The 202,159-nt window shown below is 56.7% G+C and carries 193 protein-coding genes, 4 tRNA genes and 1 riboswitch; of the genes, 114 read left to right on the top strand and 83 right to left on the bottom strand.

Annotated features, from left to right (window positions below):
• The first annotated feature begins 202 nt into the window (after nucleotides 1-202).
• Nucleotides 203-823 (top strand): flavodoxin family protein, encoded by a 621-nt coding sequence (locus ACXAE6_RS17145; RefSeq protein ID WP_475151828.1) that lies wholly within the window; start codon nucleotides 203-205, stop codon nucleotides 821-823.
• Here the strand turns inward: ACXAE6_RS17145 and ACXAE6_RS17150 are convergent.
• Nucleotides 820-2,907: a methyl-accepting chemotaxis protein gene (locus ACXAE6_RS17150; protein ID WP_475151830.1), complete on the bottom strand. Its 2,088-nt coding sequence runs from the start codon at nucleotides 2,905-2,907 to the stop codon at nucleotides 820-822. The genes ACXAE6_RS17145 and ACXAE6_RS17150 overlap by 4 nt on opposite strands.
• 385 nt (nucleotides 2,908-3,292) lie before the next feature.
• Here ACXAE6_RS17150 and ACXAE6_RS17155 point away from each other — a divergent pair, with 385 nt between their 5' ends.
• Nucleotides 3,293-3,733: a hypothetical protein gene (locus ACXAE6_RS17155; protein ID WP_475151834.1), complete on the top strand. Its 441-nt coding sequence runs from the start codon at nucleotides 3,293-3,295 to the stop codon at nucleotides 3,731-3,733.
• Nucleotides 3,734-3,747: 14 nt separating this feature from the next.
• Here ACXAE6_RS17155 and ACXAE6_RS17160 read toward each other — a convergent pair whose 3' ends face one another.
• The gene (locus ACXAE6_RS17160; RefSeq protein ID WP_475151837.1) at nucleotides 3,748-4,200 is read right to left on the bottom strand and encodes an Lrp/AsnC family transcriptional regulator; all 453 of its coding nucleotides are present in this window, start codon (nucleotides 4,198-4,200) and stop codon (nucleotides 3,748-3,750) included.
• 129 nt (nucleotides 4,201-4,329) lie between these two features.
• On the opposite strand from ACXAE6_RS17160, the gene ACXAE6_RS17165 reads away from it, so the two are divergent.
• Nucleotides 4,330-5,733 (top strand): aminotransferase class V-fold PLP-dependent enzyme, encoded by a 1,404-nt coding sequence (locus tag ACXAE6_RS17165; protein ID WP_475151841.1) that lies wholly within the window; start codon nucleotides 4,330-4,332, stop codon nucleotides 5,731-5,733.
• 6 nt (nucleotides 5,734-5,739) lie between these two features.
• Here the strand turns inward: ACXAE6_RS17165 and ACXAE6_RS17170 are convergent, their stop codons facing one another.
• The 5 genes from ACXAE6_RS17170 to ACXAE6_RS17190 all read right to left on the bottom strand — a co-directional run bounded on the left by ACXAE6_RS17170 (nucleotide 5,740) and on the right by ACXAE6_RS17190 (nucleotide 12,204).
• Nucleotides 5,740-6,855, bottom strand: a complete 1,116-nt coding sequence (locus ACXAE6_RS17170; RefSeq protein WP_475151844.1) for an aminotransferase-like domain-containing protein — start codon at nucleotides 6,853-6,855, stop codon at nucleotides 5,740-5,742.
• A gap of 80 nt (nucleotides 6,856-6,935) precedes the next feature.
• Nucleotides 6,936-8,135 (bottom strand): multidrug effflux MFS transporter, encoded by a 1,200-nt coding sequence (locus tag ACXAE6_RS17175; RefSeq protein ID WP_475151847.1) that lies wholly within the window; start codon nucleotides 8,133-8,135, stop codon nucleotides 6,936-6,938.
• A gap of 140 nt (nucleotides 8,136-8,275) precedes the next feature.
• The gene (locus ACXAE6_RS17180; RefSeq protein WP_392805050.1) at nucleotides 8,276-8,704 is read right to left on the bottom strand and encodes a hypothetical protein; all 429 of its coding nucleotides are present in this window, start codon (nucleotides 8,702-8,704) and stop codon (nucleotides 8,276-8,278) included.
• 251 nt (nucleotides 8,705-8,955) lie between these two features.
• The gene (locus ACXAE6_RS17185) at nucleotides 8,956-11,097 is read right to left on the bottom strand and encodes a TonB-dependent siderophore receptor (protein WP_475151850.1); all 2,142 of its coding nucleotides are present in this window, start codon (nucleotides 11,095-11,097) and stop codon (nucleotides 8,956-8,958) included.
• 189 nt (nucleotides 11,098-11,286) lie between these two features.
• The gene (locus tag ACXAE6_RS17190; RefSeq protein WP_475151852.1) at nucleotides 11,287-12,204 is read right to left on the bottom strand and encodes a helix-turn-helix domain-containing protein; all 918 of its coding nucleotides are present in this window, start codon (nucleotides 12,202-12,204) and stop codon (nucleotides 11,287-11,289) included.
• A 170-nt stretch (nucleotides 12,205-12,374) separates the two neighbouring features.
• Between ACXAE6_RS17190 and arfB the strand changes: the two genes are divergently transcribed.
• Nucleotides 12,375-12,788, top strand: coding sequence for an alternative ribosome rescue aminoacyl-tRNA hydrolase ArfB (gene arfB, locus ACXAE6_RS17195; protein WP_475151855.1), 414 nt, complete (start codon nucleotides 12,375-12,377; stop codon nucleotides 12,786-12,788).
• On the opposite strand, the gene ACXAE6_RS17200 is transcribed toward arfB, so the two are convergent.
• Nucleotides 12,785-13,675 carry a DMT family transporter gene (locus tag ACXAE6_RS17200; RefSeq protein ID WP_475151859.1) on the bottom strand — a complete coding sequence of 297 codons (891 nt, stop codon included), beginning with the start codon at nucleotides 13,673-13,675 and terminating at the stop codon, nucleotides 12,785-12,787. The genes arfB and ACXAE6_RS17200 overlap by 4 nt on opposite strands.
• Before the next feature lie 135 nt (nucleotides 13,676-13,810).
• On the opposite strand from ACXAE6_RS17200, the gene ACXAE6_RS17205 reads away from it, so the two are divergent.
• The 5 genes from ACXAE6_RS17205 to ACXAE6_RS17225 all read left to right on the top strand — a co-directional run bounded on the left by ACXAE6_RS17205 (nucleotide 13,811) and on the right by ACXAE6_RS17225 (nucleotide 21,049).
• A complete protein-coding gene (locus ACXAE6_RS17205; protein WP_475151861.1) occupies nucleotides 13,811-15,016 on the top strand; it encodes a BaiN/RdsA family NAD(P)/FAD-dependent oxidoreductase in 1,206 nt (401 codons plus the stop codon).
• 226 nt (nucleotides 15,017-15,242) lie between these two features.
• On the top strand, nucleotides 15,243-15,449 hold the full coding sequence (locus ACXAE6_RS17210) for a cold-shock protein (protein ID WP_475152564.1): 207 nt from the start codon (nucleotides 15,243-15,245) through the stop codon (nucleotides 15,447-15,449).
• Nucleotides 15,450-15,671: 222 nt separating this feature from the next.
• Nucleotides 15,672-17,018 carry a hypothetical protein gene (locus tag ACXAE6_RS17215; protein WP_475151863.1) on the top strand — a complete coding sequence of 449 codons (1,347 nt, stop codon included), beginning with the start codon at nucleotides 15,672-15,674 and terminating at the stop codon, nucleotides 17,016-17,018.
• Between the two features lie 234 nt (nucleotides 17,019-17,252).
• Nucleotides 17,253-18,341, top strand: coding sequence for an Ig-like domain-containing protein (locus ACXAE6_RS17220; RefSeq protein WP_475151869.1), 1,089 nt, complete (start codon nucleotides 17,253-17,255; stop codon nucleotides 18,339-18,341).
• A 203-nt stretch (nucleotides 18,342-18,544) separates the two neighbouring features.
• Entirely contained in the window at nucleotides 18,545-21,049 is a 2,505-nt protein-coding gene (locus ACXAE6_RS17225; protein ID WP_475151874.1) for a Kelch repeat-containing protein, read from the top strand.
• Nucleotides 21,050-21,115: 66 nt separating this feature from the next.
• Here ACXAE6_RS17225 and rimO read toward each other — a convergent pair whose 3' ends face one another.
• Complete coding sequence (rimO, locus tag ACXAE6_RS17230) at nucleotides 21,116-22,486, bottom strand: 30S ribosomal protein S12 methylthiotransferase RimO (protein ID WP_475151881.1); 1,371 nt, start codon at nucleotides 22,484-22,486, stop codon at nucleotides 21,116-21,118.
• A gap of 237 nt (nucleotides 22,487-22,723) precedes the next feature.
• Here rimO and ACXAE6_RS17235 point away from each other — a divergent pair, with 237 nt between their 5' ends.
• A complete protein-coding gene (locus ACXAE6_RS17235; RefSeq protein WP_475151886.1) occupies nucleotides 22,724-23,587 on the top strand; it encodes an isocitrate lyase/PEP mutase family protein in 864 nt (287 codons plus the stop codon).
• Between the two features lie 38 nt (nucleotides 23,588-23,625).
• Here the strand turns inward: ACXAE6_RS17235 and srmL are convergent, their stop codons facing one another.
• The gene (gene srmL, locus ACXAE6_RS17240) at nucleotides 23,626-24,741 is read right to left on the bottom strand and encodes a PheS-related mystery ligase SrmL (protein WP_475151890.1); all 1,116 of its coding nucleotides are present in this window, start codon (nucleotides 24,739-24,741) and stop codon (nucleotides 23,626-23,628) included.
• 299 nt (nucleotides 24,742-25,040) lie between these two features.
• A complete protein-coding gene (gene aceA / locus ACXAE6_RS17245; RefSeq protein WP_475151895.1) occupies nucleotides 25,041-26,384 on the bottom strand; it encodes an isocitrate lyase in 1,344 nt (447 codons plus the stop codon).
• Nucleotides 26,385-26,601: 217 nt separating this feature from the next.
• Here aceA and ACXAE6_RS17250 point away from each other — a divergent pair, with 217 nt between their 5' ends.
• Nucleotides 26,602-27,552 carry a LysR family transcriptional regulator gene (locus ACXAE6_RS17250; protein WP_475151900.1) on the top strand — a complete coding sequence of 317 codons (951 nt, stop codon included), beginning with the start codon at nucleotides 26,602-26,604 and terminating at the stop codon, nucleotides 27,550-27,552.
• Nucleotides 27,553-27,598: 46 nt separating this feature from the next.
• On the opposite strand, the gene ACXAE6_RS17255 is transcribed toward ACXAE6_RS17250, so the two are convergent.
• Nucleotides 27,599-28,537: a LysR family transcriptional regulator gene (locus ACXAE6_RS17255; protein WP_475151902.1), complete on the bottom strand. Its 939-nt coding sequence runs from the start codon at nucleotides 28,535-28,537 to the stop codon at nucleotides 27,599-27,601.
• A 182-nt stretch (nucleotides 28,538-28,719) separates the two neighbouring features.
• On the opposite strand from ACXAE6_RS17255, the gene ACXAE6_RS17260 reads away from it, so the two are divergent.
• From ACXAE6_RS17260 to ACXAE6_RS17295, 8 genes are all read left to right on the top strand, one after another.
• Nucleotides 28,720-30,066 carry an FAD-dependent oxidoreductase gene (locus tag ACXAE6_RS17260; protein WP_475151905.1) on the top strand — a complete coding sequence of 449 codons (1,347 nt, stop codon included), beginning with the start codon at nucleotides 28,720-28,722 and terminating at the stop codon, nucleotides 30,064-30,066.
• A gap of 60 nt (nucleotides 30,067-30,126) precedes the next feature.
• The gene (locus tag ACXAE6_RS17265; RefSeq protein WP_475151907.1) at nucleotides 30,127-31,401 is read left to right on the top strand and encodes an aconitase X; all 1,275 of its coding nucleotides are present in this window, start codon (nucleotides 30,127-30,129) and stop codon (nucleotides 31,399-31,401) included.
• Complete coding sequence (locus ACXAE6_RS17270; protein ID WP_475151910.1) at nucleotides 31,401-31,841, top strand: aconitase X swivel domain-containing protein; 441 nt, start codon at nucleotides 31,401-31,403, stop codon at nucleotides 31,839-31,841. Before ACXAE6_RS17265 ends, ACXAE6_RS17270 begins: the two co-directional genes overlap by 1 nt.
• 181 nt (nucleotides 31,842-32,022) lie before the next feature.
• Nucleotides 32,023-33,249, top strand: coding sequence for a TAXI family TRAP transporter solute-binding subunit (locus tag ACXAE6_RS17275; RefSeq protein WP_475151913.1), 1,227 nt, complete (start codon nucleotides 32,023-32,025; stop codon nucleotides 33,247-33,249).
• Nucleotides 33,250-33,387: 138 nt separating this feature from the next.
• Nucleotides 33,388-35,361: a TRAP transporter permease gene (locus ACXAE6_RS17280; RefSeq protein ID WP_475151918.1), complete on the top strand. Its 1,974-nt coding sequence runs from the start codon at nucleotides 33,388-33,390 to the stop codon at nucleotides 35,359-35,361.
• Nucleotides 35,362-35,414: 53 nt separating this feature from the next.
• Nucleotides 35,415-36,293, top strand: a complete 879-nt coding sequence (locus ACXAE6_RS17285) for a TauD/TfdA dioxygenase family protein (protein ID WP_475151922.1) — start codon at nucleotides 35,415-35,417, stop codon at nucleotides 36,291-36,293.
• A 33-nt stretch (nucleotides 36,294-36,326) separates the two neighbouring features.
• Entirely contained in the window at nucleotides 36,327-36,761 is a 435-nt protein-coding gene (locus ACXAE6_RS17290; RefSeq protein WP_475151928.1) for a GlcG/HbpS family heme-binding protein, read from the top strand.
• 180 nt (nucleotides 36,762-36,941) lie between these two features.
• Nucleotides 36,942-39,158, top strand: a complete 2,217-nt coding sequence (locus ACXAE6_RS17295) for a malate synthase G (RefSeq protein ID WP_475151931.1) — start codon at nucleotides 36,942-36,944, stop codon at nucleotides 39,156-39,158.
• Here ACXAE6_RS17295 and ACXAE6_RS17300 read toward each other — a convergent pair.
• Nucleotides 39,118-40,056 carry an alpha/beta fold hydrolase gene (locus ACXAE6_RS17300; RefSeq protein ID WP_475151938.1) on the bottom strand — a complete coding sequence of 313 codons (939 nt, stop codon included), beginning with the start codon at nucleotides 40,054-40,056 and terminating at the stop codon, nucleotides 39,118-39,120. The genes ACXAE6_RS17295 and ACXAE6_RS17300 overlap by 41 nt on opposite strands.
• Nucleotides 40,057-40,186: 130 nt before the next feature.
• Here ACXAE6_RS17300 and ACXAE6_RS17305 point away from each other — a divergent pair, with 130 nt between their 5' ends.
• From ACXAE6_RS17305 to ACXAE6_RS17325, 5 genes are all read left to right on the top strand, one after another.
• Nucleotides 40,187-41,212, top strand: coding sequence for a GlxA family transcriptional regulator (locus tag ACXAE6_RS17305; RefSeq protein ID WP_475151940.1), 1,026 nt, complete (start codon nucleotides 40,187-40,189; stop codon nucleotides 41,210-41,212).
• A gap of 66 nt (nucleotides 41,213-41,278) precedes the next feature.
• Nucleotides 41,279-41,845, top strand: coding sequence for an elongation factor P-like protein EfpL (gene efpL, locus ACXAE6_RS17310; RefSeq protein ID WP_475151942.1), 567 nt, complete (start codon nucleotides 41,279-41,281; stop codon nucleotides 41,843-41,845).
• A 77-nt stretch (nucleotides 41,846-41,922) separates the two neighbouring features.
• Nucleotides 41,923-42,888 (top strand): sensor domain-containing diguanylate cyclase, encoded by a 966-nt coding sequence (locus ACXAE6_RS17315; RefSeq protein ID WP_475151945.1) that lies wholly within the window; start codon nucleotides 41,923-41,925, stop codon nucleotides 42,886-42,888.
• Nucleotides 42,889-43,003: 115 nt separating this feature from the next.
• On the top strand, nucleotides 43,004-44,221 hold the full coding sequence (locus ACXAE6_RS17320; RefSeq protein ID WP_475151950.1) for an NAD(P)/FAD-dependent oxidoreductase: 1,218 nt from the start codon (nucleotides 43,004-43,006) through the stop codon (nucleotides 44,219-44,221).
• A gap of 16 nt (nucleotides 44,222-44,237) precedes the next feature.
• On the top strand, nucleotides 44,238-44,465 hold the full coding sequence (locus tag ACXAE6_RS17325) for a DUF2798 domain-containing protein (RefSeq protein WP_475151953.1): 228 nt from the start codon (nucleotides 44,238-44,240) through the stop codon (nucleotides 44,463-44,465).
• A 15-nt stretch (nucleotides 44,466-44,480) separates the two neighbouring features.
• Here the strand turns inward: ACXAE6_RS17325 and ACXAE6_RS17330 are convergent, their stop codons facing one another.
• Nucleotides 44,481-45,470, bottom strand: a complete 990-nt coding sequence (locus ACXAE6_RS17330; RefSeq protein WP_475151956.1) for an AI-2E family transporter — start codon at nucleotides 45,468-45,470, stop codon at nucleotides 44,481-44,483.
• A 189-nt stretch (nucleotides 45,471-45,659) separates the two neighbouring features.
• On the opposite strand from ACXAE6_RS17330, the gene ACXAE6_RS17335 reads away from it, so the two are divergent.
• Nucleotides 45,660-46,280, top strand: coding sequence for a LysE family translocator (locus tag ACXAE6_RS17335; protein WP_475151958.1), 621 nt, complete (start codon nucleotides 45,660-45,662; stop codon nucleotides 46,278-46,280).
• Nucleotides 46,281-46,286: 6 nt separating this feature from the next.
• On the opposite strand, the gene ACXAE6_RS17340 is transcribed toward ACXAE6_RS17335, so the two are convergent.
• Nucleotides 46,287-47,723, bottom strand: a complete 1,437-nt coding sequence (locus ACXAE6_RS17340) for an aminotransferase-like domain-containing protein (protein WP_475151961.1) — start codon at nucleotides 47,721-47,723, stop codon at nucleotides 46,287-46,289.
• A 168-nt stretch (nucleotides 47,724-47,891) separates the two neighbouring features.
• Here ACXAE6_RS17340 and ACXAE6_RS17345 point away from each other — a divergent pair, with 168 nt between their 5' ends.
• Nucleotides 47,892-48,119, top strand: a complete 228-nt coding sequence (locus tag ACXAE6_RS17345; RefSeq protein ID WP_475151964.1) for a DUF1127 domain-containing protein — start codon at nucleotides 47,892-47,894, stop codon at nucleotides 48,117-48,119.
• A 62-nt stretch (nucleotides 48,120-48,181) separates the two neighbouring features.
• On the opposite strand, the gene ACXAE6_RS17350 is transcribed toward ACXAE6_RS17345, so the two are convergent.
• The 4 genes from ACXAE6_RS17350 to ACXAE6_RS17365 form a co-directional block, all read right to left on the bottom strand.
• Nucleotides 48,182-48,637, bottom strand: coding sequence for a DUF6691 family protein (locus ACXAE6_RS17350; RefSeq protein WP_475151969.1), 456 nt, complete (start codon nucleotides 48,635-48,637; stop codon nucleotides 48,182-48,184).
• A complete protein-coding gene (locus ACXAE6_RS17355; protein WP_475151972.1) occupies nucleotides 48,634-49,077 on the bottom strand; it encodes a YeeE/YedE family protein in 444 nt (147 codons plus the stop codon). The genes ACXAE6_RS17350 and ACXAE6_RS17355 overlap by 4 nt, the downstream gene beginning before the upstream one ends.
• A gap of 122 nt (nucleotides 49,078-49,199) precedes the next feature.
• On the bottom strand, nucleotides 49,200-50,081 hold the full coding sequence (locus ACXAE6_RS17360) for an MBL fold metallo-hydrolase (RefSeq protein ID WP_475151974.1): 882 nt from the start codon (nucleotides 50,079-50,081) through the stop codon (nucleotides 49,200-49,202).
• Nucleotides 50,082-50,215: 134 nt separating this feature from the next.
• Nucleotides 50,216-51,943 (bottom strand): SulP family inorganic anion transporter, encoded by a 1,728-nt coding sequence (locus tag ACXAE6_RS17365; RefSeq protein ID WP_475151977.1) that lies wholly within the window; start codon nucleotides 51,941-51,943, stop codon nucleotides 50,216-50,218.
• A 178-nt stretch (nucleotides 51,944-52,121) separates the two neighbouring features.
• Here ACXAE6_RS17365 and ACXAE6_RS17370 point away from each other — a divergent pair, with 178 nt between their 5' ends.
• Complete coding sequence (locus tag ACXAE6_RS17370) at nucleotides 52,122-53,144, top strand: DUF3080 family protein (protein ID WP_475151982.1); 1,023 nt, start codon at nucleotides 52,122-52,124, stop codon at nucleotides 53,142-53,144.
• A gap of 6 nt (nucleotides 53,145-53,150) precedes the next feature.
• Here the strand turns inward: ACXAE6_RS17370 and ACXAE6_RS17375 are convergent, their stop codons facing one another.
• The 3 genes from ACXAE6_RS17375 to ACXAE6_RS17385 all read right to left on the bottom strand — a co-directional run bounded on the left by ACXAE6_RS17375 (nucleotide 53,151) and on the right by ACXAE6_RS17385 (nucleotide 55,336).
• Nucleotides 53,151-53,579: a hypothetical protein gene (locus tag ACXAE6_RS17375; RefSeq protein ID WP_475151986.1), complete on the bottom strand. Its 429-nt coding sequence runs from the start codon at nucleotides 53,577-53,579 to the stop codon at nucleotides 53,151-53,153.
• Nucleotides 53,580-53,670: 91 nt separating this feature from the next.
• Entirely contained in the window at nucleotides 53,671-54,498 is an 828-nt protein-coding gene (locus ACXAE6_RS17380; protein WP_475151992.1) for an SDR family oxidoreductase, read from the bottom strand.
• Nucleotides 54,499-54,508: 10 nt separating this feature from the next.
• Entirely contained in the window at nucleotides 54,509-55,336 is an 828-nt protein-coding gene (locus ACXAE6_RS17385; RefSeq protein WP_475151995.1) for an SDR family oxidoreductase, read from the bottom strand.
• Between the two features lie 99 nt (nucleotides 55,337-55,435).
• Between ACXAE6_RS17385 and ACXAE6_RS17390 the strand changes: the two genes are divergently transcribed.
• Complete coding sequence (locus ACXAE6_RS17390; protein WP_475152000.1) at nucleotides 55,436-56,332, top strand: LysR substrate-binding domain-containing protein; 897 nt, start codon at nucleotides 55,436-55,438, stop codon at nucleotides 56,330-56,332.
• A 25-nt stretch (nucleotides 56,333-56,357) separates the two neighbouring features.
• Nucleotides 56,358-56,885 (top strand): acyl-CoA thioesterase, encoded by a 528-nt coding sequence (locus ACXAE6_RS17395; protein ID WP_475152005.1) that lies wholly within the window; start codon nucleotides 56,358-56,360, stop codon nucleotides 56,883-56,885.
• A gap of 63 nt (nucleotides 56,886-56,948) precedes the next feature.
• On the opposite strand, the gene ACXAE6_RS17400 is transcribed toward ACXAE6_RS17395, so the two are convergent.
• Nucleotides 56,949-57,668: an SDR family NAD(P)-dependent oxidoreductase gene (locus ACXAE6_RS17400; RefSeq protein ID WP_475152009.1), complete on the bottom strand. Its 720-nt coding sequence runs from the start codon at nucleotides 57,666-57,668 to the stop codon at nucleotides 56,949-56,951.
• 133 nt (nucleotides 57,669-57,801) lie between these two features.
• On the opposite strand from ACXAE6_RS17400, the gene ACXAE6_RS17405 reads away from it, so the two are divergent.
• Complete coding sequence (locus ACXAE6_RS17405) at nucleotides 57,802-58,689, top strand: LysR family transcriptional regulator (RefSeq protein WP_475152012.1); 888 nt, start codon at nucleotides 57,802-57,804, stop codon at nucleotides 58,687-58,689.
• Here ACXAE6_RS17405 and ACXAE6_RS17410 read toward each other — a convergent pair whose 3' ends face one another.
• The 4 genes from ACXAE6_RS17410 to ACXAE6_RS17425 form a co-directional block, all read right to left on the bottom strand.
• On the bottom strand, nucleotides 58,690-60,066 hold the full coding sequence (locus ACXAE6_RS17410) for a ribonuclease J (protein WP_475152015.1): 1,377 nt from the start codon (nucleotides 60,064-60,066) through the stop codon (nucleotides 58,690-58,692).
• Nucleotides 60,067-60,156: 90 nt separating this feature from the next.
• Complete coding sequence (locus ACXAE6_RS17415; RefSeq protein WP_475152018.1) at nucleotides 60,157-61,113, bottom strand: sigma-54 interaction domain-containing protein; 957 nt, start codon at nucleotides 61,111-61,113, stop codon at nucleotides 60,157-60,159.
• Nucleotides 61,110-62,717 (bottom strand): SulP family inorganic anion transporter, encoded by a 1,608-nt coding sequence (locus ACXAE6_RS17420; RefSeq protein ID WP_475152023.1) that lies wholly within the window; start codon nucleotides 62,715-62,717, stop codon nucleotides 61,110-61,112. The genes ACXAE6_RS17415 and ACXAE6_RS17420 overlap by 4 nt, the downstream gene beginning before the upstream one ends.
• Before the next feature lie 11 nt (nucleotides 62,718-62,728).
• The gene (locus ACXAE6_RS17425) at nucleotides 62,729-63,061 is read right to left on the bottom strand and encodes a protein tyrosine phosphatase family protein (RefSeq protein ID WP_475152026.1); all 333 of its coding nucleotides are present in this window, start codon (nucleotides 63,059-63,061) and stop codon (nucleotides 62,729-62,731) included.
• A 358-nt stretch (nucleotides 63,062-63,419) separates the two neighbouring features.
• Here ACXAE6_RS17425 and ACXAE6_RS17430 point away from each other — a divergent pair, with 358 nt between their 5' ends.
• The gene (locus tag ACXAE6_RS17430) at nucleotides 63,420-64,031 is read left to right on the top strand and encodes a Yip1 family protein (protein ID WP_475152028.1); all 612 of its coding nucleotides are present in this window, start codon (nucleotides 63,420-63,422) and stop codon (nucleotides 64,029-64,031) included.
• 88 nt (nucleotides 64,032-64,119) lie between these two features.
• Here the strand turns inward: ACXAE6_RS17430 and ACXAE6_RS17435 are convergent, their stop codons facing one another.
• On the bottom strand, nucleotides 64,120-64,935 hold the full coding sequence (locus ACXAE6_RS17435; protein WP_475152032.1) for a hypothetical protein: 816 nt from the start codon (nucleotides 64,933-64,935) through the stop codon (nucleotides 64,120-64,122).
• Nucleotides 64,936-65,123: 188 nt separating this feature from the next.
• Between ACXAE6_RS17435 and ACXAE6_RS17440 the strand changes: the two genes are divergently transcribed.
• Nucleotides 65,124-66,140, top strand: coding sequence for an asparaginase (locus ACXAE6_RS17440; RefSeq protein WP_475152035.1), 1,017 nt, complete (start codon nucleotides 65,124-65,126; stop codon nucleotides 66,138-66,140).
• On the opposite strand, the gene ACXAE6_RS17445 is transcribed toward ACXAE6_RS17440, so the two are convergent.
• The 6 genes from ACXAE6_RS17445 to ACXAE6_RS17470 all read right to left on the bottom strand — a co-directional run bounded on the left by ACXAE6_RS17445 (nucleotide 66,130) and on the right by ACXAE6_RS17470 (nucleotide 70,959).
• Nucleotides 66,130-67,062 (bottom strand): NADP-dependent oxidoreductase, encoded by a 933-nt coding sequence (locus ACXAE6_RS17445; protein WP_475152040.1) that lies wholly within the window; start codon nucleotides 67,060-67,062, stop codon nucleotides 66,130-66,132. The two genes, ACXAE6_RS17440 and ACXAE6_RS17445, sit on opposite strands and share 11 nt — an antisense overlap.
• 119 nt (nucleotides 67,063-67,181) lie before the next feature.
• Nucleotides 67,182-68,714 (bottom strand): hypothetical protein, encoded by a 1,533-nt coding sequence (locus ACXAE6_RS17450; RefSeq protein WP_475152045.1) that lies wholly within the window; start codon nucleotides 68,712-68,714, stop codon nucleotides 67,182-67,184.
• Between the two features lie 30 nt (nucleotides 68,715-68,744).
• Nucleotides 68,745-69,215, bottom strand: a complete 471-nt coding sequence (locus tag ACXAE6_RS17455) for a RidA family protein (RefSeq protein WP_475152048.1) — start codon at nucleotides 69,213-69,215, stop codon at nucleotides 68,745-68,747.
• Between the two features lie 315 nt (nucleotides 69,216-69,530).
• Complete coding sequence (locus ACXAE6_RS17460; RefSeq protein WP_475152052.1) at nucleotides 69,531-69,821, bottom strand: 2Fe-2S iron-sulfur cluster-binding protein; 291 nt, start codon at nucleotides 69,819-69,821, stop codon at nucleotides 69,531-69,533.
• 38 nt (nucleotides 69,822-69,859) lie between these two features.
• The gene (locus ACXAE6_RS17465; RefSeq protein ID WP_475152057.1) at nucleotides 69,860-70,390 is read right to left on the bottom strand and encodes a chromate transporter; all 531 of its coding nucleotides are present in this window, start codon (nucleotides 70,388-70,390) and stop codon (nucleotides 69,860-69,862) included.
• Nucleotides 70,387-70,959: a chromate transporter gene (locus tag ACXAE6_RS17470; protein ID WP_475152059.1), complete on the bottom strand. Its 573-nt coding sequence runs from the start codon at nucleotides 70,957-70,959 to the stop codon at nucleotides 70,387-70,389. The genes ACXAE6_RS17465 and ACXAE6_RS17470 overlap by 4 nt, the downstream gene beginning before the upstream one ends.
• 192 nt (nucleotides 70,960-71,151) lie before the next feature.
• Between ACXAE6_RS17470 and ACXAE6_RS17475 the strand changes: the two genes are divergently transcribed.
• The 3 genes from ACXAE6_RS17475 (at nucleotide 71,152) to ACXAE6_RS17485 (ending at nucleotide 73,029) form a co-directional block, all read left to right on the top strand.
• A complete protein-coding gene (locus ACXAE6_RS17475) occupies nucleotides 71,152-71,811 on the top strand; it encodes a GntR family transcriptional regulator (protein WP_475152062.1) in 660 nt (219 codons plus the stop codon).
• 122 nt (nucleotides 71,812-71,933) lie between these two features.
• Complete coding sequence (locus ACXAE6_RS17480) at nucleotides 71,934-72,683, top strand: creatininase family protein (RefSeq protein ID WP_475152067.1); 750 nt, start codon at nucleotides 71,934-71,936, stop codon at nucleotides 72,681-72,683.
• 40 nt (nucleotides 72,684-72,723) lie between these two features.
• Nucleotides 72,724-73,029 carry a hypothetical protein gene (locus tag ACXAE6_RS17485; RefSeq protein ID WP_475152069.1) on the top strand — a complete coding sequence of 102 codons (306 nt, stop codon included), beginning with the start codon at nucleotides 72,724-72,726 and terminating at the stop codon, nucleotides 73,027-73,029.
• Between the two features lie 37 nt (nucleotides 73,030-73,066).
• On the opposite strand, the gene ACXAE6_RS17490 is transcribed toward ACXAE6_RS17485, so the two are convergent.
• Together ACXAE6_RS17490 and ACXAE6_RS17495 are read right to left on the bottom strand one after the other, a co-directional pair.
• On the bottom strand, nucleotides 73,067-73,801 hold the full coding sequence (locus ACXAE6_RS17490; protein ID WP_475152071.1) for a GntR family transcriptional regulator: 735 nt from the start codon (nucleotides 73,799-73,801) through the stop codon (nucleotides 73,067-73,069).
• A gap of 64 nt (nucleotides 73,802-73,865) precedes the next feature.
• On the bottom strand, nucleotides 73,866-75,212 hold the full coding sequence (locus ACXAE6_RS17495; RefSeq protein WP_475152074.1) for an MFS transporter: 1,347 nt from the start codon (nucleotides 75,210-75,212) through the stop codon (nucleotides 73,866-73,868).
• 374 nt (nucleotides 75,213-75,586) lie between these two features.
• On the opposite strand from ACXAE6_RS17495, the gene ACXAE6_RS17500 reads away from it, so the two are divergent.
• The 7 genes from ACXAE6_RS17500 (at nucleotide 75,587) to ACXAE6_RS17530 (ending at nucleotide 81,595) form a co-directional block, all read left to right on the top strand.
• Nucleotides 75,587-76,324 (top strand): TenA family transcriptional regulator, encoded by a 738-nt coding sequence (locus ACXAE6_RS17500; protein WP_392805204.1) that lies wholly within the window; start codon nucleotides 75,587-75,589, stop codon nucleotides 76,322-76,324.
• 159 nt (nucleotides 76,325-76,483) lie between these two features.
• The gene (locus ACXAE6_RS17505; protein WP_475152078.1) at nucleotides 76,484-77,929 is read left to right on the top strand and encodes an aldehyde dehydrogenase family protein; all 1,446 of its coding nucleotides are present in this window, start codon (nucleotides 76,484-76,486) and stop codon (nucleotides 77,927-77,929) included.
• 17 nt (nucleotides 77,930-77,946) lie between these two features.
• Nucleotides 77,947-78,426: a GlcG/HbpS family heme-binding protein gene (locus ACXAE6_RS17510; protein ID WP_475152084.1), complete on the top strand. Its 480-nt coding sequence runs from the start codon at nucleotides 77,947-77,949 to the stop codon at nucleotides 78,424-78,426.
• 54 nt (nucleotides 78,427-78,480) lie between these two features.
• Nucleotides 78,481-79,509 (top strand): 2Fe-2S iron-sulfur cluster-binding protein, encoded by a 1,029-nt coding sequence (locus tag ACXAE6_RS17515; RefSeq protein WP_475152091.1) that lies wholly within the window; start codon nucleotides 78,481-78,483, stop codon nucleotides 79,507-79,509.
• Between the two features lie 11 nt (nucleotides 79,510-79,520).
• Nucleotides 79,521-79,814 (top strand): 2Fe-2S iron-sulfur cluster-binding protein, encoded by a 294-nt coding sequence (locus ACXAE6_RS17520; protein WP_475152096.1) that lies wholly within the window; start codon nucleotides 79,521-79,523, stop codon nucleotides 79,812-79,814.
• 15 nt (nucleotides 79,815-79,829) lie between these two features.
• On the top strand, nucleotides 79,830-80,630 hold the full coding sequence (locus ACXAE6_RS17525; RefSeq protein WP_475152101.1) for an aspartate dehydrogenase: 801 nt from the start codon (nucleotides 79,830-79,832) through the stop codon (nucleotides 80,628-80,630).
• A gap of 26 nt (nucleotides 80,631-80,656) precedes the next feature.
• Nucleotides 80,657-81,595, top strand: coding sequence for a calcium/sodium antiporter (locus tag ACXAE6_RS17530; protein ID WP_475152107.1), 939 nt, complete (start codon nucleotides 80,657-80,659; stop codon nucleotides 81,593-81,595).
• On the opposite strand, the gene ACXAE6_RS17535 is transcribed toward ACXAE6_RS17530, so the two are convergent.
• Nucleotides 81,592-82,659, bottom strand: coding sequence for a patatin-like phospholipase domain-containing protein (locus ACXAE6_RS17535; protein WP_475152111.1), 1,068 nt, complete (start codon nucleotides 82,657-82,659; stop codon nucleotides 81,592-81,594). The two genes, ACXAE6_RS17530 and ACXAE6_RS17535, sit on opposite strands and share 4 nt — an antisense overlap.
• A gap of 95 nt (nucleotides 82,660-82,754) precedes the next feature.
• Nucleotides 82,755-83,504: an inositol monophosphatase family protein gene (locus ACXAE6_RS17540; RefSeq protein ID WP_475152117.1), complete on the bottom strand. Its 750-nt coding sequence runs from the start codon at nucleotides 83,502-83,504 to the stop codon at nucleotides 82,755-82,757.
• Between the two features lie 242 nt (nucleotides 83,505-83,746).
• Here ACXAE6_RS17540 and trmJ point away from each other — a divergent pair, with 242 nt between their 5' ends.
• On the top strand, nucleotides 83,747-84,535 hold the full coding sequence (gene trmJ / locus ACXAE6_RS17545) for a tRNA (cytosine(32)/uridine(32)-2'-O)-methyltransferase TrmJ (protein WP_475152124.1): 789 nt from the start codon (nucleotides 83,747-83,749) through the stop codon (nucleotides 84,533-84,535).
• 2 nt (nucleotides 84,536-84,537) lie between these two features.
• Nucleotides 84,538-85,326 carry a serine O-acetyltransferase gene (cysE, locus tag ACXAE6_RS17550; RefSeq protein WP_475152129.1) on the top strand — a complete coding sequence of 263 codons (789 nt, stop codon included), beginning with the start codon at nucleotides 84,538-84,540 and terminating at the stop codon, nucleotides 85,324-85,326.
• Between the two features lie 60 nt (nucleotides 85,327-85,386).
• Here cysE and ACXAE6_RS17555 read toward each other — a convergent pair whose 3' ends face one another.
• From ACXAE6_RS17555 to ACXAE6_RS17565, 3 genes are all read right to left on the bottom strand, one after another.
• Nucleotides 85,387-86,196: a UDP-2,3-diacylglucosamine diphosphatase gene (locus ACXAE6_RS17555; protein WP_475152132.1), complete on the bottom strand. Its 810-nt coding sequence runs from the start codon at nucleotides 86,194-86,196 to the stop codon at nucleotides 85,387-85,389.
• Between the two features lie 115 nt (nucleotides 86,197-86,311).
• Nucleotides 86,312-88,198 (bottom strand): methyl-accepting chemotaxis protein, encoded by a 1,887-nt coding sequence (locus ACXAE6_RS17560; protein ID WP_475152135.1) that lies wholly within the window; start codon nucleotides 88,196-88,198, stop codon nucleotides 86,312-86,314.
• Nucleotides 88,199-88,942: 744 nt separating this feature from the next.
• Nucleotides 88,943-91,495: an ExeM/NucH family extracellular endonuclease gene (locus ACXAE6_RS17565; RefSeq protein ID WP_475152139.1), complete on the bottom strand. Its 2,553-nt coding sequence runs from the start codon at nucleotides 91,493-91,495 to the stop codon at nucleotides 88,943-88,945.
• A gap of 316 nt (nucleotides 91,496-91,811) precedes the next feature.
• Between ACXAE6_RS17565 and ACXAE6_RS17570 the strand changes: the two genes are divergently transcribed.
• The 3 genes from ACXAE6_RS17570 to ACXAE6_RS17580 all read left to right on the top strand — a co-directional run bounded on the left by ACXAE6_RS17570 (nucleotide 91,812) and on the right by ACXAE6_RS17580 (nucleotide 94,629).
• On the top strand, nucleotides 91,812-92,135 hold the full coding sequence (locus ACXAE6_RS17570; protein WP_475152145.1) for a heavy metal-binding domain-containing protein: 324 nt from the start codon (nucleotides 91,812-91,814) through the stop codon (nucleotides 92,133-92,135).
• A gap of 128 nt (nucleotides 92,136-92,263) precedes the next feature.
• Entirely contained in the window at nucleotides 92,264-93,748 is a 1,485-nt protein-coding gene (locus ACXAE6_RS17575; RefSeq protein ID WP_475152149.1) for a SulP family inorganic anion transporter, read from the top strand.
• Nucleotides 93,748-94,629, top strand: a complete 882-nt coding sequence (locus ACXAE6_RS17580; RefSeq protein ID WP_475152151.1) for a universal stress protein — start codon at nucleotides 93,748-93,750, stop codon at nucleotides 94,627-94,629. Before ACXAE6_RS17575 ends, ACXAE6_RS17580 begins: the two co-directional genes overlap by 1 nt.
• Nucleotides 94,630-94,656: 27 nt before the next feature.
• Here the strand turns inward: ACXAE6_RS17580 and ACXAE6_RS17585 are convergent, their stop codons facing one another.
• Both ACXAE6_RS17585 and ACXAE6_RS17590 read right to left on the bottom strand, forming a co-directional pair.
• Nucleotides 94,657-95,010: a hypothetical protein gene (locus ACXAE6_RS17585; RefSeq protein WP_475152157.1), complete on the bottom strand. Its 354-nt coding sequence runs from the start codon at nucleotides 95,008-95,010 to the stop codon at nucleotides 94,657-94,659.
• Nucleotides 95,007-95,546 (bottom strand): LOG family protein, encoded by a 540-nt coding sequence (locus ACXAE6_RS17590; protein WP_475152162.1) that lies wholly within the window; start codon nucleotides 95,544-95,546, stop codon nucleotides 95,007-95,009. The genes ACXAE6_RS17585 and ACXAE6_RS17590 overlap by 4 nt, the downstream gene beginning before the upstream one ends.
• A 109-nt stretch (nucleotides 95,547-95,655) precedes the next feature.
• Here ACXAE6_RS17590 and ACXAE6_RS17595 point away from each other — a divergent pair, with 109 nt between their 5' ends.
• The gene (locus tag ACXAE6_RS17595) at nucleotides 95,656-96,504 is read left to right on the top strand and encodes a putative RNA methyltransferase (protein ID WP_475152167.1); all 849 of its coding nucleotides are present in this window, start codon (nucleotides 95,656-95,658) and stop codon (nucleotides 96,502-96,504) included.
• A gap of 52 nt (nucleotides 96,505-96,556) precedes the next feature.
• Here the strand turns inward: ACXAE6_RS17595 and ACXAE6_RS17600 are convergent, their stop codons facing one another.
• On the bottom strand, nucleotides 96,557-97,186 hold the full coding sequence (locus tag ACXAE6_RS17600; RefSeq protein WP_475152173.1) for an outer membrane beta-barrel protein: 630 nt from the start codon (nucleotides 97,184-97,186) through the stop codon (nucleotides 96,557-96,559).
• A 214-nt stretch (nucleotides 97,187-97,400) separates the two neighbouring features.
• Complete coding sequence (locus tag ACXAE6_RS17605) at nucleotides 97,401-98,144, bottom strand: SDR family oxidoreductase (RefSeq protein ID WP_475152178.1); 744 nt, start codon at nucleotides 98,142-98,144, stop codon at nucleotides 97,401-97,403.
• Between the two features lie 98 nt (nucleotides 98,145-98,242).
• On the opposite strand from ACXAE6_RS17605, the gene ACXAE6_RS17610 reads away from it, so the two are divergent.
• Nucleotides 98,243-99,139: an AraC family transcriptional regulator gene (locus tag ACXAE6_RS17610; protein ID WP_475152184.1), complete on the top strand. Its 897-nt coding sequence runs from the start codon at nucleotides 98,243-98,245 to the stop codon at nucleotides 99,137-99,139.
• A 63-nt stretch (nucleotides 99,140-99,202) separates the two neighbouring features.
• Here ACXAE6_RS17610 and aceF read toward each other — a convergent pair whose 3' ends face one another.
• From aceF to hexR, 5 genes are all read right to left on the bottom strand, one after another.
• The gene (aceF, locus tag ACXAE6_RS17615; RefSeq protein ID WP_475152188.1) at nucleotides 99,203-101,110 is read right to left on the bottom strand and encodes a pyruvate dehydrogenase complex dihydrolipoyllysine-residue acetyltransferase; all 1,908 of its coding nucleotides are present in this window, start codon (nucleotides 101,108-101,110) and stop codon (nucleotides 99,203-99,205) included.
• A 26-nt stretch (nucleotides 101,111-101,136) separates the two neighbouring features.
• Nucleotides 101,137-103,794 carry a pyruvate dehydrogenase (acetyl-transferring), homodimeric type gene (gene aceE / locus ACXAE6_RS17620; RefSeq protein ID WP_475152195.1) on the bottom strand — a complete coding sequence of 886 codons (2,658 nt, stop codon included), beginning with the start codon at nucleotides 103,792-103,794 and terminating at the stop codon, nucleotides 101,137-101,139.
• Between the two features lie 257 nt (nucleotides 103,795-104,051).
• Nucleotides 104,052-105,494 (bottom strand): pyruvate kinase, encoded by a 1,443-nt coding sequence (gene pyk / locus ACXAE6_RS17625; RefSeq protein ID WP_475152568.1) that lies wholly within the window; start codon nucleotides 105,492-105,494, stop codon nucleotides 104,052-104,054.
• 95 nt (nucleotides 105,495-105,589) lie between these two features.
• On the bottom strand, nucleotides 105,590-106,615 hold the full coding sequence (gap, locus tag ACXAE6_RS17630) for a type I glyceraldehyde-3-phosphate dehydrogenase (RefSeq protein ID WP_475152201.1): 1,026 nt from the start codon (nucleotides 106,613-106,615) through the stop codon (nucleotides 105,590-105,592).
• A gap of 293 nt (nucleotides 106,616-106,908) precedes the next feature.
• Nucleotides 106,909-107,769: a transcriptional regulator HexR gene (hexR, locus tag ACXAE6_RS17635; protein WP_475152206.1), complete on the bottom strand. Its 861-nt coding sequence runs from the start codon at nucleotides 107,767-107,769 to the stop codon at nucleotides 106,909-106,911.
• Nucleotides 107,770-108,012: 243 nt separating this feature from the next.
• On the opposite strand from hexR, the gene zwf reads away from it, so the two are divergent.
• The 11 genes from zwf to ACXAE6_RS17690 all read left to right on the top strand — a co-directional run bounded on the left by zwf (nucleotide 108,013) and on the right by ACXAE6_RS17690 (nucleotide 124,677).
• Complete coding sequence (gene zwf, locus ACXAE6_RS17640) at nucleotides 108,013-109,494, top strand: glucose-6-phosphate dehydrogenase (RefSeq protein WP_392805274.1); 1,482 nt, start codon at nucleotides 108,013-108,015, stop codon at nucleotides 109,492-109,494.
• Nucleotides 109,495-109,609: 115 nt separating this feature from the next.
• Complete coding sequence (gene pgl, locus ACXAE6_RS17645) at nucleotides 109,610-110,302, top strand: 6-phosphogluconolactonase (RefSeq protein ID WP_475152214.1); 693 nt, start codon at nucleotides 109,610-109,612, stop codon at nucleotides 110,300-110,302.
• 140 nt (nucleotides 110,303-110,442) lie between these two features.
• A complete protein-coding gene (gene edd, locus ACXAE6_RS17650) occupies nucleotides 110,443-112,269 on the top strand; it encodes a phosphogluconate dehydratase (protein ID WP_475152218.1) in 1,827 nt (608 codons plus the stop codon).
• A gap of 2 nt (nucleotides 112,270-112,271) precedes the next feature.
• Entirely contained in the window at nucleotides 112,272-113,276 is a 1,005-nt protein-coding gene (gene glk / locus ACXAE6_RS17655) for a glucokinase (protein ID WP_475152220.1), read from the top strand.
• A gap of 32 nt (nucleotides 113,277-113,308) precedes the next feature.
• Nucleotides 113,309-113,938: a bifunctional 4-hydroxy-2-oxoglutarate aldolase/2-dehydro-3-deoxy-phosphogluconate aldolase gene (locus tag ACXAE6_RS17660; protein ID WP_475152226.1), complete on the top strand. Its 630-nt coding sequence runs from the start codon at nucleotides 113,309-113,311 to the stop codon at nucleotides 113,936-113,938.
• A 103-nt stretch (nucleotides 113,939-114,041) separates the two neighbouring features.
• Nucleotides 114,042-117,263, top strand: a complete 3,222-nt coding sequence (locus ACXAE6_RS17665) for a glycoside hydrolase family 15 protein (protein WP_475152229.1) — start codon at nucleotides 114,042-114,044, stop codon at nucleotides 117,261-117,263.
• A 268-nt stretch (nucleotides 117,264-117,531) separates the two neighbouring features.
• Entirely contained in the window at nucleotides 117,532-118,626 is a 1,095-nt protein-coding gene (locus tag ACXAE6_RS17670; protein WP_475152231.1) for an ABC transporter ATP-binding protein, read from the top strand.
• Between the two features lie 90 nt (nucleotides 118,627-118,716).
• On the top strand, nucleotides 118,717-120,000 hold the full coding sequence (locus tag ACXAE6_RS17675) for a DUF4032 domain-containing protein (protein ID WP_475152235.1): 1,284 nt from the start codon (nucleotides 118,717-118,719) through the stop codon (nucleotides 119,998-120,000).
• Between the two features lie 216 nt (nucleotides 120,001-120,216).
• Nucleotides 120,217-121,758: a hypothetical protein gene (locus ACXAE6_RS17680; RefSeq protein WP_475152239.1), complete on the top strand. Its 1,542-nt coding sequence runs from the start codon at nucleotides 120,217-120,219 to the stop codon at nucleotides 121,756-121,758.
• Between the two features lie 178 nt (nucleotides 121,759-121,936).
• Nucleotides 121,937-123,520, top strand: coding sequence for a hypothetical protein (locus ACXAE6_RS17685; RefSeq protein ID WP_475152242.1), 1,584 nt, complete (start codon nucleotides 121,937-121,939; stop codon nucleotides 123,518-123,520).
• Nucleotides 123,521-123,675: 155 nt separating this feature from the next.
• On the top strand, nucleotides 123,676-124,677 hold the full coding sequence (locus ACXAE6_RS17690; RefSeq protein WP_475152244.1) for an AraC family transcriptional regulator: 1,002 nt from the start codon (nucleotides 123,676-123,678) through the stop codon (nucleotides 124,675-124,677).
• 142 nt (nucleotides 124,678-124,819) lie between these two features.
• On the opposite strand, the gene ACXAE6_RS17695 is transcribed toward ACXAE6_RS17690, so the two are convergent.
• The 4 genes from ACXAE6_RS17695 to ACXAE6_RS17710 form a co-directional block, all read right to left on the bottom strand.
• Nucleotides 124,820-124,936 (bottom strand) — tRNA-Val (locus ACXAE6_RS17695).
• 112 nt (nucleotides 124,937-125,048) lie between these two features.
• Nucleotides 125,049-125,151: transfer RNA gene (locus ACXAE6_RS17700), tRNA-Val, on the bottom strand.
• A gap of 39 nt (nucleotides 125,152-125,190) precedes the next feature.
• Nucleotides 125,191-125,265, bottom strand: a tRNA-Gly gene (locus ACXAE6_RS17705).
• Nucleotides 125,266-125,313: 48 nt separating this feature from the next.
• Nucleotides 125,314-125,389: transfer RNA gene (locus ACXAE6_RS17710), tRNA-Glu, on the bottom strand.
• A gap of 218 nt (nucleotides 125,390-125,607) precedes the next feature.
• On the opposite strand from ACXAE6_RS17710, the gene ACXAE6_RS17715 reads away from it, so the two are divergent.
• Genes ACXAE6_RS17715 through ACXAE6_RS17740 form a run of 6 tightly spaced genes read left to right on the top strand, consistent with a single transcriptional unit; the run spans nucleotide 125,608 to nucleotide 132,580 of the window.
• Entirely contained in the window at nucleotides 125,608-126,033 is a 426-nt protein-coding gene (locus ACXAE6_RS17715) for a YbaN family protein (protein ID WP_475152250.1), read from the top strand.
• A gap of 38 nt (nucleotides 126,034-126,071) precedes the next feature.
• The gene (locus ACXAE6_RS17720) at nucleotides 126,072-127,886 is read left to right on the top strand and encodes an extracellular solute-binding protein (protein WP_475152253.1); all 1,815 of its coding nucleotides are present in this window, start codon (nucleotides 126,072-126,074) and stop codon (nucleotides 127,884-127,886) included.
• Between the two features lie 13 nt (nucleotides 127,887-127,899).
• Entirely contained in the window at nucleotides 127,900-129,012 is a 1,113-nt protein-coding gene (locus ACXAE6_RS17725; RefSeq protein WP_475152256.1) for a microcin C ABC transporter permease YejB, read from the top strand.
• Nucleotides 129,009-130,040 carry an ABC transporter permease gene (locus ACXAE6_RS17730; protein ID WP_475152259.1) on the top strand — a complete coding sequence of 344 codons (1,032 nt, stop codon included), beginning with the start codon at nucleotides 129,009-129,011 and terminating at the stop codon, nucleotides 130,038-130,040. The genes ACXAE6_RS17725 and ACXAE6_RS17730 overlap by 4 nt, the downstream gene beginning before the upstream one ends.
• 1 nt (nucleotide 130,041) lies before the next feature.
• Nucleotides 130,042-131,628, top strand: a complete 1,587-nt coding sequence (locus tag ACXAE6_RS17735) for an ABC transporter ATP-binding protein (protein WP_475152261.1) — start codon at nucleotides 130,042-130,044, stop codon at nucleotides 131,626-131,628.
• A 43-nt stretch (nucleotides 131,629-131,671) separates the two neighbouring features.
• Nucleotides 131,672-132,580 carry a DMT family transporter gene (locus ACXAE6_RS17740; protein WP_475152266.1) on the top strand — a complete coding sequence of 303 codons (909 nt, stop codon included), beginning with the start codon at nucleotides 131,672-131,674 and terminating at the stop codon, nucleotides 132,578-132,580.
• Here the strand turns inward: ACXAE6_RS17740 and ACXAE6_RS17745 are convergent.
• A complete protein-coding gene (locus tag ACXAE6_RS17745) occupies nucleotides 132,577-133,422 on the bottom strand; it encodes a lysostaphin resistance A-like protein (RefSeq protein ID WP_475152269.1) in 846 nt (281 codons plus the stop codon). The two genes, ACXAE6_RS17740 and ACXAE6_RS17745, sit on opposite strands and share 4 nt — an antisense overlap.
• A gap of 103 nt (nucleotides 133,423-133,525) precedes the next feature.
• Here ACXAE6_RS17745 and ACXAE6_RS17750 point away from each other — a divergent pair, with 103 nt between their 5' ends.
• Complete coding sequence (locus ACXAE6_RS17750) at nucleotides 133,526-134,008, top strand: FKBP-type peptidyl-prolyl cis-trans isomerase (protein ID WP_392805588.1); 483 nt, start codon at nucleotides 133,526-133,528, stop codon at nucleotides 134,006-134,008.
• A gap of 77 nt (nucleotides 134,009-134,085) precedes the next feature.
• On the opposite strand, the gene tpx is transcribed toward ACXAE6_RS17750, so the two are convergent.
• Nucleotides 134,086-134,583, bottom strand: a complete 498-nt coding sequence (gene tpx, locus ACXAE6_RS17755) for a thiol peroxidase (protein WP_392805585.1) — start codon at nucleotides 134,581-134,583, stop codon at nucleotides 134,086-134,088.
• A 99-nt stretch (nucleotides 134,584-134,682) separates the two neighbouring features.
• Here tpx and ltaE point away from each other — a divergent pair, with 99 nt between their 5' ends.
• Nucleotides 134,683-135,711 carry a low-specificity L-threonine aldolase gene (gene ltaE / locus ACXAE6_RS17760; RefSeq protein WP_475152278.1) on the top strand — a complete coding sequence of 343 codons (1,029 nt, stop codon included), beginning with the start codon at nucleotides 134,683-134,685 and terminating at the stop codon, nucleotides 135,709-135,711.
• 6 nt (nucleotides 135,712-135,717) lie between these two features.
• Here the strand turns inward: ltaE and ACXAE6_RS17765 are convergent, their stop codons facing one another.
• Nucleotides 135,718-136,506: a phosphotransferase gene (locus ACXAE6_RS17765; RefSeq protein ID WP_475152285.1), complete on the bottom strand. Its 789-nt coding sequence runs from the start codon at nucleotides 136,504-136,506 to the stop codon at nucleotides 135,718-135,720.
• Between the two features lie 76 nt (nucleotides 136,507-136,582).
• A riboswitch (TPP riboswitch) is annotated at nucleotides 136,583-136,680 on the top strand.
• A 110-nt stretch (nucleotides 136,681-136,790) separates the two neighbouring features.
• On the opposite strand from ACXAE6_RS17765, the gene thiB reads away from it, so the two are divergent.
• From thiB to ACXAE6_RS17790, 5 genes are all read left to right on the top strand, one after another.
• On the top strand, nucleotides 136,791-137,774 hold the full coding sequence (thiB, locus tag ACXAE6_RS17770) for a thiamine ABC transporter substrate binding subunit (RefSeq protein ID WP_475152292.1): 984 nt from the start codon (nucleotides 136,791-136,793) through the stop codon (nucleotides 137,772-137,774).
• A gap of 3 nt (nucleotides 137,775-137,777) precedes the next feature.
• The gene (locus ACXAE6_RS17775) at nucleotides 137,778-139,283 is read left to right on the top strand and encodes an ABC transporter permease subunit (RefSeq protein ID WP_475152298.1); all 1,506 of its coding nucleotides are present in this window, start codon (nucleotides 137,778-137,780) and stop codon (nucleotides 139,281-139,283) included.
• The gene (locus ACXAE6_RS17780; RefSeq protein ID WP_475152303.1) at nucleotides 139,276-140,001 is read left to right on the top strand and encodes a thiamine ABC transporter ATP-binding protein; all 726 of its coding nucleotides are present in this window, start codon (nucleotides 139,276-139,278) and stop codon (nucleotides 139,999-140,001) included. Before ACXAE6_RS17775 ends, ACXAE6_RS17780 begins: the two co-directional genes overlap by 8 nt.
• Nucleotides 140,002-140,091: 90 nt before the next feature.
• Nucleotides 140,092-141,627, top strand: coding sequence for a methyl-accepting chemotaxis protein (locus ACXAE6_RS17785; RefSeq protein ID WP_475152308.1), 1,536 nt, complete (start codon nucleotides 140,092-140,094; stop codon nucleotides 141,625-141,627).
• A gap of 102 nt (nucleotides 141,628-141,729) precedes the next feature.
• Nucleotides 141,730-142,260 carry a thioesterase family protein gene (locus ACXAE6_RS17790; protein ID WP_475152313.1) on the top strand — a complete coding sequence of 177 codons (531 nt, stop codon included), beginning with the start codon at nucleotides 141,730-141,732 and terminating at the stop codon, nucleotides 142,258-142,260.
• On the opposite strand, the gene ACXAE6_RS17795 is transcribed toward ACXAE6_RS17790, so the two are convergent.
• Nucleotides 142,253-142,849: a phosphoribosyltransferase gene (locus ACXAE6_RS17795; protein ID WP_475152317.1), complete on the bottom strand. Its 597-nt coding sequence runs from the start codon at nucleotides 142,847-142,849 to the stop codon at nucleotides 142,253-142,255. The genes ACXAE6_RS17790 and ACXAE6_RS17795 overlap by 8 nt on opposite strands.
• Nucleotides 142,850-142,915: 66 nt before the next feature.
• On the opposite strand from ACXAE6_RS17795, the gene ACXAE6_RS17800 reads away from it, so the two are divergent.
• Together ACXAE6_RS17800 and ACXAE6_RS17805 are read left to right on the top strand one after the other, a co-directional pair.
• Complete coding sequence (locus ACXAE6_RS17800) at nucleotides 142,916-143,491, top strand: phosphoribosyltransferase (protein ID WP_475152324.1); 576 nt, start codon at nucleotides 142,916-142,918, stop codon at nucleotides 143,489-143,491.
• 3 nt (nucleotides 143,492-143,494) lie between these two features.
• A complete protein-coding gene (locus ACXAE6_RS17805; protein WP_475152328.1) occupies nucleotides 143,495-143,725 on the top strand; it encodes a hypothetical protein in 231 nt (76 codons plus the stop codon).
• Nucleotides 143,726-143,785: 60 nt separating this feature from the next.
• Here ACXAE6_RS17805 and ACXAE6_RS17810 read toward each other — a convergent pair whose 3' ends face one another.
• On the bottom strand, nucleotides 143,786-144,469 hold the full coding sequence (locus tag ACXAE6_RS17810; RefSeq protein WP_475152332.1) for a glutathione binding-like protein: 684 nt from the start codon (nucleotides 144,467-144,469) through the stop codon (nucleotides 143,786-143,788).
• A gap of 332 nt (nucleotides 144,470-144,801) precedes the next feature.
• Here ACXAE6_RS17810 and ACXAE6_RS17815 point away from each other — a divergent pair, with 332 nt between their 5' ends.
• Both ACXAE6_RS17815 and ACXAE6_RS17820 read left to right on the top strand, forming a co-directional pair.
• Complete coding sequence (locus ACXAE6_RS17815; protein WP_475152337.1) at nucleotides 144,802-145,125, top strand: hypothetical protein; 324 nt, start codon at nucleotides 144,802-144,804, stop codon at nucleotides 145,123-145,125.
• An 81-nt stretch (nucleotides 145,126-145,206) separates the two neighbouring features.
• Nucleotides 145,207-147,417 carry a beta-glucosidase gene (locus ACXAE6_RS17820; protein ID WP_475152340.1) on the top strand — a complete coding sequence of 737 codons (2,211 nt, stop codon included), beginning with the start codon at nucleotides 145,207-145,209 and terminating at the stop codon, nucleotides 147,415-147,417.
• 64 nt (nucleotides 147,418-147,481) lie between these two features.
• Here ACXAE6_RS17820 and ACXAE6_RS17825 read toward each other — a convergent pair whose 3' ends face one another.
• Together ACXAE6_RS17825 and ACXAE6_RS17830 are read right to left on the bottom strand one after the other, a co-directional pair.
• On the bottom strand, nucleotides 147,482-148,456 hold the full coding sequence (locus ACXAE6_RS17825; RefSeq protein WP_475152344.1) for a quinone oxidoreductase family protein: 975 nt from the start codon (nucleotides 148,454-148,456) through the stop codon (nucleotides 147,482-147,484).
• An 83-nt stretch (nucleotides 148,457-148,539) separates the two neighbouring features.
• Complete coding sequence (locus tag ACXAE6_RS17830) at nucleotides 148,540-150,471, bottom strand: DNA topoisomerase III (protein WP_475152349.1); 1,932 nt, start codon at nucleotides 150,469-150,471, stop codon at nucleotides 148,540-148,542.
• 155 nt (nucleotides 150,472-150,626) lie between these two features.
• Here ACXAE6_RS17830 and ACXAE6_RS17835 point away from each other — a divergent pair, with 155 nt between their 5' ends.
• Entirely contained in the window at nucleotides 150,627-152,297 is a 1,671-nt protein-coding gene (locus ACXAE6_RS17835; RefSeq protein WP_475152353.1) for a glutamine--tRNA ligase/YqeY domain fusion protein, read from the top strand.
• Nucleotides 152,298-152,381: 84 nt separating this feature from the next.
• A complete protein-coding gene (locus ACXAE6_RS17840) occupies nucleotides 152,382-153,587 on the top strand; it encodes an HD-GYP domain-containing protein (RefSeq protein ID WP_475152357.1) in 1,206 nt (401 codons plus the stop codon).
• A gap of 15 nt (nucleotides 153,588-153,602) precedes the next feature.
• Here the strand turns inward: ACXAE6_RS17840 and ACXAE6_RS17845 are convergent, their stop codons facing one another.
• The gene (locus tag ACXAE6_RS17845) at nucleotides 153,603-153,932 is read right to left on the bottom strand and encodes a YqcC family protein (protein WP_475152360.1); all 330 of its coding nucleotides are present in this window, start codon (nucleotides 153,930-153,932) and stop codon (nucleotides 153,603-153,605) included.
• A 127-nt stretch (nucleotides 153,933-154,059) separates the two neighbouring features.
• Here ACXAE6_RS17845 and ACXAE6_RS17850 point away from each other — a divergent pair, with 127 nt between their 5' ends.
• Together ACXAE6_RS17850 and ACXAE6_RS17855 are read left to right on the top strand one after the other, a co-directional pair.
• Entirely contained in the window at nucleotides 154,060-155,079 is a 1,020-nt protein-coding gene (locus ACXAE6_RS17850; RefSeq protein ID WP_475152363.1) for a DUF3549 family protein, read from the top strand.
• On the top strand, nucleotides 155,076-155,462 hold the full coding sequence (locus tag ACXAE6_RS17855; RefSeq protein ID WP_475152367.1) for a YchJ family protein: 387 nt from the start codon (nucleotides 155,076-155,078) through the stop codon (nucleotides 155,460-155,462). Before ACXAE6_RS17850 ends, ACXAE6_RS17855 begins: the two co-directional genes overlap by 4 nt.
• Here ACXAE6_RS17855 and ACXAE6_RS17860 read toward each other — a convergent pair.
• The 3 genes from ACXAE6_RS17860 to ACXAE6_RS17870 are packed head-to-tail and all read right to left on the bottom strand — an operon-like array spanning nucleotide 155,459 to nucleotide 157,151.
• Nucleotides 155,459-155,860 carry a GNAT family N-acetyltransferase gene (locus tag ACXAE6_RS17860; RefSeq protein WP_475152371.1) on the bottom strand — a complete coding sequence of 134 codons (402 nt, stop codon included), beginning with the start codon at nucleotides 155,858-155,860 and terminating at the stop codon, nucleotides 155,459-155,461. The genes ACXAE6_RS17855 and ACXAE6_RS17860 overlap by 4 nt on opposite strands.
• Nucleotides 155,857-156,582, bottom strand: coding sequence for an SDR family NAD(P)-dependent oxidoreductase (locus ACXAE6_RS17865; protein WP_475152375.1), 726 nt, complete (start codon nucleotides 156,580-156,582; stop codon nucleotides 155,857-155,859). The genes ACXAE6_RS17860 and ACXAE6_RS17865 overlap by 4 nt, the downstream gene beginning before the upstream one ends.
• Nucleotides 156,579-157,151, bottom strand: coding sequence for a uracil-DNA glycosylase family protein (locus tag ACXAE6_RS17870; protein WP_475152381.1), 573 nt, complete (start codon nucleotides 157,149-157,151; stop codon nucleotides 156,579-156,581). Before ACXAE6_RS17870 ends, ACXAE6_RS17865 begins: the two co-directional genes overlap by 4 nt.
• 127 nt (nucleotides 157,152-157,278) lie before the next feature.
• On the opposite strand from ACXAE6_RS17870, the gene sufT (ACXAE6_RS17875) reads away from it, so the two are divergent.
• A complete protein-coding gene (gene sufT, locus ACXAE6_RS17875; RefSeq protein ID WP_475152386.1) occupies nucleotides 157,279-158,127 on the top strand; it encodes a putative Fe-S cluster assembly protein SufT in 849 nt (282 codons plus the stop codon).
• Nucleotides 158,128-158,179: 52 nt separating this feature from the next.
• On the opposite strand, the gene ACXAE6_RS17880 is transcribed toward sufT (ACXAE6_RS17875), so the two are convergent.
• The 3 genes from ACXAE6_RS17880 to ACXAE6_RS17890 are packed head-to-tail and all read right to left on the bottom strand — an operon-like array spanning nucleotide 158,180 to nucleotide 160,062.
• On the bottom strand, nucleotides 158,180-158,590 hold the full coding sequence (locus ACXAE6_RS17880) for an ExbD/TolR family protein (protein WP_475152390.1): 411 nt from the start codon (nucleotides 158,588-158,590) through the stop codon (nucleotides 158,180-158,182).
• A 1-nt stretch (nucleotide 158,591) separates the two neighbouring features.
• On the bottom strand, nucleotides 158,592-159,311 hold the full coding sequence (locus ACXAE6_RS17885) for a MotA/TolQ/ExbB proton channel family protein (RefSeq protein WP_475152571.1): 720 nt from the start codon (nucleotides 159,309-159,311) through the stop codon (nucleotides 158,592-158,594).
• 10 nt (nucleotides 159,312-159,321) lie between these two features.
• A complete protein-coding gene (locus ACXAE6_RS17890) occupies nucleotides 159,322-160,062 on the bottom strand; it encodes an energy transducer TonB (RefSeq protein ID WP_475152393.1) in 741 nt (246 codons plus the stop codon).
• A 337-nt stretch (nucleotides 160,063-160,399) separates the two neighbouring features.
• On the opposite strand from ACXAE6_RS17890, the gene moeA reads away from it, so the two are divergent.
• Nucleotides 160,400-161,635, top strand: a complete 1,236-nt coding sequence (moeA, locus tag ACXAE6_RS17895) for a molybdopterin molybdotransferase MoeA (RefSeq protein WP_475152399.1) — start codon at nucleotides 160,400-160,402, stop codon at nucleotides 161,633-161,635.
• Between the two features lie 3 nt (nucleotides 161,636-161,638).
• Here the strand turns inward: moeA and ACXAE6_RS17900 are convergent, their stop codons facing one another.
• On the bottom strand, nucleotides 161,639-162,604 hold the full coding sequence (locus tag ACXAE6_RS17900) for an AraC family transcriptional regulator (protein ID WP_475152405.1): 966 nt from the start codon (nucleotides 162,602-162,604) through the stop codon (nucleotides 161,639-161,641).
• Between the two features lie 174 nt (nucleotides 162,605-162,778).
• Here ACXAE6_RS17900 and ACXAE6_RS17905 point away from each other — a divergent pair, with 174 nt between their 5' ends.
• Together ACXAE6_RS17905 and ACXAE6_RS17910 are read left to right on the top strand one after the other, a co-directional pair.
• Nucleotides 162,779-163,603 carry a Rossmann-fold NAD(P)-binding domain-containing protein gene (locus tag ACXAE6_RS17905; RefSeq protein ID WP_475152411.1) on the top strand — a complete coding sequence of 275 codons (825 nt, stop codon included), beginning with the start codon at nucleotides 162,779-162,781 and terminating at the stop codon, nucleotides 163,601-163,603.
• Nucleotides 163,604-163,632: 29 nt separating this feature from the next.
• On the top strand, nucleotides 163,633-164,052 hold the full coding sequence (locus ACXAE6_RS17910) for a DUF4345 family protein (protein WP_475152417.1): 420 nt from the start codon (nucleotides 163,633-163,635) through the stop codon (nucleotides 164,050-164,052).
• Here the strand turns inward: ACXAE6_RS17910 and gcvT are convergent.
• A complete protein-coding gene (gene gcvT / locus ACXAE6_RS17915) occupies nucleotides 164,037-165,164 on the bottom strand; it encodes a glycine cleavage system aminomethyltransferase GcvT (RefSeq protein WP_475152419.1) in 1,128 nt (375 codons plus the stop codon). The two genes, ACXAE6_RS17910 and gcvT, sit on opposite strands and share 16 nt — an antisense overlap.
• 166 nt (nucleotides 165,165-165,330) lie before the next feature.
• On the opposite strand from gcvT, the gene ACXAE6_RS17920 reads away from it, so the two are divergent.
• Nucleotides 165,331-166,224, top strand: a complete 894-nt coding sequence (locus ACXAE6_RS17920) for an NAD-dependent epimerase/dehydratase family protein (protein ID WP_475152425.1) — start codon at nucleotides 165,331-165,333, stop codon at nucleotides 166,222-166,224.
• Between the two features lie 2 nt (nucleotides 166,225-166,226).
• Here the strand turns inward: ACXAE6_RS17920 and ACXAE6_RS17925 are convergent, their stop codons facing one another.
• The 4 genes from ACXAE6_RS17925 to ACXAE6_RS17940 form a co-directional block, all read right to left on the bottom strand.
• The gene (locus ACXAE6_RS17925; protein ID WP_475152428.1) at nucleotides 166,227-167,306 is read right to left on the bottom strand and encodes an NADH:flavin oxidoreductase; all 1,080 of its coding nucleotides are present in this window, start codon (nucleotides 167,304-167,306) and stop codon (nucleotides 166,227-166,229) included.
• 85 nt (nucleotides 167,307-167,391) lie between these two features.
• On the bottom strand, nucleotides 167,392-168,879 hold the full coding sequence (locus ACXAE6_RS17930; protein ID WP_475152431.1) for a PhnE/PtxC family ABC transporter permease: 1,488 nt from the start codon (nucleotides 168,877-168,879) through the stop codon (nucleotides 167,392-167,394).
• Entirely contained in the window at nucleotides 168,876-169,550 is a 675-nt protein-coding gene (locus ACXAE6_RS17935) for an ATP-binding cassette domain-containing protein (protein ID WP_475152434.1), read from the bottom strand. The genes ACXAE6_RS17930 and ACXAE6_RS17935 overlap by 4 nt, the downstream gene beginning before the upstream one ends.
• Complete coding sequence (locus tag ACXAE6_RS17940; RefSeq protein ID WP_475152437.1) at nucleotides 169,547-170,410, bottom strand: putative selenate ABC transporter substrate-binding protein; 864 nt, start codon at nucleotides 170,408-170,410, stop codon at nucleotides 169,547-169,549. Before ACXAE6_RS17940 ends, ACXAE6_RS17935 begins: the two co-directional genes overlap by 4 nt.
• 155 nt (nucleotides 170,411-170,565) lie before the next feature.
• On the opposite strand from ACXAE6_RS17940, the gene ACXAE6_RS17945 reads away from it, so the two are divergent.
• Both ACXAE6_RS17945 and ACXAE6_RS17950 read left to right on the top strand, forming a co-directional pair.
• Entirely contained in the window at nucleotides 170,566-172,260 is a 1,695-nt protein-coding gene (locus ACXAE6_RS17945; protein WP_475152440.1) for an L-lactate permease, read from the top strand.
• A gap of 94 nt (nucleotides 172,261-172,354) precedes the next feature.
• The gene (locus ACXAE6_RS17950) at nucleotides 172,355-172,858 is read left to right on the top strand and encodes a hypothetical protein (RefSeq protein WP_475152443.1); all 504 of its coding nucleotides are present in this window, start codon (nucleotides 172,355-172,357) and stop codon (nucleotides 172,856-172,858) included.
• 22 nt (nucleotides 172,859-172,880) lie between these two features.
• Here the strand turns inward: ACXAE6_RS17950 and ACXAE6_RS17955 are convergent, their stop codons facing one another.
• Together ACXAE6_RS17955 and ACXAE6_RS17960 are read right to left on the bottom strand one after the other, a co-directional pair.
• The gene (locus ACXAE6_RS17955) at nucleotides 172,881-173,264 is read right to left on the bottom strand and encodes an MAPEG family protein (RefSeq protein WP_475152446.1); all 384 of its coding nucleotides are present in this window, start codon (nucleotides 173,262-173,264) and stop codon (nucleotides 172,881-172,883) included.
• A 55-nt stretch (nucleotides 173,265-173,319) separates the two neighbouring features.
• Complete coding sequence (locus ACXAE6_RS17960; protein ID WP_475152449.1) at nucleotides 173,320-174,222, bottom strand: LysR substrate-binding domain-containing protein; 903 nt, start codon at nucleotides 174,220-174,222, stop codon at nucleotides 173,320-173,322.
• 142 nt (nucleotides 174,223-174,364) lie between these two features.
• Between ACXAE6_RS17960 and ACXAE6_RS17965 the strand changes: the two genes are divergently transcribed.
• A complete protein-coding gene (locus tag ACXAE6_RS17965) occupies nucleotides 174,365-174,631 on the top strand; it encodes a hypothetical protein (protein ID WP_475152451.1) in 267 nt (88 codons plus the stop codon).
• A 62-nt stretch (nucleotides 174,632-174,693) separates the two neighbouring features.
• A complete protein-coding gene (locus ACXAE6_RS17970; RefSeq protein ID WP_475152454.1) occupies nucleotides 174,694-175,287 on the top strand; it encodes a DUF502 domain-containing protein in 594 nt (197 codons plus the stop codon).
• A gap of 9 nt (nucleotides 175,288-175,296) precedes the next feature.
• On the opposite strand, the gene ACXAE6_RS17975 is transcribed toward ACXAE6_RS17970, so the two are convergent.
• The 3 genes from ACXAE6_RS17975 to bfr (ACXAE6_RS17985) form a co-directional block, all read right to left on the bottom strand.
• Entirely contained in the window at nucleotides 175,297-175,476 is a 180-nt protein-coding gene (locus ACXAE6_RS17975) for a hypothetical protein (RefSeq protein WP_475152456.1), read from the bottom strand.
• 118 nt (nucleotides 175,477-175,594) lie between these two features.
• Nucleotides 175,595-176,062 carry a bacterioferritin gene (gene bfr, locus ACXAE6_RS17980; RefSeq protein ID WP_475152458.1) on the bottom strand — a complete coding sequence of 156 codons (468 nt, stop codon included), beginning with the start codon at nucleotides 176,060-176,062 and terminating at the stop codon, nucleotides 175,595-175,597.
• A 2-nt stretch (nucleotides 176,063-176,064) separates the two neighbouring features.
• On the bottom strand, nucleotides 176,065-176,541 hold the full coding sequence (gene bfr / locus ACXAE6_RS17985) for a bacterioferritin (RefSeq protein WP_475152460.1): 477 nt from the start codon (nucleotides 176,539-176,541) through the stop codon (nucleotides 176,065-176,067).
• Between the two features lie 300 nt (nucleotides 176,542-176,841).
• Between bfr (ACXAE6_RS17985) and ACXAE6_RS17990 the strand changes: the two genes are divergently transcribed.
• The gene (locus tag ACXAE6_RS17990) at nucleotides 176,842-178,053 is read left to right on the top strand and encodes a family 8 glycosyl hydrolase (RefSeq protein WP_475152464.1); all 1,212 of its coding nucleotides are present in this window, start codon (nucleotides 176,842-176,844) and stop codon (nucleotides 178,051-178,053) included.
• Nucleotides 178,054-178,096: 43 nt separating this feature from the next.
• Complete coding sequence (locus ACXAE6_RS17995; RefSeq protein WP_475152470.1) at nucleotides 178,097-178,639, top strand: nucleotidyltransferase family protein; 543 nt, start codon at nucleotides 178,097-178,099, stop codon at nucleotides 178,637-178,639.
• Here the strand turns inward: ACXAE6_RS17995 and ACXAE6_RS18000 are convergent.
• Nucleotides 178,636-179,541, bottom strand: a complete 906-nt coding sequence (locus ACXAE6_RS18000) for a 1,4-dihydroxy-2-naphthoate polyprenyltransferase (RefSeq protein WP_475152476.1) — start codon at nucleotides 179,539-179,541, stop codon at nucleotides 178,636-178,638. The two genes, ACXAE6_RS17995 and ACXAE6_RS18000, sit on opposite strands and share 4 nt — an antisense overlap.
• A 146-nt stretch (nucleotides 179,542-179,687) precedes the next feature.
• Here ACXAE6_RS18000 and ACXAE6_RS18005 point away from each other — a divergent pair, with 146 nt between their 5' ends.
• From ACXAE6_RS18005 to ACXAE6_RS18015, 3 genes are all read left to right on the top strand, one after another.
• Complete coding sequence (locus tag ACXAE6_RS18005; protein ID WP_475152481.1) at nucleotides 179,688-180,071, top strand: DUF2750 domain-containing protein; 384 nt, start codon at nucleotides 179,688-179,690, stop codon at nucleotides 180,069-180,071.
• Between the two features lie 11 nt (nucleotides 180,072-180,082).
• Nucleotides 180,083-181,024, top strand: a complete 942-nt coding sequence (locus ACXAE6_RS18010) for a DMT family transporter (RefSeq protein WP_475152485.1) — start codon at nucleotides 180,083-180,085, stop codon at nucleotides 181,022-181,024.
• A gap of 88 nt (nucleotides 181,025-181,112) precedes the next feature.
• Nucleotides 181,113-181,646 carry a dihydrofolate reductase family protein gene (locus ACXAE6_RS18015; protein WP_475152488.1) on the top strand — a complete coding sequence of 178 codons (534 nt, stop codon included), beginning with the start codon at nucleotides 181,113-181,115 and terminating at the stop codon, nucleotides 181,644-181,646.
• 116 nt (nucleotides 181,647-181,762) lie between these two features.
• Here the strand turns inward: ACXAE6_RS18015 and ACXAE6_RS18020 are convergent, their stop codons facing one another.
• Entirely contained in the window at nucleotides 181,763-182,641 is an 879-nt protein-coding gene (locus ACXAE6_RS18020; RefSeq protein WP_475152493.1) for a bile acid:sodium symporter family protein, read from the bottom strand.
• A gap of 144 nt (nucleotides 182,642-182,785) precedes the next feature.
• On the opposite strand from ACXAE6_RS18020, the gene ACXAE6_RS18025 reads away from it, so the two are divergent.
• Entirely contained in the window at nucleotides 182,786-183,157 is a 372-nt protein-coding gene (locus ACXAE6_RS18025) for a hypothetical protein (protein WP_475152498.1), read from the top strand.
• Nucleotides 183,158-183,170: 13 nt separating this feature from the next.
• Here the strand turns inward: ACXAE6_RS18025 and ACXAE6_RS18030 are convergent, their stop codons facing one another.
• On the bottom strand, nucleotides 183,171-183,818 hold the full coding sequence (locus ACXAE6_RS18030) for a 2OG-Fe(II) oxygenase (protein WP_475152501.1): 648 nt from the start codon (nucleotides 183,816-183,818) through the stop codon (nucleotides 183,171-183,173).
• Between the two features lie 264 nt (nucleotides 183,819-184,082).
• Between ACXAE6_RS18030 and iscR the strand changes: the two genes are divergently transcribed.
• From iscR to der, 17 genes are all read left to right on the top strand, one after another.
• On the top strand, nucleotides 184,083-184,604 hold the full coding sequence (gene iscR / locus ACXAE6_RS18035) for a Fe-S cluster assembly transcriptional regulator IscR (RefSeq protein ID WP_475152506.1): 522 nt from the start codon (nucleotides 184,083-184,085) through the stop codon (nucleotides 184,602-184,604).
• A complete protein-coding gene (locus ACXAE6_RS18040) occupies nucleotides 184,601-185,770 on the top strand; it encodes an aminotransferase class V-fold PLP-dependent enzyme (protein ID WP_475152511.1) in 1,170 nt (389 codons plus the stop codon). The genes iscR and ACXAE6_RS18040 overlap by 4 nt, the downstream gene beginning before the upstream one ends.
• 29 nt (nucleotides 185,771-185,799) lie before the next feature.
• Nucleotides 185,800-187,236: a Fe-S cluster assembly protein SufB gene (gene sufB, locus ACXAE6_RS18045; RefSeq protein ID WP_392805425.1), complete on the top strand. Its 1,437-nt coding sequence runs from the start codon at nucleotides 185,800-185,802 to the stop codon at nucleotides 187,234-187,236.
• 94 nt (nucleotides 187,237-187,330) lie between these two features.
• The gene (gene sufC / locus ACXAE6_RS18050) at nucleotides 187,331-188,080 is read left to right on the top strand and encodes a Fe-S cluster assembly ATPase SufC (protein ID WP_475152514.1); all 750 of its coding nucleotides are present in this window, start codon (nucleotides 187,331-187,333) and stop codon (nucleotides 188,078-188,080) included.
• 1 nt (nucleotide 188,081) lies between these two features.
• Nucleotides 188,082-189,377 carry a Fe-S cluster assembly protein SufD gene (sufD, locus tag ACXAE6_RS18055; RefSeq protein WP_475152517.1) on the top strand — a complete coding sequence of 432 codons (1,296 nt, stop codon included), beginning with the start codon at nucleotides 188,082-188,084 and terminating at the stop codon, nucleotides 189,375-189,377.
• Nucleotides 189,374-190,594 carry an aminotransferase class V-fold PLP-dependent enzyme gene (locus ACXAE6_RS18060; protein WP_475152521.1) on the top strand — a complete coding sequence of 407 codons (1,221 nt, stop codon included), beginning with the start codon at nucleotides 189,374-189,376 and terminating at the stop codon, nucleotides 190,592-190,594. Before sufD ends, ACXAE6_RS18060 begins: the two co-directional genes overlap by 4 nt.
• A 30-nt stretch (nucleotides 190,595-190,624) precedes the next feature.
• Nucleotides 190,625-191,002, top strand: coding sequence for a HesB/IscA family protein (locus tag ACXAE6_RS18065; RefSeq protein WP_475152523.1), 378 nt, complete (start codon nucleotides 190,625-190,627; stop codon nucleotides 191,000-191,002).
• Nucleotides 191,003-191,012: 10 nt separating this feature from the next.
• A complete protein-coding gene (sufT, locus tag ACXAE6_RS18070; protein ID WP_475152528.1) occupies nucleotides 191,013-191,543 on the top strand; it encodes a putative Fe-S cluster assembly protein SufT in 531 nt (176 codons plus the stop codon).
• A 44-nt stretch (nucleotides 191,544-191,587) separates the two neighbouring features.
• Nucleotides 191,588-192,016, top strand: coding sequence for a SufE family protein (locus ACXAE6_RS18075; protein ID WP_475152531.1), 429 nt, complete (start codon nucleotides 191,588-191,590; stop codon nucleotides 192,014-192,016).
• A gap of 155 nt (nucleotides 192,017-192,171) precedes the next feature.
• Complete coding sequence (gene ndk / locus ACXAE6_RS18080) at nucleotides 192,172-192,597, top strand: nucleoside-diphosphate kinase (RefSeq protein ID WP_392805406.1); 426 nt, start codon at nucleotides 192,172-192,174, stop codon at nucleotides 192,595-192,597.
• 107 nt (nucleotides 192,598-192,704) lie between these two features.
• A complete protein-coding gene (rlmN, locus tag ACXAE6_RS18085; protein ID WP_475152536.1) occupies nucleotides 192,705-193,880 on the top strand; it encodes a dual-specificity RNA methyltransferase RlmN in 1,176 nt (391 codons plus the stop codon).
• A complete protein-coding gene (locus ACXAE6_RS18090; RefSeq protein ID WP_475152540.1) occupies nucleotides 193,877-194,641 on the top strand; it encodes a tetratricopeptide repeat protein in 765 nt (254 codons plus the stop codon). Before rlmN ends, ACXAE6_RS18090 begins: the two co-directional genes overlap by 4 nt.
• A gap of 5 nt (nucleotides 194,642-194,646) precedes the next feature.
• Entirely contained in the window at nucleotides 194,647-195,765 is a 1,119-nt protein-coding gene (gene ispG / locus ACXAE6_RS18095; RefSeq protein ID WP_475152573.1) for a flavodoxin-dependent (E)-4-hydroxy-3-methylbut-2-enyl-diphosphate synthase, read from the top strand.
• A 73-nt stretch (nucleotides 195,766-195,838) separates the two neighbouring features.
• Complete coding sequence (gene hisS / locus ACXAE6_RS18100) at nucleotides 195,839-197,092, top strand: histidine--tRNA ligase (protein ID WP_475152575.1); 1,254 nt, start codon at nucleotides 195,839-195,841, stop codon at nucleotides 197,090-197,092.
• Between the two features lie 66 nt (nucleotides 197,093-197,158).
• The gene (locus ACXAE6_RS18105) at nucleotides 197,159-197,794 is read left to right on the top strand and encodes a YfgM family protein (RefSeq protein ID WP_475152543.1); all 636 of its coding nucleotides are present in this window, start codon (nucleotides 197,159-197,161) and stop codon (nucleotides 197,792-197,794) included.
• Nucleotides 197,794-198,948, top strand: coding sequence for an outer membrane protein assembly factor BamB (locus ACXAE6_RS18110; protein ID WP_475152548.1), 1,155 nt, complete (start codon nucleotides 197,794-197,796; stop codon nucleotides 198,946-198,948). The genes ACXAE6_RS18105 and ACXAE6_RS18110 overlap by 1 nt, the downstream gene beginning before the upstream one ends.
• On the top strand, nucleotides 198,948-200,351 hold the full coding sequence (der, locus tag ACXAE6_RS18115; RefSeq protein ID WP_475152553.1) for a ribosome biogenesis GTPase Der: 1,404 nt from the start codon (nucleotides 198,948-198,950) through the stop codon (nucleotides 200,349-200,351). Before ACXAE6_RS18110 ends, der begins: the two co-directional genes overlap by 1 nt.
• Nucleotides 200,352-200,389: 38 nt before the next feature.
• On the opposite strand, the gene xseA is transcribed toward der, so the two are convergent.
• Complete coding sequence (xseA, locus tag ACXAE6_RS18120; protein WP_475152560.1) at nucleotides 200,390-201,757, bottom strand: exodeoxyribonuclease VII large subunit; 1,368 nt, start codon at nucleotides 201,755-201,757, stop codon at nucleotides 200,390-200,392.
• A gap of 239 nt (nucleotides 201,758-201,996) precedes the next feature.
• Here xseA and ACXAE6_RS18125 point away from each other — a divergent pair.
• Nucleotides 201,997-202,159: IMP dehydrogenase (locus tag ACXAE6_RS18125; RefSeq protein ID WP_475152578.1), on the top strand; the 163-nt coding region annotated here is incomplete at its 3' end.

Genomic DNA, 202,159 nt, shown 5'->3' on the forward strand with positions numbered 1-202,159 from the left:
GGACGCTGAACGGGAGCGGAGCGCCGCCCGGACGGGAGACGCAAGATAGGAGCGACGGTTTTGATCTTATCTTGAAGCGTCTCCCATCTCCCGTTTCCCGGGTGCGCAGCAGCCAAGCGTCTCCCTGCTCCTAAAGCATCCAAGCGTCACCCGAGTACTCCAACCCCGAATGTCTCCCACAACTTCCCACGAGGATCACCCAATGACTCGCGTTGGTATCGTCTATTTTTCGGCTGGAAAAACGCTGCAGCAATTAGCAAAGGCGTTGGCCGAAGGCGTGGACGCTTTGGCCGATAGCAAAGCCGTTTTGTTGCCCATTGAAGGTCGTCATATCTTTGAGGGGCGCTATCAAAATTCAGCCTTGTTGGAGCAGTTGGATCAGGTCGATGCCATCGCTTTTGGGTCACCGACTTACATGGGTGGGCCGGCCGCGCAGTTTAAAGCCTTTGCCGACGCCACTTCCGGACCGCGCTATACCGATCAACTGTGGTCGGGTAAGGCGGCCGCAGGTTTTACCGTCGGTGGCAGTGAAAATGGCGATCAGTCAGCAACGCTTGGTTACTTCAATATTCTGGCCAGCCAGTTGGGTCTGGTCTGGGTCAATCTGGATATGGCCAGTCAATACAATGCGGCTGGGTTAAATCGGTTGGGTTCCCAGCAAGGTGTGGTAGCGAGATCGGAAAATGGTCGCCTGCATCACGATGATGTGGCCACGGCTTATTATCTGGGACAACGATTGGCAAGGTTTGCCCATCGCCTTCAGCCATTGCAAAAAAGTGCACGGCCAGCAGACGACGGACGCTCAGCTCTGGTCATTTCCTAGTGCGACGGCAAGGCCTGCCGGGTGCGGAAGAACGCCATAACCGAATGCAGGTGTTCGGCCTGTTCACTCAACTCACCCGCTGAACTGGTCAGATTTTCGGCGGCATCGGCATTGGATTGAGTGATGGAACTCATCTGCTCCATGGCCGAATTAATCTGCCGGGTAGCGCTCGATTGCTCGCCGGAAGCCACCGACACCTCACGTACCAATTCAAAGGTTTGCTGAATCGTCGGTACGATATCGGCAAATAATTGCCCGGCGGTTTCCGACAATTCAACACTGTGCTTAGCGGCCTGACCAATTTCCTGTGAAGCACCCTGGCTTTGCTCGGCCAGGCGTCGCACCTCTGCAGCAACAACCGCAAAACCACGACCGTGATTGCCCGCTTTGGTGGCTTCAACAGTGGCGTTTAAGGCTAATAGATTAGTCTGGTAAGCAATGTTGTCGATGATGCTGATTTTCTCGGCAATTTTTTTCATCGCGGTAATGGTTCGATCAACGGCGGCGCTGCCTTTTTCCGCTTCCACCGTTAATTGCTGAGCAATGCTTTCGGTGGTTTGCGCATTCTTGGCGTTCTTATCGATGGACCCGGACATCTCTTCGATGGACGCCGTTGTTTCTTCGACATTCGCTGCCTGGTCCAAGGTTGACTGACTTAAGCGCCGCGACGTGCTATTCAGGCTCGAAGCTGCTGTTCCCAGTTTGGCGGCGGACTGCAAGACTTCCTGAATGGTTTCATTTAACTGCGCCAGGGTGGCATTGATTGAGTTTTGCAGATCCTTAAGCCGGCCCCGGTAAGCAGTACCTTGCAGCGTCTGCGTCAGGTCGCCCTGTTCCAGGGCCTGCATCATGATGGTGATTTCATCGATGGGTTCGGCAAAGGCATTCATGACGCTGTTCAGGCCGGCGACGATGCGCCGGAAATCACCTTGATGAACGGCTTCGTCGGCGCGCACATTCAGTTCACCTTCGACAGCGGCCTCGACCAGTTTATTGGTGTCATCAATCAGCGCTTTGATATTGCTGCGCACCTTTTCGATGGTGGTGTTGATAAAGATTTTCTTGCCCGGGAAAGGCGCCAGAGGTGCATCCATTTCGCCAGCGCCAAAAGCTTCAATGCAATCGAGCGCGGTGCGCTGATCAATGATGTGACCTTGCACCATCTGGTTTAAACCTTCGGCCATGGTGCGATAAGCGCCACCGAATTGTTTGGCATCGATCACCACGTCGATTTCACCCTTGGCATGGGCGTTCGACATGCGATTCATTTCAGCGATTAAATTATTGATGCGACTGCGGACTACCTGCAACGCCGCGAGGATACTGTTGTCGTCGCCGTCTTTTACCTCGATGGGAATGTCCAGATTGCCATTGGCAATCTGCCGGGAAATTTCTGCGGCGGCTTTGGGTTCACCACCCAGCTCGGACAGAATTCCGCGGCTGATACGCACCGATAAAATGAGCGCAATGATGACCATGATCAGACTGATCACCAGTAACACGGCCAGCGACAACCGATAGCTGGATTCGGCATGAGCCGTTTCGCGCTGCAGCAACAGAGTTAATTCGTTGCCGATTTCATCAATGACATTGCGCATGGTATTGAACTGTTCGTCGACCTCGCTGAGGCTGCGATCAATCAAGCGTGAACGGACCAGTGGCGATGTCGGTGATTGCAAAGCACTGACCAATGTCATTGTGCTTTGCTGCCACTGGGTCTCCAGATCAAGATACTGTTCAACCAATTGGTTGGATGTGGTGTTGTTAACCAAACTGGCGTAGCGCAGAACCCGATCGTGCGCCTGTTGAATGTTTTCCTGGTGCGACTGACGCTGTTCTGCGAAGGCTTCGCTGTCAGGTTCAAGTACCAGCAGGCTGCGTTCGGCCACCAGCGCCTGTTGTAAATCGCGGTCAGCATTGAGCAGAAAACCCTGGGCAGGAGCGTGTTCGTTGGAGATGCGACTGACCTGATCATTAAAGCGCCAGATGATGAAGGTACTCAGTGCAACAACCAGAATTAAACCAGCCGTCAAAATACCAAAACCAACATTCAGCCGCGTACGAGTCTTGAGGTTTTCAAACATAGATCGGTCCCTGCAGGGCAGGCCTCCACAGTGAAATTGCCATCCGGCATTTTTTTGCTGATTTTCAGTATAGAAGGACTGGGAATAACGCAAGGCAAAGAGGGGACAGATGCGACACCGGTTATTGAATTGCCTAGCCCTGTGTCCAGGTTCACGCTTTGAGAAAGCCGGTAAATCCTTTACAGAAACTTGATAGCGGCACGCCACAGGCTCACTAGAATCGGAGCCGCATTCACATGGACCCACTGCAATGACCGAAGTAACGAGCTCAGGTAGCGATGCTGATTTCTCAAACGCTGCACCTGAACACACCCAACCGTCCGTCACCGATATAACAACCGAAACCTCTTATCCAGCGTCACCCAGACTGCGCCGTGAAAGCGGGATGCGTTTATACAAACGTCTGATGGCGGGCTTATTCTCCAATATCTTTTTTGCGCTGGCGTTGATAATGGCGCTGTCGAGTTTGTTTAATCTGGTCTCCGATATATTCGATACCGGTGAAATGATTTCCACCGTGGTGCGCGCCATTAATACGCTGGTGATTGCTCTGGCGATGTTTGAACTGGGAGCGGGGATCAGCAAGGAATACAGCAGTGAAGACAGCAGCGAAAATGTCTACATCAATATTCGCCGCACCATTACCCGTTTTGTTGGCACTGTTTGTATTGCGTTGGTGTTGGAAGCGCTGATTATGATCATCAAATACAGCCAGCTGGATTTGGCCGGTAATCTTTATTATCCGGTTGCCATTTTGTTTGGTTCGGGTGTGTTACTGGTATCGCTGGGCGGATTTCTGGCGTTGACACGCGGCCATACCGAGTAGCGCTTGCTATTGAATCAGATGGGCAACTCGGTGGTGTATTTGAGTTGCTCCATGGCAAAACTGGAGCTGACGTCGGCTAATTTGATACGACTGACCAGGCGTTTATAAAAACGGTCGTAGTCGGAAATATCGCCGACGACGACACGCAGCAAATAATCCACTTCACCACTCATCCGATAAGCCTCGACGATTTCTGGCAGGGCGATCACCGTCTCGGTGAAGTCGTCCAGCCAGGCATCGTTGTGTTCGTTGGTGCGGATAAATACAAAGACATCCACCCCCAGCGCCAGCGGCTGGCGGTTCAACAGCGCCACCCGGCGGCGAATATAGCCACCGGCTTCCAGTGCCTGAATACGGCGCCAGCAAGGGCTGGTGGTGAGGTGGATGCGCTCGGCAATGGCTTGAACTGAAAGCGTTGCGTCCTGTTGCAGCAAACGCAGTATGGCTAAGTCGGTGCTGTCGGGCATAAAAAACCATAAAAACTATAATTTGTAGAAAATATACACTAATTATCAGCGGTCGGCTGAAAAATTTGGCAAATTTATTGGCCAGCAGCGAGCGATACTGGTTCACCCACCTTATTAACGGAACCGGCCATGACGCTTGCCCTTAACCCCCGCACTGACCGTTGGCAGACACTGCGCGATAACACCATCAACCTGCCCGATAACCGTCTCTATGCTGACTGGACGGCCAGCGGTCGGCTGTATCGGCCCTTGGAGCAGCGGCTGATTGATGTGGCTGCGCCCTGGATGGCCAATACCCACAGTGAGGCAAGCCTCAGTGGTCGCAGCATGACGGCGGCGTTGGAGCAGGCGCGTGAACAGATTCGTCGCGGTTTGGGCGCGGCCGAGGACGATGTCGTACTGTTTTGTGGCGATGGCATGACGGGTGCTGCGGCCAAGCTCAGCCGTCTGCTCGGTCTGTGGGTGCATGAACGGCATCGCGCAGCATTAAATCTGCCGCAGGAACGGCGTCCGCTGATCTACGTCACCCATATGGAGCATCACTCCAACCAGACACTCTGGCTGGAAAGCCTGGCCGAAGTGCGGGTTATTCCTGCGGATGCCGATGGTGGCGTATCACTCGATTGGCTGGCTAACGATTTGGCGGATCTGCCGGATTCGCGTCCGCGTTACGCATCAGTGACAGCCGCCAGCAACGTGACCGGCATTGCTTCTCCGTATCGACAGATTGCTCGACTGATGCATCAGCATGGCGGTTATTGCTGGGTCGATTTCGCTTGCGCCGCGCCCTATGTCGACATCGATATGCACCCGGTCGATGACGAACCTCTGGATGCGGTGTTTTTCTCGCCGCATAAATTTCTCGGTGGCCCGGGTTCCAGCGGCGTGCTGGTGTTTAACCGCGCACTCTACGCCAACCGCGTTCCGGATATGGCCGGTGGCGGCACCGTGGTGTGGACCAATCCCTGGGGTGAGCATCGTTTTATCCGCGACATCGAACGCCGCGAAAGCGGTGGTACGCCGGGTATTTTGCAGGGTTTGAAAGCGGGGTTGGCGATGCAGTTAAAAGCCGAGATCGGTGTGGCTGCCATGGCCGAACGCGAAGCGCAGTTGAACGCTTATTTTCTCGCCGGGCTCGATCGGCTTGAGGGTGTGCAGCTGTTGGCCGATCAACATCGCCAGCGCTTGTCGGTGTTCTCGGTATTGATCGACGGTGTGCACTATTCGCAGGCGGTACGCCGGCTCAGTCACGACTATGGCATTGAAGCGCGCGGCGGTTGCAGCTGCGCAGGCACCTATGGTCATCATCTGCTGGGTATCGACCGCGCGGCCAGCCGCGCTTTCAGCGAGCGTCTGGAGCAGGGTGATATGGACGCCCGTCCCGGTTGGGTACGGCTGAGTTTCCATCCGATGAACACCCCTGCCGAACTGGATAGAGTATTGGCGGCTTTGGCTGAGCTGGCGGCCAACCCGGAGCAAAGTGCCGGGCCGGCCAGCGCAGAGCTGGATCGACTCTGGTCACCCTGGTTTTAGCGGCGGTTAGCGAATGACGCTGGCCAGTCGCCGCACTGCCTCGACCAGTTGCTCTTCAGGGTAGTAAGCGAAACAGAGTCGCAGCGCCGAATGGTTGTCGGCTTCGGCTGAAAAACGAGCGCCGGGCAAAAAGCCAGCGCCGGCGGCAATGGCATCAGGCAGCAGTGTTTCACTGTTGATCGGCTGGTTTAATTTCGCCCAGATAAAATAACCGCCTTGGGGCGCGGTAAAGCGAATCGCCTCGCCCATTTCCTGATGCAGCGCTGTGACCAGAGCCTGGCAGCGGCGGGTTAATTGTTGACGCAACTGCAACAGATGGGTGTTCAGGCGACCATCCTCCAGCAGTGGTTGCACCAGTGCCGAGGTAAAGGGGTTAAGGCCGCCGCCACTGTTGAACACAGCCGACTGCGTCAATTTGTCGAGTAAATCTGGGTTGGTCTGAATCCAGCCCAAGCGTAATCCAGGCGCCAGTATCTTGGAAAAACTGCCGATGGAAATGACCGGCGCCCGGGCATCGAAACTCGCCAGGGGTGGCGGCGGTGGCGTATCAAAATGCAGCAGTTGATACACCTCGTCCGCCACCAGCGGGCAACCGGTCTGGCGGGCGACAGCCACCAGCTGTTGACGCCGTTCAGTCGACACTGTGTGGCCAGTGGGATTGTGAAACGTCGGGATGCAGTAACAAAAAGCCGGCTTGTGTTGATTTATCAGCGCGCTCAGCGCCTCTGGGTCCGGGCCGTCGTCATCGCGCGGGATGGGCACTAAGGTCAGTTCATGATCGGCCAGCAGGCTGCGCGCGATAAAGTAGGTTGGGTCATCGACCAGAACGGTATCGCCGGGTCGGGCAAAGCTGGCGCAGATGCGATCCAGCGCATTGGTCGAGCCGTTGGTAATCAACAGATTGTCGGCGGCGACAGTAACCGGGTAGTGCTCTGTCAACCAGGTTGCCAGGGCGGTGCGAAAGCGACCGTCGCCAGCCGGTGCGCCATAGGCAAGCGATAGTGGATCGGGGCGCAGTTGCTCGAATAAGGCAATGGGCAGAAACGCCGGATCGGGCTGGCCGATACCGAGATCGAGACGATCAGAGGGGGCGATCAGTTGGGTGACAGGCAGAGCACTCATTGTTTCTCCAGCGAGCAAGGAATGCTGCCAGTCTGGGCAAAAGCGCAGCGGGCTTCAAACCCGCCGGCTTCAGGAAACGTTTAGCGTGCGGGCACTTCCGGTAAAGGCTGCGCGCGCGGCAGGCTCAAGGTGGCCAGACAGGTGGGCACACAAATCAGCAACATGGCCAGGGTGATGCGGGTGATCGAGCCGTCGACCAGCAAGGTAGACAGGGTGGTCACGGTGCCGGAGACAACAAACTGCAAAGCGCCGATCAAGGCACTGGCGGTGCCGCTGAGCTGACTGAAATATTCCAGATAAGCCGCCTGGTTATTCGGGGCGATGGCGCCAACGGTGCCACCGACAATGACCATCATCGGCAGGAAGGACCACAGGCTGCTGCTGTTAAAGGCCAGGAAAATATTCATCAATACCAGCGCGACCAATTGCAGACTGACGGCAATTTTCAGCAACTGTACCGGGGTGTAGGTCAGCAATAGACGGCGATTGATGATGCCCATCACGCCCATCAGACCAACACCGGTGGCGAAGGCTGCCGAGAACTGAGCGTTGTTCAGACCAAACCAGCCTTGATACATAAAAGAAGCGTGAGTGACGAACAGCATCAGCACGCTGAAACCCAGCGCTTGAATGACGATATGGCGCCAGGCGATAGGGTGCATCAGCACCTGCGCATAGTTGGTCAGCAACTTGCCCACCGGCTCGTGTTTAACCTCACGCTTGGGCAGATGACGCAGCAGTTTGAACCACAGCAAGCCGGCAACCAGCAAACAGTAGGCAGCGATAAACCAGAAAATCAGTGACCAGTCGCCAACCCATAACAGCAAAGAACCGAGTGTGGGTGCCAGCGCCGGAGCGATAAACATGATCAGCGCCACCAGCGAAAACAGTCGCGCCGCTTCCTTGCCATGAGCATTGTCGCGTACCAGCGCCGGCACACTGACCATGATCCAGCCAGAACCGAACGCCATAATGACGCGCCAGGTGATCATCCAGGTCAGGTTATTGCTGGCAGCGACCATCAAAGCAGTGGTGGCGTAGATGGCCAGGCCGGTTAACAGTACTGGCGCACGGCCATAACGATCCGATAACGGACCGCCGATGATCTGACCAAAGGCCAGGCCGAAAATAAACAGACTGAGGGTGAGCGCAACTTGCGATTCAGCGACACCGAGGTCGGCCGCGATAACCGGAAAGGCGGGCAGGTAGACGTCAATGGCGAAAGGACCCATCGCCATGGTAGCCGCCATCAGGACGGCGAACTGGAGCGTTGTTTTCATGAAGAACCACTGTGATTGCAGCGGCGCATCGGGAGTGACGCGCCGGAAAGTCAGGCGGCGTAGTTTAGCAAAGAAGGCACAACGAGCCGATGTGGAAAGTCACATCAACCACCCGTCGACTGGAACCCTGTGTCCAGCTGTCAGGATGGTCGGGAGTGGCCCCAGCGCACCGTTACCAGCGTTGATAACCAACTGGCCAGGCCCGGCCATTCCAGGCTGATGCACAGCGCCAGGATGGCAGCGGTCAGTCCGCTGGTGGCAGAGAAAACGAAGAACAGGGCGGCAATCTGAACCGGCATTAACAGCAGTAGCAAACCGGCCAGCATCAGCAGGCAACCGCCGGTGCGGGTCAGCAATACCAGGCGTGCGCCCCACAGACCCAGTGCAATGCCGGCAACGCCGATAATGAGTGCACTCGGGCGGACCAGCATTTGCCAGGCCTCAGTGGCGGCACGGGCGGTATTGGCCAGTTCTGCGGTGGTCAGTGCCAGGGCGCCCAGAGCCAGCCAAAGTAACGCAAAAAGGCTGGAGGCGAGTCTAAAACGTTGCCAAGTGCGATGGTCGAACATGCTTGGCTCCTCTGATACAACGTGAATTCAGTGGCTCCAGAACGGTGAGCATTCAGCAATCAATGCGTTCGTCCTGGGGACTACAACTACCACGCGATCTCTGATGAAGATAGCCCCGAAGACTGATTGGGACTCGAAGTTGAAGTGTAGACCGGGGAACGCTGGGTACTGTGTGTTTATGTTGCGTTGTGATGGGATAGACAAAAGCAGTGACATGGGGCTGACATAAAGCCAGCCCCAAATGACTGGAGTTAGAAGCGAGCGGTAACGGTCAGCTCCATGGTGCGTGGTGAGCCGTACCAGCAGCTGGGATAAGGAGAACCGTACTCACTCCAGCCACAACTCAGATAGTCTTCATTCAGCACGTTACTGACAGAAGCACTGAGACTGTAGTGTTCGCTGAAGTCATAGCGTGTGGCTGCATCGACAAGCGTGTATGAAGGAACCTGGTCAGCGTTGTCGTTGCCTGATTGCATTTCACCTACGTAGCGAATGCCACCGCTAACAGAAAACGCCTGACTTACCGCAAAGTTAGCCCAGATATTTGCCGTTTGTTCTGCGACCAGGTGCGGAGTATTGCCTTCATTAACACCTTCGTTTTCTGTAATTTCTGCGTCCATAACAGTCAGGTTGGCCATTAGGTTAAGGCGTTCAATGGGCCTGATGCGGGCTCCCAGTTCAATACCGCGGGATTGTACTTCACCGGTCTGCTTAGTATTTGCCCCCGTGGGCAGACTAGGGTCTGTGCTTTCGACGTTTTTCTTGGTGATCCAAAAAGCTGCTGCTGTGAACTCGAAATCGCTATCCCGACCCAATTTAACACCGGCCTCATACTGGTTGGCCGTTTCCGGTTCCAACGGATTGCCCTGGTAGTCGTTGCCCGCTAAAGGTTCGAAAGATTCTGAGTAACTGGCGTAAGGAGAAACGCCGTTATCAAAGTGATGAATGGCAGCCAGGCGCAGACTGAAATTATCCTGGTCGACTTCTGTTTTGCTGGTGCCGTTACTGGTGGGAACGGTAATGCTGTTGGTTTCTATGTCGGCGGTCGCATCATATTGGTCGTAGCGAATGCCAGCGACAACCGTGGTGTTTTCCAGGGTTAATTCATCCTGTAAATAGATACCCAATTGCTGTTCTTTAACGTCAATTGTTTGAGCATAACCATCGAAATTGAAGCTGGCCGGGTCGACCTGGTCGTTGTCGATGTTGGCTAAATCCAGGGTGTTATTGGAGGTGTAGTAGGTGTCACCGTATTCCCAATCTAATGCCAGCTGATGGTATTCCAAACCGGCCAATAAACCGTGGCTTACCGGGCCGGTGTTAAAGTCGTATGACAGTTGATTATCGATAACAAAACTGTCCTGTGCTTCATCGGTGAAATAGAAATTGCGATTTAAGTCGGTATCAGTCAGCGTCGTGAAGTAGCTGTTTCGTTGTTCCAGTTCCGCCTTGGTATAGCGAAAGTTCTGCAAAAATGTCAGCCGATTACTGAAATCGTGATTGAGCTTGTAGCCGAGTAAGGTGACGGTCTTATCGACGTTGGCCCAATTAATATCGCCAACAAAAACATCGGGCTCTAAAAAGCCGTAAGACGCTGGCGTAAGGCTGCCTTCACCGGGTAATGGCGTAGAGGGAACGGCCTTGGGATCATCCTGATAATAAGCGTTCAGGTTCAGCGATGTATTGTCACCGATATACCAGGTGGCAGAAGGCGCAATAACCCAACGCTCTTCTTCGGTGCCTTCCTGTTGACCATCGCGGGTCCTGCCCAGGGCGATCAGTCGATAGTCCAGCGAATCGGTCGCATGACCCGTTGTATCCACGCCAGCTTCAAACAATTGGTTACTGCCAGTGGTCAACTGAATTTCAGTTTCACGCTCGAATTGCGGCTGTTTGGCCAGCTGATTGACCATGCCGCCTGGTGATGAAGCACCGTATAAAACCGAAGCCGGGCCTTTGAGAATTTCGATGCCTTCGGTCGCAAACATATCAACCTGAGGTGCCAGGTTGCCGGTCGTGTTGTACTGCAACGGCAAGCCATTGTAGTAATTGTTGTAAGTGCTGAACCCACGCAGGGTGTATTGATCAAAAATGGTGATAGCGCCGCCACGGTTTTCGGGTGAGGTGCCTGAGGTATAGCGCAACGAATCGTCGACGCTATTCACTTGCTGCTGTTCCAGATCTTCCGCATCCACCCGCTCAAAACTCATGGGTGCTTCCATCGGTTGCAGTTCCGATTTGGTGCCGGTGCTGCGGTAGCTTTCACCGAAGATGGTGACGGTGTTGAGCGTGTCGTCTTCGGTGGTAGTTTCTTCCGCTTGTGAAGGCAGGCTAATGGCGCTTGCCAGCGCCAGGGCGCCGACCGGATAGCCGAGCCAGTATTTAGCAGTCATGGTGATCCTCTTGGGTAGCCGTTCAATCGCCCGCAACAGATCGGGCATGTCGAATGTGGTTCGGGCGGCGGGGTGTCGGCAGGTCATCGATTAGCCGGTTGCTGTCCTGTTTGCAAAATCAAATAAGAACGATTCGTATTCTATTTTTTGCCCGGGCAGGCGACTTAACAAAATGGTGCATTTGAGGGATTAAAGGCTGAGCGAGACGGGGCTGGACCAGTTGAATTCAGGTTGAATGGGCACCCAGTACTCCATTACAACCAGGTTGTTATCGAAGTTAAAACCGGCGTGATAAACCTCCAGGTCGTAACCGTAACGACCCTGGTAACCGGAGCCGGGTAGCCAATAACGGATAAACCAGCTGAGTGTTTTCTCCAATGCCTCAATGGGGCCCTGGAAGGGCACCACGGCGTATTGCTGAGCGGGCACTCGCAAGCGTTGCAAGCCTTCAAGGTTGAGTTGGTCGTCAGCTTCGACGGCGGCCCAGTAGGGGAAACTTTGACCGTTGTCGGGTGAACGGCTGACCTCAAGAACCCCCAGTCGTGAGTGACTGGGTTCCAGCCGCGCGGCGGCTAAAAAGTTGCGCCATAGCAGTGGCACTTCGGTCGCAAAGTTTGGTTTGGGTGAAAACAAGCCACTGATTTGGCCGCTTACACCAACAATGTCGAAAGCCGCTCGCGTCTCGACACGAATCTGCAATAAGCGGGGATTGAGTTCTTCCGGAGGCAAGGGGCCGGCGCCGCGTCGAATGGGCGTTTTCAGACCATTGCGTTGACCACGGCGCCGGTAGTCGCCAGCGGTACAGCCAAACTGCTGCTTAAATGCCCGGCAGAAACTGATTTCCGATTCAAAACCGCAGGCCAGAGCAATATCCAGTTGGCGATGCTTGGTTGTGATCAGTGCTTCAGCAGCCCGGCTTAACCGCAAGGTCCTCACGTAGTGAGCGACCGATTGACCGGTCTGAGCGAAGAAAACGCGCTGTAATTGCCAACGTGACCAATTAAAACGGTGCGCTAATACTTCCACAGACAGGGGCATTTCCAGATGGTTGTGGATGTAATCGAGAACCGATTCAATGCGATCGATGGGTTGGTGGCCGGTAGACATCAGGCGGATGAAATGGTGACTGAGGTGAAAGGAGAATAACCAGGGTTTCTATAAATGACAATTATTCTCGTTTAAGGCCAATGCAATAGGCTGGCGGCCAGCCTTTACCTGCCCGGTCTCCAATGCTTAGATAGCGCCGAAATCTTACCCGGCCACTGGCCGACAGCAGCATGTTACAGATATCCAACAGCGTTACCCTGGGCGACTGGGAAATCGAATTGCAGGCGATACGGTCGCAAGGCGCCGGTGGGCAGAACGTCAATAAGGTGTCGTCTGCCATTCATCTGCGTTTCGATATTCAGCGCTCCAGCCTGCCGCCGTTCTATAAAGAGCGGCTGTTACGACGTAACGATCAGCGCATCACCAAAGAGGGTGTGGTGGTGATCAAGGCGCAGCAATATCGCACTCAGGAACAGAACCGCGCCGATGCGTTGGCGCGTTTGCAGGCGTTGATTCAGGAGGCCGGCTATAGCGTGAAAAAACGCAAGCCGACCAAGCCGTCGCGCTCATCACAGAACAAACGCATGGATCGCAAGACCAAAGACGGCCGCACCAAGGCATTGCGCGGCAGGGTCGAACCCTAGCCTTTACGGCTGGCCAGAGCGACACCGGCCACAGCCACCAACATGCCAGGCCAAGCCAGCAAGGCGATGCGTTCACCCAGAATCAGGAACGACAACAAAGCCGCGCCCGGTGGCACCAGAAAGAACAGCGATGCCACCTTGGCAGAACGCCCAACCCGGCTCAGCGCCAGTAGCAGGGTTACCGCAATCAGCGAATTACCGATCACCAGATAAGCCAGCGCCCAACTGAATGAGGCGGTCACCGTTAAATGACTGTTTTCAAACAGCAGCAGCGGCGCGCAGACCACCAATCCAACGCTGTACTGCACCAGGTTGGCGGTAACAATATGCTGCGGCGTGCCAAAGCGGCGTTCATACAACATGCCGCCGGAAATACCGAGCAACGAGCCGATCGCCAGCACCAGTTCCAGCCAGGATAAAGACGTCGTGCCGGTCTGCGCCGATACAACCAGAATCGTGCCGCCAAAACCCAGCAATAAACCCAGCCACTGACGCCGACTGACGCTCTCCCCGAGAAACCAGGGTGATGCCAAACCAATCACCAGCGGCTGCAATGACACAATTAACGCCGAAACCCCGGCCGACATGCCCAGGCTCATCGAGACATAGATCAAACCGAAGTAGAGTACCTGCACCAGAAAACCGACCACCGCCAGATGGCGCCAGGCCGCCGCGCTGGTGGGCAAGGGCGGACGAATGACGATCCACAACACAAACAGAATCAGCAGACTGAAGGCATAACGCAGCGACAGCACCACCAGAGGAGACGCATCGGCCAAGGCAACCTTGGCAATGGGGAAACCAGCAGACCACAGCAGCAGAAACAGCCAGGGCGCCAATGCCGTTAACGAGCTTTGCCAACGGCCTGTCCCAGCGGGAGTTAGCATCATCAATCTCCGTCACAAAGGGTCGACATTCAAGCACGCGCTCAGCGGGCAAACAACGCCTGGGGACGCTGGGATGCAGCGTACATTAACAGCCAAATCGGCTATGATGCGCGCCGTTCTTGAAGGGGGTTGGGTATGCAGCAAGTCGACACAGTCATCATTGGCGGCGGCGCCGCTGGTTTGATGTGCGCCGCCACCGCCGGTGCTCGTGGTCGCTCGGTGCGGGTGATCGAACACGCCAAAAAAGTGGGCAAGAAAATTCTGATGTCCGGTGGCGGTCGCTGTAATTTCACCAACCTCGATACCAGCCCGGCGCATTTTTTATCGGCCAATCCGCACTTCTGTAAGTCGGCCCTGAGTCGTTACACCCCTTGGGATTTTCTGGCGCTGGTCGACCGTTATGGACTGGCCTATCACGAAAAAACCCCAGGGCAGTTTTTCTGCGATGACAAAGCCAAAGACCTGCTCGACATTTTAATTGCCGAGTGCGAACAGGCCGGTGTCGACATTCGTACTCAATGCAGCGTTGAAGCCATTGAAACCTTAGCGGATAGCGGCCCTGATCGTTTTCAACTAGCCACCAGTGCTGGAGCCGTGAACTGTCAGTCTCTGGTGATTGCCACCGGCGGTCTGTCGATTCCGACTCTGGGTGCTACCGGTTATGGCTACGACATCGCCCAGCAATTCGGTTTACCAGTCACGCAGCGCCGGGCGGCACTGGTGCCCTTTACGCTCAGCGATCACTGGTTGACGGTGGCGCGCGAACTGGCCGGGGTGTCGGTACCGGTTACCGTACATTGCGGTTCACAGAGCTTTAGCGATGCACTGCTCTTTACCCATCGCGGCTTGAGTGGCCCGGCCATCCTGCAGATTTCCAGCTACTGGCGTGAAGGCGAAACCATCAGCATCGATTTTTTACCTGCGGTTGATCTCGCCGAACAGTTACAGCAATGGCGCGATGAAGGCGCCAAGGCGGAGCTAAAGACGCTGCTCGGTCGATTGCTGCCAGCACGCTTTGTGCAAAGTTGGCTGGCGGCCGATAAACGCCTGGCCAAATTGGCGGACCGACGCGTGATGGATCTGGATCGCGCTTCCCTAGACGCCCTGATCGAAGCCTTTACCCGGTGGCAAAAAGTACCGGCAGGCACTGAAGGCTACCGCACCGCCGAAGTCACCTTAGGTGGTGTCAGTACCGAAGCCGTGTCGTCAAAAACCTTCGAAACCAAACAATGTTCGGGTCTGTATTTTATCGGCGAGGTGTTGGATGTGACCGGTTGGCTGGGCGGCTACAACTTCCAGTGGGCCTGGGCCAGCGGCTGGTGCGCCGGTCAGGTGGTGTAAGGGAAGCAAAAGAAGGGCGTTAATTTACAAATAAGCGTTGACCAGGACATTCAGGGGTCCTATAGTCATCCTCGCTTGAAAGTACGACCTTGTAAAATGCAAACCATTTCGATGTCCTTACCAGTAGTTAGTACCTCGTCTTGATTTCATGAGTGATCGCACCGCTTAAAGCACAACCGTCTGCTCGCAGACATTTATGAATTCTGATACGACAGGAAGACTAACAATGGCTACCGTTACCGGCACCGTTAAATGGTTCAACGAAACTAAAGGCTTCGGCTTCATCGAGCAAGAAAACGGCCCAGACGTTTTCGCTCACTTCAGCGCCATCCAAGGCTCAGGCTTCAAAACCCTGGCTGAAGGCCAAAAAGTTGAGTTCACCATCACTCAGGGCCAGAAAGGTCCTCAAGCTGAAAACATCGTTGCTGTTTAATTAAACAGTCGATGACCCTCGATTAGTCGGGGGCTCAGCACAAAAGAAAGCCGCTCATTGAGCGGCTTTTTTGTTGTTATTGAGACCAACCTTCAAAGGCACATCGGCGTGGATCGTCGGTCTGTCTTTTTCGCCCGTTTATTTGTATGTTGGCGATCGGTCTGCGCCATGCAGATCAACACTCCTATTAAAAACATTCACGCATTGAAAAGGGAATATTCAATGAAGCTGTATCACATCCTGTTGTGGTTATTACTGTGTTTAGGCGTTGCCACGCCGCTTCACGCCGAAGAAACTGACAACGCCAAGAGCACTGTTGTATCCAGCTTAAAGTGCATCGACCTGACTCAACCGAACCAACCGTCGGCCGCTGAGTTATCGGCATCTGAAACATCGGCGACAGAAACATTGAGTGATCAAAGCAAAGAATTGAACATCTTGATCACCGATGCTGACACCGAGTTGCTCAAACAAATGCAGCAAAGCTCAACCAAGTTGAGTGCTGACTGCTACGAAGACGCTTGGAATGCTTTGGCCGCCAACTCAGACTCTCCCTGCAAAGTATGGAGTCGGTGCGATCCATTGCCGGCGTCTCGGCTGGCCGACTTTCGAGTCAATTCCGCCCGGCTGCATTTTGCTGAAGCTAAATTTCGCGATGACCTGACGATAAAAGACGAAGCCGCCTTGCGCGTGGATTATTCGTTTCGCTTTGTGTTGCGCGAATTTGGTTGCGGCGGTAAGGACTTTGGTTTTGCAGGCCGTGATTATTTCGAATGTCTGACTAAAGAATCCAATTCGGGTATCGAAAAAGATTGGTGGCCGGACCGTATCTTTATTGCCTACACCGGTCAGTTTGATTTTTATATGGCCAGTCGTCCTTCCGGTCCGGTGATCAACCGGATTTCCAATCCTGGTCTCTTTGTGGAATTTGATCGTCAGTCCGGTAAAAACCGGCTGTATCGCAATCATCTATTGCTGGGGCTGGAGCATCGTTCCGATGGTCAGGTGCTGGAGCAACAAGAAGGTAACGATGCTCCGGTCATTAGCGCCGAAGAGTTGAATCAACAGTTGGATGAAGGCAACCATCACGCCTTTGATTCATTGAGCCAGGGCGCGGATTATCTATCCTTTAAATACAGCCATAACCTCAATGTGAATCCGAGTAAAGACAACAATTTTGGCGTATTCAAGCTGGCGTTGGGCGGCAAATATTATTTACCGGACAGTGAAGAAGGCGGCAACAGTTGGGAAGAAAAACCGCGCAGCTTTGCTGATTTTGATCTGGCGACTGCGGAGGTCAGTTGGGTCAATCATTCAGGCTCGATTGCGCTCGATGGTCTCTATCGAGTGGGTAAAATTGGTTTCGAAGGCGACTCGTTCGACCTCAGTGCAACCACCAAGGTGTGTTTGTTGACCATGCCGTTACCCATCAGTCTGTCGTTTCATAACGGGCCAATGGATTATCTGGCCTACTATTCAGTACCGACACGCTCGCTTGGTGTGGGTCTGAATTTCAGTGCGTTGAAAATGCGCAGTGGCTGCAATCGATTTTTCAGTATCGATCTGTAAGTATCCGGCTTCAGGCGTGGCTGGGTTTATTTATAACCACCACGCCTGGGGCGTTAACTTGTTGTATGAACTGGATATGCTGAAAGGTGGTATTCATTGTCAGTCCGAAAAAAATCTGTGGTTCTCAATCGATTCATCGATATTTATTTAAAATAAAACCTTTTTAAAACGAATTTTCAAATGATGTCCTGAGACGATAGCGGCTTTTATTCAATCCGAGTGAGGAGCCTCACTATGCGCTCGTCAGTTTTCCCGTTTCCAACCATACACCCTTTCCTGAGCCGGCTGCTGATCATGTTAGCCGGGCTGTTGTTGGCCGCTTGCAACGATAATACTGTCGATGGCCCCAAAGTACTCAGCTTTGCGCACAGCGGTACGGCCAGGCTGGTCGTGGGCGACCGATACACTAACCCGGCCAATGACAGTTTCGTGGGATTGACCTATCAAAGCAGCAACCCGGGTGTCGTGATGGTGGATAGCCAAGGCACGGCCCTGGCCAAAATGGCAGGAACCGCCACCATCACCGCCCGCGCCGGTTCGAGACGCGCTGATTATCAAGTTGACGTGGTCAATCGGGTCGCGACGTTAACCGCCTGGGTTGGTGAGAACGGCAGTGAGTTGTCGCTCTCCGAAGGCATGGCCGGTAGCGAACTCTTTGGATCGAGCGCAGTGGATTGCGACTTCGAAATGCCCAATCTGTGTGAAAACGCGGTATCCAGTTTAACCATCGGCAATGGTGGGCCATTGACCAGCGGCGTGCCCGGCATGCTCAGCAACCGTTTCGGTGTATTTCAACTGAGACAGGGTAAGCGGACCGCCGAAGCGGCACTGAGCGTAGATCGCTTTAGCAGCACCAAGGATCATCATGCCGTTCACTTTAAAAACCAGTTTAGGGTTGTCGGCAGTGTGGAAGTGGATGGCACTAAGACAAATAATGCCTGGTCATCGCCCGACGGGGAAAAATGGGCACCCGAATCGAATGGACCTGCCTTTTCGGCCCGTTATGGTCATCACCAGGCAGTGGTCTATAAAAACGAGCTTTGGTTGATCGGCGGTTATGACAGTCGGTTTTCACTCGCCGATATTTGGAAGTTCAATGAGGACAAAGGCTGGACGCAAGTGGTTGATACCACTGTCTTTGGCGCCCGCGACAGTCATCAAGTCATCGTTTTTAAAGATCGCCTGATGCTTATTGATGGTTTCGATGATGATGATGTTGCTGATGCTAACATTAGCTTCAACGACGTCTGGCGCACCTCAGACCCTGATGGCAAAGACTGGCGACGGGGCTTCAAAACCCAATTCACCTTCCCCAAGCAATAACCTTTACTCCAATAAAAAGACCCGACACTCAGCCGGGTTTTTTTATTAGCTAATAAACTTCCAACGGATGGAGGCGAATTATTTTCGTTTTTTTAAACGATTTACCGAAACTCATTTCAAATACAACGTTTGTTAAAACGATTATTAACACGATGCTCTGAGACAATGTCGGCTCCTATTCAAGCCGAGTGAGGAGCCCGGTCATGAGTTCGTCTATTCCCTTTTGGGGACCTACCCCATCTCGAAAAATGCGGCGGCTGGTCTGGCTGCCCATTTGCATCGTCTCTGTATATTTTCTGGCCGCTTGCAGTGGGTCAGATTCCAATAATCTCAACTTTAGCCGAACCGGCACTGCCAAGCTGGTGACCGGCGACCAATACGTCAACCCAGTCAATTCCCGATCCGATTCCATAAATTATCGCAGCAGCAACCCCGAGGTGGCCACGGTAGATAGCCAGGGCACGGTGTCGGCAAAAGCCGCCGGCAGCGCCACCATCACTGCTAGTCTCTTATTCACCCAGAATAGCTATCGGGTGGATGTAGTGAACCGGACAGCGACCTTGGGTGCCTGGGTCGGCGAACAGAACAGTGAATTAACCCTGTCCGACGGCATGGCCGGGACTGAACTTTATGGTTCCAGCGACCCTGACTGTGGTTTTGAATTCCCCGCCCGCTGTGACGACGCGGTATCGAGCCTGACGATGGGCAATGGAACGCCCCTGCTCAGCCGCGTACCGAACTTGACCGAAAAAGCGCCGGGCGTCTTTCAGTTAAGGCAGGGCGAGCAAGTCGCGGAAGCCGTGCTGGATGTTGATCGTTTTTCGCCAAGATATAGATATCCTGCGGCCTATTTTAACAACCGGCTGTGGGTGGTCGGCGGGCTGCGTCCTAATGGAGTAACTGATGATGTATGGTCCTCATCCGACGGGGCTTATTGGGTAGAGCATCAGCCGCAAGCCAAAAGTGGCGGGCCCGCTTTTGCCGCTCGGGCTAATCACCATCTGCTGGTGTTTAAAAACCGGCTTTGGCTGTTTGGCGGCGACAGCTATGACGATGGCCCGGCGCCTTACGACGAAGTTTGGTCGTCGGACGATGGCGTTATCTGGGAGCAACACCCGCAGACGGACGTGAGCTTTTCAGCTCAATGGGCATCGCAAATGGTGGTGTTTGATTCGCCTGATGACGATGGCACGGTAGCGGACAAAGGCGAACAACTCTGGCTGGTCGATAACAACGGCACGGTGCAGGTATCGAGTGATGGCCTGAACTGGGACAGTGTGGCAAGCGGTCTGAACTTGCCCACCAAGTCAGATTTTCATTTAGTGGTCTTTGATCCACCGGGCGCGGCGGTCAGGCAACTGTGGTTGGTCGGTCAGTTGGCGGGCACCGAGGCCGAAAAGAAAGAAATCTGGTCATCCAGCGATGGCCTCAACTGGAGGCCTCATAGCGTCAATGCCAGCTTGCAGGGCTACCTCGGCCATCAGGTTGTCGCTTTTAACAATAAGCTCTGGTTGATTGCTGGACAGAACGTCCAAACCGGGAATTATACCAAAGACATTTGGTCGTCCGTAAATGGTGAAGACTGGACATTGGAAACGCAGCAAGCGGCTTTCCCGGCGCGATTCTTTCATCAGGTCGTGACTCAGGAAGATCGGCTTTGGTTGATTGGTGGATTTGGCGAGGCAGGTTACGGAAACGATATCTGGTCATCAACCGATGGCAAAATATGGATCCAAGCATCTAATATTGAACCTGAATTCTCAGCTCGCTCACTTCATCAGGTTGTGCGGTTTGACGATGGCAGCGGCCGGGGGGAGCGACTGTGGTTGATAGGTGGGGATTCATTTGTGCCACACAATGACATCTGGTCATCAGCCGATGGTCTTAACTGGACTTTGGAGCAGGCAAACGCAGCCTTTCCCGCTCGTAATCATCATCAAGTTGCGGTCTTTGATAACCAGCTTTGGCTGGTGGGTGGTTCGACCCTCCAGGACGGTAAAACGACTTTTTTTGCTGATGTCTGGTCTTCAACCGATGGTAAGAAATGGACTGATCAAACGGTAATCACTCAGGCGGCATTTTCGGGACGAGAAGGCCATTACTTGGTCAATTTTAATAACAAGCTCTGGTTGATTGGCGGTTTGGGTCCTGACGGGGTTTTACCTTCTGCTAATGAAGTTTGGGCGCTTGAGCCCCAAGGTATTTGGCGCAAGAGAACTGACCATGGTTCTATAGTTTTCGACTCTCATAAATCAGCGGTTGTTTTTAACAATCAGCTATGGGTTTTGGGGAACGATCTGCGGTCAATGGATGCGAGCGGCGCTTGGAAAAAATGGTCTTGCAGCCCCAACCAGACACCTGCTGTGAATCAGTGCATCGACCACACACCTGTTGTAGGCCGAACTTATCAACGGGTCGTTGTCTATAACGATGAGCTTTGGTTGATTGGAGGCGTGCGAAACGATGGTTCGTCTTTATCCGATGTTTGGAAGCTCAATGAGAGCAAAGGATGGCAGAAAGTCACTGACACGGCGGCCTTTGGTGCGCGTATAGCGCATCAAATGGTGGTCTATAACGACCGCATGATGGTAATTGGTGGCGCTAATGATGGAAGTGATGGAGTTGTCTTCAACGATGTCTGGAGCTCCACCGATGGCCTGCATTGGCGCAAGGGCCTAAAAACCCAATTCACCTTCCCCAAGCAATAACCATTACTCCAATAAAAAACCCGGCACTCAGCCGGGTTTTTTAAGCAAAGAAACGACAGAAAAATATCAACTCACCGGATGCGCCCAAAGGTCGTATTCGTCGGCTTCTTCAACTTCGACCGTCAGAATATCGCCCGGTTTTAACTGGGTCTGGCCATCGAGAAATACCTGGCCGTCGATGTCCGGGGCGTCGGCTTTGGTGCGACCCACCGCGCCTTCGGCAACCACTTCATCGATGATCACCTCGAGCTGTTTACCCACCTTGGCCTGCAACTTGGCGGCGCTGATGCGTTGCTGAACTTCCATAAAACGATCAAAGCGTTCTTGTTTAACGGCTTCGTCGATCTGGTCCGGTAATTCTTGGGAGGCGGCACCATCGACGTTGGAATATTGGAAGGCGCCGACGCGGTCGAGCTGGGCTTCTTCCATAAAGTCGAGCAGCATCTGGAAGTCGGCTTCGGTTTCGCCCGGGAAGCCGACAATAAAGGTGGAGCGCAGCGTAATGTCCGGGCAGATCTCGCGCCATTGATGAATGCGTTCCAGTACTTTTTCCGAATGCGCCGGGCGTTTCATGGCTTTCAGTACCGTCGGACTGGCGTGCTGAAAGGGAATGTCCAGATACGGCAGGATGCGGTTTTCGGCCATCAACGGGATGATGTCGTCAACATGCGGGTAGGGGTAGACGTAGTGCATCCGTACCCAGGCGTCGAGCTGGCCGAGTTCCTGACACAGTTCTTTCATCCGCGTTTTCACCGGCTTGCCGTTCCAGAAATCGGTGCGGTATTTCAGATCGACGCCGTAAGCGCTGGTGTCTTGCGAGATGACCAGCAGTTCTTTGGTGCCGTTTTTCACCAGACGTTCGGCTTCGCTCAGCACTTGCCCGACTGGGCGGCTGACTAGCTTGCCGCGAAACGACGGAATGATGCAGAAGCTGCAGCTGTGGTTGCAGCCCTCGGAAATTTTCAAATAAGCGTAATGTTTGGGCGTGAGCTTAACGCCGGTATCCGGCACCAGCGAAATAAACGGATCGTGCTTCGGCGGCACTACGTCGTGTACCTGGCTGACCACCTGCTCGTAAGCGTGTGGTCCGGTGACCGACAACACGTTCGGGTGCACTTCGCGAATGTCGTCTTCTTTAGCGCCCAAACAGCCAGTGACCAGTACCTTGCCGTTTTCAGCCAGCGCTTCGCCGATGGTGTCGAGCGATTCCTGCACCGCCGAGTCGATAAAGCCGCAGGTGTTGACGATGACTACATCGGCGTCGTGGTACGACGGCACGATGTCGTAACCTTCGGCGCGCAACTGAGTGAGGATGCGTTCAGAATCGACGGTGTTCTTCGGGCAGCCCAGGCTGACAAAACCGACTTTGCCGTGCGCGCCGCCTGGTTTGCCTGCAATCGGCTGGCCTTCGCGGGGATCGTGGTTTTGGACGGACATGGCGGCCTCGGCTGCGGTGGTCAAAAAAGGAGCGCCATTGTAGCCCCCCGGCGTTTCGCTGCAAGACCGCTGATGCAAGGAAACCGAGCGTATCCGAGACTCCTTAACGCTCAGGCACGGCAGTTATTGCCCAGTGTCAGTAAAAACGCTGTGTTCACGACTGACGGATTCGCTACCTTGCGCCTATAATGCGCGTTTCTTTTCCTTTCGATGCATTTGCCGTTTCAGGAGTTCCGTATGGCCACCCCTTCCCAGCACGATCTGCGCAACGACTTCCGCGCTTTGTTAAACAGCGATCAGTGCTTTTATACCGCGTCCACCTTTGATCCTATGTCGGCCCGTATTGCGGCGGATCTGGGTTTTGAAATCGGCATTCTTGGTGGCTCGGTGGCTTCCCTGCAGGTGCTGGCCGCACCGGACTTTGCGTTGATCACACTCAGTGAGTTTGTCGAGCAGGCCACGCGCATCGGCCGCGTCGCGCGTCTGCCGATCATCGCTGACGCCGACCACGGCTACGGTAATGCCTTGAACGTGATGCGCACCATTACCGAACTGGAACGCGCCGGCGTGGCGGCACTGACCATTGAAGACACCTTGCTGCCGGCGAAATACGGACGCAAATCCACGGACCTGATCCCGCTGGATGAAGGCGTTGGCAAAATCGAAGCCGCTCTGGATGCGCGCATCGACCCGGCAATGTGCATCTTTGCCCGCACCAACGCCGGCCAGTTGAGCGTTGAAGCGACTATCGAACGGGTTAAGGCGTACCAGGAAGCCGGAGCCGATGGCATCTGCATGGTTGGCATTAAAGATTTCGAGCATCTGGAAGAGATTGCTCAGCATGTATCGATTCCGCTGATGCTGGTCGCCTACGACAACCCGGAACTGCGTGACCGAGAACGTCTGGCGCGTAACGGTGTGCGCGTCGTCGTCAACGGCCACGCGGCCTATTTCGCGGCCATCAAAGCCACCTACGACTGCCTGCGCGAACAACGTGGCATTGCCGAAGGCACTCTGGACGCTTCGGAATTGTCGGTGCGTTACTCCACCTTGGAAGAAAACCGCCAGTGGGCGCGCGACTTTATGAAGGTGAGTGAGTAACCACTCACCTCCCATCTCTAAAGGCAAAGGCGCCGGGCTCAGTCTTCCGCCCAGGCCATTACCTCGCCCTGGTGAATCGCCTGATACACCCGATTGCGCAGTGCATTGGCTTCGGCCTGAGTGACGCTGCGGGTTGGGTGACGAATGGTCAGGCGCACCAGCACATTTTTCTGACCCGCCGTTAGCCCCAACCGTTCGATCGCCTGCGCCGGTAGCTGCGCTGCTGGCGTCTCATTGAGCACCCTGACCGCTTCCAGCCAATCCACCTGCTCCGGCAGTGCCTGGCGGATTTGGTCGCCCAGCGTTTCAGCATCCATGAGCTCATCGGTGGCGATGGACAGATCACGCTCAATTGCCGGTTGCCAGGACACCGGCTTCCAGGGATCGAGCGTCAGCATCTGCTGCGCCACTCTGGGGTCGCCATTGCGCAGCAGGCGGATGTCCGGCAAACCTTTGCGCAGCATCAACAGGCGATCCAAGCCCAGACCGATGGCAATACCAGTGACTTCGTCCGGGTTCCAACCGCAGCGCGCTAATAAATCCGGGTCGATGATGCCGGCTTCGCCGATTTCCACCAGTTCACCCTTGTCCGATAACGCATCCACCTGAATGCCATCGCAGGTGTAGGGATGCGGCGAGTCGCTCAGGCTAAGTGCTTGTTGTGGTAACACCAGGCGTAGCAAATCGCTAACTGCTGCGCGGATATCAAGGGTTTCGGTGCGTGGCAGCAATACCCAGATATCGGCCTGGTGCGGCTCGGCGCAGTGCAGTCGATCGATGCTGTCACGCCGATACACCAGACCGTGGGTCAGCAGCATCAAGCGACGCGGAGTTTTGTCGGGCCAGGATTTTAGCCAGGTCGGTACCAGGGACGACGTTTGGGTGCGCAGCATCCAGTCGGCCGACAGATAACGACTGTAGCGGCTTTCCCGCGCCGGACCATCGGGCGGATAGCCCAAGGCATCGTAGTTCTGTTTGACGGCGACCAGGGGCGAAACCGGCAGCCGCTGCAAGGGCGCCTGGTAGGTTTCGGTGAGATGCGCGGCGATAGCGTCGAGCAATAATTGTATGCCGTGCGGGCCTTGGTCGGGATTACTGAGATCGCGCAGCGACAGCGCGGCTACAAGCTGTTGGGCAGTGAGAAGGGTGTTCATGATGTCTCCAAAAAGCCAAGACCAAAACAGCAGTGCCTTGGTCAATTCATTCCAGGTTGTTTTTCCCAGGGGATGGGTATTTTGGAATCCTCCGAACCGGGGCTCGGAGATGGCTTTTCAGACAGGAAAAGTCAGACCGCCGCGCCCTTTTGCAAGGCTCGGAGGTCAGTAAATCGTGGCGTGTGCATCCAGATGTTCATGCGATTAATACTAAGGATGGCGCTGGGTCTGTCAACGAAAAAGGCGCCGCAAGCGGCGCCAAGGGGGGAACGGGCCTGCCCGTCACAGGCCCAATGACATCAGGCGAACTGTTCTTCTTCGGTCGAGCCGGTCAGGGCGGTCACCGAAGAACTGCCACCCTGAATAACGGTGGTCATATCATCGAAGTAGCCGGTGCCCACTTCCTTCTGATGCGCCACAAAGGTGTAGCCCTTGTCAGCATCGCGGAACTCCTGCTCCTGCAGTTCGACGTAGGCCGACATGTCTTTGCGGGCGTAGTTGTAGGCCAGATTGAACATGCCGTGCCACATGTTGTGAATGCCCGCCAGCGTTATGAACTGGAACTTGTAACCCATGGCCGACAGCTCGGTCTGGAACTTGGCGATGGTGGCGTCGTCCAGATTCTTCTTCCAGTTGAACGACGGCGAACAGTTATACGCCAGCAGCTGATCGGGGAATTCCTTACGCACGGCTTCGGCGAATTTCTTGGCTTCGTCCAGGTTTGGCGTTGCGGTTTCGCACCACAGCATATCGGCGTAGGGCGCGTAGGCGAGGCCACGGGAAATCGCCTGGTCGATGCCGTTGCGTACCCGGTAGAAACCTTCGTTGGTGCGCTCGCCGGTCAGGAACTGGGCGTCGTAAGGATCGCAATCTGAGGTCAAAAGATCGGCTGCATTGGCATCGGTGCGCGCCAGAATGATCGAAGGGACGCCTTCAACATCGGCCGCCAGACGAGCAGCCGTCAGTTTCTGCACCGCTTCCTGAGTCGGCACCAGAACCTTGCCGCCCATATGGCCGCATTTTTTCACCGCTGCCAGCTGATCTTCAAAATGCACACCGGAAGCGCCGGCGCGGATCATGTTTTTCATCAGCTCATAGGCGTTCAGCACGCCGCCAAAACCGGCTTCGGCGTCGGCGACGATGGGTGCGAAATAGTCGACAAAGTCGGCATCGCCCGGTTGTTTGCCCGCCTGCCACTGAATCTGGTCGGCGCGTTCGAAGGCATTGTTGATTCGGCGCACCACCGTCGGTACCGAATCGACGGCGTAGAGCGATTGGTCCGGGTACATGGTTTCACTGGAGTTGGCGTCGGCCGCCACCTGCCAGCCCGATAAGTAAATCGCCTGCACGCCGGCTTTGACCTGCTGCACCGCCTGGCCGCCGGTTAAAGCGCCCATGGCGTTGACGAAGTCTTTGTCCGGGCGGAATGTCGGCCGGCCGCCTTCGTTGACCAGTTGCCAGAGTTTTTCCGCACCGCGGGTGGCGATGGTGTTGTCGCGTTTCAGTGAGCCGCGCAGCCGCACTACGTCTTCGGCGCTGTAGTTGCGACGAATACCGTTCCAGCGTGGGTTGGTTTCCCAGTCGCGGGCGATGGTATCGATTTCCTGCTGGCGATCGTAGTTTCCGGTTGTTGAGGTAGTCATCGGAAGTCCTCTTGGTTGTGCTGCCATTCGGCTTGTTGTTTTGGGTTCCGTCGCTGCCGGAATCGTTCTGATTATTTTTTGATCAGTCGGCGGCGATAAATTCACCTTAGGGTTCGATGAAAAATTTGGCTAATTTATAATCGTTATTTTCACTATTCCTGTGGTGAATGGAGTTTGGCTTGGTTAGGATAAAGCGACCTTTTCGACGGACATCGCCATGCAACTGAATCGCATCGACATGAATTTGCTGGTCTATCTGGATGTACTGCTGCGCGAACGCAGTGTCACCAAGGCCGCCGATCAACTGGGCATCAGCCAGCCGGCGATGAGCAACGGCCTGCGCCGCCTGCGGGTGTTGTTTGACGATCCGCTGTTGATTCGCACCAGCGAAGGCATGACGCCGACCGAGCGGGCGCGTCAGTTGGAGCCGACGCTGCGCACCGTGCTGCAGGACATCGAACGAGCGGTGCGGCCACGCAGCGATTTCGACGCCGCCGCCAGTGGCCGGGTGTTCCGCATCATGGTCAGTGACTACGCCGAATCGACGCTGATTCCTCCGCTGCTACGGCGTTTGCGGGAGATTGCGCCAAGCGTGATTCTCGATCTGATGACGCCCAGCGACGTCAGTTTTTTCGACGTCGAGCAGGGCAAGGTCGACCTGGTGATCAACCGCTTTAACTCCATTCCCCAGTCGTTCCACCAGACCACCGTCTGGAAGGATGACTTCTGCTGCATGGTCAGCCGCGACAACCCCATTCTCGATAACTTCAGCCTGAAAAATTACCTCGAAGCCCAGCATGTCTGGGTGTCCAAGACCGGCTTTGGCGTCAGCGTTGGCGTTGATCCGGGCGATGTGCAGCGCCTGGGCTGGGTCGATGAGGTGTTGCGCCAGCTCGGTAAAAAGCGCCGCATCACGGTGTTCACGCGCCATTATCAGGCGGCGATGTTGCTCTCGGAACAGAACGATTTGGTGCTGACAGTGCCGTCGCGCGCGGCCTTGCTGCAGGCGGAGAACCCGCGTCTGGTGGTAAAAGCGCCGCCCTTTGAGATTCCGCCCATTCAGCTCAAGCTGGTGTGGAGCCCGCTGCTGCACCACGATCCGGCACACCGCTGGATGCGCCGCTTGATCAACGAAGTGGCCGAAGAAGTGATCGCACCGGAATTCTAATTCATTATGTGAATGTTGATTATAATCGAAATAAATAATCTGAATTTCAATGACCGCTGCTCTGGTTTGCGGCGGCTGGCTGAGGTGCGGAGCGGTCCCAGGGCGAGGTCGGTTGCGTCGCCTGCTTCAGCCAGTTGATCGCTTCCTGCACCGCCGGATTGCTGCGGCGGTTTTGCGGCACCAACGCTTTGACCCACAAATCTGGCACCGGGAACTCCTCCAACACCGGTACCACTTTGCCCGCGCTGACGCTCGGCAGAGCGATGTGTTTGGCGACCATGGCGATGCCCAGTCCATTCTCCACCGCATTCATCAACACCAGGCTGTCATTGACGCTGACCCGGGGTTTGACGTCGACGTTGATGGTGCCGCTCGGGCCATCGAAAAACCAACTGGTGCCGGTGGCCAGAAAGGTCAGGCAGTCGTGTTCGATCAGATCGCGCGGATGTTGTGGCGCTTCGCTGTGCGCTAAATAGTCCGGCGCGGCGATCAGGATGCGTGGCATCGGGCACAGCGGTATGTCCATGACATCGGCGTAAGACGACGGCAGCGCGCCGATGGCGATATCGAAACCTTCCTCGATCGGGTTCACCGATCGATCCATCAGCACCAGTTCCATGCTGACGCCGGGATGAGTTTTCTGGAAAGAGGTCAGGATGTCGCCGAAATATTGGATGGTCAGGGTAGTGGGGCACTTGATGCGCAAACGCTCCTGCAACGGCGAACGAGCCGTGGCCAAATCCTGCAACGCATGATCCATTTCGGTGACGATCGACAGCAGCCGAGGGTAATAGCGCTCACCCGCATCGGTCAGTTCCAGCTTTCGCGTTGAACGATTGAACAGCGTGACTTTGAGTTGGTGCTCTAACTGGTTGATTCTTTTAGTGATCACCGAAGGTACGGTGTTCAAAGACCGCGAAGCGGCGGAAAAACTACCGGTTCTTACCACGGTCAGAAAACTTTTCAGGTTGGTCAGCGTATCCAAGGTGACACCTCGTTTTATCGTTATCTTTCGCGAATCGCGTTAAGACCTATCTTAAAACAGCTCTTTTTCCAAAAGATAGCGCTGGCTAGTCTGGACGTATTCACAGCCGTCACCGTCCGCAACAACAGCGATAACAATGAGACGGGGCGACGTTCGAAAAGCAGTCAGAGGCAAGAACAATCATGGTATCTGGACCTAGTACAGCAACCCGGGTGTTGCGTCGCACCCCGACTTCCGGCTTTAAGACATTGCGCGCCGACATCTGCGTCGTCGGTGCCGGCATCGCCGGCATGTCGGCGGCGCTGCAGGCCGCCAAATTGGGCCGCTCGGTGATACTGGTGGACAGTCAACCTGCGCTGGGTGGCCAGGCGGTGAATTCCATCATCGCCACCTTTTGCGGCATGTTCTCCAATGGCACCCATGGCTATCAGTTCACCCACGGCATTGCCGACGACATTCTCGGCTATCTGGAACGTCACGATCAGTCGATCTATTACCGCCACGGCCCCAACACTACTGTGGTCTATTACGACGAAGTCACGCTCGGTCGCTGGATTGAACAAAGCGTCTTGGAAACTGGAGTAACGCCCCTGCTCGGCGCCATGTTGCTCGACACCCGTATGGAAAATTCACGCCTGGTCAGCGCTGACTTTATGACCCGCTACGGCGGTGTCACGGTCGAAGCCGATGGCTTTGTGGATGCCAGTGGCGACGCCGCCCTGGCCTGGCAGGCCGGTTTGCCATGCCGTGAACCGGCTCAAAATGGCGTCTTTGGCACTCAGATGGTGGTGCTGGAGAACATCGACGAAGAGCGTCAGCCGACTCGCGACGTTATTGGCGCTCGGCTGAAAGAACGCGGCGAACACTACGGTCTGGTGCGCCGTGAAGGTCTGGGTTTCACCATTCCCGGCCGTGGTATAGCGGCGATGAACATGACTCATATCGAGACTCCGCTCGATCCGGTCGAAGCCTCCGCCAAGGCGCTGGAAGGTAAAGAGCAGGCCAGTCGTGCCATCGAATTCTTAAAGCAGGAATTTCCGGAGTGTTTTGGTCAATCCCGGGTGCGTTCCTTCGGTTTGCCAGGCATTCGCCAGACCCGCTGGATTGTCGGCCGGCATCATCTGACCGTCGACGAACTGACCAGCGGCATCAAGTTTGACGACAGCATTGGCCGCACCGCCTGGCCGATTGAACTGCACGATCACAGTGACGGCCACCACTGGATCACCTTCGATGAAGACCACGTGCATTACATACCGCTGGGCAGCCTGATTCCCGAAGAGTGTGACAACCTGGTCGCTGCCGGACGCTGCATCGATGCCGATTCAGCGGCGCTGTCGAGCGTTCGTGTAATGGGACCGTGCATTGCGATGGGTATGGCTGCCGCCCATGCGCTGGATCTGTCAGCATCGGGCAGCGTGCATCAGATCGATATGGATCAGATGCGCCGCCGTGTCGCTGAAAACGTAGAACAACAACATTATCGCTGGGACGAAAAGGAGCTGGCCTCCAAGGTCGATGCTTCCTGATGGCAAGCCTCTTGATAGCAAGCCTCTTGAGAGCCAAGCCCAACCCAGCCGGAGCGAACCATGCAGTTAACTGATTTTGAAAAAGCCATGCTCGACGGCGCCAACGGTCGTGCCAAGGCGCGAGCCATGGATTTACTGGTGCGCTACGGCGAAGCCGTGGGTGCCGAACGGCTGATCGAAACCAACAACGTCGCCGGTGCCTTTAATGCCTCGACGCCCTCGGTAAAACCCATTGTCGATAAAGGCTTCGATGCGGTCTATTCCGAGCTTAATCTCGACAGCGATGAAGTGGTGGAAATTCCCCATATGGCGGTCAACACCACTCAGTTGATCACCGGTATCGATATCGAAAACTGGCGCATTCAAGGTGCCGATGAAGCCCTGGTAAAGATGCAAATGGCTTCGGAAAAATACCTCGGCGAACGCGGCATTAATATGTGCGCCACCTGCACGCCTTATCAGGTCGGTAACGTGCCGGTACTGGGCGAGCATTGCGCCTGGATGGAATCCTCAGCGGTGATTTATTGTAACTCGGTATTGGGGGCACGCACCAATGTTGAAGGCAAAGAAAGCACCGGTGCAGCGGCGTTAACCGGCCGCATTCCCTACTGGGGTTATCACCTTAAAGAAAACCGCTACGGCAACTACCGCATCGATTTGGATATCGATGTCGATGACATGATGGATTGGGGTTTGCTCGGTTATTTCATCGGCGAAATGGTCGAAGAAGACAAACCGGTGGTGCACAACATCAGCCATCATCCCAACCTGATTAAACTGAAGCATTTCGGTGCTGCGGCGGCCTCTTCCGGTGGCGTGGAGATGTATCACATCCCCGGTGTTACCGCTGAAGCGCGTACCCTGGAAGAAGCGTTTGGGCCCAATAAACCCAAGGAAATTATTCGTTATGGCGCGGCTGAACGTCGTGACATCTACGAAAAACTGCAGTGCGCGACTGATCCAAAAGTCGACTTCATCATGCTCGGTTGCCCGCACAATTCGATTGAACAGATGGCCTTGATTGCGCAGTTATTGCGCGGCAAAAAAATCCATGCCGATGTGGAGCTCTGGGTGCATACGCCGCGCGCTATTAAGAGTGTGGCCGAGCGCAATGGCTACCTGGCAGTGATCGAAGCGGCCGGTGGTGTGGTGATGAGCGATACCTGCCCGGCCATTTCCCGGCGCTTGCCCGAAGGCGTTCGGGTGATGGCGACAGACTCAGCCAAGCAAGCGCACTATCTGCCTGCCATCGCCAAGATCGATGGCTGGTTTGGCTCGGTCGGTCAGTGCATTGATGCGGCCATAACCGGTCAGTGGAATGGAGGGCTGGTGTGATGAGCGAGCCACTTAAAACCGGCACCACCATTACCCTGAGCGGCCGCAAAGTGGTCGGCGGTGTCGCCGAAGGCGAAGCCTTGGTGACGCGCGAAACCATCTCAGGTTGGGGCGGGATTTCCGAGCGCGATGGCACTGTGATTGAGCGTCGCCACGAGCTGGTGGGCCAGTCGTTCGCCGGCAAAATTCTGCTCTTTCCGGGTGCCAAGGGCTCGTCCGGTTGGTCGGCGTATTTTCATATGACGCGCCTCAATGGAGTGTCGCCGGCGGCCATGTTGTTTACCCGTATGACCACCAAGATGGCGCTCGGTGCAGTGGTCACCCGAGTCCCGGCGATGACCGATTTCGAGCAGGATCCTTATGCGCTGATCGATACCGGTGACTGGGTCAAGGTCGACGCCGATGCCGGTCTACTCACCATTATCAAAGCCGCCGGTTAATTGAGTGACCGCCGTGGCAAAAATTATTCGACAGGAGGTTGTATTTTCTGCGTTGTGACTGATCGGACGTCACCGCAGCGCACTCACTTCAGTGAGCAGTCAACAGCAACATAATGCCTCATTTATAGACAACAAAAACAAGACACCCTCCAGGGTGACTATTGGTAAGAGGAAGCAGATCATGTTTAAAACTGCCCAAAAACGGCTGGGATTTCTGGCTCGTATTACCCTCGGTACTGGCTTGGTATTAGCCAGCTTAAGCACTCAGCTTATGGCGGACGATGAGTATCAGTGGCCACGTTATTTCAACATCGTGACGCCCAATGTAGGGACCGCCAATCATTCGTTATCGGTCGCCTGGGCGTCGGAATTTTCGGCGCAAACATCATCGCGTTCACGGGTAATGCCTGCGCCCAATGGCTATTCGCGAGTGACCTGGTTAAACACCGGTGAAGGTCGTTTGGCGATGTTCCAGGCGTCGGACTATTTCGATCATATGGATGGAGTTGACGGCTTTGCCACCCCTACGGCCGGGCCAGTGGATACCCGTCTGATCAACGTTAATATGATCACGCCCTGGGGTTATATGGTGCGTGGCGATTCCGATATTCAAGACATTCACGACATCGGTCCGGGCACTCGTATTGCCTATGCCGCCAGCTCGTCTTTTCTGCTGACCGGCGTCGATGCACTGCTGGCGTATCTTGATCTGGACCCGAGCGAGGTAGAGCTGGTGGAAGTCGGTAACTACGGCGCCAACACCGCCATCGTCGCCGAGGGTCGCGCCGACGTGGCCTTCACCTCACCGCATTCCGGGCCGAGTTATGAAGCGGCAGCGGGCCCTCATGGCATTCGCTGGCTGGCACTGCCCGCGCGCGAAGAAGACCCGGAAGCCTTTGACCGTTATCGCAATTTGCATCCGGGTTACGTGGCGCGTGAAACCCAGTCGGGCGTGCCTTCGGCGCGCGGTGTGATGATGGATCATGCCTTCCAGGCTAACCATGTGCTGGCCACTGAAGATGCGGAGTTTGTCTATCAGTTAGTGAAGTGGATGGACGAACAGTACGACAGCTACAAGGACGATTTTACCTACGCCTACATGATGTCCATCGACAGCCTGGTGCAATTTTTAGAATTGGGTGCGTTGCAGCCGGTACACGAAGGCGCCATCCGCTATCTGCGGGAAAAAGGGTTGTGGACCGAGGCCTTTCAGCATCGCCAGGACCAGTTGGTGGCCATGGCCCAGCAACGTCAAGCACTCTACAAAGAAACCATGGCTGAAGCCCGTGCCGAAGGCATGACGGTGTCGCCGACAGATGAGGACTGGGTGGCCTTGTGGCACGCAACCCGAGATCAGCAAAGTGATGGTCGCAGTTACGGCGAAATGGTGCTGTCGCTGCAACCATGACGACCTCTTTCCCGGCCCCTGTGGCCGGGCTTTTTACTCTGCTTTGTGCTGTTGCTGTAGCCAACTATTTTCATTTTGACTCTCACCAATCGCCATCCCAGCGGCGACTGGTACTCCCGGGCGGAGGCCTGAACGATCATGAACGCAACACCCGATAACCAATCCTCTGGCGGTGCCGACAACGCTGTCCCCGAGGCCTTTGTAGACCGAACCTTGGAGCGCTATCAGTCGATGCCAGCGCCCATTCGTCTGCTTACTTTGGCGATGTCGTTCGGCGGTGTGGCCTTGGCGGTGGTCTATATTTTTGGACTGATTCCGCTGTTGGATCTGACTTACTATTTCCTGCTGATGGCCATGTATTTGCCCATGGCTTATTTGCTGTTGCCAGCGCACAAACGCGAAGTGCGCGTGTCCTGGATGAGTTATTTACCGGCGCTGGCGATCTTTTGTCTGATGTTATTTATGGCGTCCAAAGGTCGCGATCTGGTCTATCAAACCTGGGTGCCGGCCAGCGAAAGCTGGCAGCTTTGGGTGGCTGCTGCGCTGATGGTATTGATCCTTGAAGCGGCGCGCCGCTCCGGCGGTTTGATCTTTCTGTGCATCGTTATTTTTCTCGGTTTCTATCCGGTCTTTGCCGACGCTATGCCGGGCATTTTATGGGGCCCGCCGACGACATTGGAGCGCACCATCGCTTTCAATATTTATTCCGGTGACGCCATGCTCGGCATCGTTACCCGAGTGGTGGCTGAAACCATCGTCGGCTTTTTGATTCTCGCTGCTTTGTTGGTGGCTACCGGCGCGGCCGATTTTTTTCTCAAATTGGCAACGGCATTAATGGGTCAGGCCAAGGGCGGGCCGGCTAAAGTCAGTGTCTTGGCGAGCGGTTTTTTTGGCAGCCTCAGTGGCAGCATTTTCGGCAATGTAGTCAGCACCGGTTCGGTCACCATTCCAAGCATGAAAAAAGCCGGTTTCCCCGGTTATTACGCCGGTGCCCTGGAAGCCTGTGCGTCGACCGGTGGGATGTTGATGCCACCGGTGATGGGCGCCGTGGCCTTTATCATGGCCGACTTCACCAACACCGAATATGGCGTCATCGTCATGGCCGCCATCATTCCTTCCTTGCTGTATTTTTTCGGTCTCTATTGCCATGTGCATGGCTATGCCGCCAAGGCCGATTTGCAGGGCATTCCCAAAGCCGATTTGCCATCACTGCGCGAGACCTTAAAAGAAGGTTGGCCGTTTTTAGTGGTGCTGGGCTTTTTGGTTTGGGGTCTGGTGGTGATGCGCTGGGAACGATTGACACCTTTCTATGCGTCCGGTCTGTTAATTGCGCTGACCTTGTTTAAAAAAGAGCTGCGCATTACTCCTAGCAAGGTGCCGGATATTCTTTTTCAGATCAGTAAATTGCTTAGCCAAACCATGGCGCTGTTGTTGCCGACCAGTTTTATTCTCGGGGGTTTAATGGCGACTGGCGTCGCCCCGGTGATTGCTTCAGAACTGGTGCGCATGGGTGGCGGTAGCCTGATTCTGGTGCTCGCCATTGGCGTTGGGGTATGCATTATTTTCGGCATGTTGGGCATGATCGTCGCTGCTTATCTGATGCTGGCATTAACGCTGGCACCGGCGCTGGAACAGATTGCCGGTTTGAATACGTTGGCGATCCATCTGTTTATTGCCTATTACGCCACCCTGGCAGCGATCACTCCGCCAGTGGCGCTGGCGGCTTTTCTCGCCTCGCGCATCAGCGATTCCGATCCGTTACGCACCAGCTTGCATGCCGCCCGTTTGGGCGTGGTGCTGTATTTCGTGCCGATCTTTTTCCTGTTCGAGCCAGCCTTGATTTTCCAGGGACCGCTGCATCTGACGGCGATCTGGTTCTGCTTCAATGTTATCGCCGTCATGTTGATTGCGGGTGGTTCTGAAGGTCGCTTGATGTTGGTCGGGAAGCTGCCCATCTGGGCGCGTCCAGTGATCATCATCAGTGGTTTACTGGTCGGTTTTCCGGAGTGGATGTCGACGCTGGTCGGCCTGGTTATCAGCGCCGCTGTGGTGCTGTTGACGCGCTTATCGGTGGCCCAGAAAGCGGTTGGCTTGCAAGCTCGTTCGCGCTGATCAATGCGCGTTAAAACAACAATAACCGTCGATTGACGGAAGGAGTTTTCGCCATGACATTAACCGTTAAACCCTTGCATCCATTGTTTGTTGGTGAAGCATCCGGTATCGATCTGAGTCAGCCGCTGGAGGCGCAAGGTGTGCAGGCCATTCGACAGGCCATGGACGAATATGCGGTGCTGGTGTTTCGCAATCAGCCGTTGAGCGAAACCCAACAATTGAATCTGGCCAAGTCGTTTGGGCCTTTGGATTTGGGGTTGAAAAAACTTAAACATCGGCCCGATCGTTTGCAGCATCATGAACTGGCGGACTTATCGAATGTGCGCGATGAAGGTGGCGTGGTTGATCGTGACGATCCGAAAATTGTCAGCAATATCGCCAATCAGTTGTGGCACAGCGACAGTTCCTTTCAGAAACCGTCGGCGGAATATTCCATGCTCAGCGCGGTGCGGGTTCCGGCAGTCGGCGGTGAAACCGAGTACGCCGATTTACGCGCTGCTTATGATGCGTTATCGGCTGAGATGAAAGCCGAAATTGCTGATCTGCAAGCCGAGCATTATGTGTTGCATTCACGTTTTATGCTCGGCTATACCGACTACAGTGACGCTCAGAAAAACACCATTCCGCCAGTGACCTGGCCGCTGGTGCGCACCCATCCGGGTTCCGGTCGCAAGGTGTTGTTTGTCAGCTCGCATGCGCGCTCGGTGGATGGCTGGACGCTGGCCGAAGGGCGAATGCTGTTGCTGGATTTAATCGAGCACGCTACTCAGCGCGAGTTTGTTTATCGCCATCACTGGCAGGCCAACGATCTGGTGATCTGGGACAATCGCTGCACTTTGCATCGCGGTCGGCGCTTTGATTTTAATCAGGTGCGTGAATTGCGCCGTGCCACCACCCTGGATGTTAATGCTGCCGAACTGCACGCTGGCTAAGGTTCTGCACCATCACTTAGGAGAACGCTGAACATGCTGTCTATTCCCCGCCTGGATAGTCGCGAAGCCCATTGGTTGATCGAAGGCGCCCGGCGCGAAGCCGAAGCCATTGGCGTGCCGATGTGCATCGCCGTGACCGACGAGTCCGGCAACCTGATTGCCTTCGAGCGCATGGATGGTGGCAAGGTCACCAGCATTACCCTGGCGCAGGATAAAGCCTTTACCGCCGCGGCCGCTCGCAAGGCAACGCACGACTACAACGCGGCCTGTGTGCCTGGTCAGTTGGCCTTTGGTGTTCATACCGCTCTGGGCGGCCGCTTGTCTGTGGTGGGCGGTGGTTTGCCGGTGCTGGTCGACGGCGAGGTCGTCGGTGGTATTGGTCTCAGTTCGGGCACGCCGCAACAGGATATGCAGTGCGCTCAAGCGGGCATCGACTGCCTGCTGGCGCAACTGGAACAGCAGCGGTAGCGCGCTATAAGGCGTTTTCCGGGATGATCATTCACGCTGTGAATGATGAAAATAACAATAATAAATTAGTGGAATTATTTTTCGGTCCCTAGGCTCAGGGTGTGCACAACACAAAACCGCACACGAAAACGCCCAGAAAAAGGCGCGCCAGCGCCAACAACAAAATAAGAGGCACCGAGCATGACAGACCGCACTACCGAGGGCGGCTTGCAGATCGCAACAGCGCTGCACCGCCTGGTCGCCGAGGAACTTCTGCCAGGCACCGGCATCGAGCCGGCCCATCTGTGGCAGCAACTGGAATCCATCCTGGATGAACTGACGCCGCGTAACGATGCGTTGTTGCGTGAGCGTGAGCAATTGCAGGCGCAGCTGGATCGTTGGCACGCTGAGCACAGCGAAGAGCCGTTCAACCGCGACGACTACCGTGCCTTTCTCGAGCAGATTGGCTATTTGCTTCCTGCTGGCGACGATTTTCAGATTCGCACCACCGGTGTGGATCGTGAAATCGCTGAGCAGGCCGGTCCGCAGTTAGTGGTACCGGTGAAAAACGCGCGCTTTGCGCTGAATGCGGCTAACGCCCGTTGGGGCAGTCTCTACGATGCGCTCTACGGCACCGATGCCATCGCCCACAGCGACGGCGCCGAAGCCAGCGACGATTACAATCTGGTGCGCGGCGCCCGGGTGATCGCCTATGGCCGGCAACTGCTTGATCAGGCAGTGCCGCTGGCCGAATGCAGTCATTCGCGGGTCAGTGCGTATCGGGTGCTCGGGGGTGAGTTGGTGGTGGAGTTGGTCGATGGCCGCGAAACCAGTCTGGCGCAGCCGGAACAGTGCCTGGGTTTTCAGGGCGACCCGGAAAGCCCGACTGCCATCTTGCTGGTTAATAACGGCCTGCACATCGAAATTCAGATCGACCCGACCGACAAGATTGGCAGCACCGATGCTGCTGGCGTCAAAGACCTGCTGATCGAAGCGGCGCTGACCACCATCATGGATTGCGAAGATTCGGTCGCCGCCGTTGATGCCGACGACAAGGTCGAGGTCTACCGCAACTGGCTGGGTCTGATGCGTGGCACTTTAAGCGAGAGCGTCACCAAAGCCGGCCAAACTGTCACGCGCCGTCTGGCGGAAGATCGTCAATACCAGGGGCTGGATGGCCGGCCGCTGACGTTGCCCGGTCGCAGTCTGATGTTCGTGCGCAACGTTGGTCATCTGATGACCACGCCAGCGATTCTCGATCGCCATGGCCGCGAAATCTACGAAGGCGTGCTCGATGCGATGATGACGGCGCTGGCTGCCATGCACGATTTAAAACAGCTGGGCGGGCTGCGCAATTCGCGCACCGGCAGCGTCTATATCGTCAAACCCAAGATGCACGGCCCGGCCGAGGTAGCCTTTGCGGTGGATCTGTTTGAACGCGTCGAGCAGGCGCTGGATATGGCGCCGAACACCCTGAAGATCGGCATCATGGACGAGGAGCGGCGCACCAGCCTGAACCTGAAAGAATGCATTCGTGCGGCTATTGATCGAGTGGTCTTTATCAATACCGGTTTCCTGGATCGTACCGGCGATGAAATCCACACCGACATGCTGGCCGGGCCGATGATTCCCAAGGCGCAGATGAAGCAGACCGCCTGGATTGCCGCCTATGAAAACAACAATGTCGATGTCGGTCTGGCCTGTGGTCTGGCCGGTCGCGCTCAGATTGGCAAAGGCATGTGGCCGATGCCCGATGAAATGGCCGCCATGCTGACGCAGAAAATCGCCCACCCTCAGGCCGGCGCCAACACCGCCTGGGTGCCGTCACCCAATGGCGCGACGCTGCATGCCTTGCATTACCACCAGGTGGACGTGCGCGAGCGGCAATCGCAAATACGCCAGCGCGCGCCGGCCAAGCTGGACGATCTGCTGACGCTGCCACTGCTCGAAGACCGCAGCGCGCTCAGCGCCGCCGATATCCAGCAGGAACTGGACAACAATGCCCAGGGCATTCTTGGCTATGTGGTGCGCTGGATTGATCAGGGCGTCGGCTGTTCCAAGGTGCCTGACATCAACGACGTTGGCCTGATGGAAGACCGCGCCACGCTGCGTATTTCCAGCCAGCACATGGCCAACTGGCTGCATCATGGCCTGTGCAGCGAAGCTCAGGTGATCGAGACGATGCAGCGCATGGCGGCGGTGGTTGATCGACAAAACGCGCACGATGCGGCCTATCGTCCGATGGCTGCAGACTTCGACGCCAGCATCGCCTTCCAGGCGGCCCTGGCGCTGGTGCTCAAAGGCAAAATACAGCCCAATGGCTATACCGAGCCGCTGTTGCATGCCTACCGGCAACAAGCCAAGGCGGCTCGCTCAGCTAAAGCTGGCGCTGAAAGTAGTTCACCAGCTGCTGTATAACAGCGGCATCTTTCAGCGCGCCGCTGTGGCCGAGGCCGCGGGTCTGAATGGACTCAGCCGCAGGCCAGGCCGCAGCGGTGCGCTGAAAATCGACACGGGGCACTTCCGGGTCGTCTTCATCGACCACCAATATTCCCGGCAGTTGCAAAAAGGGCTCGGCGAAGTCGAGGCTGATGCGCTGCCAGATACTGGTGTCTTCATCCAGAAAGCGACGCGACAGCTCACGGCTGTGCGCCGTCAGATGACGCACAAAGGCATCCCGGCTGCGCTCGTTCAACCCCAGAGCGCCGTGAAACCGCGCAAATAACGCCTGCACATCCAGACCCGGCGCGATCAGCGCCAGCTGGCCCGGCTGCAAGCCCAGCGCCATCGCCTGAATTACCGACTGAGCACCCAGAGAATGCGCCATGACCGCTGCTGGCTGACCCAGTTGTGCCTGAATCAGCACCAGTGTCTGGGCGAATTCGTAGACGTGGGTATGACGACTTTTGTTCAGACCGTGACCGGGCAGATCGAACAGACAGACCTGATAGCCTGCCTCGACCAATGGCGGTGCCAACTCGCGGAATTGACTGCCGCTGCCACGCCAGCCGTGCACGCCCAGAATCAAGGGCGCATTGGGCGGGCCCCAAAGATGCAGATCCAGGCCAGCGGGATCGAGATAGAGTGTCTGGCGGCGGTCGGCGCTGTTCCAGAAAGCGCGGGTGCGTACTCCAGGTTCGCCGTGCACCGGTGTGAACCAGAGCCGGGTCAGTGCCTGGGCGGCCAGGTTTGGCGATAGCCAGCTCAGCGCATTCAGGGCGCGGCCCAGTCGTTTGAAACTGGCGGGCATCAGCCCGGTCTGGGCGGCAACCGGCGCTTGGGTTTGCTGGCTGGATAAGGCGGAGAATAACGTCATCAGGCTATTCCGGTGCAAAGGAGCCTGAAGTCTGCGCTGGTTTTGGTGCAAAGCTGAGTGTCATATTTGACAACTTAGGGTCTAAAACTGACATTATGAGTCTGTGTTTGGAACAACTCAGGTGGCTGCCATGCAGGTGGTGATACTGCTGACCGAAAACAGCATGGGCTCGCAGGTGGTGGGTCTGGTCGATGCGCTGATGATGGTCAATTACTGCCATCACCAAGCCGGCGGCGAAGCGCCGCTGTTTGAATGGTCGCTGGTCTCGATCGACGGCCAGCCGGTGCGGCCCTTTAATGGTTTGCCGGTGGCTGCTGACCAATCGCTGGCTCAGGCGCTGGCCGATGATCGCTATCCGCTGGATCAAAAACTCTGGCTGGTGCCCTCGGTGATTGAGGCGGTGTCCCGGCCGGAACGCATTCGCCAAGCGTTGCAACGACTGGCGCCTATGGTCGACGCTGTCCGGCAGTATTATCAGCGCGGTGGTCGCATCGCCAGTGCCTGCACCGGCGCCTTTGTACTGGCCGCTGCCGGCTTGTTGGCGCCGTATCCGGCCTTGATGCATTGGCGCAGCGAGGCCAGTTTCCAGCAGTTGTTTCCGGGCATACGCACCGATACCCGTACCGCCATGGCCGATTACGGCCGTATTCTCTGCGCCAGCGGCGGTATGCAGAGCGCGGCGCAACTGGTGTTGCATCTGGTGGCTCGGCAGCACAGCGAGGCGCTGGCGCTGGAGGTCGCCAAATTGATGCAGGTTGACCGTCAATCGACCGCGCCGGTGGCCTATGGCGCTACCCAGACCGATCGGCCGCATAACGACGAAAAAGTCCGCCTGGCTCAGGCGCGGCTGCGCGAGCGCTTGCATCTGAGCGTCAGTATCGAACAGCTGGCGACGGAACTGGCCATCAGTGACCGTCAATTAAAGCGGCGTTTTGCCCAGGCCACTGGCCTGTCGCCGCTGAAATATCTGCAGAAGGAACGCCTGAAGCGCGCCTGTCAGTTGCTGGAGAACAGCCGCCTCACCTCGGCGCGCATTGCCGGCGAGGTGGGTTATCAGGACGAGAGTAATTTCCGCCGACTGTTCAAACGCGAACTGGGCATGACCATGGAACACTACCGGCGTCGTTTCAGTGCTGCGCTCAGCGCGCATGACTAGCGGTTTGTACGCCTTGCTGTGCTAAACTGCGCCACCATTTTTCCGCCTTGCGGTTGCGAGTTTACGATGCCAAAAGCCCCTGAAATCAAACCCGGTCATGTTGTCGAACTGGATGGCCAGCCGTTTATTGTCCGCAAAGTCGATGTGCACAGCCCCAGCGCCCGTGGTGCCTCCACGCTGTATAAGATGACCTTCAACGATCTGGTCACCAAGCGTAAACGCGAAGAAACCTACAAGGGCGACGAGCTGCTGACGCTGGCAGACGCCCAGTTGCGCACCGTCCAATATCTGTTTGCCGACGGCGACATGCACACCTTTATGGACGCGGAAGACTACGCTCAGCACATGCTCTCAAGTGATGACCTGGACGACACCCTGCCGTGGCTGGAAGACGGTATGGAAGGCCTGACCGGCGTGGTGGTCAACGATGTGCTGGTGGCGATTGAATTGCCGCAGTCGGTGGTGCGCACCATTCTCGACTGCGCCCCGGCGATCAAAGGCGCTTCAGCCTCGGCGCGCACCAAGCCAGCGGATCTCGGCCGCGGCCTCAGTGTGCAGGTTCCCGAATACATCGAAGTGGGTGAACGCATCAAGGTGAACACCGAGTCGCGCAAGTTTATGTCCCGAGCCTGACGCCGACCCAAAATCAGTTTATTGTGATAGAGTTCACATAAAGTTCGCTAACGCCGACAGGGAGGTCGTAAGCCAGCGTGGAACCAACCAAGCCATCTGTTAATCCCCCGGCTGACGAAGCCGCCGTCGCCCAATTGCTCAAGCTGTTGCACCAGGATGCCAGGGTGAAGGCAGCGATGGACCGTTTGGGCGTCTTTGTCGTCAATCATCGCGACTACGACCAGTACCCGCTGACTACCCCGATGCATCACAACGGCAAGGTACCCTTTGCCCATGCCTGGGACTGGCTGGATTATGTTCATCCGCAAGATCGGCCTCGGGTGGAAGAAGCCTGGAATGCCGTAATTCGCGGCGAAACAGACCTGTTCTGCGCCGAATATCGCTTTAAACAGCGCGATGATGAGTATCGTTGGCTGCTTAATAAAGGCACGGTCGTGTATCGCACCGAAGACGGCTATCCCTGGATTTACCTTGGTGCCGATACCAATATCGAAGAACTCAAACACACCCAGCGCCGCCTGCTCGAACAACAGGATGAGTTGCGCGACAGCCTGATGCGCGACCCGCAGCTGGGCATTCCCAACCGACGGTTTCTCGATGAGCAGGCACCCGACATGCTCGCCCATGCCTGCCAGGAAGGCGCACCGCTGACCGTTCTGGTCTGCGATCTGGATAATTTCAAAACCCTGAACGATACCCTGGGCCATTCGGTGGCCGATCGCATTCTGATGCAGGTGGTCGGCAAAATCGGCGATTGCCTGCGCGATACCGATGTCATTGCCCGTTTCGGCGGTGATGAGTTTGTTGTCCTGCTGGCCGCGACCGATGCTGACCAGGCCGCTCAGGTGGCGCAGCGGATTTTGATCTCGGTGCGTGAACTGTCGGCTGAGACTGCGGGGACTGAGTTGGCCATTTCCATCGGCGGCTACAGTTCGCGTCCCGCCGAGGGGGAGACCCTGTGGCAGTTTTTCGAGAAAGCCGATAAGGCGCTGTATCGCGCCAAGCAGCAGGGTCGGGATTGTTTCGTCGCTGCTGCGGAATGATGTAAACCCGCCCGCCAAACCGTCTTCTTTTTATCGCTACGACCAAGGTTTCGTTGCCACGGTCTGGGTTTGATGTTTAATATTAGAAAATTCTAATAAAAAGAAGAGTGACCCTATGCCACGTCAATATCAGATCGTTATCGCCGGGGGTGGTGCTGCCGGTATCGCCGTTGCCGCTTCGCTGAAACAACGTCACAGCGCGCTGCGCATCGCCCTTGTTGAGCCCAACCAGACGCATGTGTATCAGCCGGGCCAGACTCTGGTTGGCCGGGGCGTTATGACGCTGAATCAACTGAAACGACCGACGGCATCCTTGTTGCCCCGGGGCGTTGACTGGATACAGCAGAGCGTGGCGGCCTTCGAACCCGAGCAGCGTCAGGTCCGGCTGAATAACGACGAGGTGCTGGAGTACGAGCAGTTGGTGGTTGCGCTCGGTTTGGAATTGCACATCGATGCCATCGAAGGTCTGGCCGACACCCTGGGTAAAAATGGCGTTACCTCCAACTACATCACTGAACTGGCCGATTACACCTGGCAGCAAGTGCAGGCGTTACATTCCGGCAAGGCGCTTTTTACCCAACCGCCGATGCCGATCAAATGCGCCGGTGCGCCGCAGAAAGCCATGTACCTCAGTTGCGACTTTTGGCAGCAACAAGGGCGACTGAAAGACATTCAGGTTGAATTCCATAACAGCGGTGCCGCCATGTTTGGGGTCGCTGATTTCGTGCCGGTGCTGGAAAGTTATGTGCGTGGTTACGGCGCGGTTCCGGTCTTTGGCAGTACCCTGGTGCGGGTTGATGGGCCCAACCACAAAGCCTGGTTTGCCCAGGCTGACGGCACGGAACTCGAAGTCGCTTTCGATCTGCTGCATGTCACGCCGCCACAACGGGCACCGGCGGTTGTTCGCAATAGTCCGCTGGCCAATGAAGCTGGTTGGCTGGAGGTCGATCAGTACTCTTTGCAACACCCGCGTTATGCCAACGTTTTCAGTCTGGGCGATGTCAGTTCGGCACCCAACGCCAAGACCGCTGCGGCAATTCGCAAGCAGGCGCCGGTGGTGGCGCTGAACATTCTGGCGATGCGTAAAGGCCAGCCATTTGCGGTCGGTTATGACGGCTACGGTGCCTGTCCGCTGACGGTGGAGGCGGGCAAGGTGGTGCTGGCTGAGTTCGGTTATGGCGGCAAGTTGCTGCCCAGTTTTCCGTTAAATCCAACCCGACCACGGCGTTTTTACTGGTGGATGAAAACCACGCTGTTTCCCTGGGTGTATTGGAATTTGATGCTCAAAGGACGGGAGTGGTGGCTGAAGAACCAGCGGCCGGGCCAATCCTAAAGCAGGAGGTGTCGTTATGTTCAGCAAGAAGTATCAGCATTGGGTGCAGGCACTGTTGATGTCGGTGTTGATGGTGACCCTGATGACCGCTGTAATCACAGCGGTCAATACCGGGGTCGATGCGGGGTTTGTCGGTCGCTGGGGCGGCGCCTTCGTGGTCGCCTGGCCGATTGCCTTTGTCATCATCCTGCTGTTAGGCCGCCGCGTGGGGCAACTATCGGCACGACTGTGTTCGTTGGATTGAGCGTTGCAAAAGCCGCTATTGGCTGAGCAGTACGGCCAGCCAGCGGCTTTTCGGGTAGAGCTCCAGGCCGATCTTGACCACCACGGTCAGCGGCACGGCCAGCAGCGCCCCGACGGGACCCAACAGCCAGCCCCAGAACACCAAGGAGATAAACACCACCAGGGTCGAGAGGTCGAGAGAGCGTCCCATCAGCCGCGGCTCCAGCAGGTTACCGATCACCGCATTGATGGCGCCAAAACCCAGACCGCTGATCAGCAAGCCGGGCCAGCCGAGCTGGACAGTGGCCAGAAACATCGGCGGTATTGCGGCGATCAGCGAGCCGATATTGGGGATGAAGTTCATCAGGAAGGCAAAGGTGCCCCAGAGGATGGGGTAATCGACCCCCATCAGTTTGATCAGCGCCCAGACCACCACACCAGTGATGGTGCTGACCAGGCATTTGATCGCCAGATAACGCTGTACCGAATGGCTGAAGCGGCGTGCGAAGGTCATATCGACGCTGCTGCCCAGAGCGCGGCGGGCTTTTTCTGGCAGGTTCTGCGCTTCGTAGAGCATAAAGATCAGGATAAAGATGGTCAGCGCGACGGCCAGCAGGATGCTGCCGACACCGGAAAACAGCCGTCCGGCAAAGCTGATAAAGCTGTCCGGTGGGGCCAGCGATTGCAAGCTGGAGCGCAGATCCCCGGTCAGCCAGGGTATGCGTTCACGCAGATAGGCAATGCCTTGATCAAGGCTGCTTTCGTACTCGGGCAGGCGTTTGAAAAAATCATCGGCTGAGGTCGCCACCAGGCTGCCGATGATATAAAACACCGCGAACACCAGGGCCACGACCACACCGATAGCGATGGGAATCGGCACTTTCCAGTTCACCAGCCAACGCACTGCAGGCGCTGTCAGCACCGCCAGAAACAAGGCCAACAGACAAGGCACTAAAATCGGCTGGGCGACTTTCATGCCGGCCAGAATAATGATGACTGCCGCTACCGTCAGCAGGGATCGAGCCATAGGGGCGTCGGTAACATTCGGTAGAGGCTTGGGGCTCATCCGTTAGGTTTCCTTCTAATGGGGCGGACTATCGAAGCATTAAAACACAGCCTGAGTGATTGACGCAGTCGCCTGAAAGTCATCAATGGGACTCGGCAGCCGGCTGGCTGTCGCGTTAGAATGGCGGCTCTTTTGGGGCGGGTATCAATCATGACTGTGCACAGTGCCTTTACCTTTTTTCTGGCTCTCTTCCTGTTCAGTATTACGCCGGGGCCGGGTGTCTTTGCCATCCTGGCGCGAGCGTTGACCCGCGGTGCCAAGGCCTGTGTGTTGCTGGCGCTGGGCATGGTGGTCAGCGATCTGGTCTATCTGGTTTTGGCAACCTATGGCCTGGCTGCCATCGCCGAAAACTGGGCCGGGCTCTTTACCCTGATTCGCTATCTGGGCGCGGCCTATCTGATCTATCTCGGTATTCGTATGTTTCGTGCCGTGGTCAGCGATGATCAACCGCTGGCGGCGGAGGCCGGAGGTGGCGGTGCCTTGTCGGGCTTTGTGCAGGGCTTTTTAATTTCCGCGTCCAATCCCAAGGTGATTTTGTTTTACATCGCCTTCCTGCCAACCTTTGTTAACCTCAGCGCCTTATCGACGGCTGACCTGCTGCTGGTCTGTGTGTTGACAGCGGTGGCGCTCTCGCTTGGTCTGATGCTGATTGCCGTCAGTGCCGCCCGCGCCGCCCGGGTGTTAAAAACGCCCAAGGCGGTGCGTCGGCTGAACCGTTCTGCCGGCGGCATCATGATGGCGGCAGGCGCTTATCTGGCGCTCAGTAAGTAAGCCGATTTAAACCGTTGCCGTGGCCGACACTCGCTCGGTCACCCATTCGCCCAGGCGGCGAATGGCGTCCTCGCGCTCCGCTGTCCAGCGGTGTGCAAAACTCAGCCGGAAACAGTGTCGAAATTGCTTGTTGAGCGAAAACATTTCGCCCGGCGCAATCAGCACATCCTGATCTTTGGCGTGATGGTACAGCTCGGTGGTGTTCACCCACGGGGGTAATTCAAACCAGGCGCCAATGCCGCCCTGGGGACGTGACACCTTGGTCACCGACGGGAACTGTTCGCTCACCAGATCGGCGAGCCGTTGATAACGTTGGCGATAGACTTCGCGCGCCTGACGCAGGTGGCGCTCATAAATACCCTGACTGAGAATGTCGGCGCACACCAATTGCGGCAGCAGCGGTGTGGCGACCAGATTGACGAACTTGCGATACAGAATCTCCTCGTAGTAACGCCCCGCCAACACCCAGCCGACACGGACCTGCGGATCGATGGTTTTGGACACCGAGGAGCACAACAACACCCAGCCCTGGGTATCGAATGCTTTGATCGTTTTAGGGCGCCGCTCACCGAAATAGAGATCGCCGTAAATGTCGTCTTCAATCAGTGGCACTTCGTATTGTTCCAGCAAACCGACCAGGGCGCGTTTACGCGCTTCCGGAATACTGCAACCGAGCGGATTGGAGAAGTTCGATACCGTCAGGATGGCGGCGATTGGCCATTGTTCCAGCGCCAGTTTCAGCGCTTCCAGGCTCATGCCGGTTTCCGGGTCTACCGGAATTTCCACCGCACGCAGACCGTAGGATTCAATCAACTGCAAAATGCCGTAATAGCAGGGCGATTCCACCGCCACCACATCGCCCGGTTGCGTCAGTGCCTGCAAGCAGAGCCCCATGGCGTTCAGGCTGCCAATCGAAGTGACAATGCTGTCCGGTGAGACCGCCACGCCCGCATCGATGGCATGGCGGGCAATCTGCTGGCGCAGCTCGTCCGAGCCTTCCGGCACGGTATAACCCACGCCCAGATGCTCGCGGGTTCGTGCCAGCCGGGTGTAACTCTGTTGCAGGTGTTTGGCGATGGGGAAGTCGTTGGCCGGAGTGGCGCGGCTGAAATTGATGGCATTGGAGCGAAACCCATTGCGCTGCACATCCATCACCAACTGAGAGGTGGTCGCGACGATAGGGCGCGCTTCAGTCTGGGCGATGGACGGCATCGCCAATGAAGGCCGGGCCTGCTTGATGGCGTAATAGCCCGATTTGGGTCGCACCTCCACCCAGCCTTGTTCTTCCAGAATGCTGTACGCCGACATCACCGTGGAAATACTGACGCCTTCCTGCTTCGCCAGTTGCCGGATAGAGGGCAGGCGTTCGCCTGTGGCGATGGCGCCGGTGCGGATATGGTCGGCCAGTTTCTCGGCCAGTTGATGATAAAGGCTGGTTTCCACTCGGCTCACCATAACAGTTGCAGGGAAAAAAGAGCGTAACAGTTGGGGCTCTGGTGAATCTGTACTTATTGATATAGCTGATATCTGAATCTGTGCCGGTCCAGATCTCCGGCGTAGCATAGTCCCAGTGCTTTGAGAAAGTACAGTGAGAAAACACAGGAGGACGAGATGAGTACCCAAACCACGCTCCATAACAGCCTGGCAACAGGCTCAGCCGAGACCGGTCTGACTTCCTGGAAGCGTCGTCTGACCGCAATGCAGACGCAGCTGCGTCACTGGCAGCGTCGGCTGACAACGCGACGCCAGTTAAAGCGCCTGCCTGCGCATCTGTATGGCGATGTCGGCCTGAAGCCGCATGAGGTTCAGCGAGAGATGCACCGACCCTTTTGGCAATAACGGCGGCAATAAAAAACCCGGCCTGAGCCGGGTAAGAGAGCAAAGCGGTACGAGGTGATTGATCAGGCGCTGGCCAGTTTGGCAGGTCGCTGATCGATCCAGACCAGCGCCCGCTGAGTAATCCAGGTGCCGGCGAGGTAGGCCAGAATGATGGTGACGATGCTGCCATCGGCGAAGCTCAACGAGGTGATCATCGGGCCCGGGCAATAACCCGCCAGACCCCAGCCGGCACCGAAGATGATGCCACCGAGCACGATGCGCCGATCGATTTCGGTCTTGGCCGGCAGCCGGAAATAGTCGGCTAACCAGGGCCGCGCCTGCTTGAAGATCAATGGTGTCAGAATGAAATTCACCGCCAGGCCGCCGCCCATAACGAACGCTAGCGATGGATCCCAGGCGCCGAATACATTGAGAAAACCAACAACCTTGGCCGGATCAATCATCTGCGCGACCGACAAGCCCAGTCCGAACACCATTCCGGCGAACAGCGCGGCCACTAAGCGCAATGTCTGTATCATGCCCCGACTCCCATCAACTGACGTACAACAAAGACAGTCACCAGACCACTGCCCATAAAACTCAAGGTCGCGACCAGCGAACGCGGGCTGCGTCGGGCCAAGCCGCAAATGCCGTGACCGCTGGTGCAACCGGCGCCGATGGTGGCGCCAACGCCCACCAAGAGACCGGCCAAGACCAAAAGTCCGGGGCTGACGACAGGCTGAATATGCGCAACGCCAGCTCCAAAACCGAGCACCCGGTACAGTACGCCGCCGAGCACCAGACCGATCACAAAGACCGCACGCCAGGCGATATCGCCACGTACCGGCTTGGTCAGGCCGCCGACAATGCCGGAGATACCGGCGATACGACCTTGAGACCACAGCAGGAAGGCGGCGGATAGACCGATGAGCGCGCCACCGATCAGCGCGGACACCGGCGTGAAATTAACGATTTCCATCTTAGTTAAACCTAATTTAGTAGAATCTAATTAAACTGCCCAAAATAATGCGGCCAATGGCCGCAGCTTCAAGTTTGGTTGGTAACAGCAGGGACTATCTCAAGTGCGTCCCCGCTGTCTGTTTACTGAGCGTGTTCGGCGCGAATGTTCAGCGGGATCTTCAGATAGCGCTTGCCGTTGCTTTCCTGCTTGGGCAGATGGCCGGCCTCGATGTTCACCAGAATGCTCTGATAGATCAGCTTGGGCGCAGCCAGCTTGGCGTCGCGTTGTTCGCGAAACTGCACGAACTCGTCCTCGCTGGTGCTGCTTTTCAACTGAACGTTGTGTGCCTTCTCTGCACCGATGGTCGATTCCCACTGCACCGCGCGGCCGCCGGGCTGGTAGTCGTGGCCGGTAAAAACGCGGGTGTCATCCGGCAGGCTGTACAGATTGGCCTGAATGCCTTGGTACAGCGTGCGTGCATCGCCGGCCGGAAAATCGCAGCGGCCAGTGCCGTAGTCCGGCATAAAGAGCGCATCGCCGGTGAAGACGGCGTCTTCGATCAGATACGACAGGCAGGCCGGGGTGTGTCCGGGTGTTGGCAGCGCCTTGATGGTCAGGGTGCCGGCGTTGAAGGTTTCAAAATCTTCCACCAGACGATCGAACTGTTCGCCGTCGGTGACAAAGCTGTCGGCCAGGTTGTAGACGGTTTTGAACACCTGCTGCACCTGACGAATGCGCTCGCTGATGGCGACCTGCAAAGACGGAAACTCATCGCGGAACAGCTGGCTGGAACTCAGGTGGTCGGCATGGGCGTGGGTTTCCAGTACGTAGTGCAGTTTCAGGTCGTGCTCTTTGCTGAAATCGACCACTTTTTGATAGCTCTCATCGGAGACGATGCTGCCGATGGGGTTGTAGTCCAGCACCGGGTCGATCACCACCGCGTCTTTGGAAGCCGGATCAAACACCACATAGGTGAGGGTGTTGGTGGCTTCGTCGTAAAAGGTTTCAATCTGTATGCTCATAAGGTTTGCCTCCATTTGGGCGAAAGCTTGGCAGCATTGGCAACAGCCAATATTAGCGTTTACTAATCAAATGTTGTGCCAAAGCTCCGGCAGCCATTTCACGGCCTCTGCGGACTGAGTTCGTTACTGATGTTTCAGCTTGTTGCAACATCCGTTTCACTGCGCTTCGCCCAGGCGCGGGCAGCGGCCATGGCCGGTTCGGTTTCCAGGAAGAAATGATCTTCGCCCAGAGTTGAGCTGAAGCCGGAACGATCCATCACATCCTTAACCGGGCCTTTGACATGAGCGATAAACAGCTCGATGCCGCGCTGGCGATAACCGTGCAACAAATCGTGCAAGGCGGTGTCGGCCGAGCTGTCGAGCTGGTTGATCGAACAGGCATCGAGCACCACGGCACGCAAAGGTGCATCGAGGCGTTGTTCAACGCGGCGAATGGTGTCTTTCAGGAAGCTGACGTTGCCGTAGTAGAACTGAGCATCGAAACGAATCGCCAGAATGCCTGGCTCGATTTGCGCTTCCGGATGACGCTCGATATTGCGATAAGCCTCGGTGCCCGGCAGTTTGCCGAGCACGGCGTAATGCGGCCGGGTGGTTTTGATAACAAACCACAGCATGGACGCGCCCACCGCCAGAAAGAGGCCATCTTTGGCGCCCAGCGCCAGGGTGGCGGCGAAGGTAAAGAGCAACAAACCCAGATCGCTGCGTTTCACCTTCCACAGATGTTTGACTTCGTGCAGATCAATCAGACCGGCCACCGCCACCATAATCACTGCTGCCAGCGCCGCCTTGGGCAGGAAGTAAAACAGCGGCGTTAACAAGGCCAGCGCAATGGCGATCAGGCTGGCGGTGATCAGCGGTGCCAGACCGCTATTGGCGCCGGCATTGGCGTTGACTGCGGTGCGACCAAAGCCGCCGGCCACCGGCATGGCGCGGGAAAAAGCGCCGACCAGATTGGCCAGCCCGAGCCCGATCAGTTCCTGATTGGGATTAATCTCATAGCGCCGTTCGCTGGCGTATTTGCGTGCCACGGCGATGCTTTCCATAAAGCCGATCAAGGCGATGGCAACGGCCATGGGCAGTAATTCCATGGCATCGGCAAGGCTGAAAGCCGGGGCCGATAAGGCCGGTAAACCAGCCGGAACCGACCCGACCACGGCGACACCGGTTTGATCGAGCCGCAGAGCCCAGACGGCAAGGGTGGTGACGGCGACGGTGATCATTGCCGCTGGTAAGGCTCGGTTGAGCCGTTTTAAACCAACCAATAACGCCAGGCTGACGGCGCCGATCAACAGCGTCGGCAGGTGAATCAACTGCCATTTATCGACCGCGTGCCACAGTGTTTCGGCGATGTTCTCAGTGCGCGGCAGCGATAATCCCAACAGGTTGGCGATCTGGCTGACGGCTATAATCAGGGCCGCGGCGCTGGTAAAACCGGAGATCACCGGATGCGATAGAAAGTTGGTCAGAAAGCCGAGTCGGAAAATGCCCATCACCAAGAAGACGCCGCCAACCAGCAGCGATAACAGGATCGTCAGCTCGATATAACGCTCGGAGCCCACCGGCGCCATCAGGCCAATACCGCTGGCGACCAGCAGCGCCACCAGCGCCACCGGGCCAACCGCCAACTGCCGCGAGGTGCCAAAGAACGCATAGACGATCATCGGCAGTACTGAAGCGTATAAACCGATGTAGGGCGGCAGGCCGCCGAGCAACGCATACGACATCGCCTGGGGCACCAATAAGGTCGCCGTCGTGATCCCAGCGATCACATCACCGCGTAACCAACTGCGCTGGTAATTGGGAATCCACTCCAGCGCCGGAATATAGGGCCGCAAACGAGCGGAGAGAGATTGGGCAGTCATGGCAGCTCCTGTTGCCGGACTCGGTCGTCACCGGGCATTGCTCTGGTTAGCATAGGCCAGTAACAGAGCGGCAAGTCGAACGAGTGTTGAACAATTTCAACCTCTATTACAACGAACGTGCCAACTTTAACTTATTGAAATTTAAGCGTTTTTAAATGATTAGCGAATTTAAGGTTTAATGTTGTTGCAACATCTGTTTCGTCTTGCAACGTCTTTGCTGGCGCTGCTGCTGTTGGCCGGATGCGATCGCAGCGCCGAGGCCCTGCTGGACGACTATGTCACCCGAGTCGGCCGGGTCCTGGACGCCGAACCGCCGCCGCAACAAGCCATGGTATTACCGGCTTATCCGCGGCCACGAGAACTATTGCAAACGCCGCCGGACATCCGTCTCGATCTGCTCGATGCCTGGGCGCTGCGCGGCTGTGAAGTCTTTGTGCTGATTGGCGAACGCAACTCCATTCTCGGCAAACTGGCCGACCCGGTGATTCGCCTCGACTATGAACGCCGCCTGCTCGAACTGCTGCCGGCCTGTCTCAATTCCGATATCGAACTCGATACTGACCTGCGCACCGAACTGGAAAACGCCCTGGCGCAAAAACGCGCCACCTTTCACCAACACCTCTGGAACGCCACCCTCGCCAACCCTGACTACAGCGGCTACTGGACTGACGGCAGTACGGCCATCAAACCCAACGATGACATCGATGCCGCTGGCTACGCCGCCAACCAGCAAGCGCTCGCTGACCTGGTCGCCAACCCCATGCAAAGCACCCAGGACGACTGGCTGAACGTGCTGCAACGGACCACCCAGTACCCCATGGGCGGCCACAGCCTGCAATCGATGCGCCTGGCGATTCAGACTTTGCAACAGGCCGAAGCCATGCTGCGTGAAGCCGCCGAAGACAAACGCCTGTGCCCCATGGGCCCGGCGATGAAGGAATTCGGCTACGCGCGCAATGTGATGGCGAATGTGTTTGTCGGTGAAGTGCAGCCTTGGCTAGGGGAGGTGGATCGGCGGTTTTTGGCAGGTTACGAGGCGTTAGCGGTTATTGACTCCGAACTCGGATCGCTCAGCCCGGCGATGAGGGATTTTCAAACCGAGTTGCAGACCTTTCATCAGGCCTATCGTGAGGCTGTGTTTGAACAAACGCAGGCGTGGAAGGGGTTGATTGAAGGTTGCGGTGGGGTGGTAGGGCGATGAGCGCCGTCAGGCGAAGGTGTCCACCAAGCGACCATATTGCTCAGCGGTAACACCATAAACATCGCGCCCGCCGTTCAGGCGGGCACTGCTTTCCAAGGCGCGTAAATAGTCGCCTGTGTTATGCACCATTACGCCACCGGTGAAGGCTTCGCCCCAGTAATCGGTTACCCATTTGGTCAAGCCATAACGCGTGTAAGTATGGCCCGGCGTTTCACCTTGCAGATCGGCAACGGCAGTCAACACAACTCGCTCGTCCGAGTTCAACACGCTGGCATTGGCGTCGATGCGTTCATCGATCAGCCGTGCGGTGCCTGTGCTGTAGGTTCGGTGGGTTACCTGAACTTGAGGTATAAAACCGGCGCTTTCTATGGCGTCCTCACAACGACATGCAGCCAATTCAGTGGAGACGCTAGCGGTGCATTGTTCAAAGCGCAAGGTGACCGGCTTGGTTTGGTGTTGTCTCTGTCCGGCCCATAAAAAACCCATCCGCTGGGATGGGTTTTTGAGGCGTTCGGGGTGGGTTGATTCAGCGATCCGTCGAGAATGCCACCGCTTGTTGCGCTTCTAAATCGGCCAGTCGGCTTTGCAGCGCCTGGCGAATGGCGTGGTAGGCGTCGCTGCCCGTTGCCAATCGCAGCGGTGCTGGGTTCTGGTCAGCACTGGCGATGATGGCGGCAGCGGTTTTATCGACATCGCCAGGCGCTTGGTAATCGCCGCTGCCGAAGAACTGGCGGATGTTACCGACCGGGCCGGTTTCGTACGCGGGCAGGGTGTCGGCGACGATCAGGTTTTTGCCAAAATCGGTCGCGGTGCTGCCCGGTTCAACCAGGGTGACGCCGATGTTGAATGGCGCCAGTTCGTGACGAACGGCGTCGATAAAACCTTCAATGCCCCATTTGGACGCGTGGTACAGGCTGGCCGCAGGAAAGGCCACCTGCCCGCCCATGGTGGACAGCTGAATCAAACGGCCACCGCCTTGCTGGCGCAGATGCGGAATGACTGCACGCGCTACACGAATGGAACCGAGCAAGTTGGTGTCGAGTTGATGGCGAATTTGCGCATCGCTCAACTCTTCCACTGCTCCAACAACGCCGTAGCCCGCGTTGTTGACGATGACGTCGATGCGCCCTAAGTCGGCAAAGGCGCGATTCACCACGGCGTCGATGGACGCCGCGTCGGTGACATCCAAAGGCGCGGACCAAAAGCGGTCACCGTAGCGTTGTTGCCAGGCGTCCAGTCCCGCTGCCCGGCGGTAGGTACCCGCCACTCGGTCGCCTCGCGCCAAGGCTTGTTCGGCCAGGGCGCGGCCTAAACCACGGCCTATGCCGGTGATGAACCAGGTCGTCTGAGTCATGGTCGTCACCTTATTGACCGACGAACAGGCTGCGGGTCAGCGCCTGATAGTCGGTTTCCGAGCCAGAACGACGCGCTTGCAGCAGCGGTTGAATGTCGCTGGTCGGGGCGTAGCGCAACTGGTCTGTGCCGTCGGTGGCTGCGTCGTAAATGGCGTGAACCACGCGCTCGACGGCATCGCTGTCGGAGCCTTCGGCCATGCCGGCGTAGACTTTGCCAATCTGCTCCAGGAACGGCAGGTAGTCTTCAATCAATGCTGCTTGAGCGCTTTCGGCACCCACGCGATTCAAAAAGCCGGTGCTCGGTGCGCCACCCGGTTCGATGATTTTCACGGCGATGCCCAGCGATTTCAGTTCGTACGCCAAACCTTCGGAGAAGCCTTCAAGCGCGAATTTGGACGCGCTGTACAGCGACGCCATCGGGAAGCCAATGGCTCCGGCGCCGGAGCTGATGTTGATCACCGTGCCCGCCTTGTGGCGACGGAAATGCGGCAGGATGGCGCGGGTCACGTTCATGGCGCCGAACACATTGACGTCGAACTGGTTCTGGATGGCCTCAGCCGGCATGCCTTCGAAAATGCCGAACAAGCCATAACCTGCGTTGTTGACCAAGACATCGATGCGGCCAAAGCGCTCGATGCCCGCGTCGATGGCGGTGCGAATGCTGGCCGGGTCTTGGACGTCGAGGCGAGCGATGAGCAGACGGTCGGATTCGGTCAGGTCACTGGCGGCGGTGTCGCGCAATGTGGCAATCACATTCCAGCCGCGATCGGAAAAAAGCCGGGCGGTGGCCGCGCCGAAGCCAGAGGAAGTGCCGGTAATTAATACGGTTTGAGTCATGTCAGTCTCCTTGGGTGTTTGACGAAACTCACTATAAGGGTCGACAATAGATGAAATAACCCGGTTAAAGACGATCAGACTGTTGAAGGTATCCGTACAATGGATGACTTAAATATACGCGCCCTGCAAGTGCTCAGTGAGGTCGCCACGCAGCGCAGCTTTCGCGCTGCCGCGCAAATACTGGAGATGTCGCCGTCGTCGGTCAGCCACATGATCGGCAACCTGGAGCAACGGCTGGGTATTCGTTTGTTGCAACGCAACACCCGCAGCGTGTCGCTGACCGAAGCGGGCACGGTGTTTCTCACTCGGGTGCGACCGGCCTTGGGCGAGATTCAACAAGCGGTGCAAGGCGTGAATGACTTCCGCGATCAACCGGCGGGTCAGTTGCGCATCAACGCCTCCCAGTGGGGAGCCGAGCGATTGTTGCCAACGGTGTTGGCGTTTATGCCGCGCTACCCGGACGTGCAAGTTGATCTGGTGTGTGAAGATCGCGTTGTCGACATCATTCAGGCGGGATTCGATGCTGGCCTGCGCTTGGAATCGGTAGTGCCGCAAGACATGGTGGCGGTGTCGCTGGGCATTCCTGAAGCGATGATTCTGGTAGCCTCGCCGACCTATTTGGAACGCAACGGCACGCCCCAAACCCCGGGCGATTTGACCCAACACGAGGCCATTCGCACCCGTTTGCCCAGCGGCGCAATAAAGGATTGGCAGTTAATGCATGGCGGCGAGCCGGCGGTCCCGAAATTGTCCGGGCGGTTGATTCTCGGCTCAACTTCGCTGGCCATGAAGGCCGCGATCAGTGGGCTGGGCGTGGCCTGGGTTGAGCAACAGGAAGCGTCGAGCTATCTGGCCAGCGGAGCATTGCAGCAGATCATGCGCGACTGGACACCGTCGCTCGGCAGCCAGGCATTGTATTTCCCACCCAGCCAATTGAAATCGGGCGTGCTGAAGGCCTTTGTTGAATTTGTTCGACAAGCCGCACGAAACAGTTGATTCGTGGTGCAATCAATTGAGACTGGTGCCAAGACTGACGGTCCGGGTGATTGATTGCACCGGGATCGCCACACCAATCGGTTATCAAAAGGTACTCACCACCATGCTCGACGACTTCAAAAAAACCTATCCCGTCATCATCGAACTGCCCGTCCAGTGGGGTGATATGGATGCCTTTAACCATGTCAATAACGTGGTTTATTTCCGCTATTTTGAGAACGCCCGCATCGCTTATTTCGAGCGCACGCCGGTGTTTGAGCAGATGAAACAAACCGGCATCGGGCCGGTGGTGGGGCATACCGAGTGCCGTTACCGTCGACCGCTGACTTATCCCGATAAGATTCTGGTTGGAGCGCGAACCCTAAGCGTGCAGGAATTCGGTTTTGTGCATGAATACGCTGTGTTCAGTGAGCGCCAGCAAACCATCACCACCGATGGCAAGGCGCGCATCGTGCTGTTCAATGGTAAGACCGGTCAGAAAGCGGCAGTCGATGAGGTGATGCGTCAGTCGCTGGTTGAGCTGGAAGGCCGGCCGTTGTCTGACGAGGAATAAAGGAAACCTGCTTGGGTCAGTATGCTGGCCCAGCAGGTTTTGCGTGCTCTTCTGCAAGAACGATTACCAGGGAATGACACCACCACTGGTTAAGAACAAACCGGTGGCACCATCGCTGCCTTCCAAAGCGGTTTTAACCGCTATGGCCGCACCTTCCTCCGCCGTTCCAGGCGCGTTCTGCCCACCCAGATCCGTCGCAATCCAGCCCGGGCTCACCGAATTCACTCTGAAACCCTCGGCGCGCAGTTCTTTGGCCAGTAAAACCGTGAACATATTCAGCGCTGCCTTGGATGCGTTATAAGCCATGGGCACCGCGCTGTGGAACGGCCAGGACGGGTCGCCGTGTTGGGTGATGGAGCCCAGGCCGGTCGACAGGTTGACGATGGCTTTGTGGGTGCCGGCGCGCAGTAACGGCAACATTTGCTGAGTGACAGCGATGGTGCCGAACAGATTGGTCTCAAAGCTGGCTCTCAGGTCACCCAAGGCCACGGTCGATGCCGTACCAAAATCGGTGATGATGCCGGCGTTGTTGATCAATCCATCCAGATAGCCGCTGTCGCTTTTGATCTGCTCCGCAGCGGCGGCCTGTGAAACCGCATCATTCAGATCGATTTGTACAAAACGCACATCGCCTGCGGCCTGCAGTTCAGCTGCCGCTTGCTCGCCCGCGTCGCGCTGACGGGCACCGAGGTAGACAACATGACCGGCGCTGGCCAGTTGACGGACGATGGCTTTGCCGATGCCTTTGTTGCCACCGGTGACCAGGAAGACTTTGTTACTCATGATTCGCTCTGCTCTATAGCTGGGTGAGTTGGGTGGCGCTGCTTATGCGCGTCACTGTCAGAGCCAGTATCGGGTCGGGCGATTATCAGTAAAATAGCTATAATTTTTATAAATTGTTCGATGGTATCTCATAATGACCCTGCCCCCGATGAACGAACTGCTGGCGTTTCAGCAGGTCGCGCGCCATCTGAGTTTCAAGCAGGCGGCCGAGGAGTTGAATCTGACGCCGTCGACGCTCAGCCATTTGATTCGTACTTTTGAAGAACGCTTGAAGACACGGTTGTTCAATCGCACCACGCGCAGTGTGTCGTTAACTGAAGCCGGTCATACGTTGTATGGGCAGGTGTCGACGATTCTGAGCGATCTCGGTCAGGCGGTGGATAATCTCGATGCCGATGACGCTCAGCCGCACGGCCGGGTACGGATCAGCGTTAACGAGGTGGCGGCGCCGATCCTGCTCGACAAGCTAGGCGTCGATTTCCACCAGCGTTATCCCGGTATTGAAGTGGAGTTGATCGTCGATAACCGGCTGATCGATATCGTCGCCGACGGCTTTGATCTGGGTGTGCGCCTGAAAGACGCCATCCCTCAGGATATGGTCGCAGTGCCGGTGGTGCAGGACTTTCGTTTTGTCACCGTGGCCGCAAAAGAGTACATCGAACGCCATGGCACACCGCAGCAACCGGCCGATTTACTGGCACACAATTGCATCGGTTTTCGCTTTCAAAGTGGGCGGCGTTATGAGTGGGCGTTTCAGCAGCGCGGTGAGCGTCAGGTGGTCGATGTCAAAGGCAGTCTGACCACCAATAATCCGGGCTTGATGATGCGCGCGGTTAAAAACGGCCTGGGTATCGCGCATTATGCCGAACCTTTGCTGCGTGAGGATATTGCCAGCGGCGAGCTGGTTTCTGTACTGGCAAACTGGAACCTGGATTGGCCCGGTTTGTATCTGTATTTCCCGCAAAACCGTTATATGCCGGCGGCGTTGCGTGTGGTCATCGATGCGCTGAAAGAAGCCTGATCAGTCGGTTTCGACGGCCGCTGTTTTCACCGGAATCAACGCATCTCTGTCCCAACCCAAGCGTCCGGTTGCCACGGCTTTGCGGCGCATGCCTTTGACCGGCGCGAGATAAAACAGATCGCCGTTTAATCCGGTTAATTGCTGCTTAACGCCGGCATCGCGCGCGATGTGGGCGTTGGCGGCCATATGTTCCGGCTCGCCGTGAACCGGTATCGCAAGCTTCGGTTGCACCCACTGATACATCTGCGCCAGTTCGTCGCGCGCCGGATGGCCGGAAGCGTGAATCGGGGCGGCGGAATCCTCGGCGGCGATCACCTTGATATCGCGTTGTTGCAGCAGTTTGATCAGCGCTTCAACCGGCTGTTCGTTGCCGGGAATCACTCTGGAGCTGAACACCACGGTATCGCCTGCTTCGAGGGTGAGTTCGGGGTGGTTGTCGCGCGCTAAACGATGCAAGGCTGCACGCGGTTCTCCCTGGCTGCCGGTGGCGATGGCAAGAAAATTCTGCCGTGGAAAATATCCCAGATCGAAGCTGTCGATAAATTTTGGCATGCCGCTCCAGTAACCGCTGGCGCGGGCGGCGGACACCATATTGCGCAGTGAGCGACCGAGCAGACCGACTTGGCGGCCGCTGTCTTCGGCAATTTTCATCAGCGTTTTCAGCCGCGCCACATTGCTGGCAAAGCAGCTGATCACCACCCGGCCTTCGGCGTTTTCGACGATCTGTTTCAGGCCTTCATAGAGTTCGGCTTCGGAGGTGGAATGGCCGTCGACCAAGGCATTGGTGGAATCGCAGATCATGGCGTCGGGTTCTTCCAACGCCAGCTTTTTATAGGGCTCGGCATCGAAGGCCGGGCCGATGACTGGTGCCGGGTCGAGTTTCCAATCAGCGGTATGAAAGGCGCTGCCGACCGGGGTGCGAATCATCAAGGCCTGGGGTTCGGGAATGGAGTGGGTGATCGACAGCCACTCCACATTGAAGGGGCCGATCTGCTGACGTTCGCCCGGTTGCACGATGTGAATCGGCACCTTGCCGGCCAGATTGAACTCCATCAGCTTGCGCTTGAGGATCTCGGCGGTGAAGGCGGTGGTGTAGACCGGGGCGCGAAAGCGACGCCATAAATAGGGCAGCGCACCGACGTGATCTTCATGGGCGTGGGTGATAACGATGCCGGCCAGTTGCTCGGCGCGCTCGGCGATAAAAGCCGGGTCGGGCATCTGTACGTGCGGGTCGGTAAGGTTGCCGGGTTCGGCGAAGGTGACGCCGCAATCGACCATCAACCAGGCGTCATCGTGTCCATAGAGATTCAGGTTCATGCCGATTTCGCCGCAACCGCCGAGCGGCAGGAACCAGAAATCTTGGCTGTCGGGTGTCATATACAACTATTGTCTTACTGAAACCAACAGTGTAACGGGAATGGCTGCATATTGAGAGCGCGGATGGCCACGGCCTGAAAAACGGCGCGCTTAACTGAGTTGCAGCGTTTTCATCTTGCGCCAGAGAGTAGCCCGGGAAATGCCCAGCTCGTCGGCGACGGCCTGCTTATGACCTTTATGACGCTGCAGCAATTCCAGAATACGATCGCGTTCACGCTGCTCCGGTGGCAATGGTGCTTCATCGGGCGGTGCTTCGCCGCGCAGTTCCGGCGGCAGGTCGGCGATGTCAATGCGTGGGCCGGTGCCAATGGCGTGGGCGTAGGTGATGACGTTGTTGAGTTCGCGAATATTACCCGGCCAGCGGTAGGCGAGCAGGGCGTCGAAGGCTTCCTGGCTGACACACTCGATGCTGCGTTCGTTGCGCGCATTCTGTTCGGCAATAAAGTGCCAGCTGAGCATTTCGACATCGCCGAGACGGGCGGTCAGCGGCGGTAAATAGAGCGGCACGACGCGCACCCGGTACATCAGATCCTCGCGAAACTGGCGTTCGGCAACCTGGCGACGCAGCGAGGTATGGGTGGCTGAGATCAACCGGATATCGGTCTGGATCACCTCGCTCGAACCGAGCGGAGTAAAGCAACGGTCCTGCAAAACGCGCAATAAACCCGCCTGAATATCCAGTGGCATCTCGGCGATTTCATCGAGAAACAAGGTGCCGCCATCGGTCAGTTTGAACAGACCGGTGCGATCGGCGGTGGCGCCGGTAAAGGCGCCGCGTTTATGACCGAACAGTTCTGAGGCCATTAATTCGCGCGATAGAGCGGCGCAGTTGATGGCACTGAATTGGGCGTTGGCGCGGCGTGAAGTCTGATGGATAAAGCGTGCGACTAATTCCTTGCCGCTGCCGGTTTGGCCACGGACCAAAATGGAGGCGTCGGTGCGCGCCACACGCTCGGCCTGGGCCATAAAATCGAGCATTTGCGGCGCCACCGTGAGCAGGCCGCCGAAGTTGTGCGGTTGGAACTGGGGCGCGTGCAGATCGCTCATGCCGCGCCTTCCTGAACTGAACTGCCGGCCAGGCGTTGTTCGATTTTGAATTCACACCAGGGCAGGCGCACACCCAGCGTATCGGCGATGCGTTTTAATTCGTCCGGATAACCGCAGATATCGACGCTGATGCCACGATGTTGGCACAGCTCGCAAAAGCGCAATAAAGCCTGAGTGGCGGCGATGCGGGGTTGGTGGGCGTGACTTAAATCCAGTGTCAGCCGCTGGGCGTCATCGGGAATTAACGGCTCCAACCGTTCGGGTAATTGACGGGCGGCGGCGAAATAAAGGCTGCCGGAAATCTGGATGGCGTAATGGCCGTTGTGGCTGTGTTCATCGCTCACCAGCCAGCCATTGTTATCGATGCCATAACGGCGCAGTTGCGGCAGGCTCGATTGCAACAGGAAGATCACCAGGCCGAGACCGGCGCCCAGCAAAATGGCTTCGTGGAAAGCCAGCACCAGAGTGCTGGTGACGGTGACGATAAACAGCGTTCGGGTCTGGCGGTTGGCGCGCAGCACCGAGGTGATCTGCTCCGGCTTGAGCATCGACAGCGCCGTGGCGACCAACAAGCCGGCGATCACTGGTTGTGGAATGGCGCGAATCAGATCGGCGCCGAACAGCAGAACGGGCAGCAACACCGCTGCGGCAATAAAGGGTGCCCAGCGACTGGTGGCGCCGCCGATATCGAGCAACACCGAGCGCGTCAGGGAAGTGCTGGCCGGGAAGGCACCGACCAGACTGCCGGCTAAATTGGCCACGCCCTGGCTGCCGAGTTCGGCACGCAGATAGCGCTGTTCCTGGCGGTTGCGCAGGGTAACGATCAGTTCCAGCGAGCCGATAAAGGCGACCGCAAAACCGGGCACAATCAGCGCCTGTATCATCTGCCAGTTAGGCAGTTGGGTGGCCAGTTGCGGCCAGCCGTCGGTGATGACGGTGCTTTGTTCCAGAGTGATCCAACGTTCGATAAACCCCCAGGGCGCAAACCAGACCAGCGCAATACTGCCGATCAGTGCCGCCAGCGGAATGGGCCAGCGCGGCAGATAACGTCGGCCGAGTACGACGGATAACAAGGCTGCCGCCGCCAGTCCCAGGGCAGCCGGTTCGATGGCGGACAGATCGATTTGAGTCAGCCGATAAATTTCATCGACCACGGTACGCACGCCGTTAAAGGGCGCACCGAGAAATTCGTCCAGTTGCATCAAGGCAATGATGATGGCGGCGCCGGTGGAGAAACCGAGCAGTACCGCTTCGGGAACAAAGTCGAAAACCCGCTCAGCACGCAAGGCAACAATCATCAAGCGCGATAAACCAGCCAGCACGCTGAGCGTCACCATGGCGGTCAATAACAGGTCGGGGTTATCGGCCCAGGGGGCCAGACTGGTGAGGATGATCAGACCGGTGGTGTTGGTCGGGCCCACAGTGACGTGCGCACTGCGGCCGACAACGGCGGCGATCATGCCCGGCACGATGGCCGTTACCAGGCCGTACATCGGTGGCAGGCCCGACAACATGGCGTAGGCCAGACATTGCGGAATGCCGACTAAAGCAACGAGCAGACCGGCGTTAAGGTCGCCGGTCGAAGGTAGGGAAAACGACTTCATTCGCGCCAGAATCAAGCCTCGCCCATGGCCGCACGGTAGAGAATGCTGCTGCGGTTACCGCTGCGGCAATAGCCCAATACCTTGTCGTTTTGTTGCAGGACCGAACGCAGAGTTTCGGATTGCTCGGCGGAGAAAACCGGGCCGTTCATCGGCAGCATATAGAACTTCAGACCGGCGGCTTCGGCAGCGCTTTGGATATCGGCAGCCGGGGTTTGATCGGCCGCTTCACCATCGGGTCGGTTGCAGACGATGGCTTGAAAACCCTGGGCTTTAGCTTCGGCAACATCGTCGAGGCTGATCTGTGGTGCGACCCAATAATTCGTGGCCAGTTGAGTGGCGTTCATCGGTGAATCCTCTTGGTAGGAAAGGATGATGGGGATGCATGCTAACACAGGGTATCTGGCGTGCGACTGCCTCTAAGCGACGCAGCGTTCCGGATACACTTGATTAAATATTAGCAAAAACTAATTTAAAGGCGAGTTGCGGTAATTCAAGTGGTTTGTGCAAGGCCTGCCAGGTGGCGTTGTTGAGTGCTTGCAGTCTTTGATAAAAGCTCTATGTTATTTGCTATTGGCCGGTTATTTTCGTAAGCCTGTAACACATCGACAAGCGTTCGAATAAACCTTCGCCGGCGGATGTCCGCCAGCGATTTCCTCCAACGACAACAACAATAAAACCGGTCCTGACAACGAGGAGAAGTCCATGATTCTCGACCATACTCTTGGTATTTTTACGCACCCAGATAGTGAGTGGTCACTGATTCGCCAGCAGCGTCGTTCCAAACTGATGGAATACCTGACGCACGTTCCCATCCTGGCGCTGATTCCCGCAATTTGCTTCTACATCGGTGTGGTGCATGTTGGCTGGTCTCTCGCTGACGGTCCGAAAACCACCCTGACCGCAGAGAGCGGATTGGTGTTGTGCGTACTGAGTTATCTGGCTGCTCTGGTCGGGGTGTGGATTTTTGCGGAATTCATTAACTGGATGTCGCGCACCTATTCGGATGAAACCACCGATCAACACCATGGCATGGCGCTGGCGGTCTACACCACAGCGCCGATTTTTCTCGCCAGTATCGTCGGCATCTGGCCGGTGTTGTGGTTGAACGTTGTGGTCTTTGTCTTGGCGGCGGCTTATTCGGTGTATCTGATTTATGAAGGCATGCCGATTGTGATGAACATCCCCAAAGAACGCGCCTTTATGTACGCCACCTCGGTGATAACCGTGGCTCTGGTGCTGCTGGTTTCGATGCGTGTGGGTACGGTCATCGTCTGGTCGGCGGGCTTTGGTCCGGAATACGTCGTGCACGGCTGATCCCATAAAAAACCGCCCGCTGTTGTGGCGGGCGGTTTGATTTTTTCTGACTGATCCAATCCCTTCTCGTTCATTAAATTCCTTCTCTCTAACTAAATTCCCACCAGGGCAGATAGGTGTAATAGCCATCGCTGTCGCGGCGACTGACGCCATCGCTCAGAAAGCGCAGTTCCACCCAATCATAACCACTGCTGATGCGCACTCTGCCGGCGTGCGGGAAGGTTGCGCCACGATAAAAGTGCACGCCTTCCAGCGTATCCAGGCGGGCGCTGCCGCTGTAGCGGGCGTCGTCCAGGTAAAGGCTGGCGTCGGCGAGCAAGCGGAAGTCGGTGGCGTCGAGTTCTTCGATGCGCACATCCAGACCACTGAGTTTGACGCTCTGGAAACTGTTGTTCAGCCGCAGATAGCCATTGAGTCGCGCATCCAGGCTGACGATTTCAGCAAAGGCGTCGTCGTACCAGCCGCGCACGTCGTAAACCAGCCGACTGTTCAGGGTACTCAGTCCCAACCAGCTGCTGGTGCCGCACTGGGTGGCGGTGGCGGTCAGTCCCAGTTCAACCCAGGTCATGCCGCCGCTGTAGGTTTCGGTATCGCCAAAGGCTTCGGTGGCGGTGTAGCCGCCAAAGCTGCAACTGTCGCTGTCGAACAGATAGGTGCTGGTGGTTTCTATGGGCAGGGCGCGTGTTGCAGCGCGGCTCGAGGGTGATAAATAGTCATCCGGGTTTTCCAGCATGTCGATGCTGCTGGCACCCAGGGCGTAGGGCATCAGCGCGGTGCGGGTCAGGAAGGTGGTGCTGAATTCGCTGACCGGCGTGGAGCCGTAGGGCGCGTAAGGGTCGACTTCAACGTAGCAGCCGGCGAGTAACAGCGAGCTGAGAGCGGTAAGCAACAGTGAGCGGACCATGGCTATTCCTGGGTGCGATTCGAGGTGTCGCTACTGTGGCCTGTACTGACTGAATGCTTTCTGAACTGGCGCCGGGCAGCGGTGGGTACGTTCAGTTTCAATTCAGTCTGAGGTTACCTGAGGATCATTTTGCAAGTTGTGCAGAGGCTCCCTAGTATCAGCCTTTGCTAAATCACAGGGTTTGAGTAATGACGCAGTCGAACAATCCGGTTCTGGTTCAGGTCATCCGTGGCGGTGCGGTGGAAAGCGAACATCGCGGCCGCGCCTTGGTGATGACGTCTGCCGGCGCAACGCTCTGGTCGCTCGGTGATGTCGATACGCCGACGTACCCACGCTCGGCCATCAAGGCGTTCCAGGCGCTACCGATGCTGGCCAGTGGTGCGCATCAGGCGTTCGCGCTCGACGACGAAGAGCTGGCGCTGTGCTGCGCCTCCCACAATGGCGAGCCCGAGCATACGGCGGTTGCCGATCGGTTTCTGGGCAAGCTGGGCCTGGCCGCAGGCGATTTTGAATGCGGCCTGCAATGGCCATCGCATCAGCCGGCTTTTATTGATCTGGCCTGGCAGCACGCCAAGCCGGATGGGCGGCACAACAACTGTTCTGGCAAGCATCTGGGCATGCTGGCGCTGGCGCGGCATCAAGGCTGGCCGACGCAGGGTTATGTGGGTGTCGATCACCCGGTGCAGCAGGCGATTCGCGACTGTATCGAACAATGCTGTGATGTTGAATTGACCAGCGCGCCGCTGTCACCCGATGGCTGCACCGCACCCACCTGGGCCATGCCGCTGCATCGTTTGGCGTTGGGTTTTGCGCGTTTTGCCGACCCGCAATATCTGCCCGAACCCTACCGCGATGGTGCGCGTCGTTTGCATCAGGCTGTCAGCAAGCATCCCTTTATGGTCGGTGGCAGCGAGCGATTCTGCAGCGAAGCCATGCAGACCCTGGGTGATCAGGCGTTTTTGAAGATTGGTGCCGAAGGGGTTTATATAGCAGCCTTGCCCGAGCTGAAATTGGGCGTGGCGTTGAAGCTGGATTCCGGTTCAGCCGATGCCGCTGAAGTGGCGATGGCAGCCATTCTGAATCAGTTGGGCTTGTCGCTACCACAGCGCTGGCAACAACCGCCGATCCGCAATCGCAATGGCCTGGTGACCGGTCAGTGGCAGCCGGTCACCGAGGCATTTAGCGATCTGAACGTCAGTCGCTGACGCGAATGGCGATCTTGCCGCGGGCATGGCCGCCCTGGCTCAGTTCGAACGCCTTGGCGGTGTCGGCCAGCTCGAAAGTGGCTGCCAATGGCACGGTGAGGGCACCGGCATCGGCCATATCGGCCAGCGCTTGCAAATCGGTATCACTGGGGCGTACCCAGACCATCTGACCGCCGGCTTCGGTGACGCCACCGTCGGCAATAGAAGCGTGGCGACCGCCCGCTTTGAGTACCGCCTGAGTCACCTCCAGCACGCCGCCGACAAAATCGGCCACCAGATCGACACCGTCCGGCGCCAGCGCTTTAACCCGGTCGGTTAAACCGTCGCCATAAGCCACCGGTTCGGCGCCCAGCTCGCGCAGGAAATCGTGGTTTTTCTCGGATGCTGTGGCAATGACCCGCGCGCCAAAGTGCTTGGCAATCTGCACACCCAGAATGCCAACACCGCCGGCGGCATTGTGAATCAGCACGGTTTCATCTTGTTGCAGACCCAAACGGGTGAGCAGTTGGTAGGCGGTGAGACCGGCCAAGGGCAAAGCACCGGCTTCATCCCAGCTCAACGCCGCCGGCTTACGCGCCAGTGCCCGCACCGGCACGGTGGCGTATTCGGCGTAGGTGCCGTCGTTGACCATATCGCGGCGGGCGTAGCCGATGACTTCATCGCCGACTTTAAATTCCGGCACGTCCATGCCGACCTGTTCGACCACGCCGGCGACATCCCAGCCGGGGGTGACGGGGAACCAGGTGTGCAGCACCGGGTCCAGATAACCCATCATGATTTTCCAGTCGACCGGGTTCACCGAGGCGCTTTTGACTTTGACCAGCACATCATCCGGCCCGACTTTGGGGATGGGTTGGTCGGTCAGTTGCAAGACGCTGTTGTCGCCGTATTGGTCGTAGGTGATGGCTTTCATGCTCGACATGGTGGCTTCCTGATTGAGAGTTGTAGAGCGAGCAGATTAGGGCGTTAAACAGGGATTCAAGCGCGCACAAAAAAGGGTGGCCGAAGCCACCCCTGATAAAGCCGAACGAGGCAGCGCGGTTACCAGATCAGCACACCCACGAAGGTTGATACCAGCAAACCCAGCACCACCGGCAGGAACAGCGCTCGTACCGCTTCGAGTACCGGTACCCGGGCGAAACCCGCGACCGCAATCAGTGATGACCAGGCCACCAGCGTACCGCCGCCAGTCCAGATGGCACCCATCTGACCAATGGAGGCGAGAGTGGCGGCATCGACATTCACCGTCTGACCCAGAGCGCCAGCCAGCGCACCGGTTAACGGCAGGCCGGAGAAGCCGGAACCGTCAGCACCGGTGATCATGCCAATCAGCAGCAGACCGAAGGCAACGAAGAAACCATTGTGCGGAATGATGCCCTGAGCCGCCTGAACCAGATCGAACAGAAAGCCCGGAGCCGGCTCGCTCAAACCCATAATGGAAGTGGCAGTGCCACCATTACCCATAAAGAAGAAACCGGCGATCGGCAGCACGGCGCCCATGGCTTTAAAAGCAAACACCAGACCATCGGTGATGTGATCGGACGCCACCGACAGCACCTGCTTGCCGGCACCGGCGAGCGTCGCCAGCACCAGGATCAGAGCAGCAACACCACCGACCAGGGCCGCACCGCTACCACCTTCCATTCCCGGCAGAGCATCGGAGTACTTGGCCAACACCATATAGAAGATGATGGCCAGGAAAGCGGCCGGCACGACGATGGCAAAGACCGTGGACCATTTATCCAGAGTGGCCTTGGATACGTTGTCGGTGGAATCCTGTTCATCGATCAGGCGGCTGGCCTGAGACAACTGCGCCTTGCCCGAGAAGCTGCCCATATGGCGATTCTTCTCTTTCTGCTTTTCCAGCACTTCCTGGCTTTCCAGGTTGTCGCCCTGTTCCCACACCTGAATGCGGGCGGCATCCGGACCCATGATGTTTTTACGGAAACCCATGTAGCCGAACAGCAGCGCGACCATACCGGTGATGATCGACAACACGAAAGCGCGATCGGACACCAGATTGACGTCCACACCGGCGGCACCGGCACTGATGCCCGGTGCCACCTGAATGATGTAATCCGCCGACAAGGCCATGCCCTGACCGGCAATGGCAATCGCCAGTGCGGCGCCCATGGCGGGCAGACCGGCTGCGATGGCCGCCGGAATCAGGATGGCACCGACCAGCGGAACCGCTGGAGTTGGCCAGAAGAACAGGGAAATCAGGTAGGTCACAAAGGCCAGCACGATGTAGGCGATGTGGCCGTTGGACATCACTTTCTGGAACGGCATGATCATCTTCATGTCCGATCCCAAGTGCCGCAACGAGCCAAGCAAAGCGGTCATCAGGGCGATGATCAAAAAGATATTAAACAGCTCGGCCGCGGCGGTCATGCTGGCATTAAACACCGACATAAAACCGATGACAGGGCTGCCGGTGTAGGCCAAGGCCACAAAGAAAGTTGCGGCGATGGCGGGTACAACGACGGTGGTCCGGAAGATCATGGTCACAATTATCGACACCATACCCGCCAGATATAACCAGTGGGCCAGCGTCAGGGTTACGCTCTCGTTCATTGTCTCACCTGTTTTTGACTCTCGTTTTAGTTAGGACTCGGTTACCTGGCATAAGGCATCGATTTCGATGGCCGAACCGCCGGGCAAGGACGCCACACCGATCGCTGATCGGCTGTGCAGACCTCGCTCTGCGAAGATCTCGACCAAAAGATCCGATGCCCCATTGGCAACCCAGGGCAGCTCTTCAAAGTCTTCGGTGCAGTTGATGAAGACGGTCAACTTCAGACATTGCACCAGTCGATCCCAGTCACCCCCGCACACCTCATGCAATTGACTGATCAGATTCAGCGCACACAGGCGCGCTGCACTCTGAGCCGTCTGCCGATCGAGATCGCGACCCACCTTGCCGCGGTACACCAACTCACCATTGCGCTTGCAGGTCTGGCCGGAAATAGACACCAGGCCGGCATGGCTCAGGTAGGGTCGGTAATGCCCCGCTGCCGGGTTGGGCTTGGGCAGTTCAATGCCCAGCTCGCTCAATCGTTGCTTGATGGCGGTCATGGGGTACTCCCTCTTGTGTCACTTGCCGATGCAGTCCCCGACCTCAGCGCGAGGAAACTGCGGTTCATTAACCTGAAGCAGCGTTTCCTCCTGTCGCGTTGGTCAGAGCTTGCAAGGTGCAAGCAGGTGGCATCCGTCAGACATAAGGGTTCTGCGCCCCTTGCGGCCGGCCGATGCCCGTTACCCGGGTTCTGTGAAGAGCGTTCTAAACGAGCGAAACGAGTGCTTTTCTTGTTGTTCGTTTCAAGTTGAGCCGATCTCGGTCCAAGCCGGCTCTTATTATGGTATCGACGCCTCTTGAGGCGGCGACCCTTATTATCCTTGCGACAACTCCAGATCCTCAGTCACCCAAAGCTGACAGGCTAAGCGATAGCCTTCTTGCAGCTTGGAACCGAGCATCTTTTTTTCTTTCCAATTCGGGGCCGGCAAATTGTCCTGGCCATCGATGATGCGACACGCACAGGTGGCGCACTTGCCCATACCGCATTTGTAATTCAGATGCGGGTAGGGGAACTGGCGAATACCGGCGCGCACCACCAGATTGGCGTTATCCGGGATTTCGCCCTGGTGCACTTCCCCGTTTTTGTGAAACTTGATCATGGGCATAACAATCGTCCTGTTACTTCATTCTTCTTAATGGGTAATCACGCCAGCCAGATGCCGCCATAGACCAGCGAGGCGGCGACCACCAACGCCGGATGCAGCTTCAACACCATCAGCGCCAGTGCGGCGACGGCTGCTATGGCAACGGTCTGCACCATGCCGATCGACATCAGGCCTTCTTGAAAAAACGACACCGTCAGCAGCGCCATCAGCAGAGTGATGACCGGCCGGACCCAGGCGCTCATGCGTTTGACCTGGTGTGAATCCTTAAAGCGAACCATCAGACCGAGGGCGGCGATCATCAGCAGCAAAGAGGGCGCAATGGTCGCCAGCAGCGCCACGATCGAACCGCCAACACCAGCGACCTCATAACCGATCTGGCCGGCCATCTTGGTGGCGATCGGACTGGGCAGCGCATTGCCGATGGCCAGTGTCTGGGCGAATTCGGACGACGCCATCCAGCCATAGCGGCCGACGACTTCGGCTTCGATCAAAGGAATGATCGCCGGACCACCGCCATAGCCGATGATGTTGGGAATAAAGAAGGCGACGAAGAGGTGCAGATAGATCATGACTGCGACTCCCGCTTCGACCAGGGCCAGCGAATCTGCTTGGGCAGCACCAGCGCCGCTGTCAGCAGCGTCAGAATGATCAGCGCCGGGTGCACCGCCAGACCGACAATCAGCCCAGCTGCCAACAGCAACATCACCAGACTCACCGGCCAGCCCAGGCTTTGGCGTGACTTATTCAGAAAGTCCCAGCACAACTGCAGCATCATAATCGCCACCACCGGCACCACACCCAGCGCCATGCCACGAATCCAGGCGACATCTTGATAAAACGCCACAGCACCGAGCGCCACGATCAGCGCGATCACCATGGGCACGGTGATGGCAATAACCGCCAGCACACAACCGCTGATGCCAGCCACTCGATAACCCACATAGCCAGGCAGCTTGGTAGCGATGGGGCCGGGCAGAGAATTGGCGATCGCCAGCACATCGGAGAAATCGTCTTCTTGCAGCCATTGATGACGCTTGACCACTTCATGATGGATCAGCGGGATCATCGACGGACCGCCACCAAAGCCAACCAGGCCGGTGCGTAGAAAGGCGGTGAAGAGAGCTGCGTGTTGCGTCATGCCAATTCCCAACTGAAAGCAAACCATCAAGCCGACGGTGGTCGGCGGAGTAAAACAATCGACGTTCAACAGCATGATGGACATGTTTTTGAAAAATCGATTTTCAGGAACCTTAGTGCAGCCGAAAAAGAAGAGTCAAGGATTTTTTGGTTTATGGTATACCATTAGCGCAACGAGAAATGAGATGAATCTATGACACGAAGCAAGCTGCAACCCATCAATACCCTGTCCACCCAGGTGTTCACCGCCTTGCGTGAAGATTTGTTAAACGGCCATTACCCGGCCGGTGACAAGATCGGCATCACCCAATTACGCGACCGCTATCAGGTCGGCCTGAGCCCGTTGCGCGAGGCGTTGAACCGGCTCGCCGCCACCGGGCTGCTGAATCTGGAAAGCCAGCGCGGTTTTCGGGTGCCGAGGCTGTGCGCTGAAGAACTCGAAGACATCGTCCAACTGCGCATCGAGCTGGAAGGCATGGCGGTCACGCGCTCGCTCAAGCTCGGCGATGCCGACTGGGAAGCGGAGTTGCTGGCGGCGGGCCATCGCCTTAAGCAGGCCAGCGGCGACGGCATGAAACTCAGTGACTGGGAGGTGCTGCACGCCCAGTTTCATTCGGTATTGCTGTCGCGCTGCCAGTCGCCCTGGATGCTGCGTTTCATTCGTCAGTTGCATGAGCAGTTCGACCGTTACCGCCGTCAGGCACCGCGCCAGCCGACCGTCCGGGCAGCGTTGGATCAGCAGCATGAAGATATGGTGCAACTGGCGCTGAGCCGCGATATAGCAGGCATGCGCGACCTGGTAGAGGCTCATATCCGGCTGTCGAACGAAGTGGCCAGTGGCAGCTGCGGTTAGCAAAACCACATCTTTCTTGTGTGCTTTTTTGGTCTATGGTATACCAAAAATAGATCAAGTCGTCGCCAACTCAGCGGCGCCTAATTATCAAAAGTGAATGACCAAGGGTGAGAGGCTACACAATGAATTCCTACGTTCTGGCGGATATGACCTGGCCGGAAGTGGCGGATGCGCTGAAAACCGTGCAGATCGCCATCATTCCGGTGGGCGCACACGAACAACACGGTCCGCATATGGCCGAAAGCTGTGACGGCGTGCTGGCCGAAGCCATGGCCAAAAAACTGGCTGAGCGACTGTTTCCCGATGTGCTGGTGGCGCCAACGGTGGCCATGGGCATTTCGCCGCACCATATGAATTTCCCCGGTACCATCACCCTGCGCCCGGAAACGATGCTCGCGCTGCTGCGCGACATGGTGCATTCGCTGAAACAGCACGGCATCCGCAAGTTTTTGTTTATGAACGGTCACGGCGGCAACCAGCCGGTGCTGGGCGTGGCGGCGGCGTCGCTGGCGCAGGAACTGGAGGTGGAGTGCTACTACGCCAAGACCACCGCCTCGGCCAAAGAAGCCACCGGCCGTCATGTTAAATCCCAGTTGTTCGGTCACAGCTGTGAACGCGAAGTATCCGAAGCCTACTATCTGGCGCCGCATCTGGTGCGTCCGGAAAAACTGGAAAAAGGCGACATCCGCACCGGTGAACGCTGGGAAAACCTGCGTCCGGGCAAGCCCATTCAGGGCTTTTACACCTATGACGAAATGACCCGCAACGGCTGCATTGGTGATGCCACCCAGGCCAGTCTGGAAGCCGGTCAGGAAATCGTAGAGCAGGCGCTGGATGCATTGGTCGATGCCACCAGAGCGTTGATGGACTGAAGCCGCCCTGGCGTTTCAACACCTAACAGAGGAAGCCCGCATGTACGTGGTTCTGACCAGCAAGGTCAATGAATACGATGCCAGCCCGGAACGGGGACTGACGGTTTTGAAAACCTTCGATTATTACTTCTACGACCGCTGCACTACGGCCTTCAGCATCGCTCATGTCGATACCGACGGCGCCCGGGTTCGCATCACCGAAACCGGCGAGGGCGGTACGGTGAATTCGATACCGGTGAAGTTCTTTGAGTCGTTCGAGTCACTGCAGGAGGCCGAGGCAGAACTGCATCAGCTGACGCGCTCGCCGCTGATGCGCATTCGCCTCGAAGAGCGGGCGGCGGCTTAATACAGAATTAACCGCTGCCGGTTGGCAGCGGCTGCTATCAGGCGCTGTGTTGTTGTGCTGCTGCGGCGTCGGCCTGCGCCTGGACGCTGGCTTTTAAATAGGCGTTGCGGGCTTTTTCGACGTGCACCCGGGCGTAGTTTTCGGCCAGGCCTTCCTGGCCGTCGCGCACCGCGATCAGAATGTTCAAATGCTCTTTCAACGCTTCCATGGCGCGACCGGGTGTCTGGCTGCTGAGGTTGGTGAAGGCGCGCACGTAGTCTTTCAGTTCCATCAGCATTTCGTGCAGACGGATGTTTTTCGACGCCTTACCGATCAGGTCGTTGTATTGCAGGTTGATGTCCAGATGGGTGCCGGAATCGCTGATTTGTTCTGGATGCTGTTCGATGGCTGCCAGCGCGGCGATGGCCTGATCGAATTCGACCCGGGTCTGCTCATCGATTTTCTGTGCCGCCAGCCGCGCCGCCAGCGATTCCAGCGATGACAGAATTAAAAACACCTCGAGAATCTCATCGCGCGAAATTTCATTCACCACCACGCCTTTGCGCGGCACGGTGGAGACAAATTTTTGCGACTCCAGTCGAAACAGCGCTTCGCGAATCGGTGTGCGGCTGATGTTCAGTTTGTCCGCCAGATTACGCTCCACCAGACGGTCACCGGCTTTGAATTCGCCGCGCAGAATGGCGTCTTTAATGTAGGAGTAGACCTTGTCCCGGATCGGTGCGAGATCCTTGTCGCTCCAAGGTAGATTGATGTTGTTGTCGGACAGGCTCATGGCTGGGAAGGCATCACCGTTGTTCAAAAGTGGGCCGATGGTATCACAACGCAGCGTCGGTGGTTCAGTGGCGCAGCCGGCGCAGGCTGATCAGCGTCGCTGCCAGACTGATCAACAAGGCCAGCAATAGCGGCCACAGCATAGCACCGGGCGACACCGACCAGGCCAGCGCAAAACTGGCCGATCCCAGGCTTTGCCCCAGCGTACGTACCGTGGCCAGCACACCCGAGGCGGTTGAGCTGAGCGACAGCTCCACCTGCGCCATCACCTCATGATTGTTCGGCGCCTGGAAAAAGCCATAGCCCAAACCGCTGATCACCGAGGCCACCAGCAACAGCGGCAATTGCAGGCTGACGGCGCCGATTAACAGCAGCAATAAACCGACCACGAACAGCGCCAGCCCGGCGGTGGATAAAGCGGCCGGGTTGAGCCGATCGGACAGACGACCGGCCAGCGGACCCGACACCAGCAAGGCAATCGGCCAGGGCGAGAACAGCACCGCAGCCATCAGCGGCCCGTGCTGAAAATCGCTTTGATAGAGAAATGACAGCGCGACAAAAGTCAGACCCTGGGCGGTGAACGCCAGCAGCGTCACCACGATGGCCAGGCTGAAACGGCGGCGTCGGAAAATCGACAAGGGCACCAGTGGATAGCTGGCGCGCCCTTCGCGACGCACAAAGAGCGCCAGAGCCAGGGCGGCGGTTGCCAGCAGCAACACAGGAATCCAGCTGTCAGCGCCATGGCCGAGGCGTTCCAGGCTGAGCAGCAGGCAGGCCATCAGCAGCGCCGAATAGAGCCCGCCGAGCCAATCGAAACGCCGCCGTTGGGCCGGTTCCGGCGTCAGAGCGGTTGCGCTGAGCCAGAGCGCGGTCAGCGCCAGTGGCAGATTCAGCGCAAAGATCCACGGCCAGTCGGCCAGATAAAGAATCACACCCGCCAGGCTGGGACCGCCAGCGAGACCGGTGGCAACCACCAGCGCATTGATCGCCAATGCCTGGCCTAAACGATTGGCCGGATAAATAGTGCGTAACAGCGCCGGCCCCAGGCTAAGCAGCGCTGCACCACCCAGTCCCATCCAGATTCGCGCCACGATCAGCCAGACAAAACTGTCAGCCAGCAGCGCCAGGCCGGCGCCAGCAGCAAACAACAGCAGACCAGCCAGATAGAGGCGTTTGCGACCGATAACATAACTTAAGCCTGACGCCAGCATCAGGCTGGCAGCGCACACCAACTGATAGCTGGTCGATATCCACACCGCTTGCGACTCGGCAATCGATAGACCTGCCGCCATGCTCGGCAACGCCAGATTCACCATGCCCAGATCGAGCACCGCGATCAGCGTGCCCAGGGCCACCGCCAGACTGGCGCGTCGATTAATGGGTGTTGTGGCGGCGGGCGGTGTAGGCGGCATCAGAGGTCCTGCTGACTGGCGTAAAAATGGATGGCGATGGTATACCAATATTCCATTTCGAGCCATGGTCGACCGCTGTTTAGCCCGGTCGTCAGCGCTAAAAAGAGGGTTGAAACATTCGCTTCAATATCAACTCGAATCAAGGACCGATCAGCTTTTCATAAGAGTATTCGGGCATCGATGACGATGACTGGGGTAAAAAATCGATTTTCGTTCTTGACTTGATGGTATACCAAAGTTAGGTTTGAACTCAGCTGTTTGGTATACCAAAAACCAATTAGCAATGAGATAAGACAAACAGAGAGTACAAAACAACCGACCACGTCGAGGGTCGCGTCAGCGGCACAACGGCGTCAGGCATAAAGGTGAGAACAATGGCTGAATTGATGAACCGTGAAGAATTCCGTGCCGCTCTGGAGCAGGCGATCAAAGGCAAAAGCGCTAACAAGGCGCCGTTCAGTGTGGCCTGGGCCAGCGGCAAGCTGAGCCGTGACCATCTGTCGCGCTGGGCCGAAAACCACTATCACTATGTGGGCCCGTTCGCCGACTATCTGGCTTATATCTACGCCAACACCCCAGAGCAATACACCGAAGCCAAAGACTTCCTGCTGCAAAACATGAGCGAAGAGGAAATCAGTGGCGATCGTCACACCGATCTGCTGATCCGTTTTGCCGAAGCCTGCGGCACCACGCGCGAGCGCGTCGAAAATCCGGACAACATGTCACCGACCACCCGTGGTCTGCAAAGCTGGTGCTACGCCATCGCCATGCGTGAGCATCCGGTTGTGGCGGTCGCTGCTTTAGTGGTCGGTCTGGAATCTCAGGTGCCCTCTATCTACCGCAAGCAGACGCCTGTGCTGCGTGAGCAATACGGCTTCACCGACGAAGAAGTCGAATTCTTCGACCTGCACATCGTCTCCGACGAGATTCACGGCGAACGCGGTTACCAGATTGTGCTGGAACACGCCGACACCGTTGAGCTGCAGCAACGTTGCCTGAAGATCTGTGAAATCGGTGCGCAGATGCGTCTGCTCTACACCACGGCGCTGTACCACGATTACGTGGCCGATGAGCTGCCGTTGTCTGAGCTGGACATGGGTCAGGCTGCTTAAGCGCTGATACCAAATACCACCACCGGCTTACCGGCCGGTCGGTGGTGTCATCCGGCATCCGCTGCGATGACTGAAATCCTGTTGGATGTTTCCCGACCGGGCTGACGATCTCAGCCGGGCGGTCGGGTTATATCTGGACTTCCCAAGGGGAGAGACACCATGACCGATTATCTGAATTACATCGATGGACAGTGGCAGCCATCGGTCAGCAACTGCCAGTTTGAAAGCCGTAATCCGGCCAACCGCGAAGAAGTCGTCGGTCGTTTTCAGGCGTCACTGGATGCGGATGCCAAGGCGGCTATCGAAGCGGCCGAACGCGCCTTCGAGAGCTGGAAAAAAACACCGCTCGGTCAGCGTGCCAAGGTGTTGAATAAGGCGGCCGATTATCTGGAAGCCAAGGTTGAACAGTTCGCCGAAGAGCTGACTCGTGAAGAAGGCAAACTGCTGTCGAACAGTCGCATGGAAATTCTGCGCTCGGCGCAGACGCTGCGCTTTTACGCTGTCGAAGGCACTACTTTTACCGGCGAGACTTATCCATCGGATGATCCGGCGATGCTGGTCTATTCCCAGCGCGAACCGCTCGGTGTGGTCAGCGTGATTACGCCGTGGAATTTCCCGATTTCCATTCCCGCCCGCAAGATCGCCCCGGCACTGATCACCGGCAACACCGTGGTGTTCAAACCCTCTTCCGATACGCCGTTGGTGGGTTTGCGTCTGGCGGAAGCTCTGGTCGCCGGTGGCGTTCCCGCCGGTGTATTCAACTTTATTACCGGTGCTGCCAGCGACGTCGGTCAGGCCTTGACCACCCATCCGGCGATTCGCGCCATCACCTTTACCGGCTCCACCGATGCGGGTGAACGCATCCATCGCGCTGCAGGTTTAACCACCCGTACCCAGATGGAACTCGGTGGCAAAAACCCGCTGATCGTGCTCGATGACGCCGACATCGACACCGCTGTGAAGCTCACCGTTCAGGGTGGTTTTTCACTCACCGGCCAGGCCTGCACCGGCACCAGTCGGGTGTTGGTAACACCGGCGGTGAAAGACCGTTACCTGGATGCGCTGGTGACCGCCATCGAGCAAATCCGCATCGGCGATGGCATGGACGACAGCACCACCGTCGGCCCGTTGGCGAACCAGAAACAGCTCGACTCGGTGCTGCGTTATATCGCGGCCGGCAAAGCTGAAGCTCGATGGGTGTGCGGCGGTGAAAAGCTGACTGGCGGTGTTTACGACCAGGGTTACTACGTCAGCCCGGCGGTTTTTGCCGACGTTACCGGCGAGATGACCATCGCCCGTGAAGAAATTTTCGGCCCGGTGATCGCCGTGATGGAGGTGGCTGATTACGACGCCGCCATTGTCGAAGCCAACAACACTGAATACGGACTGAGTGCCGCTCTGGTGACCAACGACATCCGCTACATCCAGCGTTTCCCGCTGGAGATCGAAGCCGGCACCGTCAAGGTCAACCGCACCACCACCGGCAACCTGGTGAACGCACCTTTCGGTGGTATCAAACGCTCCAGTACCTCGACCTTCCGTGAATCCGGTCGCACCGGTCTGGAATTTTTTACTCAGGTTAAGACCGTCTACATCGGTCGCTGAACGAATCAGGAGACAGCATGAAATCGTTTTTCCGTCTGGAACTGGCCGAAGCCAAAGTGATGCTTGAAGCCGCCAAGCAAAAGTCCGAAGAGATTGGCGTGTTGGAAACCATCTGCATCTGCGATGAAGGCGGTTTTCCGCTGGCCATGGAACGCATGGATGGCGCGCGCGTCACCGGTCCGCAAATCGCCTGGAACAAAGCCTTCACCGCCGCCGGCCACAAACGTTCGACGCATCTGTTCAATACCGCACCGAACGGACCGGCGCTGCCGGGTAACGAAGCCTTCGGTATTCAGTGGAGTTTTGAAGGTAAGTTTGCGGTTTTTGTCGGTGGTTTTCCGATCGTTGTTGACGGTGAAGTCGTCGGTGGCGTTGGCCTCAGTGGCGGTAATGGCGAGCAGGACACCCAAGCCGGCGTCGCCGCCTTGCAGGCACTGAGCGATTACCTGGCAAGCCAGGGCAAAGAAGTGCTGGTCGCCGCTGATATTAAAAAATAAAACCGGTCGCCACGCCCCGGCGTGGCCGGTTCGGCAAACAGAGGAGAGACTCAGGTGAGCTACCGGATAACGCTGGAAGAAACCGACGAGAGTTTTACCGTCGCTGACGACGAGCCCATTCTGGATGCGGCCGAACGTGCCGGTATCAACCTGGCGCATGACTGCCGCTATGGCGGTTGCAGCACCTGTCGGTTCAAGTTGCTAAGTGGCGAGGTGGGCTATGAAGAAATGCCCTTTGCGCTGACCGAAGCTGAAGCCGAAGCGGGTTACGGTTTGGCGTGCCAGGCGCGCGCCAAATCGGATTTGCACATCAGCGCGACCATACGTCCGGAAGGATTTATTCAGCCGGATTACCACGAAGCGACCATCGAGCAACTGGAATTATTGTGCCACGACGTGGTGCATCTGGTGCTGCGCATTCCGTCGGCCGCCGAAGTGATTTTTCATCCCGGTCAGTATCTGAATGTGATGCTTGACGACGGTGAACCGCGGTCATTTTCGATGGCATCGCCACCGGGATCGGAGTTGTTTGATCTGCACGTTCGACGGGTGCCCGGTGGTCGTTTTACCGACACCCTGATCGAACACTATAAGGTCGGCGATACGCTCGATGTGGAATTACCGCTGGGTGATTTCCGGCTGCAATCGGACGACATCAGCCGGCCGATTTTATTGGTCGCCAGCGGTACTGGCCTGGCGCCGATCAAGTCGATCATCGAGTCGTTGTGCGACAACGCTCTGCGACCACAGATGACGCTTTATTGGGGCGTGCGCAGTGAGCCGGATCTGTATCTCAATCAGCAACTGACGCAGTGGGTTGAGCAGTTAGACGACTTTATTTACGCGCCGGTGTTGTCGCGCCCCGATAGCAGTTGGCAAGGCCGTAGTGGCTATGTGCAGGACGCCGTTGTTGCCGACTTTGCCGATCTTTCCGGCTTCGATGCCTATCTGTGCGGATCGCCGACCATGGTTAAAGCAGCGCGAGATTTATTCGTGCGTCATGGCATGCCGATCGAACGCATCTATTCCGATGCCTTTAATTTCAGCCACGAACTGACGGGTGAGTCGGTCGAGACGGCTTAAGCAGGTGAGTTATGTTTGACATCGTTTTTATCAGTAACGACAACAAAACCGTATCGGTCGCCGACAACGCCAATTTATTGCGCGTCTCCTTGCGTGAACAATGCGGCATTCCGTTTAAATGTGGCGGTGGTATTTGTGGCACCTGTAAATGCAAAATCGAGCAGGGCATCGAGAACACCGACGCGGTGAAGAAGAAGGAAGAAAAGTTGCTCACCGCCGAGGAAATTGCCAGCGGTCATCGCCTGGCCTGCCAGACCTTTGTTAACGGTGACATCGCCGTCAGTTGGCAATCACGTGCGCGTTAAGGTCGGAGGTGCAGTATGAACGTTGGCATCATCGGCCTGGGTACCGCCGGGCAGCAATTGATTGAGCGACTGAACAATAAACCGATTGACGGCTGTGAAATCACAGCGGTTTTAGTGCGCGATGTCAGTCGTTATCCGGCGCAAAAACGGCCTTATCTGTTAACCCAGAATCGTGATCTGTTTTTCGCCGAAGGTTTGGATGTGGTGGTGGAAACTGCCGGCCACGCGGCCGTGGTTGAACACGGCGTGGAATCTTTGCGGCGTGGTGCAGATTTTGTCGTTGTGTCGGTTGGCGCTCTGGGTGAAGCGGACCTCTACGATGCCTTGCTGGCGCAAGCGCGGGCGTCGAATCGGCGAGTGATTTTACCGTCGGCGGCCATCGCTGGTCTGGATCGTATTGCCGCGGCGGCCGAAGGAGAATTGCAGCAGGTTCGGCTGACCACGCGCAAACCGGTACGCGCCTGGCGCGGCACCTACGCTGAGACGGTGGTTGATCTGGATGCGGTGCGCGAACCGGTCAGTATTTTCGAGGGTAATGCGCGCGAATCGTCGCGGCTGTTTCCTGAAAGCGTGAATGTGTCGGCGGCCTTAAGTCTGGCTGGTCTGGGCTTTGAACGCACCGAAGTTCGCGTCATGGTCGATCCGACCATCGAGCGCAATATTCATGAAGTCAGCGCCGTCGGAGAATTCGGTGAAGTGCATATAGAAGTGCAGAACACACCGTCGCCGGACAACCCCAAAACCGGCTACATCGTTGCCATGAGCATCGCCAAGGTGCTGCGCAATCTGGCCAGTCCTGTTCAGGTTGGTCTCTAGCCGTCAGTTAATTTTTGGAGTGAATTATGTGGTTGCCTGCACTGGTTTTGCTGGCCGGTCTGGTCGTGCTCGTTTGGAGCGCCGATCGCTTTGTCGATGGCGCGGCGGCGCTGGCAAAACATCTGGGCATGTCGAGTCTGATGATCGGTATGGTCATCATCGGTTTCGGTACTTCGGCGCCGGAATTGATGGTGTCGGCATTCTCGGCCTGGACCGGTAATCCTGGTCTGGCGCTGGGTAATGCATATGGTTCGAACATCACCAACATTGCCTTGGTGGTCGGTGTAACGGCGTTGATTTTGCCGATCCAGTCGCAGCGCTCCATCGCCCGCCGTGAGTTGCCCATTCTGGTAGGGATTACGCTCTTGGCTGGCTGGCAATTGCTGGACGCCTATTTGAGTCGTCTCGACGCGGCTTTGCTATTGCTGGTCTTTGTTTTGTTGATGGCTTATTCAATCTGGCGGGGTAGCCGCGAACCGGCCGAAGAGATGGCTGACGACGATAACGCCATGCCGCTGTGGCGGGCGTGGGTCGAGTTATCCTTAGGCTTGGCGCTGTTGTTGATCAGTTCGCGTGCCTTGGTTTGGGGCGCGGTAGAAGTGGCGCAAGCGCTGGGTGTCAGTGAACTGATTATCGGTTTGACGGTAGTCGCCTTCGGTACCTCATTACCAGAACTGGCGTCGGCCTTGGCGGCGGTGCGCAAACGCGAACACGATCTGGCCATCGGTAACGTGCTCGGTTCCGGCTTGTTTAATACGCTGGCGGTGGTCGGTATTGCCGCCGGTGTGCATCCGCTGACGGTGGCAACTGAGCTGTTGCATCGTGACTGGCTGGTGATGTTGGCGGTTACGGTATTGTTGTGGGCGCTGGTGTGGCGTGGGCGTATTGGTCGGTTGGCTGGGGTGCTGTTGCTGTTTATCTATCTGGCGTATATAGCCTGGGTGTCCTTACCCTTGCTGGCTTAACGCGCAATCTCCTCGATTGGCCTCAGGTCCGCCGCCAGATCGCCGCTGTTGATCCAGTCATCGAAGGCATCCGCCAAGCGCTGATTCTCATCGACTACGGCGCGCCAGTATTTCAGTCGCGTTTTATCACTGAGGCGTTCGAAATCCTTGCGGTCGGGAATCTTGCCGTAAGGCAGACGGGCGATAAATTCCGGGCTCGGTGTGACCACTAAGGTGTGGCTGTAGTGCTCGGCGCTGATCTTGCGCCAGGGCAGCGGTTTGTCGAACCAGCCGGGTTTCATCACCGGGGAAAAGTGCGGATAGAGCACGATGCCGTTGTCGGGTTTGAACGGCAGATCGAAATGATAGTCGACCATGCCGCCATCGCGATAATGCCCCAGCGGCGCACCCGGTGGGTTATCGACGCCGTGAATCACCACCGGGATGGCCGCGGTGGCGTGAACCGCCGAGCGGAAGTTGGCGGCGCTGAGTGGTACCTGATGGGTGGTGAAATCGTCCCAGTGCGCCAGCGGCAGTTCGCTGTCGTGGCTGCGGAACACCACGCGCTCGAAATAGCGCGGTAGGGATTTTCTGGATATCAGATTTGCCAAGGCCACCCGGCCCAAGGCCAGCGCTTGTCGGCGCGGGGTGGTGGCGGTGGTGGCGCCTTTGCACAAGGCGGTAACGATGTGCAGTCGGCGTTCGGGGTTTAGGTCGGCCAGGCCGCCGGCGCCGATCATGCTGTCGATAAAATCCAGCGTCTTGGCGGTAATTTCATCGGCATCGGCGTGCTCGGTGTAGCGTTGTTCCAGGTAACCTTCTTCCAGTCGTTCAATGGCTGCGAAAGGATCGTTATTGGCGTAGGCGGTCATGCGCAGCGCGCCGATGGACGAGCCGACCAGATCAACCGGATGCGGAATTTTGGGTAGCCATTCGCGCACCAGATAGCGGTCCAGATGGGTCAATACAAAGCATTTTGGGCCACCGGACGCGCCGAGGATGACGCGGATGTCTTCAGGTGTCAGGCCCTGTTTTTGGATGTGCTCGAAGGCGTGGTGGCCAGCGTACAGATGCAGATCGCTCAAAGGTCAGTCCCCCGCTAAATAAGCAGGGGACTATAACATGACCGTTGGTCAGTTCCGTGAACGGTTGGCTGGTCGTGACTTTTGGTCAGTCGGGCTTATTGCGCCGCCAGCCATTGCTTGAAGGTTTTCGGTGCAGCGGCGAGCAACTCGCCTTTTTTGATGCTGGCCGGGCCGCCTGTGCGATCACCTGACAGCGCGCCGGCTTCCTGCAGCAACAGGCTGGCGGCGGCGAAATCGACCGGGTTCAGATCGTCGGCGAACGCCAGTTGCAAGCGACCGGCAACCAGATTGGCCATGCTCAGCAAGCCACAGCCAGTAACACGAACACCGGCAACGCGCTCGGCCCATTGGGCGGTGGTGGCGAAATCGCGGCTTTCGAAACCGGCCAGGGCTTTATCGAGGCTGCCACCGGATACGCGCACGCGGCGTTCATTCAACTGCACGCCACGGCCGCGCATGGCGCCGTATTCATCGCCGCTGGCCGGGTCGAGCAGGGCCACGGCTTCGATGCGGTCGGCACGGAAGTAGCTGATGTTGATCAGATAACCGGGGTAGCCGGTGCGGTAGTTGGATTCGCCGCTGATGATGTTGATCTGCCAGACCGATTCGCCGTCGTAATCACGGCTTTCATCGCGGCCGATTTGCAGACAGTCGATGTGGTGGCGTTGGTGGGCTTTGCGGATGGCCTTGCGGGCGCGCCAGGCGGCGTCTTCGATGGCCTTGCTGAATACCGTCTCGCGGCTGTCGCCTTCCGCCGTCAGGGAGTCGATGTTGGCCAGGGTGTAGCTCAGTTTGTCGGCCGCAGCGCGGGCAGCGCGCAGGGCAATGGTAACGATCGGTTGCATAGGCTTACTTCTCACTCATATGACGGCCCGACCCGGCATCATCAGCCGGGCGGCTCAGCTTGAACTGAAGCGCAGCAGGCTGACGCAAGGTCAGGACATTCCGCAAAGACGGGTTTGTTAAACAGCGTTCTGGAAGCTGCCAACCTCGGCGAGGTCAAACGCCCGGGGCAGCCTTCCGGAAAAAGGGCGCGTATAATAGCGGCATTCGCCTCTTTCTTTAATAGCTTTGGGAAGTTTTTTTCATGTCCGAGCCGCAATCGGCCACCCATTCCAATCATGCTTCATCCGAGATGGATCTCAGCGCCATTCGTGTGGTGCTGGTGCACACCTCCCATTCCGGCAATATCGGCGCTGCCGCCCGTGCCATGAAAACCATGGGGCTGAGTGATTTAGCGCTGGTGTCGCCCAAAGAATTTCCGTCGGAAGAAGCCACGGCGCGTTCTTCCGGCGCTCAGGATCTGCTTGAAAACGCCCGGGTGGTCGATAACCTCGACGACGCCATTGCCGACTGTGGCTTAGTGGTTGGCGCTTCGGCCCGGTCGCGCTCGCTGCCCTGGCCAATGCTCGACCCGCGCCAGCTGGCTGATCGAATTGCCGATCATCCTGCCGGTTCAAAAATCGCCTTGTTGTTTGGCCGCGAACGCTCCGGCCTGACCAACGAAGAACTGGCGCGTTGTCATTATCATGTGAATATTCCCGCTAACCCGGATTATTCGTCGCTGAACCTGGCGCAGGCGGTGCAGGTGCTGGCCTATGAACTGCGCATGCGCTCGCTGGACCAGGAGCCGCGCCCGGCTGGCCCTTGGGGCGTGGAGTGGGATCAGCCGCCGGCCAACGCCGATCAGTTGGAAGGCCTGTTCCGGGCTTGGGAAAAAACCCTGGTTGAAGTCGATTTTCTCGACCCCACTAACCCCCGAACCTTGATGAATAAGGTGCGTCGGCTCATTCTGCGAGCCCAGCCCGATGAGGTGGAGGCCAATATTTTGCGTGGCTTCCTGACCCAGGTCGAAAAATCGCTGAGGAAGCGTTGATCATGTTTGAAGGTGTGAAGGAAGACATTAAAAGCGTCCTCGACCGTGACCCGGCCGCGCGCAATTGGTTTGAGGTACTGCTGAATTACCCGGGCCTTCATGCGGTGTTATTGCACCGTCTGAATCATCGGCTGTGGCGTTGGAATCTGAAAACGCTGGCGCGTTGGATGTCGCAAGTGTCGCGCTGGTTGACCGGCATTGAAATTCACCCCGGCGCCAAAATTGGCCGTCGTTTCTTTATCGACCACGGTATGGGTGTGGTGATCGGTGGCACCGCCGAAATTGGCGATGACGTGACCATCTACCAAGGCGTGACGTTAGGCGGTACCAGCCTAAACGAAGGCAAACGCCACCCTACATTGGAAGACGGCGTTATTGTCGGTGCCGGAGCCAAGGTACTGGGCCCGTTTACCGTGGGTCGCAATGCTCGCATCGGTTCCAATGCGGTGGTGACCAAGGCCGTGCCGGAATCGGCCACCGTGGTCGGTGTGCCCGGTCGTATCGTTAAACAGCATGGTGAGAAAGTGCTGCCGTTCAGTGAAGATCAAAAAGCCCTGGCGGATAAAATGGGCTTCGATGCCTATGGTGTCTCCTCCATGCCCGATCCGACCGCGCACGCCATCAAAGCCTTGCTCGACCACATTCACGCTCAGGACGAACGCATTGACCAGATGTGCAAGTCGATGAAACGTCTCGACGCCAGTTACAAAGCCTTGGAAGTGCCTAAGCTGAGCGATGCCGATTTCGCCCCGATTGAAGATTCGGACCGTTCCGCCAACAGCAGTGGTTGAGGCTGTTATCGAGCAACAAAAAAAACGCGCCGACTGGCGCGTTTTTTTTGTTAGCAACGATCAGCTGTGAGCCGCCGGACGTCTGGGTGCGCGCCAACTCGGCGACGGATGCAGGTGCGTACCGGTCTGGGCGTGCGGCACTTCGAGCAGTTCCAGGCTGCCGTCTTGGTGTTCCAGCAGGGCGGAGCAGCTTTCTACCCAGTCGCCGTCGTTGGCGTAGACGAAGCCATCGTTGATGCGCAGTTTGCTTTGGTGAATGTGGCCGCAGACGACGCCTTGAACACCTTGCTCGCGGGCGTAGTGGATGACCTTTTCTTCAAAGCTTTCGATATAGGCGCGGGCTTTTTTCGAGCGCATTTTCAGTGCGCCGGGCAGCGACCAGTACGGCTTGCCGAAAAAGCCGCGCAGCCGATTCAGATGACGGTTCAGAGTGACGACGGTTTCGTACAGCCATTCGCCGATATGCCACCAGAAGTGACCGCAGTAGATGTCGTCGTCGAAGCGGTCGCCGTGCAGCAGCAAATAACGTTCGCCACTGGCGGCGGTGTGAATGGCTTCGTGTTCGACGCGCACCGGGCCAAGGTGCGTATCGGCGAAGTGGCGGAAAAACGGATCGTGATTGCCGGGGACATAGACCACTGCAGTGCCGCTTTTGGCTTTGGCAAGAATCAGTTTGAGGATGCTTTCGTGATGCTTGTGCCAGCGGCCCTTGCGGGTACTGAGCTTCCACAGGTCGACGATGTCGCCGAGCAGATAGAGGTAGTCGGTGTCGGTGTTATTGAGAAAGTCGGCCAGCAAATCCACCTGGCTGTTGGGGTTGGCGAGGTGAATATCGGAAATGAACACAGCGCGTACGCGACGTTGGGTCATGGCTCAGTCTCCCATGGCAGAGTTAGGCCAAGGCTAGGCTGGGTGGATGAAGCTAGGGTGACAGCATCATGACGCTTTGATGAATACGATGACATCTATGCCAGTATTCACCGGGCTAAAAATTCTCCCAACTATCCTCGTCATCATCGAGTTGAGGTTTCGGTGACGGTCTTGGCCTGTTAATCGCGATAGCGTTGGACGTTAATGGGTGCACAGAAGCGTGTTTAGGTGATGATTTGTTGGCGTTAGTAGGCGCTGTGGGTTTAATGCTGTGAGCAGTATGGTCGCTCTCGGTTAGTACAAATCGGTTTACATTTTTGGTTAATAAATCTGCTTGGCTTAATAGATTTTCAGAGGCCGCTGCAGCTTCTTCAACAAGGGCAGCGTTTTGTTGAGTCATTTCATCCATTTGGCTGACGGCTTTATCGATTTCATCCAACCCGGATGATTGCTCTGCAGACGCGCTGGCGATCTCAGTCATAATGTCATTGACCTGCTTGATCGCAGTCACGACCTCTCGCATGGTGTCACCGGATTTATTGACCAGCTCATTGCCATTGTTGATTTTCCCCGCTGACTCGGAGATGAGATCTTTAATGTTTTTTGCCGCATTCGCTGAGCGTTGCGCTAAGGTTCTTACCTCCGATGCAACAACCGCAAAGCCTCGCCCTTGTTCGCCCGCTCGAGCAGCCTCAACCGCAGCGTTAAGTGCCAGGATATTGGTTTGAAAAGCAATACCATCGATCATGCCAATGATATCCGAAATTTTTTGTGAGGATTCATTGATGGAAGCCATGGTTTTCACCACGTCTTCTATTAAGTGACCACCATCCAGAGCGATTGTTACTGCGTTGGATGCCAAGTTGTTAGCTTCTTTGGCATTGTTGGCATTTTGGCGAACAGTCGTGGTTAGCTCCTCCATACTAGAAGCTGTTTCTTCCAGACTAGAAGCTTGTTGCTCAGTGCGGTTCGAAAGGTCTGTGTTGCCATTGGAGATTTCACGAGCACCGTTATACACAGCATCAGATGCATTTTTAATATTGACGATAATCTCTGTCATGGTATCAAGCAGTGAGTTTACGCCTTCTGAGAGACTGAGCATCATGTCGGATTTGTCTGCCGTTGCCACTCGCTGGGTAAGGTCATTATTAACCGCGGCATTAACGGCTGAGTTAACCTGGCTAACGGTAAGTTGAAGCTGTTGTTCAGCTTCCACTTCAGCCGTAATATCCGTGGCGAACTTCACCACTTTGTAAGGCATACCGTTTGGGTCACTAATAGGGCTGTAGTTGGCTTGTATCCAAATGACTTTACCGCTTTTATGAACGCGTGGAAAACGACCAACAAAATGTTCGCCCTTAGCGAGGCTGTCCCAGAAGTTGCGATATTCGTCAGATTTTTGGTATTCGGAATCGACAAACAAACGATGATGTTTACCTTGCACTTCACTGAGCGTATAGCCAAGAGCGTTTAAGAAATTGTCATTTGCCGAAAGTATGGTGCCATCCAGTTTAAATGAGATGACCGCTTGAGATTTGGATATGGCTTCTAGTTGACTTTCATAATCGCTATTTTGCTGTTTCTTCGCGGTGATATCACTGGCAAATTTAACGATTTTATAGGGTTTTTTGTTGGCATCAAAAATAGGGTTGTAGCTAGCCTCAATCCAGACGGCCTGACCGGTTTTCGTGTAGCGACAATATTCACCACTTTGAAATTCACCATTACGCAGTCTAGTCCAAAAATCCTTGTATTCTTGGCTATTGCGGTATGTGTTATCGACAAAAATGCTGTGGTGTTGGCCTTTTACTTCCTCTAACGAATAACCTAAGACGTTCAAGAAGTTGTCATTGGCCATTAAAATATTGCCATGTAAGTCAAACTCAATGATGGCGAGTGAGCGATTTAATGCGTCGAGTTGACCTTGAGCATTGACCCAATCATCTTTGGCGATAGTTATTTGCTTACCACCTGATATTTTTGCTAACAGATTTTTTAACATGGTAGTAACCTTTATGTGGATCCTGTTTACTTTTAAGCCATCAAGATCAGCTGCAAAGATGTGTGTCTTTAAGTGCCTTCGGGTCGTTCCATCTTGTCGCCGGATGGCGGCTTTACACTGTTAAAAATGATGACCAGTGGATTTCCCAATGCGGTACGCTCATAGAGGAAGCGACCATCAAACGCCACTGGAAATTCAGATGCGGGTTTACTGTCTTCGGTTTCTGGGATCATCTCATCTGAAACGCTCTAAACTGTAACCTTCACTGCACCTCTATTTTGTCGACACCGCATAATGAGCGTAGTCCATTTGTCAGTAAGTGGTGTCACGCCTATCGAATTTAATTGAAAAATCCACATATCGGGGTGATATCGTCACCTAACGGCCACCTCGTTTAATAACACTCGGTAACCTAACCTGCGTTCACGTAATTTGACGTATGAGTTTTTGTGGTGACTCATTCGTCACCAAGAATAACGTTTACCCTCACGAGGCCAATGGCATAGGGTTTATCGTCTGATTTGAAAGTGAAGCACGTTTTTGCAGGCATTCAAGGCGTATTGCGCTGTTTAGGTGATGCGCTAAGGGGTATGGATGACAGCGGGACGAGAGAGTTGTGGCTGGTTGGTGACAACGCTAATGCCATATGAACGATCTCTGTCATCCCGGCTCAAGGCCGGGATGACGGGTTTTATTCTGCGGCTAGAAAGAAGAGCCGCGAATGCGGCCCTTGGGTGTCGTCAGTCAGTGCCTTGGCAATTGCTGCGTCAGGCTGTCGGTGGCACCGCTGTTGTCGGTGACCGTCAGGGTGACCTCGTTGCCGGGCTGGCGTTTAACCTGGCCAATCGACAGCAGTTTCCAGCTGCCGTGGAAACTCAGATTGCCGATCTGCCAGTCCTGGTGGGTCAGGTAGCCGTCCGGATCTTCGCTGTCGCTGATAAACAGATACCAGAACAGAATTTTGAACACGCGGAAGCTGGCGACGGGCGGCGCGTTCATGGCCACATCGACAATCACCGGATCGTGGTCTGACGAGCGGTAGGCATTCGGTGCGTAGAAGCTTTCCACCTGAGCCGGCGATTTGTAGTTGGTGTTGTAGTCCAGCGCCAGTGGTTCGTCGGTGTTGATGTGCCAGTCCTGGGTTTTCAACACCTTCGCCGCCAGTGAACTGCTGGCCAGGGCGTGGTCGAGGTTACCTGCTGCGCCGTCGAAGACGTAGGAGTAATCGCCTTCGGATTTCAGTGAAGCGTAACCGGCATCAGCCAGAGTCTGGATGGGGTCTTCCATGGAGTAGGCGTTGAGGTCGCCCATGATCAGCACATCGCTGTCGGCCACGCCGGTGGGGTTGCCGGCCAACCATTCGGCCATGGCCTGGGCGGCGCGGGTGCGGGCGATGTTGTAAGCGCCCTGGCCGTCGCCGGTGGCGCAGTCGTTGTAGTCGGCGCAGTCGCCGTCACCTTTGGATTTGAAGTGATTGACCACGACCGTAAAGCGGTCGCCGCTGGCAGCGTGCTCGAAGCTTTGCGCTAAAGCTGGACGGTTTAGATCGTCGATAAACAAGGGTTCACCTTCGTCGTCCCGCGGTGAACTGTTGCTGTCGAGAATTTGCGCCAGGTTAACCGGCGATACCACTTCCGGCCGATACAGCAGACCAACGGCGATGACATCGCTGCCAATCTGGCTGGTACCCGGGACGACATAGTCGTAGTCGTTGCCAGCGCTTTGGGTGGCATTCAGGGCGTCGGTCAGTTGGGCGATGGCACTGTCGGCGCTGTAGCCGTCGTTTTCAATTTCCATCAGGCCGATGACATCGGCGTCGAGCGCTTCCAGGGCGGCAACCAGTTTGGTTTGCTGACGCTCCAGTTCGAGCGGCGTTTCGGCGCCGCGCTCGGTTGGAAAGCCGCCGCCCATGCCATCGCCATTAAAATAGTTGAGCACGTTAAAACTGGCCAAGCGCAGATCGGCGTCGGGCGTGGCCGTGGGTTCGAGCGTACGCGGATTGGTGCCCTGGAACACTGGCGTGGTAGTTGGAATCACCTTGTAGGCACTGAAGGAGTAAGTCATCACGCCGTTCAGGCTGGCCAGAGTGTCGCCGATGCGCAGGCTGTTGTAGGCCGACAGTTCCGGCGCCGGAAAGATGACCGGGTCCGGGTTCTGGGTGGAAATGCCATCTTCGACGATCAGTGAGTTCAAAGCGTTGGCAGCTAATACCGCTTCAGCGGCAGCGCCGGGTGCGGCCACTTCGGTGGGAATGTAGCGACGACCATCGCCGATCATAAATTCGCCGTAACGGCCCAGTTGATAAACCTCGTTCACGGTCAGCATCTGGTTAAAGGCGACGCTCATGCCTTCGACGGCTTCGAGTTGATCACGGTTATTCAGCGGCAAACTGAGGCTGGCGGCGCTGGGCAGCGCTTGGTTGCTGGCGCAGATGTCGATGCCGGCAATCTGGTTGAGCTGGGTCAGACCGTAGTATTCATCGACCTGGCCGTTAACCACGACTCTGTCACCGACGGCAACGGTCGGGGTGTCGGCGTAGATAAAGAGCCCTTCAGAGGTCGTCGGGTCGCTATCGGTATCAAAGTCTTCTTCCTGCACAAAGAAACCGCTCAACTGATTGCTGGCTTGCAGTTGCGCTACGACGATGGCTTCGATGGCCACCGACTGACCAAGCAGCGGCGATTCGCTGCCATTGCCCTGGATGGCGGAGATGGCGGTCATCTCATCACCACATTGCGCCAGCGTTGGTTCGCCACCGCCATCGCCCGGGTCGCCATCACCGAGGTAGGCGAAGGTGTCTTGCGGGTAGCTGTCCCATTGGATGCTGGGATCGAAGGGGGTGTTGTACTGAGGGTCGCCCTGAGTAATGCCGGCTTTGCGTACCAGGGTGACTTCACCGCCGAAATAGTCGTCGTTGCCCAGCTCGCCAATGCGGTCGACCACAGTGCCGTTTTGTTTCAGCAACAGTACATCGTTGCCGTTGAAGAAGGTGACGGTGGCGGTGATATCGGCCTGGTCGAGAATGGCGCTGGTCGCCTGGCTGTTGGCGATGACGTAGAAGCCACCGGCTTCCAGCGTGCCGCTGAGCGTCAGCTGGTTCTGCACGCTGGTATTGCCGTTGGAATAGAGTTCGATGCGGTACTGGGACAGATCAACAGCGTTGGAACCGGTGTTGTTCAGTTCCAACGCTTTGTTGTTGGACGAGCCTTCAATGTACTCGCTGAAAATCAGATCGGCCTGGGCGGTGGCACTGGCAAGCAGCGTCGCCAAGGCCAGAATCGGCAGTTTGTTGTTCATGGAATTCCCTCAGTTTCAGTTCGTTGATTGGCAGAATCCCTGGCTCTCCCCAGCAACAGCGGAGTGTGTATTCACACTGCGCCGAACTCGCTGCCACAAGAGCGCCGACAACTGGCTCCATTCATTTGAACGACCGGTCAGTTTTTTGCGACCACTGTCCACCCTAGCGGTTTTTTATGACAGGGCAATATCCGTTGAGTGTCCATTTGAGTCATCGTTTGAAATGACCAATGGCCGATGCCACTGACGTGGGTTCTGCTAGTCTGGCTGGCGCCTTATTGCCCATTCCTCATAACTCATAATCAAGGACGTTAGGATGCTGAAAACCACCACCAATACCGTAGAAGGCCGTCCCATTGTCGATTATCTCGACATCGTCGTCGGTGAAGCCATTCTCGGTGCCAACATTTTTAAAGACGTATTCGGCGCCATTCGCGACATTGTCGGTGGTCGTTCGGCCGCTTACGAGCGCGAAATGGGTAAAGCGCGCGAAACCGCCTTTGCCGACATGGAAGAACGGGCTGCGGCCTTGGGTGCCAACGCCATTGTCGGCATTGATATCGATTACGAAGTGGTCGGTGATCGCGGCAGCATGATGATGGTCAGCGTCAGTGGTACCGCCGTTCGGTTGAGAGACTGACCGGGCCAGGCCCTGGCCTTGTCATCATCGTCATAGCCGCTATGATGCGCGCTCCGTGCGCGCCTGCCGGTTACCCATTGACCGAACCATTATGATGCAGTGCGCTAACCGACCCAAATGAGGTAAGCATGCTGTTTCTCTCCCGCCGCCAGGACTGGTTTGGCAATCTGCGTGGCGATGTGCTCGCCGGTATCGTCGTCGCGCTGGCGCTGATTCCTGAGGCCATCGCCTTCTCCACCATCGCTGGTGTTGACCCGAAAGTCGGCCTTTATGCGTCTTTTTGTATCGCGGTGATCACCGCCATTACCGGCGGCAGACCGGGCATGATTTCAGCGGCCACCGGTGCTATGGCGTTGCTGATGGTGACACTGGTGAAAGATCACGGCCTGCAGTATCTGCTGGCGGCCACCTTGTTAACCGGTGTGCTGCAAATTATCGCCGGTTATTTGCGGTTGGGTTCACTGATGCGCTTTGTGTCACGCTCTGTAGTGACCGGCTTTGTCAATGCGCTGGCGATTCTGATCTTTATGGCTCAGTTACCGGAACTGACTAATGTGACCTGGCATGTCTACGCGGTCACGGCCGCAGGCTTGGGCATCATTTACGGCTTCCCCTATCTGAACAAAACGATTCCGTCGCCACTGGTGACTATTTTGTTTTTGACCGGTGTGGCGATCTGGCTGGATCTGGACATTCGCACCGTCGGTGATCTGGGCCAGTTGCCGGATTCACTGCCGGTGTTTTTATGGCCGCAAGTGCCGCTGAATTTCGAAACGCTGGCGATCATCTTTCCCTATTCTGCCAGTCTGGCGGTCGTCGGTTTGCTGGAATCGCTGATGACCGCAACCATCGTCGATGATCTCACCGATACCAGCAGCGACCGAAACCGTGAATGCAAGGCCCAGGGTTTGGCGAACCTGGGCGCAGGTGTACTCGGCGGTATGGCCGGCTGCGCCATGATTGGTCAGTCAGTCATCAACGTGAAATCCGGCGGCCGGGGACGTTTATCGACGCTGATCGCCGGTGTGGTGTTATTGCTGCTGGTGGTGTTTTTGAAAGACTGGGTATCGATGATTCCCATGGCGGCGCTGGTCGCGGTGATGATCATGGTGTCCATCGGTACCTTTAACTGGGGGTCGGTGCGCGATTTGAAACGGCTGCCACTGTCGACCAACCTGGTGATGATCGTGACCGTCGTGGTGGTGGTCTGGACCCACAACCTGGCCTATGGTGTGCTCGCCGGCGTACTGTTGGCGAGCCTGTTCTTTGCCAACAAGGTCGGCCACTTTATGTACGTGCGTTCGGATTACGATGCCGACAGCGATACCCGCCGCTATGCCGTGGTCGGTCAGGTGTTTTTCAGCTCGGCGGAGAAATTTATCGCCTCCTTCGATTACAAAGAGGCGGTTGACCGGGTGGTGATCGATCTGCAACGCGCGCATTTTTGGGACATCACCGCGGTCGGCGCGCTCGATAAAGCGGTGATCAAGTTCCGTCGCGAAGGCGCGCAGGTCGAGGTGATTGGTCTGAACGAGGCCAGCGAAACCATCGTCGACCGTTTTGGCGTACACGACAAACCCGATGAAATCGACAAGGTATTGGGAGCCCACTGATGGCCAATGACATCAACAATAACAACAAGAATGGCAAAATTTTAACCTGCATCGACGCGTCCCAGTTCAGCGCTGCGGTGTGCGATTACGCCGCCTGGATTCATCGCCGCACTCAGGCGCCGGTGCAGCTGCTGCACAATTTAGAGCAGGGCCCGGCGGTGGTACCGAGTGATCTTAGCGGTGCTATTGGTCTGGGCAGTCGCGAAACCTTAATGCAGGAACTGACTGACGTCGAAGCCGAACGCAGCCGCCTGATGCTGGAACAGGGCAAATTGATGTTGAACGCGGCGCGTGACCGGCTGCAACAGGCCGGCGTGGTCGAGTCGGAGATGAAGCAGCGTCATGGTGGTTTGACCGAATCGCTGATCGAGCTGGAAGACGATATTCGCGTGCTGGTGTTGGGCATTCGTGGCGAAGAGCGGGGCGACGATGACCGTCATCTCGGCGGCCATCTGGAGAGCATTCTGCGCTCGCTGCACAAGCCGGTGCTGGTGGTGAACAACGACTTCCAGGAACCCAAGCGCGTCATGCTGGCTTACGACGGCAGCGATGCCTCGGGCAAGGCGCTGGACATGCTTGCCAACCGACCGCTGTTTACCGGCCTGGAAGTGCATCTGGTGACCGTCGGCGAAGATCCGGCCACGGCCCAGGCGTTGCAGCAGGCGGCGACGTTAAAACTTCGTGAAGCGGGCTTGAATGTCACCGCAGTGACACTCGATGGCAAACCCAGTGACGAGCTGGTGCGCTATCAGTCCGAGCACGACATCGACCTGACCTTGATGGGCGCGTTCAGCCACACCCGGCTGCGCGATCTGGTGCTGGGCAGCCTGACGGTGAAGATGCTGCTGCGCGCAAATAAGCCGTTGCTGTTGTTGCGTTAAGTTAAAAGGTTACGTTAATTCGCTGCGTCAGTCCTCTTGCTCCGGCGGGTCCGCCCGCCACACCTTGAACAGATAGACGTACAGACAGATCACCAGGGCGGTAGCCAGAGCCGTTGCCAGCCAGGACGGTTGTTCAATCAGCTCCGGGTTGACCGTCAGCCCCAGTCCGCCCAGGGTGAAGACCTGCTGCGGCATTAACCATCGTTTGCGTGGCCGGGGTTTGAACGATAACCGTAAGGTAAAATGCAGCGCCATTGGCACGGCCGCAACGATGACACCCCACCAGGGTCGCGTCGCTTCGCTGAGCAACACTTCCAGCAATGAAACCAGCAACGATAAACCGAGCAGTGTCTGATAGAAGGTCACAAACCGCTGCATCATCGCGCCACCTCCAGGCGGTTGAGCAGGTCATCGATGTCATCGGCGACGATCAGACTTGTGGTCAGATCGGACCAGGCAAATTCGGCGCTGATCATGCGCTCGATCATCGCCAGCAGCGGATCGTAATAGCCGTTGAGATTGAGCAGCGCTATGGGTTTGTGGTGATAGCCCAACATGCGCCAGGTCCAGACTTCGAACAGCTCTTCCATGGTGCCCGGGCCGCCGGGCAGGGCGATAAAGGCGTCAGCCTCGCCAGAGAGAATGGCTTTGCGTTCATGCATGGTGTCGACCACGTGCAACTGAGTCAGACCGTCGTGGGCGACTTCTTTCGAGACCAGAGCCTTGGGAATGGCGCCGATCACCTCGCGGCCACCGGCCAGAACGCTATCGGCTACAGCGCCCATCAGTCCGACCTTGGCGCCGCCATAGACCAGGTCGTGACCGCGCTGCGCCATGCGTTCGCCAAGCCGGCGCGCCGACCGAATAAAGTCCGGGTCCAACCCAGGTTTGGAGCCGCAAAATACCGTAATATGCATCGCTGATTCCTCAGTGCACCCTGATGATTTATCGGCTCGCCATGGTAACGCAAGCCAGGGGCCGTGCAGAGGCTATCATTGAAAAGGCATCTTATTTAAAGGCGTTAGCATGCCCATCGAACCCTTTGTGGAGCTGGCCTGTCCGCTGGACGGCGAGCCGTTAACCAAGCACGACAAACGTTGGGTCTGCCCGCAGGGCCACAGTTACGACCAAGCTCGCCAGGGCTATGTGAACCTGCTGCCGGTACAGCACAAACGCTCCAAAGATCCGGGTGATTCCAAGGCCATGGTCGCTGCCCGCCAGCGCTTCCTGGCGACGGGGCATTATCAGTCAGTGGGGGAATTAATCGCCCGGCTGTGCCGCCCGAGCCCGCTGCAGGATACCGATTTCACTATCCTCGATGCTGGCTGTGGTGAAGGTTATTACCTGCGTCAATTTGCTGAACTGGTGCCGGAATCGATGCCAGTGAAGATGGTCGGGCTCGATATTTCCAAGGATGCCGTTCTGGCTGCGGCGAAACAGGATAAGCGTGAGACCTGGGTGGTGGGTACCAATGCGCACCTGCCGATTCAAAACGCCAGCCTGGATCGGTTGTTGTGCGTTTTTGGGTTTCCGGTCGCCAGCGAATTTGCCCGCGTACTGAAACCCGGCGGCCGCCTGATACAGGTCGATCCGGGACCGGCGCATCTGCGTGAATTGCGTGCACTGCTCTACGATCAGGTGGATCAATCGGAAGCGCCCAAAGTACCCGTGCTGGATGGTTTTCAGTTGGTCGAAGAAGCTGAAGTCAGCTATCTGTTTCAACTCGACAGCGCCCAGCAGATTGAGGATTTATTGGCGATGACACCTCATGGTCATAGGGCGCCGGCCGAGGGTAAGGCGAGAGTAGCAACATTGGCGTCGTTGGATGTAACGGCTGAAGTGTTTGTGAGGGTGTATGAGCTTTCGGCGAAGTAGTTCTTGGAGCAAATAAGCGCTGGGTTGCCAGCGCTCTTATCTAACCAGAAGATCAGAATTGACGGACCAGGCCGATTTGGAAAAGTGTTTCCGTTGGCTGCATAACACTTTTGGACGGAGGGTCGTTGTCATACTGCTCTTCACTGTACAGTGTTCGGCTCCAATCCATTCTCAGTTGGCTGTGGTTTCCGATGGGCAGAGCCGTCCCTAAACCAAAACGGATGCCGGAGTGAGACGTATCTGAATCTATATTTTCTTCAGGGAAGCCGTCTTCAGTTTCGCTGTAGTTATAATTGGCCAACTGAAAACCGATTCGACCGTAGATTTCAACAGCGCCGACTTGCTTGCCCATTAAAGCAGCAACACCAAAACTGGATGTCTGCTCTACCAAGGTTTCATCGCCGTCGACACTCTGTTCGAATTTTGCCGTGGATAGTTGAGCGTTGGTCTCTACTGCGGCGAACAAACTTGAATTCAGGTTAAGACGATAGCCGCCGAACAGTGATGCGGCCGGACCTGAACCTGCCAAGTCTGTACTGAAATCCTCTAAGCCCTCTTCTTTGAGGGTATCGGTGTATTGAACATCGGACCAACCCAGTCCACCCCCTAAATAAAACCCACTGGCATCGGCATAAGTAGAGCAGCCAGCTAGTAGGACAGAACAGATCAACAGCTTTTTCATAGTCATTCCTTTGATTGTTAAGTGGCGTGTCACTCGCCCCTGAGTGACGCAGCGTATTAGAGTGGCTTTCTTCTTGTTGGTCAATAAATTGACGAATTTGCTTTGCTCTGGTGACGGTAATCAGTAATTCAGGACGAGGGTTTGGTCAATCAAGTGCATTAAAAAACCGGCACTGGGCCGGTTTTAGATGCGTGACTGTAATAACGCCTGCTATTTAGCCTGCCTTCGCCAGTGCTACCGCATCCGGCCCGGCCGGGAACCTCAGCTTGCTGGTGGTGTCGGTGCTGGCGCGCCAGACGCCTTCGGCGACATCGATGGCTTCGGTAACCACTGACGAAACCCCAAAGCTGGCGAAGATCTGTTCAGCAAAGGGCGCATAGGGTTCGGTAACCAGACCGGCCATGCGCTCGGCGCCGTTGGCGGCAAATTGGGTGGAGGGGCCGTAGCCCGGTTCGACCAGTTTGACCTGGATGTTGAACTCAGCCAGTTCCAGCGCCAGTGATTCGGTAAAGCCTTCGATGGCGGTTTTACTCGCGGTGTAGACCGCCACCAGCGGGAAGGGCGCCAGCGTTGCGCTGGAGGTGACGTTAACGATCACGCCACTGCGTCGCTCGCGAAACTGGGGCAGAACGGCCTGAACCATCGCCATGACGCCGAAGGTGTTGGTCTCGAAAATGTCGCGCACCGTGGCCATAGGCGTGGCTTCAAACGCGCCGAACAGGCCAAGACCGGCGTTGTTGACCAGGACATCGATGGGACCGGCTTCCTGCAACGCAGCGGCGATGCTGGCCGGATCGGTGACATCCAGAGCGATAACGTGCATCCGCGGCGATTGCGGTAGTAGCTCCGGGCGCGGTGTGCGCATGGTGGCGATCACCTGCCAGCCCTGGTCGTGAAAGTAGTGCGCCGTTTCCAGGCCGTAGCCTGACGAGCAGCCGGTAATCAGTACGGTTTTCATCTTGAGTGCCCTCTGTTGGTTGGATGGCCATACGATAGCCAGCAGCGACAGGACTTGCTACGATCCAAAGTCCGCAATTAATTGGCGTAAGTCCGGTTATGGTCGATCCACTCTCCGAAGTCATCAATCTGCTGCAACCGCGCGCCGTGTTCAGCAAGATCATCAGTGGCGCGGGTGCTTGGGCGGTGCGTTACGCCGCCTTTGAACAGCCGACTTTCAGTGCGGTGCTGGAAGGGCGCTGTCGGCTGCAGGTGGACGGTCAGCCGGAAATTGAACTGGTCGCCGGCGACTTTGTGTTGATGCCAGCGACGCCGGGTTTTGTGATGTCAGGTTATGACGCTGACGAGCCTGCCTTTGTCGATCCGAAATTGATGCCGTCGCCTCAGGGTGAAGTCCGCCATGGTCGTCAGGACGGGCCGGCTGAGGTGCGTATGCTGGGCGGCAGCTTTGTGTTTGGTTCCCAGGATGCGTCCTTGCTGGTGTCTCTGTTGCCGACCTTGCTGCACGTGCGTGAGGTATCGCGGTTAGCGACCCTGGTGCAGTTGGTGCGGGACGAATCATTGGCACAACGACCGGGGCGAGAACACGTACTGGGCAATCTGGTGGAGGTGTTACTGGTGGAAGCGCTGCGCGCCAATTCGGCGGAGAATGCACCGGTGGGTTTGTTGCGGGGTTTGGCAGATACCAAGTTGGCAGTGGCGATGCGCGCGCTGCATGCTGATCCGGCCCGCTCCTGGACGGTCGAGGAATTAGCGGCCACGGCGGCGTTATCGCGTTCGGCCTTTTTTGAGCGGTTCAGCCGCGCGGTCGGTGTGCCGCCGATGGAATATCTGCTGGCCTGGCGCATGTCGCTGGCCAAAGACTTATTGCGCCGGCCGGATAGCGCCATCGCCACGGTGGCGCAGCGCGTCGGTTACGGTTCCGCCAGTACTTTCAGCACCGCTTTCAGTCGCCATGTCGGCATGCCGCCGGGTCGCTTTGCGAAGTTGCAATAAACCTTCGACCATAAAAAAACCGGCCCTGAGGCCGGTTTTTTGTGTCGAGCGTAAAACGCTGGATCAGAGCACCAATCGACGCACGTCCGCCAGTACCTGAGTCAGGTAGGTGGTGAACTTGGCGGCGTCGGCACCGTTGACCGCCTTGTGGTCGTAGGACAACGACAGCGGTGTGAAGGTGCGCGGTACGAACTCTTTGCCGGTCCAGAAAGGTTTTACCTGGTTTTTGGAAACACCCAGGATGGCCACTTCCGGCGCGTTGACGATCGGCGTAAAGGCAGTGCCGCCCAGGCCGCCGAGGCTGGAGACGCTGAAGCAGCCGCCTTTCATCTCGTCGGCTTTGACCTTGCCATCGCGACCGCGTTTGGCGAAGTCGATGATCTCTTCGGCAATCTGCCAGATCGACTTCTTGTCGGCGTCTTTGATCACCGGAACGATCAGGCCGTTCGGGGTGTCGACGGCGACACCGATGTTGACGTAGTGCTTCTGCACATAACGCTTGCCATCGGCCATCAGCGAGACGTTGAAGTTCGGAAACTCGACCAGAGCAGCGGCGCAGGCTTTAACGATAAAGGCCAGCGGACTGATCTTGACGCCGCGTTTTTCCATTTCCGGTTTCAGCGAGTTGCGGAAAGCTTCGGTATCGGTGACATCGGCTTCGTCGAACTGGGTGACATGCGGAATGTTGACCCAGTTGCGCCACATATTGGCCGCAGTAATCTGCTGAATCCGGCTGAGTTCTTTGATTTCCACTTCACCGAATTTGCTGTAGTCCTGATCCGGAATGGCCGGAATACCAGAACCGCCCGTCGCGGCACCCGGTTCCTGAATGCGCTTTTTCACCCAGGCAGCGACGTCGTCTTTGACGATGCGGCCTTTCGGACCAGAGCCAGGAACCAGCGCCAGATCGACACCGAATTCGCGCGCCAGCTTGCGTACTGCAGGGCCGGCGTGAACCTTCTTCGACGGCTGCGTCAGTTCGCCTTCGTGAGCGCTGGCGAGCGTCGGTGCTTCCGGTTCAGCCGCGGCTTTCGGCGCCGGCTTGGACTCTTCTTTGGCCGCCGGAGCAGACGCCGCCGGAGCCGATTCACTGCCGCCGCTGGTCTTGATTTCGATCAGCACGGTGCCTTCGGAGACGTCGTCGCCGACGTTCACCTTGACCGACAGCACTTCACCAGCGGCATCGGACGGTACGTCCATGCTGGCTTTGTCGGATTCCAGCGTGACCAGGGTGTCTTCCTCGGCAATGGTATCGCCGGCTTTGACGTGCACTTCGATGACGCTGGCTTTGTCCATACCGATGTCCGGTACCTTGACTTCGCGCTTCTCGCCACCGCTGCTTGACGGTGCTGCGGCCGGAGCTGATTCACCACTGGACGCAGTTTCTTTGCTGCCACCGGCGGTTTTGACTTCGATCAGCACCGTGCCTTCGGAGATATCGTCGCCTTCTTTAACCTTCACCGAGACCACTTCACCAGCGACGTCAGACGGCACATCCATACTGGCTTTGTCGGACTCCAGCGTCACCAGTGCGTCTTCTTCGGCGATGGTGTCGCCGACCTTGACGTGCACTTCGATGATGCTGGCCGAATCCATACCAATATCCGGTACTTTGACAGCCTGCACTTCGCCACCGCCTTTGCTGGCCGGTGCCGCTTCTGGTTCGGCTTTGGATTCTGTCTTTGACTCTGACTCTGTTTCGGCCGGAGCGTCGTCGGCCTGGCTGTCGCCAGCGCCTTCAACTTCCAGATACAGAATCTCGTCACCTTCGGAGACAGAATCGCCTTCTTTGACTTTGATCTCTGTGATCTTGCCGCCTTTGGACGCAGGTACGTCCATGGACGCCTTGTCCGACTCCAACACGATCAGGGTGTCGTCCTCGGCGATAACATCGCCGGGCTTGACGCTGATTTCGATGATGGTCGCCGCGTCCATTCCCAGGTCGGGTACCTTGATAATTTCAGTTGCCATGATGACTCCTCAATTCCTCAACCGACTCAGGCGATGACCGGATTGGGTTTGTTCGGGTCCAGCTTGAATTGCTTGATCGCCTTGGTGACTTCACTGGCTTCAACGCTGCCTTCTTCGACCAGCGCTTTCAGGGCGGCGACCACAATCCAGTAACGGTTCACCTCAAAGAAGTGACGCAGCTGGGCGCGCGAATCACTGCGGCCAAAGCCGTCGGTGCCCAGAACGTGGTACGACTGGGGAACCCACTGACGGATCTGGTTGGCGTAGTTTTTCATGTAATCGCTGGCGGCAACGATCGGGCCGCGACGGCTTTCCAGCATCTCGGTGACGTAGGCCTTTCGCGGCTTGTCTTCCGGGTGCAGCATGTTCCAGCGCTCAACGTCCTGACCATCGCGAGTCAGTTCGTTGTAGCTGGTGACCGCCCAGACATCGGCTTGTACACCGAAGTCGTCACGCAGCATTTCTGCAGCGGCACGGACTTCCTGCATGATGGAACCGGAGCCGAACAGTTGCACGGCTTTCTTGCCTTTCTTGACGCCATCTTCGAGCAAGTACATACCGCGCTTGATGCCTTCAACCATCTGCGGTTCGAGGCCCGGGTTGTGGTAGTTCTCGTTCAGGGTGGTGATGTAGTAGAAGACGTTTTCGTTGTCTTCAACCATACGCTTCATACCATCCTGAATGATGGTGACCACTTCGTAGCCGTAGCTGCAGTCGTAGGACACGCAGTTCGGAACGGTGCCGGCCAGAATGTGGCTGTGACCATCCTGGTGCTGCAGGCCTTCGCCGTTCAGGGTGGTGCGGCCAGAAGTCGCGCCGATCAGGAAGCCGCGCGCCTGTTGGTCGCCCGCCGCCCAGCACAGATCGCCAACGCGCTGGAAGCCGAACATGGAGTAGAAGGCGTAGAACGGAATCAGCTGACGGTTGTAGGTGCTGTACGCAGTGGCGGCGGCAATCCAGGAGCTCATGGCGCCGGATTCGTTAATGCCTTCCTGCAGAATCTGACCTTTAACGTCTTCTTTGTACCACATGACCTGACCCTTATCCTGAGGGATATAGAGCTGGCCATTGGGCGAGTAGATGCCGTACTGACGGAACAGACCTTCCATACCAAAGGTGCGCGCTTCATCGGGCACGATGGGCACGATGCGATCGCCGATTTCCTTGTCTTTAAGCAGGTTGGAAATCATCCGCACGAACGACATGGTGGTGGAAATCTCGCGGTCGCCGCTGTCTTTGGTCAGAGACTCAAAAGATTCCAGTGTTGGAACTTTGAGGCTTTCTTTCGCTTCCTGACGACGCATCGGCAGGTAGCCACCGAGGTTGTTGCGGTGGTTACGGATGTACTGCATTTCCGGGCTGTTTTCGTCCGGACGGTAGAAGGGGATTTTGCCCGCTTCCAGGTCTTCGTCGGAGATCGGCACGCCGCAAGTATCGCGGAAGGCTTTCAACGCATCGACGTCGAGCTTCTTCAGCTGGTGACTGGCGTTCTTGCCTTCACCGGCTTCCAGGCCGTAACCCTTAACGGTGTGCGCCAGGATAACGGTCGGCTGACCGTTGTTGTCGCTGACGGCGCGTTGGAAGGCCGCGAAGACTTTGTACGGATCGTGGCCACCGCGGTTCAGACGATAGATATCGTCATCGCTCATGTCCTTGACCATTTCGGCCAGTTCAGGGTATTTGCCGAAGAAGTGTTCGCGGGTGTAAGCGCCGCCATGGGCTTTACAGGCTTGCAGCTCACCGTCGACGATTTCGTCCATGCGCTTCTGCAGAATGCCTTTGGAGTCTTTGGCGAACAGCTTGTCCCAATGACGACCCCAAACGACTTTGATGACGTTCCAGCCGGCACCGCGGAACACGCCTTCCAGTTCCTGGATGATCTTGCCGTTACCACGGACCGGACCGTCCAGACGCTGGAGGTTGCAGTTGACGATAAAGTTCAGGTTGTCGAGGTGTTCACGACCGGCCAGGGCGATGGCGCCCAGTGATTCCGGCTCGTCGGTTTCACCGTCGCCGAGGAAGGCCCAGACACGGCCGCCTTTTTCGATTTCACCGCGGTTTTCCAGGTAACGCATAACGTGCGCCTGGTAGATTGCCTGGATCGGACCCAGACCCATGGAAACGGTCGGGAACTGCCAGTAGTCCGGCATCAGCCAGGGGTGGGGGTAAGACGACAGACCTTTGCCATCGACTTCGCGACGGAAGTTATCGAGCTGATCTTCACTGAGGCGGCCTTCGACAAAAGAACGCGCGTAGATGCCCGGCGAGATATGGCCCTGGAAGTAAACCATGTCGCCCGGATGGGTGTCGGTCGGGGCGCGCCAGAAATGGTTGAAGCCCATGTCGTACAGGGTAGCGGACGACTGGAACGAAGAAATATGGCCGCCCAGGTCATCGCCGGATTTGTTGGCGCGAACCACCATGGCGACGGCGTTCCAACGAATCATGGCACGGATTTTCCGCTCCATATCGTTATCGCCCGGGTACTTGGGTTCATCTTCCAGATTGATGGTGTTGCGGAACGGGGTGTTCAGCGCAAAAGGAACGTCCGGTCCGCTTTGAGTGATGTTGTCGGACAGACGCTTGAGCAGAAATTGGGCGCGGTCGGTGCCTTCTTCACGCATGACCGACGCCAGGGCGTCGAGCCATTCCTGCGTTTCAATTGGATCGATATCGTTTGCCATAAAGTTCAGACCTCTTCCCCTTTTGGGTTGAATCCTCAACGAGTTGAGTCGGTTGACGATCGCCACACTTTTTTGAGTTTTGGACGACCGGCCTGTTGAAAAACGTTGCTGTCACTTTAGCCGAATTTATCGGCTGCGCGGATCCTGCGGCGAAGTAACATCAGTCAGCGAAATTTCGCTTTTTTCATCCCTTAGATGCACAAACGGCAGCCATGGTGGCTGCCGTCGGTTACCTGAAATTCTATCGGTGCGCCTTTTTACAGGATATTACCGACACTGACAATCTTCAGGGTGTTGGTGCCACCATGAACGCCTTCGTGATCGCCGTAGCTTAAGATCACCAGGTCGCCGTCTTTAACGATGTCGCGTTTTTTCAGTTCGTCCACGGCCAGACGATTAATCTGATCGTTGGGCACACTGTGAATGTCGAACGGCACCGCTTCAACACCACGGTACAGCGCCACACGGCGCGCGGTGGTGTCGTGACGGGTCATCGCATAGATCGGCATGCCGGAGCTGATGCGTGACATCCAACGCGGTGTCGCACCGGATTCGGTCATGCAGATGATCGCCTTAACACCACGCAGGTGGTTCGCAGCGTACATCACTGACATGGCGATGCTTTCGTCGATGCGATGGAACTCTGTGTTCACACGGTGGCGCGACTGCGTCGTCAGCGGGTGTTTTTCCGCACCCAGACAGACGTCATGCATGGCTTTGACCGTCTCTACCGGGTAAGCACCGGCGGCGGTTTCGGCCGAGCACATAACGGCATCGGTACCGTCGAGCACAGCGTTGGCGACGTCGAACACTTCCGCCCGGGTCGGGAACGGATTGTCGATCATCGATTCCATCATCTGAGTGGCGGTGATGACCACGCGATCCAGCGTACGGGCGCGTTTGATGATGTGCTTCTGCACGCTGATCAAGGCCGGATCGCCAATTTCCACACCCAGGTCACCACGGGCCACCATGACCACATCCGACGCCAGAATGATCTGGTCGAGCGTTTCGTGGTTGAGAGTGGCTTCGGCGCGTTCCAGTTTGGCAACCACTTCAGCGGTAGAACCGGCAGCGGCCAGCAATTGGCGCGCTTCGTTCATGTCTTCGGCGTTGCGCGGGAAGGAAACGGCGATGTAATCGACGCCGATTTCAGCGGCGGTCTTGATGTCTTCTTTGTCTTTGTCGGTGAGCGCCTTGGCGGACAAACCACCACCGAGCTTGTTGATGCCTTTGTTGTTCGACAGCGGACCACCCTGGATAACGGTGGTGTGTACTGCGCTGCCTTCGACTTTCTCGACCTTGACCTTAACGCGGCCATCGTCGAGCAGGTAGATGTCGCCCGGCTTGCTGTCTTGCGCCAGCGCCGGGTAGTCGATACCAACGCGAGTGTTGTCGCCAGCGGTTTTGTCGAAACCGACATCGAGAATAAAAGCCTGACCGTCTTCGAGTTGGACCTTGGTGTCCTTGAAGCGGGCAATGCGAATTTTCGGGCCTTGGAGGTCGCCTAAAATGGCAACGGAACGGCCGTGCTTGGCAGCAATTTCACGGACCGCGTTAGCGCGGCCTTTGTGATCATCGGCGCTGCCGTGGGAAAAATTCAGTCGAACCACATTGGCGCCGGCCAGAATCAGCTTTTCCAGCATGCCGGGCTTATCGGTCGCAGGACCTAAGGTGGTTACGATCTTGGTGCGTCTCATCGTCATGAAGAGTCTCTTGTTATGCTTCGCCGCCGAATGAGCGGGTCATTATAACGAAAAAAGCCCGGACCGGGTCCGGGCTCTTATAAATGGGCTTACTTGGCGTTCATCAGGGCAACGGTGTTGTCCAGCATACGGTTGGAGAAGCCCCATTCGTTGTCATACCAGGACATTACCTTAACCAGACGGCCCTGGACGCGGGTTTGAGTCGCGTCGAAGCTGGAGCTGTACGGGTTGTGGTTGAAGTCGGTGGAGACCAGTGGTTCTTCGTTGACAGCCAGCACAGACGCCAGTTTCGGATCGGCGGCGATGGCGTCAGCGATCACCTTGTTGATTTCTTCAACGCTGGTGTCGCGGCTGGCGGTGAAGCTCAGATCGACCAGAGAGACGTTGGCGGTCGGTACGCGGATGGACAGGCCGTCGAACTTGCCCTGCAGTTCCGGAACCACCAGGCCAGTAGCCGCAGCGGCGCCGGTTTTGGTCGGGATCATGTTCAGGGCGGCAGCGCGGGCACGGTACAGGTCGGAGTGATACACATCGCTCAGACGCTGGTCGTTGGTGTAGGAGTGAATGGTGGTCATCAGACCACTTTCGATGCCGACGCTGTCGTTCAGTACCTTGGCAACCGGTGCCAGGCAGTTGGTGGTGCAAGACGCGTTAGAGATAACGGTCATGTCTGACGTCAGCACGCTGTCGTTAACGCCATAAACCACGGTGGCGTCTACTTCTTTGCCCGGAGCAGAGATGATGACTTTCTTGGCGCCGGCGGTGATGTGCTTGCTGGCATCGGCCTTGGTGGCGAAGAAACCGGTGCACTCATAGACCACGTCGATTTTCAGCTCGGCCCACGGCAGGTTGGCCGGGTCGCGCTCAGAGCAGGTGATGATCTTGTCGCCGTTGACGTACAGCGCTTCGTTGTCGTAATCGACCTTGGCATTGAAACGACCGTGAACGGTGTCGTACTTGGTCAGGTGAGCATTGGTCTTGGAGTCGCCCAGATCGTTGATGGCAACGATTTCGATAGGGTAGTCCTTACCATCCTGCTTGGCTTCGTACAGAGCTTTCAGGACATTCCGGCCGATGCGGCCATAGCCATTAATCGCAACGCGTATCTTGGACATTTTGTGCTCCTCTAAGCGTGATTAGGCGGTTTTTGCGCCACCGCCGTTCGAAGTGCGAGTCGAGGTCGGGCGGGGCCGGACATCGTCTCTTAAGCTTGGCTGTTGTTGTGCGATCGTTGCCGGCCTGTTGTCGACTTTGATCGTCTGGTTATGTTGTAGCTTATTTACATCGTTATACAACAAAGCGGCCGCATTCTGCCACCGATCAGCCAGATTGAACAGCAGTTTGTAGTTTTATTACATGATTTGGGTCAAGCAGGCAGGCGATAACCGCAACTGCCATTCAGTAAGGTTTAGTCCGTTTCGGCTGATTTAAAGCGAGTGTCGGCGAGTGCAGCTTTGATCCGCTTAAGGTGGCTCTGGAATTCCGGCCCGTGTTTGAGGATGACGCCGGTGGCCAGTACATCGATAACCGTTAAATGCACGATGCGCGAGGTCATGGGCGTATAGATGTCGGTGTTTTCCGGGCTGTCGACACCGAGCAGAATATGGCTGTCTTCGGCCAGCGGCGAATGCGGCTGGGTGATGGCGATAACAGTGGCGCCAGAGTCGCGTGCGATGCGCGCCGTTTCCACCAGCGCTATGGTGCGGCCGGTGTTGGAAATAATGATCACCACATCGCCGGGTTTGGTGGCGGCCGCGGCCATGCGCTGCTGTAATACGTCGGTGTAGGCGACGCAGGGCGTGTTCATGCGGAAGAATTTGTGCTGGGCATCCATGGCGACACTGCCGGACGCGCCCAGGCCGTAGATTTCAATGCGTCGTGCCTGCGCCAGTGCATCGACGGTACGGCTTAGGGCGTTCGGGTCAATGGAGCGTTTAGCGTCAGAGATGGCGCTCATCGTCGCCTCGAAAATTTTGCTCGAGTATTCCTCGACGTTGTCGCTGGCTTCGACGTTGCGATTCACGTAAGGCGTACCGGTAGCCAGGCATTGTGCCAGCTTCAGTTTGAAGTCGGGGAAGCCGGTGCAGTCGAGGCTGCGGCAAAAGCGGTTGACCGTCGGTTCAGAAACGTCGGCGGCCTTGGCCAGGCTGGCAATGCTGGAACGAATCGCCTTGTTCGGATCTTCGAGAATGACCTGGGCGACCTTGCGTTCGCTCTTGCTCAGGCAGCTCGGGTTCGACTTGAGTCGTTCCAGAATGTTCAATGACATGCGTGCGCTATCCTTAAATGGTCGCCTTGGGCCTTGATGATGTCGCTAAGTAGTCGCTGGCGGATTGTATGGAATATCCCGGGCCAGCGAAAGGCTGACAGCCTTGCATGCTGGCGGTGGTAACCAGCGTTCGGGCGGTCTGATGTCTTGTTGTAAAATTACAATTATAGGCGACATTAAGCCCTCAATACCGTAAAATTGGAAAAAAACTACAGTTCACCGCCTTAGGTATCGGAGTCATCTATGGATCAACTGACAGCCAGCAGCCCTTGTAACGTCGTCATCTTCGGCGGCAACGGCGATCTGGCTATCCGCAAGCTGTTGCCGGCACTCTACAACCTCGATCGTACCGGTTATCTGGGTGACAACACCCGCGTGATCGGCGCTTCGCGTACCGATCTGGGCCACGACGGCTATCTCGATCTGGTCAAGCAGGGGCTGGATCAATTTGTCGATCGCGCCCAGTGGGATGAAGCCGTCTGGGAACGGTTTTCCAAGCGCCTGACTTATGTGGCTGTGAATGCGCGCGAACCGGAAACATTTAAAAATCTGGCGGCCGAACTGGATCAGGATTTCAGTTGCCAGGATACCGTGTATTACCTGTCCACCGCGCCGGACTTTTTCGGTGAGATCAGCCGTAATCTGAACGAAGCCGGTCTGGTGAACAGCAGCAGTCGGGTGGTGCTGGAAAAACCCATCGGCAAAAGTCTGGCGTCATCGAAGGTGATCAACGATGGGGTGTCGGAAATTTTTGCCGAGAACAATATCTATCGCATCGACCATTATCTGGGTAAAGAGACGGTTCAGAACCTGCTGGCTGTGCGTTTTGCCAATGCCTTGTTCGAGCCGGTTTGGACCAACGCTCATATCGACAACGTGCAGATCACCGTCGCCGAAACCGTCGGCGTCGAAGGCCGCTGGGGTTATTACGACGATTCCGGCGCATTGCGCGACATGATTCAGAACCACCTGCTGCAATTATTGTGTCTCGTGGCTATGGGTGTGCCGGTGTCGCTCGATGCCGATGCGGTTCGTGCTGAGAAATTAAAAGTACTGAAATCCTTGCAGACCATGAGTCTCGATAAAGTACGCCGCAACACCGTTCGTGCGCAGTACGCGGCCGGTAATGTCGGCGGTAAGGCGGTACCGGGTTATAAAGAAGAAGAGGGCGGCAAGCCCAATTCGCAGACCGAGACGTTCGTTGCTATTCGCGCCGATATTCACAACTGGCGCTGGCGCGGTGTGCCGTTTTATTTGCGCACGGGTAAGCGACTGCCGGCGCGCTACAGTGAGATCGTTATTCAGTTTAAAGACGTGCCACATTCCATCTTCCCGGAAGGTTCTAACCTGGCGTCCAACAAGCTGGTGATTCGTCTGCAACCGGAAGAATCCATTCAGCTGAATATGATGAACAAGCTGCCCGGTCTGGGCGAAGGCATGCAGGTCACGCCGGTGACGCTGAACCTGACCATGCCCGATCACATTGCTGACTCACGCGTGCCGGAAGCTTATGAACGTCTGATTCTCGATGTCATTCGCGGTAATTCCACTCTGTTCGTGCACCGCGATGAAGTCGAAGCTGCCTGGGTTTGGGCCGATGCCATTCTCGATGGTTGGAAGCAATCTACGGTCGCACCGCACAGCTACCCGGCCGGCAGTTGGGGTCCGCAAGCGGCCTTCGAACTGGTGGCGCGTGATGGCCGTAGTTGGCATGAAAGCAACTGATGACGCTGAACGCTTGACGGGAAACGGTAGACGCTATAACCGCAAACCAGCGTTTAGCGTCCGGGCGGCGTACCGCTTCCGTTTCGCGTCTCCCAGATAGCCGAAGGATAACCCAATGCAACAACTCGATTTCGACAGCCGCGAAGCGCTGACTGAACAATTGGCCGGTGAAATTATTGAGCGATTGGCTGCGGCCATCGCCGATACCGGCGAGGCGGGTTTGGCGGTTTCCGGTGGTCGCACGCCGGTGGATCTGTTTAAGGCATTAAGTGTGGCCGACCTGGATTGGTCCAAGGTAACCATCACGTTGGTCGATGAGCGCTGGGTCGATCCCAGTGACGACGACAGCAACGAAAAGTTGGTGCGCACTCACTTGTTGCAAAATAACGCCGCTGCGGCGCGCTTTATTGCACACAAGAGCGATCACGCTACGCCGTTCGAGGCCGAAGCCGGCCTGAACAAAAAGCTCGCGGCCTTGCCGGAACAACTGACCGTGACCTTGCTGGGCATGGGTGAAGACGGCCATACCGCGTCTTTCTTCCCCGGCGCGGAAACGCTGAATAAGGCGCTGGACACGCATAACCACATCGATTGCTGCGGCGTGGTACCGAAAACCGCACCGCACGCCCGTATGACGCTGACGCTGAAGCGAATTCTGCACAGTGACTGGATCGTGCTGCATTTAACCGGCGCCGGTAAAAAACCGGTTTTGGAGGCGGCGCTGGGCGATGGCCCGGTGGTGGAGCTGCCGGTGCGCTCGGTGCTGAAGCAAACGCTGACGCCAGTCTCGGTCTATTGGGCTGAGTGACGCTGAACGCTGAACGCTTAACGGGAGACGCCGAACGCTGGATAGCGGTTTTAGCGTCTCACGTCCGGGCGGCGTACCGCTCCCGTTAGCGTCTCCCGGACACCAGCGTCTCCCGAACAAATACAGAGGTAGAGTTAACAATGAATACCACCTTAGAAACCGTCACCAACCGCATCATTGAGCGCAGCGGTCCCTCGCGCCGTCGCTATCTGGAGCGGATGTGCGATGCTGGTGAAAACATTCCAGATCGCCGCCAGTTAAGCTGCGGCAATCTGGCGCATGGCTTCGCCGCCTGCTCCGAAGATGAAAAGAACACCATCAAAATGATGAACCAGGCCAACCTGGGCATCGTCACCGCCTACAACGATATGTTGAGCGCCCACCATCCGTACGAGCGTTTCCCCAACATCATCAAGCAGGCCGCACGTGAAATGGGTTGTACCGCCCAGGTCGCCGGTGGCGTGCCGGCCATGTGCGACGGCGTGACCCAGGGTCAGCCGGGCATGGAGCTGAGCCTGTTCAGCCGCGACACCATTGCCATGGCGACCGGTGTGGCGCTGTCGCACAACATGTTCGATGCCGCGCTCTACTTGGGTGTGTGCGACAAGATCGTGCCCGGTCTGGTGATCGGCGCGCTGCGTTTTGGTTATCTGCCCTCGGTGTTCGTACCGGCTGGTCCGATGCCGTCCGGTCTGCCCAACAAGGAAAAAGCCCGGGTGCGTCAGGAATATGCTCAGGGCAAAGTCGGCCGCGATGAGCTGTTGCAGGCCGAGTCTGATTCCTACCACAGCGCCGGTACCTGTACTTTTTACGGCACTGCGAATTCCAACCAGATGCTGATGGAATTTATGGGTCTGCATCTGCCGGGTTCGAGCTTCGTGAACCCGGAAACGCCAATGCGCGATGCGCTGACGCGGGAGGCTGCCCAGCAGGCGATTCGTCTGACCAAACAGAACGGCCAGTACACTCCGATTGCCGAAGTGCTTGACGAAAAAGCCTTTGTGAATGGCATGGTCGGTCTGCTATCCACCGGTGGCTCCACCAACCTGACCATCCATATGATTGCCATGGCGCGCGCCGCCGGCATCATTTTGAAGTGGGAAGATTTTTCCGATCTGTCCAAGGTTGTGCCGACGCTGGCGCATGTCTACCCCAATGGCATGGCCGACGTGAACCACTTCCATGCCGCCGGTGGTCTGGGTTATGTGATGGGCGAATTGCTCGGTGATGGTCTATTGCATGCTGATGTGAAAACCATCTTCGGCACTGGCTTGGATGGTTACACTCAGGAGCCGTTTATGGACGGTGACGAAGTGGAATTCCGTCCTGGCACGACCCAATCGCTGGATGAAGACATCGTGCGTCCGGCCAGCAATCCGTTTAGCCCACAAGGCGGCCTGCAGGTATTGAAGGGCAACCTGGGTACCGGTGTGATCAAGGTGTCGGCGGTCAGTCCCGAGCACCGCATTATTGAAGGCCCGGCCGTGGTATTCGAAAGCCAGCACGATTTGCAGGAAGCCTTTAAAGCCGGCGAGCTGGATCGTGATTGCGTTGTGGTGGTTCGCTTCCAGGGCCCGAAAGCCAACGGTATGCCCGAGTTGCATAAATTGACGCCGCCGCTGGGCGTCTTGCTTGATCGCGGCCACAAGGTTGCGTTGGTGACCGATGGCCGTATGAGCGGTGCCTCCGGTAAGGTCCCGGCGGCGATTCATATGTCGCCCGAGGCGAGCGAAGGTGGTCCGCTGGCGAAGGTGAAAGCCGGCGACATCATTCGTCTGGACGCCGATGCCGGTACCGTCGAAGTCCGCGTCGATGCTCAGCAATGGGCGCAGCGCACACCGGTTATCGCTGATTTGAAAGACAACCAGTTTGGTGTCGGTCGCGAACTGTTCGCGCCGATGCGGGCTGCGGTAAATACCGCCGAAGAGGGTGCCACCATCTTCCGCTTTGAAGATTTCGAGGACTGAGCATGGCCCAATACGGTTTGATCGCCGATATCGGCGGCACCAACGCCCGCTTTGCCCTGGCACCGCTGCTGAGTTTCGACCCGGCAAAAGGCCCGCAACTCAGTGAGCAGGATCTGGTCGCTGTTGCGGCTTTAAATGGCGCCGAGTACGACACCATTGCCGATGCCATTCGCGCTTATCTGGCAGGCCCGGCGGCCGATTATGAGCGCCCTGAACACGCGGTGATGGCCATTGCCTGTCCGACCGATCAAGACCGCATCACCATGACCAACCACACCTGGTCGTTCAGTGTGCGCGAATTGCAGGCGGACATTGGTCTGGCGTCGCTTAAGTTCATTAACGATTACAACGCTTTGGCTAATTCCATTCCACATCTGGGTGAAGACGGCGTGGTTAAGGTGGGTCCCGGCGAAGCGGTTCCCGGTTGGCCGATGGCGGTGACGGGTCCGGGTACCGGCCTGGGTCTGGCAGGACTGGCGTTCAGCAGCGCCGGTCCAGTGACCTTGGAAACCGAAGGTGGCCATGCTCACTTTGCGCCGACCGACGCCGTCGAGATCGATATTCTTAAATTCCTGCTCAACAAATATGAGCGCGTCTCGGTCGAGCGGTTGCTGTCTGGCATGGGGCTGGAGAACATCTATCAGGCCCTGTGTGACCGTCAGGGCGTGGCGCCGCAAAGCCTGAAAGCGGCGGATATTTCCCAGCGCGCTCTGGATCGTGCCGACCCCCAGTGCGAGGAAGCGTTGGCCCGGTTCTGCGCCATCCTTGGCTCCTACGCGGGCGATGTCGCTTTGATGCTCGGCACCAAGGGCGGACTCTATATCGCCGGCGGCATTGTGCCGCGGTTCCTGGATTATTTTCAGACCAGCCAGTTCCGCTCCCGCTTTGAAGCCAAGGCGCGACTGCGTGGTTTTGTCGAACACGTGCCCACCTATGTGGTGGTATCCAAACAACCCGGCCTGCTCGGTGCAGCGGCCGTTCTGAACCATCGCCACAACGCCCACTGAGGCGAGGCAAACGCCTTCTTGGAGAGATGCAAATGAGCTATTCCGTCAGTGAGATTCTGCAACAAGCCTACCCGGTAATGCCGGTATTGGCCGTTAATCGGGTTGAAGATGCCCGGCCTTTGGCCGAGGCGTTGAAAGCCGGTGGCTTGAAAGTACTGGAGGTGACTTTGCGCACCGAAGCGGCCATCGATGTCATTGCCGAAATGAAAAAAGTCGAGGGCGTTATTGTCGGCGCTGGCACCGTGACCCGGGTTGAGCAACTGAAACAACTCGAAGACGTCGGTGCTGATTTCGCCATCAGCCCGGGCGCTACACCGCGTTTGCTGGATGCTGGTTTGCAGGCGTCCATGCCGTTTTTGCCGGCGGTTGCCAGTGTGTCGGAAATGATGCAGGGCATGGAACTCGGTTACACCCATTTCAAATTCTTCCCGGCGGCGGCGTCGGGTGGCGTGTCGGCGCTTAAAGCCTTTGCCGGTCCTTTCCCGGACGTGCGCTTCTGCCCGACCGGTGGCATTTCGGTTAAGGACTTCCGCGACTATTTAGCCCTGGATAATGTTGCCTGTGTCGGCGGCTCCTGGGTGGTACCGGCCGATGCCTTGAATCAGGGTGACTGGGGTCGTATTGAACAGCTGGCGCGCGAAGCCTGCGAACTGGCCGGTTGATCCGGCCACCTGCTTGGCTTGTCGAACAGCCTTAGTACAATAACAACCATTCGATTCCAGACGTTGCCCGGCCTCGCCGGGCGCGTTTCTTAGGCAACCATTCATGCCCGATCCCGTCATGCCCAACCCCGGCCCTGACAGTTTGAACGCCTGGTTCGAGGCGGTCGATAGCACCATCCTGAGCCGTCAGGATGCGACCACCGGTCTGTTTCCCGCCAGTACCGATGTCAACGGTCACGGTGATTACACCGATGCCTGGGTGCGCGATAACGTCTATTCCATTCAGGCCGTCTGGGGCTTGTGGCTGGCTTATCGGCGCAGTGGCGAAGATCCTGAACGCACGGACTATCTGGCCGACTGTGTCACCCGCCTGATGCGTGGCCTGTTGCAGTCGATGACCCGTCAGGCGCACAAGGTCGAACGCTTTAAATACACCCAGAACCCGCTCGATGCGCTGCACGCCAAGTACGCCACCCATTCCGGTCAGGTGGTTGTTGATGACGACAAGTGGGGCCACCTCCAGCTTGATGCCACCTCGCTCTATTTACTGATGCTGGCGCGGATGACGCGTTCTGGTTTGCGTTTGGTGCAGACCGTCGCCGAAGTGAATTTCGTGCAGAATCTGGTCTGGTATATCGGCCGGGGTTATCGCACGCCGGATTACGGCATCTGGGAGCGCGGCAACAAGATCAACAACGGCCGCGTCGAGATTAACGCCTCCTCGGTTGGCATGGTTAAGGCGGCGTTGCAGTCGATTCGCGGCGTTAATCTCTTTGGCGAAGGGGGCGGCCAGGCGGGTATCGTCCATGTGGTTTCCGATGAAATTGCCCGTTGCCGAACTACTTTGGAAAACCTCTTGCCGCGTGAGTCGATGTCCAAGGAAGTCGACGCCGCCGATCTGTCGATTATTGGTTATCCGGCGTTCGCGGTAGAAAAGGCATCGCTGGTGAAAAAAACCCGCGAGCGTATTCTGAGCAAATTAGGCGGTCGCTATGGCTTTAAGCGATTTTTGCTCGATGGTCATCAGACGGTTCTTGAAGACCCACATCGGCTGCACTACGAAGCCCACGAACTGCGCAATTTCGAGCATATCGAATCGGAATGGCCGCTGTTTTATACCTACTGCTATCTCAATGCGTTATTCGATGGCGATGCTGACTTGGCCGCCGATTACCGTCAGCGTTTGGATGATTTGCGCGTTGAACACAACGGCCAGTGGCTGTTGCCGGAACTGTATTTTGTGCCGGCTGATCGCATCGATGCCGAAAAGGCCGATCCCGGCAGTCAGCCGCGTCAGGCCAATAACAATGTGCCACTGATCTGGGCGCAATCCCTCTACACCCTGGGTTGCCTGCTTGATGGTGGTTATATCGAGCGCAGCGATATCGATCCACTGAACGCTCACCGTCGTGTCGGTGACAAACATAAGACACCGGTGGTGGTCGGTCTGCTGGCTGAAAACGAACAGGTTCGCTCGACGCTGGCGCAAGCGGGTTTGTTCAGCGAAACCGTCGATGATCTGGAGCCGGTGCGAGTGTTGCCGCCGCTGGAGTTGGCGCGGGTATTCAACATCATCGGTCAGAATCGCGAACTGGGTTTGACCGGTCGACCCCAGCGCCGGCCGCGTTCACTGTCGACCGCTCAGTTGTACGAACTTAATGGCGAAAGCTGTGTTTTCCTGCCGCAATTCCAGAACCGCGATACCTTCTATCTGGCCTCTGATAACCGTCTGTTGTGCGAAAAAATCAAGGCGGAACTCAGCTACATCAGCCGTCACTGGGACCAGCCAGCGCGACCGCTGATGATGATTTTATTGTCCGAGCCGATGCTCAACGCACCCGACAAAGATGCGCTCTATGAGTTGATTCGCGAACTGATGGCCGGAGAGTGTGGTGATATAGCGGTCACCACCGGGCCGATGAATGAGCTGCTCAACGAAGTCGGTGTCGAGCGCATTGAAGAACTGAATGATTACCAAGTGCCGGCGGCGATGGCCTTGTCGCGCCGGGTGCGCAAGCAATGGTTGCAGGTGGATTTGGCGCAGTGCACGCCACTGCAACCGTCGATGCTCAGCTTACTGGAACCAACTGAAAGCCTGGAAGTGAAGGTGCAGCGTCTGCGTGCTTCGCTCAACCTCTATGAGCAGATTGATATTCTCAGCGACCTGGCTGAAGCAAACGGCCTCGATTTCGACCCGGGCATCGCGCCACGGGTGACCGTTAAGGTGTTGTTGGAAGAGGTTTATCGGCGCGCCAGCGATGCTTATCTGTGGAGTGTGATTCGCAAGGCCGCCGGTGTGCTCGGCAAGTACTGGGGTGGTTTGGAAGACGCCGTTGCCGAAGTGCTGGCGCGGCAACGCATCATTATTGTTGGCCGTGCCTATTCCGATCAGGGCACCATTCGTGAGCCCTTGTCGAATAAAGAAACGCTGAAGCTGATCAACCGCAACTGCGGTCAGGATCGGCGCGAAGCGGTGTTGAATCAGGAGATTCTGGTCATCCTGTCGACCATTATGCGCGGCGAGCCGGATCTGTTTCAGGGCATGATGACGCTGCGCCCCGGTCACCTGGCGATGTTGATCATGGGGCAATTGGCGCAAAGCGACGATCTGAAGCCAGACCAGGCTTTTGAACGACTGGCCTCGCTCAGCCCCTACGACATCCAGCATCGCATCCGCGCCATCCTGGGCAGCTATTCGCAGGAAGTCGGCCGCCTGTTTGCCCAGGAATCGCTGCAAATGCGCACTGAACCGGCGCAGTTGAATCCGGTGTCGGACGAGGGCGATAGCAAGGCTGAGCTCGGTGAAGCGCGTAACTGGTACCAGTGGCGTGAGCAGCAGGGCGTTATGCCGCGCCTGCCAGAGGACTTTCATCCTGGCCTCTGGGCGTTACTCGGGCAATGCCGGGGGCTGGTCGTTGGTGACCGCTTTGACCCGCGCTCGCGGTTGGAATCGGCCCGGGTGCTCGACCAGATGACCGCCGGCGAACCTCAGTTCGCCCAGTTGGTGGAGCGCATGCTCGATCAGATTCCCAGCCCGGCCTATCGCCAACTGAGCATTGAAGCCTTGTTGGGCTTACTGGCTTTTGTCCGCGCTAACCCGGCGATGGAAGTCGACGATTATGTGGTGCTCGATGTCATTATCTCTCACGCGGTCCGCCTCAACTGGATCGCCCAGTTCCCCGCCCAGAAAGAAAATTACAACCAGTTTCGCGGTCAGGCCTGGCAGGCCTTCTACCAGAACCCGCCGGCGCGGGTAAAAAACCGGATTTTGGAAGCGCTGACTTATCTGATGCAGGCGGCCGGTAACGACAACCGCCCAAGCTGAGGCCGCATGATACGGGCATTCGGCGCATCTTTACGGCCTTTGGCAACGATCCGGGCTTGCATTTGGTAGTATTATTACGTCAAGATGAGCCCAGTTTGATCGGCAGCCACAAAAGTGGTGAAAGAAAATTACATTCCGGTCTGGAATGGGGTCGGCAAGGTAGCTTCCCAGGCGTTGTTAGCCAGGGTGATGAAAGCCGGGTCCAGTCGGGGTTTCGCCGTCCAGGCGAAACGGTGCTTGTATAACGACAAGAAACGAGTGAAAGCTGATGGCTAGTATTACTTTTGAGAACGTAGGCAAGAACTACGAAGACGTGAGCGTCATCAAGAGCCTGAACCTGGAAATCAAAGACAAAGAGTTCATGGTTCTGGTTGGCCCTTCTGGCTGTGGTAAATCCACCACCCTGCGTATGATCGCTGGCCTGGAAGAAATCACCGACGGCAAACTGTATATCGGCGATCGCGTCGTTAACAACATCCACCCCAAAGACCGCGACGTGGCCATGGTATTCCAGAGCTACGCTCTGTACCCGCACATGTCTGTGTTTGAAAACATCGCCTTCGGTCTGCGTCTGCGCAAAATGCCGAAGGACGAAATCGACCGTTTGGTTAACGAAGCGGCCGAAACTCTGGGCTTGACTCCGCTGCTGGATCGCAAACCTAAGGCTCTGTCCGGTGGTCAGCGTCAGCGTGTGGCTCTGGGTCGCGCTATTGTGCGCAAACCTTCGGTATTCCTGTTCGATGAGCCGCTGTCCAACCTCGACGCCGAGTTGCGGGTGCACATGCGCGCCGAGATTGCCAACCTGCAGAAGCGACTGGGCATTACCTCGGTCTACGTAACCCACGACCAGGTTGAAGCCATGACCATGGGCGACCGTATTGCGGTACTGCACGACGGTAACCTGCGTCAGGTCGGTACGCCGTTGGATCTGTACGACACTCCGCACAACGTCTTCGTCGCTCAGTTCATCGGTACGCCGAATATGAACATTCTGACTTTCAAAGTCTCTGACGATGGCAGCGAGCTGGTGCACCCGGATCTGACGTTCAAAACCCCGGCCGAGTGGAAAGACGGCATTGCTGAGCGCAAGGGTAAGAACGTCATCGTTGGTATTCGTCCGGAGCACATTATCTCTGCTGATGAGCAGGACTGGACCAACGTTGCACCGCTGAAAGGCAAGGTTGAGATCATCGAAACCCTGGGTCACGAAGTGGTTGTTCATATTAAGATGGCGAACGAAGAGAAGAAAATCCTCGCCAAGATGGACGTACACAAAGTACCTAAGGTGGGCGAAGAAGTGGCTCTGGAAGTTAACGTCGACCGTCTGCACGTGTTCGACGCCGAGACCACCAACCGTCTGTGATGCGGGCCTGAAAAACGAACTTAAAAAAGCCGGCATGACGCCGGCTTTTTTGTCGCTATAGTAGTCATATTTCCTTGTTACAGGTGTCCGATGAAAATCCAGATCGCCTCGCCCAGCCATTACATCACTGACCTGCGTTATCCCTGGTCCAAACATCTGACGCAGTGGCCGCCAGAATTATTCGTCGAAGTGGCGCGCGGTATTCACCGCAATGTGGTGCGGTTTATCAGCCACAACAATCAGGTGTATGCGCTGAAAGAATTGATGACGCCAGTGGCGCGCAAAGAATACAAGCTGTTGCGCGAATTGCAGGAGATGGGATTGCCGGTGGTCGAAGCGGTCGGTTTGGTCACCAACCGGGACGAGGAAGTCGCCGAGGCTCGGGCGCGTTTTGATCTGGTCGGTGAACCGGTCGATATGGCCAATCGCAGCCTGTTGGTAACCCATTATCTCGACGGCGCTTTGCCATACCGCATCATTATTCAGCAGGGTATTTCGGCCGAACAACTCAGTCAGATGCTCGATGCGCTGGCCGAGTTATTGGTGCGTTTGCATCTGTCCGGCTTTTATTGGGGCGACTGCTCATTGTCGAACACCTTGTTCCGGCGCGATGCGGGTTTGATGGCGGCCTATCTGGTGGATGCTGAGACTGGCGAGATGCGCGATAAACTCTCGGAAGGCCGTCGTGAATACGACCTGGAACTGGCTGAAACCAACATTGGTGGCGAGCTGATGGATCTGGAAGCGGCCGGGACCCTACCCAAAGGCCAGGACCCGATTGATCTGGCTCAGGCGTTGGTGGAGCGTTATGCCAAACTCTGGGCGGAACTGACTCAGGATGAGATCTTTGATCCTGAAGATCAGTATCTGATGGAGCAACGTATTCGCCGCTTGAATGATCTGGGCTTCGATGTCGAAGAGATGGAAATCACCACCGTCGATAATGGCCAGCGCGTACGGATGGTGCCACGTGTGGTCGAGCATTGGCATCACCGCCGCCGCCTGAACAGCCTGACCGGTTTGCAGGTGCAGGAAAACCAGGCGCGCCGATTGCTGAATGATCTCAGCCGTTACAAAGCTCATTTAAGCGAAGTTGACGGTCGCGAAATTCCGGAGCCGGTGGCGGCTTATCGATGGTTGTCTGAAGTTTTTAATCCCACGGTTCAGCCAATCCCTGATGAAATGAAAGGCAAGCTCGATGATGCCGAAATCTTCCACGAAGTGCTGGAGCACCGCTGGTACTTAAGCGAAGCCTCGGGCAAGGATGTTGGCCAGAAAGCCGCTATCGACTCCTATATCAATACGGTGCTCAAGCGTCGCCAGGCGGGTGATGTGGAAAGCGAGATCGACCCCTTTGTTTCCTCTCAGAAATAACCCTTAACTACAGCGGCCGATTATTGGCCGCTGTTCTCACGACACTTTGGCTGTCACGATACCTTGGTTGTTTCGATCAAAAAATAAACATTCTCCTACCGCAGCATTGCTGGTTTTGCCGCCCGTTGGTAGCGCATCTGTCCGCCTTGGCGCTTAAGAACCTGGTTCTATGGTCGCTAATAATGGTGGTTAAGGGTGGGACCGAGGGACGGTCGGATGACAATGGCAATCGGGCCGGGAGCGCCTTTTATTATTCAGACGAAACCGCTGGTTCATTCCAGGCCGGCATCGTTGCGTTATGATTTTCCCGTTTTCAGCAACGGCGGATTTGACGCTTTCCAGGGCAACTATGGACCTCCGCGTCGTCTTGAAACCGTCGCAGCGGCCAGCAAAGATTCTCCGGATTCTCTAACCAGCTTACTCGCCAAGCAGGTGGTGCGAGACCAGCCTAAACAGGCGCTGGAAAATCTGTCGTTGAATTTGGCGGCTTTTTTGAAAGATGGTGAATCGTCGGTCGATCAAACCCTGACACGCTACCACTATTCGACAATGGAGGAAGGGGCTGCACCGCTGGATGTCGCTAGCTTTGAATCAGATCGCCAGCAGGATAGCGACGCACTCAAACTCAGTATTAAAACCAAAGACGGCGATACGCTGACCTTCAGTTTTCGTCTCGAAGCTGGTTATGGGCATACCGGAGCGCAAAAAGGTATTGGCTATCAAAGCCTGGCGGTCAGTTTTGAATTGGATGGAGAACTTTCAGAACGGGAGATGGCTGAACTGACCGGCTTATCCGAAGGTCTGAATGCTTTGGCCAACAGTTACTTCAATGGCGACGGCGCCCAATTAGCCGATCTGAAGTTGGATGAACTGGATCAGGTGGCGTCACTGTCGTTGTCTTTAGAGGGTGTTGGGCCCAGTGGTATCGAACTGTCGATGACAGACAACGATGTTAGCCGGGAATACAACATCGAGATGAATGGCGATACCGTCAAGATGTCGCGCGACAAACTCAGTTTGCTGGGTTCGTCAGACCCGGAAAGGCGCGCAGCGGTTCTGAACCATTATCGAAAAATGCTCATCGATGGGGTTGAGCGTTCTCATGGCAGTGGCGACCAGCAAGCCTTAATGTTGGAAGCGTTCAACTTATTGCATGGGGCCGATAGCGACACAGACACCAGCGCGGTTGAATTGACAGCGGATGAGTCCTCTATGTTGACGGGGTTGCCTGACTTCGCATTTGAATTTGATGGTCGGGTTGTACGCAGTGTGGCTAATCCCCAATTCGGCACCTTGGTTGAGCAAATGAGTTTGTCTCTGTCTCAGAAAACCCAAATGCGGACCTACGGCTCGCAGGCAAGAGAGATCGATCAGATCCAAGACTGGACCTTGAAATCTACCTATTTCGAACCCCTGCCTTACATGGATAGAGTTGATCTCGAAAAGCAGAATTACAACTACGTTAGCTTGCAAGAGCACGGCCAGGTGCGTAATCACATTGGACTGAGAGACGGCCAGATTGAAGCCGTACAGACTCAGCATTTCGACAGCAAGCGTGATGAAATGGTGTTTATCGACGGTGAACTGGCTGACTGGAAAACAACGTCAAAATCATTGGATGAAATCCGCGACCTGACGGCACGTTTGCGCACTGAAAACAGTGCCTTCGATGCTGTCTTGTTGGAGGAAATCCTGCTTGATCCGATGGCAATGGCACAGCGAGCTGAGGTGGAAAGGGTTGAACACGATCTGTCTTAGGCTCTTTGGTTAAGTCAGCTGATATAACTTATCGCTTTGAACTTGTTGGCTAGTGCCGGCGATCTTTGCATACACTAAGCGGTCTTCACTCAAAGGGGCGCAAACGCGCCTCTTGGGTTAAAGCTATTAAAGCCAAGGCCGTTATGGTGGTTAACAGAGGGATTTCTGTGAGCAGCCTATGACTAACCTGAGCGCCATCCAACCTTTCGCTTTTGCACCTCAAGGCAGAGTCCAGCCATCACCCACGGCTCCAATCCAGGACTCAGCGTTCCAAGGCAACGACATAGCGGTTTTGTCGAGCCAGAGTATCAAGCCGGATGAGGGTGGGATTTACCAGCCTCCGGTCAAACGCAGCTATCAGCATGTCCTGTCGAGTGATGCCCCAGACAAGCTAACGGCGCAACTGAGCAATCAGCTGGAACATACGCAGCGCGGTAGAGCGGTCAATAACTTATCGCAGAACATGACGGCTTTTCTTGCCAATGGAACCCAGTCGGTCCGACAGGCGGTCAATAACTACGAGTATTATGATGTCAGCGGTGGCCGACAGTCGATTGACCCGGCAACCTTTCAAGCTAATGATGTTCAGGTTGATGCGTCTTTAGCGCTGCAGTTTAAAACCAAAGATGGTGACCTAATAACTTTTAAGTTCTCTCAGCATACTGCCACCGGTACAGCAGAAGGTGCCACCGGCGGTGTGCAGCGACATGGCATTGATTTTAGTTACCAGGTTGAAGGTAAGCTGTCGCAGAGTGAACAGGAGGAGCTGGCTGATTTTTCAGAAAATCTTAATCTTCTGGCGAATCAGTATTTCCAGGGAGGCAAGTTTGATCTGGGTCAGTTAAAGCTGGGTGAACTTAATCACCTGGGCGAGTTGTCACTGTCGATGGACCGGGGTCATAAGAACGGCGTCAATCTGAAAGTAACCGACACCGAGAATTCGCGGAATATTGAGGGAGTTATTCAAGGGAATGTTCTGCAGCTAACGCTGGATAAGACCGGTATTTTAGCCAGTGCAGATGCTGATCGTCGCGATGCTGCTGTTGCTCATTATCGACAGATGATGCTTGACGGAGTACAGCGTGCTAAAGGACAAAGTGATCAGCGTGATCTGTTGCTGGATGCGTTCGATGCACTGCATCAACTGACCGATAAAGAAACGAAGTATTTTGGCATTGGAAGTAAAGCTTACGAAGCTGAAATGTTAACCGGCCTTGCCGATTTTACGGTCGAATTTGATGGCCGGGTTCAGCGAGCGAATACTGATCCACGCCGCCTGGATCAGGAAGAGAAATTCTCTTTGTCGCTGGCACAGCAAAGCGAAGTATTTACCAAAGACTCAATGAATCGTAGCGTGGAGCAGCGTCAATTGTGGTCGTTGGACGCCAGTTACTTTAAGCCGCTGGACCACCTGGATGAAGTGGATTTTGAAAACCAGAACTATCAATATTTTACCCTCTCGGAACAGGCTGAAACCCTCACTCAGGTGAACACTGTCGATGGTAAGGTGACTGCCAGTCAGCAGCGCAGCTTTAACAGCCAGTTTGACAGCCGGGAATACAATGAAGGAATTCTGGTCGACTGGCAAACTACGTTAAAACAAGATCGTGAGCTTCTGGATTTTACTGAACAGTTGAATAGCGACAATTACAGCCTTAATCCAATTGAGCTTAGGGAATTGCTGTTGAACCCTACCCAGATGAACAGTGGCGCTCATCTTAAAGTCATTGACCATGACGTATCGAACGGTTTGGAGGGCTGAGACTGGCTATTTCTATAGTGGTGCGGGTCAGAAGTTTTGATCTTGTTCGCATTAGTTCGGATTGTTGTTAAACCGGTCTCAACAGAGCATTGCTAATTTGACTGACCTGGCGCAGATTATCGGAAATTTGACGCACCAGAAACGGAGGCAGGGATATGTCACCGGATGCTCAGCCCAGCGTATCAGCCATTGCTGTCGTAGATCTCGCCCGAGAGCTACTGCGCTTGAACATCATTAATAATTCGTCACTGCGACATCTCTATACCCCTTTGGCTGCCCAGGTTGAGCAACTGCAGGACAACGCCGATATCAGCGATCTGCTTGAGAAGCGTTACCCGGAAGCCTGGCTGGTCTGGCTGTGGCAACAAGCCAGTGAGAGTCCTTTTTTTCCGGCTATAGGCGTTGAGTTTGGCACTCGTGTCGCCCCGGAACCCAGAGGACTGCCCAGTTATTTAATGCAGTCCTGTCGCGATCTGGGCGAGGTGTTGGAGACTTATCTTGAAAACATTCTATTGGTGAATCCTGCGGATCACTGGAAGGTGGAAGTGGAAGGTGATCGCACGGTGCTCAGTTTTCGTTTTTCCTCGTCGATCGAATACCCGCGATGCGCGGTAGAGCGCAGCATGTCGGTGCTGTATCACTGGGGGTGTCACCTGTGCCAGCAGCCGTTGCCTTTAGTTGCGGTCGAATTTGCTTATCCCAAAGCTGAATATCATGCTGCCGTGGAGCGCTGTTTCCGCACGTCGATACGCTATAACGCCGACCGTAACGCCCTGATCGTGCCCAGTTCTGTGTTTGCTACCCCGGTTCAGGGAGGTGAGCACCCCTATCTATTTAAAATATTGTCACAGCGAGCAACAAGTCTGCGTTCGCAGATAGCCCAGCAACAGACGTTAAGTGGCCGCGTGCAGCAGTTATTGGACAAGAATCTGTCTCATTACGGCAGCCAGGCAAGAATGGCCCGGGAATTGTGCATGAGCCGCTCAACCCTGGTACGCAAACTGGCTAATGAAGGGGTGCGCTATTCTCAGTTGCTGGACGATGCGCGTAGACGTTGTTTTGAACAACTGCGTGGCTTACCTGCCTCACAGCTGGCTCACAAGCTGGGGTTTATGGATGTCAGCGCTTTTTATAAGGCCAGGCGGAGATGGGAATAGGGTGGGAATAGAACCAAGGAATCTGGAAACCCGATACAAAAAAGCAGCCATTAGGCTGCTTTTCATAATTTGGAGCGGGACTAAAGCCGGCAAGGCTTTTGCGTGAGCGCAGCGAGCCCGAAGGGCAAGGCCATGCAATGGCCGCAGCAAACGAGATTCGTCTGGCCGGCATTCCGGTGGCCGGCACACCGGCTCGCGAGGCTGCCCGCCCGGCCCTAACCTCGGTCAAGGTTGTGCTCTACCACTGAGCTTTTGCTACATACAAAAAACCCGGAACATGTCCGGGTCTCTTTAAATTTGGAGCGGGACTAAAGCCTGTAAAGGCTTTTGCGTGAGCGCAGCGAGCCCGAAGGGCAAGGCCATGCAATGGCCGCAGCAAACGAGATTCGACTGCGCCGGCACACCGGCTCGCGAGGCTGCCCGCCCGGCCCCAACCTCGGTCAAGGTTGTGCTCTACCACTGAGCTTTTGCTACATACAAAAAACCCGGAACATGTCCGGGTCTCTTTAAATTTGGAGCGGGAAACGAGATTCGAACTCGCGACCCCAACCTTGGCAAGGTTGTGCTCTACCACTGAGCTATTCCCGCAGGGCGGGTTGTACCCTATTGAGTACTTCCGCAAATTCTATTCTGAAGTGGCGTCCCGTAGGGGACTCGAACCCCTGTTACCGCCGTGAAAGGGCGGTGTCCTAGGCCACTAGACGAACGGGACCTTCAGAAAGCGATCGGCGATTTCGTCGAAAGCGGGGCGCATCTTACCATCGGTTTTGACCTTTGCAAGGCTTTTTCTAAAAAAATTATCTAAATCAGTGTGTTACACCGGTTTTAGCGCGCTTTACCAGCACCGGTGTACCGCCTGTCATTGGGCTTTGCTATGGTTGGAGTCCTGGTTAGTGTTCGGTGTACCGGCGGTTTAGAGGAAGTGGGTCCATGCATCGTTGGTTGTTTCGTTGGATGATTTTTACCGCCGGCTGGATCTGTGTCGGCCTGGGCGCCTTGGGTGTGGTCTTGCCGGTTCTGCCGACCACGCCCTTTATGTTGCTGGCGGCCTTTTGTTTTGCCCGCACTTCGCCACGCTTCCACCGCTGGTTGTTATCTTCTAAAGTGTTTGGACCCTTGATCGACAACTGGCAGCGTGAGCGATATATCGAAAAGCGCTCCAAGCGAACCGCCTTGCTGGTGGTGGCCGTTACCTTCGCAGTGTCCATCGCCGTTGTTGATCCCTGGCCGTTGAAGGTCATGCTGGTTTGTTTTTGGGTCGCCTGTACCGTCGGTATCGGACGGCTGTCGACCGTACCATTGTCGCAACGCCAAGCGGCGACAAAGCCGGCGGTTGTACAACGTCGGCCATCCTAATAAGAACATCACATCATCTAATTTGTGAGGGAGTCATTATGAGAGCCCGTCTTGCGGCTGTGGTTACTGTGTGTCTGGCGTTTCCGGCGCTTGCTGAGGAAGACGTTACCGTCTCCTATTACATCGCCGAGCGTGGCGAGCCCAAATACCAGCAAGGCTTCGAGCATTGGGATTATGTGAACCCGGATGCGCCTCGAACCGGATCAGTAACCTACGGCGCTCGTGGCACTTTTGATAACTTCAATCGTTTTGCGCTGCGCGGCACAACCCCGGCGAGTATTGCCTCTTATCTGTTTGATTCTCTGATGGTCGGTAACGGTGATGAAGTGGGAGTCTATTACGGACTGATTGCCGAGCAGGTGGAGTATCCGGCTACTAACGACTGGATCATCTTTCATTTGAATCCGGATGCGACTTTTCAAGATGGCAGCCCGATTGAGGCCTCAGATGTCGCCTTTACGTTTAATCTCTTAATGACCGACGGCGTGCCGCAATTTCGTAACATCTATGAGGGGGTAACGGTCGAGGTTCTGGACGCTCGTCGGGTGCGTTTTGATCTGCCGGGTCCAAGCAAGTCGGACCTGGTTGGCCTGGCAGCTTTGCCGGTTCTGCCGGAGCATGATTTCGCTGATCGTGATTTCTCCGAGCCTTTTGAAGATGTTCCGCTTGGCAGCGGCGCCTATACCATCAGTGAATATGAGATGGGACAGTATGTTGTCTATCAGCGAATCGACGATTACTGGGCAATCGATCACCCCACTCAACGGGGTCAGCTGAACATTGAGCGAGAACGTGTTGACTATTATCTGGACGACACCGTTTTGTTAGAGGCCTTTAAAAAGGGTGACTATGATTATCGAACGGAATCGTCTGCCCGTAAGTGGGCGACTCAATACACCGGCAGTAACTTTGATGATGGCTTTATCATAAAGGAAAGTATTCCCCACGAAATACCGACCGGTATGCAGGGCTTTGTCTTTAACATCCAACGTCCGGTATTTGAAGACCGCCGCGTCAGAATGGCGATCAATCAGCTGTTCGATTTTGAATGGACAAACGCTAATCTGCTCTACGGTTATTACAATCGTACCTACAGCTATTTTCAGAACACCGAATACATGGCCACCGGACTGCCGCAAGAGCAAGAACTGGCTATCCTGGAAGAATTCCGCGGGCAGATCCCCGATGAGGTTTTTACCCAGCCCTACAGCAACGTGCAGACCGACGGCAGCGGTAATATCCGGCCACAACTGAGGCAGGCATTGGCTTTGTTGCGTGATGCGGGCTATGAAAGTCGCGATGGTCAGATGGTCAATGTCGAAACCGGTGAACCCCTGAGTTTTGAGTTGCTGCTTTATCGGCCAGATAACGAACGCATTGCCATTCCCTTTAAAGAAAATCTGGCCAAAGCCGGTATTAATATGACCATAAGGACGGTCGACACTACTCAGTATGTCAATCGTTTGCGTGAGCGTGATTTCGATATGGTGTCGCGCGCCTTCTTCAGTTACGCCTACCCCAACGACAATCTTCGAATTCAATGGGGCAGTGGCTATCTGGATTCCAGCTATAACATGGTGGGCACCCAGGACCCGGTGATTGATGCACTGATTCAGGGAGTGATGGATAACCAGCAGGATGAAGAGTTATTGCTGGCCTATGGCCGGGCGCTCGATCGGGTGTTGTTGTGGCGTTATTACGCCGTACCACAATGGCATAACAGCGAGCACTGGGTCTCTTACTGGAACAAGTTTGGTCGACCAGAGCGCCTTCCCCGTTACTCTCTGGGCGCCTCGTCCTGGTGGTACGATGCGCAGGCGGCGCAAACCTTACCGGAGCGTAACGGTCGTTGAGTAAGCCGATTTTATGACTGCCTATTTAGTACGCCGGCTGCTGCTGATTATTCCGACGCTTTGGGCGATCGTGACCATCAATTTTCTGATCATCCAGGTCGCTCCCGGCGGTCCGGTTGATCAGATGATTGCCAAACTGGAAGGCAATACCGCTTCTATGCTGGATCGCGTTACCGGCAACAATCAAAGCGATACCGCCGACAGTAATCAGCAAAGCAGTGGCAGCGGCAACCGCACTGGAGATTCCTCCTACCGCGGTGCCCGCGGCCTGACTGAAAAAGACATCGAAGCCATCGAGGCGCGTTTTGGGTTTGATCGACCACTGCACGAACGCTATTTCAGCATGCTGTGGGATTATCTGCGTTTCGATTTCGGCGATAGCCTGTTTCGTGGTGGATCCGTCGTTGATTTGATTGTTGAACGTATGCCGGTCTCCATTTCTTTGGGACTATGGTCGACGCTGATCATCTATTTGGTCTCCATTCCTTTGGGTATTCGCAAGGCGGTCAAACACTCTTCTCCTTTTGATGTCTGGACTTCGGGCGTCATTTTCGCTGCCAATGCCATTCCGTCTTTCCTGTTTGCCGTGCTGCTGATCATCCTTTTTGCCGGTGGCAGCTATTTCGATTGGTTTCCATTGCGTGGCCTGACCTCGTCGAACTGGGAAGAGCTCAGTTTGCTGGGAAAAATCGCTGACTATTTCTGGCATATGGCACTGCCAATTTTCGCCATGGTAATTGGTGGCTTTGCCGGCCTGACCATGCTGACCAAAAACTCTTTTCTTGATGAAATCCATAAGCAATATGTGATGACAGCGCGCGCCAAAGGCGCGACGGAAAAACGCATTCTTTACGGTCATGTGTTTCGCAATGCCATGTTGATCATTATCGCCGGCTTTCCCAGCGCATTTATTGCCATCTTCTTCAGTGGTGCTCTGTTAATCGAAACCATTTTCTCACTTGATGGATTGGGACTGCTCGGTTTCGAATCCACCCTGCAACGCGATTATCCGGTGATGTTTTCCACCCTCTATGTGTTTACCTTGCTGGGCTTGGTGATGAATATCATCAGTGACCTGACCTATACGCTGGTCGATCCACGCATTGATTTTGAGGCGCGCTCATGAGCTGGTTTCAGTTGACGCCGGTCGGTCGCCAGCGTTGGCAGCGGTTTAAAGCCAATCGTCGAGCCTGGTGGAGTTTATGGATTTTCGGCATCGTCTTTGTGGTGTCGATGGCATCGGAACTGGTTGCCAACGATCAACCTTTGCTGGTCTGGTACGACGGCCAACCTTATTTCCCGGTCGCCACGACCTATCTGGAAACCGATTTTGGCGGCGACTTTGAGTTGCCCGCTGATTATCGCGATCCCTATATGCGCGAACTGATCGCTGAAAAGGGTTGGATTTTGTGGCCGCCCATTCCTTACGGCTACAACACCATCAATTACGACTTACCCAGTCCGGCACCGAGTCCGCCGACCAGCGATAACTGGCTGGGTACCGACGACAAAGGCCGCGATGTCGTAGCGAATCTGCTTTACGGTTTTCGCATATCCGTCCTGTTTGGTTTTGCAGTCACCATTATCACCGCGGTTATCGGCATTGCTGCCGGAGCGGTACAGGGGTTTTATGGCGGCCGGCTCGATCTGTTTATGCAGCGATTTATCGAAATCTGGAGCAGCATGCCGCAGCTGTTTATGCTGATTATCCTGATGAGTATCGTTACGCCCGGTTTCGGCTGGTTGTTGCTGGTTACGCTGCTGTTTGGCTGGATGGGTTTTGTCGGTGTGGTGCGCGCTGAGTTTCTGCGCGCGCGTAATTTTGAATACGTCCAGGCGGCGCGTGCCATGGGTATGAGCGACGGGCGCTTGATGTTTCGCCATATTCTGCCCAATGCCATGGTCGCGACTTTAACCTTTATGCCGTTCACCCTGTCAGGCTCAATCACTATCTTAACCTCTCTCGATTTTCTCGGTTTTGGTATGCCGCCGGGATCCCCTTCGTTGGGATTATTGTTGGCGCAGGGTAAGGCTAATATTCAGGCGCCCTGGCTGGGTTTTACTGCCTTTTTTATCGTTGGTTTTATGCTCACCACGCTGATCTTTATCGGCGAAGGCGTGCGTGATGCCTTCGATCCGCGTAAGGCCTATTGATATGAGTTTGTTAGCGCTGAAACAGCTGTCGTTGGGCTTTAAACAGGGCGATCAGGTTTTGCCCGTGGTGCACGATGTCAGCCTGGAATTAAACGCCGGTGAAGTGGTTTCGCTGGTGGGCGAAAGTGGCTCGGGTAAGAGCGTCACTGCTTTATCCATTTTACGTTTGTTGCCGGAACCACCGCTGACTTTCCTAAGTGGTGATATCGAATGGAAAGGGCAGTCGGTGCGCTCGATGAGCGACAACGAGTTACGTCGTTTACGCGGCGGCAAAATCAGCGTTATTTTTCAGGAACCGATGACCTCGTTAAACCCGCTGCATACGGTTGAAAAACAGCTGGTGGAAATGCTCGAACTGCATCAGCCGGTGCGTCGCAGCGAGGCCGTTCAACAGGCCTTGGCGATGTTGGAACGCGTCGGTTTGAAATCGCCGGAGAAAAAATTGCGCGCCTATCCGCATCAGTTGTCCGGTGGTGAACGGCAAAGGGTGATGATCGCGCTGGCATTGATGAACGATCCTGAGCTTTTGATCGCCGATGAACCGACCACCGCGCTCGATGTCACCATCCAAGCACAGATTTTGGAGCTGCTGGTCCGGCTGCAAAAAGAGCTGGGTTTGACGGTGCTTTTCATTACCCACGATCTGACGCTGGTGAATCGCTTTTCCGATCGGGTGGCAGTGATGGAAGGCGGGCGTCTGGTCGAGGTCGGTACTACCCGGCAGGTGTTTGATCAGCCGCAGCATCCCTACACCCAAAAGTTATTGGCCGCCGAGCCGGGCGATGCCCCCGCACCTTTGAACGAAGCAGCGCCCTTGCTGCTGGAAGCCCAATCCATGCGCGTCTGGTTTCCTATTCAGCGCGGCATTTTGCGTCGCACTGTGGATCATGTAAAAGCGGTCGACGACATCAGTTTCCGGCTGCATCAAGGTGAGTCGCTGGGCGTGGTGGGCGAAAGCGGTTCGGGTAAATCGACGTTGGCGCGTGCTTTATTGCGGCTTAATACGGCTCAGGGCGAGGTGCGTTTTGATGGGCAGGATCTGCAGTCGTTGAGCAACACCGAACTGCGTCCATACCGACGTGCCATGCAGATAGTCTTTCAGGACCCGTACGGCAGTTTGAGTCCGCGTTTGTCGGTGGAGCAGATTGTTCGCGAAGGTCTCGATATTCATCAGATCGGCACGCCGCAAGAACGCGAGCGCGAAGTGATACGTGCGCTCGAGGAAGTCGAACTGAACCCTGAATTGCGTTTCCGTTATCCCAATGAATTTTCCGGTGGCCAGCGTCAGCGCATTGCCATCGCCCGGGCTTTGGTGATGCGACCGCGTTTTATTATTCTCGATGAACCCACCTCGTCGCTTGATCGCACGGTGCAGTTTCAGGTGATCGAGTTGCTTAAGCGATTGCAGGCTGATCACGGTCTGGCTTATCTGTTTATCAGCCACGATTTGAAGGTGGTTAAGGCGCTCTGTCACTCAGTGTTGGTGATGAAAGACGGCCAGGTGGTGGAGCAGGGTGTCGCCTCCAGGCTGTTTGCTCAGCCGCAACATCCGTACACTCAAGCGCTGTTGAAAACGGCTTTTGGCTGAATGTTTTTAGCTGCGTGACCTCGAATAAAAACAGGATGAACTTATGACCGCAGTATCGGCGCCTATCGTCGACCATCGCAAGGGAGTTTTGATTGCCGCTCTGGGCGTGCTGGTATTGAGTTTCGATGCCTTGTTGGTGCGTCTTGTCGGCGCGTCGCCCTACGATGTTGGTTTCTGGCGCGGTGCGCTGGTCTTTGTGTCGATGACGACCTTTATTATTGTCACCGGCCGCGCTCAGCAGTTTCGTATCTATGCAGCGCATGGTTTGGCCGCGGTGATTGTCACCATGCTGTACGGTATCAACACCGGCTTATTTGTATTTAGTGTCAACCACACCTCGGTCGCCAATACGGTGGTGGTGTTGGCGTCGTCGTCGTTTTTTGCCGCCTTGTTTTCCTGGGTGCTGTTGCGCGAGACGATTCCGTTGCGCACCTGGATTGCCATTATCGTCGCCATGTCCGGTGTGCTTATTGTGTTTGCCGGCTCCGTTGGTCTGGATCAATGGCGCGGTGATGCCCTGGCGTTATTGCTGGCAATGCTGATGGGCTTGATGCTGACCTTGCTGCGCCGCTTGCCCAACTTGCCCAAGATGCCGGTGGTGGCGCTCAGTGGTTTGGTCACATCTTTGTTATGCGTCGCTTTTTCCGACCCGCTGACCTTGGCGGCAAGCAGCTACGGCTGGCTGGCGGTCATGGGCTTGTTGCAGATGCCGGTTGCCTCGGTGTTGATTATGACGGCGACGCGTTATTTGCCCGCGCCGGAGGTCAGTTTGTTTTTGTTGATCGAAACCTTGCTCGGCCCGATCTGGGTCTGGCTGGTGTTGAGTGAAGCCATTCCGCCGCTGACCTTTGTTGGTGGCATTGCCATTATGGGTGCCATCTTCGTGCATTCCTGGCTGTCACTGCGTCGCCCGGAAACCGACCTGGTTACACCGGCCGACCCGCCGCTTTAGTTCACCGCTGTGGCGGTTAGCGGATAGGTAAACAACAGCAGGTGCGCGAGGTTCAATAACCAGTGCACCAGCACCGCCCAGAGCAAACGGCCGGTCCATAAATAGGCCAGGCCGTAGACCAGTCCCGCCAGCGTAACCACTGCAACATAAGTCCAGCCTCCGGCCAGATGCGCGATGCCAAACAAGGCTGCTGCCAGCAACAGCGCAGGCCAGGGTCCCAGACGGCGCTGCAGCCAGCCCTGCACGACGCCTCTAAACAGCAGCTCTTCCGCCAGACAGGTATTGAGCAGGTTGGCACAGGCGAAAATCCAGAAAGCGGTGGGGATGGCCGGTTGCCAGCCGATCAGTCCGCTCGACCAAGCCAGCAACAAGGGCAGGGCAATGCCGCTGGTGAGTGCTGCGATGGTTAAAATTTTGTTTGGTAACGGCCGGGCTTCCAGGCTGGAGCGAAACAGCGGCATAAAGGCCAGCAGCGACCAGGCGACCAATACTTTGTCGTGATTGAAGTACAGGCTGCTGGCGATGCTGTTGGCTTTCAGCGCGCTGTCGGCCACAACCACCAGTCCCTGATAACCGGGCACGGCATGGCCAAACAGCAGCGCGCTGATCACCAACCAAAGCGCACCGCGAGCAAGGTTCAGCCACAGCGGACCAGGGCGCAATCGCATCCAGGCGGTCAGCAATACATAGCCCAGCGCCACGGCAAAGAACAGCCAATCGGTATAGCCAATCAGGGCGGCAACAAAGAGCAGCAGGGCAGCACCGCCGTAGCGCAGCCGATCGTGTTGCGCCAGGCCAAGCACGACCAGCGCCAGTGAATAGAAGAGGGCAAAAGGGAGCATGGCAGGGACCGGTAAAAGAATCGCACCAGTTGACCACAGTGGCGACTGGAGTCAACGCCACAGCTGGCTATAATGGCGCACCCTTACCGGCGCGGAGAATGTTATGCCGATCGAAAAGAATCAGGTGGTCTTGTTTCACTACAGCGTCAGCGACGAACAAGGTAACGACATTGAAAGTTCGCGCAGCGGCGAACCCAATGCCTATTTGCACGGCCACGGTGGCATCATCCGTGGTTTGGAGGAAGCGCTGGAAGGACGTGATGCCGGCGACAGTTTCAGCGTCACCATCGCGCCGGAAAAGGCCTATGGTCAGCGCCGGCCCGATGCCATGCAGCGGCTGCCGATCAAACATCTGCGCGGTGCCAAACGCTGGCAACCGGGCATGGTTGCTCAGGTACAGACCGACAAGGGCGTACGTCATGTGATGGTGGCCAAGGTTGGCCACAAGTTCGCCGATGTCGACACCAACCATCCGATGGCTGGTAAAACCCTGACCTTCGATATCGAGATCATCGAAGTGCGTGCCGCCGAGCCTGAAGAGATCGCCCATGGCCATGTGCACGGGCCGGCCGGGCACCATCACTAAAGCATTAAAAAAGGCGCCATTCGGCGCCTTTTTACTGAGCCTGAATTGCTGCCTAAAAGTTGCTATCTAGAGGTTGCTCAGGCGACGGCGCTCAGGGCCGCATCGTAGTTCGGTTCATCCGCGGTTTCGGCGACCAGCTCGGTGTGCACGACCTCACCATTTTTGATCACCACGACTGAACGCGCCATCAGACCGGCCAGCGGGCCGTCGACGATCTTAACGCCATAGTCCTGACCGAAGGCTTCACTGCGGAACACCGATACCGGTGTTACGCGATCCAGACCTTCAGCGCCGCAGAAACGTTGTTGCGCAAACGGCAGGTCGGCAGACACGCACAGCACTTCGACGTTATCCAACTTGCTCATGGCCTCGTTGAAATGGCGAACGGAGGCGGCGCAAGTCGGGGTATCGACGCTGGGGAAGATGTTCAGGACCACGGTCTTGTTGGCGAGGTCAGCAGAACTCAGCTCAGACAGATCGGTTTTGGTCAGCTTGAAAGCCGGAGCTTTGCTGCCCTTGGCCGGCAGATCGCCGCTGGTGTGGATGGGGTTGCCTTGTAACGTAATCTCAGCCATGAGGTCTCCTTGAGATTGAGAAGGTTGCCCTGCCTCAAGTGGGGCGCGCCCGCCCAATTGCAATGGTAAAATGCGGTTTTAGCCGCCAGGAGTTTGAAGATGTCGAGCCGTTCCGCCCCGATTGATCTACGCAGCGATACCGTCACCCGACCCACCGAGGCCATGCGCCAGGTTATGGCTCAGGCCGAGGTTGGCGACGATGTTTATGGTGATGACCCCAGCGTTAATGCGCTCGAAGCGCGTCTGGCGGATATGACCGGCAAGGCCGCGGCCGTGTTGCTGCCGTCGGGCACTCAGAGCAACCTGGTGGCTTTGCTGGCGCATTGCCAGCGTGGCGAGGAATACATCGTCGGCCAGCAGTATCACACCTACAAATACGAAGCCGGCGGCGCAGCGGTATTGGGCAGCATTCAGCCACAACCGCTGCCGGTGCAGGCCGATGCCACGCTCGATCTGGCCGAGGTCGAAGCCTATATCAAGCCGGACGACGTCCACTTTGCCCGCACCCGTGTGCTGGCGCTGGAAAACACGCACGGCGGGCAGGTGCTGCCGAACGGTTATAGCCAGCAAGCGCGAGCTTTGGTGGATCGCTATGGGCTGTCGCTGCATCTGGATGGCGCGCGTTTGTTTAATGCCTCGGTGGCAACGGGTCAGTCATTGCGCGAACTGGCGGCGCCGTTCGACAGCGTCAGCCTGTGTTGTTCCAAGGGGCTGGGTGCGCCCATGGGTTCAGTTCTGGTGGGCTCGCAAGAGCTGATTCAGCGCGCCCGCCGTTGGCGCAAGATGGTTGGTGGCGGCTTGCGCCAGGCCGGTATCTTTGCCGCCGCCATCGATTATGCGCTGGACCACCACGTTGAGCGGTTGGCTGATGACCATCGTCGCGCTGCTGAGCTGGCACAGGCGTTGGCGGGCTTGCCGCACGTTCACTCCACAGTCGCCCACACCAATATGGCTTTTCTCACCCTCGATAGCGCTGCGACGGGCGATGCGCTGAAAGCGGCGCTGGCTGAAAGCGGTTTGTTGATTGCCGGTGGTCAGCGCATTCGCCTGGTCACGCACCTGGGCATCGATGATGCCGCCTTAGCCACGGTGATTGAGCGCATCAGTGCGCATCTGAACGCGGCTTAAACCGTTTCAACCCCAGCGCGCCAGCCAGTTATCTGCGTCTGGTGCGCCGGCGGGGGCGAGCTCGGGGTTAGCGGCGTACCAGACGATGGCGAGCGCGGTCATCATCGCTCGCGCCTGGTGCAGGCGGTCGTTGCTGATATCCATCACTTCGGCCAGTTGTGCACTCTGAGCATCGTTTAATTCAAAACCACTGCACACCGCCGCCAGATCCATCGCCGGATCGCCTAAGGCGGCGAATTCCCAATCCAGTAATACCCAACCAGAGTCACTTAAGGCCAGATTGCCCGGGTGCCAGTCGTGGTGGCACAGCGTCAGTTGCGTGGGCAAATGATAGGTCGCGCAGCGGGCTAATAAGGCTTCGGTAAAAGCAGCCGGCAGGTCATGGGTGTAGTGGTGCAGGTGTCGAATCTGGTCGGCAATGTTCAGCGGCGTGCCGCTGATTTCGACCGCTTGCACCGCCATCAAAGCGGTGGTTAACCAGGCCAGATCGGTGTGCTCGCCACGGCTTGGCGCCGTGCCTTCATACCAGGGTGTCAGCAGCCACTGATCCTGGACCGACAACGGCGTTGGTGACCAGGGCTGGTCGGCCAGGCTAATCAGCACTTGTTGCTCGCGCTGACGATCAATGCCCAGACGCTCGACATCAGGATGGTTGATGCGCAGAGCGTAACTGCCGGTGCCGGTGTTCACCCGGAACAGCCGATTGCAGAGCCCGCCTGGCCAGCGTTGTACCGCCAGATCATCCGGCAGTCGGTCACCCACTTGCTCCAGTGCCTGAAAAAGCGCCAGCTCCATTGCCTAATCCTCAGCGATCAAAGGGGCGCATTGTTGCAGAATTTGGACATCGCTGGCGACATCAGTAGAATGGCTCGCGTTCTCGCCGGGGTGCCGCTTGTGGAAGTGGCTGAGACTGACCCGTCGAACCTGAACCAGTTAATGCTGGCGTAGGGAGTTGAGACGATCTGCCTTGCGCAATCCTGCTTCAACCTTATCCCCCAGCAAACAGTTTGATGGCAACGCGCCTCGCGCTGTTTGTACGCCGGTAATTGTTCACTCACGACAATTCAACCGGATGCCTTATGAAACTGAATTCCTTGCCTGTCGCTGCCTTATCGTTGTTAACCGCTTCGGCTGTGGCTGATCCGCTGACCATCTACACCTACGAATCCTTCAACACCGAGTGGGGCCCCGGCCCGCAAATCGAAGCCGGTTTTGAAGCCGAATGTGGCTGCGATGTTGAGTTTATCGGCCTGGAAGACGGTGTTGCCTTGCTCAACCGGCTGCGTCTGGAAGGCAATAACAGCGACGCCGACATCATCCTCGGTCTGGACGATGCCCTGATTGCTGAAACCCGCGAACTGGGCGTATTGGCCGAGCACGGCCTTGACTTGTCCGGGCTCGATCTGCCTTACGAATGGCACGATGATGCCTTTGTGCCATACGACTACGGCCACTTCGCCTTTGTTTACGACCAGACCAAAGTTGACCAGGTGCCGGCCTCATTGGAAGAGTTGGTGTACGACTCCGATCTGTCCATCATCTACCAGGACCCGCGCGTATCTACGCCAGGCCAGGGCCTGATGCTGTGGATGAAATCTGTCTTTGGCGATGACGCCGATGACGCCTGGCGCGAGCTGCAAAAGAAGGTGGTGACGGTGACCCCGGGCTGGAGCGAAGCCTATGCGCTGTTCCAGGAAGGCGAGAGCGATATGGTGCTCAGCTATACCACCTCACCGGCTTATCACATCACCGCTGAAGACACCGACCAGTATCAGGCGGCTATTTTTGAGGAAGGTCACTATGCCCAGATCGAAGTGGCAGCTGCCTTGGCGTCATCGGATCAGTTGGAGCTGGCGCGCGATTTTCTCGCCTACCTGATCAGCAAACCGGCTCAGGATGTACTGCCGGGTACCAACTGGATGTGGCCAGTGCTCGACAGCGCTGATGCACCGGCGTCGTTCGAGCAGATGGTGAAACCGAAAACGTTGATGTTCGACAGCGCCGAGGTTGCCGATAACCGCCGCGCCTGGTTGCGCGAATGGCGTAATGCAGCGAGTCAATAAAGTATGAATCCAGCGTCCGCCTATCGTTATCTGGGGGCAGTCCTGCTTGGGCTGACGCTGCTTTTGGCCGGTCTGGGCATGGTGGCTCATCCCGGTCGCGGCCTCGACTGGGCGCTGTATTTTGATGCCTATCTGGGTCGCTTGCTGTGGTTTTCCGTCTATCAGGCGGTGCTGTCGGCCGGTTTGTCGGTGGTGCTCGCCTGGCCCTTTGCCTGGGCGTTGGCACAGCGCTCCTTTCGCGGCCAGTGGGCGCTGGCCGGGTTTTTGAATCTTGCCTTTGTCTTGCCTGTGTTGGCCGTGGTGCTGGGTGTGGTCGCTCTGTTCGGCCGTGAAGGTTGGCTGGCGTTGCCGGGCAGTATTTACGGTCTCGACGGCATTCTGATTGCCCATCTGGCGATGAATCTGCCCTTTGCCATTCGCCTGTTATGGGACCGCCTCAGTCAGATTCCTGATCATCAATTGCGCCTCGCTCAGGTGTTGGGATTAAGCCCCTGGCAACGCTGGCGCCGTCTGGAATGGCCGGTGCTGCGCGCCGCTTCCGGTCCGGTTTTTGTGCTCGAAGCCTTGCTTTGTTTCAGCTCCTTTACCGTCATCCTCACCCTCGGTGGCGGCCCGGCCAATACCAATTTGGAAGTGGCGGTTTATCAGGCGCTGAAATACGACTTTGATGCCCGGGCGGCAGCGCTCTATGCAGTGATTCACGGCGCTGTTGCGCTGATTGCTATTGCGGCCCTGGGGCGCGGCAGCGTGCTCAATATGGAAGCAGCGCGCTTGCCGGTCAGTGTCGTTGCCCGGCGACCGAAAGCGGTTCAGTGGCTGGCCATTGTCAGCCTGCTGGTGTTGCTGCTGGCGCCTTATTTAGCCTTGCTGGGCCGGGCACTGCGTGATGATTGGTATTGGTCGGCGCGTTTGATCCCGGCCTTGCAAACCAGTCTGGGCATCGCCTTGTTCAGTGCTGTCTGCGCTGTTGCATTAGCCTTGACTCGTTGTATGCCGGTGCGCGGCAAAGATCGTTCGCGCTGGCTGAACTTTGGTGTTTTGGTGATTCCTGCCATGGTGCTGACCACCGGGTTGTTTTTGCTGTGTCTGCGCCTGGGCTGGGCCAAACAGGCGACCTGGCCGCTGATTATCTGGATCAATGCACTGATGGCGATGCCGCTGATTATTCAGCCGCTGCGCGCCAGAGCCTTGGCCGCGCAGCAGCAATATCAGCGTTTAACCCGGGTGCTGGGTTTGTCGACGGTAACAACCGTGCGCTTGATTTACTGGCCCTTGCTGCGCCCGGTGGTGCTCTGGGCATTAGCGCTGGCCGCTGTGCTCAGCTTGGGCGATATGGGCGTGGCAGCGCTGGTGGGGCAGGTCGATTTTATAACCCTGCCATTGTTGATTTATCAATCCATGGGCAGTTACCAAATGACGCTGGCAGCGCAACTGATGATGCTGTTGCTGGTGTTGTGTGCGGCGCTGTTGTTGTTGGCCGAATGGGCTCGGGGAGGCCGTCGTGCTTGAAGTCAGACGCTTAAATGCCCGCTTGGGTGACAGTCGTTTTCACTGGGATTTTCAGTTGTCAGCGGGCTCACTGATGGCCGTTATTGGTGCCAGTGGTTTGGGTAAATCGACGCTGTTGAATCTGCTGTGTGGCTTGCACCAACCCACCAGTGGTGACGTCTTATGGCAAGGCCACAGCTTAGTGGATACGCCGGTGGCACAACGTCCTTTTGGTGTGCTGTTCCAGGCCAATAATCTCTTCGATCACCTCAGCGTCGAGCTGAATCTGGCCTTGGGTATAAACCCCAGCGGCCGCTTAACCGATTCGCAGCAGGCCTATCTGGAACAGGCGGCGCAACGCTTTGAACTGCAAACCTTGCTGGCCAGACGCCCGGATCAACTCAGTGGTGGCCAGCAGCAACGTGTTGCTCTGGCGCGGGTGTTTTTGCAGCGTAAGCCGGTGCTGTTACTCGATGAACCTTTTTCTTCGCTCGATCCGGCCTTGCGCCAGGAGGGCTTGAAGTGGGTGCGTGATATTCAGCGCGAGCAGGGCAGTACGGTGATTCTGGTCACCCACCATCTGGATGAAATGGTCGATGCTACCGACCAGGTGTTACTCGGCCTGGAAAGCGAACAGTGGTTGAATTTAAGTTTGGCCGAATTCGAACGCAAACGCAGCCAGGGCGCGTTCGATACCTTATTAGGCGGCTCACTGGCGAACCCCCAAAAAGTCGAATAAGCTGATTTGTTACCTGCTGTTAATCTGCGCTAAAAAGGTCGCAGTATGAACGGAATCAGTCATAACAATAAAAAGACTGTGGTAAGCCAAGTGGGATTCGGCGCGTTGTTGGTTATCGCCAGCCTTGCTATTGCAGCGACATCCGTATTCTGGCCGGGAACACCCTGGCCGGGGCTGGCCGCTGGCGTGCTGGCGTTGGTGTTCTGGTGGTTGCCGGGGCGTACCAAAAAGAACACTCCTGTGGTGGATTGGTCAGGGCACGATGATGAAGCATCGCCGGCACAAATTGGCCAGGCGGCCAGTCGCATTGCCATTGAATCGGCCGATGCGTCCCACTTTCTCGATGGTATTCAACAACATCTGGTCGAACAGCAACGGGTTGCCGGTGCCCTTGCAGAACGCGTTGAGGGTTTGGAGGGCGCCGCTCAGGGTATGAGCGGTGCCATGGACGACGCCAACGCCCGCGTCGATGACGCCCAGTCGCTGGCGCTGGCCGGCCAGGAACGTATGGCCAGCGTTGAGCAGGCGCGCACGGGGCAGCGCGATCAACTGAATGCCTGCCAGCAGCAGATCGATCGTCTGCAGCAAGAGTCTGCCGCTATCGGCGATATTCTTGGCACCATTCATAAGGTCGCCGATCAAACCAACCTGCTGGCGTTAAACGCGGCTATCGAAGCAGCGCGGGCCGGTGATCATGGCCGGGGCTTTGCCGTGGTGGCCGATGAGGTGCGTCAGTTGGCGCGCCAAACCGCCGATGCCACCGATACCATCGGTCGTCTGCTCGGCGGCATGAGCGAATGTACCGACCAGACCAAAACCGCCATGGATGCGTTGCTCAGTGTCGATGCCGAACTCGATGAAGCTCTCAATGGCATTGGCGAGCGTTTGTCCGGCGTTGCCGATGGCATGACTCAGGCGCGCGATACCGTTCACTCCATGGCCGATCTGCAGACCGCAGTGAGCCAAGACAGCCAGGGCATCAGTTCCGACATCGAACAGCTGCACGGCTCAATGCAGTCGATTGAGCACTCCATCGGTGAAGCCTCTAACCGTATTCTGGCGCTGAGCGAACGCGTCGAAGGCATCTTTGTGCAGCTGCGCCATTACGATATTGATGATCGCCACACTCAGCTGGCGCGGGCGGCGATCAATGCCGCTGCTGATATCGCCGCCGTTCTGGAGAGCGCGATCGAGGCCGGACATATCAGCGAGGAAGAGTTGTTCCGCTTTGAATATACGCCGATTGAAGGCACCGATCCGATCAAACACAAAAGCCCCTTTGATGATCTGACCGATCAGTTATTTCCCCCCATCCAGGAACCGGTGCTGGATGAAAACGACGATGCTATCTACGCCGGCGCCGTCGACGTCAACGGTTATTTCCCCACCCATAACAACAAATTTTGCCAACCTTTGACCGGTGACTACGACATCGATGTCGCCGGTAATCGCACCAAACGTATCTTTACCGATCGTACCGGGCGACGTTGCGGCAGCCACGAAGAACCTTTTCTGTTGCAGACCTACAAGCGCGATACCGGCGAGGTGATGCACGATGTTTCAGCGCCCATCTATGTGGCGGGCAAACATTGGGGTGGTTTCCGAATCGGTTATAAAAGCGACTGATCACACCGCCATTGTGAACCCTGGGTTGGCAATGGCATGCTCGGTTTGCCTTACTTTTATTGCCGCGTCAGGATGCGCCCGAACCGGTTGCAGGCGGTAGTGATGAATCTTCTTGGTCGTTTATTTTTGTTATTGCTCGGCGCCATTTTCCGGCGCAAAAATGCCGATCCTCTGGCGCCGCTGCGGATGCGTTTTCGGGTCTGGCTGCATGATATCGATATCAACATCCACCTGACCGCGGCGCGTTATTTTTCCTTTGGCGATCTCTGTCGCACCCGCTGGATCATCGATACCGGCATGGGGCGTGCCTATCTTAAAGAAGGTTATCGCGCCGTACTTAACGCTCAGGAAATGACCTATATCCGCGAATTCCGCCCCTTCAGCCGCGTCGATGCGCGCGTCCAATTGGTGTGCTGGGATGAAAAATACGGTTATTTTGAACAGCGTTTTTACAGCGGCGACAAGCTGTTCAGTGTTGGTCATGCCCGCGTCGCCATTCTTAAAAATGGCAAGGTAAAGGGGCTGGATGAGGTCTTTGCTGATCAGGGATTGGCGTTAACCTCGCCGCCGGAAACCGAAGCGGTGACCGACTGGAAAGCAACGCTCGCGGCCAAGCGAGAGACCTTCAGTTAACGCTGTTTAGAATCTCGGTGAGGTAGGGTTTTTGGCTGTCGATCTCCTCGCGCGAAAGACCATTCATTTCGTAGGGAAACACCAGCCAGTCTTCGCTTTGGTGCAGGCTGTAATCCGGACGTAAGCCGGTTTGGTTGGCCGATGGGCGTTCGTAAAGCGTCGCCAGTCGCGTGTCCGCCGGCATATTGCGTTTTAAGTGACGGTTCAGTCGTTCCAGCACCGCCGCCAGGCTGTGGCCGGTGCCGAAGGCATCATCGACAATCAGCAGGCGATCATCGGCGTTGAGGTTTTCCAGCAGATATTGCGTGCCGTGCACCCGGATGCGGTGCTGCGGTGCCGCGACCATGTCGGCGTAACGCGTCATGCCCTGATAGGACGTGCGCAGTGAAGTGTGGTCGGTTTTCACGCCCAAGGTCTGCAAACATTCCTGGACATAGATGCCAACGGTGCTGCCGCCACGCCACAGACCGACAATAAAATTCGGCCGAAAACCGCTTTCAAAAATCTGCACGCCGAGGCGAAAGGCGTCGCGAATCAGTTCGGCTTCATCAAGGTAACGTTTGGGTCGATCGTGATCGGGATGCGTCATGGGTTGCCAGTCGGGTCTGCTTTGGGGACTATTGCTCACTGCTCAGATTTGGACGCTAACCTCGCCATGGTGAAAAAACAATACCTCAGTGCTCAGGGCCTGCTTGAAGACAGCTTTCGCCTGGCTGCTCAGATACTGAACTCCGGTTTCCGGCCGACTTTTATGATCGCCGTCTGGCGCGGCGGTGTACCCATGGGTGCGGCGGTGCAGGAGTTTCTCGATTACCACGGTGTACAGACCGACAACATCGCCATTCGTACGGCGTCCTACAGTGGCATCGATAACCAGAGCCGTTCGGTCAAGGTGCTAGGTCTGGATTATCTGATCAAACACATCACCCACGACGATGCGCTGCTGATCGTTGATGACGTTTTTGATACCGGCCGTTCGGTCGAAGCCATTATCGACGACATTAAAGCGCGGGCGCGGCTCAATACCCCGCACGACATCCGCGTCGCTGTGCCCTATTACAAACCGTCGCGCAATGAAACCGGCCGGGTGCCGGATTATTTCGTGCACGAAACCGAAGCCTGGCTGAAGTACCCGCATTCACTGGAAGGGTTAACGACGGAAGAAATTCGCGACAACCGACCCGACCTCTACGCCATTTTGGCGCCTCACTTGCCCAAGACCGAGAGCTGATTGATGTTGTTGCTGTTGTTCTATTTGCCGCTGGTGATTTTTATCGTTGGTTACACCCTGGCGCTGACCGAAGCCTTCCGCCAGTCGATGGCCTGGGGGATTTTGGTTCTGCTGCCGCCAATGGCGCTGGTGTACAGCATCTGGCACATCCGCCAGCAGTGGTTGCCGACGATACTGATGGCGGTGCCCCTGGCATTTATCTTTGGGGTTTTTCCGTTATTCGTGAACAGCTGATGGCTGGTTTTGATGGAGACAAGGCTGCCGTAACAGCCGCCTTGTCTCGAACAAAATCCATCAACTAATTGCACAAACCGCAGCACCAGCCTGCACGCCCGGCCGGGCATAAAACCGCTCGCAGTAGTCCATCACATTGTTGAACTCAGCGGTGTTCAGCACTTCGTGACCTTCGTAAAAATCGATGCACTTGATCCAGGGCGCGATGGCCATATCGGCGATGGTCAGTTCATCGCCCATGATCCACTGCCGGCCCTCCAGACGCTGATCCAGTACGCCCAACAAGCGACGGCTTTCGTTGGTGAAGCGCTCTTTGGAGTAGGCATCGCTCTTGTCGGCGGCGAACTTAGTGAAGTGACCAAATTGACCCAGCATGGGGCCGATATGGGCGGTCTGGAAAAACAACCATTGCAGAGTTTCCAGGCGACGCGCCGGATCGGTCGGCAGGAAGCGACCGGTTTTCTCGGCCAGATAAATCAGGATGGCACCGGTTTCCATCAACTGCAGGGGTTTGCCGTCCGGACCGTTGGGATCGATGATCGATGGGATTTTGTTGTTCGGGTTGAGCTTCAGGTAATCCTCATCGAACTGCTCGTCTTTCATGATGTTGACGGTGTGGGCTTCGTACGGCAAACCGCTTTCTTCGAGCATGATGCCGATCTTCTGACCGTTCGGCGTGGCCAGTGAATAGAGTTGCAGAACGTCCGGGTTTTCAACCGGCCAACGTTTTGGGAAGGCAGACATGAATAAGCTCCAATGGTGACTGATAGCTGGCCTTGATGGGGGCGCAGATTGCGGCCACAAGCACTGGCGCCTGACGATGGCTGCAAAATAACTGAGCTAATTGATCAGATGAATTGAAGGATGGCTGCACCGTCGTGACGCACCTGGCTGTTAATCGCACTGCCTTGGTGGCTACTTGGAGGCTAGGCTTGGAGGCTGGGTTTGGAGGAATAGTAGCTAAGTTTGTGCAGTCCGAGCGTCGATGGGGTTGAAAAATGCGCCCTGGCAAAGAGGTTGCTTAATAGCTATTACTCATAGAACTGAGTGACCTGGGGTCGAGTCAGGAGGAGATCATGGTCAATAAGCGGTTTAGCCAGATACTCAATCAATGGGAAGAGAGCCGCCGTGCGCGCCAGCAGCTGGTGTCGACCGAAGTGCAGATGAGTCGTTCCGACCGGGCCAAACTCGAAGCACTGGCGGAAGTCTATGACCAGCCGATTGAGCGGGTGATGGCCGACCTGGTGCACAGCGCTCTGCTGGAAGTGGAGTCGAGTATTCCTTATGTTCCCGGCGCCAAAATCATCCGCATTGAAGATGGCGACCCCTGCTACGAAGACGAAGGCAAGATGCCGGAATATCTGGCAGCACGCCAGCGCAAGACGGGGTCGGCGCACTAGTTCATTGCTTGGGCAGTGGTCTGTCACCGCGACCTGAAACCGGTTACAATCCGCGCCCGAATTTGTCGATGGGAGTAACCGGTGTTCGATCCTAAAGCCATCCTGGCGCAACTGACGTCTGAAGAAAAAGTTCAACTCTTATGTGGCCTGGATGCCTGGCATTTGCACGGCATTGAACGCCTGGATATTCCTGCCGTTACCCTGACCGATGGGCCTCACGGCGTGCGCCTGAGCGCCTCTTCCACCCTCGATGGCAGCTCAGAACCGGCGACCGTGTTCCCGGTCGAAGCGGCCATGGGCGCCAGCTGGAACACCGAATTAATGAGCCAGGCGGCGGCAGCCATTGGTGATGAATGCCAGGCGCTGGGTGTGTCCGTTTTGCTCGGCCCAGGCTTGAACGGCAAGCGCACACCTCTGGGTGGCCGTAACTTCGAATACTTCTCCGAAGATCCTTTCCATACCGGTGCTATGGCGGCGGCTTTTGTGAATGGTTTGCAGAGCAAAGGTGTTGGCGCTTGCATCAAACACTTCGCCGGTAACGAACAGGAAACCCGCCGTTTTCTGATCAACGCTGAAATCGACGAGCGTACCTTGCAGGAACTCTACGTTGAGCCCTTTGCCAAGGCCATCCGTGAGGCGAATCCGTGGACGGTGATGGGCGCTTACAACGGCGTTAACGGTCCGCATGCCTGTCAGTCTCCCGATCTGCTGCAACGTATTCTGCGTGATCAGTTGGGTTATGAAGGCCTGGTAATGTCGGACTGGGTCGCGGTAAAAGACAAGGTGGCCTCTCACCTCAATGGTCTGGATCTGGAAATGCCCGGTCCGGCTGAACGCGATGAGCAATTACTGACAGCACTGACCAGCGGCGAGTTGCCAGAAAGTGTGCTGGACGAACACGCCTTGCGCGTGCTGGAACTGATTAATCGCAGCCTCGATAACCGCCGCGATGTAACACCCGATTGGAGCGCACATCACGAAATCGCTGTGCAGTTGGCAACCGAAAGTGCCGTTTTGCTGAAAAACGACCAGCAGCAGTTACCGTTAAACAGCAACCAGCGTTTGGCGGTGATTGGTGATTTCGCGCAAAACCCGCGCTTCCAGGGCGGCGGCAGTTCGCATATGACAGCCCGCCAACTGAGCGATGCACTGAGCGCCATCGGTGCGCGTGCGGAAATCGATTTCGCCCCGGGTTACACCGAAATGAGCGTCAGTGAAGCGCAGAAAAATGAAGCGGTTGCTCTGGCCAGCGACGCCGATGCCGTGGTGTTACTGACCGGCACCACCGACGCCATGGAAAGCGAAGGCTTTGACCGCGCCAACATGAAACTGGCGCCGGATCATATTGAATTGATTAAGGCGGTAGCGGCGGTAAATAAAAATCTGATCGTGGTCTTGCACGCCGGTTCTGCTGTGGAAACCCGTCAGTTTGAAGCCGAGGTGCCGGCGCTGTTGCAAGCCTGGTTACCGGGTGAAGGCGGTGGCGAAGCGCTGGCGCGTTTGTTGTTTGGCGAGGCCAACCCATCGGGCAAACTGAGTGAAAGTTTTCCGATTCGCCTGGAACATAACCCGACCTATGAGACCTTCCCGGGCACCAAGGCAACGGTCGAATACAGCGAAGGTTTGTTCACCGGTTATCGCTATTACGACACTAAAGAATTGCCGGTGCAGTATCCTTTTGGTCATGGCCTGAGCTACAGCCAGTTTGAACTGTCTGAACCACAATACGATGCTAGCGCGCGTCGCGTCAGCGTGACCGTCACCAACATCGGTGATCGTGCCGGTGCGGAAGTGGTGCAGCTCTATATTCACGACCAGAAGAGTACTTATCGTCGCCCGGTGCACGAACTGAAAGGCTTTTCCAAAATCTATCTGGAAGCCGGACAATCACAGACCGTCAGCATCGATCTGGACGTTCACGCCTTCGCCTATTTCGTGCCGCATCTGGGTCGCTTCGCTGAGGAAAGCGGCCGCTTCGAATTGCGCGTCGGTGTATCGTCACGCGATATTCGCGCGACCTTGTGGGTGGATATTGAATCCGATACCGAGGTGAGAATTTTACCGAACCTGACCGACACCGTGGCGGATTGGTTGAACGACAGTCGCACCAAATCAACCATGCAGGGCGTCTTCGATCGTCTCGGTTTTAACAGCGAACACCAGATGTATGGCATTGCCCTGGGTTTTCCGATTCCGCAGTTGATCGATTTTATTCCGCAGATGGGCTTCAGCCAGGCTGAGGCTGAGCAAACACGGCAGGATTTGACGGCGACGTTCGAACGACTGAAATAAGTTAAACGAATTTAACAAAGCCCCCGTCGATGTGCTTCGGCGGGGGCTTTTTTTTACGCAGTTGTTAAGGCAACAGAACGGTTGAGCCGGTGGTCTTGCGCGCTTCCAGATCACGGTGCGCCTGGGCCACATCTTTGAGCGCATAGGTTTGGTTCACATGGATGGTGACGTCGCCGCGACCGACCATATCGAACAAACGCTCCGCGCCTTCTTCGAGCAAAGCGCGGGTGCTGATGTGGGTGGCGAGCGTCGGCCGGGTGACATAGAGCGAACCTTTGGGCGCCAGTATGCCGGGGCTGAAAGGATCGACCGGGCCGGTGGCGTTGCCGTAGGAGGCCAGCACACCAAAGGGACGCAGCGCATCGAGCGAGGCTTCGAAGGTGGCCTTGCCGATGGAATCGTAAGCGGCCGCTACGCCTTCACCGCCGGTCAGTTCGCGCGCGCGTTCGGCGATATTCTCTTCGCTGTAATTAATGATGTGATCGGCACCGGCGGCCTTAGCCAGTTCACCCTTATCAGCCGAACCGACACAACCGATCACCACAGCGCCCAGTTGCTTGGCCCACTGAGTGAGGATCTGACCGACACCGCCGGCGGCGGCATAAACCAGAACCGGATCGCCGGCTTTGACCGGATAAGTGCGGTACAGCAGATAGTGTGCGGTGAGACCTTTAAGCATCATGGCCGCGGCGGTCTGGTCGGCAATGTTATTAGGCAGTTTGAGCAGTTTTTCTGCTGGTATCAGCCGCGCTTCGGCATAGGCGCCGGGGCACATCGGGTAAGCCACCCGGTCACCTTCTTGTAAACCGGTGACGCCGCTGCCGACGGCTTCGACCACACCAGCGCCTTCCTGCCCAAGCACGGCGGGGAAGTTAGCCGTGGGATAGAGACCGGTGCGGAAATAGACGTCGATGTAGTTGAGGCCGACGGCGGTCTGCTTGATCCGAACTGCGCCCGGACCGGGATCTCCGACTTGAATTTCTTCCCATTTGAAGACCTCGGGGCCGCCGTTCTGGTGAATGCGGATGGCGTGCGTCATGACCTCTCCTGAATCGATTCGGTTGTTTTTCGGTGTTGGTTTGGTGAGTGATGGCGGCAGTTTACTCTGTTGCCGTGCCAGCATCACCCAGCCTTGCGGCGACGGTTCGCAGCGGGTTTGCGACGCGATGTTTTCCGTTGCCCGCGGCGCGGTGGTTTGCCCAGGCCGGCGAGACCCGCCGGTTGCCAGGAACGCAGCGTGCCGGTCAGCTCCTGCAACTCGCTGACCAAGGGTTGCATGAGCGTTTCATAACGCGCCTGGCCGCTTGCGATATCACCGAGAATGGACTCCCAGCGCGCGGTGCGATCTGGCAGCGTCAGGCTTTGCGGCAGCGCATTGATCAGCGCTTTGCCAGCCTCGGTAGCATGCAAGGCTTTGCCCTGGCGGTGCAGAAAACCGCGCTTGAACAGCACTTCGAGAATACTGGCGCGGGTGGCTTCGGTGCCCAGACCGTCAGTTTCTTTGAGGACCTTTTTCAGCTCAGTGTCGGCGACAAAACGGCTGATGCCGGTCATGGCAGCCAGCAAGGTGGCTTCGGTAAAGGGTTTGGGTGGTTGAGTTTCTTTTTCGCGGATCTCGGCGCTTGCACAGTGAACCTGGTCGCCTTCCTTCAAAGAGGGCAAAACCGTTTCGGCTTCGTCTTGTTTGCTGGGAAATAAGGCTTTCCAACCGGCTGTCAGTGTTTGCTTGGCCTGGGCGCGAAACAGCCCGCCGGCCAGCCGTGCTTCGATTTTTTGTTCGCGGCGCTGCCAGGCCGGCAGGAACTGCGCCAGATAGGCGCGGCTGACCAGATAATAAATTTTTGCCTCGTCTTCACTGAGCCGGGTCACGATTTTACCGGTGGGAATGATGGCGTGGTGTGCGCCGACCTTGGCGTCGTTCCAGGTACGGCTTTTCTGGCTGAGATTCAGTTGCGGCCAGGCGGCGTCGAGGCGGTTGTCGTTCAACGCCTTCAGGCTGGCGCGAATGGCGCTGGTGACTTGGCCAGCCTCAGTATGATGTTCGCTGGGCAGATAGCGACAGTCCGAGCGCGGGTAGGTAATGGCCTGGTGTTTTTCGTACAGACTCTGCGCCAGATCGAGCACTTTTTGCGCGCTTAAACCCAACACCTTGTTGGCTTCCATCTGCAAGTTCGACAGGCTCGGCGGCAGCGGTGCATTCTGATTGCTGGTGTTTGCAGTGGCCAGGGTGATGGCGCCGTCCTGCCCCTGAACCGTTTTCACCACGTGCTCAGCCAGTGGTCGCGACAGGTTACGACCATCATCATCGAGCCAGGCTTCACAGGCCTCGCTTGGTTGCCACTGGGCGGCAAAACCTTCGCCGGCCTGGGTTGTTAGTTGTGCCCAGACTTCGTAATAGGGTCGGCTGGTAAAGGCGTCGATGGCGCGATCGCGATCGACCACCAAACCCAGGACCGGTGTCTGCACCCGGCCGATGGAGAGCACGCCCTGATAACCCGCATTGCGGCCACCCAATGTGACCGCCCGGGTCAGGTTGATGCCATACAGCCAGTCGGCGCGTGCCCGTGCCAGCGCTGAAACAGATAAGGGTTGGAAGTCGCGGTTGGGTTGCAGTTTATCCAAGGCACGTTTCACCGCGCTTGGGTTCAAATCGTTGATCAGGCAGCGTTGGGTGCTGTCGAGTTTGTGCTTCGGCACTTTCAAATAATGCAGCACTTCATCGACTAACAGCTGACCTTCGCGGTCCGGGTCGCCGGCGTGAATCAGTTGATCCGCCTGTTTAACCAGCTTGCGCACCACCGCAAGCTGTTTGGCGGTCTGGCGTTTGGCCTGGTATTGCCATTGGTCAGGCAGAATGGGCAGGGTATTGAACGACCATTGCTTGAAAGCCGGATCGTAGGCGTCGGGCTCGGCCTGCTCCAGCAGGTGGCCAATGCACCAGGTCACCACCGCATCGCCGACGATCACGCAGCCGTCCTGGCGTTGCTGTTGACCGGGCAGGGCGGCGGCAATGGCGCGTCCGAGGCTGGGTTTTTCGGCGATAAATAAGCGCATGGCAATCAGCGTAAAAAATATGGATGTATATACAGGATTGGCTCGTGCCGTCCAGCGCAAGGCGCGGCCCCTACTCAGCGCGGCCCAAACCGGTATAATCGCCGCTTTGGCAAACCCCATTCTCCTGCCGAGCGATTTCCGGAGTCCGCATTCTGATGAGTGACAAGCCGTCCAACTTTCTCGCCACCCTGATCGAAGACGACCTGAACAGTGGTAAGCACGACAAAATCGTGACCCGCTTTCCGCCAGAGCCCAATGGCTATCTGCACATTGGTCATGCCAAATCCATCTGCGTCAATTTCGGTCTGGCCGAGCAATTTGGCGGCGTGTGCAATTTGCGTTTTGACGACACCAATCCGGAAAAAGAAGAGCAGGAATACATCGACTCGATCAAAGCCGATATTAACTGGCTCGGTTTTGAATGGGTGGGTAAAGAAAAATACACCTCCGATTATTTTGATCAGCTGTACGACTGGGCGGTCGAACTGATTAAAAACGGCGATGCCTACGTCTGCGATCTCAGCGGCGAAGAAGCGCGCGAATACCGCGGCACCTTGACGGAGCCGGGTCGCAACAGTCCTTATCGTGAGCGCAGCGCCGAGGAAAACCTCGATCTGTTTGCGCGTATGAAAAACGGCGAGTTCGATGATGGTGCCAAATCATTGCGCGCCAAAATTGATATGGCGGCACCGAACATGAATCTGCGTGATCCGGTGTTGTATCGCATTCGTCGCAAGGAACATCATCAGACCGGCAACAAATGGTGCATCTATCCGAGCTACGATTTTGCCCATGGTCAGTCCGATGCGCTGGAAGGTGTGACGCACTCAATCTGTACGCTGGAATTCGAAGATCACCGTCCGCTTTATGACTGGTTTATCGAAAAACTGCCGGTGCCGGCGGTACCGCATCAGTACGAATTTGCGCGGCTTAATGTGAACTACACCGTGACGTCCAAGCGCAAGTTGAAGCGTTTGGTTGATGAGGGTGTGGTCGATGGTTGGGACGACCCGCGTATGCCGACCATCAGTGGCATGCGCCGGCGCGGTATTACTCCAGCGGCGCTGCGTCACTTCGCCGATATGGTTGGCACCAGCCGCGCCGGTGGCGTGGTGGATTTGGGTATGCTCGACCATGCCATTCGTGAAGACCTGAATGATAACGCGCCGCGGGCCATGGCGGTGTTGAATCCGTTGAAGATCGTGCTGACCAACTTGCCGGATAATCACCGCGAAGTGTTCACCGCGGCAGGTCATCCAAATCGCAGCGATCTGGGTGAGCGTGAGTTGCCGTTCACCCGCGAAATCTATATCGACCGCTCCGACTTCAATGAAGATTCCAGCTTGTCGCGGAAGAAATTCAAGCGTCTGGTTTTGGGTGAATGGGTGCGTTTGCGCAACGCCTACATCATTCAGGCCGACGAAGTGATCAAGGACGCCAGCGGTGAAATTATTGAGATTCGCGCCACGGCTGTTGAAGGCACCGTCGGCGCCGATGCACCCGAAGGTGTGCGTCCTCGAGGGGTGATTCACTGGGTATCGGCCAGCGAAGGTTTGCCGGCGGAAGTGCGTCTCTATGACCGGCTGTTCGATCACGAAACCCCGGATCGTGGTGGTGATGATTTTATGCAGTACATTAACGCTGAATCTCTGGCGACGCTCAGCAACTGTGTGGTCGAACCCAGCCTGGCGCAGGCCGCACCGGAAGCTGCCTTCCAGTTTGAGCGTGAAGGTTATTTTGTGCTCGACCGCTATGACGGCGGCAACGGCAAACTGGTGTTTAACAAGACCATCGGTTTGAAGGAAACCTGGACTCGAAAAGTATAAAAATTGATCAGCAATCTTTCTTATTGCGGATAATTTTTGTACTAGACTTGACCCGAAAAAGGAGTTTTTGGGTCAGGTTCACCGATGATCAAACGTATTCCTATCCGCAGCCTTAAAGTCGGAATGTACATCTCCGACATGAATACTGATTGGATTCCGCACTACAACTACAGTCGTCGCGGCAAAATCGGCTCCGACGCTGTGGTCGAAAAGATCCGCAAGCTCGGCGTTCGCGAAGTCTATATCGATACCAGTAAAGGCCTGGATTCACCCGACGGCGTGCCCTGGGAAGAGATCGAGCGCGACAACCACGCCCAGTTGCTCAAGGTTGGCGAGCAGACACCCTACAACCGTCCACGCGTTGAGCTGGCCAGCGAACGCGACCACGCCGATGCATTGCATGGCGAAGCCAAGACCCTGATCAATACTCTGATGGCGGACGTCAAACTGGGCCGCGCCATCGATATGGGCTCGGTTAATGGGGTCGCCGAGAGTTTACTGGAGTCGGTGTTTCGCAATCACAACGCCCTAACTTGTCTCGGTCGCATCCGTCATAAAGATTCCTATTTAATGGAACACTCGGTGAATTTGTCGGTGCTGATGTCGGTCTACGGTCGTTATCGCAAATTACCTTACGATGTGCTGCACCAGATTATGGTCGGTGCTTTGTTGCACGACATCGGCAAGACGATGATTCCCGATGAGGTCTTGCACAAACCTGATCGACTCAATGACGAAGAATTCGAAATCATTAAACGTCACGCGCTGTACAGTAAGGAAATTCTGGAGCAGACCGAGGGCGTGTCTGAACTGACTATTCAGGTTGCTGCGGAGCATCACGAAAAAATGGATGGCAGTGGTTATCCATTTGGGCTAAAGGGCGAGCAGATCAGCGAGTACGGACGCATGACGGCCATCGTCGATGTCTACGACGCCATTACCGCCGATCGTGTCTATCACCGGGGTATTCCGCCAACAGCCGCCATGAAAAAACTCATTGAATGGAGTGAGCATCATCTGGACCGGAAACTGGTGGATATTTTTATCCAATGTATGGGGATTTACCCGGTCGGTTCCTTGGTGGAAATGAACAGCGGTTTGATGGGCGTCGTTATCGAAATCAATGAACACGATCAGATGACGCCAACCGTACGTCTGTTTCAGAATTATCAATCCGGTCAGCCGGTTCCCTGGCGAGTGCTGGACTTATCGGTACCGGGCTGTCAGGACGCCATTAAACGCGCCCTCGATCCACTGAAAGAAGGCGTGCAACTGGCGCAGTACATCTGATCGAGGTCAGTGGCGTTACTGGTTCTGACCGGGCTTGCCAAGCGCTTCGTCGATGCAATCAATAATGTGCAGTAATTGATGGGCGGGCAGGTCGCGTTGCTGATCAAAATACTGATCGGCGTAGGGCTTAACCAGCGCACCACAGGGCAGGGCTCTATCGGCTTCAAGCAGCGCACGCAGGCGTTGGATGTAGATCCATTGCAACCACTGTGGCAGCGACAGCGTATCGACTGCAAAGGGCGCGGTGCTGGCCAGGGCTTCGGCGCGAGGTGGAACGTCACTCCACAAATTCAGCCGACGCAGTTCGGTTTCCAGGTTGTCCAGTAAAGTTGCAATCTGAGCCACTGTCACTCCGGTGGTTTCGTTTATTGATAAAATGATTCGCGCTGAATTCTAGCGGTAACCGTCGAATCTGTCAGGCTGGCGGTTGAGCGTGTAGAATCGGCCCCGCTTTTTAACCAGTGTAGACAAAATGCAAGCCCCCACACGCCTCGGTGAATTTCTCGATCAAAGCGGTGCGCGCTACCGCTTGTTCGATCTCGGCAGTCAGTTAAGACGTCTGTCCCGTGAAGACTGGCAACGCTTTGATCAAGGCGGTGCCTATCCTTACCCCTACCTCAATCATGCCTGGTTGGTGTTGCTGTTGTGGCATCCGGATAATCGTCAGCAGCACGCCATCTGGTTTATGAAATTACCACTGGATGAACAGGCAGGTTTGCCGGCGCCCATTGCCGCCGATGTGCTAAACCGTTTAATGAAAGCGCTGGCCACCTCTGATGCCGATGAGCGCCAACGCCTGTTGACCGACCATCCGTATCAGTTCAAACCGGACGACGCCAAGATGGCCGCGCTGCATGCGCGCGCCGGTCGTATTCTCGGTGCGCCGCCGAGTCAATATTATGACGATGCTTATGACTATCTGCTCGGTTCGGCCGAGCCGGACAGCTGGCAGGCCTTAGGTCTGCAAGGCATCGCTGAGGTTTTGGAGTCGGCCGATGACAAGGCGCAAAAACAGCTGGCACAGCGGCTGACTCAGTTGCCGCTGGAACCACGGCTGCAGGTGTTGCAAATGCTGGAACATCATCGTCCGGTATTGGCCTTGACCGAGGCCATCATTGCGCTGGCTGATGCGCAGGCAGAGGTCGCGCAGGATACCGCGGCGCTGCGTGCCTTGTCGCAAAGTGATGCCATGGGTCTGGTGCGTGGCTTTATCAGTCGGGCGCTGAATCGCCATCCGGATGCGCTCGATCTGGTACTGGCGTTATTGAGCCGACATCCCGCTTTGCTGGACGATACTGAGTTGAGTCTGGTGGCGTTGGATCGTCTGGCGCAGTTGGCCGATCAGGATGGCTTTAATCGAGTGGTGCAGGGTTTGGCGTTACAACCGGGGTTGGCCGGTTTGGTGTTGCAGGTGATGCGTCACCCCAATCGATCAGAACGACTGGCAGTTGCCATTGGTGGTTTGCTTGATGCAAAGCGGAGTGTGCAATGAGCGCCTGTCCTTGCGGTCGTCCGGCCGATTACCGCCAGTGTTGCGGTCGTTATCTTGAGCAAGGCGCCAGAGTGCCGGACTGTGAAACGCTGATGCGCAGTCGTTATACCGCCTTTGTTCGACAAGACTTGTCGTACTTGTTAGCGAGTTGGCATCCAACGAGCTGTCCGGATTTGCAACAGGCTGATCTGGAAGGGTCGACTTGGCTGGGATTAGAAGTACTGCGCAGCAAAACCGGTTTTAAAAAAGGCTACGTCGAATTTCGTGCGCGCTATCGCGATGAACATAAAACAGAGCATAGCCTGCATGAAATTTCCCGCTTTACGCAGCATAAAAAGCGCTGGGTTTATCTCGATGAAATCGACGCCTGGCCGGGCGATTAATAATTGCGCTGCATCAGATTATTCGGCTCGGTAACTGCTTCAAAACCATAGCGTTGGTACAGGCTGGCTGCCGTCTTGGTGGCCAGCATAAAGCGACGTAATCCTTGCAGTCGCTCATCGGCCAGTACCGCTTCAACCAACTGCTTACCCAACCCCTGTCCCTGTGCTTGCGGTACGATAAAAACATCGGCGAGATAGGCAAAGTGCACCTGGTCGGTGGTTACGCGGGCAAAGCCAATTTGCTGACCGTCGCGGTAAATTCCCCAGCACAATGAATGTTCAATGGCACGGGCAACGCGTTCGCGTGTAATACCCGGGCTCCAATAACTGTTGGTCAAAAAGTCGTGAATAACATCCAGGTCAAGACGGTTTTTATCGCTGCTGATTTCGATAGTCATGCCAGTATCTCGCTCACCGATTTCAATTCGCCGCTGCGGAAAGAGCCAGCAATGATTTGTATCACCGCAGCAGCGACACGGTCCGGTTCGACCAGAGCGCCCTGTTGCTGAAAGGCGCGGAATTCTTCCACGTCGGCAAACTGACTGGTGTCGCTGGCGCGGATTTCGGCCTGCATTTCGGTGTCGATCAATCCCGGGCTGATGCTGAGACTTTGGATCGGATAGCTTGCGTTTTGTTGTTCTTCGGCAATCGATTCGGCCAGCCGTTCCAGACCGGATTTCGCCAGACAGTACAGACTCCAGCCGCCAATACCGGTTTGGGCCGCACCGGAGGAAATAACCGCCAGGGTTTTGCGCGCCGGCGAGTGTTGAAAGTGTTGCAAGAATAATCCGGCAGCCGAGACATTTAATGTCAGATTCACATCCAGGTTCTGCCACCAGTCGCGCGGTACGCTGGATGACAGTGGACCTATGGGGCCGATCTGAGCCGCGTTGAGAATCAACACAACTTCATCCCAGTCGCTTTGTGACTGTTCGCGGAAGCTTGCATCAAGGCTATCGACAGCTGACTCGCGGCGACTGAAGTCGGCATCGATATGAGCGTCGCCGGAACCGGAGCGGGAGAACTCGCGCACTGTCCAGCCTTGTTGTTGATACTGCTTAACCAGCTCGGCGCCGAGACCGCGTGAGCCACCAGTCATCAGGCAGAGTTTATTACTCATCGTTGTTCTCCTAAGGCGTTGGCGACCGCCTGTTTCAATGGCGGAAGAATATCAGTTTCGAACCAGGGGTTGCGCTTTAGCCAGGCATTGTTGCGTGGGCTTGGGTGCGGTAAAGCCTGATGATGATGGCTCAAGCCAGCACGGACCGCGCTGCTCAGATCGGTGGCCTCGGGCCAGTGCCAGTTCAAGGCGTGACGACCGATGATCAGCGTCAGCCGCAGCGATGTCAGTTGCTCAAGCAAGGCTTCTCGCCAGGCTGGCGCACATTCCGGACGCGGCGGCGCGTCGCCACTGTTGGCCCGGCCGGGGTAGCAAAAACCCATGGGGATGATGGCCACCTGGGTCGGGTCGTAAAACTGCGTTTGATTCAGTCCGAGCCAGTTACGCAGACGTTCACCACTGGCATCGACAAACGGCTGACCCGCCTGGTGCGCCCGCCGTCCTGGTGCCTGCCCGGCAATCAATAAGCGGGCCCGCCGATCGAATTGCAGGATGGGGAGGGGCGGTTCGGGTAGATAATCTGCGCACAGTCGGCAGGCGCGGACCCGATCGATCAGTTCGATGTTCATGGCGTTACTTTATCATGCTCATAACACGCCCATAACATGCCCAGAGTCGTCAATTGACCCTTGAAATAGTTGACCAAAGCACTCAGGTATAGCGCCAGATCAGTACGCTTCACCTGCCGAGGTATGCATGGAAACCAGCCTGAAAATATCCACCGCCGCGCGCGACTTTCTCAATCAGCTTTTGGCGCGTCAGAAAGTGGAAGGTATGGCCGCGCGCTTGTTTGTCAGCGACCCAGGTACACCGCGTGCCGAAACCTGTCTGGCCTATTGTCGTCCCGGTGAAGAACAGCCGACCGATACCCGTCTGGAAGTCGGCGAAGGCCTGGTGTTATTTCTGGAAAAAGCCAGCCTGCCTTATTTGAAAGACCTGGAAATGGGCATTCAGGAAGATGAACGCGGTCAGCGACTGACCATCAAGGCCCCCAATGCTAAAACCCCCGGCAGCGTTGGCGATAGCCGTATTCTGCTGCGCGATTGCGCGGCACGACAGGTGCCGTCGGGTGCGGCAACCACCTTGCCCGAAGGCGCCGAAGTACGCATCACCCAGTCGCTCGGTGGCAGTTATACGCTGATTTACGGCGGCAATATGGTGCGCGTCGATGGCAGCGACGCCGATGCTTTGGGACTGGAGCCTAATGGCCTCAGCTTTGAGGCGCCGGCCGATGGTCGCATCAGTGAGGAGCAGGTTTGGCAGGCGTTGGCGACGGTCTATGACCCGGAAATTCCGGTCGACATCGTTAATCTCGGTCTGGTTTATAAGCTCGATATCGATCAGCAAAAACACAGCGTTGCCGTTGAGATGACGCTGACCGCGCCCGGCTGCGGCATGGGTGATGTGCTGGTCGGCGATGTGAAATTCCGTCTGGCTCAGGTTCCGCATGTGCAGCAAACGGATGTCGAGCTGGTGTTCGACCCGCCCTGGCAGCAGCACATGATGAGCGAAGAAGCCCGACTGGAAACCGGGCTGTTTTTCTAAACGGCCAACCGGGCTGTTTTTCTAACATTTTCCGGCGGGCTCAACGGTTTGTTTAGGAGCCCGGTTCGGTTAAAAATCCCAACGACTGTATACCCGAGCGCTGAATCGCCGCCATGGTTTTGGCGACGTGTTCGTAGGCGACGGCGCGATCGCCACGCAAATGAATCGGCGGTTGCGGGTCCCGTGCCGCCGCTACGGCCAGCCGGCTTTCCAGTTCGTCGAAACTCACCGCGGTACTGTTCCAACTCAAATCACCGCCGGCGCCGACCGAAATGGTAATGGTGTCGGGCGTGGCTTCGGTGGGGGTGTTATCGGCTTCCGGCAAATCCAGATTCACCGAATGGGTAATCACCGGCACAGTGATGATAAAGATGATCAGCAGCACCAACATAACATCCACCAGCGGTGTCATATTGATTTCGCTCATGACCTCGTCGTCTTGATTGCTGCCGCCAAAGGCCATCTCAGTTCGCTCCTCTTTTGCCGCTTTTAATCACTGTCGGTGTGCCGGTAATCAGATAGGCGTGCAGTTGGCTGGCAAAGCGATCCAGGCGTCCCAGAATGCCTTTGTTGCCGCGCGTGATGGCGTTGTAACCGAGCACGGCGGGTATCGCCACGGCCAGACCGAAGGCGGTCATGATCAGCGCTTCACCGACCGGACCTGCCACCTTATCGATGCTGGCCTGGCCGGACACGCCAATACCGACCAGGGCGTGATAAATCCCCCAGACGGTGCCGAACAAACCGACAAAAGGCGCGGTCGAACCGACCGATGCGAGTATCGCCAGACCGCGTTGCATGCGTTCACGGCTTTCATCGAGCGCGCTGCCGATGGCGGTGGTCAGCCAGTCGGTCAGCGGTAACTGACTGTTGAGGTTATCGCCGTGAGTGCGGTGATAGTCGAGCGCATCGCGGCCTTTGACCGCCAGCAACCGATAGGGGTTTTGTGGCGTGGCCGGTTGCAGGCGCTCCAGCGCCTCGTTGAAATCGTGCGCCTGCCAGAAGGCATCGAGCGATTTCGCCTGGCGCCGCAGCCGCCACAGATCGAGACCACGGATCACGATCACCAGCCAGCTGGCTACGGACATCAACAGCAGCAGGATGGCCACACCCTTGATGATGGCGTCGCCTTGGGTCCACAGAGCTTCCAGGCCATAAGGATTATCCAGTGTGGTTTCATGCATCACAGCGTGCTCACTTCAGTTCGAAATTGATGGGTTGGCGGAACCAGTAATCAATGGCTTCACCGTTCTGTGTGGCCGGCACATAGCGCCAGCGCCGTACCGCCTCCATGGCGGTCTCGTCGAGACGGTCGTAGCCGCTGGACTCGAGCAGGCGAATATCACCCACGCTGCCATCGGCGAGAATCAACACTTCCAGGACCACCTCACCTTCATGGCCCAGCCGCGCTGAGCGCCGTGGATAGGCGGGCGATGGATTGTCCAGATGGGCGGCATCTGAGCGCGGCGCGACGATGGGCGCGCCCTCGGTTGCGGCGTTTTTGGTATCAAGGTCCGCCAGAGCTTCATTGACCTGCTGGGTCGACGCCTGTTCAGTTTCCGGTTCCGGTTCCGGTTCCGGTTCCGGTTCCGGTATTGGCTCGGGCTCGGGAATGGGTTCGGGTTTTGGAACAGGCTCCGGTTCGGGCTCGGGAATAGGTTCTGGCTCAGGCTCGGGTGCCGGCTCTTGCACGGGTTCAGGTTCTGGCTCGGGTTTAGGTTCCGGCGGTGTTGCCACTGCAGCCGGTGCCTGAACCGATTCCGCCGGCGGCACCGGTATCAGCATACCGCTGACGGTCGGTGGTTTAACCACCGGCGAATCCTCAGGACCGGCCAGAAAAGCCGATGCCAGAACGGCGGCATGCAGACCGATGACGAACAGGAAGACAGCAATATTCAGGCTGAGCTGGCGCCATTGGGTTGGGCTGTCATTCATCGTGAGTCGTCGTTTGCCATCTGGTGAAAGTAAGTTGGGTATAAGCCGGTGTTTCCTGCCGCTGTCGATCCATACCAATGCAGGCGGGCGCCAAGCTTAAAGTTGCCAAGAACAACTATCAAGAGCGGTTGAGAGGCAATCTCAATTTCCAGGTTCAAGCAGTCGCCGGCTGCCAGTGAACTTTAACAAGCAATGAGTACTATCCAAGCCGCCGTTTAGGTCCAGCCATGTTCTCCCGTCAGGCCGAGCTCGTTTTGTGACGATCCTGGCCTTTTCTGTCTGGTCAGTGTCATCGCCTTTGGTCAGAATGGCGCTCGAATGACAGAGGGAAAATTCCATGGGCTGTTCTGATCGTCCGGGCCTGATGCCGTTGGCAGATGGGCTTGCGCATTTACTCGACCTTCTGGTGCCGCTTGCCGGCGCTGAAAGCGTTGCCTTGAGCGACAGTCTTGGCCGGGTGACCGCTACCACCATCCGCGCTGAAGCGCCGGTGCCGGCCTGGGATAATTCGGCGATGGATGGCTACGCCTTGCGTCGCGCTGATCTGCTGGCCGATAAACCGCTGCCGGTTCAGGGCCGTTCGCTGGCCGGCCAGCCTTACACCGAACCGCTCAGACCCGGCTATTGCATCAGAGTGATGACCGGTGCCGTGCTGCCCGCCGGTTGCGACGCCGTGGTAATGCAGGAAGACGCCGAGCTCAGCGATGCCGGAGTGACGTTCGACAAGGTCCCGGAAGCAGGTAATAACATCCGCCGCGCGGGTGAAGACTGCCGAACGGGTGATCGACTGCTGCCCGAAGGCCACCGCATCCGGCCCCAGGATGTGGCGTTGTTGGCCAGTGTCGGTTGCGCTGAAGTGAGCGTGCGACCGCAACTGAAGGTGGGTCTGTTGGCGACTGGCGATGAACTGCGCCAACCGCATGAAACTCTGGGCATAGGTGATCTTTATGATTCCAACCGGCCAGCGCTGCACGCCATGCTGAGTCGTTTGGGGGTTGAGGTGCACGATTATGGCGTGATCGCCGACGATCCCGAGCAATTGCGCAGCGTGCTGCAACAGGCCGATGCTGACTGTGACCTGGTGATTACCAGTGGTGGTGTCAGCGTCGGTGAGGCCGATTACACCCGCCAGATTCTCGGCGAGCTGGGGGAGATTGAAATCTGGAAGCTGGCGATCAAGCCAGGCAAGCCTTTGGCCTTTGGTCGTCTGAGCAACAGTTGGTTTATTGGCCTGCCGGGCAACCCGGTGTCGTCTCTGGTGACCTTCCATCTGGTCGCCACGCGCGCTATCCGCAAGCTGCAAGGTCAGCCGGATAAAGCGCTGCCGACGTTGGTTGCCACCACGACTGAGGCCATTAAAAAAACGCCGGGCCGGATGGATTTTCAGCGCGGTGTCTGGTGTCAGACTGACAGGGGTGTTGAAGTGCGACCAACGCGCACTCAGCAGGCTTCACACATTCTCGGTTCGATGACCGAGGCCAATTGCTACATCGCACTGGAGCAGGAGCGCGGCCCGGTTGAGCCGGGCGAGACGGTGACGCTGTGGTTGTTTGACGAACTGTTCGGCAGCTAAGCGTTACGCCAGCCGCTGCCGGTTCTTGCGCACCTGCCCGGGCGCTTCGCCGAACACACGTTTGAACGCCCGGCTGAACGCGGCTTCGCTGCGATACCCCAAACGATCGGCCACCGTCATCATCGAATCTGAGCTGTTTTCCAGTTGCAGCCTCGCCGTCTGCATGCGCCAGCGAGTCAGGTAGCGCATCGCCGGTTCGCCCATCAATTCGGTAAAACGCGCACTGAAACCCGAACGCGACAGGCTGGCCAGTTGCGCCAGTCTTTCAATCGTCCAGTCCTGCTGCGGATGCCGGTGCATGGCCGCCAGCGCGCGGCCGAGCTGTTTGTCGCGCAGCGTCGCCAGCCAGCCAGTACTGGCCTGGGGGCTGTTGCGCAGCCAGTTGCGGATGACCTGAATGATCAGAATGTCGGTCAGATGCGACATCACCGTCTCACCGCCGGGGCTGAGCTGCTGCGCTTCATAGGCCATATAACGCAGCGTGCTTTGCAGCCAGCTGCCTTCCGCTTCCTCCCAGCTATTGATCACCATCACCGATGGCAACGAGCGAATCAGTTGCTGGCCGGCGGCGTGGTCGAAGCGGGCCACGCAGCAGATGGCGCGGCAGATCTCGCCATCGCCACCAAACTGCATAATGTCGTAGCGTTCGCTGATGTGCTGCGCCGGAATATCAAACAGCGGCGTCACCGCGCTATCCGGGGTGCTGGCGATGCAATGGCCGCGACCGTGCGGCAGCATCACCAGGCTGCCTTGGGGCAGATGCACCGGCGGCTCGCCATCGGGCAGCGTCAACCAGCAATGACCGGCGGTGACGACGTGAATCATCAGACAGTCGTCGAACGGCGGCATCTCGATGCCCCAGGGCGCGCGCAGTTCCGATTGGCAATAGAAAATGCCGCTGAGTTTCAGCAGGTGCAGGGCTTCGCCTAAATAGTCGTTGTGTTCGGGCACCACCGGTTGATCCGTCATCGCTTTCACCTGGATGTGGGTTGGCTAAATCATCGCTTATTTTGATCGAAAATCCATTATCTTTGGATTTTTGATCAAGGAGTCCGGTGTTCTGGTTATAGTCAGTCCAGCGGCCTGCGCCAACAATAGCGTCTCTTCATCCACCCCTTAAACGATGACCAGAGGCTAAACACTATGACCACACCATCCCCCATCTTGATTCTCGGCAAACAGGCCAAAACCGGCGCGCGCGTCGATACGTTGTTGCGCGACAGTGGCATCGCCACGCGTGCGGTGTCGCGCTCCACCGAACCGAGCTTCGACTGGTATCAGTCCAACACCTGGCCGGCCGTGCTGGCTGGCGTAAAACAGGTCTATATGACCTTTCAGCCGGATCTGGCAATCCCGGAAGCCAAGTCCATCGTGACGGCCTTTTTCGAGGCGGCGAAACAGGCCGGCGTGCAACATCTGGTGTTGCTGTCCGGCCGTGGCGAAGACGGCGCCGAGCGCGCCGAACAGGTGCTGATCAACAGCGGCTTGCGCTGGAACGTGGTGCGGGCGTCCTGGTTTGCACAGAACTTCAGCGAGAGCTTTCTGACGCCCTCGGTAATGAGTGGCGAAGTGGCTTTGCCGGTGGGCGATGTGCTGGAGCCGTTCGTCGATTGCGACGACATCGCGGAAGTGGCCGTAGCGGCGTTAACTCAACCGGAACTGACGAATCGACTGTTCGAAGTCACCGGCCCGGAATTGCTGACCTTTGCTGATTGTGTCGCTCAGATCGCCAAAGCGACCGGCCGCGACATCCGTTTCCAATCGGTACCGATTGACGGCTATCTGGGTTATTTGCAGGAACTGGGTTTGAGCGAGGCGGAGCTGTGGTTGTTGCGCGAGTTGTTCACGCAAGTGTTGGATGGCCGCAACAGTCATCTGACGTCGGGCGTCAGCGACGCCTTGGGTCGCCCGCCGCGTCGCTTTGCTGACTATGTGGCCAAGGCCCAGCGCAACGGTGCCTGGGGTTGAACGTCGATGGACGACAGGAGAGACAACCCATGAAATGGCCAAGTTTGATTCAGTTGGTGTTGTGGGTCAGCGGCGGCGTAGCGCTGGTGATCGGCGGCGCCATCCTGCTATCACCGGTGAGTTTTTATCAGTCGTATCAGATCGTGCTGCCGGATTCCGTTGAATTGCGCAGCGAGCTCAGAGCCACCGCCAGTCTGTTGCTGCTGGCGGCGATGGTGATGTTGGCCGGCGCCCTGAGCGCCGCGCATCGAGCCCTGGCGCTGTGGGTTGCCATCGGGTTCTACGGCGCCTTTGTGTTCGGTCGGATGATCAGCGCGCTGTTCGATGGCGCACCGGCCGCCGCGCTGACGGCCGCCTGGGCCGTCGAACTGGGGCTGCTGACATTGAACCTGATGGTGGCAGTGATCGCCGTGCGCCGCGCCGCGACACCACCTCAGCCGCGCACGTAACCGGGCGCGACGAACGGCATCTTGCTGACCGTCATCGGCAGTTGCTTACCGCGCACTTCGGCGAACACCGCGGTGTCGAGTGCGCTGTAAGCCGCGTCGAGATAACCCATGGCGACCGGGGCTTCGATGCTCGGGCCAAAGGTGCCGCTGGTGACGATGCCGATCTTGGCGCCGTCGGCATTAAACAGCTCGGTGCCTTCGCGCACCGGCGCGCGGCCTTCACCGACTAGGCCAACGCGTTTTCGCGCCGCATCTTTGCGGTCGATCTGGCCGAGGATGACGTCGGCACCGGGAAAACCGCCAGGGCGTTCGCCGTCGCTGCGGCGGGCTTTGGAAATCGCCCAGATCAGGCTGGCTTCGGCCGGTGTGGTGGTGGTGTCGATGTCGTGACCGTACAGGCACAAACCGCCTTCCAGACGCAGCGAATCGCGCGCGCCCAAACCGATGGGTTCAACTTCCGGTTCCGCCAACAAGGTGCGCACCAGGGCTTCGGCCGAATCCGCCGGTATGGAAATTTCATAGCCGTCTTCGCCGGTGTAACCACTGCGGGACACAAAGCAGTCGATGCCATCGATCGCCAGCGGCTGGTTATCCATAAATACCAGCTCGCTCACCGCCGGTTGGAAACGGGCCAGCACATCCACGGCTTTCGGGCCTTGCAACGCAACCAAGGCGCGGTCAGCCAATTCGGTGACGGTGATATCGGCGGGCAGGTTGGCGCGCAGGTGGGCGATGTCGTCGGCTTTGCAGGCGGCGTTAACCACCAGGTAAAGGCCATCGCCCTGATTGGTGATCATCAGATCATCGAGAATGCCGCCCTCGGCGTTGGTGAACAGCGCGTAACGTTGGCGACCTTCCGGCAGATCGATGACATCGACCGGCACCAGTTGTTCAAGCGCAGCGGCGACATTGGGCCCGGACAGTTTTACCTGACCCATATGGGAGACATCGAACAACCCTGCCTGGGTGCGGGTATGCAAGTGCTCACCTTTCACGCCGAGCGGGAACTGTACCGGCATCGAATAACCGGCGAAAGGCACCATGCGCGCACCCAGTTCGATGTGCAGGTCGGTCAGCGGGGTATGGTTCAGGTTGTCCGGGCTGGCGCTCATGGGCGTCTCCATTGGCAGGCGGTTGGGCCGCAGTGCGGCGCGAATCTGGGCGCGATGATGCAACAAACCGCGTATGTTTCCAATAGGAAACACGGGAAAACCGAACGCCCTGAGTTTCTGTTAGCATGCTGGGCGAATCGTCTTTCGGCAAATTAAGGAGTCTTCTATGCGCATTTTATTTACCGGCGGCAGCGGCAAAGCCGGACGTCACGCCACCGCTTATTTGCGTGATCAGGGCCATCGCATCACCAATCTGGACTGGGCCGATTCCGATGTGCCCGGCATTAAAACGCTGAAGATTGATCTGACCGACGCCGGCCAGGTGTTCAATGCCTGCCAGGCTTACGCCGACTTTGACGAACTGGAACCAGGCACCGGGGTGCCGCGTTACGATGCTATTGTGCACTTCGCCGCCATTCCGGCCATCTTATTTCGGCCCGATAACGAAACTTACCGCATCAATACACTGAGCACTTATAACATCCTTGATGCGGCCACCAAGCTAGGCATTCCCAAGGTGATTTTTGCGTCCAGCGAAACCACCTACGGTGTTTGTTTTGCCGATGGTTTAAAACAACCGGAATACTTGCCGGTCGATGAAGAGCACCCGACGGTGCCGCATGACAGCTACGCCATGAGCAAGGTGGTTAATGAAGTGACCGCTCGTTCGTTCCAGGCGCGCACCGGTATCGACATCTATGGCCTGCGCATTAACAACGTGATTGAGCCGCACGAATACCAAGAGAATTTTCCGGCCTTTTTAAAAAATCCGGCGCTGCGTCGGCGCAATATTTTTGCCTACATTGATGCGCGCGATCTGGGTCAGATGGTGGATTGCTGTCTGAAAACCGATGGTTTGGGTTACGAGGTTTTTAATGTATCCAACGATGATCTGTCGGTGGGTTTGAGTAATCCCGAAGTCATTGAACAGTTTTATCCGGGCGTGCCTATCAAAGCGCAGATGGGTGAATGGGAAACTTTCTACAGCAATAAAAAGGCGCGTCGCCTGCTCGGCTTCGCGCCACAATATTCCTGGCGGGATGTGCTCGACGCCGACTGAAATCAGTCGGCGATAAAGCCCGGGAAACCGCGCAGATAAGTCATAAAGGTGTCGCTGATGCCTTCACCCTCAAGTTGCTGCGCAGCGATGGGTAAAGCCGGTACTGAGTAGTCGGCATCGGCTTTAACCCGCTTGGGAAAATCGTGCGCCATAACGCCGGCCTTGCCGATAGCGACATAGTCGGCGCCGGCTTCCAACGCTGTCCGAGCATCGGCTGCGGACATGATTTTCCCGGCGACGCCGAGCTTGATTTCACCGCGCGGCAGCTCGGTAAACAGCGACATTAACGTCTTACCCGCAAAGTGTTCATCTTCCGGTTGCTTAGTGAAATCCCACAGCGATAAATCCAGATAATCCAAGGCATCGCTGGCCAGTAACTGACGCGCGACTTCGATCATATCCGGCAGCTCCAGACCAAAACGTTCAGTGGAAATGCGCACGCCAATTTGAAAATCCGGTCGGCAGGCCGCACGGATGCCATCGAGAATAGCGAATAACAGACGGGCACGATTTTCCAGCGAGCCGCCCCAGCGATCAGCGCGCTGATTGTATTGCGCCGACAAAAACTGGGTGAGAATGTAGCCATGGCCACCGTGAATCTGCACACCGTCAAAACCGGCTTGTTCCGCGCGTTGGGCAGCGCTGACAAAATCCTCCACCAACTGCTCGACTTCCGCATCGCTCAGCGCCCGGCCGCCGGTTTCACCGTGAGCGGACGGGCCGACTTTATCGGTCACGCCATCAAAGGCTCGGATGCCGGCATGGTGCAGTTGCAGCGATGACACCGCGCCGGCGTCGCGCAGGCCATCGGCCAGGCGAGCGAGGCCGGGCAGGTGCTCATCGCTGAAACAACCCAGTTGGCCGGGAAAGCCCTGGCCGCCCGGCTGAACATGGCTGGCGCAACTGGTGACCAGGCCAAAACCGCCCTCGGCGCGCATCGTCAGCCAGCGGTATTCATCCTCTGCCAGGGTGCCATCGGCGTGACTTTGGGTATTGGTCAGCGGTGCCAGCACCAGGCGGTTGGCGGCAGCCGGGCCACGTTTGAAGGTGAGCGGGGCGAACAGATCTGAAGCAGAATTCATCACGAAACCTCAATGCTTAAAACAACAAAAACCATGAGTGCGACATTGCTCATGTAATAATTTCAGTTACGTGAAATAGGGGTGATCAGCAGTAATGCAACGGCTGCTTGAGATGTAATTGCTGACGCAGCCGTCGAGCGGCGGCGTCGACCAGAATATTCAGCACGGCGGTGGCGATCAGCAGCACCAGGGCGCGGTCGAACCGGAACTCGGAAAAGGCGGAATCGATAAAGAAGCCGAGCGTGGGAATGCCCAGCATGCCGAGGATGGCGGTTTCGCGAATCACCGTTTCAAAACGGTAGAGGGTGAAGGCCAGAAACAATCGATACTGGCGCGGCAGCACTTCAAAGAAATAGCGATTCAGGCCACGGGCGGCGTCATCGCGCAACACCAGGCTGCGACTGTATTGCCCGACCAGGTGGCCAACAATGGCGCCATTGTGCAGCCCCAGCGCTAATACAGCGGGCAGCATGGACGGGCCAAGCAGAATCAAGGCAATAAAGGCCAGCAGATATTCCGGCAGCGAGCGAAACACGATTAGCACCAGCTGGCCCAGGCCGCGACTGGCGCGGTTGCCAAACAACGGCGAGACCGCTGGAAAGCTGAGCAGGCCGATAAATCCCATCAGCAACAGCGCCAGCATTGCCAACACTAAGGTATTACCGAGGCCAGGGGCGATCTGGTCGAGCCATAATTCTTGCAACCAGGGCAGCAGATTTTCCGGCTGACCGGCGCGCAAGGGCGCCGGCACGATGTCATGCGTTAAGAAGCGCAGCATCAGGCTGGGGTTAACATTGGCAGTCAGTGGCAAGGCAAGCAGCGATGCCAGCGCCAGAATGGGCAGGGAACGGGCGCGACTCCACAGCGGTAAGGACGCAATCAGCACCAGCAAGGCGTAAAAATAGACCGCGCCTTCGGCGTAAAAACCCTGGCGTAATAAGGATTCCAGGTGGTAGCCCAGCGTCGGCAAACCGATAAAACCGAGCACCGCCGAGGAACGCAAACCGCACTCCAGTCGATAGCGCGTATAGGCCACCAGATGCGGCCAGGCTTGGGGGAGGGTGGTGAATAATAAGCGCGATAACGCCGTGGTATTAATGGGTAATGCCTGGGCCGGACTGGGATCAACTTCCTCGAATATTTCGCCATAGACCTTGGCAAAAATACCGGCGTAGGGCACGGCAATCGCCAGCACACCGGCGGCGCTGCTGAGGCCCAATAATTGAATAAACAGCAGTGCCCAGAACAGTTCGTGCACGGCGCGAATCGATGCTGCTAATACCCGCACCGCGGGCCAGCGATACAGCAGTGCCAAGCCGAAACCCGCCATCGCGCCCAGAGCGACGCCCTGAAGCGCGAAACTCAGAGTGTTGATAATGGCGGTGATCAAGGTACGGCTGTCGGGCCAGGCTGGTTGCAGCAAACCCAACGCTAATTGCGACAGTTCGCGGCCGGGGTTCAGGGTTTGGATGCTGAAATCGGCCCAGGGCAAACACAGCAGCGCCAGCAGTACTATCAGGCCGGTGGTGCGCACCATGGCGCGCGCAGAACTGATTGGTGCTGTGGCTGTCATGCGGCGCTGGGGTAGAGTTGGGCGAGGTCGGCGGTGCGCAAGTCGGCGGCCGGGGCGTCGATGATAATGCGGCCATCTTTCAAACCGATAATGCGCTGACAATGGGTCAGGGCCTGGTCAATATTGTGCAGTGCCAACACCACGGTTTCATGCTGTGAGTTGATCAATCTCAGTAAGTCGTCGGCCTGGTGTTCATCGACGGCCGACACCGGTTCGTCGCCCAAAAACACCGGCCGTTGTTGGTACAGGGCGCGGCCTAAATTGACCCGACTTTGCTGACCGCCCGACAAGCGATCGACCGATTGCAGCAAGCGGTCACCCAGTCCCAAACGCTGCGCCAGTTCACCCAGTTCGGCACGGCGCAGCGGCGCCGGCCAGAGTAAATTGCGCAGATTATAGAGCGTCGAATAACGGTCCAGCCGACCCATATAGAGGTTGTGAAACACCGTCAGCAAGGGCACCAGTCCGCTTTGCTGCGGGCACCAGGCCACCTGTTGCGGCTGTTGCTGGCGCAGCGCGCGCAGCAAGGTGGTCTTGCCGCTGCCGGATTCGCCGAGCAGAGCGACGCGCTCACCCGCGTCGATACGCACATCGAGGTCGCGCAGAATAGTGCGGCCTTCAAGCCGCAGTTCGCTTTGCCGGATGGCAAAGAGGGGCGCCACTGTATTCACTCGGCGTCCATCAAACCGATGCTGACGGCGGTGTCTTCAATGGGCGCATAGTCGGCGTTGCTGGCCGGCACGAAACCCGAACGCGGGAAGGCCGCGAGCAGGGTCGGGTCGGTCATATTCAGCAGCGCCTGTTTAACGCTATCGGTAAAGCCGTCACCAAAGCGGGCATCGGCATCGCCGCGAATGGTCCACTGATAATCCGGGTAGGTCGGGCTTTCCCAGATCACCTGGACCGCATCGGTATCGATGTTGCCAGCTTCAACCGCAGCATCCCAGACGGCGTAATTCAGCACGCCCAGTTCATAAGCGCCGGATTCGACCAAAGCGATGGTGCGCGAGTGATCGCCAGAAAATCCGACCCGACTGAAGACTTCTTCCGGTGCGGCATCGAAGGCTTCACGTAGAAAATACTCGGGCATTAATCGACCGGAGGTGGAACCTTTGGAACCGAAGGTGAAACTCAGACCGCGCAGGGAATCATCGAGGTTATCCAGCGGTGCCAGGCCGGTGCTGGTGTTGGCAATCAGATAACTTTTAAAAGCGGTGTCTTCAGCGCCCTGGGCAATGGCCTGACTGCCCGGAACCAGACGCCGTGCCTGCACACCGGTCAAACCACCAAACCAGGCCAACTGCACCTGATCATTGCGGAAAGCCGATACCGCCGCCGCGTAGCTCTTCACGGGAATGTATTCGACATCGACGCCGAGTTCGGCTTCTAGGTAGTTGGCAACCTGGCCGAAGCGTTCGGTCAGTTGGCGTTCGTCCTGGTCAGGAATGGCGGTAAAGACAAAGCTGTCGGCCTGAGCGAAACCGGCGGCCAACGCCAGTATGAGTCCTTGCAAAGCAATGGGAGCACGCATGAAAGATCCTTAGAGTCGGCGAAATTAGTTTGCATAAATGGCGCGGCAGTATACCAGACTGAGGCGATCGGTCCTTGCTTTGATCTATCGCAAGGTGATGGTCATACCAACTGGTTAAATTAAGCTAACTGCCAAGGAAATCAGGAGAAAACAAGATGGAAATGCTGCTGTACGGACTCGCCTTTTTACCCATTTTACTGGCCGGTATTTTGCTGGTCGGCTTTCACTGGCCAGCGTCGCGCGCCATGCCCGTGGTGTTGGTGGTCGCCATCATCATGGCGCTGGTTGCCTGGCAGATGCCGGCCATCCGTGTGCTGGCATCGGTACTGCAAGGCTTAATGCTGACTGCTGGTATTTTATGGATCATCTTCGGCGCGCTGTTCTTGCTGAACAGTCTGAAGGTATCGGGTGCCTTAACCGCTATCCGAGCCGGGTTTTCGCATATCAGCCCCGACCGCCGTATTCAGGTGATCATCGTCGCCTGGTTGTTCGGCTGCTTTTTGGAAGGCGCTTCCGGTTTCGGCACCACCGCCGCCATTGCCGCGCCCTTATTAGTCGCGCTCGGTTTTCCGGCCTTGGCGGCCGTGGTGATGGGCATGATGATTCAGTCGACTCCGGTGTCTTTCGGTGCGGTGGGAACACCGATCGTGGTCGGTGTCAGTGGTGGTCTCGATAAAGCCGGTATTACTGAAGCATTGCTGGCATCGGGCAGCAGCTGGAATGAATTTTATCGGCTGATGGTGTCCGAAATTGCCATCACCCACGGTGTTGTTGGCACCTTGATGCCGTTGCTGATGTGCCTGATGTTGACCCGCTTTTTCGGTGCCAAAAAATCCTGGCGCGAAGGTTTGGCCGTGGCACCTTTTGCGCTCTTTGCCGGCGCGGCCTTTACCCTGCCTTATATGGCTGCAGGGGTGTTTCTCGGTCCGGAGTTTCCGTCCATGATTGGCGCTCTGGTCGGCCTCGCCATCGTTGTGCCAGCAGCGCAACACGGCTTTTTGATGCCCAAAGAAGGCTGGGATTTCGCACCCGCCGAGCAATGGCCTGCCACCTGGCTGGGCACCGTTAAGATCAATCTCGATGACCTGACTCACCACAAACCCATGCCCTTGGTGTTGGCCTGGGTGCCTTATCTGGTTCTGGCGCTGGCCTTGGTGATCACTCGCGCCATTGAGCCGATCAAAGACTTCTGCATCAGCTTTCTATCGCTGCACTGGAATGACATTCTCGGCCAGGCCGGTGTCAGCGGTTACATCGAACCGCTGTATTTGCCCGGCGGCATTATGGTCTTGGTGGTATTGATCACCGCCTTGGTGCAGCGCATTAAACCGAGCGAATTACGCACTGCTCTGGGTGAATCCACTCATACGCTGATGGGCGCTGGTTTCGTGCTGGTGTTTACCATTCCCATGGTGCGCATTCTGATTAACTCCGGCGTCAATGCGGCTGATTTGCCATCCATGCCCAGGGCTATGGCTGAGCTGGTGGAAGTCTCAGTCGGGGCGGTCTATCCGTTCTTTACCGCCACCGTCGGCGCGCTGGGTGCTTTTATTGCCGGCTCCAATACTTTGTCGAACCTGATGCTGTCGGATTTTCAGTTCAATACCGCTCAACTGCTGGGTGTTTCCGGGGCCATGATGGTGGCCAGTCAGGCGGTGGGTGCGGCAGCTGGCAATATGATTGCCATCCACAATGTGGTTGCCGCCTCAGCCACCGTGGGTTTGCTGGGCCAGGAAGGCCGTACCCTGCGCCTGACCATTTTGCCGACGCTCTATTATTTGGTGGCGACCGGCTTGATTACCGTGATTATGGTCTATGGCCTGGGCATATCAGACCCGACCATGGCTTAAAAACTGGCTTGGAATGGCCTGGATGTTGAACGCGTGTTTCTTCGCTATATTGCCAGCTTCAGTTTGCAGAACAGCAAAAGGCAGGGAGTGGTTCATGAAATTGACAGTAGTACAGGCCGCCATTGCGGGCCTGGTGTCGATGTTAGCCATCGGGGTTGTGCAAGCGGTGGATTGGACCGAGCCGCCGACTGATGGCTCGGTCAGTCTGGAAGCTGGTTTTTTGCCGGATCCTTATGTGGTGGTGTTGACCGCTGGAGGCGAGTTTGCCGCCAGTGAGGCCCACCAGAGTTGTTCCGGTTATATCAGTAACGCCCCGGACATTGATCTGAACTACAGCGCTGGCAGTCAGACGCTGAGTTTGTATGTCGATTCGGACGCCGATACCACCCTGGTGGTCTTTGACCCAGACGGCAACTGGCATTGCAGCGATGACTACGCCAGTGACAGCGCCGGTACCAACCCGGGCGTGGTGTTATCCAGCCCCGCCTCGGGTAACTACAACATCTGGATCGGCACTTACCTGGTTGGTGAATCCGCGGCCGCTGAGTTGAAAATCTCGGAAGCACAACCGGTCTGGGACGAGATCAGCGACCCCTGAAGATGTAAGCCTTGAAAACGACTCAGCCGAGCAGAGTCCAACTGAGTAAAACAATAGCGGCGGCCGTCCACAGGTAGGTGATGACGGCGCCCCAGAAGCGCAATAATTTCACCGCCCCAATCATGCCCAGTGCATGCATAACGCGACCCAGCGTAAAGCCCAAAACCAGAATCGCCAGTGCCCTATCCGCCGCCAGCTGCAGCGATAGCGCCAACACCAGCAAGGCGAACAATGGCATGTATTCAACACCGTTGGCGTGAGCCCGGATGGCGCGTTGCAATGCCGGCTGATCACCATCGCCGCTGGAAATTTTAAAGCGACGACGCACCAGTGACACATTGAAAGCAAGCGTAAACAGCAAGAGGGCGTTGGCGGCGATGAACAAACTGAACCAATAAAAAGACATGGTAATTTCCGAGTGATAAACCGGAAGCGATTGTAGAGAAGCCAGCCAGCGCTGGCTAATGGGGATGTCGCAGCTGTTCGATCACATAGCCGGCGAGCGCCTCACTGGCGGGGCCTCGGCCATCGCGTTTTTCCATGAGCACCTGATAGTCGCCCAGCGGTGGCAAGCCTGAAGCTTCGTCGAGCACGCACAGCGGCGCCTTGACCATGTTGCGGGGCAGTGGAGCTACCGCCAGATCGGCCATTACGGCGGCCACCTGACCGGCGCAGTTCTCACTGTTGTAGGCGACACGGTAATCGCGACCGGCGTTATCAAGCGCATCGACGGCCTTGGTGCGCCAGCAGCAGCCATGCCTGGCCAGTGCCACCGGCAACACAGCACGCTGTTGAGCAACCCCGCCTTTGCGGCCGGCCCAGACCAGCTCTTCGCTGTGCACCGCTTCGCCACGCGCCGGATCCTGGCCGTCGTTACCGGCGGTGAGCAACACAATATCCAACTCGCCAGCATCCAGCCGCGCCAGCAGATCCCGGCTGCTGCCAACGATGACATCCACCTGAACCGCTGGATGGGAGCGGCCAAATTGCGCCAGTACGGCTGGCAGCACTCTGGTGCCGACGTCATCGGGCGTCCCGAAACGCACCTGTCCTTCCAGGCTGGGTGCCAGAAACTGCGCCACCGCTTCTTCGTTCAATTTGAGCAAACGACGCCCAAAACTGAGTAGGATCTCGCCCTCCGGCGTCAACCGAACCTGACGCGCATCGCGCACGAACAGCGCCTTACCCAGCATTTCTTCCAAACGCTTGATCTGCATGCTGAGCGCACCGGGGGTGCGAAACACCTGACGCGCCGCGCGGGTGAAGCTGCCGGTTTCGGCAATGGCGACAAAGGTGCGCACCAGATCGGTGTCGAGCAGCGGCAGAGGCGCTTGTAAGGATTCGGCGGCAGTGGCTTCGGTCATCGTTTAGATTTCCTAAACATTGGGTGTAGTTTTTTTAGTTTGTCTGAATTTAGATGTCAAGCGATGCTGACTCTCGTGGTCGCGACCCACAGCACTTAAACCCTAATCGCCTGGCTTGATAAAGCCGGCAAGAGAGGTCGCTATGTCGATGAATTCAGTTTGCAACACCACCCTGGAACACCACGCGGATCATCTGGATCGTCCCGCCTGGTGGGAAAAAATTCACACGCTTCTGGTTGCCTGGCAGCGCCGTCGGCGTATCGCGCGCTTATTGGACTACGACGATCATCTGCTGGAAGACATGGGCCATCGACGTTCTGATTTGCTCGAAGCCCTGGCCTTGCCAATAGCGGCCGATGCGCAGCTATTGTTATCGCAGCGTAAAGAGGAGCGCCGTCGTACCGGCTGAGGCTGCAGCCGGTTGAACCAGTGTGCGACACTGGGTGCCGTTTTTTTTCAGGAGTCTGTTTGATGAAACGCATCCTGGTACGCGGCACTTTAAGCATTCTGCCGCTGGCTATTTCTATCTGGTTGTTCTGGTCGATTGCGGTAACGCTCGACAAAATTGGCAAGGCGCTGTTGGGCCTGTTCGGTCTCGATTCACTCTGGCCCGGTGTCGGCCTGGCGCTGATGGTGGGCATCGTACTGGCCGTTGGAACGGCGTTGAGTATTCGTCCTTTCTACTGGATGTTCCGGCAGTTTGAGCAACAGTTGATGCGTACGCCGGTGCTGAAAACCATCTACGGGGCGGTCAAGGATGTGGCGACCCTGATCAATCAGAACGAAAAAGAACCCCGGCGCCGGCAAACCGTCCTGATTAAACAAGGCAGTGGTTACACCGTCGGTTTTGTCACCAGCGACCGGCTGCCCATGCCGCTGGCCAGAGCCATGCCGGACCAGGACGAAGACGATCCCTGGGTGCCGGTGCTGATTCAGATCAGCTATCAGGTGGCGGGTCTGACCGTGCTGGCGCGACGCTCGGAACTGATTGAAGTGGATTGGACCTTCGACGAAGCCCTGGCCTTTATGGTCACCGCCGGCATCAATCGCAGCACGGCCGCTTAATTCTGGCGGTCAGGCGCGATACTCAAAACCGCCACTGCCCAGCAGAAAGCTGATGGCGGCACCGATCAAGGCGAGAATAAATAAGGCCGGTATGGCGGCAATGGCCCACTTGACCATAAAGACGACCATCGACAAAAACGGCATACGAATGTTGGTGACGGTCACTTCGGTGGGGTGGCGATCGGACATAAATCACTCCTTAGGTTAAGCATAAAAAAAGCAAGGCGGGAATTGAGCCTTGCTTTAGCTTTGAACGGATAAGGGTTCGATTGCAACAACTCCGGCGCGGTGGCCGGAGTGAAAACAATCACAGCTGCGATTGCATGTAGCGTTCCAGACCGATCATTTTGATCAGTCGCAGTTGCTGTTCGAGGTAATAGGCGTGGTCCATCTCGGTGTCGTCGAGCAGCGTCACCAGCATATCGCGGGTGACATAATCCTGTTCGGCTTCGCACAGTTTGATGGTGTCTTTTAAGGCGTCTTTTACTTCGATTTCCAGATCGAGATCGGCTTGCAACATGGCCGGCACGTCTTCGCCAATGCGAATCGGCGCCCGCGTTTTCATGTCCGGTTTGCCTTCTAAAAACAGCATCCGTTCGATCAACTTGGTGGCGTGGCCGCGCTCGTCATCGAACTCGTGGTCTATGCGTTCGTAGAGTTTGTTCAAACCCCAGTCGCGATACATCTGCGAATGCAGGAAATACTGATCCATGGCCGCCAGTTCGTTCGACAGCAGCATGTTCAGAGCGTCGATGATGTTTGCCTTGCCTTTCATGATCAGTCCTCGTCGTTCATCTGCGCTTGCAGGTAGACTTCGATACCCATGGCGCCGATCTGATATTGCTGGGTTTCCACCCAGTCCAGCTGTTCTTCTTCGTCTTCCAGAATTTCGCTCAGCAGATCGCGGCTGACGAATTCCTGGTTTTGTTCGCACACTTCAATGGCTTCGCGCAGTTGCGCGATGGCTTCGATCTGAAAATCGTGATCGGCCTGCAACATTTCTTCGGTGTGTTCACCGATCATCAATCGATTCAGTTTTTGCAGATTGGGCAGACCTTCCAGAAACAGGATGCGTTCGATCAGTTCATCAGCCTGCTTCATGTCTTTGATGGATTTTTTGTAGTTGGCTTCGTTAAGCCGCTCCAGGCCCCAGTTTTTGTACATGCGGGCGTGCAGGAAATAGTGGTTGATCGCCGTCAGTTCGGTGGTCAACACCTTGTTCAGTTGTTCGATGATGCGGCTATCGCCTTTCACGATGGTCGCCTCCGGTTGGTATGAAGTTGGCCGCAGTATAGCGATGTCGATCAGCGTTTTGGTAGGTTGGAGGGTTAAAACTTTTTACATTTTGTTACAGATGGGAAGGGATGTCTTTTGCGAAAGGAAGCAAGGTTGGTTTGCAATCGATGCTGATTTGCATCAACGCTTAAAAGCTAACTTCTTTGTTACCTTAAAGGTGCACAATAGTCAGCTTGATAACTGGGTTTTGAGTACTGAGGAATCGCTATGCAGATCGGTCAAATTTGGCGGTCTTGTCGTCAATCAGGGTTTTTGGGTGTGTTTTTGGTACTGGTCACCTGGGCAACAACGGCATTGGCCCAACCGCTGTTGCCCTTTCCACAGCATCAGACTTATGCCGCAGGTAGTTTACAACCATCGCGTTGGAGTCAGGCGCAACAGGATCGTCATGTGCTTGAGTTTTACCGCCAGTGGAAGGCGGATTATCTGGTCGCCGTGCACAGCGACGATGGTCTGCCTCAGTACCGAGTCAGCTTTGGTTCGCAAAATCCTGGCCGTACCGTTTCCGAAGGGCAGGGTTATGGCATGTTGATTGTCGCTTTGATGGCGGGCGCTGATCCTGAGGCACGCTCGCTGTTCGATGGCCTCTGGCGCTTTGCCCGTGCCTGGCCCAGCGATATCGATTCGCGGCTGATGGGCTGGCAGATTCCCATTGATGAAGAAGAGGGTAACGACAGCGCTTTTGATGGCGATGCCGATATTGCCTACGCCCTTTTGTTGGCTTCGCGCCAGTGGCCGGATGGCGACTATCTGGCGGCGGCCAAGGAGGTGCTGGACGGCTTGCTTGCCAGTGCTGTTGGCCCGGACAGCGATCTGCCCACCTTTGGTGATTGGGTAGAGCCGGACGGCGAGGAATACAACCAATGGGGCACCCGCACCTCGGATTTTATGCCCGCTCATTTTCGCGCTTTTGCTGCCGTGACCGACGAACCGCGCTGGCTTGATGTCCGCGACCGCGTTTTGGAGGTGGCGCTGGCGCTGCAACAACAAGAAGCACCGCGCAGTGGTCTGTTGCCGGATTTTGCAGTCGTTGATCAGCACGGCCAGGTCTATGCGTCACCGCCGAATTATCTGGAAACCAGTTACGACGGCCACTACTTTTTTAATGCCGGGCGGGACCCCTGGCGCTTGGGAACCGAAGCCTTGCTCAGTGGCGAGCCGCGTGCCCGACAACTGGCTGCCGGCATTGCTGGTGGCATGCGTCGCATCACCGATGCGGATCCTGCACAGATGCAATCCGGTTATTTGCTCAGTGGTCTGCCGATTCCCTATGAAACCGAAAACAGCAGCTTCTTTATGGCACCGGTCGGTGTTGGCGCCATGCTGTTGGCAGACGGTCAGGATTGGTTGGACGATCTGTATCAAGCGGTTTACCAGCGCCACCAGGATTACTACGAAGACAGCGTCACCTTGCTCTGCCTGTTGGTAATGACCGGTAACTATTGGGACCCGGTCACTGCCACTCAGTAATTGTTGGTGTTATGAATTTGACGGAGCAGAGGCAGTCGTCTTAATGAATACCGAACCATTGCTTCGCTGGCTTGAACAGGATTCAGCGCGCATGGCGGCTTTGCATGTTGCCGCCGAGCTGAATCTGCCGGACTGGTGTCTGGCCGCTGGCTTTGTACGCAATCTGGTTTGGGACCGGTTGCACGCTTATCAGCGCGCCACGCCCTTAACCGATCTGGATTTAATTTATTTCGACGCGACTCATACCGATGAACAGCACGACCGAGCATTGGAAGTTCGCTTAAAGGCTGATCAGGAAGCACCCTGGTCGGTGAAAAATCAGGCCCGGATGCATCGTCGCAATGGCGATGCGCCTTACCGTTCAACCGCCGATGCCATGAGTTATTGGGTGGAAGTGGAGACCGCCGTCGGCGTGCGCCTGAATGACACTGGCGAGATCGAGTTGATCGCGCCCTTAGGGCTGGATTCGCTGATGAATGGTTATCTCAGCCTGAATCCCAAGCGGCCCAAGCCGGAAGTCTTTGCGCAACGTCAAGCGGAAAAATTCTGGTTAACGACCTGGCCGCAGTTGAAGGTTCGAATTTAAACCAGCGCCAACAGCAACAGCACAATGGCGATCAATAAACTGACTCTGAGTTCGTACTGAGCGGTGTGTGCCAACAAGGCATTGAGTTCACTGCCCCGATAGCGGCGCAGTTGATGATCCAGCTGCCAGGCCCAGTACAAGCTGGGTAGTAAGGCTACGGGCACTAACAGCGGTAAATGGCTGAGCCCGGCGGCCACCAACGCCAGTACCAAGGGGCTGACTAAGGCGGCCCTGTACAACCAATGGGCGCCTTTGGGTCCGAGCCGAACCGCCAGGGTGATTTTGCCGCTGCGACGATCGGTATCGATATCGCGGATGTTATTGACCATCAAAATAGCGCAGCAGGGTAAGCCGACCATCAAACCGACCCAGAGACTGGCGATGTGCCATTGTTCGGCTTGCAGCCAGTAGCAGCCGATCACCGCCACCAGGCCAAAGAAAATCAGCACCGCCACTTCACCCAAACCATGGTTGGCCAGCGGCCAGGGACCGGCGGAATAAGCCAGAGCGGCGATGATGGAGGCCATCCCCGCCAGCGTCAGTGGCCAGCCGCCGGCGATAACCAAGGGTGTTCCCGTCAGCAAACAAAACGACAGACAAACCCACAGCGCGCGGCGCATATGCGCAGGCGAAATCAGCCCGCTCTGGGTGACGCGGGTCGGTCCGAGTCGCTCGCCGGTGTCGACACCGCTTTCGGCGTCGAACAGATCGTTGGCCAGGTTGACCAGAATTTGTAATCCCAGCGCGCAGAGCAGCGCCAACAACGCCAGTGTCGGGTTGAAGTGGCCGTGATAAATGGCCAGGGCGACCGCCGCTATGATGGGCGCAACGGCCGCTGGCAAGGTGCGCGGCCGCGCCGCCAGTAACCAGGGATTGGTACGATCTTTGGTTTGGACCGTCATGCCGAAGGATTCCTCACGGAGATTTATGCCGCCATGCTAACGCAAAACCGCTGTCGTCGGCTGACCTGGCTCAAGCTCTGGTGCAATGCGTGCGGCGACCTGAGGCGGCGTCTTTGTTATGATGCCGGTTTTTGATGGATGCCTTTATGACACAGTCTCCCAGCCAGCAACAACTCGATACAGTGCCCACCTTGCCCGCTGAAGCACGCTACGATTTTCTAGTGCGTTCGGTATTGGCAAATGAACAGGTCTGGACACTGCGTGGTGACGACGGCACGGTGCTGATGTCCTGCGATGGCGATGACTGTTTGCCGATCTGGCCGCATGCCGAATTTGCCCAGCAGTGGGCCAGTGGTGACTGGGCCGATTGCCAACCCTTAGCCATTGATCTGGCGGCCTGGCTGGAACGCTGGTTGCCCGGATTACAGGAAGACGGTTTGGCGCTGGCGGTATTCCCCGGCAAAAAAGAAGAAGGCATTGTCCTGGAACCGCTGGAGTTTCTTGAGCTGCTGTCTGCCGGTCAGGATTAAGCGGGCGCGCTGTGTCGCCATCGCCCGAGGTAAAGCGCCGAGTCGATAACACGGGCGTCGCCATCGCTGTCATCCTGGCGACCGGTTTTTTCCTCGCCCTGGGCGATGCGGTGATCAAGGGCATCAGCACGCACTTTACGCTGTGGCAGATTTTCACCCTGCGTTCGCTGTTGGTATTACCCGTTTTGGCGGTGGCGTTGCGTTGGCGTACCAAAGCCCTGGCGTTGTGGCCCAAGCGGCCGGGATGGACCCTGGTGCGCAGCGCCTTGCTCAGCGCCATGTGGATCGCCTATTACACCTCGCTGCTCTACGTTGAGCTGTCGATTGCCTCGGCGGTTTATTATTCCTCGCCCATCTTTATAACGCTCTTTGCCGCCTTGTTGCTCGGCGATAACGTTGGTCGCGCCGGTTGGTTTGCTGTTGTGCTGGGCGCTGTTGGTGTCTTGTTGATCCTGCAGCCGACTGCCTCGGCTCTTAACCTCTATAGCTTGCTGCCCTTGGCCTCGGCACTGGCCTATGCCCTGGCGATGATACTGACGCGTGCGCAATGCGCCGACGAAGAACCGCTGCTGTTGTCGATCTGGCTGAATCTGGTGATGTTGTTGCTCGGCATCGGTTTCAGCCTTGTACTGAGCCAGACTTCACCCGCTTCCCTGAGCGCAGCGCACGCTTTTTTGTTCGGTGCCTGGGGTGCCATGGATGTGCTGCAGTGGGCGGCCATGGCCTTGCTGGCGGTCGCCATTATTGTTGGCAGTGTTGGTGCGGCGGTGGCTTATCAATTGGGCCGCCCGACCACCGTTGCCACCTTCGATTTTGCCTATGTCGCCTTTGCCACCGCCTGGGGTGCGCTGCTGTTTCACGAAGTGCCTGGACCGATCGCGAGTGTGGGAATCGTGCTGATCGCAGCGGCTGGTTTGCTCGCAGTGCGCAGCCGTGGTGTCGAATCAAGCTGAGGTTTGTTCTGTTCGCTTAATCCGGTCCGTTTCTGTCCCAATGCCTCGCTAAACTGCCTCGCTCTGTTCACCAAAAGTGAGGCTCACTATGCAAACAGCAGTGTTTATTGCCACCAGCCTGGACGGTTATATCGCCCGACCCGATGGCGCTCTGGATTGGTTATTGCGACCGGAGTATTCGCCTGATGGGGAAGACTTCGGCTACGCCGATTTTATCGCCACCGTCAGCTGTGTGGTCATGGGGCGGCACACCTTCGAGCAGGTGCTGAGCTTTGACGACTGGTTTTATCACGGCAAGCGCGTCGTGGTGATCTCACGCAGCAAAGCAGCGGTGCCCGAAGGCTTTGCGCATGATGCCGAAAGTTTTGTCGGCTCGCTGGATGACCTGATGCAGCAGTTGCAGGAGCAGGGCGAAACGCGGCTGTACGTCGATGGCGGCCAGTTGATTCAGTCCTGTCTCAGTGTCGACTTAATTGACGAAATGATCATCACCCGGGTGCCGGTGTTGCTCGGTTCCGGACGGCCACTCTTTGGCGCCTTGCCCGCCGACCGAAAGTTCCAGCATCAGCACACCCAGGCTTACGCCAACGGTCTGGTGCAGTCGCATTATCGACGGCGTTAGCCGTCGCCGAGTTTCTGAGCCAGCCATTTGCAGGCGCTGTTTTGTTGTGACTCCAGCTGTCGGTGCGCCAGCAGAGATGCCACTGGCCGGCCATTCAGTTCAATCCTTGCTGCTGATCAGGCGTTGGCGGGCTTGGCGGCCGTCTGTGCATCGCGATAGCGCACCCAGGCCACATAACCGAAGCCGGGCAGGTTCATCAGCACGCCATAGATCAGCGGCACCACGGCCAAGGCTGGTTGCTGCATCAGGCTGATGGCCACCAGCAAAGCAGTGCCTGCGTTTTGAATACCCACTTCGACTGCCAGCGTGCGGGTTTGTGCTACTGGCAGACGCAGTCGGGCGGCAATCCAGCCAGCGGCCAGCATGGCGACGCACGACAACAGCAGCACCGCCAGTGCCTGGGTCGGGTTCAGCAGCCGGGTCCAGTTGGTGATGATCAGGCCCAGCACCACCAGCAACATCAAGCCGGTGCCGATCCGTTTGCACCAGGGTTCCAGTTGATCCGCCAGTCGACCGGCCCAGTGGCGAATGGCCATGCCCAGCAACACCGGTACCAGGGTGACTGCCAGCAGTTGTTTGATGGTGGTGGCGATCGGTAATTGCAGGTCGACCCAGTCGCCACCCGCCTGAGCCAGGTAAAGACCAAACAACAGCGGCAGCGTGAAGGGCACCAGCAAGCTGCTGATGGCGGTCAGGCTGATGCTCAGCGCTACCTCGCCATGAGCGAGATAGGCAAACAGATTCGAGGTAGCGCCGCCGGGGCACAGCGACAGTAAAAACAGACCGGCGGCTGTGGCCCCATCCAGACGCAGCACGGCGATAACCACCAGCGCCAAGGCGGGCAGCAACAGCATCTGTAACGCCAAACCCAATAACGGCAGCGCCGGTGCTTGCAGCACCTTGATAAAATGCTGGCGGGTTAGACCCAGGCCCATCGCCAGCATAATGAAGGCGAGCACCAGTGGCAGAATGACTTGAGAAAGTGTGGCTGACATCAGTTACAGTCCTTGAGTTATGACAGCGTCAGGCTATACAAACTGGCCGCTACGACCTTGACCTACGGCAAGTGGCGCGATGGTTTTTGTATGGCAGGTTGCTGCCTGACGGTTTATGACAGTCAATAAATTGAGCGAGTTGTTATGTTGATGCAACGCAGCGGCGTTAATTATTTTGCACAAGCCTTGGCGTTTTTTTTTGCGTTGGCGCCGGGTCTGGTCCTGGCGGTAATCGGTGGGCTGGGTACGCTGCAAAGCCTGACGTTTTATGTATTCAGCTATGGTGTCGAGATGAGTCCGGCGGTGCTCGGTGCCACCAGTGTGACGCTGTTACTGCACCCTTTGCTGTTTATGTTGGGGTTTTACTTGAGCCACCGTGGTGGCCGCGTTTTGCTGGGCAAAAGCGCCTGGTTGACGGGAAAGCGCGGATCGCTGTTGTGGCCTGATTGGCGTTATGCGCTGGCGGTCTTGGTTGTTTATCTGCTGCTGATGGGCGTGCGGCTGCTGCTGTCCTGAGCCCGCCGGTCGATCAACGCGCCGGGTCGACCCAGTCGGTCGTGCTGTTGTTGCGGCGAAACCAGCCGGTGATGGAAAAGCGACTGCGATTGGCGGCCAGCACTTCGTGTGGAAATTCCTCGCTGAGAAAAATCACCATGGCGCCGAGGCTGGGTTGCAGTCTGGCCAGTTCGGAATCGTCTTGGTCGTAGAGCACGATCTCGCCGCCATTGGATGAATTCCAGTCTGGGTTCAGGTAGGTGACGGTGGTCAGCACCCGATTGGAACGGCCGCGAAACGCATCCAGATGCTTGCGATAAAAAGCGCCGCTGTCATAGCGGGCGTAATGGCACTCGTAGTCGAACAACCCCAGCAGCAAGCGCCGGTTCAGTTCCACCCGCAAGGCTTCGGTCGCCGCCAGATAGCGCTGTTGAGCGTCGGTGTTTCCGGTCAGCCAGCAGGTGGCATCGCGGCGAATCAACTCATTGGTGTGATGATCCTGGCGACGGCCAATACCCGCCTGGCGCCACTGCTCATCGGGCAGGCGGTGCAAATCCTGCAGCAGATCCAGCGCCAGACCCGATTCCACGCCCAGAGGCAAATAAACCCAACCGGGGCCGCGCAGGCGATCGGCGATCAGGTCGTAATCCCAGACGGGCTGGTCGGCAGGTTGGATGATCAAGGGCGTATCCTCATAAGGGACGGGCGAGCATAGCGGCCGATGACGGTGGGTAAAGCAAAACCTTTTGATCGTGACGATCATTATTGGAACGCCTTTCGACTCGAACAAAGCCCTTGAAAAGCGCCGGCAGGCCCCGAGATAGAGCGGTATAAATAGTTGACTGTTTTACTCGGGTATTTATAATTCGCGCCACTATTGAGGTTGCAACGATCTAAGTTGCAACCAAGGCGGAAATGGAGCCTGGACCCGCACGGGAGCCACCTTATGAGATTAACCACCAAAGGCCGCTACGCGGTCACCGCCATGCTTGACCTGGCGCTGAACCAGCATGCCGGCCCGATCAGCCTGTCCGATATCTCACAGCGACAGGATATTTCGCTGTCCTACCTGGAACAGCTGTTCTCCAAACTGCGTCGTCACGGGCTGGTGACCTCGGTGCGTGGACCGGGTGGAGGTTATCGTCTGGGTCGTCCCAGTGCCGACATCAGCGTCGCTGACGTGGTCGATGCGGTCAGTGAAAGCCTCGATGCCACCCGCTGTAAAGGCAAAACCGGCTGCCAGCAGGGCGAGGTCTGTTTAACGCATCATCTGTGGCAGGACCTCAGTTCCCAGATTCACGATTTTCTCGATGATATTTCCCTGGCCGATCTGGTCGCCCGGCGCGACATCCAATCGGTCAATCAACGTCAGAATTTGTATTTGCAGGAGAGCCAGGGCGAGGTGCCGGTGGACGAGGGCGCTAAGCGCCGGTCCAGCGAAGCGACCATTCTGGCGAGTCAGCTATGAATAACGCACCCATTTATTTTGATTACGCCGCCACCACGCCGGTTGATGAGCGAGTGGCGCAGAAGCTGATGCAGTTTTTGACCCGCGAAGGTCAGTACGGCAACCCGGCGTCGCGCTCCCACCTGCTTGGTTGGCTCGCGGAAGAAGCGGTGGAAGAAGCGCGCAATGAGCTGGCGGAGTTAATCGGAGCCGACAATCGCGAAATCGTCTGGACCAGCGGCGCCACCGAGAGCAACAACCTGGCGTTAAAAGGTGTGGCAGAAAATTTTGCGCCCGATGATTGCCATCTGATCGTCAGCGCTACCGAACACAAAGCCATTCTCGACCCAGCCGAATACCTGCGCAAACAAGGTTACGGTGTGACGGTATTGTCGCCCGATCGCGATGGCGTGATCAGTGCTGCAGCAGTCGCCGAGGCGCTACAGCCCAACACCCGGTTGGTTAGCATTATGGCGGCTAACAATGAAACCGGAGTGTTGAATCCGGTTGCTGAAATCGGTGCCCTGCTGGCCGAACGGGATATCTGGTTTCATATCGACGCCGCTCAGGCGGTGGGCAAAATTCCGGTCGATGTGACGGCCTGGCAGGCGACCTTGTTGTCAATTTCCGGCCATAAATTTTATGCGCCCAAAGGTGTCGGCGCGCTCTATGTGAAGCGTCGTTCGACACTGGAATTAAAAGCTCAGATTCACGGCGGTGGTCACGAACGAGGCATGCGTTCGGGAACGCTGGCGACCCATCAACTGGTCGCCATGGGTGAAGCCGCAAGAATTGCCAGAACCGAACTCGCTGAAGAAGCCGAACGCATCGGCGCCTTACGTGATCGGTTGTGGGCGGGCATCGCCGACCTCGGTGATGTGCACATCAATGGTGGCAATGCGCCGCGCACGCCCGGCCATTTAAATGTGGCCTTTGGTGGCGTCGATGGCGAAGCGCTGATGATGGCGCTGCGCCAATTGGCGGTCAGTACCGGTTCGGCCTGTACCTCCGCCAGCGTTGAACCGTCACATGTTTTAAAAGCCATGGGCCTGGCCGACAGCGTGGCCCACGGTTCGTTGCGTTTCAGCCTGGGACGCTACACAACCACTGCAGAAGTGGATCAGGCCATCGACAGTATTCGTGAAGCCGTGCCGGCGCTGCGTAAGCAGTCGTCGGTGGCTTCCTAAAAGGACGACCGTCCTCCAGGTGATAGACCATGAGTGAAAATATTGAGCAGTATCTGAAATCGGAATACGCCGCGGGTTGGACCACGGATGTTGAATCCTTGACGATTCCACCGGGCCTGAACGAAGACGTTATCCGGCTGATTTCGGCCAAGAAACAGGAACCTGAATGGATGCTCGAGTGGCGTCTACAGGCGTTTCGTGCCTGGCTGGAAATGGAAGAACCGAACTGGGCACACGTGAAATATCCCAAGCCGGATTTTCAGTCGTTGTCCTATTATTCCTCGCCCAAGAGCATGGAAGATCGGCCCAAGTCGCTCGATGAAGTCGATCCAGAATTACTGCGTACCTATGAGAAGCTGGGCATCCCTGTGCACGAGCAGGAAGTGTTGGCCGGTGTTGCCGTCGATATGGTGTTCGACTCGGTCTCCGTAGGCACCACCTTCCGCGAAAAGCTTAAAGATGCCGGGGTGATTTTCTGCTCCATCTCTGAAGCCATTCAGGAATACCCTGAGCTGGTGAAAAAATACCTCGGTTCAGTGGTGCCGCAGAAAGATAATTTCTATGCGGCGCTGAACTCGGCTGTGTTCTCCGATGGCAGCTTTGTCTACATTCCCAAAGGCGTGCGTTGCCCGATGGAATTGTCGACCTATTTCCGCATCAACGAAGCCAAAACCGGGCAGTTTGAGCGCACTCTGTTGATTGCCGATGAAGGCAGTCACGTCAGCTATCTGGAAGGTTGCACCGCGCCGATGCGTGATGAAAATCAACTGCACGCCGCTGTGGTTGAACTGGTCGCTCTGGATGATGCCGAGATTAAATATTCGACCGTGCAGAACTGGTACCCGGGTAATGAAAAAGGCGAGGGCGGTATTTTTAACTTCGTCACCAAGCGCGGTATGGCGCACAACCGCTCGAAAATCTCCTGGACTCAGGTGGAAACCGGTTCAGCGGTCACCTGGAAATACCCGTCCTGCATTTTGAAAGGCGACGACAGCATCGGTGAATTTTATTCGGTGGCGCTGACCTCGAATTATCAGCAGGCCGATACCGGCACCAAGATGATTCACCTGGGCAAAAACACCCGTTCGACCATCATCGCCAAAGGCATCAGCGCCAAGCGTTCGGAAAATGCTTATCGCGGTCTGGTGCGTATGAACCCGGGTGCAGAAGGCGCGCGTAACTACACTCAATGTGATTCGCTGTTGATCGGCGATCAGTGTGGCGCTCACACCTTCCCGTACATTGAATCGAAAAATCCGACGGCGGTGATCGAACACGAAGCGACGACCTCAAAAGTCAGCGACGACCAGCTGTTTTTATGCCAGCAAAGAGGCATCGATCCGGAGAAGGCGGTGTCGATGATCGTCAACGGTTTTTGCAAGGAAGTGTTCAAGGAATTACCGATGGAATTTGCGGTCGAGGCGGGCAAATTGCTGGAAGTCAGCCTCGAAGGCGCGGTGGGTTAAACGCACCGGAATTAATCAGCGGCCGGTCTGTAGTACCGGCGGTAAACGTACGGCAATCGTACCGATAAAGAGTTAAACGACGGATACCAACGCAATGCTTAAGATTGACAATCTCTCAGCCCAGATAGACGACAAAGCCATCTTGCGCGGTCTGAATCTGGACGTAAAAGCCGGCGAAGTTCACGCCATTATGGGCCCGAACGGCGCGGGAAAAAGTACGCTCGGCCATGTTCTGGCGGGTCGTGCTGGTTATGAAGTGACCGGCGGCAGCGCTGAATTCGATGGCCAGTCATTGTTTGATCTGGAGCCGGAAGAACGCGCTCAGGCGGGTCTGTTTCTGGCGTTCCAATATCCGGTCGAAATCCCCGGTGTTTCCAATATGGAATTTCTAAAAGCCAGTGTTGATGCGATCCGCCGCTCGCGCGGTCAGGAAGCCATGAGTTCGATGGACTTTATCAAGCTGGCGCGGGAGAAATGTCAGGCCGTGGATTTGCCGCAGGATTTCCTTAAGCGTGGCGTCAATGAAGGCTTTTCAGGCGGCGAGAAAAAGCGCAACGAACTGCTGCAGATGATGTTGCTGGAACCCAAGCTGTGCATTCTCGACGAAACCGATTCCGGTCTGGATATCGATGCCTTGCAAGTGGTTGCGAATGGTGTCAATGCGTTGCGCAGCCCTGATCGCGCCATGATTGTGGTGACCCATTATCAGCGTCTGCTTGACTACATCGTTCCCGATTACGTTCACGTTCTGGCCAAAGGCAAGATCGTCAAATCCGGTGGTCGTGAGCTGGCGCTGGAGCTGGAAAAGCAAGGCTACGGATGGATCGACGAGGAGGTAGCCTGAGGTGGCCGTCGTATCAATGCAGGCACAGAATGCGCATCAACAGTTGCAGGCGGCGACCGACTGGAGCTGGCTGTCTAACTGGCGTGCGCTCGGTTGGGAACGGTTCACTAAAACTCCCTGGCCGACGCGTAAAACCGAAGACTGGAAATACACACCGCTGCGTTCGTTAACCCATACCGACTGGCAATTGGCAGCGCCACCCAGCGCTGCCCAGGGTGTCGATTTTGGCGACTGGTCATGCGTTACGCTGACGCTGGTTGATGGCCAGTTGGTCAATCATGACGAACTGCCGGAAGGCGTCAGTGTGCGTTTGCTGTCAAAAGCCGATGCGCAAACACGCAGCGAATTCGAGCAGCGTCTGAGCAAAACCCTGGCCGGTGAACGCCAGCTGTTTAATGTCTTTAATCAGGCAATGCTGAGCGAAGCGGTGTGGATTGAAATCGCGCCAGGCACGGTGCTCGACAAACCGCTGCATCTGAATCAGGTGATTTCCTCGGCGGCGACAGAGCGCGTTATTCCAGTACGAATATTGGTTGATCTTGGCGATCGCGCCGAGGCGACTTTAGTGGAAACCTTCAGTAATGAAGCCAGCGGCGCTGTCTTTATTAATCCGGTCACCGAATTGCAGTTGGCCGCCAATGCGCGCCTGCGTCATTATCATCTGTTGCTTGAAGAGGGCGATGTACGCCATCTGGGTTCGGTGCATGCCTCCTTAGGCGGTTACGCCCATCTCGACAGCTTCCATATGGCGCTCGGCGGTACCTTGAAGCGCAAGGATCTGGTGGTTGAACACAACGGTAGCGGCGCCGAACTTAAATTGAACGGCGTCTATTTGCCGCGCGGTCAGGAACATATCGATTACCACACCACCCTGGAACATTGCGTGCCGCACTGCACGTCCAGCGAAGTGTTTCGTGGCATCATTGCCGATAAAGCCAAGGCGGTGTTCAACGGCCGTATTCATATTCATAAAGACGCGCAAAAAACGCTGGCGGAACTGAGCAATAAAAACCTGCTGACCAGTCATCAGGCGGAAGTGGATACCAAGCCGGAACTGGAAATCTACGCCGACGACGTCAAGTGCGCCCACGGCGCAACCGTCGCTCAGCGTGACGACAGCGCGCTGTTCTATTTTCTGGCGCGCGGCATCCGGCGCGAAGAAGCCGAGGTGATGTTGAATTTCGCCTTTATTAATGAATTGCTCGATGGTCTGGCTGACGCGCCGGTGCGTGATTTACTGCAACCGCTGTTGCGTGAACGCTTTGCTCAGGGCGCCGCGCTGGAGCCGGTGGCATGAGTTTTAACCTTGCCGACATACGCGCCCAGTTTCCGATCCTGGATCAGCAGGTCAACGGCAAGCCGCTGGTGTATCTGGATAACGGTGCGACGACTCAAAAACCGAACGTGGTGATCGATGCCATTTGCGATTACTACCGCCACGATAACGCCAATGTGCATCGCGGCGCTCATACGTTGAGCGACCGGGCAACCGGCAAATTCGAAGCCGCGCGCGAATCGGTAAAGCGTTTTATTAACGCTGCCGATCGCCAGGAAATTATCTGGACCAAGGGCACCACCGAAGGCATTAATCTGGTGGCGTTCAGTTGGGGGCGCGAGCACTTGCGTCAGGGTGATCGGGTGCTGGTGTCGACCATGGAGCACCATGCCAATATCGTACCCTGGCAGCTGCTCGCCGGTCAGACCGGTTGCGAATTGGTGCCGATGCCGGTCGATGAACTTGGTCAGATTGATTTAGCAGCGCTGGATGATCTGCTCGATGAGCGCGTCAAACTGGTCTCGGTGGTGCATGTCTCCAATGCGCTGGGTACGGTAAATCCGGTCGAAAGCATTGTTGAGAAAGCCCATGCCGTGGGCGCCAAGGTGTTGATCGATGGTGCTCAGGCCGTGGCGCATTGGCCGCTGGACGTCCAGGCGCTGGATTGCGATTTCTACAGCTTCTCGGCGCACAAAATGTACGGCCCGACCGGTATGGGCGCGCTCTACGGCAAGCGCGAGCTGCTGCAGGCGATGCCACCCTTTATGGGCGGTGGCGAGATGATTGAAACTGTGTCCTTCGCCGGCACGACTTATAACGCGCTGCCCTATAAATTCGAACCGGGCACCCCCAATATTGCCGGTGCCATCGGTATGGGAGCGGCGGTTGAGTTTCTGGAAGGGCTGGATCGCACAGCGTTGGCCGCGCACGAAACCGATGTACTCAATTACGCGGTCGAGCGGGCTAAGTCCTATGAAGGCTTGCGCTTGATCGGTGAAGCGGACCACCGCGCCGGTGTGCTCAGCTTTTTGCTTGATGGCGCGCACCCGGCCGATATTGGCATGTTGCTCGATCAACAGGGTATCGCCGTACGCACCGGTAACCACTGTGCGATGCCGGTGATGGAACGTTTCGGCATCACCGGAACGGTCCGCGCCAGTTTCGCGCTCTATAATAGTAGGGACGATGTCGACGCTCTGTTCGCCGGCCTCGACAAAGTAAAAACATTTTTGCTGTGACCATTATGGCCAGCAACAGGAGGGGATCTCATGAGTGTTGAATCCTTCGACCCAAACCAGGCCGCACCTGCGGTCACCATGACACCCGCTGCGGTAGAACACGCCCGGCGCCAGATCCAACAGGCCGGTGCCTCGGGCATTCGCCTGGCGGTGAAAGAAAGTGGCTGCTCGGGCTACATGTATGTCGTCGATTTTGTCTCTGAAGCGGATGACAGCGATCTGCAATTTGCCGTAGCCGACGACGTAACTTTGTTCGTAGAGAAAACCGCCTTGCCGATTGTGCGTGGTACCGAAATTGATTTTGGCGCCGATGGCGTCAATCGAGTGATCAAGTTCAACAACCCCAACGTCAGCGCAGAATGCGGTTGCGGCGAGAGCTTTATCATCGACGAAGAAGAGGCGGTGTGAGCGCTCGCCGATGACTGAAAAACGCATGGTGGTGACGCAACGCGATGTACAGGCGCGTCTGGTTCCAGTTGGAACCCCCATTACCATCCCGGCCGACAGCTTTATTACGCTGACGCAGTCGCTCGGTGGCAATTACACCGTGGTGCATCAAGGCAATATGGCGCGCATTGATGGCCTGGATGGCGATGCCATCGGCATGGAGCCGCAGGTGCTGGAGTTTGCGCCCAGTGCCGACGGCCAGCCCGATGAAGCCCACCTGTGGCAAGCCTTGGCGACGGTTTATGATCCGGAAATTCCGGTCAATATTGTCGATCTTGGGTTGATCTACGGCGTGCGCATCGACGGTCAGACGGCTCATATAGAGATGACGCTGACCGCACCGGGTTGCGGGATGGGGCCGGTACTGGTCGATGACGTTAAATATCGGGTTGCCCGGGTGCCGGGCATCGAGGCGGTTGAGGTTGAACTGGTGTTCGACCCACCCTGGAACCGGGAACGCATGAGTGAAGAGGCCCGGCTTGAGACCGGGCTGTTTTTTTAATCCCGACCGCTTTATTTCAGCTTTATTAACCATGGAATCTAACCATGAGCAGCGAATTCGGCGTCGACATCACGCCTGACGACATTCTCGAAGCCCTGTCTTTTTTCGATAGCTGGGAAGACCGCTATCGCTACATCATCGATCTGGGCAAAGAACTGCCGGCGATGGACGACGGCCTGAAAACCGACGAGCGCATCGTGCGCGGCTGCCAAAGCCAGGTCTGGTTGGCGCACAGCGTCGATAACGAACGGCTCTATTTCCAGGCAGATTCTGACGCCCACATCGTACGGGGTCTGCTGGCGGTGGTATTGGCGGCCTACAACGGCCGCTCCAGTCAGGCGATTCTGGATTTTGATGTTGAAGACTACTTCGGCAAGCTCGATCTGGTGCGTCATCTGAGTCCGACGCGCGGCAACGGCCTGCGTGCCATGGTTGGCCGAATTCGTGATATCGCGGTGCAAAACGCCGTTTAAACGGCCACTCAAACGTTTTGACTCAGTTGTTGACCGCTGTTTTGTCATTTGAGTCGGTAAAATGGGGTGCAACGATGGTGCGGCCATGGTAACGGGCCGGCCGGCCACGTATAATCCGCCGCCGACCAATTGACCCTCAGTGGAGAATAATGCCCATGGCCAAAGAACGTACTCTGTCCATCATCAAGCCCGACGCCGTTGCCAAGAACCTGATCGGCGCCATCTACAGCCGTTTTGAAACCGCTGGTCTGACCATCGTCGGCTCCAAAATGCTGCGCTTGAGCCAGGAACAGGCCGAGGGCTTCTACGCCGAACACAAAGAACGTCCTTTCTTCGGCGCTCTGGTTGAGTTCATGACCTCAGGCCCGGTTGTGGTTCAGGTTTTGGAAGGCGACAACGCCATTGCCAAAAACCGTGAAATCATGGGCGCGACCAACCCGGCCGAAGCTGCCGCTGGTACTCTGCGTCACGATTTCGCTGCCAGCATCGATGCCAACGCCGTTCACGGTTCTGACGCCCCGGCTTCAGCCGAACGCGAAATTGCGTATTTTTTCAATGAGAGCGAAATCTGCGCTCGATAAAGCTTAACGCCTAACGGGAGCGGAGTGCCGCCCAGACGTGAGACGCCAAACCAAGCTAGCGTTCAGCGTCTCCCGTTAAGCGTCTTCCGTAACCATCGGGAACCAAAATGACTGAACAGGCATTATCCAAAGTTAATCTGCTCGGCATGGGCTTGCCCGCGCTGGAAGATTTTTTCGTCAACGAACTGGGCGAGAAAAAGTTTCGCGCCACTCAGGTGCTGAAATGGATTCACCAGCGTCGTGTTGATGACTTTGATGCCATGACTGACGTCAGTAAGGCCTTGCGCGTTAAGCTCAAGGAAGTGGCGGAAATCGTCACGCCCGAGGTTACCTACTGCAAAGATTCCAAAGACGGCACGCGCAAATGGGTGATGAAAATGCCCGGCGGCAGTGCGGTCGAAACGGTTTATATTCCTGAAGACGGGCGCGGCACTCTCTGTGTGTCGTCGCAGATTGGCTGCGCGTTGGACTGCTCCTTTTGTTCCACCGGTAAGCAAGGCTTTAACCGTGATCTCAGCTCGGCGGAAATTATCGCTCAGGTCTGGGTGGCGGCGCGGTCTTTCGAAGTCGGTGAAGACGGTCAGTCGTCTGCCAAAGAACGCCGCATCACCAATGTGGTAATGATGGGTATGGGCGAGCCGCTGTTGAATTTCGATAACGTCGTCGAGGCCATGGGCCTGATGATGGACGACAACGCCTACGGCCTGTCCAAGCGCCGCGTCACGCTCAGTACTTCCGGCGTGGTTCCGGCGATTTATGAATTGGCCAAAGTCACCGATGTGGCTCTGGCGCTGTCGCTGCACGCGCCGAACGATGAATTGCGCAATACCTTGGTGCCGCTGAATAAGAAATACGGTGTTCAGGCGACGCTCGATGCTTGCAATCATTACATGTCACGCTTCAGCGAGAAGCGCGTTACCACCATCGAATACACCCTGATCAACGGCGTTAACGACAAGCCCGAGCACGCCCACGAACTGGCCGAAGTGCTGCGCAATACGCCGTGCAAGATCAACCTGATTCCGTTTAATCCGTTCCCCAATTCCGGTTACGAACGGCCGAGTAATAACCGCATGCATCGTTTCCGCGACATCCTCCATGCCGCTGGCTACAACGTCACCATTCGCAAGACGCGCGGTGACGATATTGATGCCGCCTGCGGCCAGTTGGTCGGTCAGGTAAGCGATAAAACCAAACGTTCGGTGCGCTATATCGAAGCGGTGGAACTGGGCCGTACCGCGGCTGAAATCGCCTCCAGCCGGGGCCAGCGGGGATCGCTGTGAAACGGCTGACTCTGGCGGCGCTGGTCAGTCTGGTGCTGGCCGGCTGTGTCACTACCAGCAGCAGTCGTCTCGATGATCAGCAGGATGTTGATCAGGCGGTGCAGACCTATATTCAGATCGGCTATCGCCATTTCGAGAACAATAACCTGCATCAGGCCAAGGCCGCTTTAAATGAAGCGCTGTCGCTCGATGATGAAGCGGCCGGTGCTTATCTGGGCCTGGCTCGGGTATTTGATGTCGAGCGCGAAACGGCGCTGGCAGAAGAGAATTTCCAACGCGCGGTGCGTTATGGCGGTGGTACTGAATCGATGTTTCAGTACGCCGTTTTTCTGTATAACGAAGGGCGTTATCAGGCCGCCCGTGACCGCTTTGTCGAGGTGACCGACGATGCGTTTTTCCAACGTCGCGCCCAGAGTTTTGAATATCTCGCCTTGAGTGAACGGCGTCTGGGTAATAATAGCGTGGCTATTGATGCCTATCGTCGGGCACTGACGCTGGATGCAGAGCGTGCCAGTGCCTATTTAGGTTTGGCCGATCTGCTCAATGAACAGCATGAAACGGTCGCCGCGTTCGACGCGTACCAGTCGTTTATGCAACGGGCGGAAGCTGACCAAAGTGCCAGCAGTCTGTGGTTAGGCATTCGCCTGGCGGATGCTAATCATGACGCTGAATTGGTTAATAAACTGGCTGAACAATTGGCAACTCGTTTTGCCAACAGCGAGGAATTCCAGCTTTTTCAAAGCTGGCGGGAGGAACGATGAGTGATATGAACAAACGCCATCAAAGCCCGATTAAACGCCGGGTCTCACGTAAGATCTGGGTAGGTTCGGTGCCTGTGGGTGGCGATGCGCCGATCTCGGTGCAGAGCATGACCAACACCGAAACGCGTGATGTCGATGCCACCGTCGAGCAGATCAATCGTATCCAACAGGCTGGCGCCGATATTGTGCGCGTTTCTGTGCCGTCCATGGATGCCGCCGAAGCCTTTGGCAAAATTCGTCAGCGTGTCGATGTGCCTTTGGTTGCCGATATCCATTTCGATTACAAAATTGCGCTGCGCGTCGCCGAGTTGGGCGTCGATTGTTTGCGTATTAACCCGGGCAATATCGGTCGTGAAGACCGAGTGCGTGCTGTCGTACAGTCGGCCAAAGATCATGGCATTCCGATTCGCATCGGTGTGAATGCCGGTTCATTGAGCAAAGATCTGCAGCGCAAATATGGCGAACCGACACCGGACGCCCTGGTGGAATCAGCGCTGACCAATATCGATATTCTCGACCGTCTCGATTTTCATGAATTTAAACTCAGCCTGAAAGCCTCGGATGTGTTTATGGCAGTCGCGGCCTATCGCAAGATCGCCGATCAGATTGACCAGCCGTTGCATCTGGGCATTACCGAAGCTGGCGGTTTGCGCTCGGGTACCGTTAAGTCGTCCGTTGGTCTGGGCATGCTGTTGATGGATGGCATTGGCGATACCTTGCGGGTATCGCTGGCGGCGGACCCGGTTGAAGAAGTTAAAGTCGGCTTTGATATTTTGAAGAGTCTGCGGCTGCGTTCCAAAGGCATCAACTTTATTGCCTGTCCGTCCTGCTCGCGGCAGAACTTCGATGTCATCGGCACCATGAACGCTTTGGAAGAGCGTCTCGATGATGTGATGACACCGCTCGATGTTGCTGTCATCGGTTGCATTGTGAATGGTCCGGGCGAAGCCAAAGAAGCCGATGTTGGTCTGACCGGCGGTACACCTCAGCATCTGATTTATGTTGATGGCGAAAAAGATCATAAGGTCGGTCACGACAATCTGGTGGATCACTACGAAAAACTGATTCGTCAGAAGGTGGCTGAAAAAGAAGCGCAAGAGGCGAACCTGATCGCCAAGGACTGATTGGTTTCAGTCCGTTGTCGCTGTGTTGTAATCGGGAGAAAGTGAGTTGTCCACACTGCAAGCCATTCGTGGCATGAACGACATTCTGCCGGACGTTAGTCCGGTCTGGCAGTATCTGGAAGCGCAGGTGCGCGCCGTGCTCGACCAATATGGTTATCGCGAAATCCGCATGCCGGTGGTCGAGCCAACGGCGTTGTTCAAACGCGGTGTGGGTGAGCATACCGATATCGTCGAGAAAGAAATGTACAGCTTCGAGGACCGCGGCGGCGACAGCCTGACGCTGCGTCCGGAAGGCACCGCAGGTTGCGTGCGCGCGGCCTTGCAGCATGGCTTATTGCACAACCAGGTTCAGCGGCTGTGGTACACCGGCCCGATGTTCCGTTACGAGCGTCCACAGAAAGGCCGTTACCGTCAGTTTCATCAGATTGGCGCCGAAACCTTCGGCATGGCCAGCGCCGATATCGACGCCGAACTGATTCTGTTAAGCGCGCGTCTGCTCAACAATCTGGGTTTATGCGAGCACGTGACATTGCACCTCAATACGCTCGGCAGCAGTGCCGCACGCGCCAGCTATCGCGATGCGCTGGTGAGTTTTCTGGAAGGCGTTGCCGATCAGCTGGACGAAGACAGCCAGAAGCGCTTGCACACCAATCCTTTGCGCATTCTCGATTCCAAAAGCGAAACCACTCAGGCGCTGCTCAACGATGCGCCGGTGTTTGATGACTATCTCGACGATGAATCGCGCGCGCATTTCCAGCTGTTGTGCGAGTTGCTCGATGGCGCCGGCGTGAAGTACGTGATCAATCCGCGCCTGGTCCGTGGTTTGGATTATTACTCGCGCACTGTCTTTGAGTGGATCACCGACAGCCTGGGTGCTCAGGGCACTGTTTGCGGTGGCGGTCGTTATGATGGTCTGGTACCGCAACTCGGTGGTAAGGAGACGCCGGCCGCCGGTTTCGCCTTGGGCGTCGAGCGGCTGATCCTGTTGCTGGAAACCCTTGAAAAGATTCCGTCCAGCGTCTTTGCAACCCTGGATGCCTACTTTATTCTGGCCGGCGATGCCGCCTCGCGCGAGGGCTTTAAGCTGGCCGAGCAGTTGCGCAGCGAAATTCCCGGTTTGCGTCTGCAAGTGAATTGCGGCGGTGGTTCTTTTAAGAGCCAGATGAAAAAAGCCGATAAATCCGCCGCGCCTTTGGCGTTGATATTGGGTGACGATGAAGTCGCCCGGCAGCAATTGACCATCAAGCCATTGCGGGATGATCGCGAACAAATTCAGTGCGGTTTTGATGTGGCCGTCGATCAGTTGCGGTCGTTGCTGACTAACTGACCCTATTAATGACAAGAAAGCCTTCGGTTGCGACTGAAGGACGCCTCTGACAGCAGGAGTGACAAGGTGTACGACACAGAACAGGAACAGATTGAAGCGATCAAAAAGTGGTGGTCGGGTTACGGCAACTATGTTATTGGCGCCGTTCTGGTGGCCCTGGTGGCCTTTTTCAGCTGGACATTCTACAAGAACACAACCCAGTCCAAACTCGAAGCCGCGTCCACGCTTTATGATGATTTGATGAGCGCTGTGGAAAATGCAGATGCCGACACCGTCGCTGCGCGTATTGATAATCTGAAAAACGAATACAGCGACACCGTTTATGGTGTTTACGCTGCGTTGCAAGGCGCCAAGCAGGCGGTTGAGGGCGGCGATCTTGTCGCGGCCGTAGACGAGCTGGAATGGGCGCTGGATAACGCCGATGACAGTCTGGTGCCGGTGGTGCATCTGCGGTTGGCGCGCGTGCATTATTCAGCAGAAAACTATGACGCTGCTTTGGCCGAACTGGACGCCATTGATCGAGAAGGCTTCGAAGTGCCCAGCCATGAACTGCGTGGTGACATCCTGCTCAGCCAGGGCGATGTCGATGCGGCTCGTGCTGCTTACCAGACCGCTTTGGAAGAATCTGCCCAGCAAGGCGTCAATGCGCCTTATCTGGAAATGAAGTTGAACGACCTGGCGACTGAGACGGACGAAGCTTAATGCGCAATGCCCTGATTCTGGCCGCCTTGGTCAGCCTGTTGACGGCCTGTGCCGGTGGCTCACTGCGTGAAGCTCAGGCACCTTTGCCGGAAGAGCGGCCGCAACTGGTGGACCTGCGCATCGACTGGTGGCAGATGCTCGAAGAGCGTTACACCGAGATGCCGTTCAGCCGCATCGCTCCACTGGTGACCGAGCGTGGCATTCTGACCGCTTCGCCGCTGGGTGAAGTGGCGTTGTTGTCGGAGTCGGGCAAGTTTATCTGGCGTCGCCAACTGGCCGATCAGATTACCGCGCCACTGGCCGCCGATGAACGTCAGATGGTGATCATGAGCGGTAACGGCGACGTCAAACTGTTCGACTGGGAAGGCCGCGAACTCTGGTCAACTGCGATTTCTGCGCTGGCGACCGAAGCGCCTTTACTGCTTGAAGATCGTCTGATCGTTCAGACGATGGACGGCCGGGTGATGGCGCTGGAGCGCAATACCGGCCGGCCGTTGTGGGTCTATCAGGATGCCGAGCCGGAGTTGACCATTACCGGTACCGCCCGTCCGCTGCTGGTGGATGATCTGGTGGTTACCGGCCTGGCCAATGGCAAGCTGGTTGGTTTGAGTCTGGCCGATGGCTCGCCCGCCTGGGAATACCGCATCGCCCGCGCCCAGGGTAAGACCGACGTCAGCCGATTGGTCGATGTGGATGCCAGCGTCACTCGTGTCGGAGATTACCTGCTCGCCGCTGGTTATCAGGGCGACATGCTGGTGTTGGATGCAGCTTCCGGTCAGGTTCTGGCCAGCCAGCCATTGTCGACTTACCGCGCCGTTATACCGGGTCAGAATTACTGGTACGCGGTGAACGATCAGAGCCATGTGGTGGCGCTGGATCCGCGCTCGCTGGCTGTGGTCTGGACTCAGGAGCAATTCACCTACCGTCGTCTGAGCCAGGTGCTACCCTGGAAAGATAAGCTGGCGGTCTCCGATGCCGATGGTTATGTGCATCTGCTCGACGCCGAAACCGGTGAATGGCTGGCTACCCGTCTGGTCGACTGGACCGGTGCCAGCACCGCGCCGGTGGCTTTGGGTGACGACTATATTCTGCAACAAGGCAACTCGTCGCGAATCAAACGGCTGTCGTTTCGTCAGCCCAACGAGGCTCGTTAATGATCCCGGTAATTGCCTTGGTTGGCCGACCCAATGTCGGCAAATCCACTTTATTTAATCGCTTTACGCGCAGTCGCGACGCTCTGGTTGCCGACTGGGCGGGGCTGACGCGTGACCGCAAATACGGTGACGGTAAGCTCGATGACCGCTCCTTTATTGTTATCGATACCGGCGGTATCAGCGGTTTTGAAGAAGGCCTCGATGAGCGCATGGCGCAGCAATCGATGGCCGCCATCGAAGAAGCCGATGTGGTGCTCTTTATCACCGATGCCCAGTCGGGTGTCACCGCCGCCGACAACCACATCGCCCAGCATCTGCGCAAAACCGGTAAGCCGGTGCATCTGGTGGTTAACAAGACCGATGGTCTGGATACCGATGTGGTCCTGGGCGATTTTCACGAACTGGGTTTGAAAGAGTCGCCCCGGCCGATTGCGGCGGCTCATAACCGAGGCGTGCGTTCACTGTTGGAAGACGTGCTGGCCGAATTCCCGGTCGATGATGATCCATTGGCTACCGAAGACGATGACGACAACATCCGTCTGGCCATCGTCGGCCGGCCCAATGTGGGTAAATCGACCCTGGTCAACCGCATGCTCGGTGAAGAACGAGTGGTGGTTTACGACCATCCCGGCACCACCATGGATTCCATCTATATTCCTTACGAGCGTGATGATCAGGCCTATACGCTGATCGACACCGCTGGTGTGCGTCGCCGTAAAAGTATTTCTGAGGCGGTGGAGAAATTCTCCATCGTTAAAACGCTGCAGGCGATTCAGGATGCCAACGTGGTCATTCTGGTGATCGATGCGCGTGATGGTCTGGTCGAGCAGGACATGCATATGCTCGGCTTTGTGCTGGAGTCAGGTCGGGCTTTGGTGGTTGCCATTAACAAATGGGATGGCCTGGATCAGGACAAAAAAGACCACATTAAAGAAAGCATTGAACGGCGCCTGCCGTTTTTGGATTGGGCCGATATTCACTTTATTTCGGCACTGCACGGCACCAACGTCGGTCATCTGTACAAGTCGGTGAACCAGGCTTACGCATCAGCGCGGGGCAAGTGGAGCACCAACCAGCTGACCAATATTCTGAAAGGTGTGATCGAGCTGCATCAACCGCCGATGGTGCGTGGTCGACGCATCAAGCCGCGTTATGCGCACCAGGGCGGGTCGAACCCGCCGGTGATCGTCGTACACGGCAATCAGCTCAACGAGCTGCCGGGAAGCTATAAACGCTACTTGGAAAATGCCTTCCGCAAAGCCTTGAAGGTGCGTGGCACGCCGATTCGTTTTGAATTCGTCGTGGGTGAGAATCCCTATGCCAATAAAGCCAGCACTCGCACCGGTGTACGCAAGAGTCGCGAGCACGCTAAAGGGCGCACTCAGCGCGGCGGCCGCCGCTAAAAAAAAATGGCAACCCGATCCTGGGTCGCCGGCTTGCCTCAGTCTGTCTTGGGAGCCGTTAAAGGCTCCTCCATTTCGATCTTCTCTACGGTACTGACGACTCGTCCCCGACGCAGCAAGGTAGTGATGCGTTGGCCTGGGGATAAGGCGTCAGCGTTTTGCACCACCTTATCGCTTTCATCGCGAGTAATGCTGTAACCGCGCTCTAACGTATTGAGTGGCGATAAGGCATTCAGTCGGCTGGCCAGCGAGCCCAGCTGTTGCCGGCGTGGCGGCAGTTGTTGCTGGGCCAGTCGGCGCAGTTGTTTATCGAGCTGTTCCAGGCGGCGTCGGTCGCTGTTCAGTTGATTGACTGGGCTGGCCCGACGCAAACGGGCGGTAAGAGTGGTAAAGGCCTGAGCGCGACTGCGTTGACCCGATTTCAGCGCCCGTATTAACCGACCTGCACGCTCGTCCAGGCGTTGCTGCCATTCGCGTAATAAACCACCGGGGTCACGCAGCCGCTGACGCGCATGGTACAAACGCCGGCGATCAGCTTGCAGGCGTTGGTCGAGCCCTCGCGCCAGGCGAGCGCGCTGGTTGATCAGCGCGCGGCGAATATCGTTCTGATCGGGGCTGACCAATTCGGCTGCCTGAGACGGCGTAGCGGCGCGCACATCGGCGACAAAGTCGCTGATTGACACATCGACCTCGTGACCAACAGCGGAAACGATGGGCAAGCGGGAATTGAATATCGCCCGCGCGACGATTTCTTCGTTAAACGACCACAAATCTTCCAGCGAACCGCCGCCACGGCCGACGATCAGGGCATCTACCTGGTTCAACCGGTTGGCGGTTTCTATGGCGCGCACGATCTGCGCCGGTGCTTCCTCGCCCTGAACCGCGACCGGGTACAGAATGATCGCCATGGCCGGAAAGCGGCGTTTCAGCACGGTCAGAATATCGTGCAGCGCTGCCCCGGTGCGCGAGGTGACAACACCCAGCGTACGAATGTGCTCAGGCAGCGGCTGCTTGTGTTCAGCTGCAAACAGACCTTCTTTTTCCAGGCGTTCCTTGAGCTGGAAGAACGCCTGTTGCAAGGCGCCTTCACCTTCGGGCTGCATCGACGAAACGATGATCTGATAATCGCCGCGGCCTTCATACAGGCTGACCCGACCGCGCACGATGACCTGGTCGCCTTCTTTGGGTTTATAGCTGGAGCGTTGCAGGCTGGAGCGGAACATGGCGCAGCGCACCTGAGCGTTGCCGTCTTTCAGCGTGAAATACAGATGGCCAGACGCGGGCCGTGCCACATTCGACAGTTCGCCACTGACCGGAACGGCCGGATACTGGTTTTCCAGCAGGAATTTAACCTGGCGGTTGAGCTGACTGACGGTGAGCGGTGCTTGCGGGTCTGACAGTGCCATGGAAGTCCTGGAATAGAAATGAGCCCAGGCGGCACTCGCCCGGACGGGCGTTTTGATCAACCTTTATATCTATAACGGCGGTTACAGATGTGCGGCCCGCATTGGGGCAGCCTATATAAACCGGCGATTTGAGCATAAAACTTTGCTCGAAGTCAAAACTGGTTATAATGCCGCGCCAACTTAGGTTGCTGCTGTCTCTGCTGGCAACCGCCATTCCCACTTCGCCCGGAGGGAAGTCCATGTTGCGCATCGCCCAAACCGCTCTCACTTTCGATGATGTCCTGCTCGTGCCCGGTTTTTCCGAGGTCCTGCCCAAGGACGTCACGCTCAAAACCCAACTGACCCGCAATATCAGCCTGAACATTCCGCTGATGTCCGCCGCCATGGACACCGTCACCGAAG

The sequence above is a fragment of the Saccharospirillum sp. ABV4_185 genome (assembly GCF_056159245.1).

What these genes read in the sequence shown, in the direction of transcription:
- ACXAE6_RS17145 (WP_475151828.1), top strand. Translation starts at nt 203, where the DNA reads ATGACTCGCGTTGGTATCGTCTATTTTTCGGCTGGAAAAACGCTGCAG.
- ACXAE6_RS17150 (WP_475151830.1), bottom strand. Translation starts at nt 2,907, where the DNA reads ATGTTTGAAAACCTCAAGACTCGTACGCGGCTGAATGTTGGTTTTGGT.
- ACXAE6_RS17155 (WP_475151834.1), top strand. Translation starts at nt 3,293, where the DNA reads ATGCGTTTATACAAACGTCTGATGGCGGGCTTATTCTCCAATATCTTT.
- ACXAE6_RS17160 (WP_475151837.1), bottom strand. Translation starts at nt 4,200, where the DNA reads ATGCCCGACAGCACCGACTTAGCCATACTGCGTTTGCTGCAACAGGAC.
- ACXAE6_RS17165 (WP_475151841.1), top strand. Translation starts at nt 4,330, where the DNA reads ATGACGCTTGCCCTTAACCCCCGCACTGACCGTTGGCAGACACTGCGC.
- ACXAE6_RS17170 (WP_475151844.1), bottom strand. Translation starts at nt 6,855, where the DNA reads ATGAGTGCTCTGCCTGTCACCCAACTGATCGCCCCCTCTGATCGTCTC.
- ACXAE6_RS17175 (WP_475151847.1), bottom strand. Translation starts at nt 8,135, where the DNA reads ATGAAAACAACGCTCCAGTTCGCCGTCCTGATGGCGGCTACCATGGCG.
- ACXAE6_RS17180 (WP_392805050.1), bottom strand. Translation starts at nt 8,704, where the DNA reads ATGTTCGACCATCGCACTTGGCAACGTTTTAGACTCGCCTCCAGCCTT.
- ACXAE6_RS17185 (WP_475151850.1), bottom strand. Translation starts at nt 11,097, where the DNA reads ATGACTGCTAAATACTGGCTCGGCTATCCGGTCGGCGCCCTGGCGCTG.
- ACXAE6_RS17190 (WP_475151852.1), bottom strand. Translation starts at nt 12,204, where the DNA reads ATGTCTACCGGCCACCAACCCATCGATCGCATTGAATCGGTTCTCGAT.
- arfB (WP_475151855.1), top strand. Translation starts at nt 12,375, where the DNA reads ATGTTACAGATATCCAACAGCGTTACCCTGGGCGACTGGGAAATCGAA.
- ACXAE6_RS17200 (WP_475151859.1), bottom strand. Translation starts at nt 13,675, where the DNA reads ATGCTAACTCCCGCTGGGACAGGCCGTTGGCAAAGCTCGTTAACGGCA.
- ACXAE6_RS17205 (WP_475151861.1), top strand. Translation starts at nt 13,811, where the DNA reads ATGCAGCAAGTCGACACAGTCATCATTGGCGGCGGCGCCGCTGGTTTG.
- ACXAE6_RS17210 (WP_475152564.1), top strand. Translation starts at nt 15,243, where the DNA reads ATGGCTACCGTTACCGGCACCGTTAAATGGTTCAACGAAACTAAAGGC.
- ACXAE6_RS17215 (WP_475151863.1), top strand. Translation starts at nt 15,672, where the DNA reads ATGAAGCTGTATCACATCCTGTTGTGGTTATTACTGTGTTTAGGCGTT.
- ACXAE6_RS17220 (WP_475151869.1), top strand. Translation starts at nt 17,253, where the DNA reads ATGCGCTCGTCAGTTTTCCCGTTTCCAACCATACACCCTTTCCTGAGC.
- ACXAE6_RS17225 (WP_475151874.1), top strand. Translation starts at nt 18,545, where the DNA reads ATGAGTTCGTCTATTCCCTTTTGGGGACCTACCCCATCTCGAAAAATG.
- rimO (WP_475151881.1), bottom strand. Translation starts at nt 22,486, where the DNA reads ATGTCCGTCCAAAACCACGATCCCCGCGAAGGCCAGCCGATTGCAGGC.
- ACXAE6_RS17235 (WP_475151886.1), top strand. Translation starts at nt 22,724, where the DNA reads ATGGCCACCCCTTCCCAGCACGATCTGCGCAACGACTTCCGCGCTTTG.
- srmL (WP_475151890.1), bottom strand. Translation starts at nt 24,741, where the DNA reads ATGAACACCCTTCTCACTGCCCAACAGCTTGTAGCCGCGCTGTCGCTG.
- aceA (WP_475151895.1), bottom strand. Translation starts at nt 26,384, where the DNA reads ATGACTACCTCAACAACCGGAAACTACGATCGCCAGCAGGAAATCGAT.
- ACXAE6_RS17250 (WP_475151900.1), top strand. Translation starts at nt 26,602, where the DNA reads ATGCAACTGAATCGCATCGACATGAATTTGCTGGTCTATCTGGATGTA.
- ACXAE6_RS17260 (WP_475151905.1), top strand. Translation starts at nt 28,720, where the DNA reads ATGGTATCTGGACCTAGTACAGCAACCCGGGTGTTGCGTCGCACCCCG.
- ACXAE6_RS17265 (WP_475151907.1), top strand. Translation starts at nt 30,127, where the DNA reads ATGCAGTTAACTGATTTTGAAAAAGCCATGCTCGACGGCGCCAACGGT.
- ACXAE6_RS17270 (WP_475151910.1), top strand. Translation starts at nt 31,401, where the DNA reads ATGAGCGAGCCACTTAAAACCGGCACCACCATTACCCTGAGCGGCCGC.
- ACXAE6_RS17275 (WP_475151913.1), top strand. Translation starts at nt 32,023, where the DNA reads ATGTTTAAAACTGCCCAAAAACGGCTGGGATTTCTGGCTCGTATTACC.
- ACXAE6_RS17280 (WP_475151918.1), top strand. Translation starts at nt 33,388, where the DNA reads ATGAACGCAACACCCGATAACCAATCCTCTGGCGGTGCCGACAACGCT.
- ACXAE6_RS17285 (WP_475151922.1), top strand. Translation starts at nt 35,415, where the DNA reads ATGACATTAACCGTTAAACCCTTGCATCCATTGTTTGTTGGTGAAGCA.
- ACXAE6_RS17290 (WP_475151928.1), top strand. Translation starts at nt 36,327, where the DNA reads ATGCTGTCTATTCCCCGCCTGGATAGTCGCGAAGCCCATTGGTTGATC.
- ACXAE6_RS17295 (WP_475151931.1), top strand. Translation starts at nt 36,942, where the DNA reads ATGACAGACCGCACTACCGAGGGCGGCTTGCAGATCGCAACAGCGCTG.
- ACXAE6_RS17300 (WP_475151938.1), bottom strand. Translation starts at nt 40,056, where the DNA reads ATGACGTTATTCTCCGCCTTATCCAGCCAGCAAACCCAAGCGCCGGTT.
- ACXAE6_RS17305 (WP_475151940.1), top strand. Translation starts at nt 40,187, where the DNA reads ATGCAGGTGGTGATACTGCTGACCGAAAACAGCATGGGCTCGCAGGTG.
- efpL (WP_475151942.1), top strand. Translation starts at nt 41,279, where the DNA reads ATGCCAAAAGCCCCTGAAATCAAACCCGGTCATGTTGTCGAACTGGAT.
- ACXAE6_RS17320 (WP_475151950.1), top strand. Translation starts at nt 43,004, where the DNA reads ATGCCACGTCAATATCAGATCGTTATCGCCGGGGGTGGTGCTGCCGGT.
- ACXAE6_RS17325 (WP_475151953.1), top strand. Translation starts at nt 44,238, where the DNA reads ATGTTCAGCAAGAAGTATCAGCATTGGGTGCAGGCACTGTTGATGTCG.
- ACXAE6_RS17330 (WP_475151956.1), bottom strand. Translation starts at nt 45,470, where the DNA reads ATGGCTCGATCCCTGCTGACGGTAGCGGCAGTCATCATTATTCTGGCC.
- ACXAE6_RS17335 (WP_475151958.1), top strand. Translation starts at nt 45,660, where the DNA reads ATGACTGTGCACAGTGCCTTTACCTTTTTTCTGGCTCTCTTCCTGTTC.
- ACXAE6_RS17345 (WP_475151964.1), top strand. Translation starts at nt 47,892, where the DNA reads ATGAGTACCCAAACCACGCTCCATAACAGCCTGGCAACAGGCTCAGCC.
- ACXAE6_RS17350 (WP_475151969.1), bottom strand. Translation starts at nt 48,637, where the DNA reads ATGATACAGACATTGCGCTTAGTGGCCGCGCTGTTCGCCGGAATGGTG.
- ACXAE6_RS17355 (WP_475151972.1), bottom strand. Translation starts at nt 49,077, where the DNA reads ATGGAAATCGTTAATTTCACGCCGGTGTCCGCGCTGATCGGTGGCGCG.
- ACXAE6_RS17360 (WP_475151974.1), bottom strand. Translation starts at nt 50,081, where the DNA reads ATGAGCATACAGATTGAAACCTTTTACGACGAAGCCACCAACACCCTC.
- ACXAE6_RS17365 (WP_475151977.1), bottom strand. Translation starts at nt 51,943, where the DNA reads ATGACTGCCCAATCTCTCTCCGCTCGTTTGCGGCCCTATATTCCGGCG.
- ACXAE6_RS17370 (WP_475151982.1), top strand. Translation starts at nt 52,122, where the DNA reads ATGTTGTTGCAACATCTGTTTCGTCTTGCAACGTCTTTGCTGGCGCTG.
- ACXAE6_RS17380 (WP_475151992.1), bottom strand. Translation starts at nt 54,498, where the DNA reads ATGACTCAGACGACCTGGTTCATCACCGGCATAGGCCGTGGTTTAGGC.
- ACXAE6_RS17385 (WP_475151995.1), bottom strand. Translation starts at nt 55,336, where the DNA reads ATGACTCAAACCGTATTAATTACCGGCACTTCCTCTGGCTTCGGCGCG.
- ACXAE6_RS17390 (WP_475152000.1), top strand. Translation starts at nt 55,436, where the DNA reads ATGGATGACTTAAATATACGCGCCCTGCAAGTGCTCAGTGAGGTCGCC.
- ACXAE6_RS17400 (WP_475152009.1), bottom strand. Translation starts at nt 57,668, where the DNA reads ATGAGTAACAAAGTCTTCCTGGTCACCGGTGGCAACAAAGGCATCGGC.
- ACXAE6_RS17405 (WP_475152012.1), top strand. Translation starts at nt 57,802, where the DNA reads ATGACCCTGCCCCCGATGAACGAACTGCTGGCGTTTCAGCAGGTCGCG.
- ACXAE6_RS17410 (WP_475152015.1), bottom strand. Translation starts at nt 60,066, where the DNA reads ATGACACCCGACAGCCAAGATTTCTGGTTCCTGCCGCTCGGCGGTTGC.
- ACXAE6_RS17415 (WP_475152018.1), bottom strand. Translation starts at nt 61,113, where the DNA reads ATGAGCGATCTGCACGCGCCCCAGTTCCAACCGCACAACTTCGGCGGC.
- ACXAE6_RS17420 (WP_475152023.1), bottom strand. Translation starts at nt 62,717, where the DNA reads ATGAAGTCGTTTTCCCTACCTTCGACCGGCGACCTTAACGCCGGTCTG.
- ACXAE6_RS17425 (WP_475152026.1), bottom strand. Translation starts at nt 63,061, where the DNA reads ATGAACGCCACTCAACTGGCCACGAATTATTGGGTCGCACCACAGATC.
- ACXAE6_RS17430 (WP_475152028.1), top strand. Translation starts at nt 63,420, where the DNA reads ATGATTCTCGACCATACTCTTGGTATTTTTACGCACCCAGATAGTGAG.
- ACXAE6_RS17435 (WP_475152032.1), bottom strand. Translation starts at nt 64,935, where the DNA reads ATGGTCCGCTCACTGTTGCTTACCGCTCTCAGCTCGCTGTTACTCGCC.
- ACXAE6_RS17440 (WP_475152035.1), top strand. Translation starts at nt 65,124, where the DNA reads ATGACGCAGTCGAACAATCCGGTTCTGGTTCAGGTCATCCGTGGCGGT.
- ACXAE6_RS17445 (WP_475152040.1), bottom strand. Translation starts at nt 67,062, where the DNA reads ATGTCGAGCATGAAAGCCATCACCTACGACCAATACGGCGACAACAGC.
- ACXAE6_RS17450 (WP_475152045.1), bottom strand. Translation starts at nt 68,714, where the DNA reads ATGAACGAGAGCGTAACCCTGACGCTGGCCCACTGGTTATATCTGGCG.
- ACXAE6_RS17455 (WP_475152048.1), bottom strand. Translation starts at nt 69,215, where the DNA reads ATGACCGCCATCAAGCAACGATTGAGCGAGCTGGGCATTGAACTGCCC.
- ACXAE6_RS17460 (WP_475152052.1), bottom strand. Translation starts at nt 69,821, where the DNA reads ATGCCCATGATCAAGTTTCACAAAAACGGGGAAGTGCACCAGGGCGAA.
- ACXAE6_RS17465 (WP_475152057.1), bottom strand. Translation starts at nt 70,390, where the DNA reads ATGATCTATCTGCACCTCTTCGTCGCCTTCTTTATTCCCAACATCATC.
- ACXAE6_RS17470 (WP_475152059.1), bottom strand. Translation starts at nt 70,959, where the DNA reads ATGACGCAACACGCAGCTCTCTTCACCGCCTTTCTACGCACCGGCCTG.
- ACXAE6_RS17475 (WP_475152062.1), top strand. Translation starts at nt 71,152, where the DNA reads ATGACACGAAGCAAGCTGCAACCCATCAATACCCTGTCCACCCAGGTG.
- ACXAE6_RS17480 (WP_475152067.1), top strand. Translation starts at nt 71,934, where the DNA reads ATGAATTCCTACGTTCTGGCGGATATGACCTGGCCGGAAGTGGCGGAT.
- ACXAE6_RS17485 (WP_475152069.1), top strand. Translation starts at nt 72,724, where the DNA reads ATGTACGTGGTTCTGACCAGCAAGGTCAATGAATACGATGCCAGCCCG.
- ACXAE6_RS17490 (WP_475152071.1), bottom strand. Translation starts at nt 73,801, where the DNA reads ATGAGCCTGTCCGACAACAACATCAATCTACCTTGGAGCGACAAGGAT.
- ACXAE6_RS17495 (WP_475152074.1), bottom strand. Translation starts at nt 75,212, where the DNA reads ATGCCGCCTACACCGCCCGCCGCCACAACACCCATTAATCGACGCGCC.
- ACXAE6_RS17500 (WP_392805204.1), top strand. Translation starts at nt 75,587, where the DNA reads ATGGCTGAATTGATGAACCGTGAAGAATTCCGTGCCGCTCTGGAGCAG.
- ACXAE6_RS17505 (WP_475152078.1), top strand. Translation starts at nt 76,484, where the DNA reads ATGACCGATTATCTGAATTACATCGATGGACAGTGGCAGCCATCGGTC.
- ACXAE6_RS17510 (WP_475152084.1), top strand. Translation starts at nt 77,947, where the DNA reads ATGAAATCGTTTTTCCGTCTGGAACTGGCCGAAGCCAAAGTGATGCTT.
- ACXAE6_RS17520 (WP_475152096.1), top strand. Translation starts at nt 79,521, where the DNA reads ATGTTTGACATCGTTTTTATCAGTAACGACAACAAAACCGTATCGGTC.
- ACXAE6_RS17525 (WP_475152101.1), top strand. Translation starts at nt 79,830, where the DNA reads ATGAACGTTGGCATCATCGGCCTGGGTACCGCCGGGCAGCAATTGATT.
- ACXAE6_RS17530 (WP_475152107.1), top strand. Translation starts at nt 80,657, where the DNA reads ATGTGGTTGCCTGCACTGGTTTTGCTGGCCGGTCTGGTCGTGCTCGTT.
- ACXAE6_RS17540 (WP_475152117.1), bottom strand. Translation starts at nt 83,504, where the DNA reads ATGCAACCGATCGTTACCATTGCCCTGCGCGCTGCCCGCGCTGCGGCC.
- trmJ (WP_475152124.1), top strand. Translation starts at nt 83,747, where the DNA reads ATGTCCGAGCCGCAATCGGCCACCCATTCCAATCATGCTTCATCCGAG.
- cysE (WP_475152129.1), top strand. Translation starts at nt 84,538, where the DNA reads ATGTTTGAAGGTGTGAAGGAAGACATTAAAAGCGTCCTCGACCGTGAC.
- ACXAE6_RS17555 (WP_475152132.1), bottom strand. Translation starts at nt 86,196, where the DNA reads ATGACCCAACGTCGCGTACGCGCTGTGTTCATTTCCGATATTCACCTC.
- ACXAE6_RS17560 (WP_475152135.1), bottom strand. Translation starts at nt 88,198, where the DNA reads ATGTTAAAAAATCTGTTAGCAAAAATATCAGGTGGTAAGCAAATAACT.
- ACXAE6_RS17565 (WP_475152139.1), bottom strand. Translation starts at nt 91,495, where the DNA reads ATGAACAACAAACTGCCGATTCTGGCCTTGGCGACGCTGCTTGCCAGT.
- ACXAE6_RS17570 (WP_475152145.1), top strand. Translation starts at nt 91,812, where the DNA reads ATGCTGAAAACCACCACCAATACCGTAGAAGGCCGTCCCATTGTCGAT.
- ACXAE6_RS17575 (WP_475152149.1), top strand. Translation starts at nt 92,264, where the DNA reads ATGCTGTTTCTCTCCCGCCGCCAGGACTGGTTTGGCAATCTGCGTGGC.
- ACXAE6_RS17580 (WP_475152151.1), top strand. Translation starts at nt 93,748, where the DNA reads ATGGCCAATGACATCAACAATAACAACAAGAATGGCAAAATTTTAACC.
- ACXAE6_RS17585 (WP_475152157.1), bottom strand. Translation starts at nt 95,010, where the DNA reads ATGATGCAGCGGTTTGTGACCTTCTATCAGACACTGCTCGGTTTATCG.
- ACXAE6_RS17590 (WP_475152162.1), bottom strand. Translation starts at nt 95,546, where the DNA reads ATGCATATTACGGTATTTTGCGGCTCCAAACCTGGGTTGGACCCGGAC.
- ACXAE6_RS17595 (WP_475152167.1), top strand. Translation starts at nt 95,656, where the DNA reads ATGCCCATCGAACCCTTTGTGGAGCTGGCCTGTCCGCTGGACGGCGAG.
- ACXAE6_RS17600 (WP_475152173.1), bottom strand. Translation starts at nt 97,186, where the DNA reads ATGAAAAAGCTGTTGATCTGTTCTGTCCTACTAGCTGGCTGCTCTACT.
- ACXAE6_RS17605 (WP_475152178.1), bottom strand. Translation starts at nt 98,144, where the DNA reads ATGAAAACCGTACTGATTACCGGCTGCTCGTCAGGCTACGGCCTGGAA.
- ACXAE6_RS17610 (WP_475152184.1), top strand. Translation starts at nt 98,243, where the DNA reads ATGGTCGATCCACTCTCCGAAGTCATCAATCTGCTGCAACCGCGCGCC.
- aceF (WP_475152188.1), bottom strand. Translation starts at nt 101,110, where the DNA reads ATGGCAACTGAAATTATCAAGGTACCCGACCTGGGAATGGACGCGGCG.
- aceE (WP_475152195.1), bottom strand. Translation starts at nt 103,794, where the DNA reads ATGGCAAACGATATCGATCCAATTGAAACGCAGGAATGGCTCGACGCC.
- pyk (WP_475152568.1), bottom strand. Translation starts at nt 105,494, where the DNA reads ATGAGACGCACCAAGATCGTAACCACCTTAGGTCCTGCGACCGATAAG.
- gap (WP_475152201.1), bottom strand. Translation starts at nt 106,615, where the DNA reads ATGTCCAAGATACGCGTTGCGATTAATGGCTATGGCCGCATCGGCCGG.
- hexR (WP_475152206.1), bottom strand. Translation starts at nt 107,769, where the DNA reads ATGTCATTGAACATTCTGGAACGACTCAAGTCGAACCCGAGCTGCCTG.
- zwf (WP_392805274.1), top strand. Translation starts at nt 108,013, where the DNA reads ATGGATCAACTGACAGCCAGCAGCCCTTGTAACGTCGTCATCTTCGGC.
- pgl (WP_475152214.1), top strand. Translation starts at nt 109,610, where the DNA reads ATGCAACAACTCGATTTCGACAGCCGCGAAGCGCTGACTGAACAATTG.
- edd (WP_475152218.1), top strand. Translation starts at nt 110,443, where the DNA reads ATGAATACCACCTTAGAAACCGTCACCAACCGCATCATTGAGCGCAGC.
- glk (WP_475152220.1), top strand. Translation starts at nt 112,272, where the DNA reads ATGGCCCAATACGGTTTGATCGCCGATATCGGCGGCACCAACGCCCGC.
- ACXAE6_RS17660 (WP_475152226.1), top strand. Translation starts at nt 113,309, where the DNA reads ATGAGCTATTCCGTCAGTGAGATTCTGCAACAAGCCTACCCGGTAATG.
- ACXAE6_RS17665 (WP_475152229.1), top strand. Translation starts at nt 114,042, where the DNA reads ATGCCCGATCCCGTCATGCCCAACCCCGGCCCTGACAGTTTGAACGCC.
- ACXAE6_RS17670 (WP_475152231.1), top strand. Translation starts at nt 117,532, where the DNA reads ATGGCTAGTATTACTTTTGAGAACGTAGGCAAGAACTACGAAGACGTG.
- ACXAE6_RS17675 (WP_475152235.1), top strand. Translation starts at nt 118,717, where the DNA reads ATGAAAATCCAGATCGCCTCGCCCAGCCATTACATCACTGACCTGCGT.
- ACXAE6_RS17680 (WP_475152239.1), top strand. Translation starts at nt 120,217, where the DNA reads ATGACAATGGCAATCGGGCCGGGAGCGCCTTTTATTATTCAGACGAAA.
- ACXAE6_RS17685 (WP_475152242.1), top strand. Translation starts at nt 121,937, where the DNA reads ATGACTAACCTGAGCGCCATCCAACCTTTCGCTTTTGCACCTCAAGGC.
- ACXAE6_RS17690 (WP_475152244.1), top strand. Translation starts at nt 123,676, where the DNA reads ATGTCACCGGATGCTCAGCCCAGCGTATCAGCCATTGCTGTCGTAGAT.
- ACXAE6_RS17715 (WP_475152250.1), top strand. Translation starts at nt 125,608, where the DNA reads ATGCATCGTTGGTTGTTTCGTTGGATGATTTTTACCGCCGGCTGGATC.
- ACXAE6_RS17720 (WP_475152253.1), top strand. Translation starts at nt 126,072, where the DNA reads ATGAGAGCCCGTCTTGCGGCTGTGGTTACTGTGTGTCTGGCGTTTCCG.
- ACXAE6_RS17725 (WP_475152256.1), top strand. Translation starts at nt 127,900, where the DNA reads ATGACTGCCTATTTAGTACGCCGGCTGCTGCTGATTATTCCGACGCTT.
- ACXAE6_RS17730 (WP_475152259.1), top strand. Translation starts at nt 129,009, where the DNA reads ATGAGCTGGTTTCAGTTGACGCCGGTCGGTCGCCAGCGTTGGCAGCGG.
- ACXAE6_RS17735 (WP_475152261.1), top strand. Translation starts at nt 130,042, where the DNA reads ATGAGTTTGTTAGCGCTGAAACAGCTGTCGTTGGGCTTTAAACAGGGC.
- ACXAE6_RS17740 (WP_475152266.1), top strand. Translation starts at nt 131,672, where the DNA reads ATGACCGCAGTATCGGCGCCTATCGTCGACCATCGCAAGGGAGTTTTG.
- ACXAE6_RS17745 (WP_475152269.1), bottom strand. Translation starts at nt 133,422, where the DNA reads ATGCTCCCTTTTGCCCTCTTCTATTCACTGGCGCTGGTCGTGCTTGGC.
- ACXAE6_RS17750 (WP_392805588.1), top strand. Translation starts at nt 133,526, where the DNA reads ATGCCGATCGAAAAGAATCAGGTGGTCTTGTTTCACTACAGCGTCAGC.
- tpx (WP_392805585.1), bottom strand. Translation starts at nt 134,583, where the DNA reads ATGGCTGAGATTACGTTACAAGGCAACCCCATCCACACCAGCGGCGAT.
- ltaE (WP_475152278.1), top strand. Translation starts at nt 134,683, where the DNA reads ATGTCGAGCCGTTCCGCCCCGATTGATCTACGCAGCGATACCGTCACC.
- ACXAE6_RS17765 (WP_475152285.1), bottom strand. Translation starts at nt 136,506, where the DNA reads ATGGAGCTGGCGCTTTTTCAGGCACTGGAGCAAGTGGGTGACCGACTG.
- thiB (WP_475152292.1), top strand. Translation starts at nt 136,791, where the DNA reads ATGAAACTGAATTCCTTGCCTGTCGCTGCCTTATCGTTGTTAACCGCT.
- ACXAE6_RS17775 (WP_475152298.1), top strand. Translation starts at nt 137,778, where the DNA reads ATGAATCCAGCGTCCGCCTATCGTTATCTGGGGGCAGTCCTGCTTGGG.
- ACXAE6_RS17790 (WP_475152313.1), top strand. Translation starts at nt 141,730, where the DNA reads ATGAATCTTCTTGGTCGTTTATTTTTGTTATTGCTCGGCGCCATTTTC.
- ACXAE6_RS17795 (WP_475152317.1), bottom strand. Translation starts at nt 142,849, where the DNA reads ATGACGCATCCCGATCACGATCGACCCAAACGTTACCTTGATGAAGCC.
- ACXAE6_RS17800 (WP_475152324.1), top strand. Translation starts at nt 142,916, where the DNA reads ATGGTGAAAAAACAATACCTCAGTGCTCAGGGCCTGCTTGAAGACAGC.
- ACXAE6_RS17805 (WP_475152328.1), top strand. Translation starts at nt 143,495, where the DNA reads ATGTTGTTGCTGTTGTTCTATTTGCCGCTGGTGATTTTTATCGTTGGT.
- ACXAE6_RS17810 (WP_475152332.1), bottom strand. Translation starts at nt 144,469, where the DNA reads ATGTCTGCCTTCCCAAAACGTTGGCCGGTTGAAAACCCGGACGTTCTG.
- ACXAE6_RS17815 (WP_475152337.1), top strand. Translation starts at nt 144,802, where the DNA reads ATGGTCAATAAGCGGTTTAGCCAGATACTCAATCAATGGGAAGAGAGC.
- ACXAE6_RS17825 (WP_475152344.1), bottom strand. Translation starts at nt 148,456, where the DNA reads ATGACGCACGCCATCCGCATTCACCAGAACGGCGGCCCCGAGGTCTTC.
- ACXAE6_RS17830 (WP_475152349.1), bottom strand. Translation starts at nt 150,471, where the DNA reads ATGCGCTTATTTATCGCCGAAAAACCCAGCCTCGGACGCGCCATTGCC.
- ACXAE6_RS17835 (WP_475152353.1), top strand. Translation starts at nt 150,627, where the DNA reads ATGAGTGACAAGCCGTCCAACTTTCTCGCCACCCTGATCGAAGACGAC.
- ACXAE6_RS17840 (WP_475152357.1), top strand. Translation starts at nt 152,382, where the DNA reads ATGATCAAACGTATTCCTATCCGCAGCCTTAAAGTCGGAATGTACATC.
- ACXAE6_RS17850 (WP_475152363.1), top strand. Translation starts at nt 154,060, where the DNA reads ATGCAAGCCCCCACACGCCTCGGTGAATTTCTCGATCAAAGCGGTGCG.
- ACXAE6_RS17855 (WP_475152367.1), top strand. Translation starts at nt 155,076, where the DNA reads ATGAGCGCCTGTCCTTGCGGTCGTCCGGCCGATTACCGCCAGTGTTGC.
- ACXAE6_RS17860 (WP_475152371.1), bottom strand. Translation starts at nt 155,860, where the DNA reads ATGACTATCGAAATCAGCAGCGATAAAAACCGTCTTGACCTGGATGTT.
- ACXAE6_RS17865 (WP_475152375.1), bottom strand. Translation starts at nt 156,582, where the DNA reads ATGAGTAATAAACTCTGCCTGATGACTGGTGGCTCACGCGGTCTCGGC.
- ACXAE6_RS17870 (WP_475152381.1), bottom strand. Translation starts at nt 157,151, where the DNA reads ATGAACATCGAACTGATCGATCGGGTCCGCGCCTGCCGACTGTGCGCA.
- sufT (WP_475152386.1), top strand. Translation starts at nt 157,279, where the DNA reads ATGGAAACCAGCCTGAAAATATCCACCGCCGCGCGCGACTTTCTCAAT.
- ACXAE6_RS17880 (WP_475152390.1), bottom strand. Translation starts at nt 158,590, where the DNA reads ATGGCCTTTGGCGGCAGCAATCAAGACGACGAGGTCATGAGCGAAATC.
- ACXAE6_RS17885 (WP_475152571.1), bottom strand. Translation starts at nt 159,311, where the DNA reads ATGCATGAAACCACACTGGATAATCCTTATGGCCTGGAAGCTCTGTGG.
- ACXAE6_RS17890 (WP_475152393.1), bottom strand. Translation starts at nt 160,062, where the DNA reads ATGAATGACAGCCCAACCCAATGGCGCCAGCTCAGCCTGAATATTGCT.
- moeA (WP_475152399.1), top strand. Translation starts at nt 160,400, where the DNA reads ATGGGCTGTTCTGATCGTCCGGGCCTGATGCCGTTGGCAGATGGGCTT.
- ACXAE6_RS17900 (WP_475152405.1), bottom strand. Translation starts at nt 162,604, where the DNA reads ATGACGGATCAACCGGTGGTGCCCGAACACAACGACTATTTAGGCGAA.
- ACXAE6_RS17905 (WP_475152411.1), top strand. Translation starts at nt 162,779, where the DNA reads ATGACCACACCATCCCCCATCTTGATTCTCGGCAAACAGGCCAAAACC.
- ACXAE6_RS17910 (WP_475152417.1), top strand. Translation starts at nt 163,633, where the DNA reads ATGAAATGGCCAAGTTTGATTCAGTTGGTGTTGTGGGTCAGCGGCGGC.
- gcvT (WP_475152419.1), bottom strand. Translation starts at nt 165,164, where the DNA reads ATGAGCGCCAGCCCGGACAACCTGAACCATACCCCGCTGACCGACCTG.
- ACXAE6_RS17920 (WP_475152425.1), top strand. Translation starts at nt 165,331, where the DNA reads ATGCGCATTTTATTTACCGGCGGCAGCGGCAAAGCCGGACGTCACGCC.
- ACXAE6_RS17925 (WP_475152428.1), bottom strand. Translation starts at nt 167,306, where the DNA reads ATGAATTCTGCTTCAGATCTGTTCGCCCCGCTCACCTTCAAACGTGGC.
- ACXAE6_RS17930 (WP_475152431.1), bottom strand. Translation starts at nt 168,879, where the DNA reads ATGACAGCCACAGCACCAATCAGTTCTGCGCGCGCCATGGTGCGCACC.
- ACXAE6_RS17940 (WP_475152437.1), bottom strand. Translation starts at nt 170,410, where the DNA reads ATGCGTGCTCCCATTGCTTTGCAAGGACTCATACTGGCGTTGGCCGCC.
- ACXAE6_RS17945 (WP_475152440.1), top strand. Translation starts at nt 170,566, where the DNA reads ATGGAAATGCTGCTGTACGGACTCGCCTTTTTACCCATTTTACTGGCC.
- ACXAE6_RS17950 (WP_475152443.1), top strand. Translation starts at nt 172,355, where the DNA reads ATGAAATTGACAGTAGTACAGGCCGCCATTGCGGGCCTGGTGTCGATG.
- ACXAE6_RS17955 (WP_475152446.1), bottom strand. Translation starts at nt 173,264, where the DNA reads ATGTCTTTTTATTGGTTCAGTTTGTTCATCGCCGCCAACGCCCTCTTG.
- ACXAE6_RS17960 (WP_475152449.1), bottom strand. Translation starts at nt 174,222, where the DNA reads ATGACCGAAGCCACTGCCGCCGAATCCTTACAAGCGCCTCTGCCGCTG.
- ACXAE6_RS17965 (WP_475152451.1), top strand. Translation starts at nt 174,365, where the DNA reads ATGTCGATGAATTCAGTTTGCAACACCACCCTGGAACACCACGCGGAT.
- ACXAE6_RS17970 (WP_475152454.1), top strand. Translation starts at nt 174,694, where the DNA reads ATGAAACGCATCCTGGTACGCGGCACTTTAAGCATTCTGCCGCTGGCT.
- ACXAE6_RS17975 (WP_475152456.1), bottom strand. Translation starts at nt 175,476, where the DNA reads ATGTCCGATCGCCACCCCACCGAAGTGACCGTCACCAACATTCGTATG.
- bfr (WP_475152458.1), bottom strand. Translation starts at nt 176,062, where the DNA reads ATGAAAGGCAAGGCAAACATCATCGACGCTCTGAACATGCTGCTGTCG.
- ACXAE6_RS17995 (WP_475152470.1), top strand. Translation starts at nt 178,097, where the DNA reads ATGAATACCGAACCATTGCTTCGCTGGCTTGAACAGGATTCAGCGCGC.
- ACXAE6_RS18000 (WP_475152476.1), bottom strand. Translation starts at nt 179,541, where the DNA reads ATGACGGTCCAAACCAAAGATCGTACCAATCCCTGGTTACTGGCGGCG.
- ACXAE6_RS18005 (WP_475152481.1), top strand. Translation starts at nt 179,688, where the DNA reads ATGACACAGTCTCCCAGCCAGCAACAACTCGATACAGTGCCCACCTTG.
- ACXAE6_RS18015 (WP_475152488.1), top strand. Translation starts at nt 181,113, where the DNA reads ATGCAAACAGCAGTGTTTATTGCCACCAGCCTGGACGGTTATATCGCC.
- ACXAE6_RS18020 (WP_475152493.1), bottom strand. Translation starts at nt 182,641, where the DNA reads ATGTCAGCCACACTTTCTCAAGTCATTCTGCCACTGGTGCTCGCCTTC.
- ACXAE6_RS18025 (WP_475152498.1), top strand. Translation starts at nt 182,786, where the DNA reads ATGTTGATGCAACGCAGCGGCGTTAATTATTTTGCACAAGCCTTGGCG.
- iscR (WP_475152506.1), top strand. Translation starts at nt 184,083, where the DNA reads ATGAGATTAACCACCAAAGGCCGCTACGCGGTCACCGCCATGCTTGAC.
- ACXAE6_RS18040 (WP_475152511.1), top strand. Translation starts at nt 184,601, where the DNA reads ATGAATAACGCACCCATTTATTTTGATTACGCCGCCACCACGCCGGTT.
- sufB (WP_392805425.1), top strand. Translation starts at nt 185,800, where the DNA reads ATGAGTGAAAATATTGAGCAGTATCTGAAATCGGAATACGCCGCGGGT.
- sufC (WP_475152514.1), top strand. Translation starts at nt 187,331, where the DNA reads ATGCTTAAGATTGACAATCTCTCAGCCCAGATAGACGACAAAGCCATC.
- ACXAE6_RS18060 (WP_475152521.1), top strand. Translation starts at nt 189,374, where the DNA reads ATGAGTTTTAACCTTGCCGACATACGCGCCCAGTTTCCGATCCTGGAT.
- ACXAE6_RS18065 (WP_475152523.1), top strand. Translation starts at nt 190,625, where the DNA reads ATGAGTGTTGAATCCTTCGACCCAAACCAGGCCGCACCTGCGGTCACC.
- sufT (WP_475152528.1), top strand. Translation starts at nt 191,013, where the DNA reads ATGACTGAAAAACGCATGGTGGTGACGCAACGCGATGTACAGGCGCGT.
- ACXAE6_RS18075 (WP_475152531.1), top strand. Translation starts at nt 191,588, where the DNA reads ATGAGCAGCGAATTCGGCGTCGACATCACGCCTGACGACATTCTCGAA.
- ndk (WP_392805406.1), top strand. Translation starts at nt 192,172, where the DNA reads ATGGCCAAAGAACGTACTCTGTCCATCATCAAGCCCGACGCCGTTGCC.
- rlmN (WP_475152536.1), top strand. Translation starts at nt 192,705, where the DNA reads ATGACTGAACAGGCATTATCCAAAGTTAATCTGCTCGGCATGGGCTTG.
- ispG (WP_475152573.1), top strand. Translation starts at nt 194,647, where the DNA reads ATGAACAAACGCCATCAAAGCCCGATTAAACGCCGGGTCTCACGTAAG.
- hisS (WP_475152575.1), top strand. Translation starts at nt 195,839, where the DNA reads ATGAACGACATTCTGCCGGACGTTAGTCCGGTCTGGCAGTATCTGGAA.
- ACXAE6_RS18110 (WP_475152548.1), top strand. Translation starts at nt 197,794, where the DNA reads ATGCGCAATGCCCTGATTCTGGCCGCCTTGGTCAGCCTGTTGACGGCC.
- der (WP_475152553.1), top strand. Translation starts at nt 198,948, where the DNA reads ATGATCCCGGTAATTGCCTTGGTTGGCCGACCCAATGTCGGCAAATCC.
- xseA (WP_475152560.1), bottom strand. Translation starts at nt 201,757, where the DNA reads ATGGCACTGTCAGACCCGCAAGCACCGCTCACCGTCAGTCAGCTCAAC.